Source organism: Streptomyces sp. NPDC102259, assembly GCF_044766465.1.
In the GTDB taxonomy this organism is placed as follows: domain Bacteria; phylum Actinomycetota; class Actinomycetes; order Streptomycetales; family Streptomycetaceae; genus Streptomyces.
This window is the reverse complement of the sequence record NZ_JBIWMA010000002.1, coordinates 40,457-264,251: the sequence shown is the minus strand read 5'-3', so window position 1 is coordinate 264,251 and position 223,795 is coordinate 40,457. Positions and strand designations below refer to the sequence as shown.

The 223,795-nt window shown below is 71.6% G+C and carries 206 protein-coding genes, 9 pseudogenes and 2 riboswitches; of the genes and pseudogenes, 119 read left to right on the top strand and 96 right to left on the bottom strand.

Translation table 11 applies throughout. The annotated features are described in order from the left end of the window. Positions 1-126: 126 nt before the first annotated feature. Together ACIRPU_RS05805 and ACIRPU_RS05800 are read right to left on the bottom strand one after the other, a co-directional pair. Positions 127-1,056 (bottom strand): anti-sigma factor RsbA family regulatory protein, encoded by a 930-nt coding sequence (locus ACIRPU_RS05805; RefSeq protein WP_403862163.1) that lies wholly within the window; start codon positions 1,054-1,056, stop codon positions 127-129. After that, positions 1,053-1,406, bottom strand: a complete 354-nt coding sequence (locus ACIRPU_RS05800; protein WP_403862160.1) for an STAS domain-containing protein — start codon at positions 1,404-1,406, stop codon at positions 1,053-1,055. Before ACIRPU_RS05800 ends, ACIRPU_RS05805 begins: the two co-directional genes overlap by 4 nt. A 188-nt stretch (positions 1,407-1,594) precedes the next feature. Between ACIRPU_RS05800 and ACIRPU_RS05795 the strand changes: the two genes are divergently transcribed. Then, entirely contained in the window at positions 1,595-2,254 is a 660-nt protein-coding gene (locus ACIRPU_RS05795; protein ID WP_403862157.1) for a DUF6629 family protein, read from the top strand. 69 nt (positions 2,255-2,323) lie between these two features. Here ACIRPU_RS05795 and ACIRPU_RS05790 read toward each other — a convergent pair whose 3' ends face one another. Continuing rightward, a complete protein-coding gene (locus ACIRPU_RS05790) occupies positions 2,324-3,010 on the bottom strand; it encodes a polysaccharide lyase family 7 protein (RefSeq protein WP_403862154.1) in 687 nt (228 codons plus the stop codon). Between the two features lie 197 nt (positions 3,011-3,207). Between ACIRPU_RS05790 and ACIRPU_RS05785 the strand changes: the two genes are divergently transcribed. Then, on the top strand, positions 3,208-5,538 hold the full coding sequence (locus tag ACIRPU_RS05785; protein WP_403863534.1) for a glycosyl hydrolase family 95 catalytic domain-containing protein: 2,331 nt from the start codon (positions 3,208-3,210) through the stop codon (positions 5,536-5,538). A 25-nt stretch (positions 5,539-5,563) separates the two neighbouring features. Here ACIRPU_RS05785 and ACIRPU_RS05780 read toward each other — a convergent pair whose 3' ends face one another. Together ACIRPU_RS05780 and ACIRPU_RS05775 are read right to left on the bottom strand one after the other, a co-directional pair. Further along, positions 5,564-7,954, bottom strand: a complete 2,391-nt coding sequence (locus tag ACIRPU_RS05780; RefSeq protein ID WP_403862151.1) for a PQQ-binding-like beta-propeller repeat protein — start codon at positions 7,952-7,954, stop codon at positions 5,564-5,566. 349 nt (positions 7,955-8,303) lie between these two features. Then, complete coding sequence (locus ACIRPU_RS05775; protein ID WP_403862148.1) at positions 8,304-10,028, bottom strand: VanW family protein; 1,725 nt, start codon at positions 10,026-10,028, stop codon at positions 8,304-8,306. Between the two features lie 492 nt (positions 10,029-10,520). Here ACIRPU_RS05775 and ACIRPU_RS05770 point away from each other — a divergent pair, with 492 nt between their 5' ends. Beyond that, a complete protein-coding gene (locus tag ACIRPU_RS05770) occupies positions 10,521-11,729 on the top strand; it encodes an acyltransferase family protein (protein WP_403862145.1) in 1,209 nt (402 codons plus the stop codon). Between the two features lie 237 nt (positions 11,730-11,966). Next, positions 11,967-12,767 carry an SDR family NAD(P)-dependent oxidoreductase gene (locus ACIRPU_RS05765; RefSeq protein WP_403862142.1) on the top strand — a complete coding sequence of 267 codons (801 nt, stop codon included), beginning with the start codon at positions 11,967-11,969 and terminating at the stop codon, positions 12,765-12,767. Between the two features lie 23 nt (positions 12,768-12,790). On the opposite strand, the gene ACIRPU_RS05760 is transcribed toward ACIRPU_RS05765, so the two are convergent. Both ACIRPU_RS05760 and ACIRPU_RS05755 read right to left on the bottom strand, forming a co-directional pair. Continuing rightward, positions 12,791-13,234, bottom strand: coding sequence for a hypothetical protein (locus tag ACIRPU_RS05760; RefSeq protein ID WP_403862139.1), 444 nt, complete (start codon positions 13,232-13,234; stop codon positions 12,791-12,793). A gap of 109 nt (positions 13,235-13,343) precedes the next feature. Then, positions 13,344-14,420 carry a PucR family transcriptional regulator gene (locus ACIRPU_RS05755; RefSeq protein WP_403863531.1) on the bottom strand — a complete coding sequence of 359 codons (1,077 nt, stop codon included), beginning with the start codon at positions 14,418-14,420 and terminating at the stop codon, positions 13,344-13,346. 250 nt (positions 14,421-14,670) lie between these two features. After that, a riboswitch (cobalamin riboswitch) is annotated at positions 14,671-14,883 on the top strand. 29 nt (positions 14,884-14,912) lie between these two features. On the opposite strand from ACIRPU_RS05755, the gene ACIRPU_RS05750 reads away from it, so the two are divergent. From ACIRPU_RS05750 to ACIRPU_RS05735, 4 genes are read left to right on the top strand one after another with little or no spacing between them, the layout of a single operon-like run. Next, entirely contained in the window at positions 14,913-15,662 is a 750-nt protein-coding gene (locus tag ACIRPU_RS05750; RefSeq protein WP_403863528.1) for an energy-coupling factor ABC transporter permease, read from the top strand. Further along, entirely contained in the window at positions 15,659-16,075 is a 417-nt protein-coding gene (locus ACIRPU_RS05745) for an energy-coupling factor ABC transporter substrate-binding protein (protein ID WP_403862137.1), read from the top strand. The genes ACIRPU_RS05750 and ACIRPU_RS05745 overlap by 4 nt, the downstream gene beginning before the upstream one ends. A 6-nt stretch (positions 16,076-16,081) precedes the next feature. Beyond that, on the top strand, positions 16,082-16,843 hold the full coding sequence (cbiQ, locus tag ACIRPU_RS05740) for a cobalt ECF transporter T component CbiQ (RefSeq protein WP_403862135.1): 762 nt from the start codon (positions 16,082-16,084) through the stop codon (positions 16,841-16,843). Next, entirely contained in the window at positions 16,840-17,700 is an 861-nt protein-coding gene (locus ACIRPU_RS05735; protein ID WP_403862132.1) for an energy-coupling factor ABC transporter ATP-binding protein, read from the top strand. The genes cbiQ and ACIRPU_RS05735 overlap by 4 nt, the downstream gene beginning before the upstream one ends. Before the next feature lie 139 nt (positions 17,701-17,839). Here the strand turns inward: ACIRPU_RS05735 and ACIRPU_RS05730 are convergent, their stop codons facing one another. Next, the gene (locus tag ACIRPU_RS05730; protein WP_403862129.1) at positions 17,840-18,790 is read right to left on the bottom strand and encodes a pirin family protein; all 951 of its coding nucleotides are present in this window, start codon (positions 18,788-18,790) and stop codon (positions 17,840-17,842) included. Positions 18,791-18,810: 20 nt separating this feature from the next. On the opposite strand from ACIRPU_RS05730, the gene ACIRPU_RS05725 reads away from it, so the two are divergent. From ACIRPU_RS05725 to ACIRPU_RS05715, 3 genes are all read left to right on the top strand, one after another. After that, positions 18,811-19,275: a carboxymuconolactone decarboxylase family protein gene (locus ACIRPU_RS05725; protein ID WP_384110498.1), complete on the top strand. Its 465-nt coding sequence runs from the start codon at positions 18,811-18,813 to the stop codon at positions 19,273-19,275. A gap of 80 nt (positions 19,276-19,355) precedes the next feature. Further along, positions 19,356-20,528: a bifunctional class I SAM-dependent methyltransferase/NUDIX hydrolase gene (locus ACIRPU_RS05720; RefSeq protein WP_403862126.1), complete on the top strand. Its 1,173-nt coding sequence runs from the start codon at positions 19,356-19,358 to the stop codon at positions 20,526-20,528. A gap of 153 nt (positions 20,529-20,681) precedes the next feature. Then, positions 20,682-21,911: a phosphodiester glycosidase family protein gene (locus tag ACIRPU_RS05715; RefSeq protein ID WP_403862123.1), complete on the top strand. Its 1,230-nt coding sequence runs from the start codon at positions 20,682-20,684 to the stop codon at positions 21,909-21,911. A gap of 32 nt (positions 21,912-21,943) precedes the next feature. Here the strand turns inward: ACIRPU_RS05715 and ACIRPU_RS05710 are convergent, their stop codons facing one another. The 6 genes from ACIRPU_RS05710 to ACIRPU_RS05685 form a co-directional block, all read right to left on the bottom strand. After that, positions 21,944-22,138: a hypothetical protein gene (locus tag ACIRPU_RS05710; protein WP_355709235.1), complete on the bottom strand. Its 195-nt coding sequence runs from the start codon at positions 22,136-22,138 to the stop codon at positions 21,944-21,946. 116 nt (positions 22,139-22,254) lie between these two features. Then, the gene (locus ACIRPU_RS05705; protein ID WP_403862120.1) at positions 22,255-23,115 is read right to left on the bottom strand and encodes a phosphatidylinositol-specific phospholipase C/glycerophosphodiester phosphodiesterase family protein; all 861 of its coding nucleotides are present in this window, start codon (positions 23,113-23,115) and stop codon (positions 22,255-22,257) included. A gap of 171 nt (positions 23,116-23,286) precedes the next feature. After that, positions 23,287-24,369 (bottom strand): acyl-CoA dehydrogenase family protein, encoded by a 1,083-nt coding sequence (locus ACIRPU_RS05700; RefSeq protein WP_403862117.1) that lies wholly within the window; start codon positions 24,367-24,369, stop codon positions 23,287-23,289. Continuing rightward, positions 24,366-25,550 carry an acyl-CoA dehydrogenase family protein gene (locus ACIRPU_RS05695; RefSeq protein ID WP_403862115.1) on the bottom strand — a complete coding sequence of 395 codons (1,185 nt, stop codon included), beginning with the start codon at positions 25,548-25,550 and terminating at the stop codon, positions 24,366-24,368. The genes ACIRPU_RS05700 and ACIRPU_RS05695 overlap by 4 nt, the downstream gene beginning before the upstream one ends. Next, positions 25,547-26,518 carry an NADPH:quinone oxidoreductase family protein gene (locus ACIRPU_RS05690; protein WP_355709227.1) on the bottom strand — a complete coding sequence of 324 codons (972 nt, stop codon included), beginning with the start codon at positions 26,516-26,518 and terminating at the stop codon, positions 25,547-25,549. Before ACIRPU_RS05690 ends, ACIRPU_RS05695 begins: the two co-directional genes overlap by 4 nt. 112 nt (positions 26,519-26,630) lie before the next feature. Beyond that, complete coding sequence (locus ACIRPU_RS05685) at positions 26,631-27,203, bottom strand: helix-turn-helix domain-containing protein (RefSeq protein WP_403862112.1); 573 nt, start codon at positions 27,201-27,203, stop codon at positions 26,631-26,633. Between the two features lie 79 nt (positions 27,204-27,282). On the opposite strand from ACIRPU_RS05685, the gene ACIRPU_RS05680 reads away from it, so the two are divergent. From ACIRPU_RS05680 to ACIRPU_RS05660, 5 genes are all read left to right on the top strand, one after another. Next, on the top strand, positions 27,283-28,278 hold the full coding sequence (locus ACIRPU_RS05680; RefSeq protein WP_403862109.1) for an NAD(P)/FAD-dependent oxidoreductase: 996 nt from the start codon (positions 27,283-27,285) through the stop codon (positions 28,276-28,278). Between the two features lie 140 nt (positions 28,279-28,418). Further along, a complete protein-coding gene (locus tag ACIRPU_RS05675; protein ID WP_403862106.1) occupies positions 28,419-29,957 on the top strand; it encodes an ATP-dependent DNA ligase in 1,539 nt (512 codons plus the stop codon). Continuing rightward, positions 29,954-30,436 carry an NUDIX domain-containing protein gene (locus ACIRPU_RS05670; RefSeq protein WP_403862103.1) on the top strand — a complete coding sequence of 161 codons (483 nt, stop codon included), beginning with the start codon at positions 29,954-29,956 and terminating at the stop codon, positions 30,434-30,436. The genes ACIRPU_RS05675 and ACIRPU_RS05670 overlap by 4 nt, the downstream gene beginning before the upstream one ends. A gap of 76 nt (positions 30,437-30,512) precedes the next feature. Next, on the top strand, positions 30,513-31,898 hold the full coding sequence (locus tag ACIRPU_RS05665) for an NADP-dependent succinic semialdehyde dehydrogenase (RefSeq protein WP_403862100.1): 1,386 nt from the start codon (positions 30,513-30,515) through the stop codon (positions 31,896-31,898). Positions 31,899-31,923: 25 nt separating this feature from the next. Beyond that, entirely contained in the window at positions 31,924-32,160 is a 237-nt protein-coding gene (locus ACIRPU_RS05660) for a DUF6213 family protein (RefSeq protein ID WP_028807142.1), read from the top strand. A 128-nt stretch (positions 32,161-32,288) separates the two neighbouring features. Here ACIRPU_RS05660 and ACIRPU_RS05655 read toward each other — a convergent pair whose 3' ends face one another. Beyond that, a complete protein-coding gene (locus ACIRPU_RS05655) occupies positions 32,289-32,978 on the bottom strand; it encodes a hypothetical protein (RefSeq protein ID WP_403862097.1) in 690 nt (229 codons plus the stop codon). A 127-nt stretch (positions 32,979-33,105) separates the two neighbouring features. Then, on the bottom strand, positions 33,106-34,332 hold the full coding sequence (locus ACIRPU_RS05650) for an acyl-CoA dehydrogenase family protein (protein ID WP_403862094.1): 1,227 nt from the start codon (positions 34,330-34,332) through the stop codon (positions 33,106-33,108). A 174-nt stretch (positions 34,333-34,506) separates the two neighbouring features. Here ACIRPU_RS05650 and ACIRPU_RS05645 point away from each other — a divergent pair, with 174 nt between their 5' ends. After that, complete coding sequence (locus tag ACIRPU_RS05645; RefSeq protein ID WP_020131608.1) at positions 34,507-35,148, top strand: TetR family transcriptional regulator; 642 nt, start codon at positions 34,507-34,509, stop codon at positions 35,146-35,148. Between the two features lie 146 nt (positions 35,149-35,294). Here ACIRPU_RS05645 and def read toward each other — a convergent pair whose 3' ends face one another. Beyond that, entirely contained in the window at positions 35,295-35,849 is a 555-nt protein-coding gene (def, locus tag ACIRPU_RS05640) for a peptide deformylase (protein WP_403862091.1), read from the bottom strand. 158 nt (positions 35,850-36,007) lie between these two features. On the opposite strand from def, the gene ACIRPU_RS05635 reads away from it, so the two are divergent. From ACIRPU_RS05635 to ACIRPU_RS05615, 5 genes are all read left to right on the top strand, one after another. Next, positions 36,008-37,246 (top strand): MurT ligase domain-containing protein, encoded by a 1,239-nt coding sequence (locus tag ACIRPU_RS05635; RefSeq protein ID WP_351754785.1) that lies wholly within the window; start codon positions 36,008-36,010, stop codon positions 37,244-37,246. A gap of 17 nt (positions 37,247-37,263) precedes the next feature. Beyond that, positions 37,264-37,992 carry a glutamine amidotransferase gene (locus ACIRPU_RS05630; RefSeq protein ID WP_355709206.1) on the top strand — a complete coding sequence of 243 codons (729 nt, stop codon included), beginning with the start codon at positions 37,264-37,266 and terminating at the stop codon, positions 37,990-37,992. Positions 37,993-38,233: 241 nt separating this feature from the next. Next, positions 38,234-39,259, top strand: a complete 1,026-nt coding sequence (locus tag ACIRPU_RS05625; RefSeq protein ID WP_020131612.1) for a 6-phosphofructokinase — start codon at positions 38,234-38,236, stop codon at positions 39,257-39,259. A gap of 117 nt (positions 39,260-39,376) precedes the next feature. Beyond that, a complete protein-coding gene (locus ACIRPU_RS05620) occupies positions 39,377-40,327 on the top strand; it encodes a cytochrome c oxidase assembly protein (protein WP_384110543.1) in 951 nt (316 codons plus the stop codon). 60 nt (positions 40,328-40,387) lie between these two features. After that, positions 40,388-40,570, top strand: coding sequence for a hypothetical protein (locus ACIRPU_RS05615; RefSeq protein ID WP_355704562.1), 183 nt, complete (start codon positions 40,388-40,390; stop codon positions 40,568-40,570). Here the strand turns inward: ACIRPU_RS05615 and ACIRPU_RS05610 are convergent. From ACIRPU_RS05610 to ACIRPU_RS05595, 4 genes are read right to left on the bottom strand one after another with little or no spacing between them, the layout of a single operon-like run. After that, positions 40,539-41,762, bottom strand: a complete 1,224-nt coding sequence (locus ACIRPU_RS05610; protein ID WP_355704563.1) for a histidine kinase — start codon at positions 41,760-41,762, stop codon at positions 40,539-40,541. The genes ACIRPU_RS05615 and ACIRPU_RS05610 overlap by 32 nt on opposite strands. A 31-nt stretch (positions 41,763-41,793) precedes the next feature. After that, complete coding sequence (locus ACIRPU_RS05605) at positions 41,794-43,524, bottom strand: cation acetate symporter (RefSeq protein ID WP_403862084.1); 1,731 nt, start codon at positions 43,522-43,524, stop codon at positions 41,794-41,796. Then, positions 43,521-43,889, bottom strand: a complete 369-nt coding sequence (locus tag ACIRPU_RS05600; protein WP_403863525.1) for a hypothetical protein — start codon at positions 43,887-43,889, stop codon at positions 43,521-43,523. The genes ACIRPU_RS05605 and ACIRPU_RS05600 overlap by 4 nt, the downstream gene beginning before the upstream one ends. Continuing rightward, entirely contained in the window at positions 43,886-44,650 is a 765-nt protein-coding gene (locus ACIRPU_RS05595) for a LytTR family transcriptional regulator DNA-binding domain-containing protein (RefSeq protein WP_355704566.1), read from the bottom strand. The genes ACIRPU_RS05600 and ACIRPU_RS05595 overlap by 4 nt, the downstream gene beginning before the upstream one ends. 78 nt (positions 44,651-44,728) lie before the next feature. Between ACIRPU_RS05595 and ACIRPU_RS05590 the strand changes: the two genes are divergently transcribed. From ACIRPU_RS05590 to ACIRPU_RS05565, 6 genes are all read left to right on the top strand, one after another. After that, entirely contained in the window at positions 44,729-45,214 is a 486-nt protein-coding gene (locus ACIRPU_RS05590) for an Lrp/AsnC family transcriptional regulator (RefSeq protein ID WP_355704567.1), read from the top strand. 163 nt (positions 45,215-45,377) lie between these two features. After that, positions 45,378-46,190 (top strand): dimethylargininase, encoded by an 813-nt coding sequence (gene ddaH / locus ACIRPU_RS05585; RefSeq protein WP_403862080.1) that lies wholly within the window; start codon positions 45,378-45,380, stop codon positions 46,188-46,190. Beyond that, positions 46,187-47,416, top strand: a complete 1,230-nt coding sequence (gene rocD, locus ACIRPU_RS05580; RefSeq protein ID WP_403862077.1) for an ornithine--oxo-acid transaminase — start codon at positions 46,187-46,189, stop codon at positions 47,414-47,416. The genes ddaH and rocD overlap by 4 nt, the downstream gene beginning before the upstream one ends. Positions 47,417-47,559: 143 nt before the next feature. Continuing rightward, complete coding sequence (locus ACIRPU_RS05575) at positions 47,560-50,034, top strand: SpoIIE family protein phosphatase (protein WP_403862074.1); 2,475 nt, start codon at positions 47,560-47,562, stop codon at positions 50,032-50,034. An 82-nt stretch (positions 50,035-50,116) separates the two neighbouring features. Beyond that, positions 50,117-51,370 carry a PP2C family protein-serine/threonine phosphatase gene (locus tag ACIRPU_RS05570; protein ID WP_403862071.1) on the top strand — a complete coding sequence of 418 codons (1,254 nt, stop codon included), beginning with the start codon at positions 50,117-50,119 and terminating at the stop codon, positions 51,368-51,370. A gap of 341 nt (positions 51,371-51,711) precedes the next feature. After that, on the top strand, positions 51,712-52,449 hold the full coding sequence (locus tag ACIRPU_RS05565) for a lysophospholipid acyltransferase family protein (RefSeq protein WP_385555204.1): 738 nt from the start codon (positions 51,712-51,714) through the stop codon (positions 52,447-52,449). 87 nt (positions 52,450-52,536) lie between these two features. Here the strand turns inward: ACIRPU_RS05565 and ACIRPU_RS05560 are convergent, their stop codons facing one another. The 7 genes from ACIRPU_RS05560 to ACIRPU_RS05530 form a co-directional block, all read right to left on the bottom strand. Continuing rightward, a complete protein-coding gene (locus ACIRPU_RS05560) occupies positions 52,537-54,069 on the bottom strand; it encodes an alpha/beta hydrolase (protein ID WP_403863522.1) in 1,533 nt (510 codons plus the stop codon). Between the two features lie 186 nt (positions 54,070-54,255). After that, positions 54,256-55,014 (bottom strand): urease accessory protein UreD, encoded by a 759-nt coding sequence (locus tag ACIRPU_RS05555; protein ID WP_403862068.1) that lies wholly within the window; start codon positions 55,012-55,014, stop codon positions 54,256-54,258. A 1-nt stretch (position 55,015) separates the two neighbouring features. Beyond that, positions 55,016-55,693, bottom strand: a complete 678-nt coding sequence (ureG, locus tag ACIRPU_RS05550; RefSeq protein WP_384110567.1) for an urease accessory protein UreG — start codon at positions 55,691-55,693, stop codon at positions 55,016-55,018. 148 nt (positions 55,694-55,841) lie between these two features. Beyond that, the gene (locus tag ACIRPU_RS05545; protein WP_403862065.1) at positions 55,842-56,516 is read right to left on the bottom strand and encodes an urease accessory protein UreF; all 675 of its coding nucleotides are present in this window, start codon (positions 56,514-56,516) and stop codon (positions 55,842-55,844) included. A gap of 34 nt (positions 56,517-56,550) precedes the next feature. Then, positions 56,551-58,272: an urease subunit alpha gene (locus ACIRPU_RS05540; protein WP_355704577.1), complete on the bottom strand. Its 1,722-nt coding sequence runs from the start codon at positions 58,270-58,272 to the stop codon at positions 56,551-56,553. Then, positions 58,265-58,576 carry an urease subunit beta gene (locus ACIRPU_RS05535; RefSeq protein ID WP_384110576.1) on the bottom strand — a complete coding sequence of 104 codons (312 nt, stop codon included), beginning with the start codon at positions 58,574-58,576 and terminating at the stop codon, positions 58,265-58,267. Before ACIRPU_RS05535 ends, ACIRPU_RS05540 begins: the two co-directional genes overlap by 8 nt. A 10-nt stretch (positions 58,577-58,586) precedes the next feature. Continuing rightward, complete coding sequence (locus ACIRPU_RS05530; protein ID WP_028808600.1) at positions 58,587-58,889, bottom strand: urease subunit gamma; 303 nt, start codon at positions 58,887-58,889, stop codon at positions 58,587-58,589. A 170-nt stretch (positions 58,890-59,059) separates the two neighbouring features. Here ACIRPU_RS05530 and ACIRPU_RS05525 point away from each other — a divergent pair. Beyond that, positions 59,060-59,454: pseudogene (locus ACIRPU_RS05525) on the top strand (ABC transporter permease); the annotation flags it as partial. Between the two features lie 76 nt (positions 59,455-59,530). Here the strand turns inward: ACIRPU_RS05525 and ACIRPU_RS05520 are convergent. Beyond that, on the bottom strand, positions 59,531-59,809 hold the full coding sequence (locus tag ACIRPU_RS05520) for a type II toxin-antitoxin system Phd/YefM family antitoxin (protein ID WP_355704579.1): 279 nt from the start codon (positions 59,807-59,809) through the stop codon (positions 59,531-59,533). Positions 59,810-59,883: 74 nt separating this feature from the next. Between ACIRPU_RS05520 and ACIRPU_RS05515 the strand changes: the two genes are divergently transcribed. The 3 genes from ACIRPU_RS05515 to ACIRPU_RS05505 all read left to right on the top strand — a co-directional run bounded on the left by ACIRPU_RS05515 (position 59,884) and on the right by ACIRPU_RS05505 (position 61,861). Continuing rightward, the gene (locus ACIRPU_RS05515) at positions 59,884-60,519 is read left to right on the top strand and encodes an ATP-dependent Clp protease proteolytic subunit (protein ID WP_403862060.1); all 636 of its coding nucleotides are present in this window, start codon (positions 59,884-59,886) and stop codon (positions 60,517-60,519) included. 6 nt (positions 60,520-60,525) lie between these two features. Further along, positions 60,526-60,831 carry a hypothetical protein gene (locus ACIRPU_RS05510; RefSeq protein WP_355704581.1) on the top strand — a complete coding sequence of 102 codons (306 nt, stop codon included), beginning with the start codon at positions 60,526-60,528 and terminating at the stop codon, positions 60,829-60,831. 341 nt (positions 60,832-61,172) lie between these two features. Further along, positions 61,173-61,384: riboswitch (cyclic di-AMP (ydaO/yuaA leader) on the top strand. 3 nt (positions 61,385-61,387) lie between these two features. Next, positions 61,388-61,861 (top strand): C40 family peptidase, encoded by a 474-nt coding sequence (locus ACIRPU_RS05505; protein WP_171395903.1) that lies wholly within the window; start codon positions 61,388-61,390, stop codon positions 61,859-61,861. Positions 61,862-61,920: 59 nt separating this feature from the next. Here ACIRPU_RS05505 and ACIRPU_RS05500 read toward each other — a convergent pair whose 3' ends face one another. After that, complete coding sequence (locus ACIRPU_RS05500) at positions 61,921-62,403, bottom strand: ATP-binding protein (protein ID WP_403862055.1); 483 nt, start codon at positions 62,401-62,403, stop codon at positions 61,921-61,923. Between the two features lie 213 nt (positions 62,404-62,616). Between ACIRPU_RS05500 and ACIRPU_RS05495 the strand changes: the two genes are divergently transcribed. Beyond that, positions 62,617-63,477: a helix-turn-helix transcriptional regulator gene (locus ACIRPU_RS05495; protein ID WP_355704583.1), complete on the top strand. Its 861-nt coding sequence runs from the start codon at positions 62,617-62,619 to the stop codon at positions 63,475-63,477. Between the two features lie 9 nt (positions 63,478-63,486). Beyond that, positions 63,487-63,729: a DUF397 domain-containing protein gene (locus ACIRPU_RS05490; protein ID WP_384110590.1), complete on the top strand. Its 243-nt coding sequence runs from the start codon at positions 63,487-63,489 to the stop codon at positions 63,727-63,729. A 46-nt stretch (positions 63,730-63,775) separates the two neighbouring features. Here ACIRPU_RS05490 and ACIRPU_RS05485 read toward each other — a convergent pair whose 3' ends face one another. Continuing rightward, complete coding sequence (locus tag ACIRPU_RS05485; protein WP_403862051.1) at positions 63,776-64,903, bottom strand: 8-amino-7-oxononanoate synthase; 1,128 nt, start codon at positions 64,901-64,903, stop codon at positions 63,776-63,778. 147 nt (positions 64,904-65,050) lie between these two features. Here ACIRPU_RS05485 and bioB point away from each other — a divergent pair, with 147 nt between their 5' ends. From bioB to bioD, 3 genes are read left to right on the top strand one after another with little or no spacing between them, the layout of a single operon-like run. Next, positions 65,051-66,301 carry a biotin synthase BioB gene (gene bioB, locus ACIRPU_RS05480; RefSeq protein ID WP_403862048.1) on the top strand — a complete coding sequence of 417 codons (1,251 nt, stop codon included), beginning with the start codon at positions 65,051-65,053 and terminating at the stop codon, positions 66,299-66,301. Continuing rightward, positions 66,294-67,583: an adenosylmethionine--8-amino-7-oxononanoate transaminase gene (locus tag ACIRPU_RS05475; protein ID WP_403862045.1), complete on the top strand. Its 1,290-nt coding sequence runs from the start codon at positions 66,294-66,296 to the stop codon at positions 67,581-67,583. The genes bioB and ACIRPU_RS05475 overlap by 8 nt, the downstream gene beginning before the upstream one ends. A gap of 2 nt (positions 67,584-67,585) precedes the next feature. Continuing rightward, positions 67,586-68,308 carry a dethiobiotin synthase gene (gene bioD, locus ACIRPU_RS05470; protein ID WP_403863519.1) on the top strand — a complete coding sequence of 241 codons (723 nt, stop codon included), beginning with the start codon at positions 67,586-67,588 and terminating at the stop codon, positions 68,306-68,308. On the opposite strand, the gene ACIRPU_RS05465 is transcribed toward bioD, so the two are convergent. Continuing rightward, the gene (locus ACIRPU_RS05465) at positions 68,305-70,497 is read right to left on the bottom strand and encodes a LuxR C-terminal-related transcriptional regulator (RefSeq protein WP_403862042.1); all 2,193 of its coding nucleotides are present in this window, start codon (positions 70,495-70,497) and stop codon (positions 68,305-68,307) included. The two genes, bioD and ACIRPU_RS05465, sit on opposite strands and share 4 nt — an antisense overlap. A gap of 216 nt (positions 70,498-70,713) precedes the next feature. On the opposite strand from ACIRPU_RS05465, the gene ACIRPU_RS05460 reads away from it, so the two are divergent. Together ACIRPU_RS05460 and ACIRPU_RS05455 are read left to right on the top strand one after the other, a co-directional pair. After that, positions 70,714-71,400 (top strand): esterase/lipase family protein, encoded by a 687-nt coding sequence (locus ACIRPU_RS05460; RefSeq protein ID WP_403862039.1) that lies wholly within the window; start codon positions 70,714-70,716, stop codon positions 71,398-71,400. Between the two features lie 148 nt (positions 71,401-71,548). Further along, positions 71,549-72,223: a class I SAM-dependent methyltransferase gene (locus ACIRPU_RS05455; RefSeq protein ID WP_403862036.1), complete on the top strand. Its 675-nt coding sequence runs from the start codon at positions 71,549-71,551 to the stop codon at positions 72,221-72,223. Here ACIRPU_RS05455 and ACIRPU_RS05450 read toward each other — a convergent pair. Both ACIRPU_RS05450 and ACIRPU_RS05445 read right to left on the bottom strand, forming a co-directional pair. Next, positions 72,218-72,592 carry a fic family toxin-antitoxin system, toxin component gene (locus ACIRPU_RS05450; protein ID WP_267023653.1) on the bottom strand — a complete coding sequence of 125 codons (375 nt, stop codon included), beginning with the start codon at positions 72,590-72,592 and terminating at the stop codon, positions 72,218-72,220. The genes ACIRPU_RS05455 and ACIRPU_RS05450 overlap by 6 nt on opposite strands. Before the next feature lie 4 nt (positions 72,593-72,596). After that, a complete protein-coding gene (locus tag ACIRPU_RS05445; protein WP_355704592.1) occupies positions 72,597-72,839 on the bottom strand; it encodes a toxin-antitoxin system HicB family antitoxin in 243 nt (80 codons plus the stop codon). A gap of 148 nt (positions 72,840-72,987) precedes the next feature. On the opposite strand from ACIRPU_RS05445, the gene ACIRPU_RS05440 reads away from it, so the two are divergent. The 15 genes and pseudogenes from ACIRPU_RS05440 (at position 72,988) to ACIRPU_RS05370 (ending at position 94,036) form a co-directional block, all read left to right on the top strand. Then, the gene (locus ACIRPU_RS05440) at positions 72,988-73,872 is read left to right on the top strand and encodes an ABC transporter ATP-binding protein (RefSeq protein ID WP_403862031.1); all 885 of its coding nucleotides are present in this window, start codon (positions 72,988-72,990) and stop codon (positions 73,870-73,872) included. A 4-nt stretch (positions 73,873-73,876) separates the two neighbouring features. Beyond that, a complete protein-coding gene (locus ACIRPU_RS05435) occupies positions 73,877-76,444 on the top strand; it encodes an ABC transporter permease (protein ID WP_403862028.1) in 2,568 nt (855 codons plus the stop codon). Between the two features lie 92 nt (positions 76,445-76,536). After that, on the top strand, positions 76,537-77,409 hold the full coding sequence (locus ACIRPU_RS05430) for a TIGR03621 family F420-dependent LLM class oxidoreductase (RefSeq protein WP_403862025.1): 873 nt from the start codon (positions 76,537-76,539) through the stop codon (positions 77,407-77,409). A gap of 217 nt (positions 77,410-77,626) precedes the next feature. Next, complete coding sequence (locus ACIRPU_RS05425) at positions 77,627-78,052, top strand: GNAT family N-acetyltransferase (protein ID WP_403862023.1); 426 nt, start codon at positions 77,627-77,629, stop codon at positions 78,050-78,052. A gap of 187 nt (positions 78,053-78,239) precedes the next feature. Beyond that, complete coding sequence (locus ACIRPU_RS05420) at positions 78,240-79,580, top strand: hemolysin family protein (protein WP_403862020.1); 1,341 nt, start codon at positions 78,240-78,242, stop codon at positions 79,578-79,580. Beyond that, positions 79,577-80,608, top strand: a complete 1,032-nt coding sequence (locus ACIRPU_RS05415) for a hemolysin family protein (protein WP_403862017.1) — start codon at positions 79,577-79,579, stop codon at positions 80,606-80,608. Before ACIRPU_RS05420 ends, ACIRPU_RS05415 begins: the two co-directional genes overlap by 4 nt. A 78-nt stretch (positions 80,609-80,686) precedes the next feature. Continuing rightward, complete coding sequence (locus ACIRPU_RS05410; RefSeq protein WP_403862014.1) at positions 80,687-81,526, top strand: SGNH/GDSL hydrolase family protein; 840 nt, start codon at positions 80,687-80,689, stop codon at positions 81,524-81,526. Between the two features lie 1,088 nt (positions 81,527-82,614). Beyond that, positions 82,615-86,637 (top strand): amino acid adenylation domain-containing protein, encoded by a 4,023-nt coding sequence (locus ACIRPU_RS05405; RefSeq protein ID WP_403862011.1) that lies wholly within the window; start codon positions 82,615-82,617, stop codon positions 86,635-86,637. A 62-nt stretch (positions 86,638-86,699) separates the two neighbouring features. Then, positions 86,700-87,308: a serine O-acetyltransferase EpsC gene (gene epsC / locus ACIRPU_RS05400; protein WP_355704601.1), complete on the top strand. Its 609-nt coding sequence runs from the start codon at positions 86,700-86,702 to the stop codon at positions 87,306-87,308. Between the two features lie 91 nt (positions 87,309-87,399). Next, positions 87,400-88,353 (top strand): annotated as a pseudogene (locus tag ACIRPU_RS05395) (acetyl-CoA carboxylase biotin carboxylase subunit family protein); the annotation flags it as partial. Further along, complete coding sequence (locus tag ACIRPU_RS05390; RefSeq protein WP_403863516.1) at positions 88,342-89,640, top strand: pyridoxal-phosphate dependent enzyme; 1,299 nt, start codon at positions 88,342-88,344, stop codon at positions 89,638-89,640. The pseudogene ACIRPU_RS05395 and the gene ACIRPU_RS05390, both read left to right, overlap by 12 nt. After that, complete coding sequence (locus ACIRPU_RS05385; RefSeq protein ID WP_403862007.1) at positions 89,637-90,911, top strand: ATP-grasp domain-containing protein; 1,275 nt, start codon at positions 89,637-89,639, stop codon at positions 90,909-90,911. Before ACIRPU_RS05390 ends, ACIRPU_RS05385 begins: the two co-directional genes overlap by 4 nt. A gap of 81 nt (positions 90,912-90,992) precedes the next feature. Then, the gene (locus ACIRPU_RS05380) at positions 90,993-92,249 is read left to right on the top strand and encodes an ATP-grasp domain-containing protein (RefSeq protein ID WP_403862004.1); all 1,257 of its coding nucleotides are present in this window, start codon (positions 90,993-90,995) and stop codon (positions 92,247-92,249) included. 50 nt (positions 92,250-92,299) lie between these two features. Then, positions 92,300-93,520 carry an MFS transporter gene (locus tag ACIRPU_RS05375; protein ID WP_355704604.1) on the top strand — a complete coding sequence of 407 codons (1,221 nt, stop codon included), beginning with the start codon at positions 92,300-92,302 and terminating at the stop codon, positions 93,518-93,520. Positions 93,521-93,583: 63 nt separating this feature from the next. After that, the gene (locus ACIRPU_RS05370) at positions 93,584-94,036 is read left to right on the top strand and encodes a cupin domain-containing protein (protein ID WP_355704605.1); all 453 of its coding nucleotides are present in this window, start codon (positions 93,584-93,586) and stop codon (positions 94,034-94,036) included. Positions 94,037-94,107: 71 nt separating this feature from the next. Here the strand turns inward: ACIRPU_RS05370 and ACIRPU_RS05365 are convergent, their stop codons facing one another. From ACIRPU_RS05365 to ACIRPU_RS05345, 5 genes are all read right to left on the bottom strand, one after another. Then, the gene (locus ACIRPU_RS05365; protein ID WP_403862000.1) at positions 94,108-94,656 is read right to left on the bottom strand and encodes a nucleoside deaminase; all 549 of its coding nucleotides are present in this window, start codon (positions 94,654-94,656) and stop codon (positions 94,108-94,110) included. A gap of 215 nt (positions 94,657-94,871) precedes the next feature. Beyond that, a complete protein-coding gene (locus ACIRPU_RS05360; protein ID WP_355704607.1) occupies positions 94,872-95,708 on the bottom strand; it encodes an LLM class flavin-dependent oxidoreductase in 837 nt (278 codons plus the stop codon). 84 nt (positions 95,709-95,792) lie between these two features. Beyond that, on the bottom strand, positions 95,793-97,034 hold the full coding sequence (locus tag ACIRPU_RS05355; RefSeq protein WP_403861997.1) for an MFS transporter: 1,242 nt from the start codon (positions 97,032-97,034) through the stop codon (positions 95,793-95,795). Positions 97,035-97,304: 270 nt separating this feature from the next. Beyond that, positions 97,305-98,330, bottom strand: coding sequence for a transporter substrate-binding domain-containing protein (locus ACIRPU_RS05350; RefSeq protein ID WP_403863513.1), 1,026 nt, complete (start codon positions 98,328-98,330; stop codon positions 97,305-97,307). A 295-nt stretch (positions 98,331-98,625) separates the two neighbouring features. Further along, on the bottom strand, positions 98,626-98,940 hold the full coding sequence (locus ACIRPU_RS05345) for a TauD/TfdA dioxygenase family protein (protein WP_403861994.1): 315 nt from the start codon (positions 98,938-98,940) through the stop codon (positions 98,626-98,628). A gap of 619 nt (positions 98,941-99,559) precedes the next feature. On the opposite strand from ACIRPU_RS05345, the gene purB reads away from it, so the two are divergent. Both purB and mug read left to right on the top strand, forming a co-directional pair. Continuing rightward, positions 99,560-101,002 carry an adenylosuccinate lyase gene (gene purB, locus ACIRPU_RS05340; protein ID WP_355704612.1) on the top strand — a complete coding sequence of 481 codons (1,443 nt, stop codon included), beginning with the start codon at positions 99,560-99,562 and terminating at the stop codon, positions 101,000-101,002. Then, positions 100,999-101,544 carry a G/U mismatch-specific DNA glycosylase gene (gene mug, locus ACIRPU_RS05335; protein ID WP_385555482.1) on the top strand — a complete coding sequence of 182 codons (546 nt, stop codon included), beginning with the start codon at positions 100,999-101,001 and terminating at the stop codon, positions 101,542-101,544. The genes purB and mug overlap by 4 nt, the downstream gene beginning before the upstream one ends. Before the next feature lie 18 nt (positions 101,545-101,562). Here the strand turns inward: mug and ACIRPU_RS05330 are convergent, their stop codons facing one another. Further along, the gene (locus tag ACIRPU_RS05330; RefSeq protein WP_403861991.1) at positions 101,563-101,934 is read right to left on the bottom strand and encodes a hypothetical protein; all 372 of its coding nucleotides are present in this window, start codon (positions 101,932-101,934) and stop codon (positions 101,563-101,565) included. A gap of 187 nt (positions 101,935-102,121) precedes the next feature. Between ACIRPU_RS05330 and ACIRPU_RS05325 the strand changes: the two genes are divergently transcribed. Further along, positions 102,122-103,279 (top strand): ROK family transcriptional regulator, encoded by a 1,158-nt coding sequence (locus tag ACIRPU_RS05325; protein ID WP_385555284.1) that lies wholly within the window; start codon positions 102,122-102,124, stop codon positions 103,277-103,279. Between the two features lie 127 nt (positions 103,280-103,406). On the opposite strand, the gene ACIRPU_RS05320 is transcribed toward ACIRPU_RS05325, so the two are convergent. After that, positions 103,407-104,168 carry a GntR family transcriptional regulator gene (locus ACIRPU_RS05320; protein WP_403861988.1) on the bottom strand — a complete coding sequence of 254 codons (762 nt, stop codon included), beginning with the start codon at positions 104,166-104,168 and terminating at the stop codon, positions 103,407-103,409. Between the two features lie 338 nt (positions 104,169-104,506). Between ACIRPU_RS05320 and ACIRPU_RS05315 the strand changes: the two genes are divergently transcribed. After that, positions 104,507-105,337, top strand: coding sequence for an alpha/beta fold hydrolase (locus tag ACIRPU_RS05315; protein WP_403861985.1), 831 nt, complete (start codon positions 104,507-104,509; stop codon positions 105,335-105,337). 45 nt (positions 105,338-105,382) lie between these two features. Here ACIRPU_RS05315 and ACIRPU_RS05310 read toward each other — a convergent pair. After that, positions 105,383-106,219: pseudogene (locus ACIRPU_RS05310) on the bottom strand (EamA family transporter); the annotation flags it as partial. Positions 106,220-106,266: 47 nt separating this feature from the next. On the opposite strand from ACIRPU_RS05310, the gene ACIRPU_RS05305 reads away from it, so the two are divergent. From ACIRPU_RS05305 to ACIRPU_RS05295, 3 genes are all read left to right on the top strand, one after another. Further along, on the top strand, positions 106,267-107,703 hold the full coding sequence (locus tag ACIRPU_RS05305; protein WP_403861982.1) for a PLP-dependent aminotransferase family protein: 1,437 nt from the start codon (positions 106,267-106,269) through the stop codon (positions 107,701-107,703). A gap of 151 nt (positions 107,704-107,854) precedes the next feature. Further along, positions 107,855-109,441 (top strand): alkaline phosphatase D family protein, encoded by a 1,587-nt coding sequence (locus tag ACIRPU_RS05300; protein ID WP_403861979.1) that lies wholly within the window; start codon positions 107,855-107,857, stop codon positions 109,439-109,441. Positions 109,442-109,625: 184 nt separating this feature from the next. Then, positions 109,626-111,050 carry a GNAT family N-acetyltransferase gene (locus ACIRPU_RS05295; protein ID WP_403861976.1) on the top strand — a complete coding sequence of 475 codons (1,425 nt, stop codon included), beginning with the start codon at positions 109,626-109,628 and terminating at the stop codon, positions 111,048-111,050. A gap of 113 nt (positions 111,051-111,163) precedes the next feature. Here the strand turns inward: ACIRPU_RS05295 and ACIRPU_RS05290 are convergent, their stop codons facing one another. Next, complete coding sequence (locus ACIRPU_RS05290) at positions 111,164-112,384, bottom strand: trans-sulfuration enzyme family protein (RefSeq protein ID WP_403861973.1); 1,221 nt, start codon at positions 112,382-112,384, stop codon at positions 111,164-111,166. A 60-nt stretch (positions 112,385-112,444) separates the two neighbouring features. Between ACIRPU_RS05290 and ACIRPU_RS05285 the strand changes: the two genes are divergently transcribed. After that, positions 112,445-112,936 (top strand): Lrp/AsnC family transcriptional regulator, encoded by a 492-nt coding sequence (locus ACIRPU_RS05285; protein ID WP_403861970.1) that lies wholly within the window; start codon positions 112,445-112,447, stop codon positions 112,934-112,936. A gap of 33 nt (positions 112,937-112,969) precedes the next feature. Continuing rightward, positions 112,970-114,661: a DUF885 domain-containing protein gene (locus ACIRPU_RS05280; protein WP_403861967.1), complete on the top strand. Its 1,692-nt coding sequence runs from the start codon at positions 112,970-112,972 to the stop codon at positions 114,659-114,661. A 57-nt stretch (positions 114,662-114,718) separates the two neighbouring features. Here the strand turns inward: ACIRPU_RS05280 and ACIRPU_RS05275 are convergent, their stop codons facing one another. Beyond that, positions 114,719-115,234 carry a rhodanese-like domain-containing protein gene (locus ACIRPU_RS05275; protein WP_403861964.1) on the bottom strand — a complete coding sequence of 172 codons (516 nt, stop codon included), beginning with the start codon at positions 115,232-115,234 and terminating at the stop codon, positions 114,719-114,721. A 151-nt stretch (positions 115,235-115,385) separates the two neighbouring features. Here ACIRPU_RS05275 and ACIRPU_RS05270 point away from each other — a divergent pair, with 151 nt between their 5' ends. Next, a complete protein-coding gene (locus ACIRPU_RS05270) occupies positions 115,386-115,832 on the top strand; it encodes an Lrp/AsnC family transcriptional regulator (protein WP_256906336.1) in 447 nt (148 codons plus the stop codon). Here the strand turns inward: ACIRPU_RS05270 and ACIRPU_RS05265 are convergent. The 3 genes from ACIRPU_RS05265 to ACIRPU_RS05255 form a co-directional block, all read right to left on the bottom strand. Next, positions 115,793-118,819, bottom strand: a complete 3,027-nt coding sequence (locus tag ACIRPU_RS05265; protein WP_403861961.1) for an AAA family ATPase — start codon at positions 118,817-118,819, stop codon at positions 115,793-115,795. The genes ACIRPU_RS05270 and ACIRPU_RS05265 overlap by 40 nt on opposite strands. Further along, positions 118,816-119,979, bottom strand: a complete 1,164-nt coding sequence (locus tag ACIRPU_RS05260) for an exonuclease SbcCD subunit D (RefSeq protein WP_403861958.1) — start codon at positions 119,977-119,979, stop codon at positions 118,816-118,818. The genes ACIRPU_RS05265 and ACIRPU_RS05260 overlap by 4 nt, the downstream gene beginning before the upstream one ends. A 149-nt stretch (positions 119,980-120,128) precedes the next feature. Continuing rightward, positions 120,129-120,755: a YigZ family protein gene (locus ACIRPU_RS05255; protein WP_403861955.1), complete on the bottom strand. Its 627-nt coding sequence runs from the start codon at positions 120,753-120,755 to the stop codon at positions 120,129-120,131. Positions 120,756-120,874: 119 nt separating this feature from the next. Here ACIRPU_RS05255 and ACIRPU_RS05250 point away from each other — a divergent pair, with 119 nt between their 5' ends. Beyond that, positions 120,875-122,842, top strand: a complete 1,968-nt coding sequence (locus tag ACIRPU_RS05250; protein ID WP_403861952.1) for an amino acid transporter — start codon at positions 120,875-120,877, stop codon at positions 122,840-122,842. On the opposite strand, the gene ACIRPU_RS05245 is transcribed toward ACIRPU_RS05250, so the two are convergent. Then, positions 122,839-123,387, bottom strand: a complete 549-nt coding sequence (locus ACIRPU_RS05245) for a SixA phosphatase family protein (RefSeq protein ID WP_403861949.1) — start codon at positions 123,385-123,387, stop codon at positions 122,839-122,841. The two genes, ACIRPU_RS05250 and ACIRPU_RS05245, sit on opposite strands and share 4 nt — an antisense overlap. Then, a complete protein-coding gene (locus ACIRPU_RS05240) occupies positions 123,384-124,142 on the bottom strand; it encodes a hypothetical protein (RefSeq protein WP_403861946.1) in 759 nt (252 codons plus the stop codon). Before ACIRPU_RS05240 ends, ACIRPU_RS05245 begins: the two co-directional genes overlap by 4 nt. A 112-nt stretch (positions 124,143-124,254) precedes the next feature. Here ACIRPU_RS05240 and ACIRPU_RS05235 point away from each other — a divergent pair, with 112 nt between their 5' ends. Together ACIRPU_RS05235 and ACIRPU_RS05230 are read left to right on the top strand one after the other, a co-directional pair. Then, the gene (locus ACIRPU_RS05235) at positions 124,255-124,662 is read left to right on the top strand and encodes a CoA-binding protein (protein WP_171395940.1); all 408 of its coding nucleotides are present in this window, start codon (positions 124,255-124,257) and stop codon (positions 124,660-124,662) included. Positions 124,663-124,712: 50 nt separating this feature from the next. Continuing rightward, on the top strand, positions 124,713-125,921 hold the full coding sequence (locus tag ACIRPU_RS05230; RefSeq protein ID WP_403861943.1) for a 4-hydroxybenzoate 3-monooxygenase: 1,209 nt from the start codon (positions 124,713-124,715) through the stop codon (positions 125,919-125,921). A gap of 10 nt (positions 125,922-125,931) precedes the next feature. Here the strand turns inward: ACIRPU_RS05230 and ACIRPU_RS05225 are convergent, their stop codons facing one another. After that, complete coding sequence (locus ACIRPU_RS05225) at positions 125,932-126,291, bottom strand: ArsR/SmtB family transcription factor (RefSeq protein ID WP_403861940.1); 360 nt, start codon at positions 126,289-126,291, stop codon at positions 125,932-125,934. 61 nt (positions 126,292-126,352) lie between these two features. Between ACIRPU_RS05225 and ACIRPU_RS05220 the strand changes: the two genes are divergently transcribed. Beyond that, entirely contained in the window at positions 126,353-127,501 is a 1,149-nt protein-coding gene (locus tag ACIRPU_RS05220) for a cation diffusion facilitator family transporter (RefSeq protein WP_403861937.1), read from the top strand. Positions 127,502-127,503: 2 nt separating this feature from the next. On the opposite strand, the gene ACIRPU_RS05215 is transcribed toward ACIRPU_RS05220, so the two are convergent. Together ACIRPU_RS05215 and ACIRPU_RS05210 are read right to left on the bottom strand one after the other, a co-directional pair. Next, positions 127,504-128,061 (bottom strand): YbaK/EbsC family protein, encoded by a 558-nt coding sequence (locus ACIRPU_RS05215; protein WP_403861934.1) that lies wholly within the window; start codon positions 128,059-128,061, stop codon positions 127,504-127,506. Between the two features lie 62 nt (positions 128,062-128,123). Next, on the bottom strand, positions 128,124-128,696 hold the full coding sequence (locus ACIRPU_RS05210) for an XRE family transcriptional regulator (RefSeq protein WP_355704634.1): 573 nt from the start codon (positions 128,694-128,696) through the stop codon (positions 128,124-128,126). 105 nt (positions 128,697-128,801) lie between these two features. On the opposite strand from ACIRPU_RS05210, the gene ACIRPU_RS05205 reads away from it, so the two are divergent. Beyond that, positions 128,802-129,659, top strand: a complete 858-nt coding sequence (locus tag ACIRPU_RS05205; protein ID WP_403861929.1) for a DMT family transporter — start codon at positions 128,802-128,804, stop codon at positions 129,657-129,659. A 1-nt stretch (position 129,660) separates the two neighbouring features. On the opposite strand, the gene ACIRPU_RS05200 is transcribed toward ACIRPU_RS05205, so the two are convergent. Further along, a complete protein-coding gene (locus tag ACIRPU_RS05200) occupies positions 129,661-130,452 on the bottom strand; it encodes an acyltransferase (RefSeq protein WP_403861926.1) in 792 nt (263 codons plus the stop codon). Between the two features lie 77 nt (positions 130,453-130,529). Between ACIRPU_RS05200 and ACIRPU_RS05195 the strand changes: the two genes are divergently transcribed. Beyond that, complete coding sequence (locus ACIRPU_RS05195) at positions 130,530-131,057, top strand: gamma carbonic anhydrase family protein (protein ID WP_307162071.1); 528 nt, start codon at positions 130,530-130,532, stop codon at positions 131,055-131,057. Between the two features lie 10 nt (positions 131,058-131,067). On the opposite strand, the gene ACIRPU_RS05190 is transcribed toward ACIRPU_RS05195, so the two are convergent. After that, entirely contained in the window at positions 131,068-131,718 is a 651-nt protein-coding gene (locus tag ACIRPU_RS05190) for a DedA family protein (RefSeq protein WP_403861922.1), read from the bottom strand. A gap of 201 nt (positions 131,719-131,919) precedes the next feature. On the opposite strand from ACIRPU_RS05190, the gene ACIRPU_RS05185 reads away from it, so the two are divergent. After that, positions 131,920-132,333, top strand: coding sequence for a hypothetical protein (locus ACIRPU_RS05185; protein WP_403861919.1), 414 nt, complete (start codon positions 131,920-131,922; stop codon positions 132,331-132,333). 99 nt (positions 132,334-132,432) lie between these two features. On the opposite strand, the gene ACIRPU_RS05180 is transcribed toward ACIRPU_RS05185, so the two are convergent. Then, a complete protein-coding gene (locus ACIRPU_RS05180) occupies positions 132,433-134,364 on the bottom strand; it encodes an RICIN domain-containing protein (protein ID WP_403861916.1) in 1,932 nt (643 codons plus the stop codon). Between the two features lie 398 nt (positions 134,365-134,762). Here ACIRPU_RS05180 and galU point away from each other — a divergent pair, with 398 nt between their 5' ends. Next, a complete protein-coding gene (gene galU / locus ACIRPU_RS05175; RefSeq protein ID WP_403861914.1) occupies positions 134,763-135,701 on the top strand; it encodes a UTP--glucose-1-phosphate uridylyltransferase GalU in 939 nt (312 codons plus the stop codon). 147 nt (positions 135,702-135,848) lie between these two features. Here galU and ACIRPU_RS05170 read toward each other — a convergent pair whose 3' ends face one another. Next, positions 135,849-136,286, bottom strand: coding sequence for a DUF4442 domain-containing protein (locus tag ACIRPU_RS05170; protein WP_020131696.1), 438 nt, complete (start codon positions 136,284-136,286; stop codon positions 135,849-135,851). 248 nt (positions 136,287-136,534) lie between these two features. Between ACIRPU_RS05170 and ACIRPU_RS05165 the strand changes: the two genes are divergently transcribed. Continuing rightward, positions 136,535-137,590: a hypothetical protein gene (locus ACIRPU_RS05165; protein ID WP_403861912.1), complete on the top strand. Its 1,056-nt coding sequence runs from the start codon at positions 136,535-136,537 to the stop codon at positions 137,588-137,590. An 85-nt stretch (positions 137,591-137,675) separates the two neighbouring features. Here ACIRPU_RS05165 and ACIRPU_RS05160 read toward each other — a convergent pair whose 3' ends face one another. The 3 genes from ACIRPU_RS05160 to ACIRPU_RS05150 all read right to left on the bottom strand — a co-directional run bounded on the left by ACIRPU_RS05160 (position 137,676) and on the right by ACIRPU_RS05150 (position 140,923). Further along, entirely contained in the window at positions 137,676-138,467 is a 792-nt protein-coding gene (locus tag ACIRPU_RS05160; protein WP_403863509.1) for a spermidine synthase, read from the bottom strand. A 178-nt stretch (positions 138,468-138,645) separates the two neighbouring features. Further along, on the bottom strand, positions 138,646-139,815 hold the full coding sequence (tuf, locus tag ACIRPU_RS05155; protein WP_403861909.1) for an elongation factor Tu: 1,170 nt from the start codon (positions 139,813-139,815) through the stop codon (positions 138,646-138,648). A 379-nt stretch (positions 139,816-140,194) separates the two neighbouring features. Next, positions 140,195-140,923, bottom strand: coding sequence for a DNA alkylation repair protein (locus tag ACIRPU_RS05150; protein ID WP_403861907.1), 729 nt, complete (start codon positions 140,921-140,923; stop codon positions 140,195-140,197). Between the two features lie 49 nt (positions 140,924-140,972). On the opposite strand from ACIRPU_RS05150, the gene ACIRPU_RS05145 reads away from it, so the two are divergent. Next, the gene (locus ACIRPU_RS05145) at positions 140,973-141,782 is read left to right on the top strand and encodes a TVP38/TMEM64 family protein (protein WP_403861904.1); all 810 of its coding nucleotides are present in this window, start codon (positions 140,973-140,975) and stop codon (positions 141,780-141,782) included. A gap of 133 nt (positions 141,783-141,915) precedes the next feature. Here the strand turns inward: ACIRPU_RS05145 and ACIRPU_RS05140 are convergent, their stop codons facing one another. Continuing rightward, the gene (locus ACIRPU_RS05140) at positions 141,916-143,085 is read right to left on the bottom strand and encodes a thiolase family protein (protein WP_403861901.1); all 1,170 of its coding nucleotides are present in this window, start codon (positions 143,083-143,085) and stop codon (positions 141,916-141,918) included. 136 nt (positions 143,086-143,221) lie between these two features. On the opposite strand from ACIRPU_RS05140, the gene ACIRPU_RS05135 reads away from it, so the two are divergent. After that, positions 143,222-143,692 carry a winged helix-turn-helix transcriptional regulator gene (locus ACIRPU_RS05135; protein WP_403861898.1) on the top strand — a complete coding sequence of 157 codons (471 nt, stop codon included), beginning with the start codon at positions 143,222-143,224 and terminating at the stop codon, positions 143,690-143,692. A gap of 380 nt (positions 143,693-144,072) precedes the next feature. On the opposite strand, the gene ACIRPU_RS05130 is transcribed toward ACIRPU_RS05135, so the two are convergent. From ACIRPU_RS05130 to ACIRPU_RS05115, 4 genes are all read right to left on the bottom strand, one after another. After that, positions 144,073-144,594: a hypothetical protein gene (locus ACIRPU_RS05130; protein WP_403861895.1), complete on the bottom strand. Its 522-nt coding sequence runs from the start codon at positions 144,592-144,594 to the stop codon at positions 144,073-144,075. 316 nt (positions 144,595-144,910) lie between these two features. Further along, a complete protein-coding gene (locus ACIRPU_RS05125) occupies positions 144,911-145,627 on the bottom strand; it encodes a cupin domain-containing protein (protein WP_403861892.1) in 717 nt (238 codons plus the stop codon). Continuing rightward, the gene (locus ACIRPU_RS05120) at positions 145,621-146,550 is read right to left on the bottom strand and encodes a PmoA family protein (protein ID WP_403861890.1); all 930 of its coding nucleotides are present in this window, start codon (positions 146,548-146,550) and stop codon (positions 145,621-145,623) included. Before ACIRPU_RS05120 ends, ACIRPU_RS05125 begins: the two co-directional genes overlap by 7 nt. Then, positions 146,547-147,800: a Gfo/Idh/MocA family protein gene (locus ACIRPU_RS05115; protein ID WP_403861887.1), complete on the bottom strand. Its 1,254-nt coding sequence runs from the start codon at positions 147,798-147,800 to the stop codon at positions 146,547-146,549. The genes ACIRPU_RS05120 and ACIRPU_RS05115 overlap by 4 nt, the downstream gene beginning before the upstream one ends. 578 nt (positions 147,801-148,378) lie before the next feature. Between ACIRPU_RS05115 and ACIRPU_RS05110 the strand changes: the two genes are divergently transcribed. The 5 genes from ACIRPU_RS05110 to ACIRPU_RS05090 all read left to right on the top strand — a co-directional run bounded on the left by ACIRPU_RS05110 (position 148,379) and on the right by ACIRPU_RS05090 (position 153,728). Further along, a complete protein-coding gene (locus ACIRPU_RS05110; RefSeq protein ID WP_355704653.1) occupies positions 148,379-149,254 on the top strand; it encodes an undecaprenyl-diphosphate phosphatase in 876 nt (291 codons plus the stop codon). A gap of 178 nt (positions 149,255-149,432) precedes the next feature. Further along, the gene (locus tag ACIRPU_RS05105; RefSeq protein WP_355704654.1) at positions 149,433-149,612 is read left to right on the top strand and encodes a hypothetical protein; all 180 of its coding nucleotides are present in this window, start codon (positions 149,433-149,435) and stop codon (positions 149,610-149,612) included. Positions 149,613-149,860: 248 nt separating this feature from the next. Continuing rightward, positions 149,861-150,733: a YhjD/YihY/BrkB family envelope integrity protein gene (locus ACIRPU_RS05100; protein WP_403861883.1), complete on the top strand. Its 873-nt coding sequence runs from the start codon at positions 149,861-149,863 to the stop codon at positions 150,731-150,733. A gap of 171 nt (positions 150,734-150,904) precedes the next feature. Continuing rightward, entirely contained in the window at positions 150,905-151,438 is a 534-nt protein-coding gene (locus ACIRPU_RS05095; protein ID WP_403861880.1) for a GNAT family N-acetyltransferase, read from the top strand. A 229-nt stretch (positions 151,439-151,667) separates the two neighbouring features. Continuing rightward, complete coding sequence (locus ACIRPU_RS05090; RefSeq protein WP_403861877.1) at positions 151,668-153,728, top strand: restriction endonuclease; 2,061 nt, start codon at positions 151,668-151,670, stop codon at positions 153,726-153,728. 113 nt (positions 153,729-153,841) lie between these two features. Here the strand turns inward: ACIRPU_RS05090 and ACIRPU_RS05085 are convergent, their stop codons facing one another. Then, positions 153,842-154,501 (bottom strand): hypothetical protein, encoded by a 660-nt coding sequence (locus tag ACIRPU_RS05085; RefSeq protein ID WP_403861874.1) that lies wholly within the window; start codon positions 154,499-154,501, stop codon positions 153,842-153,844. 175 nt (positions 154,502-154,676) lie between these two features. Between ACIRPU_RS05085 and ACIRPU_RS05080 the strand changes: the two genes are divergently transcribed. From ACIRPU_RS05080 to lnt, 4 genes are all read left to right on the top strand, one after another. After that, the gene (locus ACIRPU_RS05080; protein ID WP_403861871.1) at positions 154,677-155,621 is read left to right on the top strand and encodes a hypothetical protein; all 945 of its coding nucleotides are present in this window, start codon (positions 154,677-154,679) and stop codon (positions 155,619-155,621) included. Between the two features lie 150 nt (positions 155,622-155,771). Further along, positions 155,772-156,365 (top strand): DUF4291 domain-containing protein, encoded by a 594-nt coding sequence (locus ACIRPU_RS05075; protein ID WP_403861868.1) that lies wholly within the window; start codon positions 155,772-155,774, stop codon positions 156,363-156,365. A 197-nt stretch (positions 156,366-156,562) separates the two neighbouring features. Continuing rightward, entirely contained in the window at positions 156,563-157,030 is a 468-nt protein-coding gene (locus ACIRPU_RS05070; protein ID WP_403861865.1) for a nuclear transport factor 2 family protein, read from the top strand. 110 nt (positions 157,031-157,140) lie between these two features. After that, complete coding sequence (gene lnt / locus ACIRPU_RS05065) at positions 157,141-158,712, top strand: apolipoprotein N-acyltransferase (protein WP_403861862.1); 1,572 nt, start codon at positions 157,141-157,143, stop codon at positions 158,710-158,712. On the opposite strand, the gene ACIRPU_RS05060 is transcribed toward lnt, so the two are convergent. Beyond that, positions 158,630-159,541 (bottom strand): Gfo/Idh/MocA family protein, encoded by a 912-nt coding sequence (locus ACIRPU_RS05060; RefSeq protein WP_403861859.1) that lies wholly within the window; start codon positions 159,539-159,541, stop codon positions 158,630-158,632. The genes lnt and ACIRPU_RS05060 overlap by 83 nt on opposite strands. A gap of 265 nt (positions 159,542-159,806) precedes the next feature. On the opposite strand from ACIRPU_RS05060, the pseudogene ACIRPU_RS05055 reads away from it, so the two are divergent. The 3 genes and pseudogenes from ACIRPU_RS05055 to ACIRPU_RS05045 all read left to right on the top strand — a co-directional run. Continuing rightward, a pseudogene (locus ACIRPU_RS05055) lies at positions 159,807-159,953 on the top strand (DUF664 domain-containing protein); the annotation flags it as partial. 1 nt (position 159,954) lies between these two features. After that, a pseudogene (locus tag ACIRPU_RS05050) lies at positions 159,955-160,008 on the top strand (Mini-circle protein); the annotation flags it as partial. A gap of 111 nt (positions 160,009-160,119) precedes the next feature. Further along, entirely contained in the window at positions 160,120-160,611 is a 492-nt protein-coding gene (locus ACIRPU_RS05045; protein ID WP_403861857.1) for a hypothetical protein, read from the top strand. A 131-nt stretch (positions 160,612-160,742) separates the two neighbouring features. On the opposite strand, the gene ACIRPU_RS05040 is transcribed toward ACIRPU_RS05045, so the two are convergent. The 7 genes from ACIRPU_RS05040 to ACIRPU_RS05010 all read right to left on the bottom strand — a co-directional run bounded on the left by ACIRPU_RS05040 (position 160,743) and on the right by ACIRPU_RS05010 (position 166,867). After that, complete coding sequence (locus ACIRPU_RS05040) at positions 160,743-161,249, bottom strand: hypothetical protein (protein ID WP_403861854.1); 507 nt, start codon at positions 161,247-161,249, stop codon at positions 160,743-160,745. 178 nt (positions 161,250-161,427) lie between these two features. Continuing rightward, on the bottom strand, positions 161,428-162,120 hold the full coding sequence (locus ACIRPU_RS05035; protein ID WP_403861852.1) for a uracil-DNA glycosylase: 693 nt from the start codon (positions 162,118-162,120) through the stop codon (positions 161,428-161,430). 92 nt (positions 162,121-162,212) lie between these two features. Further along, positions 162,213-163,796: an ABC transporter substrate-binding protein gene (locus tag ACIRPU_RS05030; RefSeq protein ID WP_403861850.1), complete on the bottom strand. Its 1,584-nt coding sequence runs from the start codon at positions 163,794-163,796 to the stop codon at positions 162,213-162,215. Between the two features lie 205 nt (positions 163,797-164,001). After that, positions 164,002-164,763, bottom strand: coding sequence for an SDR family oxidoreductase (locus ACIRPU_RS05025; RefSeq protein ID WP_355704672.1), 762 nt, complete (start codon positions 164,761-164,763; stop codon positions 164,002-164,004). 41 nt (positions 164,764-164,804) lie between these two features. Further along, on the bottom strand, positions 164,805-165,566 hold the full coding sequence (gene fabG, locus ACIRPU_RS05020; RefSeq protein WP_351754529.1) for a 3-oxoacyl-ACP reductase FabG: 762 nt from the start codon (positions 165,564-165,566) through the stop codon (positions 164,805-164,807). A gap of 132 nt (positions 165,567-165,698) precedes the next feature. Continuing rightward, entirely contained in the window at positions 165,699-166,115 is a 417-nt protein-coding gene (locus tag ACIRPU_RS05015; protein ID WP_403861847.1) for a DUF3037 domain-containing protein, read from the bottom strand. Continuing rightward, positions 166,112-166,867 (bottom strand): HipA family kinase, encoded by a 756-nt coding sequence (locus ACIRPU_RS05010; protein WP_403861844.1) that lies wholly within the window; start codon positions 166,865-166,867, stop codon positions 166,112-166,114. The genes ACIRPU_RS05015 and ACIRPU_RS05010 overlap by 4 nt, the downstream gene beginning before the upstream one ends. A 191-nt stretch (positions 166,868-167,058) precedes the next feature. Between ACIRPU_RS05010 and ACIRPU_RS05005 the strand changes: the two genes are divergently transcribed. After that, complete coding sequence (locus ACIRPU_RS05005; RefSeq protein WP_403861841.1) at positions 167,059-167,553, top strand: Rieske (2Fe-2S) protein; 495 nt, start codon at positions 167,059-167,061, stop codon at positions 167,551-167,553. On the opposite strand, the gene ACIRPU_RS05000 is transcribed toward ACIRPU_RS05005, so the two are convergent. Further along, complete coding sequence (locus tag ACIRPU_RS05000; protein ID WP_403861838.1) at positions 167,540-168,187, bottom strand: cysteine hydrolase; 648 nt, start codon at positions 168,185-168,187, stop codon at positions 167,540-167,542. The two genes, ACIRPU_RS05005 and ACIRPU_RS05000, sit on opposite strands and share 14 nt — an antisense overlap. Before the next feature lie 132 nt (positions 168,188-168,319). On the opposite strand from ACIRPU_RS05000, the gene ACIRPU_RS04995 reads away from it, so the two are divergent. Then, entirely contained in the window at positions 168,320-168,787 is a 468-nt protein-coding gene (locus ACIRPU_RS04995; protein WP_403861835.1) for a pyridoxamine 5'-phosphate oxidase family protein, read from the top strand. A gap of 6 nt (positions 168,788-168,793) precedes the next feature. Here ACIRPU_RS04995 and ACIRPU_RS04990 read toward each other — a convergent pair whose 3' ends face one another. After that, positions 168,794-169,708, bottom strand: a complete 915-nt coding sequence (locus tag ACIRPU_RS04990; protein ID WP_384118182.1) for a LysR family transcriptional regulator — start codon at positions 169,706-169,708, stop codon at positions 168,794-168,796. 74 nt (positions 169,709-169,782) lie between these two features. On the opposite strand from ACIRPU_RS04990, the gene ACIRPU_RS04985 reads away from it, so the two are divergent. Continuing rightward, the gene (locus ACIRPU_RS04985) at positions 169,783-170,715 is read left to right on the top strand and encodes a DMT family transporter (RefSeq protein WP_403861832.1); all 933 of its coding nucleotides are present in this window, start codon (positions 169,783-169,785) and stop codon (positions 170,713-170,715) included. Positions 170,716-170,944: 229 nt separating this feature from the next. On the opposite strand, the gene ACIRPU_RS04980 is transcribed toward ACIRPU_RS04985, so the two are convergent. Next, positions 170,945-172,276, bottom strand: coding sequence for an aminotransferase class I/II-fold pyridoxal phosphate-dependent enzyme (locus ACIRPU_RS04980; RefSeq protein WP_403861829.1), 1,332 nt, complete (start codon positions 172,274-172,276; stop codon positions 170,945-170,947). A 35-nt stretch (positions 172,277-172,311) separates the two neighbouring features. Between ACIRPU_RS04980 and ACIRPU_RS04975 the strand changes: the two genes are divergently transcribed. Then, positions 172,312-172,995: a pyridoxamine 5'-phosphate oxidase family protein gene (locus ACIRPU_RS04975; RefSeq protein WP_403861826.1), complete on the top strand. Its 684-nt coding sequence runs from the start codon at positions 172,312-172,314 to the stop codon at positions 172,993-172,995. Beyond that, positions 172,995-173,639, top strand: a complete 645-nt coding sequence (locus ACIRPU_RS04970; protein ID WP_403861823.1) for an FMN-binding negative transcriptional regulator — start codon at positions 172,995-172,997, stop codon at positions 173,637-173,639. Before ACIRPU_RS04975 ends, ACIRPU_RS04970 begins: the two co-directional genes overlap by 1 nt. Before the next feature lie 115 nt (positions 173,640-173,754). On the opposite strand, the gene ACIRPU_RS04965 is transcribed toward ACIRPU_RS04970, so the two are convergent. Continuing rightward, positions 173,755-174,759 (bottom strand): EamA family transporter, encoded by a 1,005-nt coding sequence (locus ACIRPU_RS04965; RefSeq protein WP_403861820.1) that lies wholly within the window; start codon positions 174,757-174,759, stop codon positions 173,755-173,757. Positions 174,760-174,875: 116 nt separating this feature from the next. Beyond that, on the bottom strand, positions 174,876-175,439 hold the full coding sequence (locus tag ACIRPU_RS04960) for a Clp protease N-terminal domain-containing protein (RefSeq protein ID WP_403861816.1): 564 nt from the start codon (positions 175,437-175,439) through the stop codon (positions 174,876-174,878). A gap of 364 nt (positions 175,440-175,803) precedes the next feature. On the opposite strand from ACIRPU_RS04960, the gene ACIRPU_RS04955 reads away from it, so the two are divergent. Then, the gene (locus ACIRPU_RS04955) at positions 175,804-176,232 is read left to right on the top strand and encodes an SRPBCC family protein (protein ID WP_385555411.1); all 429 of its coding nucleotides are present in this window, start codon (positions 175,804-175,806) and stop codon (positions 176,230-176,232) included. An 89-nt stretch (positions 176,233-176,321) separates the two neighbouring features. Here the strand turns inward: ACIRPU_RS04955 and ACIRPU_RS04950 are convergent, their stop codons facing one another. After that, a complete protein-coding gene (locus ACIRPU_RS04950) occupies positions 176,322-176,963 on the bottom strand; it encodes a PadR family transcriptional regulator (protein WP_385555413.1) in 642 nt (213 codons plus the stop codon). A gap of 293 nt (positions 176,964-177,256) precedes the next feature. Beyond that, positions 177,257-177,793 (bottom strand): hypothetical protein, encoded by a 537-nt coding sequence (locus ACIRPU_RS04945; RefSeq protein WP_403861811.1) that lies wholly within the window; start codon positions 177,791-177,793, stop codon positions 177,257-177,259. A 535-nt stretch (positions 177,794-178,328) separates the two neighbouring features. Here ACIRPU_RS04945 and ACIRPU_RS04940 point away from each other — a divergent pair. From ACIRPU_RS04940 to ACIRPU_RS04930, 3 genes are read left to right on the top strand one after another with little or no spacing between them, the layout of a single operon-like run. Next, positions 178,329-179,177 (top strand): alpha/beta fold hydrolase, encoded by an 849-nt coding sequence (locus ACIRPU_RS04940; protein ID WP_403861808.1) that lies wholly within the window; start codon positions 178,329-178,331, stop codon positions 179,175-179,177. Next, positions 179,170-180,027, top strand: a complete 858-nt coding sequence (locus ACIRPU_RS04935) for an SDR family NAD(P)-dependent oxidoreductase (RefSeq protein WP_403861805.1) — start codon at positions 179,170-179,172, stop codon at positions 180,025-180,027. The genes ACIRPU_RS04940 and ACIRPU_RS04935 overlap by 8 nt, the downstream gene beginning before the upstream one ends. 49 nt (positions 180,028-180,076) lie before the next feature. Continuing rightward, entirely contained in the window at positions 180,077-181,639 is a 1,563-nt protein-coding gene (locus ACIRPU_RS04930; protein ID WP_403861802.1) for a long-chain fatty acid--CoA ligase, read from the top strand. Between the two features lie 446 nt (positions 181,640-182,085). Here the strand turns inward: ACIRPU_RS04930 and ACIRPU_RS04925 are convergent, their stop codons facing one another. The 4 genes from ACIRPU_RS04925 to ACIRPU_RS04910 form a co-directional block, all read right to left on the bottom strand. Continuing rightward, on the bottom strand, positions 182,086-182,676 hold the full coding sequence (locus ACIRPU_RS04925; RefSeq protein WP_403861799.1) for a TetR/AcrR family transcriptional regulator: 591 nt from the start codon (positions 182,674-182,676) through the stop codon (positions 182,086-182,088). Between the two features lie 546 nt (positions 182,677-183,222). Continuing rightward, the gene (locus tag ACIRPU_RS04920; protein ID WP_403861796.1) at positions 183,223-184,140 is read right to left on the bottom strand and encodes an alpha/beta hydrolase; all 918 of its coding nucleotides are present in this window, start codon (positions 184,138-184,140) and stop codon (positions 183,223-183,225) included. Between the two features lie 63 nt (positions 184,141-184,203). After that, the gene (locus tag ACIRPU_RS04915) at positions 184,204-185,265 is read right to left on the bottom strand and encodes an alkene reductase (RefSeq protein ID WP_403861793.1); all 1,062 of its coding nucleotides are present in this window, start codon (positions 185,263-185,265) and stop codon (positions 184,204-184,206) included. Positions 185,266-185,524: 259 nt separating this feature from the next. Further along, positions 185,525-186,316 carry an SDR family NAD(P)-dependent oxidoreductase gene (locus tag ACIRPU_RS04910; RefSeq protein ID WP_403861790.1) on the bottom strand — a complete coding sequence of 264 codons (792 nt, stop codon included), beginning with the start codon at positions 186,314-186,316 and terminating at the stop codon, positions 185,525-185,527. 525 nt (positions 186,317-186,841) lie between these two features. Here ACIRPU_RS04910 and ACIRPU_RS04905 point away from each other — a divergent pair. Both ACIRPU_RS04905 and ACIRPU_RS04900 read left to right on the top strand, forming a co-directional pair. Further along, on the top strand, positions 186,842-187,408 hold the full coding sequence (locus tag ACIRPU_RS04905; RefSeq protein WP_403861787.1) for a TetR/AcrR family transcriptional regulator: 567 nt from the start codon (positions 186,842-186,844) through the stop codon (positions 187,406-187,408). A gap of 154 nt (positions 187,409-187,562) precedes the next feature. Next, positions 187,563-187,752 (top strand): annotated as a pseudogene (locus tag ACIRPU_RS04900) (helix-turn-helix domain-containing protein); the annotation flags it as partial. 352 nt (positions 187,753-188,104) lie between these two features. On the opposite strand, the gene ACIRPU_RS04895 reads toward ACIRPU_RS04900, so the two are convergent. After that, a complete protein-coding gene (locus tag ACIRPU_RS04895) occupies positions 188,105-189,244 on the bottom strand; it encodes an ABC transporter substrate-binding protein (RefSeq protein ID WP_403861784.1) in 1,140 nt (379 codons plus the stop codon). Positions 189,245-189,335: 91 nt separating this feature from the next. Here ACIRPU_RS04895 and ACIRPU_RS04890 point away from each other — a divergent pair, with 91 nt between their 5' ends. After that, positions 189,336-189,794: a MarR family winged helix-turn-helix transcriptional regulator gene (locus tag ACIRPU_RS04890; RefSeq protein WP_403861781.1), complete on the top strand. Its 459-nt coding sequence runs from the start codon at positions 189,336-189,338 to the stop codon at positions 189,792-189,794. Between the two features lie 202 nt (positions 189,795-189,996). After that, positions 189,997-190,152: a hypothetical protein gene (locus ACIRPU_RS04885; protein WP_403861778.1), complete on the top strand. Its 156-nt coding sequence runs from the start codon at positions 189,997-189,999 to the stop codon at positions 190,150-190,152. A 79-nt stretch (positions 190,153-190,231) separates the two neighbouring features. Here the strand turns inward: ACIRPU_RS04885 and ACIRPU_RS04880 are convergent, their stop codons facing one another. Then, positions 190,232-190,750, bottom strand: a complete 519-nt coding sequence (locus tag ACIRPU_RS04880; RefSeq protein WP_403861775.1) for a winged helix-turn-helix transcriptional regulator — start codon at positions 190,748-190,750, stop codon at positions 190,232-190,234. Between the two features lie 170 nt (positions 190,751-190,920). On the opposite strand from ACIRPU_RS04880, the gene ACIRPU_RS04875 reads away from it, so the two are divergent. Then, positions 190,921-191,553: an isochorismatase family cysteine hydrolase gene (locus ACIRPU_RS04875; protein WP_403861772.1), complete on the top strand. Its 633-nt coding sequence runs from the start codon at positions 190,921-190,923 to the stop codon at positions 191,551-191,553. A gap of 129 nt (positions 191,554-191,682) precedes the next feature. After that, a complete protein-coding gene (locus tag ACIRPU_RS04870) occupies positions 191,683-191,907 on the top strand; it encodes a hypothetical protein (RefSeq protein ID WP_403861769.1) in 225 nt (74 codons plus the stop codon). Positions 191,908-192,359: 452 nt separating this feature from the next. Here the strand turns inward: ACIRPU_RS04870 and ACIRPU_RS04865 are convergent, their stop codons facing one another. The 3 genes from ACIRPU_RS04865 to ACIRPU_RS04855 all read right to left on the bottom strand — a co-directional run bounded on the left by ACIRPU_RS04865 (position 192,360) and on the right by ACIRPU_RS04855 (position 194,563). Continuing rightward, positions 192,360-193,421: an LLM class flavin-dependent oxidoreductase gene (locus ACIRPU_RS04865; RefSeq protein WP_403861766.1), complete on the bottom strand. Its 1,062-nt coding sequence runs from the start codon at positions 193,419-193,421 to the stop codon at positions 192,360-192,362. Next, the gene (locus tag ACIRPU_RS04860) at positions 193,421-193,954 is read right to left on the bottom strand and encodes an SRPBCC family protein (RefSeq protein ID WP_403861763.1); all 534 of its coding nucleotides are present in this window, start codon (positions 193,952-193,954) and stop codon (positions 193,421-193,423) included. Before ACIRPU_RS04860 ends, ACIRPU_RS04865 begins: the two co-directional genes overlap by 1 nt. A gap of 111 nt (positions 193,955-194,065) precedes the next feature. After that, positions 194,066-194,563, bottom strand: coding sequence for a winged helix-turn-helix transcriptional regulator (locus ACIRPU_RS04855; RefSeq protein ID WP_403861760.1), 498 nt, complete (start codon positions 194,561-194,563; stop codon positions 194,066-194,068). 106 nt (positions 194,564-194,669) lie between these two features. On the opposite strand from ACIRPU_RS04855, the gene ACIRPU_RS04850 reads away from it, so the two are divergent. Further along, positions 194,670-195,566 (top strand): short-chain dehydrogenase/reductase, encoded by an 897-nt coding sequence (locus ACIRPU_RS04850; RefSeq protein WP_403861757.1) that lies wholly within the window; start codon positions 194,670-194,672, stop codon positions 195,564-195,566. Between the two features lie 32 nt (positions 195,567-195,598). Here the strand turns inward: ACIRPU_RS04850 and ACIRPU_RS04845 are convergent, their stop codons facing one another. Next, entirely contained in the window at positions 195,599-196,282 is a 684-nt protein-coding gene (locus ACIRPU_RS04845; RefSeq protein WP_403863506.1) for a TetR/AcrR family transcriptional regulator, read from the bottom strand. A gap of 268 nt (positions 196,283-196,550) precedes the next feature. Here ACIRPU_RS04845 and ACIRPU_RS04840 point away from each other — a divergent pair, with 268 nt between their 5' ends. From ACIRPU_RS04840 to ACIRPU_RS04830, 3 genes are read left to right on the top strand one after another with little or no spacing between them, the layout of a single operon-like run. Continuing rightward, positions 196,551-197,519 carry an enoyl-CoA hydratase/isomerase family protein gene (locus ACIRPU_RS04840; RefSeq protein WP_355704701.1) on the top strand — a complete coding sequence of 323 codons (969 nt, stop codon included), beginning with the start codon at positions 196,551-196,553 and terminating at the stop codon, positions 197,517-197,519. Positions 197,520-197,526: 7 nt separating this feature from the next. After that, entirely contained in the window at positions 197,527-198,450 is a 924-nt protein-coding gene (locus tag ACIRPU_RS04835) for an alpha/beta hydrolase (protein ID WP_403861754.1), read from the top strand. Positions 198,451-198,498: 48 nt separating this feature from the next. Continuing rightward, positions 198,499-199,974, top strand: a complete 1,476-nt coding sequence (locus ACIRPU_RS04830) for a class I adenylate-forming enzyme family protein (RefSeq protein WP_403861751.1) — start codon at positions 198,499-198,501, stop codon at positions 199,972-199,974. A gap of 701 nt (positions 199,975-200,675) precedes the next feature. Here the strand turns inward: ACIRPU_RS04830 and ACIRPU_RS04825 are convergent. Then, positions 200,676-201,161: a hypothetical protein gene (locus ACIRPU_RS04825; RefSeq protein ID WP_403863503.1), complete on the bottom strand. Its 486-nt coding sequence runs from the start codon at positions 201,159-201,161 to the stop codon at positions 200,676-200,678. A 272-nt stretch (positions 201,162-201,433) separates the two neighbouring features. Then, positions 201,434-201,847 (bottom strand): AAA family ATPase, encoded by a 414-nt coding sequence (locus ACIRPU_RS04820; protein ID WP_403863501.1) that lies wholly within the window; start codon positions 201,845-201,847, stop codon positions 201,434-201,436. A gap of 834 nt (positions 201,848-202,681) precedes the next feature. Between ACIRPU_RS04820 and ACIRPU_RS04815 the strand changes: the two genes are divergently transcribed. Next, entirely contained in the window at positions 202,682-203,380 is a 699-nt protein-coding gene (locus ACIRPU_RS04815) for an SDR family oxidoreductase (protein ID WP_403861748.1), read from the top strand. A gap of 135 nt (positions 203,381-203,515) precedes the next feature. Next, positions 203,516-204,964 (top strand): DHA2 family efflux MFS transporter permease subunit, encoded by a 1,449-nt coding sequence (locus tag ACIRPU_RS04810; RefSeq protein ID WP_403861745.1) that lies wholly within the window; start codon positions 203,516-203,518, stop codon positions 204,962-204,964. Between the two features lie 176 nt (positions 204,965-205,140). On the opposite strand, the gene ACIRPU_RS04805 is transcribed toward ACIRPU_RS04810, so the two are convergent. After that, positions 205,141-206,013 (bottom strand): alpha/beta fold hydrolase, encoded by an 873-nt coding sequence (locus ACIRPU_RS04805; protein ID WP_403861742.1) that lies wholly within the window; start codon positions 206,011-206,013, stop codon positions 205,141-205,143. Between the two features lie 64 nt (positions 206,014-206,077). Between ACIRPU_RS04805 and ACIRPU_RS04800 the strand changes: the two genes are divergently transcribed. The 5 genes and pseudogenes from ACIRPU_RS04800 to ACIRPU_RS04780 all read left to right on the top strand — a co-directional run bounded on the left by ACIRPU_RS04800 (position 206,078) and on the right by ACIRPU_RS04780 (position 212,205). Beyond that, positions 206,078-206,683: a CGNR zinc finger domain-containing protein gene (locus ACIRPU_RS04800; protein WP_403861739.1), complete on the top strand. Its 606-nt coding sequence runs from the start codon at positions 206,078-206,080 to the stop codon at positions 206,681-206,683. Positions 206,684-207,163: 480 nt separating this feature from the next. After that, positions 207,164-207,736, top strand: a pseudogene (locus ACIRPU_RS04795) (TetR/AcrR family transcriptional regulator); the annotation flags it as partial. Positions 207,737-208,305: 569 nt separating this feature from the next. Continuing rightward, a complete protein-coding gene (locus ACIRPU_RS04790; protein ID WP_403861736.1) occupies positions 208,306-209,175 on the top strand; it encodes an alpha/beta fold hydrolase in 870 nt (289 codons plus the stop codon). Between the two features lie 230 nt (positions 209,176-209,405). After that, the gene (locus ACIRPU_RS04785; protein ID WP_403861733.1) at positions 209,406-210,875 is read left to right on the top strand and encodes an amidase; all 1,470 of its coding nucleotides are present in this window, start codon (positions 209,406-209,408) and stop codon (positions 210,873-210,875) included. Positions 210,876-210,957: 82 nt separating this feature from the next. Continuing rightward, positions 210,958-212,205: an NADH:flavin oxidoreductase/NADH oxidase family protein gene (locus ACIRPU_RS04780; protein ID WP_403861730.1), complete on the top strand. Its 1,248-nt coding sequence runs from the start codon at positions 210,958-210,960 to the stop codon at positions 212,203-212,205. 328 nt (positions 212,206-212,533) lie between these two features. On the opposite strand, the gene ACIRPU_RS04775 is transcribed toward ACIRPU_RS04780, so the two are convergent. Continuing rightward, positions 212,534-213,007 (bottom strand): helix-turn-helix domain-containing protein, encoded by a 474-nt coding sequence (locus ACIRPU_RS04775; RefSeq protein ID WP_355704754.1) that lies wholly within the window; start codon positions 213,005-213,007, stop codon positions 212,534-212,536. 190 nt (positions 213,008-213,197) lie between these two features. Here ACIRPU_RS04775 and ACIRPU_RS04770 point away from each other — a divergent pair, with 190 nt between their 5' ends. The 3 genes from ACIRPU_RS04770 to ACIRPU_RS04760 all read left to right on the top strand — a co-directional run bounded on the left by ACIRPU_RS04770 (position 213,198) and on the right by ACIRPU_RS04760 (position 216,589). Further along, positions 213,198-214,211, top strand: coding sequence for an NADP-dependent oxidoreductase (locus tag ACIRPU_RS04770; RefSeq protein WP_403861727.1), 1,014 nt, complete (start codon positions 213,198-213,200; stop codon positions 214,209-214,211). Between the two features lie 118 nt (positions 214,212-214,329). Further along, a complete protein-coding gene (locus ACIRPU_RS04765; RefSeq protein ID WP_403861724.1) occupies positions 214,330-214,533 on the top strand; it encodes a hypothetical protein in 204 nt (67 codons plus the stop codon). Between the two features lie 166 nt (positions 214,534-214,699). Next, on the top strand, positions 214,700-216,589 hold the full coding sequence (locus tag ACIRPU_RS04760) for an AMP-binding protein (protein WP_403861721.1): 1,890 nt from the start codon (positions 214,700-214,702) through the stop codon (positions 216,587-216,589). 586 nt (positions 216,590-217,175) lie between these two features. Here ACIRPU_RS04760 and ACIRPU_RS04755 read toward each other — a convergent pair. Together ACIRPU_RS04755 and ACIRPU_RS04750 are read right to left on the bottom strand one after the other, a co-directional pair. After that, positions 217,176-217,433, bottom strand: a pseudogene (locus ACIRPU_RS04755) (hypothetical protein); the annotation flags it as partial. 205 nt (positions 217,434-217,638) lie between these two features. Further along, the gene (locus tag ACIRPU_RS04750; RefSeq protein WP_403861718.1) at positions 217,639-220,410 is read right to left on the bottom strand and encodes an AAA family ATPase; all 2,772 of its coding nucleotides are present in this window, start codon (positions 220,408-220,410) and stop codon (positions 217,639-217,641) included. A 309-nt stretch (positions 220,411-220,719) separates the two neighbouring features. Here ACIRPU_RS04750 and ACIRPU_RS04745 point away from each other — a divergent pair, with 309 nt between their 5' ends. From ACIRPU_RS04745 to ACIRPU_RS04735, 3 genes and pseudogenes are all read left to right on the top strand, one after another. Beyond that, the gene (locus ACIRPU_RS04745) at positions 220,720-221,511 is read left to right on the top strand and encodes an MBL fold metallo-hydrolase (protein ID WP_403861715.1); all 792 of its coding nucleotides are present in this window, start codon (positions 220,720-220,722) and stop codon (positions 221,509-221,511) included. Between the two features lie 366 nt (positions 221,512-221,877). Further along, positions 221,878-222,708, top strand: a complete 831-nt coding sequence (locus tag ACIRPU_RS04740; protein WP_403861712.1) for an enoyl-CoA hydratase/isomerase family protein — start codon at positions 221,878-221,880, stop codon at positions 222,706-222,708. A gap of 469 nt (positions 222,709-223,177) precedes the next feature. Beyond that, positions 223,178-223,795 (top strand): annotated as a pseudogene (locus ACIRPU_RS04735) (TetR/AcrR family transcriptional regulator); the annotation flags it as partial.

Below are 223,795 nucleotides of genomic sequence, written 5' to 3'. Positions count from 1 at the left end.
GGCGCCGGGCGGGCCCGCGCGGGGCCCGTGGAACCGTCGAACCCCGCACACCGTCGGGTGTGCGGGGTTCGACGGTTCGGACCGGACGGCTCTCGGGCGGTTCTCGGACGAACTTCGGACCGGCTCTCAGCGGGTGAGGTAGAAGCGGACCGTCGTGCCCTCGTCGGAGGTGTGCAGACGGACCAGGTCGGCCACGTAGTGGACCAGCATCAGCCCGCGGCCGCCGATCTGACCGCGCACGGCAGGTCTTCGGCCGGCCAGTGGATCGGACAGCCGGCCCGCGTCCCGGACCTCGCACACGACCTGTCCCGCCTCGGCCCAGACGGCGAGCGTGCCCCGTCCGGCGCCGTGCACCACGCTGTTGGTCGTCAGCTCCGCCACCGCCAGCTCGGTGTCGCCCAGCCGCTGCCCGGCGAGGCCCAGCCGTTCGGCCTCGCCGACCGCGAAGGCGCGGGCCGCGTACAGCTCGTCGGCGCCGAACGCGAACACGGCCGCGTCCGGCGCGGGCACCAGCACCTCGTTGTAGCGGGCGACGACGGAACGCCAGTCGTAGGCGTCGCTGACCCCCTCCTTGTCGCCGGTCACGATCGTCGGGTGGGTGATCCGCGCGTCGGCCAGGACCTCCGCGTCCAGGCGTGCCTCGTCGTACGGGCAGAGGATGGTCACCGGACGGCCCTCGAAGGCCGCGTTGATCAACGCCTCGTGCTGTGCGCACGCCGGGTACTCGACCGCGCTGCGGCCCCCCCAGATCGGCTCGCCGATGATCCGCACCCGCCCCCGCTCATGGGCGTCGGCGAACGCGCGTAGCACTCCGGGAATGATCCGGCCCGGGTTGCGGCCCTCCACCGTCATGTCCATCAGGCGAACGGCCTGGGCGTCCGGGCCCAGTCCGGCTCGGATCAGCTCCAGGTTGGGTCCCGGCACCGCCACCGCCACCGGCTCGCCGAGGTCCAGGCCCTCCTGCACGAAGGACACCGTCCGGTCCACGTACTCCTGCTCGGTGCGGTAGAACAGCGCGGGGTGCTCGAACGCCTCGTGGGTCGCCACCATGCTCATCGCGGCGCCACCTCGATGCTGCGAAGGCCCGGCCAGAACAGGCCCAGCACGCGCGGCACCTGCGGGGGCGGATGCTCGACCACCACCCGGCCGCCGGGCAGGCCCAGCGCCGTGACGGCGAGCGCCGCGACTCCTGCCACGTCGACGAACGCCACTTCCGACAGCTCCACATAGGACACGTCGGCGTGCTGCCGCGCCAGGCCCGCCAAGGCCGCTTCCCAGGGCGAGCGAGTGACCTCGCTGATCTCGCCCCGGGCCCGGATGCCGGGCCGACCGGACAAGAGGCCCACCTCCAGCACGGCGCCGTGCGCCGACCCGAGTCCGTCGTCTCCGTGCGAGGCGTCCACCACCCACGGCCTCCTTCGCTGTCTGCCGCTCACCGCCACCAGCCTAACGTGGCCCCTCACGCCTCAGGTGCGCTACTCCGGCAGAGGCGGCCGTCGGCCCGGCTGCGGCCGGATCCGTGGAGCGGGACGTAACCTGGCCCGCACCGCACGACGAGCCGGCTGCGGACGACGGTCGAACCCATGGTGACGTGATGTGTTGGAGTGCGACGGCCGACCTGGTGGCGGGCGCCGGGGTGGCGGCCGTCGGGGTGGCCTGTGTGACGGGTGTGCGCGACCGCCGGGATCTTCCCCTCGCCGCACTGCCGCTGCTGCTCGGGGTTCATCAGATCGTCGAGGCGGTGGTCTGGGACTCGGGCGGGGGCAGCGGACCCGCCACCGTCGTCTGGGCCGTGATCGCGCTCCCGCTGCTGGCGGTGTGGGTGCCGGCGGCGGTGCGGTGCGCCGCCCCGCCGGACGCCCGGCGCAGGCTGGCGTTCCTCCTCGCGCTCGGCGTCGCGACCGCCGCCGGGCTGGCGGCCGGTATCGCCACCGGGCCGGTGACGGCCGCGATCCGCGGCCACACGGTCGGGTACTCGGTCCACCTCTCTCACCCGACCGTGCTCGTCGCGGGTTATCTCCTGGCCACCGTCGGTTCCCTGCTGCTGTCCGGCGACCGGGGGCTGCTGGCCCTGGGGGCGGTGGTCGGCGCGGGCGCGGCAGTCTGCTTCGCGCTGTGGCGGCTGGAGTTCGTCTCGACCTGGTGCGCGTTCGCGGCGGTGTGGTCGGTGCTGCTGCTCGGCTGGCTGCGCCGGCGACCGGACGCCGCACAGCCGTCACCGGGCCGGACGCGGAACTCCGGCGCCACCCGCTGAGCGTGCGCACGGCCGCCGGATCTCGCCACTACTTCACCTGCCTCACCTGCGTCATCTCCTTCACCTGCCTCACCGCGTCCAGTAGGCGATGTTGCGGAAGCGGGCCTCGGCGCGGCCGGAGCCGTGGTGGTAGACGCCGTTCTTGAAGTAGCGGGTGGCGGGGCCCCGGTCGGCGACCGTCAGGACGAGGGAGTCGTCGAAGTAGACCTTGACCGTGCCGGTCCCGGCGGTCGCCTGGTGGGCGATCTTCACGTTGAACCAGGTGTCGTACGCGTCGGTCCTGAGCACCGTGCCGTCGTAGCGCCGCACGGTGCCGCCGCCGGTGTCGTAGACGTTGAGCATGATGTCGGTCGCCGGGGTGCCGGAGGGGTGGACGCCCCGCAGGATCTGGACGAAGGACGCGCCGTCGGTGCCGGACGGCAGGTAGACGTCGGCGTCCCACATGCGGTTGCCGGTCGTGTAGTCGACCTTCCAGCGCATCTCGGTGCGCGGGTCGGTGGAGCTGCCCTCCTCGAACGGCTCGTCGGTGGCGTACACCCACATGCGGTGGACGCCGTCGCCGGCGGTGTGCCGGTCGCCGAGGTCGAGGTTCCAGGGCTTCTGCCAGCTGTACGTGAACGAGGTCCGCGTCCAGCCGTCGGTCGGATCGGCGGCCGGGGCCGCCGTCGCGGCGCCGGCGGACGCGGGCGGCAGGGTGAGCGCGGCGCCGCCGGCCAGCAGGCCGGCCCCCGCCCGTAGGACGGTTCTCCGGTGCATCACGTGTTCCCTTCCAGTGGCTTCCAGTGGGGGATGGACGAACTCAGAGAGTCAGGAACATGCCAGCAGGCAAGCTCAATACATCGGAGGAGTCAAGGGCTCTGCGACATGTCCGGGCCATTGACAGCCACACGAGGCCTCCCTAGGTTCCCGATACACCCGATGTATCGATGACCCGTCAGGTCTGGAGGACGATGATGACCTCGCAGTCGGGGGAGCGCTCCCCCCTGCCCCGCAGAGCCGTGATCGGCACCGCGCTGGGTGGTGCGGCAGCCGCGGCCCTGCCCGGTAGGGCCCACGCGGAAGAGTCCTTACCGGCGGTGGAGTCCGCCGCCGGTCCGGTGCCGGCCGCCCGGGCACGCCCGTGGAGACTCCGCTCCGCCATGGACACCGACCGCGCCTGGGCCGGGTTCCTGCGCGAGCAGGATCTGCGGTGGACCAGGCTGCCCACCCGCTGGTACGAAGGTCCGTTCCTCGGCGACGGACTGCTCGGCAGCATGGTCTACCAGGAGCCGGGCGCCAACCGGATCCGCTTCACGGTCCAGCACGGCCGCGTCCAGGACCACCGGCCCGAGTTCGGCAGCGGCTGGGGCACCTGCCGCCTGCCCGTCGGACACCTCACGCTGGATCCGGTCGGCGCCATCACCGCCGTCGACTGGCGGCTGAGCCTGTGGAACGCCGAACTCACCGGCACCGTCACCACCACCGCCGGCACCCTCACCCTCTCCGCCCTCATCCACGAAGAGGTGCTGGCCGCCCGGGTGACGGCCACCGGCGGCGAACAGGTCACCTGGACCTTCCACCCCGAGGAGGCCCTCAGCCCCCGCCGCGTCCAGGAGGCACCGCCGGCCGGCTACACCGCCAACCCGCCCTGGACCACCCGGACCACCGCCGACGGCACCGAGCAGGTGCTCCAGCCCCTCACCGGCGGCCAGACGGCCACCTCGTACCGCCGCACCGGTAACGACCTGCTGCTCAGCGTCGGCCACAGCTCACCCTCCACCACCGCCGCCGAGACCGCCTCGCTGCGCAACCTCCGGCGCGCGGCCTCGTACCGCACGCTGAGACGACGGCACACGGACTGGTGGCACGCCTTCTACCCGAAGAGCTTCGTCTCCTTCCCCGACCAGCGGCTGCTGAGCTTCCACTGGATCCAGCTCTACAAGGTCGCCTCCGCCAGCCGCGCCGGCGGTCCCGTCATGGCCACCTCGGGGCCCTGGCTGGAGCCCACCCCCTGGCCGGCGGTGTGGTGGAACCTCAACGTCCAGCTGGAGTACTGGCTCATCCATGGCTTCAACCACCCGGAACTCGACTCGCTCGCCACGACGCTGCGGCAGAACCAGGAACAGCTCGCCGCCAACGTGCCGGCCGCCTACCGCGTGGACAGCTCCGGCGTCGGCCGCAGCTCCGACATGTTCGCCGACCGGGCGGTCGGCCGGCCCGGAAGCGGCGCCGAGACCGGCGACCTCACCTGGGCGCTGCACAACGTGTGGCTGTCCTACCGGCACTCCATGGACGAGTCCCTGCTGCGCGACACGGTCTTCCCGGTGCTGCGCCGGGCGATCAACTACTACCTGCACTTCCTCACCCCGGGCAGCGACGGCAAGCTGCACCTGCCGAGCACCCTCTCCCCCGAGTACCCGGTCGTGCCCCCGCAGGACACCAACTACGACCTCGCACTGATCCGCTGGGGCTGCCGGACCCTCCTCGACTCCGCCGAACTGCTCGGCATCGACGACGAGTCGGCCCCGCGCTGGCGGGAGGTACTGGCCAGGCTCACGCCGTACCCGGTCGACGCCAACGGCTTCATGATCGGCGCCGACACCCCGTACGCGCAGTCCCACCGGCACTACTCGCACCTGCTGATGGTGTATCCGCTGTGCCTCGTCAACTGGGACCAGCCGGAGAGCCGGGAGCTGATCGCGAAGTCGCTCGTCCACTGGCACGCGCTGACCGGCGCCCACCGGGGCTACAGCTACACCGGGGCCGCCTCGATGTACGCGACGACCGGCGACGGCGACACCGCGATCACCTATCTGCGGAAGTTCTTCGACCCCACCACCCGCTACCCGTGCCAGGCCAACACGCACTACACCGAGGCCGGTCCGGTCATCGAGACGCCGCTGTCCGCCTCGCAGTCCCTGCACGACCTGTTCTGCCAGAGCTGGGGCGGTGTGATCCGGGTCTTCCCGGCCGTCCCGTCCGCCTGGGCGGACGTCACGCTGCACGACTTCCGCACCCAGGGCGCCTTCCTGGTCAGCGCCGTCCGCGAGGCGGGGACGACCCGGTTCATCCGGATCAAAAGCCTGGCGGGCGAGCCGCTCAAGCTCCGGCACGGCCTCGGCGGAGCCCTCACCGTGCTGCTGGACGACGGCACCCGGGCCCGCACCCACGACCTGGGCGACGGCGTGCTCTCCATCGACCTGCCCCGGGGCCGCGAGGTGCTGGTCCATTCCGGCTCCCGGCCCGACCTCGTCATCGCGCCCGTCGCCGTGAGCGAACCGGGTGCGGCCTGGGGACTGCCGTAGCGCCCGTCCGCCGGCCCGCCCGTCCTCAGGTGACGGGCAGTCCGTAGGCCCGGTCGAAGTGCTGGGCCACGAGGTGTCCGGCTCCGTCGCAGGAGAGCTGCCAGTCGTTGACGCCGGTCTCGCGGCCGTCGGTGAAGTTCCACAGCAGGCGGCCCGAGGCGGTGTCTATCGCGTAGAAGCCGTTCTTGTTCTCGAAGGCCGGAACGTGGACGGCGTGCGCCCCCACCGCGATCGGGTGGTCGACGTTGATCCGGGGGGTCTCGCAGAACCAGCGCCGGGAGCCGTTCGCCGCGTCGAAGGCGTGGACGCCGTAGGGGTCGGTTCCGGTGGCGTAGACCGTGTCGCCGGCTGCCCCGAGGGAGGCGAACATGCCGCGTTCCGCCTTCGCCTTCCAGCGGAGCTTTCCGGTGTCGAGGTCGAGGCCGATGAGCTCGGAGCCGATGGCGAAGACGGTCCGGCCGAGTACCGCGAGACCCGGCCGGAGGTCGTAGCCGACCGGGTGCCGCCAGCGCAGGCTGCCGCCGTCGCGGGTGTAGCGGACCGAGACGTTGCGCAGTCCGTCGGCGTAGACGAAGTAGTCGGAGGTGACGACGGGCTGGAGGGGGATGCCGACGTCCTCGGGGTCGATCGGTATGACGAGGGCCCGGCGGGCCTCGAGGTCGACGCCGAAGACCGTGCTGGTGGAGGTCGCCACGCCCTGTTCCGCGGACCGGCGTTGCAGCTTGGCGCCGAGGACCGAGACGGCGTAGCCGTCGTAGCCGCCGAGCAGTTGGTCGAACCGGAAGTCCTCGCCGAAGTCGAGGGTGAACCGCTCGGCGCCGTCGGCCGGGTCGACGCCGATCAGCGTCGCCCCGGTGCCGAGCGCGACCGCGGCGCCGTGGACCAGCAGGACGGGGCTGGGCGAGAGGCTGATGCCCTCGTACACCCACTTGGGTCGGGCGCCGTGCTCGAGGTCGAGGCAGATCATGTTGCCGGGGCGGGCCTTCAGCAGGGCCGTGCCGTCGTGGAAGACGGCCGGGGTCTGGAGCAGCGGGCCGCCGCGGTAGACCCAGGCCGGTTCGGGGGCCGGGCCGAGCCGGGGCGCCCGCTGCCCGCCGGTCCTGCCTCGGGTGACGAGGGCCGTGGCCCCGACGAGGGCCGCGCCCGCGGTCATGCCGAGGAGGGCGCGCCGGCCGACGCCGAAGCGTTCGGGGGCGCGGCGGTGCGCGGGGGCGACGGAACGTTCCGGCACCGGTTGCGCCGGGGTGTCCGGGGCCTGCCGTCCCGGCGGCCCGGCGGTGGGCCGCACGCCACCGGCATCCCCGGCTCCACTGTCTCCACCCGCGGCGCGGTCGCCCACGCCGCCGGCTCCGCGTGCGCTGTCCGGGTCTGCCGCGCCGGCTCCGGCGTCGGCGGTGTCGTACGCCGGTCTCTCCGCCGGGGACCGGCCCGGCTCGCATCCGCCGTACACGGGCGTCTCGGGGGCGGGCGCGGGGGCGCCGACCGGGGCGACCGGGGGTCGGGCGGGGGCCAGGGTCCGCGCGAGGCGGTCGAGGTCCTTCGCCGCCGTCCGGCGCTCGGTGACCATGGCGGCCACGCGCGCGGGCAGCCAGCCCTCCGTCAGCCCCTGTTCGGCGCCGCCGGGCGCGCAGGCCGCGGAGAGCCGGTCGGGGCTGATCCGAAGGCCCGGGTCCTTGGCGTGACAGAGGCTGATGATCTTGTCCAGCGGTTCGGGCACCAGGGACAGGTCGGCCGAACCGTGGACCACCTGGTAGAGAAGGGCGGCCGCCGCGGCTCCACCGAACGGCGGGTGTCCGGACGCGGCGAACGCGAGCACCGAGCCGAGGCAGAAGACGTCTCCCTCCGGTCCCACCGGATCGCCGGTCGCCTGCTCGGGACACATGTAGTCGAGGGAGCCGAACAGGGCCCCGGAGCCGGTGAGTTCGTAACCGTCCCGGGCCCTGACGATGCCGAAGTCGATGACGCGCGGACCGTCCGCGGCGAGCAGCACGTTGGACGGCTTGAGGTCGCGGTGCACCAGCCCCTCGGCGTGCACCGCGATCAGCGCCTCGGCGACGCCCGCGCCCAGCGCGAGCACCGTCTCCACCGGCAGCGGCCCGTGTGCGGCGACCGCCTCGGCGAGGGTGGGGCCGGGTACGTAGGCGGTGGCGAGCCATGGCGTCTCGTCGTCCGGCGCGGCGTCCACCACGGATGCCGTGTACACGCCGCCGACCGCCGCCGCGGCCGCCACCTCGCGCCGGAAGCGGATGCGGAAGTTCTTGTCCTCGGCCATCTCGGGACGGATGACCTTGACCGCGACGGGCCGGCCGGCCGACGACGTGGCCAGATAGACCCGGCCCATGCCGCCCGCGCCGAGCCGGGCCACCGGACGGTACGGCCCTAGCTGCTCGGGATCCTCTGGGCGCAGTGGTTTCATGCCCTCGGCCGCCTGTTCTCGGTGGTACGGGCGGGAGTCCCGCCCACGCCGCGGGGGAAGGCCCTGTGGGGGGTCTGGCAGCAGACTAGAGGCTGCGGTGGCGGACGCGAGCACTTCGCGGCAACCGCGGCGCATCCCCCGGAGGGAACAGTTCCGCCCTACTCCTGCCCCGCGACGGCGAGATGACGGCGATGTGACATGGCGTCAGGGGTCGGGTGACACGTGCCCGCCCTGCGGGAACGATGCGCGATGAGCAACAGCGGAGCGACAGGTGTAGGAGGAAACCACCGACGCGGGCACAGACCTCCGATGTGCCGAAGGTCACCCGTGTTCCCGGCGACCGCCGGACCTACCGCGGGTCTTCGGCGGCGGCCGCGCAGGTGATCTCGTCCCGTAGGGTGTAGTGGGTGCGGAACGGCTCCCGCCGCACTTCCCTGCCGTCGTCGGAGAAGACCCGGTCGACGGTGACGTCGAAGCCCTCGAGCGGGGTCTGGGGCACGCACTTCTCGTCCGTGCTCACCTTCCGCTCCGGCTGTCGCACGTGGGTGCGGGGCCCGGTGACCGACTTGATCTCGTCGTACTTCCTGGTGCCGAGGAAGGTGACGGTCACCGAGGTGTCGGTGGCCTCGGCCTGGATGTAGAGGGCGTGACCGGAGTCGTTGGCGAACTTCAGGTCGAGGCTGCCCCAGGCGACCGTCGCCTCCCGGCCCTCCGGGTAGCGCTCGATGTAGAAGGAGTGGGCGCCGTACTCCACGGGCTTGACGCCGGCGAAGAACATCGCGTTGAACATGGTCGTGGCCACGGTGGAGACACCGCCGCCGGGCGCCTTGGTGAACTCGCCGTCGAGGATCATGATGCCCTCGCCGAAGCCGTTGGCCTCGGTGCGCTGACCCACGGTCCGGTTGAAACTCCAGGTCCGGCCGGGCAGCACGACGGAACCGTTGATGAGCCGTGCGGCCCGTCCGATGTTCTTCGTGCGGTACGCGGCCGGTTCGAAGTGGACGGTGAAGGAGGACAGCTTCTCCGTCAGCCCCAGCCGCGCCGCGCTGTCACGGGTGACCTGCGGCTGGGTCCGCCGCGCGGCCACCTCCCCGGTACGGGCCGCTCCGCCGGACCGGGTGAGCAACGGCAGCACGGCCTTGCCGAGCGCCTTGTCGGTGATCTGGACGCCGGTCCGGGCGTCGTGGGCCACCACGACCCGGTCGCCGTCCAGCCGCAGGGCGGCGTTCGCGGCGGTGGTGGTGACGCCGGCCAGGGGGCGGGCCACCGAGGGGGCCGCGCGCAGGCCCTTGTCGTCCAGTCTCGGTACCAGCCGGCCGGCGTCGTCCGGCCGCATCGTCAGATGCTCGCCCAGCACCTTCTGCCCGATGGTGAGCCGCTTGCCGCCGGTGGTGAGGGTGACGGGCGCCGACATGGCCGGCCGCGCGAACTCGCGCACCGCCCGCCCCACCTCCTGCGCCGTGACCTTCGGCCGGGTCTCGCGGGCGGGCAGGACCGTGACCGCGTCCGCCGCCCCGCGCAGGAAGGAGGTCTTCAGGGCGCCGACGGCGGCGTTCACGTCCAGTGCGTAGCCGGTCTGCGGGGCGACCTGCTGGACCCGGCCGTCGGCGAAGCCGACGGCGCCCTCGCGGACCTTCTGGTCGAGGGTCTTCGCCAGGGTCCCCAGAGCGGTGCGGGCCTTGTTCTCGTCGAGGTGCACGACCGGCTCCTGGGCACTCCCCGAGCCGAAGAGCCCGCCGACCATGGCGACCGGGTCGGAGCCGACGCGGGCCGCCCGGTCGACCGTGCGCTCGGCGTCGAAGGTGAGTCCCGCCTGGCGCGGGTCGACGGTCCCGCTGCGGGCCCCGACCCGTACGGTCAGCTCCCGCGAGCCGGCCGCCGTCAGGTGCTCGTCCAGCTTGCGGACGGCCTCCGCACGGCTGAGGCCGCCGATGTCCACGCCCCGCACCGTCGTGCCCGCCTCGATCTGCCCGCCCGTGATCAGCAGCCCGGCCAGGTACAGCGCGCCGACGCCGACGGTCAGCGCACCGCCCGCCAGGGCGAGGGACGGCACGGAGGCTGTTCGAGGACGCATGGGACTCCTGGACGGACGATCGGTCGGTGATCCGCCCCGCTGCGCGACACCGCACACACCACGGCGCCGAAACACAGGGGGAAGCGTCCCAAGCTACCCATAGCGCGCGTTGAGCTCATATGTCCCAGAACACCTATGTTCCGGATCACTTCCGTCGCGGGGACACCTGCGCCGTGTGGACGTCCGGCCCAGGGATGCCGGTACGGAGGCCCGCGCGGAGGCGGTGAGGAGGCCCGGACGCAGGCGGTGAGGAGCAGTGCCCGCGGCGGGACTCTCGAGGCCGCCACGAGCACCTTCCAAGGGCTCCTGAATAACCTGCGTGTGGGCTCGCCGGAGTACAGCGACGTGGCTACTGGGCGCACGTTCTGGATCGACGTCCACGCCGGGATCAGCACCGACATGACCGACTGCGTCGCCAGCCCCATCCGCGAGTTCACCGCGCGCTGACCACCCCCAGCCCGACCGCGTCCCCGTTCGAAAGGCAGTGCGCACATGTCAGACCGAACCGCCGCATCGACCCCGAGCGGTCCACCGCAGCGCCGGGCCCCGCTCCCCTCGCTCACCGGCCTCAGATTCGTGGCGGCCCTGCTCGTCTTCCTCTACCACACCTCGTACCTCGCCGGACCCCTGCGGCCGACCCTGCCGATCAGCTTCTTCGCCGATCCCGACATCGCGCAGCCGGTGGCCGACTTCTTCCTGCCCGCCGGACGCATCGGGGTGTCCTTCTTCTTCGTGCTCAGCGGCTTCGTCCTGACGTGGTCGGCGACGCCCGGGGACCGGCCCACGGCGTTCTGGCGGCGCCGTGCCCTCAAGATCTACCCCAACCACCTCGTGACCTTCGCCCTGGCCATCTGGCTGTGGGCGTCGGCCACCCCGCTGCACGCGTGGCTGGCGAACCTCTCCCTGGTGCACGCGTTCAGCAACCGGCCCGACACCGCGATGAGCGTCAACTTCCCTTCCTGGTCGCTGTGTTCAGAGGTGCTCTTCTACGCGCTGTTCCCTCTGTTCATCGTCGTGGTACGCCGGATCGAGGAGCGCAGGCTGTGGCTGTGGGCCGCCGGCATGGTCGTCGGCGTGGCGGCCATGGCGGTCGTGACGAAGCAGTTCATGGCCGGTGGCGCCAAGAGCCCCTTCGGGGATCTGACGGCCAACCAGGAGTGGTTCGGCTACGCGTTCCCGCCGCCGCGCCTGTTCGAGTTCGTGCTCGGCATGCTCCTGGCCCGTATCGTCGCCGCCGGTCTGTGGCCGCGCATCGGCCTGCTGCCCTCGGCCGCCGCCTTCGCCGTGGGCTACTGGGCCGCGCTCACCGCCCCCGACCCGTACAACTTCAGCCTCACCACGGTCGTCCCGATCGGCATGATCCTCTGCGCCGCGGCCACCTCGGATCTGCGGGGCGACGGCGGCTGGCTCACCAGCAGGCCCATGGTGCTGCTGGGCAACATCTCCTTCGCCTTCTATCTCCTCCAGGGTCTGGTGGTCTTCTACGGCCGGCCCGAGGTACTGGGCAGCCGTACCTACGACACCGTCCCGGCGCTGGGCATGCTGATCCTGCTCCTCGCCGTGAACGTGCTGGCCGCCTGGCTGCTGTACACCCTCGTGGAGAACCCGGTGATGAAGCGCTGGAGCCGCGGCAGGAAGCAGCGGTCCCCGCAGACCGCGCCGCGCGACACGCAGCCCGTGTCGGCCGGCGAAACGGTGTGAACCGCACTGCCCGGTCAGCGCCCGTCCCCCGGGCGGTGACCGGGCAGTGGTGTGTCCCGGGCGGCGAGGCCCCGGGACAGCACATGAATCGTCCGGTGTCACGACCTCTCTCGTTCAAGTGGCGGTCAAGAAGTTCTGTGGTGGCGTCCTGAAGAGTCGCGTGGAGAGCCGAAACGACGCTCTTCGTCCGGGAAGACGCGTCCGGCGGCCACGCATCCTCGAACTAGGAGCCGCTTCATGCTGACCCTCGACCTCTCCACCCGTACCGCGCTCGTCACCGGGTCCACCGCCGGTATAGGCAAGGCCACCGCGCAGCAGTTGGCCACCGCCGGCGCCCAGGTCTACGTGAACGGCCGCACCGAGGAACGCGTGCAGACCGCCATCGCGGAGATCCGCAAGTCCGTGCCCGACGCCGACCTGCGGGCCGCGCCCGGTGACGTGGCCACGGCGGAGGGCGTGCGGGAGATCATCGAGACGCTGCCGGACACCGACATCCTCGTCAACAACGCCGGCACCGCCGAACTCAGCCCCTTCGCCGAGCTGTCCGACGAGAGCTGGCAGCGGCTGTGGGACCTCAATGTGATGAGCGGTGTGCGGCTGTCGCGCCACTACGTCACGGGGATGGCCGACCGCGGCTGGGGCCGCATCGTCTTCGTGTCGAGCGAGTCCGCGCTCAACGTCCCGCCGGGGATGGTGCACTACGGCGCCACCAAGATCGCCCAGCTCGGCATGGCCCGCGGTCTCGCCGAGTCCTACCCGGCCTCCGGCGTCACGGTGAACTCGGTGCTGCCCGGCCCCACCCACTCCGAGCTGACGGAACGGTACTTCGCCATGCTCCAGGAGCAGCGGCCGGACGCGACGCTGGAGGAGCTCGAGGGCGAGCACCTCCAGAGCAACCACCCCAACCTGCTGCTCGGCCGCTTCGCCGAATCGCAGGAGGTGGCGAACCTCATCGCCTACCTGGCCTCGCCGCTCTCCACCGCCACCAACGGCGCCGCACTGCGCGTGGACGGCGGCGACATCCGCAACGTCACCTGAGCCGCGCCCGGTCCCGGGGGCGGTCAGGCGCCGAGGGGTCCACCGTCCGGGTCGGTCGTCGGCGTGGCCACCTCTGCCGCGATCCGGCGGTAGGCGGCGCGGGCCTGGACGATCCGGGCGAGCACGGTGCCGACGAGCGTCGCGGCGCACAGGCAGGTGAGCCAGAAGGTGTCACGGTGGCCGGCCCAGGTGAGCGTGCCCGCGGGCGGGACGGCGAATCCGTTGAGGGTCAGCCAGCACAGAACGGCCGTACCCGGGGCCGCGGTGAAGCGGGCGCACAGTCCCAACAGGGCCGCCAGGAGAGACAGGGCGGCCAGCGCGAACCCGGGGCGGTCCGAGCCCACCAGCATGTTGTGCACGGCCACCAGGACGAGCGCGCCGCCGAAGGCCGTGGCCCACACCACCGGGGTGGAGACGGGCTGGGGCACGGGCCGGGCGCCGGCCCGGAGGGACACCCACTCGATCATGCCGCACGCTTCCTTCCGGTCCTGCATGCCCCCGAAACGCCCGGCCGCCACGGCAGCGTGGACCTGGGCACGTATTCTCCCACCCGGCCGTCGAGCGCAGCGTGTACCCCTATGAGGAGACCTCGGCCGGGTTCAGGGGTCTGGTCGGCCAGTCGAGCAGTCGGGCGCCGATGACCGCGGTCTGCAAGGTGTAGCGGTGGGCGGGGTCGGTGGGATCGGTGCCGGTCAGCGTGTGGATGCGGGCCAGGCGGTAGGTGAGCGCCCGCACGCTGAGCGAGAGCCGCCGGGCCGTCGCGGCGGCCACACAGCCGGTGTCGAAGTACGCGGTGAGGGTGTCGAGCAGGGGCTGTGCCCCGCCGCGCGCCCGTTCCAGCGGTCCCAGAGCGCTCTGCACCAGGTCCACCAGTGCCTGCCGGTCCCGGGCCAGGACGGGGAAGACCAGCAGGTCCAAGGCGCGCAGCAGCGGCTCGTCGAGGCCCATGCGCTGGGCCACGTCCAGGGTGTTGAGGGCCTCTTCGTAGCTGTGCCCGATACCGACCGGGCCCGGCCTGGGCCGGCCGATGGCGACCTGGGCCCGGCCCGCGGCGGCGCGGGCCTGCTGGGCGAAGTGGATGAGGACCTCGTCCTGGTCGGCGGGGGCGATGCACACCATCCGGCCGTCCTTGGTGGTGAACAGGATGCGGCGGTTCTCGAAGCGGCCGTACAGCTCGTCCGCCACCTGCCGGGGAACGGGGTCGGTCTCGTCGTACCTCTCCGGGCCCTCGGCCACCGCGACCGCGTGGGCGCGGGACAGCCGTAGGCCGAACCGTTCGGAACGGGCGGCGAGTTGGCCGGCGGGCCCGCGCCCGTGGAGCAGGTCGTCGATGAACTCGCGGCGGGCCGCCTCCTCTTCGCGGATCACCAGCCGCTGTGCGCGCTCGTAGCCGTCGGCGAAGGCGTCCACGGCCTGTTCGACGACGGCGAGGACGCTGTCGGGATCGGCGTCCCGTGGACGGCTCTCCCGGCCGGCCGCGAGATGCGCGCGGACCAGACCGCGCCAGCCGCGTCCGGCCTCGGCCGCCCGTGCGCCGAGCGCCCGGCGGGACTCGATCTCGTCGCGGGTCAGCCTGCGGCCCGTGGTCGCGGCGTCCGCCAGGATCCGGTCGAATCCGTCGAGGAACGGCTCGGGCGCGTGCGGGCCGGTCATGGTCTCCCCGTTCGGATGAAGCATGGTCGGACACATGTTCCCACCGAACGGTACGGCGGCGGAGTGCCCTTGGGTGCGTCCGGCGGGCTGCGGGGCCGCCCAGGGCCTGTCGTTCGGATCAGGTCGGCCTGACCGACGGTGCCCTGTCGGCGGGCCCTACGCCGACCGTACGGTCACGGCATTTCGTCGGGCCCTCGGACGGCGGCGTGCGCCGGGGGCGACGTCGTCCGCCGTCCTCGCGCCTCGCATCTCCGCTTGTCAGAGCCTCTGTGCGGGCACTACTGTCACCACGCCTCGGTGAACGGGAAATCCGGTGTGATGCCGGTGCGGCCCTCGCCACTGTGATCGGGAAGTCCGGCTCCGGCCCTCGCGGGCAGCCACTGGGTCCTTGGGACCCGGGAAGGCGGAGCACGGGCGGTGGTACCCGTGAGCCAGGAGACCGGCCAAGGCACGTCAACCATCCACGAGGTGCTGGAGAGGGTCTGCTCAGCCATGCACATAGCCGAGGGTTTTCTGCCTCCGGCGCATGCGATCGCCTGGGGCGTCGCATCCGCGCCATTCGTCGTCCACGGAGTACGGTCACTCACCCGTGAGGTCAAGGAGAATCCCGAGAGCACCCTGCTCCTCGGCGCCTCCGGAGCCTTCACGTTCGTCCTGTCCGCGCTGAAACTGCCGTCGGTGACCGGGAGTTGCTCGCACCCCACCGGCACGGGGCTCGGCGCCATCCTGTTCCGGCCGCCGATCATGGCGGTGCTGGGCACCATCACCCTGCTCTTCCAGGCCCTGTTGCTCGCCCACGGCGGCCTGACCACGCTCGGCGCCAACGTCTTCTCCATGGCCGTCGTCGGGCCCTGGGCCGGTTACGCGGTCTACCGGCTGCTGCGGCGGTTCGACGTGCCGCTGATGGTCACGGTGTTCTTCGGCGCGTTCGTGGCCGACCTGTCCACCTACTGCGTCACCAGCGTGCAGCTGGCGCTCGCCTTCCCGGACCCCAGCAGCGGATTCCCGGGCGCGCTCGGCAAGTTCGGCTCCATCTTCGCCGTCACCCAGATCCCGCTCGCGGTCAGCGAGGGGCTCCTCACGGTGTTCGTGATGCGGCTGCTGACCCAGTCCAGCAAGGGTGAACTGACCAGGCTGGGCGTGCTCGTGCCGACCGGCCGGACCAAAGCCGATGCCGACGCCGGGACCGAAGGCGACGCCGATACCGACGCCGGGACCGGTGCCGGGGCGGTGGCCCGGTGAGCCGTAACGCGAAGATCAACGCCCTGCTGCTGTTCGTGGTGGCCGCGCTGGCCGTCCTGCCGCTGGCCCTCGGGCTCGGCGACCACAAGGAGGAGCCGTTCACGGGCGCCGACACGGAGGCGGAGACGACGATCACCGAGATCCGGCCGGACTACGAACCCTGGTTCTCACCCCTGTACGAACCGCCGTCCGGCGAGATCGAGTCAGCCCTCTTCGCCCTCCAGGCGGCCCTCGGCGCGGGGGTCCTCGCCTACTACTTCGGTCTGCACCGGGGGCGGCGGCAGGGCGAACTCCGGGCCCTGGCCCAGCGGGACGCCACGGGGGAAGCCAAGGGGGACGCCGACGCCAAGGTGTCCGAGAGCGCTCAGAGGTCCGAGAGCGCCTCCGACGCGTCCGCTCCCGAACGGACCTGAGCCCGCGTGCTGCCGATCGACGCGGCGGCGCACAGCAGCCGCTGGCGCCACCGCCACCCCGTGGACAAGGCCGTGCTCGGACTGGGCCTCACCGTGCTCGCCATCTCCCTGCCGCCCTGGCCCGGTGCGGCCCTGGTCCTGGTGACGGCGCTCGTCATCCTGCTCGGGCCCGCGGGTGTGCCGCGCCGGCGGCTGTGGCGCGCCTACCGGGTACCGCTGGGCTTCTGCGTCACGGGCGCACTCACCCTGCTCGTCCAGGTCGGCGCCCCGGACCGGTTCGTCGCTCTCGCCGACGACGGCCCGGTGCGCGCCGGGGAGCTGCTGCTGCGCACCTCGGCGGCCTCCCTCGGCGTCCTCCTCCTCGCGTTCACCACCCCGATGTCCGACCTGCTGCCCCGCCTGGTCAGGGCCGGGGTGCCCGCGCCCGTCGTGGACGTCGCGCTGGTGACGTATCGCATGAGCTTCCTGCTGCTCGACTCCGTGCGCCGGATCCGGGAAGCCCAGGCGGCCCGGCTCGGGCACACCTCCCGGGCCGCGGAGTGGCGTTCGCTGGCCGGGCTCGGCGCCACCGCGTTCGTCCGCACCTTCGACCGGGCGGCGCGGCTCCAGGACGGACTCGCCGGGCGCGGCTACGACGGCACCCTGCGCGTCCAGGTGCCCGAGGCCCGGGTCTCCGTCCGCTTCACGGCCGCCAGCGCGGTCCTCTTCGCGGCCCTGGCCGCCCTCACCTTCGTCCTGCAATCCGTACTGGAAAGGCCGCTGCCTTGAGCGAGCCCGCACTGGTGGCCCTGCGGGGTGCCTCCTTCGCCTACGAGGACGGCCCGGCCGTGCTCAGCGGCCTGGACTTCGAGGTCCACGCGGGGCGCGCGCTCGCCCTGCTGGGCCGCAACGGCAGCGGCAAGACCACGCTGATGCGGCTGCTGAGCGGTGGACTGCGGCCGGGCGACGGCGAGTTGAGGGTCGAGGGCCGCCCGGTGACGTACGACCGCAAGGGGCTGACCCGGCTGCGTACGACCGTGCAGTTGGTCGTCCAGGACCCGGACGACCAGCTGTTCGCCGCGTCCGTCGCCCAGGACGTGTCGTTCGGACCGCTGAACCTCGGCCTGTCCGACACCGAGGTGCGGGCCCGGATCGAGGAGGCGCTCGCCGCCCTGGACATCACCGCCCTCGCCGACCGGCCCACCCATCTGCTCTCCTACGGGCAGCGCAAGCGCACCGCGATCGCCGGCGCCGTCGCGATGCGGCCCCGGGTGCTGATCCTCGACGAGCCGACCGCCGGGCTCGACCCCGACGGCCAGGAACGGCTGCTCGCGGTCCTCGGCCGGCTGCGCGAGTCCGGCACGACCGTGGTCATGGCCACCCACGACGTCGACCTGGCCCTGCGCTGGGCCGACGACGCGACCCTGCTCACCCCGTCCGGCGCGCGCACCGGGCCCGCCGCCGCGACGCTCGCGCGCACGGACCTCCTCCGGCAGGCGGGCCTGCGACTGCCCTGGGGCATCGCCGCCGCCCGACTGCTGCGCGCCCAGGGGCTGTTGACCGACACCGCCGCGGGCCCGCGCACCTCGGAGGAACTGGCCGCGCTGACCGCGACGCCCACGCCCGCGCTCCCCGCCGAAGGCTGACGCCCCTGACCGTGTCCGGGGGTGGTCCCGACGCCGGGGCGGCGGTGGCCCGCGGAAGGGCGCGCGGGGATCCGCCCCCGAGCCGCGCCTCTTCGCCGGACGTGCGGCAGCCGGGTCACCTCACCGCCCTGCGGCCAGGTCACCTCACCCTGCGGCGCGCCTTCAACGGCACCGACGGCAGCTCCGGCGCCGGCAGCGGAGCGCCGCCGTACCCTTCCACCTCCCCGAACCGGCCCCCGGCCGGTCCGTCCGTCCAGTCCTGCCGGGCCCGGACGATGTCCTCGTGCGAACGGCCGATGAAGTTCCACCACATGACGATCTCCTCCTCGAACGGCGGACCGCCGAGGAGGATCGTGCGGGCCGGGGCGGTCGAGTCGTTGGTCAGGGTGAGGTGGGTGCGGCCGGGGTCCAGGCAGCCGAGTTCCGCGGGCCGCAGCGCGGTGTCGGCGAAGCGGACCTCGCCGGTGTCGACGAGCAGGCCGTGTTCGAAGGCGGGGTCGACGGCGAGGGTGAGTTCCGCGCCCGGCTCGAGGACCAGTTCGGCGCCGAGGAGCGGGGTGAACGTGCGGACCGGGGAGGTGGAGCCGGCCAGGGAGCCCAGGAAGACCCTGATCTCGGCGCCGGGCACGCCGACCGGGGCGGGGGCGTGGTGCTGGAAGTCCCGCGGGGCGTCGCGGTGTTCGTCCGGGAGGGCGACCCAGAGCTGGACGCCGTGCAGGACCGTGGTGCGCGGGGTGGAGACCTCCGAGTGGGCGATGCCGTGTCCGCCGGTCATCAGGTTGAGCTCGCCGGGACGCACGAAGGCGTGGCTGCCCAGGCTGTCGCGGTGCTCTATCTCGCCGGTGAACAGCCAGCTCACCGTCTGAAGACCGATGTGCGGATGCGGGGCCACGTCCATGCCGCCGGTGTCGGCGACGTCGTCGGGGCCGTAGCTGTCGGCGAAGCACCAGGCGCCGATGAGGCTGCGCGTACGCTGCGGCAGCGTCCGTCGTACGGTCATCGCCCGGGGGCCGCCCAGCGGGACGTCTCGCGGGGTGAGTACCTCGACCTTGCTCACCGTGGGCACCTCTCGTTCCTGCGGTCCGACCATGAATGGTTTGATATTCAACTATGACTCGACGGATCTTCATAGACAAGCAGAGCCCCCAGGCCTACCACGCACTGGTCCAGACGTCCGAGGCCGTGCGGGCGACCGCCGCCGACGCCGGCCTGGAGCGCACCGTCGTGGAACTGATCGATCTGCGCGTCTCGCAGCTCAACGGCTGCGCGTTCTGCCTCGACCTGCACACCAGGGCCGCCCTGCGCGCGGGCGAGGACACCCGGCGGCTGGGCGTCCTCGCGGCCTGGCGGGACACCGATCTCTTCAGCCCCCTGGAGCGTGCCGCCCTGGCGCTGGCCGAGGCGACCACCGTGCCGTCCGACGCCGCCGCGCAGGAGACCGCGTACGCCGACGCCCTGGAGGTTCTCACCGAGGACCAGATCTCGGCGGTGATCTGGGTGGCGGTCACCATCAACGCCTTCAACCGGGTGTCCATCCTGAGCAAGCACCCGGTCCCGCGACGCTCCGTGCGCTGAGGCCGGTTGCCAGGTGCCGGGGCCGGTAAGAATCGACTGGCCCGACGCACACCGACCGCTTCGCCCGTGGAGGACCGCCCATGCCCCGTCCCGTCGCCCCCGACGGCCCGGAGTCCGTCAACGCCGACGCCTGGCAGGCCTACGCCACCCACCACCTGGGGCGCGGCACGGTCCTGGCGGAGGCGGAGCGGATCGACTGGGGGTTCCCGGACGCGGGTCCGGACGAGGCGTTCCTCGGGGAGCTGGCGGGCCGGCGCGTCCTGGACCTCGGCTGCGGCCCGGCCCGGCACGCCGCCCGGCTCGTCCGCGCCTACGGGGCCAACGTCGACGCGGTCGATCTCGCGCCGGGCCAGATCGCGCGGGCCCGTGACCGGTACGGCTCGCTGCCCGGGCTGCGTCTGCTGCACGCCGACGCCGTCGAGCACCTGCGCACCGCGCGGCCGTACGAGGTGATCTACTCCGTCAACGCCGTCCCGTTCATCGACCCGCGGCGGCTGTTCCCCGCCCTGGCGACCGCGCTCGCTCCCGGTGGGACGCTGTGCTTCTCGGTGCTGCACACCAACTCCAGTGGCGAGGGCCCCACTGCGGAGCTGGTGGCGCGGCCGGAGACCCTGCGGTTCGCGGGCGGCGGCGAGACGACGGTCCGGATGTGGGTGCCCACCACCGAGCGGTGGGAGGACCTGCTCACCGCACACGGGCTGCTTGTGGAGGACGTGGTGCCGGTGACGTCGCCGGATCCCGCCAACCGGGCCGCCTACCGGGTCTTCCGGGCCCGGCGCCCCCTGCGCGTCACCGCCCGCCCCCGCACCGGTCTCCCGCCCGTCGCGCATGCGGCGGTCGGCGTCGGCGCCATCCTGCACGGGCCGCGGGGACTGCTCCTGGGCCGTCACCGGCGGGGCACCTGGGAGCTGCCCGGGGGCACGGTCGAACCCGGGGAGTCGCTCCAGGAGACGGTCGTGCGGGAGCTGCGCGAGGAGACCGGGCTGCGGGCGGACCCGTCGAAGGTACGCCTGCTGGGCACCCTGCTCGACCGGGTCGAGGGTGTCGTGCGGATGACCGTCGGCGCCGTCGTCACCGACTGGGAGGGCGAGCCGGCCGACCAGCCCGGGGAGAGCGTCGGCGACTGGCGCTGGTACTCCCTGGACCACCTGCCGCCGTCCCTGTTCGTGTGCAGCGCCCAGTCCCTCACCGCCTGGCGTCCGGACCTGCCGATCGACCACGCCCCGGCCCACTTCACCCCGTTCGCCGCGTAGCACAAGAGGCGGGACGGCGCGGCCGAACGGCGGTGAATGCCACCCGGAATCGTGCCTTTCATCACCCGTTCTCATGGATTTCCCGCCCACCCCCCTGGCGGGAGTTCCCGCAGGTCATGAGAAAGTTGCGGCCCGAACTACCCAGGGGGGTCTGTGACACGACATCAGAAGCGGTCCGGGGGGCGCAGAAAGCCGGTGACGCTGCTCGTCGCGCTCGGCACCGTGACCGGGGCAGCGCTCGCGGGGGCGGCCCCGGCCGAAGCCGCGACCTGGACCACCGTGGCGGCGGGCGTGGCGTACCGGCAGTACGACCTGGCGGGGGCCGCCGGGACGACGCATGTGCATGTGCTCAGCGTCGATCTCACCAACACCCATGTGCGCCTCGGGCTGTTGTACCCGGGGGCGGTCGCGTCCCGCGCGGCCGTCTCCTCGCTGGCGAACAGCCAGAAGGCCGTCGCCGGCATCAACGGCGATTTCTTCAACATCAGCGAGACGCAGCACCCGGGCGTCGCGGCGACCGGGGCGAGCGTGGGGCCGGCGGTCGTGAACGGGAAAGCGCTCAAGGGCGCGGTCCCGAACGCGCAGCGGTTCGGGCCCGCGCTGCCGCCGGGCACGAACACCAAGGCCGTGGTCGGTGTCGGCACCGACGGCAAGGCCCGGGTGGACAGCCTGTCCCTCAACGGAACGGTCGGCGTCCTCGGACGGCGGCTGCCGCTGGGCGGCGTCAACCAGTACGCGCTGCCGGAGAACTCCATCGGCGCGTACACCTCGGACTGGGGCAGCGTCTCGCGCAAGCGGGCCACCTGCGGCACGGACATTGAACGGGCCGCGGCGTGCAGCACCAGCACCTACGAGGTGACCGTCAGGAAGGGCCGGGTGGTGTCGACGTCGACCGCGCCCGGCAGCGGCGCCATCACGACCGGCACCACGGTCCTCGTCGGGCGGGAGGCGGGCGCGGCGCGCCTGAAGACGCTCGTCAGGGGCCAGGCGGTGGCGGTCCGCTACGGGCTGACGGCCGCGTCGAGGTCGGCGTACAGCTTCGCCGTGGGCGGCTACCCGGTCCTGTCGGGCTCCCAGCCGCTGTCCGGTCTGGACAAGTCGGTCTCGGCGGTGCGTACGGCCGTGGGCATCGGCAACGGCGGGAAGCGGGTGTACCTGTTCGCGCTGGACGGTGCCACCGCGTACCGCAAGGGCCTGACGATCGCCGAGGTCGCCTCCGCCCTGAAGAGCCTCGGCGCGACGGAGGGCTTCAGCCTGGACGGCGGCGGCTCGTCGACCCTGGTGGCCCGCCCCGCGGGCGCGGCCAAGGTGACGGTCCGCAACCACCCGTCCGACGGGTACGAGCGCCCCGTGGCGAACGGCATCGGGGTCTTCACCAAGTAGTCGCCCAGGTCATGGGTGACCCCGCAGCGGCCTCACGGTCGAAGGCCGCCGACGATGTCGGCCGTCGCCGTGAGGCCGCTGTGGATGGTGGGGGCCAGGTCGGTGCCGGCCAGAAGGAACCCGAGCAACAGGCAGACCAGCGCGTGGGAGATCTTCAGCCCGCCGTTGCGCGTGAAGATCACCGCCAGGACCAGCAGCAACAGCACCGCGGAAATCGAAATGGCCACCGTCAACCTCCTCCGATACGTCCGTTTTCACGGCATTCGGCCGCAAGTGTGGCGTAACGGAGGGTTCATCCGTGCGGCTGACCTGTCCGCCGAACGAGTGGTGTCAGACGGGTGCGCTACGCCGTCCGGTGGGCGTCGAGGAATGCCTCCAGGCCCGCCAGGTCGTCCGTGTTGAGGTAGTCGACGTCGGCGGCGAGGAGTTCGGCCCACAGCGCGTCCCGGGCGGGGCCCGCGAGATCGGGCGTGGCCCAGAACCGCACCTGCTGGCCGCGCGCGTGGGCCGCGCCGACGATGCTCCGCAGCTTCTGCCGTTCCGCCTCGGGGAAGGCGCCGACGCCGAGCCAGGTGAAGTTGAGCGTCCAGTTGTCGCTGATCAGCGAGGCGAACGAGGACGCGGAGGTGCCGAGGTCGGTCAGTCGGCCGTCGTAGAAGGCCCGGCGGACGCTCTGGGCCTCCATGGGCGTACGGGCCGCGCGGTCGCCGGAGATGACGGCGGTCACCGGTCCGGAGTGGACACGGCCGTGCGCGTAGGTGGTGAACAGACCCTTGTGGCGCTTGAGTTGACGGTCGAGTTCGAGATACGTCGAGGAACCCTCGGTCTTGATGTCGATGAGCAGCTGCAGGGGCTGCCGGTACCCCCGGTACACGGAACCGTGGTTGGCCTTCACCCGGGCGGCGAGCGGGGCGAGGTAGAGCGACTCCAGGGTGCGGGTGGGGTCGAGCTGGTCCGCCGAGTGGGCGATGAGGAGTTCGCCGTCGACGAGGAAGATGTCGGCCTCGACGCTGCCGAAGCGATGGTCGAGGGCGTCGAGGAGGGGGCGGGGATGCTCGTAGTCGTTGTGGGCGTGGGCGCGCCGCAGCGGGCGGGGGCCGTGCTTTCGGCCATCGGCGAAAGCGCTGCCGGCGGGTGGGGCGAGCACCGCGGCGACGGTGGCGCCGAGGCCGGTGAGAACTCTGCGGCGGGTGACGAGGGACATGTCGTTCCTCCCTGTGGGGCGGGTCGGGACCACAGGGAGTATGAGGCTGCCCGCGCGGCAACGAACCTGTACATGCCAGGAGTTGGCCGGACCGCCGTCGCTTGTTCACTCCTTCCGGCCAACGGCACGAAAAAGCCCGCCCCAGGTGGGGCGGGCTTCATCGGCTGACGGTCAGGGGGCGCGCAGATCGACGAGCTCGGCCACGGCGGCCCGGTGGGCGCCCGCGCTGCCGTAGGCGATCGAGTCGGCCTTGGCCCGCTTGAGGTACAGGTGGATCGGGTGCTCCCACGTCATGCCGATGCCCGCGTGCAGCTGGAGCGCCTCCTCGGCGGCGTGCACGGCGACCCCGGCCGCGTAGGCCTGGGCGACGGCCACCGCGATGTCGACGTCCGCACCGCCCGCCAGCGCGTCGGCCGCGCCCCGGGCGACGGCCCGGAGGTTGACGACCTCCAGCCAGAGCTGGGCCAGCCGGTGCTTGAGCGCCTGGAAGCCGCCGACGGGCCGGTTGAACTGCTTGCGCTCCTTGAGGTAGCGCACGGTCTCGGTCAACGCCCAGTCGGTGAGCCCGAGTTGCTCCGAGGCGAGCAGTCCGGCCCCGGCCCGCAGAGCACGGCGCACGGCGGGTTCGGCGTCGCCGAGACGGCGTCCGGGAGCGTCGGCGAAGGCGAGCGCGGCGAGCGGACGGGTGAGGTCGAGGGACACCTGCGGGGTGACGGTCACGGCGGCCGCGTCCACCGCGTACAGGCCGCCGTCGTCCGCGGGCACCAGCAGCACGTCGGCGACGGCCGCGTCCGCGATCCCGGACAACTCGCCCCGGAGGAGGCCTCCTTCGACGTGTACGGCCCGGACGGTGGCCCCCGGCGCGGCGTGCAGCCCGACCGCCAGCGCGCCGATCGTCCGCCCGGACGCCAGCCGGCCGAGCAGTTCCTCGTCCCCGACGGCCAGCAGCGCCTCGGTGGCGACGACGGCGCTGGTCAGGTACGGCACCGGGGCGACGGCACGCCCCAGCTCCTCCAGCACCACGGCGACTTCGCGATGGGTGGCGCCCTGGCCGCCCAGCGCCTCGGGCACCAGCAGGCCGGCGAGGCCCATGCCGTCGGAGAGCGCCTTCCAGGCCGCGAGGTCGTGCGGCGCGTCCGACTCCGTACGCGCGATGACCCCGGGCGCGTCGCAGTGGTCGGCGAGCAGGTCGCGGACGGCGGCGCGCAGCGCCTCCTCCTCCTCGGAGTAGAGAAGATCGGGCTGTGCGCTCATCGGGCCAGGTCCTTCCAGGCGACGTCCTTGTCGGTGCGCGGCTCGGACGGAAGGCCCAGGACGCGCTCGGCGACGATGTTCAGCAGGACCTCGCTGGTCCCGCCCTCGATGCTGTTGCCCTTGGAGCGGAGGTAGCGGTATCCGGCGTCCCGGCCGGTGAAGTCCACCAGCTCCGGGCGGCGCATCGTCCAGTCGTCGTACAACAGGCCCTCCGCGCCGAGGAGTTCGACCTCCAGGCCGCTGATCTCCTGATTGAGCCGGGCGAACGCGAGCTTCATGCCGGAGCCCTCGTAACCGGGCTGGCCGGCGACGAGCTGCTGGCGCAGGCGTTCGCCGGCGAGGCGCGCGGCCTCGGCCTCGACCCAGAGCTTCAGCAGTCGCTGGTGCAGGTCGTGGGTGCGCAGCTCGGGCCGCTCGCGCCAGGTCTTCGAGACCGGGCCGATCATGCCGCCCTCGCGGGGCAGCCGCATCCCGCCGATGGCGACGCGTTCGTTGTTCAGCGTGGTCTGCGCCACCCGCCAGCCGTCACCGACGTCACCGAGGCGGCGGGAGTCGGGGATGCGGACGTCGGTGAGGAACACCTCGTTGAACTCGGCCTCGCCGGTGATCTGGCGCAGCGGCCGGACCTCGACGCCCGGGTCCGTCATGTCGCAGAGGAAGTAGGTGATGCCCGCGTGCTTGGGCACGTCCGGGTCGGTGCGGGCGATGAGGATGGCCCAGCGGGCGACATGGGCGCTGGACGTCCACACCTTCTGGCCGTTCACGACCCAGCCGCCCCCGTCCTCGCGGACGGCTCGGGTGCCGAGCGCGGCCAGGTCGGAGCCGGCGCCGGGCTCGCTGAACAGCTGGCACCAGACCTCCTCGCCCACCCACAGGGGCCGCAGGAACCGCCGCTTCTGCTCCTCGGTGCCGTACTTCAGGATCGTCGGCGCGGCCATGCCGAGGCCGATGCCGAGGCGCCGCGGGTCGTTGTCGGGGGCGCCGACGGCCGCCAGTTCGGCGTCCACGACGGCCTGCAGGGAGCGGGGCGCGCCCAGTCCGCCGAGGCCCTCGGGGTAGTGGACCCAGGCGAGTCCCGCGTCGAAGCGGGCCTTGAGGAAGTCCGTCGGATCGGTGTCGGCGGGCGGGTGCGCGGCCAGCAACTCCGCTGTGCGGCGCTTCAGTTCGGCTGCGTCGGTCATGCGGCGGCTCCGTTCTGCGGTACGACGGCGACCCGGCCGGTGGTGACGCCGTCGCCGACCCGCTGCACGGCGGCCGCGGCCCCGTCGAGCGGGACGCGCTCACTCACCAGCGGCCGGATCGCGCCCCGGGCGGCCAGGTCGGTGAGCTGCTCGTGGCAGTGCTGGACCAGCTTCGGGTTCTTGGTGTTGTACAGGCCCCAGTGCAGGCCGAGGATCGAGTAGTTCTTGACGAGGGCGTGGTTCAGCCCGGGGCTCGGGATGGTCCCGCTCGCGAAGCCGACGACCACGATCCGGCCCTCGAAGGCGACGACCTTCGTGGACTGGGTGTAGGCCTCGCCGCCCACGGGGTCGTAGATCACGTCGGCGCCCCGGCCGCCGGTGGCCGCCTTCACGGCCCCGACGACGTCCTCGGCCCGCCGGTCGATCACCACGTCGCAGCCCAGCTCCCGGGCCACGGCGGCCTTCTCGGCGCCGCCCACGACGCCGATGACGGTCGCGCCCGCCGCCTTCCCGAGCTGCACGGCGGCGCTGCCGACCCCTCCGGCGGCCGCGTGGACGAGCAGCGTCTCGCCGGCCTCCAGGCGCGCCCTGCGGTGCAGACCGAACCAGCCCGTCTGGTAGCCGATGTGCAGCGCGGCGGCCTCGGCGTCGTCCAGCGACTCCGGCGCGGACAGCAGAGCGGCCTCGTCGGCGACGGCGTACTCGGCGAAACCGCCGTACGGCAGGGCCGGGTTGGCGATCACACGACGGCCGTCCTCGGTCTCGCCGCAGATCTCCACCCCAGGCGTGAACGGCAGCGGGGGCCGTACCTGGTAGTGCCCCCGGACCATCAGCACGTCCGGGAAGTTGATGTTCGCGGCACGCACCCTGAGCAGGACCTGGCCGTCGCCGGGCGTGGGCCGCTCCACGTCCTCGAGCCGCATCACCTCGCTCGGCTCGCCGTTCTCGTGCACCTGCCATGCCTGCATGCGGAGCCTCCACGGGACTGCGTCGTCCGACCGGCTTTCCGGCCGGGTCGATTCGCATACTAAGCGGTCGCTTGCCTGGAGGGAACAGGCGATGGCCGGAGAGTCGCCTCCGTCACCCCTTCCGAGGTCTCGCTCGAACATGCATTCGCTCACCCTGCGGTCCGAACAGGCTCAGGAACTCGGCGGGCCCCTCCCCCGTCGACCCGAACCAGTGCGGCACGCGCGTGTCGAACTCCGCGGCCTCGCCCGCCGTCATCACCACGTCGTGCTCCCCCAGCACCACCCGCAGCCGCCCGGACATCACATACAGCCATTCGTAGCCCTCGTGGACGCGCAGCTCGGGCTTCTCCTCGCTCCGGGGCACCAGCACCTTGAAGGCCTGCAGGCCGCCGGGCTGCCGGGACAGCGGCCAGAAGGTGCGTCCGTGCCGCACGATCGGCTCGGCCCGCACCCGTGGATCCCCCACCGGCGGCGCCCCGACCAGCTGGTCCAGCGGCACCTGGTGGGCCTGGGCGATCGGCAGCAGCAGCTCGAGGCTGGGCTTGCGCAGCCCGGACTCCAGCCGCGAGAGGGTGCTGACCGAGATGCCGGTCGACTCGGACAGCGCCGCGAGCGTCACCTCCCGCTCCTTGCGGAGCCGCCGCAGCCTCGGTCCGACCTCCGCGAGTACCTCATCGGTCGTCATGCCTCCATATTGCCGAAGCGGCAAATACTTTTGTCAATCCCGCGCGCTCCCGGCGACCGTGGTCGCGGAGGTGGTCACCGTGACCGAGCAGCCCGAGAAGCACGAGAAGTACGAGCAGACCGAGAAGCACGAAGAGAAGTACGAAGTGATCGTCGTCGGCGGGGGCGCCGCCGGCCTGTCCGCCGCGCTGGTCCTGGGCCGGGCCCGGCGCCGCACCCTGGTCGTCGACGCCGGAGAGCCGCGCAACGCGCCCGCCGCCCACATGCAGGGCTACCTGTCGCGGGACGGCATGTCGCCCGCCGAGTTCCTCGCCGTCGGCCGCGAGGAGATCGCCCGGTACGGCGTGGAACTGGTCCACGACCGGGCGGTGGACGTCACCAGGGACGGGGACTTCGCCGTACGGCTCGCCGGGGGCGCCCCCTCCGGAGGAGGCCGGACCGTACGGGCCCGGCAGCTCGTCGTCGCGACCGGCCTGAAGGACGAGCTGCCGCCGGTCCCGGGCGTCGCCGAGCGCTTCGGCCGGGACGTGATCCACTGCCCGTACTGCCACGGCTGGGAGGTGCGCGACCAGGCCTTCGGCGTGCTCGCCACCACCTCGATGAGCGTCCACCAGGCGCTGATCGTGTCCCAGTGGTCCAAGGACGTGACCCTCTTCCTGCACACGGTCGCCGAGGCCGAGCTGACCGACGAGGACCTGCGCAGGCTGGCCGCGGCCGGGGTGGGCGTCGTCCCCGGCGAGGTGGCCGGGCTGGTCGTCGCGGACGACCGGCTCACCGGGGTCCGGCTGACGGACGGGAGGGTGCACGACCGCGAGGTGGTGTTCGTCGCGCCCCGCGCGGCGCCCCGGACGGATCTGCTCGCCCGGCTGGGCGCCGAGATGAGCGAGACCCCCTTCGGGACGTACCCCGTGGTCGACGGACGGGGCCTGACGAGCGTGCCCGGCCTGTGGGCGGCCGGCAACGCGTCGGGCTTCGCCGAGCAGGTCGTGAACGCGGCCAGCCGCGGCTACCGGGCCGGGGCGGCGATCAACGGGGAGCTGCTCATGGCGGACCTCGACGCGGAAGCCGCCCGCTGAGCGGTCCAGCCACATCAGACTGCGGTTCGGCAGCGCCCCCAAGGGGCGCGGGGACTGTGCGACCAGCCACAACGCACCCGGCGACAAAAGGCGACCGTCCTCGGCGTGTAAAACCGCGGAGCGCGCCGCACCATGGCTGCATGCTGCTGACCCGGCTCGCCGACGTGTCCCGGGAGGTCGCCGCCACCTCGGCGCGCTCCCGCAAGATCGCCCTGCTCGCCGAACTCTTCCGGGACGCGGAGGCGGACGACGTGCCGGTCGTCATCCCCTATCTGGCCGGCCGGCTCCCCCAGGGACGGCTGGGCGTCGGCTGGAAGGTGCTGGGCCGGACGGTCCCCCCGGCCGACGGGCCGACCCTCACGGTGCGGGAGGTGGACGCCCTGCTCACCGAGCTCGGCCAGGTGTCGGGCCCCGGCTCACAGGCCGAACGGACGCGCCTGGTCGATGAGTTGATGGGGGCGGCCACCGCGGACGAACAGCGCTTCCTGCTCGGCCTCATCACCGGCGAGGTCCGGCAGGGCGCGCTGGACGCCGTCGCCGTGGAGGGCCTGGCCCGGGCGACCGGGGCCCCCGCCACGGACGTACGCCGGGCGGTGATGCTGGCCGGGTCGCTGCGGACGGTGGCGCAGGCACTGCTCGCGGACGGACCGGCGGCGCTGGAGGCGTTCCGGCTCACCGTCGGCCGGCCGGTCCTGCCGATGCTCGCGCACACCGCGTCCTCGGTGACCGAGGCGGTCGGCAAGCTCGGCGTCTGCGCGGTGGAGGAGAAGCTGGACGGGATCCGCGTCCAGGTGCACCGCGACGGCGACGACGTCCGCCTCTACACCCGCACCCTCGACGACATCACCGACCGGCTTCCCGAAGTGACGGACGCGGCACGGCGGTTGACGGGTTCGCGGTTCATCCTGGACGGCGAGGTCATCGCCTTCGACGAGACGGGCCGCCCCCGCTCCTTCCAGGAGACGGCCGGCCGGGTCGGCTCCCGGGTGGATGTGACGGCGGCCGCCGAGGCGGTCCCCGTGGCCCCGGTCTTCTTCGACGCGCTGTCCGTGGACGGCCGGGACCTGCTCGACCTGCCGTTCGCCGAACGGCACGCGGAGCTGGCCCGGCTGGTGCCCGAACCGATGCGGGTGCGCCGCACGGTCGTGTCCGGCCCCGAGGACGTCGAAACCGCGGAGGAGTTCTCGCGGGAGACCCTGCTGCGCGGTCACGAGGGAGTCGTGGTGAAGGCCCTCGACGCGCCCTACAGCGCGGGCCGGCGGGGCGCGTCCTGGCTGAAGGTCAAGCCCGTGCACACCCTCGACCTGGTGGTGCTGGCCGCCGAGTGGGGCCACGGACGGCGCACCGGCAAGCTCTCCAACCTGCACCTCGGCGCCCGCACCGCGGACGGCGGCTTCGCCATGCTCGGCAAGACCTTCAAGGGCCTGACCGACGCCCTGCTCACCTGGCAGACGGAGCGCCTGAGGGAACTGGCCGTCGACGAGAGCGGATACGTGGTGACGGTACGCCCCGAACTCGTCGTGGAGATCGCCTACGACGGTCTGCAGCGCTCCACCCGCTACCCGGCCGGCGTCACGCTCCGCTTCGCGCGCGTCCTGCGCTACCGCGAGGACAAGCGCCCGGAGGAGGCCGACACGGTGGAGACCCTGCTCGCCGCCCACCCGGAGGTGCGCCCGTGACGCCCAGTACACCCGCGACACCGAAGCGCAGCGCGGGACTGCTGTTGTTCCGGCACACCGACGACGGTCCGCAGGTGTTGCTGGGCCATATGGGCGGTCCATACTTCGCGAAGAAGGACGCCGGGGCGTGGACCGTCCCCAAGGGCGAGTACGAGCCCGACGAACCGGCCTGGGAGGCGGCCCGCCGCGAGTTCCGGGAGGAGCTGGGCCTGCCGCCGCCCGACGGCGAGGCGACCGGCCTCGGCGAGGTCCGGCAGAAGAACGGCAAGATCGTCACCGCGTGGGCGATCGAGGCGGACCTCGACCCGGCGGCGATCACACCCGGCACGTTCACCCTGGAGTGGCCGCCGAGGTCCGGCCGGACCCAGGAGTTCCCGGAGCTTGACCGGGTGGCCTGGTTCGGGCTCGACCGGGCCCGCGAGGTGATCGTCACGGCACAGGCCGCGTTTCTCGACCGGCTGGCGGAGCACTCGGCCTGAGCGGATGCGCACGCGTTGCGGCCCGGGGTCCGGCGCGGGAAGGTCGAAGCACAGTCAGCTCTTCAGGAGGTCGGTCATGCCCATCGCGACGGTGAACCCGGCGAACGGCGAGACGCTTCGGACGTACGAGGCCATGGGCGAGGAGGAGCTGGAGCGCCGGCTCCAGCTCGCGGAGGCCACCTTCCGTACGTACCGGACGACGACGTATCCCGAACGCGCCCGCCTGCTCAACCGGGCCGCCGACCTCCTCGAGGAGGACCAGGGGGACATCGGCCGGGTGATGACCACCGAGATGGGCAAGCCGGTGAAACAGGCGCGCGCGGAGGCCGCGAAGTGCGCCAGGGCGATGCGCTGGTACGCCGAGCACGCGGCGGAACTGCTCGCCGACGAGGAGCCGTCCGCCGACGACGTCAAGGACTCCGGCGGCGCGCGCGCCCTGGTCCGCTACCGGCCGCTGGGCCCGGTGCTCGCGGTGATGCCGTGGAACTTCCCGCTGTGGCAGGTGGTCCGGTTCGCCGCGCCGGCGCTGATGGCGGGCAACGTGGGCCTGCTCAAGCACGCCTCGAACGTCCCGCAGACCGCCCTGTACCTGGAGGACCTGTTCCACCGGGCCGGCTTCACCGAGGGCTGCTTCCAGACGCTGCTCGTCGGCTCGGGCGCGGTCGACGAGATCCTGCGCGACGAGCGGGTGAAGGCGGCGACCCTGACCGGGAGCGAGCCGGCCGGCCGGGCGGTCGCCGCCACCGCCGGGGAGATGATCAAGAAGACGGTGCTGGAGCTGGGCGGCAGCGACCCGTTCGTGGTCATGCCGTCGGCGGACGTCGAGAGGGCCGCGCAGGTGGCGGTGACCGCCCGCGTGCAGAACAACGGGCAGTCGTGCATCGCCGCCAAGCGGTTCATCGTTCACACGGACGTGTACGACGCGTTCACCGAGCGGTTCGTCGTGGGCATGGCGGCGCTGAAGGTCGGCGACCCGCTGCGGGAGGAGACCGAGGTCGGACCGCTGGCCAGCGAGCAGGGGCGGTCGGACCTGGAGGAACTGGTGGACGACGCGCGGCGCTACGGCGCCGCCGTGCTGTGCGGGGGTGAACGGCCCGACGGCCCGGGCTGGTACTACCCGCCGACCGTGCTCGCCGACGTCACCCGCGAGATGCGCATCCACCGGGAGGAGGCGTTCGGGCCGGTCGCGACGCTGTACCGGGCGGCCGACCTGGACGAGGCGGTGCTCATCGCCAACGACTCGCCGTTCGGCCTGAGTTCCAACGTGTGGACGCGGGATGAGGCCGAGGTCGACCGTTTCGTACGGGATCTGGAGGCCGGCGGGGTGTACGTCAACGGGATGACCGCGTCCCATCCGGGGTTCCCGTTCGGCGGGGTGAAGCGGTCCGGGTACGGCCGTGAGCTGTCCGGGCACGGAATCCGGGAGTTCTGCAACATCACCACGGTTTGGCACGGTGTGTGAGCGCCGCGCGGCTACGATCCCGGATGTGAACCGCGAAGTGACTCTGCCTCTGATCGTCGATGACCGCGGGACCTTGCAGGTGGCCGCGGCCGACGTGAGCAAGCTGCTCCGCACCTTGGGCGGTCGCTGGCTGCATCTCGTCGAGGCCGGGGCGGACGGGCTGGACGAGGACACCGTCGCCGCGCTGACCATCGAGCTCGCGAAGCTGGCCGACCGGATCGATGTGGCGTGCATCGCGCACAGCAGCGGGGGCGCGCCCTAAGACCTGTCCTCGGACGGAGCGTGTACGGCCGAAAACCCTTCCCGCTCCGCCGAGTTCGGACTCCCCCGTGATGACGGGATGGCCATCAGCGACGATCATCTCCCAGGCCCTGAGGGGCGCCCCGCGCGCTACTTCACGGTGCCCGCGAAGATGGTCGTCTCGGAGTCGAAGTCGGGAGCCACCTCGACCTGGAGGTACCCGGCGCTCTTGGGGAGTTCGCATCCCCAGGAGAACGACAGGGAGCGACCGGCCAGGATGCTGGTGTCGGGGGTGCCGTCGAGACCGTCGTCGAAGATGGCCTCGCCCTCCTTGCCCTGGTCGCCGTAGGCGCAGTTCACGGTCATGCTGGTGGCGTCGAAGGTGTTCTTCGAGCTGTTGACGACCTTGATCGTGAACTTGACGTAGGGCGTGTTCTCGGGGGACGCGTAGTCGTGCGAGACGCCCCGGGCGAACTTCGACAGGCTGATCTCGACGTCGTTCTCGTAGACGACCGTGTCCGAGAGCGTGTAGGCGCCGCCCTCCGTCTCCTCGGCCGCCGGTTCGTCGTCCGCGTCCGTCTCGGCGGCCGCGTCGGCGCCGTCGGCGAACTCCGTCTCGGTGACCGTGACGGTGGGCGCGGCCTCCGCACCCTCGTCATCGTCCCCGGTGACGGTCACCGTGACGGCGGACGCCAGGACCGCTGCGACCACGGCCGCGGCCACGGCGACGAGGACCGTGGTGGACCTCTTGGGCGGAAGGGGCGGCAGGGACGGCAGGGGCGGCGGCGGGATCGGCGGGCCGTAGCCGGGCATCGGTGGTGGCGTGAAATCGTTGCTCATGGTCCCCCCAGGACTGTTCCGTTGAAGAGTAAATCATCTCTTGTCGGAGGTCAGATGGGGAGTCCCGGGACGGAAGCGGCCCCCGGGGTCCTCCCCCCGGGGGCCGGATCACGCCGTCGTCCGGGCGCTAGCGGATCGGCATCCCCGACAGCGTGCGGGCGATCACCAGGCGCTGGATCTCGCTCGTGCCTTCGAAGATCGTGTAGATGGCCGCGTCGCGGTGCATGCGCTCCACCGGGTAGTCCCTGGTGTAGCCGTTGCCGCCGAGAATCTGGATCGCCTGCGCGGTGACCTGCTTCGCGGTCTCGCTGGCGTACAGCTTCGACATCGAGCCCTCGGCGGCGGTGAACGGCTTCCCGTTGATCGCCATCCAGGACGCGCGCCAGACCAGCAGCCGCGCGGCGTCGATCTGCGTGCGCATGTCCGCGAGCTGGAAGGCGACGCCCTGGTTGTCGATGATCGGACGGCCGAACTGCTCACGCGTCTTGGCGTAGTCGAGGGCCACCTCGTACGCGGCGCGGGCCGTGCCGACGGCCATCGCGCCGACCGCCGGCCGCGACGCCTCGAAGGTCGCCATCGCCGCGTTCTTCACGCGCTCGCCGCCCGTCCTCGCCCGCTCGCGGGCCCGCGCCAGGCGCTCGTCCAGCTTCTCCTTGCCGCCGAGGAGGCAGGAGCCGGGGATCCGCACGTTGTCGAGGACGACCTCGGCGGTGTGCGAGGCGCGGATGCCGTGCTTCTTGAACTTCTGACCCTGGGCGAGGCCCGGGGTGCCCGGCGGGACGATGAAGGAGGCGTGCCCCTTGGAGCCGAGTTCGGCGTCCACGGCCGCGACGACGACATGCACGTTGGCGATGCCGCCGTTGGTCGCCCAGGTCTTGGTGCCGTTGAGCACCCACTCGTCCTTGGCCTCGTCGTACACGGCACGCGTGCGCAGGGAGGCGACGTCGGAGCCGGCGTCGGGCTCGGAGGAGCAGAAGGCGGCCACCTTCACGTCGCTCGCGTCCCCGTACATCTGGGGGATCCAGGTGCCGATCTGCTCCTCGGTCCCGTTGGCGAGAACGCCCACGGCGGCGAGGCCGGTGCCCACGATCGACAGGGCGATGCCCGCGTCGCCCCAGAACAGTTCCTCCATGGCCATCGGGATGCCGAGGCCGGTGGGGTCGAAGTACTGCTGCGCGTAGAAGTCGAGGGAGTAGATGCCGACCTTCGCGGCCTCCTGGATGACCGGCCAGGGAGTCTCCTCACGCTCGTCCCATTCGGCGGCCGCGGGACGGATGACGTCGGCCGCGAAGCCGTGCAGCCAGTCCCGGACCTCCTTCTGTTCGTCGTTGAGCTCCATGGTGAACTCGGCCATGTCCCCTCCAGCGGCGGTGCGTGTTACTAGCGGTAACGTGAGTCTGTTACCGGTCGGTAGGAAAAGTCAACTCCTGCTGGCGGCCCGGGAGCCTCCCGGCCCGTTCGATGTCAGGCTGCTGCCAGGTGTTAGTTTGCGCAGGCGTCACCGAATCAGCACGGGTGGGGAGAGCTCATGGACACCACGCAGCGGACCGAGCAACAGCGGTCCGCCGACCGCCGAAGGCGCGAGCTGCTGGAGGCCGCCGACCGGGTGGTGCTGCGCGACGGCCCGCAGGCCTCGATGAACGCGATCGCGGCGGAGGCGGGCATCACCAAACCGATCCTCTACCGGCACTTCGGCGACAAGGGTGGACTTTACGCCGCGCTGGCCAAACGGCACACGGACGCGCTGCTGGACTCGCTGCGGGCCGCGCTGGACGCTCCCGCCGAGCGGCGCGAACGGGTCGAGGCCACGCTGGACACCTACCTCGCCGCGATCGAGGCACGGCCGCAGGTCTACCGGTTCCTGATGCATCCGTCGGACGGGTCGCCGGGCGAGCAGGGGTTCGACGTGGGCAAGCACTCGGCGCCACTGCTCCGGCGGATGGGCGAGGAGCTGGCCCAGGTCATCGAGGACCGGGTGGACCTCGGACCCGGGAGCCAGCAGCTGGCCCGGGTGTGGGGGCACGGCATCGTCGGGATGATGCACGCGGCCGGGGACTGGTGGCTGGGTGAGCGGCCCTGCACCCGTGCGGAGCTGGTGCGCAGCCTGGCCGATCTGTTGTGGGGTCGCCTCGCGGCGGCCGGCGACAAGCTCGGCGGGCCCGGGTTCTGAGGGTCCCCCGCCGGGCGCGGCAGGCGATCGCGCCCGCACGCCTCTGCCGCCCGCCCGCACGCCTCTGCCGCCCGCCCGCACGCCTCTGCCGCCCGCCCGCACGCCTCTGCCGCCCGCCCGCACGCCTCTGCCGCCCGCCCGCGCCCTTAGGCGGGGCCGGTCCCCCGGCTCCAGGAGGCCCGTGCGGCCTGGCGCGTCAGCCGGCTCTTGCGCCACCCCGTCACACGGTCCGCGTACACCATGCCCTCCAGGTGGTCCGCCTCGTGCTGCAAGCATCTGGCAAAGAATCCCGTGCCGTGCACGGTGATCGGCTCGCCCGCGGTCGTGAACCCCTCGACCACGGCGTGGTCGTGGCGCTCCGTGCCCGCCTCCAGCCCCGGCAGGGACAGACAGCCCTCCGGGCCGCGCAGGACGATGCCGTCCGCCCGGACCAGCCGGGGGTTCACCACATGGCCCAGGTGACGGACGTCCTCGTCGTCGGGACAGTCGTAGACGAAGACCCTAAGCGGCTCGCCCACCTGGTTGGCGGCGAGGCCCACTCCCTGGGCCGCGTACATCGTGGCGAACATGTCCTCGACCAGGCGGGCGAGTTCGGGGCCGAAGTCGGTCACGTCCTCGCAACGGGTGTGCAGGACGGGGTCGCCGAGCAGGGAGAGGGGCCGGACGCGCCCGTGGGCGCCCGGGATGGAGCCGTGTCGCATGGCGGCAAGGGTACGGTCCTTTCTGACACGCGCATGCCGCACACGGGCGTGAGGTGGTGCCGGGATTCGGGAGTGCGAATGGATCTCGATAGGCTGACCACCCACCACGTTGCCGTACGGCAGAGGCGCGGCGCGTACGCAAGGAGGATCGAGAACTGATGGCAGGCAACTCGGACCCGCTCACGCCGCGGGCCAAGATCGCCGTGACCGCCGGCAAAGCGGTCGCGGCGGCGTCGCGCGCCGCGGGGCGCGGCAGCGGTTCGGTGATCGGCGGCCGGGTGGCGCTCAAACTCGACCCCGACCTCCTCGCCCGGCTCGCCCAGAACCTGGACGTCATCCTCGTCTCGGCGACCAACGGCAAGACGACCACCACCCGGCTGATCGCCGAAGCGCTGCGCGCCGCCGGGCCCGTCGTGTCCAACGCGCTCGGCGCCAACATGCCGGCCGGCATCACCTCGGCCCTCGCGGGCGGCTCCGAGGCCCGCTACGGCGTCATCGAGGTCGACGAGAAGTACCTCGCGGGCGTCGCCCGGGACACCGCCCCCAAGTGCATCGCGCTGCTCAACCTCTCCCGCGACCAGCTCGACCGCGCCGCCGAGACCCGCATGCTCGCGGAGAACTGGCGTGAGGGACTCGCAGGTTCGAAGGCCGTCGTCATCGCGAACGCCGACGACCCGCTCGTGGTGTGGGCCGCCTCCTCCTCGCCCAACGTGATCTGGGTCGCCGCCGGCCAGATGTGGAAGGACGACGCCTGGTCGTGCCCGTCCTGCGGCGGCGTCATGCAGCGGCCCGGCGACGACTGGTTCTGCGGCGAGTGCGGGTTCCGGCGTCCGACGCCGAGCTGGGCGCTGTCCGGGGACCACGTTCTCGACCCGCACGGGTCCGCCTGGCCGATCCACCTCCAGCTGCCGGGCCGCGCCAACAAGGCCAACGCCGCCTCCTCGGCCGCCGTGGCCGCCGTCTTCGGGGTGCCGCCGCAGGTGGCGCTGGAGCGGATGTACGCGGTGCAGGCCGTCGCCGGGCGCTACGACGTCGTCCAGTTCCAGGGGCGTGACCTGCGGCTGCTGCTCGCCAAGAACCCGGCGGGCTGGCTCGAGACGTTCAGCCTGATCGATCCGCCGCCCACCCCGGTGATCCTCTCGGTGAACGCGCGCGGCGCCGACGGCACGGACACCTCCTGGCTGTGGGACGTCGACTACACGCGTCTGACCGGCCACCCGATCTTCGTCGTCGGTGACCGGAAGCTGGACCTCGCGGTGCGTCTGGAGGTCGCCAACCAGCACTTCCAGGTGTGCGAGAACCTCGACCAGGCCGTGCAGCAGGCGCCGCCGGGCCGGATCGAGGTCATCGCGAACTACACCGCGTTCCAGGACCTGCGCCGCCGCGTCGGCAACTGACCACTAAGGACGTTTCCATGAGCGACAACCAACTGCGGCTGGTGTGGATCTACCCGGACCTGCTGAGCACCTACGGCGACCAGGGCAACGCCCTCGTCGTCGAGCGCCGGGCCCGGCAGCGCGGTCTCGACGTGGCGCGCCTCGACGTGCGCAGCGACCAGCCGATCCCGACCTCCGGCGACATCTACCTCATCGGGGGCGGCGAGGACCGGCCGCAGCGGCTCGCGGCGGAGCGGCTGCGCCGCGACGGGCACCTGTACCAGGCGGTGCAGAACGGCGCGATCGTCTTCGCGGTCTGCGCCGGCTACCAGATCCTGGGCCACGAGTTCGTGAACGACCTCGGCCAGCGCGAGCCCGGTCTCGGTCTGCTGGACGTGACGACGACGCGCGGTGAGGGTGAGCGGTGCGTCGGCGATGTCCTCGGGGACATCGACCCGCGGCTCGGGCTGCCCCCGCTGACCGGCTTCGAGAACCACCAGGGCGTCACCCACCTCGGCCCGACCGCCCGCCCGCTCGCCCGCGTCTCGCTCGGCAAGGGCAACGGCACCGGCGACGGCACCGAGGGCGCGTACAACGACACCGTGTTCGGCACCTACATGCACGGCCCGGTGCTCGCCCGCAACCCGCTGATCGCGGACCTGCTGCTGAAGCTGGCGCTCGACGTGAACGCGCTGCCGCCGATCGACGACCACTGGTACGAGGCGCTCCGCAACGAGCGCATCACGGCCGCGCAGCAGCCCGCGTAGGCAGAGCCGCGCGGCAGCCTGCGTGAACACTGCCGCTCGGCAGCCTGTGTGACCGTGTGTTCACCTGATGGTCAGGGTGCCGTCAGCAGCCCGTCTGACGGTGCATCCGCACAGGTGAGCAGGCACGTCCAGCAGGCGGACGCGTGCTTCGGCCCCGCCCCCTCCTGCCGCTAGGGTGGCGGGGATTCGAGCCGGACAGCGTGGTCCGGACCGGCCCACGTGGAGAAGGTTGTTTCGGGCTATGCGCATTGGTGTCCTCACCTCCGGCGGCGACTGCCCCGGCCTGAACGCCGTCATCCGGTCCGTCGTGCACCGTGCCGTCGCCGACCACGGCGACGAGGTCATCGGCTTCCGGGACGGCTGGAAGGGCCTCCTGGAGTGCGACTACCTCAAGCTCGACCTCGACGCGGTGGGCGGCATCCTCGCCCGCGGCGGCACGATCCTCGGCTCCTCCCGGGTCCAGCCCTCGCATCTGCGGGACGGCGTGGAGCGGGCCCGGGGCCATGTCGCGGAGCTCGGCCTCGACGCGATCATCCCGATCGGGGGTGAGGGCACGCTCAAGGCGGCGAAGCTGATGTACGACAGCGGGCTGCCCATCGTGGGCGTGCCGAAGACCATCGACAACGACATCGCCGTCACCGACGTCACCTTCGGTTTCGACACGGCGGTCGGTGTCGCGACCGAGGCGCTGGACCGGCTGAAGACCACCGCCGAGTCCCACCAGCGAGTGCTCGTCGTCGAGGTCATGGGACGCCACACCGGCTGGATAGCGCTTCAGTCCGGCATGGCGGCCGGCGCCCACGCCATCGTCGTACCGGAACGGCCCTTCGACATCGACGAGCTGGCCCGCCGGGTCGGCGAACGGTTCGAGGCGGGCAAGCGGTTCGCGATCGTCGTCGCGGCGGAGGGCGCGAAGCCGAAGGCCGGCAGCATGGCCTTCGACGAGGGCGCGAAGGACATCTACGGGCACGAGCGGTTCGCCGGGATCGCCCGGCAGCTCTCCATCGAGCTGGAGTCGCGGCTCGGCAAGGAGGCGCGGCCGGTCATCCTGGGGCATGTGCAGCGGGGCGGCACGCCGACCGCGTACGACCGGGTGCTCGCGACGCGGTTCGGCTGGCACGCGGTGGAGGCGGTGCACCGGGGCGAGTTCGGGAAGATGACGGCCCTGCGCGGGACGGACATCGTGATGGTGCCGCTGGCGGACGCGGTCGCGACCCTCAAGACCGTTCCCGAGGACCGGTACGCGGAGGCGGAGACCGTGCTCTAGCCGTCCGGCGGGTGCGCGTCCCGCGAGAAGCCCCCGGTGACCGAGGTCGCCGGGGGCTTCTCTACTCTTGTGGGCGGCAGGAAACGTACAACCCCCCACGAATCAGGAGCCGGCGGCATGGGACACAGCGGGCACGGCATGACCATGGATCTGCCGCCGTTCACGCTGGGGCGGGGCCTTCAGTGGTCGGCGGACCCGTTCTTCCTCGTCGGCTGTCTGCTGGGGCTGGGGCTGTACGGGTGGGGCGTCCTGCGGCTGCGCCGGCGCGGGGACGCGTGGCCGGTGGGGCGGACCGTGTCGTTCGTCGTCGGTGTGCTGACCATCGGGCTCGTCATGTGCACCAGGCTGAACGACTACGGCATGGTCATGTTCAGCGTGCACATGGTGCAGCACATGGTGATCAGCATGCTGTCGCCGATCCTGATCCTGCTGGGCGCGCCGATGACGCTGGCGCTGCGCGCGCTGCCGGCCGCCGGCCGGGGTCGCAAGGGGCCGCGTGAGCTGCTGCTGATGCTGCTGCACAGCCGCTACATGCGGATCATCACCCATCCCGCGTTCACCATCCCGCTGTTCATCGCGAGCCTGTACGCGCTGTACTTCACGCCGATCTTCGACTTCCTGATGGGCTCCAGGGCGGGGCACCTCGGGATGATGGTGCACTTCCTGGCCGTCGGCGTGGTGTTCTTCTGGCCGATCATCGGCGTGGACCCGGGTCCGAGCCGGCCCGGCTATCTGATGCGGATGCTGGAACTGTTCGCGGGCATGCCGTTCCACGCGTTCTTCGGCATCGCGCTGATGATGGCGTCGCAGCCGATGGTCGCGACGTTCGAGAACCCGCCCGCCTCGCTCGGCATCGACGCGCTCTCCGACCAGAACGCGGCCGGCGGCATCGCCTGGGCGTTCAGCGAGATCCCGTCCGTGCTGGTGCTGATCGCGCTGCTCTTCCAGTGGTACGGCTCCGAGCAGCGGCAGGCCAAGCGCAAGGACCGGGCCGCGGACCGCGACGGCGACCAGGAGCTGGAGGCGTACAACGCCTATCTTGCGTCGCTCGACGCACACGGGCGCTGAACCCGGGGCACCATGGAGGGGACGCGCCCTGCGGAGGGCGGCCCCGAGGAAGGTGTCGCGATGGCAGGTACCACGGACAGTTCGACGAAGACCATGGGGGTGTTCACCGTCGGCGGGCTCGTCGCGGTGACCGCCTACACGGTGGCGCTCGGCAGCAACGGCTGGCTGTGGTTCGGCTGGGTGGTGCTGGGACTGATCACGCTCGCGATGATCATGACGCAGACCGGCCCTGGCCGCCGGTGAGGCGAGCCGCCGAGTGCACGCCCGGCTGGTACTTCGGCAGCCGGGCGGTGATCTTCATCCCCGCCCCGAGGGCCGTCTCGATGACCAGGCCGTAGTCGTCGCCGTACACCTGGCGGAGCCGGTCGTCCACGTTGGACAAACCGATGCCCCCCGACGGGCTCACCTCGCCGGCCAGGATGCGACGCAGCGCGACCGGGTCCATGCCCGCGCCGTCGTCCTCGATGACGACCAGGGCCTCGGCGCCGGCGTCCTGCGCGGTGATCTGGATATGACATTTGTCGGCCTTGCCCTCCAGGCCGTGCTTGACGGCGTTCTCGACGAGCGGCTGGAGGCAGAGGAAGGGCAGGGCCACCGGGAGCACCTCGGGGGCTATCTGGAGGGTGACGGCCAGGCGGTCGCCGAAGCGGGCCCTGACCAGCGCCAGGTACTGGTCGATGGCGTGCAGTTCGTCGGCGAGGGTGGTGAAGTCGCCGTGCCGGCGGAACGAGTAGCGGGTGAAGTCGGCGAACTCCAGGAGCAGCTCGCGGGCGCGTTCGGGGTCGGTGCGGACGAACGACGCGATCACCGCGAGCGAGTTGAAGACGAAGTGCGGGGAGATCTGGGCGCGCAGGGCCTTGATCTCCGCCTCGATCAGTTTCGTACGGGACTGGTCGAGGTCCGCCAGCTCCAGCTGGACGCTCACCCAGCGGGCCACCTCGCCGGCCGCCCGGACCAGGACGGCGGACTCGCGGGGCGCGCAGGCCACGAGGACGCCGTGCACCCGGTCGTCGACGGTGAGCGGGGCGAGAACGGCCCAGCGGACGGGACAGTCGGCGTGCTCGCAGGTGAGCCGGAAGGCCTCGCCCCGGCCGCTCTCCAGGGGGCCGGCCAGCCGTTCCATGATCTCGGCGCGGTGGTGTGCTCCCACGCCGTCCCAGACCAGTACCTCGCTCTCGTCGGTCAGGCACAGCGCGTCCGTGCCGAGCAGGGTGCGCAGTCTGCGGGCCGATCTGCGGGCGGTCTCCTCCGTGAGGCCCGCCCTGAGCGGGGGCGCGGCGAGCGAGGCGGTGTGCAGGGTCTCGAAGGTGGCGTGCTCGACCGGGGTGCCCAGGCCGCCGAGGTTCTCGGGGCGGGCGGTGCGGCGGCCCAGCCAGAAGCCCACGGCGAGGAAGGGGAGGATCGCGATGCAGACGCCCGCCAGGAAGCCGCTCATGCCGTCGCCGCCGCGGCTGTCGGGTGCGCCGTCACGCCTTCGCCTCCGCCGCCCGCAGCTCTTCCGTGCGCAGCTCCTCGGGCAGGTGGAACCGGGCCAGGATCGCCGCCGTGCCGGCCGGGACCCGCCCCGGGGTGGCCAGGGACACCAGGATCATGGTGAGGAAGCCGAGCGGTACGGACCACAGCGCGGGCCAGGCGAGCAGCGCGTGCAGACCGCCCGTGCCGGGGAAGCCCGCCATGGTCGCGGCGACGGCGACGAACGCCGAACCGCCGCCCACCAGCATCCCGGCGGCCGCGCCGGGCGGGGTCAGGCGTCGCCACCAGATGCCGAGGACGAGCAGCGGGCAGAAGGAGGACGCCGACACCGCGAAGGCCAGGCCGACCGCGTCGGCCACCGGCAGCCCGCCCACCAGCAGGCTCGCGGCGAGGGGTACGGCCATGGCGAGCCCGGTGCCCAGCCGAAAGTGGCGGACTCCGCGGGTCGGCAGGACGTCCTGGGTGAGCACGCCCGCGACGGCCATCGTCAGCCCGGACGCCGTGGACAGGAACGCGGCGAAGGCTCCCCCGGCGACCAGCGCGCCGAGCAGGTCGCCGCCGAGGCCGCCGATCACCCGGTCGGGCAGCAGCAGGACGGCCGCGTCGGCGTCGTTACTGAGGGCCAGTTCGGGGGCGTAGAGGCGGCCCAGGGCGCCGTAGACCGGCGGCAGCAGGTAGAAGGCGCCGATCAGGGCGAGGACGGCGACCGTGGTGCGGCGGGCGGCGACTCCGTTCGGGCTGGTGTAGAAGCGGACGACGACGTGCGGCAGGCCCATGGTGCCGAGGAAGGTCGCGAGGATCAGGCCGTAGGTGGCGTACAGGGGGCGTTCCTCGCGGCCGGCGGCGAGGGAGGTGGACATGCCGCCGTTGCTGCCGCGCTCGGCGACGGGGACGGCGGTGCCCTCGGCGAAGGTGAGGCGGGTGCCGCGCGCGATGTGGTGGGTGCCGACGGGGAGCCGGAGCACGGCGTCCCGGTGCGGGCGGCCGTCGACGCGGCCGTCCACCGTCACGGTCAGGGGACGGTCCAGTCTGAGGTCGAGGGTGTCGTCGACGCGGACGACCCGCTGGTCGCGGAAGGTGGCCGGTTCTCCGAAGGCGTCGCGGGGTGCGCCGTCGCCCTGCCAGGCGAGGACCAGGAAGAGGGCGGGGACGAGGAGGGCGGTGAGTTTGAGCCAGTACTGGAAGGCCTGCACGAAGGTGATGCTGCGCATGCCGCCCGCGGCGACGGTCGCGGTGACGACGACGGCGACGATCAGCCCGCCGAGCGAGTCGGGGGCGCCGGTCAGGACGGTCAACGTCAGTCCCGCGCCCTGGAGTTGGGGCAGCAGGTAGAGCCAGCCGACGCCGACGACGAAGGCCCCCGCGAGCCGCCGGGACGACTGGGAGGCGAGGCGGGCCTCGGCGAAGTCGGGCAGCGTGTAGGCGCCGGAGCGGCGCAGCGGGGCGGCGACGAAGAGCAGCAGCACGAGGTAGCCGGCGGTGTAGCCGACCGGGTACCAGAGCATGTCGGGCCCCTGGACCAGGACCAGGCCGGCGATGCCGAGGAAGGAGGCGGCGGAGAGGTACTCGCCGCTGATGGCGGCCGCGTTGAGGCGCGGTCCGACGGTGCGGGAGGCGACGTAGAAGTCGGAGGTGGTGCGGGAGATGCGCAGGCCGAAGGCGCCGACGAGGACGGTCGCGACGACGACGAGCGCGACGGCGGGGACGGCGAAGGCCGAGTTCATCGGTCCTCGACCAGGCGTATGAGATCCCGTTCGTTGCGTTCGGCGCGGCGCACGTACCAGCGGGCCAGCAGGACGAGCGGGGCGTAGAGACAGAAGCCGAGGACCGCCCATTCGAGGCGGTGGGCGTCGGGCATCGCCGCGAAGAGCAGCGGCAGCGGTCCCACGAGCAGCGCGAGGACGGCGAACACCGCGATGGCGGCGCGCAGTTGGGAGCGCATCAGGGAGCGGACGTAGGTGTGGCCGAGGGTGGTCTGTTCGTCGATCTCGGTGCGCGGCCGGTAGTACCCGGAGGCGCGCCGGGTACGGCGGGCGGGGCCGGTGACGACCACACGCCGTTCGGCGGGGTCCTGGTGGGGCACGGTCAGGGCCTCCTCATCAGCAGGTCCCGCAGTTCGCGGGCGTGGCGGCGGCTGACCTGGAGCTCCTCGCCGCCGACCAGGACGCTCACCGTGCCGGTGTCCAGGCGGAGTTCGCCTATGTGGCGCAGGGCGACGAGATGGCGGCGGTGGATGCGGACGAAGCCGCGGGCCCGCCAGCGCTCCTCCAGGGTGGACAGCGGGATCCGCACCAGGTGGCTGCCGCGCTCGGTGTGCAGCCGGGCGTAGTCGCCCTGGGCCTCGACGTGGGTGATGTCGTCGACGGCGACGAAGCGGGTCACACCGCCGAGTTCGACGGGTATGTGGTCCGGGTCGGGCTCGTGCACGGGGATGCGCGGTGCGGCGCCGCGCCGTTCGGCGGCTCCGAGTTCGACGGCGCGCCGGACCGCCTCGGCGAGGCGTTCCTTGCGGACGGGCTTGAGGACGTAGTCGACGGCCTTGAGGTCGAAGGCCTGGACGGCGAAGTCCTCGTGAGCGGTGACGAACACGACCAGGGGCGGCCGCGCGAAGCCGGTGAGGAGCCGGGCGAGGTCGAGGCCGTCGAGGCCGGGCATCTGGATGTCCAGGAAGACCACGTCGATGGCCTCGGGGCCGTCGGGACCGGACTCCAGGGCGCGGTTGATGCGGCGCAGCGCCTCGGTCGCGTCACCCGCGCCTTCCACGGCGGCGATCCGGGGGTCCGCGGTGAGCAGGTACAGCAGCTCCTCCAGCGAGGGGCGTTCGTCGTCGACGGCGAGGGCGCGCAGCATGAAGGTGGAGTGTAGGGGCGATCCGCGCGAGGGGACATGTACCGGGGTGTGGACGTACGCGCTGGATACAGTGCCCGCATGAACAGCGCGCCCGCCTCTTTCGACGAACTCGACCGGAAGATCGTCACCGCTCTGATGGCGAACGCCAGGACGAGCTTCGCCGAGATCGGGACGGCCGTCGGTCTGTCCTCGACGGCGGTCAAGCGCCGGGTGGACCGGTTGCGGGACACCGGGGTGATCACCGGGTTCACGGCCACCGTGCAGCCGTCGGCGCTGGGCTGGCGCACGGAGGCGTACGTGGAGGTGTACTGCGAGGGCGCCGCGCCCCCCAGACGGCTCGCGGAGGTGGCGCGCAACCATCCGGAGATCACCGCGGCGATGACGGTGACGGGCGGTGCGGACGCGCTGCTGCATGTGCGGGCGCGGGACGTGGAGCACTTCGAGAACGTGCTGGAGCGCATCCGGTCCGAGCCCTTCATCCGGAAGACGATCAGCGTGATGGTGCTGTCCCATCTGCTGCCGGACAGCCCGGAGGCGGGCGCGAGCCAGCCCGCTCCCGAATAAACCTGGCACGGCGCAGTGAACCTGCGTTGACCAGGCGAATCACGCAGCATTCCTGCGTCGACACGCAACGCTTGTTCCTTGTCGGGCGTCCCGGTCAGTTCCTACCTTGGTGTCAACCCCCAGTCGCCACCGTAGGAGAATGGAAAGGTGGAGGTACCTCTCCGTGACCGAGACCCGTGTGCGGCGCCCCCGGCGCTTCCTCGTCTGTGAGCCCAGACATTTCGCCGTGCAGTACGCGATCAACCCCTGGATGCGTCCCGACAGCCCCGTCGACGTCGACCTCGCCCAGGAGCAGTGGCAGGCGCTGATCCGCGCCTACCGGGCCCACGGCCACACCGTGGACACCGTGGAGCCGGCCCCCGGCCTCCCGGACATGGTCTTCGCCGCGAACTCGGCGGTCGTGGTGGCGGGCCGGGTCTTCGGCTCCCTGTTCCACGCGCCCGAGCGGCGGCCCGAGTCCGTCCACTACGACACCTGGTTCAAGGCGGCGGGCTACGACGTCCACCGGCCGGATTCCGTCTGCGAGGGCGAGGGCGACCTGGTGTGGACGGGCCGGTACGTGCTGGCCGGCACCGGCTTCCGGACGACCCGTGAGGCACACCGGGAGGTGCAGGAGTTCTTCGGTCACCCGGTGATCAGCCTGACCCTGGTGGACCCGCACTTCTACCACCTGGACACGGCGTTGTTCGTCCTGGACGACGACAACATCTCGTACTACCCGCAGGCGTTCTCCTCCGGCAGCCGTGAGGTGCTCGCCCGGCTGTATCCGGACGCGGTCCTGGCCACCCGCGACGACGCCATGGTGTTCGGCCTGAACTCGGTCTCCGACGGACGCCATGTCTTCATCGCGCCCCGGGCCGAGGCACTCGCCTCCCGTCTCACCGAGCGCGGCTATGTCCCCGTCCCCGTCGACCTCTCGGAGTTCCAGAAGGCCGGCGGCGGCATCAAGTGCTGCACCCAGGAGATCCGTTCATGACCGCACCCGTCGTCCCGACGCGCACCTCCGCCGATCTGATCCGCGCCGAGGAGCCCGTCCTCGCGCACAACTACCATCCGCTGCCCGTGGTTGTCGCGAGCGCCGAGGGCGCCTGGGTGCAGGACGTCGAGGGCCGCCGCTACCTCGACATGCTGGCCGGCTACTCGGCCCTCAACTTCGGCCACCGGCATCCGCTGCTGATCGAGGCGGCCCACCGCCAGCTGGACCGTCTCACCCTCACCTCCCGCGCCTTCCACAACGACCGCCTCGCCGAGTTCGCCGAGCGGCTCGCGGAGCTGACCGGCCTGGACATGGTCCTGCCGATGAACACGGGTGCGGAGGCGGTCGAGAGCGGCATCAAGGTGGCCCGCAAGTGGGCGTACGAGGTGAAGGGCGTACCCGCCGACCGGGCGACGATCGTGGTGGCCGCCGAGAACTTCCACGGCCGTACGACGACGATCGTGAGCTTCTCGACGGACGAGACGGCACGGGCGGGCTTCGGGCCGTTCACGCCGGGCTTCCGGATCGTGCCGTACAACGACCTGGCCGCGCTGGAGGCGGCCGTCGACGAGACGACGGCGGCGGTGCTGATCGAGCCGATCCAGGGCGAGGCGGGCGTCGTCATCCCCGACGACGGCTATCTGACCGGGGTGCGGGAGCTGACCCGCCGCACGAACTGCCTGTTCATCGCGGACGAGATCCAGTCCGGGCTCGGCCGTACCGGCCGGACGCTCGCCGTGGAGCACGAGGGGGTCGTTCCCGACGTGCTGCTGCTCGGCAAGGCGCTGGGCGGCGGGATCGTGCCGGTGTCGGCGGTGGTGGCCCGGCGGGAGGTGCTGTCGGTGCTGCGGCCGGGCGAGCACGGGTCGACGTTCGGCGGCAATCCGCTGGCCGCGGCGGTCGGCACGGCGGTGGTGGAACTGCTGGAGACGGGTGAGTTCCAGCGCCGGGCGACCGAGCTGGGGGCCGTCCTGCGGGACGGGCTGACCGGGCTGGTCGGCAAGGGCGTCGTCGGTTTCCGGGCGCGCGGGCTGTGGGCGGGCGTCGACGTCGACCCGGCACTGGGCACCGGCCGCGAGGTGAGCGAGCGTCTGATGCGGCAGGGCGTCCTGGTCAAGGACACCCACGGCTCGACCATCCGGCTGGCGCCGCCGCTGACGATCACCGGCGAGGAACTGGCCTCGGCGCTGGCCGCCTTGGAGAGCGTGCTGACGCGGGACGCCTGAGGGACGCGCCCCGCGAGGGGCGCGGATCCCCGGCCGCGCCGGTGCGCGGCACGCCTCCCGGGTGGCTCGGCCGCTGTCGTACAGGCAGGGTGAAGATTGAGTCAGGAGGTGGTAGACCACTCTCAGCGACAGAGAGGTCGGCCGTGGGCGCACACGACGAGGACGACGTTGCCCGCCGGTGGTTCGACGTGGCGGACACCGCCCCCCTGCTGCTCGACACGCGGGGGGTGGTGACGAGCTGGACCCGGGACGCCGAGCGGTTGCTCGGGTGTCCGGCCGCCGAGGCGGTGGGCAGGGACCTGGCCGGGGTGCTCGCCCTCGGGGACAGCGGACGGCTCGCGTACGTCATGGACCGCTGCCGTCGGGACGGCGGCTGGGCGGGACTGCTGACCGCCCGCCGCCGGGACGGGCGGCCGGTGCCCGTCATGGCGCGGTTCACCTCGGCCGACGAGCCCGGCGGCAGCGCGCGCTGGCTGGTCCTGCTGAACGAGATGGCCGACGCCCCCGGCTGGGACATGAGCCGCGCGGTGCTGGAGCGGATGATCGGCGGCTCGCCGATCGGCATCGCGATGGTCGACACCGACCTGCGTTTCGTGTGGTCGAACGCGGCCCTGACCCGGTTCGGCGGCGGTCCGCCCCAGAGCCGGCTGGGGCTGCGGCTGGCCGAGGTCCAGCCGGGTCTGAACTCCGAGGCGATCGAGGCACAGATGCGGCGGGTGCTGGCGACCGGCGAACCCGTCGTCGGTTACGAGCTCGTGGGGCGGGTCAGGGCGGCACCGCACCGCGAGACGGCGCACATGCTGTCGTTCACCCGCCTGGACGACGAGCACGGCGCCCCGATGGGCGTCTACTACACGGTCGTGGACATGACCGAGCGGCACCGCGCCCGGCAGCGGCTCGCCCTGCTCGACCGGGCCGGGCGGCGCATCGGCCGCAGCCTGGACATCGCCCGGACCGCTCAGGAGCTGGCGGACGTGGCGGTGCCGGGGTTCGCCGACCTCGTCACCGTGGATCTGCTGGAGCCGGTGCTGCGGGGCGCGGAGCCCACGCCCGACCAGGCGAGGGACGGCGCGGACGACTCCGTCACGCTGCGCAGGGCGGGACGGCGGGCGACCGGAGATCCCTGGGACGCGACCGGCACCCGCGAGGTCGTGCACCGGGCCGGCTCACCCGCGGTGCGCTGTCTGGCCGGCGGCCGACCCTGGCGGGTCGAACGCCTCGATCCGCTCGACCCGCTCGATCCGCTCACCGAGGAGTGGGTCGCGGGTCTGCCCGCCGGGTCCGAGGCCCCCAGCGCCCTGATCGTGCCGGTCCGGGCGCGCGGCGTCACTCTCGGCGTGACCACGTTCCTGCGGCAGCACCGGCACGAGCCCTTCAGCGAGGACGACCTGGTCCTCGCCGAGGACCTCGTCTCCCGGGCGGCCGTCTGCGTGGACAACGCCCGCCGCTACACCCGCGAGCGCGACGCGGCCCTGGTGCTCCAGCGCAATCTGCTCCCCCGCCGGCTGCCCGAGCAGGACGCGGTCGAGGTGGCCGCCTGCTACCGGCCGGCCGACGAGCTGACCGGCCTCGGCGGCGACTGGTACGACCTGATCCCGCTCTCGGGCGCGCGGGTGGCGCTGGTCGTCGGCGAGGTGCCCGGGCACGGCATCGACGCCGCCGCGGCCATGGGCCGCGTACGGACCGCCGTGCGCACCCTGGCCGCCCTCGACCTGCCGCCCGAGGAGATCCTCGGGCACCTCGACGACCTGGTCAGCCGCATGGACGACGAGGAGGGCGTGGCGGCGGAGACGGAGCCGCAGGGGCCGCCGGATCCACGCAGGGGCGGCGCCCAGACGGTGGGCGCCGCGTGCGTGTACGTCGTCTACGACCCCGTCGACGGGCGCTGCGTGATGGCCGCGGCCGGGCACCCCGCCCCGGCCGTGGTCCTGCCCGACGGCAGCGTCACGTTCCTCGAACTGCCCCAGGGCCCTCCGCTCGGCGCGGGCGGGCCGCCCTTCGAGTCGGCCGAGGTGACCCTGCCGGAGGGCAGCACGCTCGCGTTGCACACGGACGGTCTGCTGGCCCGGGGCGAGCGGTGGGCGCTGGACACCGACCGGGAACGGCTGCGGCAGGCCCTGGAGCAGTCGGCGGACACGCTCGAGCTGCGCTGCGGGACGGTCATCGACGCGCTGGTCCCGGCCCGCCCTTACGACGACGTGGCCCTGCTGATGGCCCGGACCCGCCGGCTGGCCGCCGACCGGGTCGCCGACTGGGAGCTGCCCGCCGACCCGGCGGCGGTGGCCCAGGCCCGCAAGACCGCGAGCCGCCGGCTGGCGGAGTGGGGTCTGACGGAGCTGTCGTTCACCACCGAGCTGGTCGTGAGCGAGCTGGTCACCAACGCCATCCGGTACGCCACCGGACCGATCCGGCTGCGGCTGATCCGCGAGCGCACCCTGGTCTGCGAGGTCTTCGACGGCGGCGCCACCGCCCCGCATCTGCGCCATCCGCGCACCACCGACGAGGGCGGTCGCGGGCTGCTGCTGGTCTCGCAGGTCACCCAGCGGTGGGGCACCCGTTTTCTCTCCGAGGGCAAGATCATCTGGGCCGAGCAGTCACTCACCGATCCCGGCGTGTGACCGGCTCCGCGGCGCGACTCATCCACCTCATTCATCACATCACATGAGAAAATGATGCAAGACCGGCGGATGGGGCGCGGCCATGAACGACACGGTGATCGACTACGCGGCGGTGTTCCAGGCGCTGCCGGGCATGGTGGCACTCCTGACGCCCGAGCTGGTGTACGCGGACGCCAACAGGGAGTTCCTGCGGATGACCGGCCGCACACGCGAGCAGTTGGTCGGCCGGCACCTCTTCGAGGTCTTCCCCGACAATCCGAACGACGGCGCCGCGAGCGGCATGCGCAACCTGGCGGCCTCGCTGCACCGGGTGCTGACCACCGGCGAGCGGGAGGCCATGGCGCTCCAGCGCTACGACGTCGAGTCGGGCGAGCGGCCGGGCGAGTGGGACGAGCGCTACTGGAGCCCCGTCAACGCGCCCGTGCACGGACGGGACGGCTCGGTGGTGCTGCTGGTGCACCGGGTCGAGGAGGTCACCGAGCTGATCCGGGCCCGCGGCGGCCGCGGGGCGGGCGGGAACGGAGCGCGGGCGGGCAGCAGGGGCCGCGTCCTGGAGGCCGAGCTGTACACCCGCGCCCGTGAGCTCCAGGAGCTCAACGAGCGACTGCGGCTGGCGCACGCCCGTGAGCGCGAGGTGGCCCTCGCCCTTCAGGAGGCGATGCTGCCGGCCGGCCGGCAGGTCGGACACCACCGGGCCGCCGTGCGCTACCGGCCGGCGGTCGGCGCGCTCAACGTGTGCGGGGACTGGTACGACCTGGTGGACCTCGTCGGCGGCAACCGCATCGGCGTATCGGTCGGCGACGTCGTCGGGCACGGTCTGGCGGCCGCCGGGGTGATGGGCCAACTGCGCAGCGCGCTCAGCGCCACCTCCCGGGTCGCCGCGGGCCCGGCCGAGGCGCTGAACGTCCTCGGGCGGTACGCGCACGTCGTGGACGGCGCCGAGTCGGCCACCGCGGTCACCACGTTCATCGACTTCGACCACCGCACCATCACCTACAGCAGCGCCGGGCACCCGCCGCCCGTGCTCGTCCACATCGACGGCCGGGTGGAGTTCCTCGACCGGGCCACCGACCCCCCGCTCGACGCCCGGCCCACGCCGGTCCGCCGGCCCCAGGCACGCACCGCCTACGAAATCGGCGCCACCCTCGCCCTGTACACCGACGGACTCGTGGAACGGCGGCACGAGGACATCGACACGGGTCTCGCCCGCCTCGCCGACTCCCTCGCGCGCCACCGGGAGGCGGACCCGGAGTCCCTCGCCGACGCCGTCCTGCTGGAGCTGCTGCCGCCCGGCGGCGCGACCGACGACACGGCGCTGGTGATCGTGCGGCTGTGAGTGCCGCCGCCGGCCGACGCCGGGCAGCGGGACGCCGTGGAAATCCGGCGGCGGGGGGCGCGTGCCCGCGTCCGGAAGGGTCAAGGACGCGGGGCAGGTGACAAGTTGATGAAGATCCATCGAAAGCGGTGCGACATCTGCGACGTCTCACCCTCGGTGGATGTGGGAACGACACGGTTGCGGCAAGATCCGTGGAGATTCGACGAAAAAGCGCCGCGGGCGCCTCCCGACGGCGGCACGATCGCTGCCCGCGGCTCCCTGCGGCTTGCTGCGCACCGTCCAGGAGCAGCACCCTGGTCAGGCGGCCATCCCGCCGATCCGCCGGAGTGAGGAGCGACCCCTTGTTCTACTACGTGCTCAAGTACGTCTTGCTGGGCCCCCTGCTGAGACTGGTCTTCCGACCTCGGATCGAAGGCCTCGAGCACGTACCGGAGTCGGGTCCGGCGATCGTCGCCGGGAACCATCTGTCGTTCTCGGACCACTTCCTGATGCCCGCGATCCTCAAGCGCCGCATCACCTTCCTCGCGAAGGCCGAGTACTTCACGGGTCCCGGCATCAAGGGCCGGCTGACCGCCGCCTTCTTCCGCAGCGCGGGCCAGATCCCGGTCGACCGCTCCGGCAAGGAGGCCGGCCAGGCCGCGATCCGCGAGGGCCTCGGCGTGCTGAGCAAGGACGAACTGCTCGGTATCTACCCGGAGGGCACCCGCTCCCACGACGGCCGCCTGTACAAGGGCAAGGTCGGGGTGGCCGTGATGGCGCTCAGGGCTCAGGTCCCCGTCATCCCCTGCGCGATGATCGGCACCTTCGAGGCACAGCCGCCCGGCAAGGTGATCCCGACCCTGCACCCCGTGGCGATCCGCTTCGGCAAGCCCCTCGACTTCTCCCGCTACCTCGGCATGGAGAACGAGAAGGCGGTGCTGCGCGCGATCACCGACGAGATCATGTACGCGATCCTGACGCTGTCCGAGCAGGAGTACGTGGACCAGTACGCCGCCGTCGCCAAGGCGGAGGCGCAGGCGGCCGCCAAGGCGGCCAAGGCGGAGCGGGAGCGCAAGTTCCCACGCCTGCCGTCGCGTTGACGTTCCGTCGCCGGCTGACGCTTCGTCAAGACGCCTGAAAGGGCGGCCGGATCGCTCCGGCCGCCCTTCGCTGTCGCTCAGGCGGTGCTACGGCTTGGGCGTGGCGTGCGGCGCGCAGGTCACGTCCGCGGTGTCCAGCTTGCCGGTGAGGAGGTAGGCGTCCACCCGCGCGTTGATGCAGGTGTTCACCAGGCTGGTCACTCCGTGGGAGCCGGCGTCCTTCTCGGTGATCAGACGGGATCCCTTGAAGCGCTTGTGCAGTTCGACGGCACCGTCGTACGGGGTGGCCGCGTCATCCGTGGACTGCACGATGAGCACCTGCGGCAGGCCCTTGTGGGCCTTGACGTCCACCGGCGTCTGCTGCTTGACCGGCCAGTAGGCGCACGGCAGGTTCATCCACGCGTTGGCCCACGTCATGAACGGGTAGTCCTTGTTGAGCCGCGTGTTGTCGCTGTTCCACTTCCGCCAGCTGGTGGGCCACTTGGCGTCGGTGCACTCGACGGCGGTGTAGACGGCGTTGCCGTTCTCCGAGGAGATGTTGCCGGCCGTGTCGGTCAGGTCCGGCGCGGCCGCGTCGACGAGCGCCTGGGTGTCTCCCGCGAAGTACTTGCTGAAGACCGTGGCGACCGGGATCCACGAGGAGTCGTAGTACGGGGCGCTCTGGAAGAAGGAGATCAGCTCGGCCGGGCCGACGATCCCGCCGATGGGGTTCTTCTTCGCGGTGGCCCGCAGTTCGAGCCACTTGGCCTGGACGGCGGCGCGGGTGGTGCCGAGGTGGAAGGTCGCGTCGTTGGCGGCGACCCAGTCCTGCCAGTCCTTCCAGCGGCCCTCGAAGGCGACGTCCTGGTCGAGGTTGGCCTCGTACCAGATCTTCTCGCGGGAGGGGTTGACCACGCTGTCGACGATCATGCGGCGCAGGTGGCCGGGGAACATGGTGCCGTAGACGGCGCCGATGTAGGTGCCGTAGGAGACGCCCAGGAAGTTGAGCTTCTTCTCGCCCAGGGCCGCCCGGATGACGTCCAGGTCGCGGACGGTGTTCGGGGTGGTCATCTGCGCCAGCACGGCCTTGCCGCTGCGCTCGGCGCACCCGTCCGCGTACTCACGGGCGAGCTTGATCTGCGCGAGCTTGTCGGCCTCGCCGTCCGGGACCGGGTCGGCCTTCGGCGCCTTGACGAACTCCTGCGGGTCGATGCAGGAGATGGGCGCGGAGTGGCCGACACCGCGCGGGTCGAAGCCCACGAAGTCGTAGGCCCTCGCCACGTTGGTCCAGACGGGTGCCTTGGTGGTGACACGGCGCGGGAAGCGCAGGCCCGAGCCGCCGGGGCCACCGGGGTTGTAGACGAGCGCGCCCTGGCGCTCCGCGGCCGTGCCCGTGTTGCCGATGCGGTCGACGGCGAGCTTGATCTGCTTGCCGTTGGGCTTCGCGTAGTCGAGCGGCACGGTGACCCAGCCGCACTGGATCGGCTTCTCCAGGCCCCAGTCGGCGGGGCAGTCCTGCCAGTCGACGCCGGCCTTCCCGGCGCGCTCCGCGGCGATCGCGGCGCCACGCGCCTCCCGGTCCTGGCTTGGACGGCCGCTGGTCGCGCTGGCCGTGGGCGCCGCGAAAGCGCCGGCGAGCATCGTCGCGGCGACGAGTACGCCGGCCGAGCCGAGCGCCGTGGTGCGCTTGTTCGGTCGTATGTCCTTCAAGTGGGAACTCCCCTACCTGGTGATGGCGGCAGGGGGATCCTCGCGGCTATGAGGTACCTGAGAAAAGGTGTCGTTGACCTTCTTTGCCAATCCGATAACCGGAAAGTGATGTACCGCTCACCGGATGTCGACATCGGCGAGCGCCTCGTCCAACGCCCGCCGCAGCCGCAGCGCGTCGGGCGCGACGGCGGTGACGAGAGCGGCGGGCCCGGCCAGCGGCATGACCCTGGCGTGCTCGCCGACGCTCCGGGCCACCGCCGGCGTCTCGAGGAACTCCGGCCGTACGACGACGAGTTGACCCACGGCACGATACCCCGCGAGGACGGCGGGCCCATCCCAGCCACCGGGCGCGCCGGGCCCGCAGGCCAGTTCCTGATCGACGACGACTCGCCCGGCGACCCGCACGGTGAGTCGGCTGGTCAGCCTCCCCGGCTCCTCCCCCACCCGGCCGAGCACCTGCTCCTCGCGCAGCACCAGCCGGGCGTCGGCCCCGAGCTCGACCCGCGTGGCGACGAACAGTTCGCTCCCCTTGGCCGAGATCAACTGCTCGGGCAGCCAGCGCAGTTCGCCGCCGTCGGCGACCGTGAGGCGTACGTCGTAGTGGGCTTCGTCCTTCGCCTGCCCGGGCAGGGCGATGGTCGCGGCGGCCGAACCGACGTGCAGCCGGGCGCCGCTCCCGACGTCGGCCTCGACGGCGAAGCGGTCACCGCCGAGAGGCCCGCTCATCGCGCCGACGAGCATGACGCGTGCCTCGCCGTCGGCGCCCCGGGTGCGCCGCAGGGCGAGCGGTCCGTCGCTCTCCAGGACGGGCAGGGAGGTCCCGCCGCGTCCGTCGGCCCTCGCCCCGATCCGCGCGGTGGCGCGCACTCCGCTCATGTCACGCCGTCCAGGCCGTGAACTGGGCCCGCACCCACGCGGCGACGTCCGTGACACCGCCCTCGCTCCGCAACGACTGGAAGACGACCGGAAGTTCGGCCCGCTGGGCCTTGGCGTCGGCGGCCATCCGGGCGAGGTCGGAGCCGACGTACGGTGCGAGGTCGGTCTTGTTGACGACGAGCAGATCGGCGGTGGTGACACCGGGCCCGCCCTTGCGCGGGATGTCGTCCCCGCCGGCGACGTCGATGACGAAGATCTGCGCGTCCACGAGGCCCTTGGAGAAGGTCGCGGTGAGGTTGTCCCCGCCGGACTCGACGAGGATCAGGTCCAGCGGCCCGACCTCGTCCTCCAGATCCTCCACGGCCTCGAGGTTGGCGGAGATGTCGTCCCGGATCGCGGTGTGCGGACAGGCGCCCGTCTCGACGGCGGTGATCCGCTCGGGCGGCAGCACGGCCTCCCGCAGCAGGAACTCGGCGTCCTCCCGGGTGTAGATGTCGTTGGTGACGACAGCGAGGGACAGTTCGTCACGCAGGGCCCGGCAGAGAGCCGCGACGGTCGCGGTCTTGCCGGAACCGACGGGACCGCCGAGCCCGATACGCAGGGCGCGGCGCGAACCGTCCGTCCGACGCGCGTCGGCGCCGACGGCGGCGGGTCCAAGGTGGGAGTGGTCAAGATGCACAACGGCTCCTGTTCAGCCGGTCCGGGTCAACTCAGCCCGTCCGGCGCTTGAGGACGAGGCCCGTCCAGGGCCGAAAGAGGGGGTCTGGGGGTCTGGGGGCAGCGCCCCCAGGGTCGGGAACGGGAAAGGGCGGCGGGGGCGAGACCCCTCACGAGGCGAACAACCGCACCGGCCAGCCGGCATGCACCTCCGCCCCGATCTCCAGCAGCGGCGCCGAAGCCGCCGGCAACACGTCGACGCCCTTCGTCGGCACCGCGGCCCCGCAGGACACCGCCCGGTCGACCACCCGGTCCAGCTCCGGCGCCAGCCGCGCCAGCACCGCCGTGGCCTCGAACGGGTCGAGGCTCAGCAGCCGCACCACGGCCGTCGCCGGTCCGCTCACGCTCTCGTAGACCGAGCAGTACGCCGCGTCCTCCGCCCCGAGCCCGGCCGCCCGCGCCGTCAGCCCCAACACCACCGGCTGATGGGCCCCCTTGGGGAACTCCCCGGCCAGGGCGTCGAGTTCGGCGCTGGGCCAGGCCGCCCGGGCGGCCCGCATCAGTTGCCGGCCCAGTTTCCTGGCGGTCAGCCGCAGCGCGGGGGACGGGGTGCGGGCGTCCGCCGCCGCGTCCAGCTCCGCCGGGTCGGCCCCGGCCGCGGCGGCGGCCGCCAGCGCCGCCGTCACCAGTCCCGTGGTGTGCAGCCTTCCGCGGAGGAAGGCCTCCAGGCTCGTCGCGCCCGTGATCCGTCCCGCCTTGACGGCCTCCTCCGCCCCGCCGGAGTGCGCGTGTCCTCCGGCGGGGAAGCGGCCGTCGGCCAGGACGAGCAGTGCTGCCCTTGTCACATCGACGTCCTCAGAACAGAGATCGGCATCGGCGTCAGAACAGGAAGTAGCGCTGCGCCATGGGCAGTTCGGCGGCCGGCGTCGCCTCGACCAGCTCCCCGTCGATGTGCACGGCGAAACTGTCGGGGTCGACCTGGACGCGCGGCCGGGCGTCGTTCTCCCGCATGTCCGCCTTGGTCACACCCCGCGTGGAGTCGATGGCGAGGAACTTCTTGCCCAGCTGCAGACGCTCCGGCAGCCCGTCCTCGATCGCGAGCGGCGCCACGAAGTTGAACGAGTTGGACGCGGGTGCCCGGCCGATCGCGCCGTACATCGGACGCGGCAGGATCGGCTGCGGCGTCGGGATCGAGGCGTTGGCGTCGCCCATCTGCGCGTACGCGATCTGCCCGCCCTTGATGACGAGGTGCGGCTTGACGCCGAAGAACGCCGGCTCCCACAGCACCAGGTCGGCGAGCTTGCCGCCCTCGACCGAGCCGATCTCGCGGGCCAGGCCCTGAGCCAGCGCGGGGTTGATCGTGTACTTGGCGATGTAGCGGCGCACCCGGTGGTTGTCCGCCCGGCCGTCGCCCGGCAGGGAGCCCCGACGCCGCTTCATGACGTGCGCCGTCTGCCAGGTCCGCAGGATGACCTCGCCGACCCGGCCCATGGCCTGTGCGTCGGAGGAGATGATCGAGATCGCCCCGAGGTCGTGCAGGACGTCCTCGGCCCCGATCGTCGACGGCCGGATGCGCGACTCGGCGAACGCCAGGTCCTCGGGTACCGCCGGGTTGAGGTGATGGCACACCATCAGCATGTCGAGGTGTTCCTCGGCGGTGTTCACCGTGTACGGCCGTGTCGGGTTGGTCGAGCTCGGCAGCACGTGCGGCTCGGAGACCACGGTCATGATGTCCGGCGCGTGCCCGCCGCCCGCACCCTCGGTGTGGTAGGCGTGGATGCCGCGTCCGGCGATCGCGGCGAGCGTGTCGCCGACGAACCCGGCCTCGTTGAGGGTGTCCGTGTGGATCGCGACCTGGATGCCCGTCCGGTCGGCGACGGTCAGCGAGGCGTCGATGACGGCCGGCGTCGAGCCCCAGTCCTCGTGCAGCTTCAGGCCGAGCGCCCCGCCCCGGATCTGCGACAGCATCGCGTCCTGCGAGACGGTGTTGCCCTTGCCGAGGAAGCCGATGTTCAGCGGGTACTGCTCCATCGCCTCCAGCATCCGCGCGAGGTGCCAGGGGCCGGGCGTGACGGTGGTCGCCTTCGACCCTTCGGCCGGCCCGGTGCCGCCGCCGACCAGTGTCGTGACGCCGGCGGAAAGCGCCTCGTCGGCGATCTGCGGGCAGATGAAGTGGACGTGCGCGTCGACCGCGCCGGCCGTGAGGATCCGTCCGTTGCCGGCGATGATCTCGGTCTCCGGGCCGATGACCAGGTCCGGGTGGACGCCGTCCATCGTGTCGGGGTTGCCGGCCTTGCCGATGCCGGTGATCCGCCCGTCGCGGATGCCGACGTCGGCCTTCACCACCCCCCAGTGGTCGACGACGACCGCGCCCGTGATGACGGTGTCGGGCGTGCCGTCCGCGCGCGTGGCGCGGGACTGCCCCATGGACTCACGGATGACCTTGCCGCCGCCGAAGACCGCCTCGTCACCGGCGAGTCCGGGGCCGCCGCAGCGGTCCTCCTCGATCTCGATCAACAGATCGGTGTCGGCGAGTCGGATACGGTCGCCGGTCGTCGGGCCGAACAGGTCGGCGTACGCGGCACGCGAGATCTCAGGCATCGAGGGCACCTCCGGTCTCCCCGCGCAGACCGGGCACGACCCGGGCGCCGGCGAGGGGGACGAGTTCGACGTCGACGGGGATCCCGGGCTCGAAGCGCACCGCGGTGCCGGCGGCGACGTTCAGCCGTCGGCCGTGCGCGGCGGCGCGGTCGAACTCCAGGCCGGGGTTGGCCTCGGCGAAGTGGTAGTGGGAGCCGACCTGCACGGGCCGGTCGGCGGCGTTGAGGACGGTGAGCCGGGTGACCTCGCGGCCCTCGTTGTAGACGACCGGGTCCGCGGCGAACAGGATCTCTCCGGGAATCATCGAGGCCCCCTCAGACGATCGGGTCGTGGACGGTGACGAGCTTGGTGCCGTCCGGGAAGGTGGCCTCGACCTGGACGTCGTGGATCATCTCCGGGATGCCCTCCATGACGTCGTCGCGGGTGAGCAGCTTGCGGCCGGAGGACATGAGCTCGGCCACCGTACGGCCGTCACGCGCGCCTTCGAGGATGTGCGACGTGATGAGAGCCACGGCCTCCGGGTGATTGAGCCTGAGCCCGCGGGCCCGGCGCTTCTCGGCGACGTCGGCCGCCACGTGGATCAGCAGCCTCTCCTGCTCGTGCGGGGTCAGTTGCACGTCCCACCTCACATCCTCGCTCCGGACCGTGCGGGGCCCGGTTGCCGCGGCCACGGGGAAAAGACCCTGGTGGCATGGATCGGCAGGCTAGTTGGACCGCATTTCGAGCAAGTTAACCGAGCTGTGATCGATTCAGGCCCGCAGCACCTCGACCGGGGCGGGGCCGAACAGCGACTGCCGGACGAGGGAAGCGACCGACCCGGCACGAGGGCGCCTTCCGGATCGACCGCTACGCCGTCGAGGACCGGACCGTATACGGCGCGGTGGTCGTCACGGCCGAGGGGCCCAGCCGCTGACCGCCTCGGCCGCGAGCCCACTGGTCGCCCAGCCGCTCCAGCAGGCGGTCGCCCAGCCGGCGGCCGCCTCGGCCGCCCGGGTGACGACGGTGGACGTGGTGGCGGCTCCGGCCGCCGACCCGCGCGGTGCGGCCCTCGGCACGAGCGTGCTGCCGCCGGCCCTCGCCGGGATCACGGCGGGCGCGGTGGCGTCGCTGCCGGGCCCGCGCGGGGTCCGTGGGGTGATCGCGCCGGTCGGCGCCGCCGCCCTGGTCGGGCACGGGGCCGCGCACCCCCGGCGCCGGGGCCGTGCACGGCCTTTCGGGGGCCTACGGCTCTCGGGCCCCGCCCACGCTCCGTGCCGCCCTACGACGGATTCGATCCCCGGTACTCCGCCGTGACCCCGAACCGGTGCTGTTCGCGAGGGGCGGACGCGACCTCGCGCACCGTGGTGACCGAGCTGATCACCGGCTCCTCCGCGGCCTTGTCGAGTGCGTCGAGTCGCTCCAGGTCAGCGGCGGAGACGAGGGCGACCAGAGGCTTGCCGTGGCGTGTCACGACGACCCGCTCACCGCCGTACACCACGCGGTTGATCAGGTCGGCGAGTTCAGCCCTGGCTTGCGTCACCGGAATCTCGTAGGCCATGACCCCATTCTAACGTCACGTACGTCCTGTACATTTTTTACAGATACCGTCAGACGTTGAAGGAGGGGGCTCCGATGTACCGACCGTCCGCCCGTCATGTCCTGCCCGAGTTCACCGAGCGCACGAGCTTCGGGCACCGGACCATGGATCCGTACGCGAAGCTGCTGGAGGAGCGGATCCTCTTCCTGGGGACGCCGATCGACGACATCTCGGCGAACGACGTGACGGCCCAGTTCATGTACCTCGAGCACAAGGACCCGGACCGGGACATCGCGCTGTACATCAACTCCCCCGGCGGCTCCTTCAGCGCGATGACGGCCCTCTACGACACGATCCGGTACGTCACGTGCGACGTGGAGACCATCTGCCTGGGTCAGGCGGGCTCGACCGCGGCGGTGCTCCTGGCGGCGGGCACGCCCGGCAAGCGGTACGCGCTGCCGGGCGCGCGGATGACGATCCGCCAGCCGTCCCTGCCCGAGCCCTTCCAGGGACAGGCGAGCGATCTGGCCATCCAGGCCGAGGAACTGGCCCGCACCCGCGCGAGCCTGGAGGAGATGCTCGTACGGCACACCGGGCGGACCCCGGAGCAGGTGACGGCGGACATCGAGCGGGACACCTTCCTCACCGCCCAGGAGGCCCTGGAGTACGGCCTGGTGGACGGGATCGTCACGGGCCGCAAGGCCTCGGCCGACGCCCCCGGCGGGAGGTGACCGCCGATGGTGCCCGAGCTGCCGCCGCTGCCCGCGCTGACCCGCGCGGAGGCCGAGCTGATCGACGGATACCTCGACGTGGTCGACATGCTCGGCCGGATCAATCCCGCCCACCACGGCGACACCTACCGCGGACTGCGCGCCGCCCAGGCGCTGGTGACCAAGGCGACCGCGCTGCGCGACGCGCTGACGCTGATGCACCAGCGGGGCGAGAGCGAGCTGCACGCGCCGACGCTCGCGCGGGCGCTGCGCGTCCTGGACGGGGAGCGCCGCACCGCGCGGGTCACGCTGCCCCCGCTCGCCGACGGTTGAGCCGACCGGCCGACCCCGGTCCGGACCCGGCACGCCCAGGACGTGACGACCGGACCGGAGTCGAAACGACCCAGAAGGCGTACCCCCGTTCGGCAGAACGTCTACTGTTCCCCCAGACGCCCAGAGGTTGCGCAAAAGGGCGCACTTGGGGCGGAACGGGAGGCGTCACCGCTGGTGGGAGCCCCTGAGGCGGCCCGGCACCTGATCGTCCATCAGAGTGTTCACCCGAACGGGTGAGTGGTGAGTAACCCCACAAATCCCCGGTTCCGTTGGGATTTTCGGACATCGGTGAGCCAAGATCCCTGACTGACGACAAGCCCCCGCCACAAGCGGCGGGGCGGTCCGGGCGGACGCCGAGTCCTGCCGCCTCCCGGATGACCGGTCGACAGGAGTGCATCGGCAGGAGTGGAGGACCCAAGCATGACGGGTCGCCGGAACGGTCACGCCATGACCGGACCGAGCAGCCCTTGGGGTGAAGCCGCAGCAGCGGCCGGGCAACTTCGCCAGCCCGAATCCGACAGGTCATCCTTCACAGGCGGCTGACGAAGGGTTGCGCATGACTGCGCTCAATCGTGTCCCGTCGCTCATGGCCCGGGCCGGTACGGCCTCGGCTTTCGCCATCGCCGCCGTGGGCGGCTCGGTCGTGGTCCCGGGGCTCGCCCCCGACGCCGCGGCCGCCACACCGGCGACGAAGGCGCTCCAGATCGCGGCCTCCAAGAAAGGTGCTCCGTACAAGTACGGGGCCACCGGACCGAAGAGGTTCGACTGCTCCGGGCTCACGCTGTACTCGTTCAAGAAGGCGGGCAAGAGCCTGCCTCGGACGGCGGCCCAGCAGTACAACAAGACGAAGCACATCTCGTCGTCGAGCCGCAAGGCGGGCGACCTCGTGTTCTTCCACTCGGGCTCGAACGTGTACCACGTCGGGATCTACGCGGGTAAGGGCAAGATCTGGCACTCGCCGAAGACCGGCGACGTGGTGAAGCTCCAGAAGATCTGGACCAAGAGCGTCTGGTACGGGCGGGTCCGCTAGGGCCCTCTCAGGGTCACGGGCTGGTTTTCCCGGGGCGGTGGGGGCGTCCTGACGCGCCTTCACCGCCCCGGGAGCTCACCCTCCGCCGGAGCCGTCAGAGCCCCGGCCACCGGCTCCGCCGCCGGGACGGCCCACGGGAGCTCGACGGTGACCGTCTTGCCGCCCTCCCGGGTGGGCCGCACTCTCAGCTTGCCGCCGCACTCAGCGGTCAGCCAGCGAATGATCACCATGCCTCGGCCGTTGTCCTGCTGGACGGCGGCCGGCAGTCGTTTGGGGAAGCGCGGGTGGCTGTCGGTGACCCCCACGCGCAGGTGTTCGTCCCGTTCGAGGACCAGGCCCACCGTGAAGGTGGGCGACTGCCCGAAGGTGTGCTGTACGGCGTTGGTGGCGAGTTCCGAGACGATCAGCCGGATGGCGTCGGCCGTCTCCGCGTCCGCGGGCAGGCCCCATTCCACGAGGACTCCGGTCACGAAGACGCGGGCCGTGGAGACCGAGGCGGGATCGCTCGGCAGAGTGACGGATGCTTCCAGGTGATCTGCCATGGCGACGTCGTCCCTTTCCCACGGGACCGGGAGCCCGACACGGTGCGGATGGTTCGAGTACGGTCCCGGACTGGTGCTTCTTCGCCAGACTGCCATTACCGCGCCGGTCACGGGTGGGATCCACCAAGATATGCATATATCTGTCGCCCAATGCGGTGAACTCTGCGACGGCAGAGCGTATTTGGTCGGCCCGATAGGAGTAAGGAGGGACCCATGCAGCACGGTCCCGCGGTGCGCCGCCGAAAGCTGGGCGCCGAACTGCGCAATCTGCGCGCCCAGGCCGGGCTCACCAGTGGTGAGGCGGCCCGGCTCGTGGGCTGGCACCAGTCCAAGGTGAGCCGTATAGAGACCGGTATCAGTGGATCGAAACCGGCCGATGTGCGGTTACTCCTCGACGCCTATGGTGTCGAGGATCAGCAACTGCGGGAGCTGATGCTGGCGCTGGCCGGCGCCGACGGCAGTGGCGGCCGGGACCACTGGTGGCACGCCTACCGCGGGGTGCTGCCGCCCACCTACCGGGACTTCATCAGTCTGGAGTCGCAGGCGAGCGCGATGCGCACCCTGGAGACGACGGTGGTGCCGGGGCTGCTGCAGACGCCCGAGTACGCACGCGCGGTGACCAGGGCGGCCGTGGAGGGGGGCGACGAGGATCAGCTCGACACCCTGGTGGAGGTTCGGCTGGCCCGCCAGGACGTGCTGCGGGCGCAGCCGCCGCTGGAACTGTGCGCGGTACTGGACGAGGCGGTGCTGCGGCGGGAGGTGGGCGGGCCCGAGGTGATGGCGCGACAGCTGGGTCGGCTCGTGGAAGCCGCCCGATTGCCCCAAGTGCGGCTCCAGGTACTGCCGTTCGCCGCCGGAGCGCATATCGGGGTAACCGGCCCTTTCGTTATCTTCTCATTTTCGCGCACTTCTGATCTGGACGTGGTTGTTCTCGACCACTTGACGAGTAGCCTCTATCTCGAACGGAAAGAAGACCTCCAGGCCTACACCGAGGCCTTCAACGCCCTTCGGGCGCACGCCCTTTCGCCCGGGGACTCATCGGATTACATCGCCGCGATAGCCGACGGCGCGTAAGGAGGCACCATGTCCGCACCACCGCGGAACGTACCTTCCAGTACCGATCCCGACCGTCTCCCTGATGTGCGGTGGCTGCGCAGCAGCTACAGCACGGGAGCGAACAACTGCGTGGAGACCGCCCGGCCGGCCTCCGGCCCCTGGGCCGGTCTGCTCGCCGTACGCGACTCCAAGGACCCGGCCGGACCCGCCCTGCTCTTCTCCCCCGAGAGCTGGACGGGCTTCACGGCCGCGTTCTCACCGGCACGCTGACCGCACCGCAGTAGTCAGAGGCGGTCCACGGCCGTGTCACGCCGACTCATGGTCGTGTTTCGCCGATCACCCGTACAGCGCGTTCCAGCTCGGCCCCGGAGAGGTCCGCACGCGCGGTCAGCCTGAGGCGCGAGATGCCGTCGGGCACGGAGGGAGGACGGAAGCAGCCCACGGCCAGGCCTGCCGACCGGCAGTCCGCCGCCCAGCGCACGGCCCCCTCCGGGGACGGCGCACGCACGGAGACGACCGCGGCGTCCGGACGCACCGCTGCCAGACCCGCGGCCGTCAGGCGCGCGTGCAGCTCGCCCGCCACCGCACGCGCGCGCGACGCGCGCTGCGGCTCCCGGCGCAGCAGCCTGAGGGCCGCCAGCGCCGCGCCCGCCGCCGCCGGCGCCAGGCCGGTGTCGAAGATGAACGTCCGGGCCGCGTTCACCAGATGCTCGATCACCCGCGCGGGCCCCAGTACGGCGCCGCCCTGGCTGCCCAGCGACTTGGACAGCGTGACCGTGACGACGACGTCGTCGGCGCCCGCCAGCCCCGCCGCGTAGGGAGCGCCCTGCCCGCCGTCCCCGAGCACACCGAGCCCGTGGGCGTCGTCGACGACCAGTCCGGCGCCGTGCTCCCGGCAGGCGGCCGCCAGGGCGGCCAGCGGGGCGGCGTCGCCGTCGACCGAGAAGACCGTGTCGGAGACGACCACGGCCGGGCCGTCGTGCGTGCCGAGCGCCTTGCGCACCGCGTCCGGGTCGGCGTGCCCGACGACCTGGGTCGTGCCGCGGGCCAGCCGGCAGCCGTCGATGAGCGAGGCGTGGTTGCCCGCGTCGGAGACGATGAGCGAGCCGTGGGGGGCCAGCGCGGTGACCGCGGCCAGGTTGGCCGCGTACCCGGAGGAGAAGACGAGGGCCGCCTCGAAGCCGCAGTGCTCCGCGAGCTCCCGCTCCAGCTCGGCGTGCAGCTCGGTGGTGCCCGTGACGAGCCGGGAGCCGGTCGCCCCGCCGCCCCAGGTCCTGGCGGCCGCCGCGGCGCCCTCCGTGACCTCGGGATGGCGGGCGAGGCCCAGGTAGTCGTTGCTCGCCAGGTCGAGGAGCGGCGAGTCGGCCGGGCGGGGCCGCAGCGTCCGTACGAGTCCGGCCCGGCGGCGCAGCTCCGCCTGTTCGTCGATCCAGCCGAACGCCATGGGTCCTCCGGGCTTTTGTAGGTAGCGGACAGACACTAGCGGGCCGGCCGCCCACCCACGGTGTGGCAATACCCACACGTCGAACCCGGTGTGTTGTGTGATCCCTACCTTGGCCCGGAGCGGGTGCGTAGGACAGGATCGGCTCTCATGGACCTGCTGAACACGCTGGTGGACAAGGGGCTTCGGCGCGAGCTGCCGACCCGCGAGGAAGCTCTGGCCGTGCTGGCCACTTCCGACGACGACGTGCTGGACGTGGTGGCCGCGGCCGGCCGGGTGCGCCGGCAGTGGTTCGGGCGACGGGTGAAACTCAACTACCTCGTCAATCTCAAGTCGGGGCTGTGCCCCGAGGACTGCTCCTACTGCTCCCAGCGACTCGGCTCGACGGCCGGGATCCTGAAGTACACCTGGCTCAAGCCGGAGGAGGCCTCGCAGGCGGCGGCGGCCGGGCTGGCGGGCGGGGCCAAACGGGTCTGTCTGGTGGCGTCCGGGCGCGGTCCGACGGACCGTGACGTGGACCGGGTCGCCGGCACCATCAAGGCGATCAAGGACCAGAACGAGGGCGTCGAGGTCTGCGCCTGTCTGGGCCTGCTCTCCGACGGCCAGGCCGAACGGCTGCGCGAGGCGGGCGCGGACGCCTACAACCACAACCTGAACACCTCCGAGGGCACGTACGGGGAGATCACGACCACGCACACGTACGCCGACCGGGTGGACACGGTGCAGAAGGCGCACGCGGCGGGCCTGTCGGCGTGCTCGGGCCTGATCGCCGGCATGGGCGAGTCCGACGAGGACCTCGTGGACGTCGTCTTCTCGCTGCGGGAGCTGGACCCGGACTCCGTGCCGGTCAACTTCCTCATCCCGGTCGAGGGCACCCCGCTCGCCAAGGAGTGGAACCTCACCCCGCAGCGCTGCCTGCGCATCCTGGCGATGGTGCGGTTCGTCTGCCCGGACGTCGAGGTGCGCATCGCGGGCGGTCGTGAGGTCCATCTGCGCACGATGCAGCCGCTCGCCCTGCACCTGGCCAACTCGATCTTCCTGGGCGACTACCTCACGACCGAGGGCCAGGCCGGCAAGGCCGACCTGGAGATGATCGCGGACGCCGGTTTCGAGGTCGAGGGCGCGGAGCAGGTCACCCTGCCGGAGCACCGGGCGACGGCGGGCGGCGGCTGCGGCTCGCACGAGGGGGGCGGCTGCGGCTCGCACGAGGGGGGCGGCTGCGGCTCGCACGAGGACTCCGGATGCGGCTCGCACGCGGGCGGCGGGGTGTGCGGCTCCGCCCCGGCGTCGACGACACCGGCGTCGGCCCCGACTCCGGCCGCGGCGGTCGGCGAGGCCCGTACGGACCTGGTCGCCGTACGCCGCCGTGGCGCCGGTACCGATCTCGCGCCCAATGCCTGAGCTGCCCCCGCTCGGGGTGCCCGAGCTGCTGGAACTCGACCGGCGGCACGTGTGGCATCCGTACGGTCCGATGCCCGGCCGGGTCGAACCGCTCGTCGTGGAGTCGGCGAGCGGGGTACGGCTACGGCCGGCGGACGGCTCGGGTGAGCTGGTCGACGGCATGGCGTCCTGGTGGGCGGCGATCCACGGCTACAACCACCCGGTGCTCAACGAGGCCGTGCGCGAGCAGCTGGGCCGGATGAGTCATGTGATGTTCGGCGGGCTCACCCACGAGCCCGCCGTACGCCTGGCGAAGCTCCTTGTCGACATGTCGCCCGACGGTCTGGAGCATGTCTTCCTCGCCGACTCCGGCTCGGTGTCGGTCGAGGTGGCGGTGAAGATGTGCCTCCAGTACTGGCGCTCGCTGGGCCGCCCGGCCAAGCGACGCCTGCTGACCTGGCGCGGCGGCTACCACGGCGACACCTGGCAGCCGATGTCCGTGTGCGACCCCGAGGGCGGGATGCACGACCTGTGGACCGGGGTGCTGCCCCGACAGGTCTTCGTGGACGCGCCTCCGGTGGAGTTCGAGGAGGCGTACGCCGACCTGCTGCGCGAGACGATCGAGCGGCACGCCGACGAACTGGCCGCGGTCATCGTGGAGCCGGTGGTGCAGGGCGCGGGCGGGATGCGGTTCCACTCCCCCGGGTATCTGCGGGTGCTGCGCGAGGCGTGCGACGCCCACGACGTGCTGCTCGTGTTCGACGAGATCGCGACCGGGTTCGGCCGTACGGGCGCGCTGTTCGCGGCGGGGCACGCCGCGGTGACGCCGGATGTCATGTGCGTCGGCAAGGCGTTGACCGGCGGCTATCTGACGATGGCCGCGACGCTGTGCACCTCCCGGGTGGCCGACGGGATCTCGCGGGGCGAGGTACCGGTCCTGGCCCATGGGCCGACGTTCATGGGCAACCCGCTCGCCGCGGCCGTCGCCTGCGCCTCGATCGAGCTGCTGCTCGGTCAGGACTGGCTCGCGGAGGTCAAGCGGATCGAGGCGGGGCTGCGGGAGGGTCTCGCGGAAGCTGCCGAGATCCCGGGTGTGCGGGACGTCCGGGTCCTCGGCGCGATCGGCGTCGTCCAGCTCGACCGCCCCGTGGACATGACGGCCGCCACCCGGGCCGCCGTGCGCGAGGGCGTCTGGCTGCGGCCGTTCCGCGATCTGGTCTACACGATGCCGCCGTACGTCACCGGTGACGTGGACGTGGCACGGATCGCGCGCGCGGTGTGCGCCGCGGCGCGGGAGGGATGAACATGCCGATCCTGGTGATCACGGGGACGGGCACGGAAGTCGGCAAGACCGTCACGACGGCCGCGGTCGCCGCGTCGGCGCTCGCGGCGGGGCGGTCGGTGGCCGTCCTCAAGGCCGCGCAGACCGGCGTACGCGCGGACGAGAGCGGGGACGCCGCCGAGGTGGCCCGGCTCGCGGGCGCGGTGACGACGGCCGAACTGGCCCGCTATCCCGAGCCGTTGGCTCCGGCGACGGCGGCGCGCAGGGCGGGCCTGGCGGCGGTGCGGCCGCAGGACGTGGCGGAGGCGGCGCAGAAGCTGGCCGCCGCACACGACCTGGTGCTCGTCGAGGGGGCGGGCGGGCTGCTCGTACGGTTCGACGAGGCGGGCGGGACGCTGGCCGACGCGGCGCAGCTGCTGCGGGCGCCGGTGCTGGTGGTGGCCACGGCGGGCCTCGGCACGCTGAACACGACGGAACTGACGGCCCGTGAACTGCGCGCCCGGGGAGTCGAGTTGCTGGGTGTCGTGATCGGCAGCTGGCCCGACTCCCCCGATCTGGCGTCCCGTTGCAATGTCGCGGATCTGCCGGAGGTGGCCGGGGCCCCGCTGCTGGGGGCGCTGCCGTCGGGGGCGGGCGCTCTCGCACCCGCCGACTTCCGTACCGTGGCGCCCGGTTGGCTGGCGCCACGGCTGGACGGGACGTGGGAGGCGGCGGCCTTCCGGGAGCGGACCGGTTCGGGGTTCTAGCCGTCGTCCGCGTCCGCGAGCAGCCGTACGAGTTCGATGCGGGAGCGGATGCCGAGGCGGGTGAAGACGCCGCGCAGGTGGTGGTCGATGGTGCGGGGGCTGAGGGCGAGGCGGGCGGCGATCTCCCGGTTCGTGGCGCCGTCGGCGGCCATCCGGGCGACCAGGAGTTGCTGGGCGGTCAGATGGGCCGTCGGGCGCCGGTCGCCGCGGGTGGGGGCCGCGGGGGCGCCGAGCGCGCGCAGTTCGGCGCGGGCGCTCTCGGCGCAGTGCGGGGCGCCGAAGGATTCGAACGCCTCCAGGGCGCTGTGCAGCCGGTCGCGGGCCTCCGTGCGGCGGCGCAGCCTGCGCAGCGCGCTCCCGAACAGCAGTTCGGTGCGGGCCCGTTCGAAGGCGCGCGTTCCTTCGGCGTGCAGCCGGAGGGCCGTGCGGTAGTGCTCGACGGCGTCGGCGCCCGGCGTGAGCAACGCCCGGCAGCGGGCGCTGAGGGCCAGGTCGTCGGCGCTGTCGACGGCGCGGGCCCAGCGGTCGTAGTCGGCGTGCGCGGCGCGCGCCACGCGGGTGTCGCCGGTGCGGACGGCCGCCTCGACATAGTGCGGGGTGGCCAGGTGGCGGATGGCCCGGTGGCCGTGCCCCGGGCCCGAGGCGGCGAGCGCGCGCAGCCGGGCCGCGGCCGCGGCGAAGCGGCCGGAGCCGAGGTCGAGGAAGGCGAGCGCCCACTGCGCCAGTGCGGCGGGCAGGCCCAGGGCGTGGGCGAGGGCGTAGGACCGGGCGGCCGCGGCCCGCTCCCGGCACAGCTCCTCGTCGCCGGTGAGCGCGGCGAACATCGCCAGGGCGGCCTGGAGATGGCAGGCGCCGTTGTCCTGTCCGGTGGCGTACGCCTGGCGCAGCGCGTCCAGCGCGGCGGCCTCGGCGGCGCGCGGGCGGCCGGTCCAGAAGTCGGCGTAGGCACGGAACTCCATCGCCTGCGACACGGCGGCGGTGACGCCCCGGGCGCGGGCCGCGGCGGCGGCCCGGACCGTGGCGGTGGCGGCGCGGGTGTGGTCGCCGAGCATCAGGGCGGCGATGCCCGCGTGCAGGAGGAGGGTGGGGTCGCCGCCCGGACCGCACCGTCCGGCGGTGGCCTCCAACAGGTCGCGCGCGTCCTCGTACCGCCCGTCGACGGCCGCGGCGATGCCGCCGAGCACTCCCGGCGGGTCGACGCCCGACTGCGCTGCGACGAGCGTCGCTTCACGACATCGGCGCAGGTCACCGGTGTAGACGGCGGCTTCGGCGGCTCGGGCCAGGAAGTGGGCGACGGGGGCCGCGGTGGCCGCTCCCGCTCCCTCGCCGGACGCACGGGAGGCGACGGAGGGGGCGAGGGAGGAGGCGGCGGCGCCGCTCCGCCCCGGGGGCCGGTCGCCGGGCACGGGCCGCGCCCCGGCCGCCCGTGCCGCCCCGGCCAGCAGCGCGTCGAACGCCTCCCCCGCGTGCCCGGTCCGCAGGGCGAGGATGCCGGTGAGGGCGTCGGCGTCGGTGCGGGCGGCCAGGGTGCGGGACCGGTCGCCGTCGCCACGGTGCCAGGCGTCGGCCGCCGCGTGGGCGAGCAGCCGGGACCGTTCGCCCGGGTCCGTGCAGAGCACGGCGGCGCGTTCGGCGAGGGCGCCCGAGAGCGCCGGGTCGCCGGCGGCGCGCGCCCGGTCGGCCGCCGCCGTCAGTTCCGCGGCCAGCCGGGCACTGGGCCCGAGCGCGCCCGCGCCCCGGTGCCAGGACCGCCGGGGCGTCTCCGCCGGGCCGTGCAGGACGCGGGCGAGCAGCCGGTGGGCGTCGCGCCGGTCGGCCGGGGCGGCCGTCTCGTACGCGGCGATCCGGGTCCAGGCGTCGCGGAAGCCGACCCCGCCGGCCGTGGCGTAGGCGATCCCGGCAGCCTCGGCCGCGTCGAGGGGCCGGGTGTCGAGGCGGGCGGCGGCGACGGCGCGCAGGAAGGCGTGGGTGGCCACCGGGTACTGGTCGGCGGCCGCCAGCAGGAGCACCAGCCGGGTGCCGTCGGGCAGCGCGCGGACCTCCCGGCGGTGGGCGCGCAGCGTCTCGGGGGCGAGGTCGGCGGGTTCGGCCGGCAACGGGTCGAGGCCCGCCGCCTGCCGTTCGGTCAGCCGCGCGGCGAGTTCGTCGGCGGCGCGCGGATCGCCGTATACGAGGCGCAGCACGCGCACGCGGACGCCTTCGGACAGCGCCGGGGCCGGGCGCGGTCCCGCGCCCGGGGGCGTCGGTGGCGAAGTGCGGTCCAGCGACGGGGGGTTCACTCGTGTCACCACACAAGTGACGTTACTGGCGGGTTACTTGAACCGTAAAGACTGGCGATTTCACCGATGCGGCGCGCGTAGACCCGCCCGACACTCCTGACAACCCCACACGTTTCAGGAGGCATCATGCAGCGCCACAAGCGTCGCATCGCCGCGGCACTCTCGGCCGTGGTCTCTTCGCTCCTTCTGTCACTCTCGTTCTCCGCCCCCACAGCCCACGCCGCGACCCACAACCCCATCGTCTTCGTGCACGGCCTCAGCAGTTCCTCCACCAGCTGGGACGACTGGGTCGCGGACTTCAAGGCCGACGGCTACACGGCCGCCGAACTGGACGCCTGGACCTACAGCTGGTCCCAGTCGAACGTCACGACCGCCTCCCAACTGGCCACCGAGATCAAGAACGTGCTGGCGAGAACCGGCGCGTCCAAGGTCGACGTCGTCGTCCACTCCATGGGCGCGCTCAGCTCCCGCTACTACCTCAAGAACCTCGGCGGCACCGCGTACGTGGACGACTTCGTCTCCGTCGCGGGCACCAACCACGGGACGTCGGTGGCCTCGTGGTGCAGCTGGCTCTACACCTCCTGCGCCGAGATGGTCACCGGCAGCTCGTTCCTCACCTCGCTCAACTCCGGTGACGAGACGCCGGGCAGCGTGAACTACGCGACCTACTGGTCGAACTGCGACTCGGCCATCGACCCGGACTCCTCTGCGCTGCTGAGCGGGGCCACCAACGTCGGCGTCGGGTGCATCTCGCACACCGACATCAACAACGACGCCGGCGTGTACGCGCAGGTGCGCGACTTCATCCAGTGAGCCGTCCCATCCAGTGAGTCCCATCCGGTGAGCCGTTCCGGGCGGTGAGCCGTTCCGGGCGGTGAGCGGTGCGACAGCGACAGCACGGGTGCGGCGGGCCTGCACGGGGGACAATCCCGGTAGGCCCGCTCCTGCTCGGGAGGTCGCCATGCCCCTACGGTCCACCGGCTCCGGCAAGGCGCCAGGTGATCCCGTCCACCACCCGCTGTTCGCCCGCTGCTACGCCCGGCTCGGCACGGCTGCCGAGACCCGCGGTCTGGCCCCCCTACGTGATCAGCTGCTCACGGGACTCTCCGGCCGGATCATCGAGATCGGCGCGGGCAACGGACTGAACTTCGCGCACTACCCGGCCGCCGTCTCGGAGGTCGTCGCGATCGAGCCGGAGCGCCACCTGCGCACCCTGGCGCTGGAGGCGGCGCTGCGCGCGCGGGTGCCGGTGGATGTCGTGCCGGCCGTGGCGGAGGCGCTGCCCGTGAAGAGCGAGGCGTTCGACGGGGCGGTGGTCTCGCTGGTGCTGTGCAGTGTGCGGGACGTGCCCCGCGCGCTCGGGGAGCTGCGGCGGGTGCTGCGGCCCGGCGGCGAACTGAGGTTCTTCGAGCACGGTCCGGGCGGCGGTCCGGTGATGCGGTTCGCCCAGCGCGCGCTGGACCGGACGGTGTGGCCGACCCTGGTCGGCGGCTGTCACCTCACCCGGGACACGCTCGGCGCGCTGCGCGAGGCAGGGTTCGAGCCGGGCCCGTACCGCCGGCTGTGTGTGCCGGAGAAGGGCCCGAGACTCCCCTCCTCGTACTGCGTTCTCGGGAGGGCCCGTCGGCCCTCATAGGCTCCACTGGCGCAGTTCCCGCGCGATGTCGGACACCGACGCCTCCCCGGTCTTGACCAGGCGGGCCAGGTCACGGACCTGTTCGGGCGAGGTGGCGACCTTCAGGCCGCTGGCGACGAGATAGGCGTACGCGACGGCGCAGGCGAACAGGGCGTTGGAGCGCTCCAGCGCGGGGACGTGGATGAGGAGCTGGAGCAGCGCGGCGGCGCGGGCCGGCGCGTCGTCGTAGACGGGGACGTCGAATATCTCGGCCTGGTGGCGTGCCACGGCCGCCACCAGTGCCCCCCAGTCGGTGACCTGGGGGTCCCCCGGGGTCTTCTGTTCGGCGAGCATGAGAAGCCAGGCGAGGTCGATGCGGAGGTCGCTCAAGGGATCAGCGGCGACCTTCGCGCGTGCCGCCCTCGCGTTCCGCGCCGAACTCCTCCGCGAAGACGGCCTCGTACTGCTTCATGAAGTCGCTGGCGGCCTCGACGAACGTGTGGCCGACTTCGCCGGCGTCCTGTCTGACCAGCTCTTCTATATAGCGGTTGACGCTCATGCCGCGGGCCGTGGCGCGCTCACGGGCGGCGCGGGCCGTGCCCTCGTCGACGCGTACGTTCAGCTGGGTCTTCGCCATACTTCGACGCTAGCGCCGCGATGCTAGCAACGGCAAGGGCGGACGGGAGTCGAAAAGGGATACCGGGTGTGCGCCGGGTCACACTACGCTCGGCCGGGCACAGACATCATCATGCGGTCGGCACGTCCTTACGAGCGAGGAGGCAGCCTTGTCCACACCTGCTGCGGAGCACGCCCCCGGCCTGGCCCCGGCCGGCGGGATCGCGGCCCGCGCCCGCGGTCTGACCAAGGCGTACGGATCGGGCGAGACCACGGTGCTCGCCCTGGACTCGGTGGACGTGGACGTCGCGCGCGGCCGCTTCACCGCCGTCATGGGGCCGTCCGGCTCCGGGAAGTCGACCCTGATGCACTGCCTGGCGGGCCTCGACGACGTGTCGGCCGGTCAGGTGTGGATCGGCGAGACCGAGATCACGGGGCTGAAGGACCGGGAGCTGACCCGGCTGCGGCGGGACCGGATCGGGTTCATGTTCCAGTCGTTCAACCTGATCCCGACGCTGAACGCGGCCGAGAACATCACCCTGCCCATGGACATCGCGGGGCAGAAGCCCGACCAGAAGTGGCTGGACCAGGTGATCGACACGCTCGGCCTGCGGGACCGGCTCAAACACCGGCCGTCGCAGCTGTCCGGCGGCCAGCAGCAGCGCGTGGCCTGCGCCCGGGCGCTCGCCTCCCGCCCCGAGCTGATCTTCGCCGACGAACCGACCGGCAACCTGGACTCGCGCGCCGGGCTGGAGGTCCTCGCGTTCCTGCGGGAGGCCGTCGACCACCTGGGGCAGACCGTCGTCATGGTCACCCATGACCCGGGCGCCGCCGCCCACTCCGACGTGGTGCTCTTCCTCGCGGACGGGCGGATCGTGGACGAGATGGAGCGGCCGACGGCGGATGCGGTGCTGGAACGCATGAAGCGTTTCGACGTGCTCCGTGCCTCGTCCGACGGCGAGAGCGGCGGCACCGCCGGTATCCCGGCCACCGACGCCGACGCTACCGCCGACGCCGGCGCCACCGCCCACGGCACCGAAGCCAAGGAGAAGTGATCCGGTGCTGAAAGCCACCCTCAGGAGCTTCCTCGCGCACAAGGGGCGGCTGCTGCTGTCCGCACTCGCCGTCGTCCTTTCGGTGGCCTTCGTCGCGGGCAGCCTGATCTTCTCCGACACGGTGACGCGCACCTTCGACCGGCTCTTCGCCTCCACGTCGGCGGATGTGACGGTCGGGCCCAGCGACGACCTGAAGGCGTCCGTGCCGACCGGCGCGGTGCAGACCGTGCCCGCCTCGCTCGCCGGGGAGGTGGCCCGCGTCGACGGGGTCGCGTCGACCCACGCGGACGTGAGCGTGGAGAACATCACGGTCGTGGACGGCCAGAACAAGTCCGTGGGACCGACCACGGGCGCGCCCACCATCGCCACCGACTGGTACGTCACCGACCGCAGCCCGGTGAAGCTGACCTCCGGTCACGCCCCGCGGGGCGCGGGCGAGGCCATGCTCGACGCCGACACCGCCGACAAGAAGCACGTGGAGATCGGCGACACCCTCACCGTGATGGCCCAGCCGGGCTCGTTCAAGGTGAAGATCGTCGGCATCGCCACCTTCACCACCACCAACCCGGGCGCGGCCCTCGTCTTCCTCGACCCCGCGACCGCCGCCACCCAGCTCCTGGGATCGCCGGACAAGGCGACGAGCATCTCCGTCGACGCGGCGCAGGGGGTGAGCGACACGACGCTCGAACGGCGCGTCACCGCCGCGATCGGCGCCGGGCCGTACGAGGTGAAGACCGCCGACGAGCAGGCGGAGTCGTCGGCGGAGGCGCTGGGCGGGTTCCTCGACGTGATCAAGTACGTGATGCTCGGCTTCGCCGGGATCGCCGTCCTCGTCGGTGTGTTCCTGATCGTCAACACGTTCTCGATGCTGATCGCCCAGCGCACCCGTGAACTGGGTCTGCTGCGCGCCCTGGGGGCCGACCGCCGCCAGGTGCGCCGCTCGGTGCTCACCGAGGCGGTGCTGCTCGGTGTCGTGGGCTCCACGCTCGGCCTCGCCGCCGGCATCGGTCTGGCGGCCGGGCTGATCAAGCTCATGAGCGCGTTCGGCATGAACCTCAAGACCACGGAGATGGTCGTCGGCTGGGCGACCCCGGTGTCGGCGTACGTCGTCGGCGTCGGCGTCACCTTCGTGGCGGCCTACCTCCCGGCCCGGCGGGCCGCGACCGTGTCGCCGATGGCGGCCCTCGCGGACGCGGACATCGCCGGAGTGGGCCGGCCGCTGAAGGTGCGCGCGGTGGTGGGCGCGATCGTCGGCGCGCTGGGCGTGGCGGCGCTGGCCGGCTGTGTGAGCGCCTCGAAGACGGCGTCCGCGGCGTCCCTGCTGGGACTGGGCGTGGTCCTCACGCTCATCGCCACCGTCATCGCGGGGCCGCTCCTCGTCCGCCCGGTGATCCGCGTGCTCGGCGGCGCCTTCCCGGCGCTGTTCGGCTCGGTCGGCCGGATGAGCCAGCGCAACGCCCTGCGCAACCCGCGCCGTACGGGTGCGACGGCGGCCGCGCTGATGGTGGGCCTCGCCCTGGTGGGCGGGATGTCGGTGGCGAGCGCCTCGATGTCCAAGTCCTTCGACGAGCAGATCGACAAGACGCTGGGCGCCGACTTCGTCGTCCAGAACGCCAACTTCACGCCGTTCTCCGAAGAGGTCACGGACGCGGTGCGGGACACCGACGGCGTCGGCCTCGTCGTACGGCAGCGGTTCGCGCCGCTCGCCGTACGGCTGCCCGACGGCAAGCGCGTCGAGACGACCGCCACCGGCTACGACGACCAGGTCGACGACGTCGCGCACGTCACCTACGCCGAGGGCGACACGGCGGCCGCGCTGGCCGACGGGTCCATCGGCATGGACGTCGACTTCGCCAAGGAGCACGGGGTACGGCTGGGCAGCGTGCTGCCGGTGGAGTTCCCCGGCGACCGGACCACCTCGCTGAAGGTCGGCGCGCTCTCCGACCAGGACGCCGGCGACGGCTTCGGCATGCAGGGCGGGCTGTTCCTCGGGATCGCCACCGTCGAGAAGTACGTGCCCGGCGGCCAGGACTCGGCGCTGTACGTGAACGCGGCCTCCGGCACGAGCGGCGAGCAGCTGCGCCCGCGCCTGGAGAAGACCCTCGACGCGTATCCGCAGGTACAGGCGCGCGACCAGGCCGACTACAAGAAGCTGGTGCACGACCAGATCGCCGTGCTGCTGTACCTGGTGTACGCGCTGCTCGGGCTCGCGATCGTCATCGCGGTGCTCGGTGTGGTCAACACCCTGGCCCTGTCGGTGGTGGAGCGGACCCGGGAGATCGGGCTGCTGCGGGCCATCGGGCTGGGCCGTCGGCAGTTGCGCCGCATGATCCGGCTGGAGTCGGTCGTGATCGCGGTGTTCGGCGCGGTGCTGGGGCTGGCGCTCGGGCTGGTGTGGGGCGTGTGCATACAGCAGGTGCTGGAGTTGCAGGGCATGAAGGCCCTCGCCGTGCCGTGGGGCACGATCGTCGCGGTGGTGGTGGGCTCCGCGGTCGTCGGTGTCGTGGCGGCGCTGCTGCCCGCGTTGCGCGCCTCGCGGATGAACGTATTGGCCGCGATCGCGCACGAGTGACGCGAACGCGGCACGGACTCCAGTGACTTACAACTCAAGAGTGCTGAAATCGCGCTGCACACGCTCAAGTCGCCTTCCACTGAGGAGAGCTCATGCCGCGTCCGTTCCGTTTCGGCGTCAACATGATGACCGCCGCGCCCGCCGAGGAGTGGCGCGCGAAGTGCCGCCGGGCCGAGGAGCTCGGCTACGACGTGATCCTGGTCCCCGACCACCTCTGCATGGTCGCGCCGTTCCCGGCGCTGATCGCGGCCGCCGCGGCGACGGAGCGGCCGCGGGTGGGCACGTTCGTGCTCAACGCGGGGTTGTGGAACCCGACCATGCTGGCCCGCGAGGTGGCGACCACGTACGCCCTGACCGGCGGCCGTCTCGAACTGGGGCTCGGCACCGGCTATGTGCAGGAAGAGCACGAGGCGGCCGGGCTGCCGTACCGGTCGCCGGGCGAGCGCGTGGACCATCTGGAGCACATGGTGAAGGAGCTGAACCGGCTCCTCGACACGCTCGACCCCCGGCCGCCGGTACCGATGCTGATCGGTGGCAACGGCGACCGGATGCTGGCCCTGATCGCCGAGCACGCGCAGATCGCGGCCTTCACCGGGGGACGTTCGGTGCCGGGGAGCAAGGCGGGACAGATGGTGCCGATCTCCCCCGAGGAGCTCGACGAGCGGGTGGCCATGTACCGGCGGCTGGCGTCGGGCCGCGAGGAGCCGGCCGAGCTCAACCTGCTCATCCCGATGGTGACCGTCACCGACGACCGCGAGGCCGGGCTCCGGCCGCTCGTCGACCACTTGCCGGACCTGACCATGGAGCAGGCGCTGGAGCTGCCCATGACCCTGGTCGGCACCCTGGACCAGATCACGGCGCAGGTGCGGGCGCAGCGCGAGCGGTACGGGTTCTCGTATCTGACCGTCATGGAACCGGAGATGGAGGCGTTCGCGCCGGTGATCGCCGAGCTGCGGGGCGAGTAGCGGTCCGAGACCGCCCGCTCGCCGTCGGCCACCGCCCGCCCACGGGCAGCCCGCTCGCCACCCGCCGCTGCCGCCCGCGGGCAGCCCCGCAGACCGTACGCTCGCTGTCCGCTTCGCCGCCCACAGACCGGCCGTCTGCCGTCCGCGGACCGGCGGCGGCGGTCCGCATGCTGGAAATTCGCGGTCCGTCCGGTTTCCCGCGTGGTGGGATCGGGTCATGACTGATCTGCGGATACGGGCCGCCGGCCCCGAGGACCTGGACACCGTGCTGGTCTTCTGGAAGACCTCCGCCGAGGGCACGAGCATCAGCGACGACCGGAGCGGCGTGGAGCGGCTGGTCGCGCGCGATCCGGGGGCACTCATCCTGGCCGAGCGCGGCGGCGAGCTGGCCGGGACGGTGATCGCCGGGTTCGACGGATGGCGGTGCCATCTGTACCGGCTGGCGGTGCACCCGGAGCGCCGCCGCCAGGGCATCGGATCGGCGCTGCTGGCCGCCGCGGAGGAGCGGTTCGTACGGTTGGGCGGGCGCCGCGGGGACGCGATGGTGCTCACCCGCAACGAAACGGCGCATCATGCCTGGCGCGCGGCGGGGTACGCGCCCGAGGAGAAGTGGCGGCGCTGGGTGAAGCCGCTCAGCGACTGACCGGAGCCCCCGAAAGGGCTCTTTTGCCGATCCTTTACTATTGGGGGGCTGTGCGGATGACCCGCACGGTCCCCTGATGACTTCATGAAAGGTGTGAGCGTCCGCCCATGGGCGAGCCTCCCAGTACCCCCACGCGACATCGCGCGTCCCTCCCCGCCCTGGCCGATCATGGGACGGAGGTGACCCGATGACCGAAGTCCTCCTGCTCCTGGTGGCGATCCTGCTGTCGATCGCGTGCGGCGCCTTCGTCGCCGCCGAGTTCTCGCTGACCACGGTCGAGCGCAGCGAACTGGAACGGGCGGTGGAGCGCGGCGAGCGCGGCGCGCCCGGAGCGCTCAAGGCCGTACGGAACCTCACCTTCCAGCTCTCCGGCGCCCAGCTCGGCATCACCGTCACCAACCTGGTGGTCGGCATGCTCTCCGAGCCGTCGATCGCCAAGCTGATCGCCGGGCCGCTGGAGTCGCTCGGCCTGTCGAGCTCCGCGTCGAGTTCCGTCGCGCTGGTGCTCGGTACGGCCCTGTCGACCGTGTTCCTGATGGTCGTCGGCGAACTCGTGCCCAAGAACTGGGCGATCTCCTCCCCGCTGGCGGTCGCCAAGCGCGTGGGCAACGCGCAGCGCTGGTTCAGCGCCGCGTTCCGGCCCTTCATCACCCATCTCAACAACACCGCGAACCGCATCGTGCGCCGCTTCGGCGTGGAGCCCACCGAGGAGCTCGCCGCAGCGCGCGGCCCCCAGGAGCTGGCCGCCCTGGCCCGGCACTCAGCGAAGGCGGGTGCCCTGGAGGCGGACACCGCGGAGCTGTTCGTGCGCACACTGAACCTGGCCGATCTGACCGCGGAGAACGTGATGACCCCGCGCGTCCAGGTCATCGCCCTCGACACGGCGGCGACCTGCGAGGACGTGGCGAACGCGACCCGGGCGACGGGCCTGTCCCGGTTCCCGGTGTACCGCGGCAACCTCGACTCGGTGGTCGGCACCGCGCACATCAAGGACGTGCTGGCGATCCCGGCGGAGCGCCGCACGCGTGTGCCGGTCTCGGAGATCATGCGTGAGCCGCTCCTCGTGCCCGAGTCGCTGACCGTGGACCGGCTGCTGGACCGGCTGTCCGGCAAGCGGACGATGGCCGTGGTCATCGACGAGTACGGCGGCACGGCAGGCGTCGCGACCCTGGAGGACATCGTCGAGGAGGTCGTCGGCGAGGTCCGCGACGAGCACGACCCGCACGAGACGTCCGACCTGGCCGCCGCGGGCAAGGACGACGAGGGCCGCGCGCTCTACTCGGCCGACGGCGCCGTCCGCACCGACCAGCTCGCGCGCGTGGGCCTGCACGCCCCCGAGGGGCCGTACGAGACGCTCGCCGGCCTGCTCGCCGCCGAGCTGGGACGGATACCGGCCGTCGGCGACACCGTGGAGGTCGCGGGCTGGCGCATGGACGTGGTGGACGCCTCGGGCCGGCGGGCCGCTCGCGTGCTGCTGCACGCGCCGCTCGCCCCGTCCGAGGGCATTGAACAGGAGGCCGGGAAGTGACCGCCGTCCAGTTGCTGATCGCACTGGCGACCCTCGTCGTCAACGCGTTCTTCGTCGGCGCCGAGTTCGCGCTGATCTCCGTACGCCGTTCCCAGATCGAGCAGTACCTCGAGGGCGGCGCGCAGGGCGCCCAGGGCGACCGGCGCGCCAAGAGCGTGCTGTGGGGCCTCCAGCACGTGTCCGCGCTGATGGCGGCCGCGCAGCTCGGCATCACGCTGTGCACGCTGGTCCTCGGCGTGGTCGCCGAACCGGCCATCGCGCACCTGCTGGAACCGGTGTTCCACGCGGTGGGCGTGCCCGAGGGCGCGGGACACGCGGTGTCCTTCGTGATCGCGCTGGCGGTGGCGACCTATCTGCACATGCTGCTCGGCGAGATGGTGCCGAAGAACATCGCGCTCGCGGAGCCGGTGCGCAGCGCCCTGCTGCTGGGGCCGCCGCTGGTCACGCTGGCCCGGGCGCTGCGCCCGGTGATCTTCGCGATCAACGCCTTCGCGAACGCCCTGCTGAAGCTCATGCGGATCGAGACCAAGGACGAGGTCGCCGCGGCCTTCTCCGACGCCCAGCTCGCCCAGATCGTCAAGGACGCGAGCGAGGCGGGTCTCATCGACGACCGCGCCCTGGAGCGGCTGCACGACGCCCTGGAGCTGGGCCGGCGCCCGGTGCGGGATGTCGTCCTGCCGCTGGAAAGGGTCGTCTACGCGCGCGTGGGCGTCACTCCGGAGGAGCTGGAGCGGCTGGCGGCGGAGTCCGGGTTCTCCCGGTTCCCCGTGGTGGACGAGGGACGCCGGATCGTCGGCTACCTGCATGTGAAGGACGCCCTGGACGCCTCGCCGCGGGACACTGCGTTCCGACTCGGCGACATGCGGCCCATCGCGCGCGTGCGGGAGGCGACGCCCCTGGACGACGTCCTCACCGCGATGCGGGGCAGCCGTACGCATCTGGCGGCCGTGCTCGGTTCCGACGGACGCCTGTCCGGTCTGGTGACCATGGAGGACGTGTTGCGGGAGCTGTTCGGGCAGCGGGCGTGAGGGCGCGGCGGGACGGAGGCGACCGACCGCAGGCGACCGACCGGCGGGTATGAGACTCGGGCTACCATCGATGTCGCCATGCAGACGAATCCCACACACACCAGCCTGGTCGCGATCGGCGACTCCTTCACCGAGGGCATGTCGGACCTGCTGCCCGACGGCTCCTACCGGGGCTGGGCGGACCTCCTCGCCGCGCGGATGGCCGCCCGCGCCCCCGGCTTCCGGTACGCCAACCTGGCGGTGCGCGGCAAGCTGATCGGGCAGATCGTCGAGGAGCAGGTGCCGGTGGCCGCCGCGATGGGCGCCGACGTGATCACCCTGGTCGGCGGCCTCAACGACACCCTGCGCCCCAAGTGCGACATGGTCCATGTGAAGGACCTGCTGACGGAGGCCGTGGAGCGGCTCACCCCTGCCTGCAAGGAGCTGGTGCTGATGCGCAGCCCGGGTCGGCAGGGGCCGGTCCTGGAGCGGTTCAGGCCGCGCATGGAAGAGCTGTTCGTGCACGTCGAGGAGCTGGCGCGGCGGCACGGCGCGCTCGTCGTCGACCTGTACGGCGCTGCGTCCCTGAGCGACCCGCGCCTGTGGGACGTCGACCGGCTGCATCTGTCGGCGGAGGGCCACCGCCGGGTCGCGGAGGCGGTCTGGCAGAGCCTCGGGCACGACCCCGAGGACACCGAGTGGCACACGCCCATGCCGGCGACTCTGCCTCCGGGCTGGGCCGCCCGGCGCGTCGCGGACGCGCGGTTCGCCCGGCAGCACCTGCTCCCCTGGATAGGCCGCCGCCTGACCGGCCGCTCCTCCGGGGACGGCCGATCAGGCGCCCACTTCAGCGCCGAGCTGGGCAAAGCCTTCTGGGTCACCCCTGTGGACCACACGAACCCCGGCCCTGTGACGGACTGGCGACAGGTGGGGCACTGACCCGGAGCCTCGCCCGGATGCGATGCACCGATGGAACGCGGAGCCTCACCCGCACGACTTCCGCCGCCCCCCGTTCACATCGCAGCACGCCCAAGGCCGGCACAGCCGCCACGTCCGGGGCGGCAGCCGACGCGGGTGGCTCGGCAGCGAGGTCCCACGAAGCGACGATCCGTGAATCCGCTCGGCGCAATGCGGAGCCCGGCTCGCGGGGGCTGCCCCGAGAGGCCCGCTGGACGTCGGCATCGACCTGGCCGGTTCGCGGAGTTCGGACGCCGCGTCGCCGGGAGGGCTTGGAGCGCTGAAGCGGTACCAACTGCTCCGGTGGCGCCCTGCGTTGCAAGTCCGTGAACGCTTCTTTAAGGCCCCGACCTCATGGGCCGACCGCGACGCGGAACCGGCTGCACAAGGCATTCGCTCCAGCAGACGGCCAGAAAGTGTTCCTGCGAGGGATGGTCGGCCGACTCGCATCGGCTGTCGTGAACCAAGCCCCTGCCACACCAGCCGAATGAGAGCCCTCCGCGTCGCGTCGACGGCGAATAACCGGAGCAACCTCCCTCTCTTTGCAGCCCGCAACGCTTCGGCCATCCAGGCCTGGCCGAGAGTGCAGCGGTGGTAATCGACCCAAAAGGGATGAGCAAGTTCGTTTCTCGATCTCGCGTCGGCCATGTGCGTCGTGTACCTTCCGATTGCTTGCGGAGATGACTGACTTGTTTTGGCCTGCGCAGCGCCCTCCGGGGGGAAGGCGCACGATCGTGGCGGGCATAAGGATTCGTTGGGGGAGGCGTAAAAGGCATGTCTGCACGACCACGATCCCTTGAGCTGACGCAGCGCCCCTATGGGCGATGTATGGAGAGGCGCTGAGCGCCGTCCTGGCACCGTTTGGTCCCGGCAGGGTTTTCCTGCGACCGATCGTGTGAACGTCACGTGATTTCGACTGTTTCCATCCAAGGCGAAGCCCATCGGCGATCGCGGTTCTCGCATGCCTGATTTCGCGAGCGTGTTACGCGCGTCGACTCAAAATTGACGAATTCTAGGTTCGAAGGATGATGGCGAAACTAACGGGGTCCGAGGAATTTTCCCTGTCAGACATGCTGGGCGCGGCCACCGCCGCCCAGCCCGACCGGACAGCCGTCTCCTGTGGCACGGAGCGGCTGACCTTTCGGCAACTCAGTGAGCGCAGCGGAAACATGGCCGGCCACCTGCGGCGGCTCGGTGCGGTGAACGAGCCCGTCGGCATCTTCATGGAGCCGTCCGTCGACCTGATGACGAGTGTCTGGGCCGTCCTGCACGCAGGCGCCGCCTATCTGCCGCTGTCGCCGGAGTACCCGGATGAACGCGTCCGCTACATGATCGCGGACTCGGGGACCAAGGTCATCCTGGTCGACGAGGCCTTGGCGTCCCGACTCGCCGCGATCACGCCACCGGGAACGAAGATCGTCACCGTCGCGCAGACCCAGGCCACTCGGGAAGCCGAGCCGGACACCGGTTCCGCCGCTCCGTCCACGCCCGGGCCCGCACCCGCACAGGGCCGCAGCCTCGCGTACGTGATCTACACCTCGGGGAGCACGGGCAAGCCGAAGGGCATCGGCATCGAACACCACAGCATCGTCGGCCAGATGCGCTGGCTGGCCGACGAGCAGGGTCTGGACGAACGCAGGACGGTGCTGCAGAAGACGCCCCTGAGTTTCGACGCTGCCCAGTGGGAGATCCTGGCACCGGCCTGCGGCAGCAGCGTGGTGATGAGCGGACCCGGCCTCTACGCGGACCCCGGTGGGCTCATCGACCTGATCGTGGCGCACGGGGTGACCACCTTTCAGGGGGTACCGACGCTGCTGCAGGCGCTCGTCGACACCGGGCGGCTGTCCGACTGCACCTCGCTCACCCATGTCTTCAGCGGCGGTGAGTCGCTCACCCGGAACCTGGCGGTCGAACTGCTCGACGCGTTGCCGGACTTGGCTCTCGTCAACCTGTACGGCCCGAGCGAGTGCACGATCAACGCGTCGGCCCACACCGTGGACCGCGACACCGTTCGGCACGGTCCCGACCACATCTCCATCGGCCGACCGGTCCGGGGCGTGAGCTTCCACATCCTCGACGCCGCCCGCCGGCCTGTGGCACCCGGTGAGTCGGGTGAACTCCACATCGCCGGACGCCAACTCGCCCGCGGGTACCTGAACAACCCCGAGTTGACCGCGGAACGCTTCATCGCCAACCCGTTCTCCACCGATCCCGAATCCGCCCGCCTGTACCGCACCGGCGACCTGGCCATGTGGAACGACGACGGCACGGTGCGGTTCCTCGGCCGTACCGACAGCCAGGTGAAGCTGCGCGGCTTCCGGGTCGAGCTGGACGAGATCAAGGTGTCCATCGAAAAGCACGACTGGGTCAAACGCGCCGCCGTCCTCGTGCGCGACAACTCCAGGATCGGCGCCAATCTCATCGCCTTCATAGAGCTCGACCCCCAGCGGGCCGCGTTGATGGACCAGGGCAACCACGGCACCCATCATCAGTCGAAGCGGAGCAGGCTTCAGCTCAAGGCTCAGCTGGCGAATCCGGGTGTTCGTCAGGAGAGCGGAGCGGCGGTCGTCGACTTGCCCGGACGCTCGGCGACGGCCCGGCAGCGGCGCACGGTGTTCGCCCGCAAGACGTACCGCTTCTACGAAGGCGGAGAGGTCGGACGGGCCGACGTCATGCGCCTGCTGGCCCGCCCGACGGGACAACCGGCCCCGCCCCGGGACCCGGACACCCTGACGCTGTCCGAACTCGGCGCTCTGCTGCGCTATTTCGGACAGTTCCCCAGCGGCGACCGGCTGCTCCCCAAGTACGGGTACGCCTCACCCGGCTCGTTGTACGCCACCCAGCTGTACCTGGAGCTGTCCGGTGTCGCGGGCCTCGAACCGGGCTACTACTACCACCACCCGATCGACCACCGGCTCGTGCTGATCAGCCCCGCTCCAGTCGGCACACCCAGGTTGCGCGTCCACTTCATCGGGCGTCGGTCGGCCATCGAGCCCGTCTACCGCAACAACATCCAGGAAGTTCTCCACTTCGAAGCCGGCCACATGGTCGGCCTGTTCGACCAGGTCCTCCCCGAGCACGGGCTGCGCATCAACGTCCGCCCGGGAGCGCCCGAGGTCAAGGATCTCCTGCGCTGCCCGGAGGAGGACCACTACCTGGGCACGTACGAGGCGGAGACGGCCGCCGCCCCGGCCGTCGACAGCCCGGTCGACGTGTACGTGCAGGCCCATCCCGACCGGATCGCCGATCTGGACCGCGGCCAGTACCGGTACGACGGCGCCGAACTGGTGCGCGTGTCCGACCACCTGATCCGCAAGCAGGACGTCATCGCCATCAACCAGGAGGTCTACGACCGTGCGAGTTTCGGGATCAGCCTGATCGGCCACGCGTCCGAACCCTGGCAGCGTTACGTCGACCTCGGCCGGGAACTGCAGCGCCTCCAGATGAACGACCTCGACCTGGGGCTGATGTCCTCCGGCTACAGCTCGGAGACCGGCAACCCCCTGCCGTCCGCCCGGCGCATCGCGAACCTCGTCGGCCTCGGCCCGGACGCCGCGTCCTACTTCGCCGTCGGCGGCCGTATCAGTGCCGAGCAGCGGCTCAGCGAGGGCATGAAGGAGGACTCCGTCCACATGCGAGGGCCGGCCGAGATCGTCAAGGACGACCTGGCCGAGTCCCTGCCTCCGTACATGGTGCCCAACCGGGTCACCGTGCTGGACTCCTTCCCGCTCACGCCGAACGGCAAGATCGACCACCAGGCCCTGCGCGAGTTGGACAAGGCCGCCGTGGAGGACGACGAGGCGCCGGTCGTCCCCCCGCGTACGCCCACCGAGGAGGCCGTCGCCGCGCTGTGGCGCAAGGTGCTCCGACAGGACCGGGTCTCGATCCGGGACGACTTCTTCGCCGCCGGGGGCCACTCGCTGACCGCGGTCAACCTGGTCGGCCGGATCAACCGGGAGCTCGGCAGTTCCCTGCCGCTCCAGGTGCTGTTCGACGCGCCGACCATCGCCGAACTGGCCCGACGCGTCGACCGTGAGCCCGCGACCGCGCTGCCCAGACTCGTGCGGCTGCGAGCCGGGGACGGCGGCCGGCCGATCTTCTGCTGGCCCGGGCTGGGCGGCTATCCGATGAGCCTGCGGCTGCTGGCCGGCAGGCTGGAGCTGGACCGGCCGTTCCTCGGTGTCCAGGCCTACGGTGTCAACGCGGGCGAGATCGCCTACCCGACGTTCGACGAGATGGTCGTCAAGGACATCGAACTCATCCGGGAGGTCCAGCCGGTCGGCCCGTACACCCTGTGGGGCTACTCCTTCGGGGCCCGGGTCGCGTTCGAGACGGCCCGTCGGCTGGAACGCGTCGGCGAGCGGGTCGACGAGGTGATCCTGATCGCACCGGGCAAGCCACCCGTGGAATCCCGCGCCGAGACGCCCGCCGAGGCGGCGGTCAGCTTCACCGACAGCACCTTCGTCGCGATTCTCTATTCGGTGTTCGCCGGAAACCTCGAGCGGTCGGCGGTCGACGCCTGCCTGGCCGCAACCCACGACCAGGACTCCTTCATCGCATTCGTCTGCGGCAGGTTCGAGCACCTGGAGCGGGAACTGGTGCGCAGGATCGTCGACGTGGTGCGGCAGACCTTTCTCTTCGAGTACGCCCCGCACGAACTGGCCGAGCGCGGCATCGCGGCACCGATCACGGTATTCCGGGCCGACGGCGACCAGGACTCGTTCATCGACTCCGGTCACACCCTGTCGAGTACGCCCCCCAGGGTCAGCCGACTCAGGGCCGACCACTACGAACTGCTGCGCACGAACGGAATAGCCGAACTCGTCACCGCCATTCAGGCCGCACGACTCCCCAGAAAGGCCATCGGAGTGCCTCACGTCAGCATCAAGCATTTCCCGAACAACCTCGAAGCCGACCAGATCTCCGCCCTCGTCGACGCGATCACCAATGCGGTCCGGACCGCGTTCTCGGTCGACGAAGGCGCCGTGTCGATCGCCCTCGAATCGGTGGCCCAGGACGTCTGGACCGAGCGGGTGTACATACCGGAGATCGTCGAAGGCACCGGCCACCTGGTCAAATCCCCGAACTACTGAGGCCGGCCATCGAATTCGACGGCGCCACCGGAAAACCAGGACATGCCATTACGGAGGATCGTATGCGTAGGGTGATCAGCAGGGCGAGGGAGGACCTCTCCGTGATCGTCGCGCGGGACCCGTCGATCCGCACACGCGCGGAGGCACTGCTGCATCCCGCGCTGCCCGCGCTGTGGACCCACCGACTCGCCCATGTCCTGTACATCCGGGGGCACCGTCAGCTCGCCCGGCTCCTGGCCTACCTGGCCCGCGCGGTGACCGGCGGCATCGAGATCCATCCGGGCGCGACGCTGGGTCGGCGCGTGTTCATCGATCACGGGGCGGCGGTGGTCATCGGGGAGACGGCCGAGGTCGGCGACGATGTCACGATCTTCCACCAGGTCACGCTGGGCGCGGTCGGCTGGTGGCGGGACGGGCGCCGCGAACCCGGCGCCCGCCGGCATCCGGTCGTCGGCGACCGGGTGGTGCTCGGCACCAACGCGATCGTGCTCGGTCCGGTCACCGTCGGCGACGACGCGTTGGTCGGCGCCGGTTCGCTCGTACTGCGCGATGTGCCACCAGCCGCCCGGGTGATGGCCCCCGAGGCCGAGGTCGTACAGCGGCTGTCGGCCGCGGATCGCGAGGAGGCCGGCCGGCTGCTGCGCGCGCTGGCCACCTCCGGCTGCTGGTGACGGCCCGCCCGGTTCCGTTCCCCGTTCAGCGTTTGCCGTTGTCGTTTGTCGTTCCACCCGACCACGTGTCGGCATGCCATCGGAGGCATAGATGATTCACGTCGGTGTCGTGGAGAGCAACCTCTCCGGATCCGGTTTCGAAGGCCTGCAGATCATCAAGGAACTCGATTGCCGCGTCACCTTCTTCACCCGCGACCTGGACCGGTACCTGGAAGTGCCGGGCGGACCGGCCTACTTCGACGACTACGTCGACGAGATCGTGCACTGCGAGACCAACACCTTTGACGGCCTGCTGCCGCATGTGCACGCGGCCGGGGCCGAGCACCCCTTCGACGCGTTCCTGACCCTGGCGGAGTACGACGTGGTCGTGGCCGCTGAGGTGGCGGTCCACCTCGGACTCCCCACGGTCAGCGTCGACGGCGTCGCGACGGCACGCAACAAGGCGCTGATGCGCCGACGCTGCGCCGAACTCGGCGTCGCGATACCGGCGTTCCGCACCGTGCGGAACCCCGCCGAGGCCGAGGCGGCCGCGGCGGAGATCGGCCTGCCCTGCGTGGTGAAACCGGCCGACGAGACCAGCAGTGCCGACGTCCGGCTGGTGGAGACCGCCGCCCAGGCGGCTGAGCATGTCGCACTGATCCGGTCCCGGGTGGAGAACACCCGCGGCCAGGCCCGCTATCACGAGCTGATGGTCGAGGAGTATCTGAGCGGCCCCGAGGTCAGTGTGGAGGTGCTGGCCGACGGCGACCGGTACGAGGTGTTCGGGGTGACCGACAAGTCGGTCACCGGCCAGGGCTACTTCGTCGAGCTGGCCCACACCTTCCCCTCCGGCCTGCCCGAGTCGGTGGTGCGCGCCTGCGGCGACCTGGCCGTGGAAGCGCTCCGCGCGGTCGGGTTCGACCTGGGCATGGCCCATGTCGAGATCAAGGTCACCGAGTCCGGGCCCAAGCTCATCGAGATCAACCCGAGGCCCGCCGGCGGCAAGATCACCTACCTCGTGGACCGCGCTCTCGGCATCCGGTCCCTGGAGCTGGTGGCCCGGCAGTACCTCGGGCAGCCGCTGCCGGCCCGGGTGCTGCCCGAGCGGCCGGTCGGCGGCGCCGCCATCCGCTACCTGACCGCGCGGCCCGGCCGAGTCGTGTCCGTCGGCGGGCAGCAGCGGGCTGCCGCCCTGCCCGGCGTGGAGGAGGTCGTCGTCAAGCCCAAACCGGGTTCCGTGGTGCGGGAGTTGCGCCGCAACGGCGACCGCGCCGGACATGTGCTCGTGGTCGCCGAGACCGCCGAGCTCGCGGCGCGCACCGCAGAGGCGGCCGCGCAGGAGATCAGCATCCGGACCGAGCCGGTCGCCCGGCGCCCGGTCGCCGACTCCCTGGTCGACCTGATCGGCGGGACGCCGCTGCTCCGGCTGCCGGTTCACCGCATCGTGGACGGCGTCCCGGCCGATGCCGAGGTGCTGGCGAAGCTGGAGCTGTTCAACCCCTGGTCCAGCAGCAAGGACCGGGCCGCGCTGTCGATGCTGCGCGGCGCCGAGGAACGGGGGCTGCTCACCCCGGGCGACGGCACCGTGATCGAGGCGACCTCGGGCAACACCGGCATCTCGCTGGCCGCGCTGGCGGCGGCCCGCGGCTACCGCTGCGTCATCGTGCTGCCGGACAACGCCACTCAGGAGCGGGTGGCCATGCTCCGCTCGCTCGGCGCCCAGGTGGTACGGACCCCGCACACGGGCGGCTATCAGTCGGCGGTCGACAAGGCCGAGGAACTCCACCTGGAGACCCCCGGGTCGTGGTTCTGCCGCCAGCACGACAACCCGGACAACACACGCGCGCACTACGAGACGACCGGCCCCGAGATCTGGAGCGACGCCGACGGGCGGATCGACGTGTTCGTCTGCGGAGTGGGCACCGGCGGCACGCTCAGCGGCGCCGGGCAGTACCTGCGCGAGAGCCATCCCGCGGTCCGGATCGTGGCGGTGGAACCGGCGGGCTCGCCGCTGCTGTCCGGCGGCGAGCCCGGCACGCACACCATCCCGGGCTTCAACGGCGGTTTCATCGCACCCACCACGGAACGGAACCTCATCGACGAAGTGATCGCGGTCTCCGACGCGGACGCCCTGGACACCACCCGGCGGCTCGCACTGCGCGCCGGGCTGATGGTCGGTGTGTCGGCCGGCGCCGTCGTCCACGCGTCCGGTGTCCTGGCCGCCCGTCCGGAGTACCGGGGCCGGCGCATCGTGACCCTGCTGCCCGACACCGGTGAGCGGTACCTGAGCCTGCTCGATCGCGAGGCCGAGCCGGTACCGGCCGCGGCCGCGCACGGTGGCGGTGCCCGGTGACGGCGCCCGGCCCCGCCGATGACCGGCCCCGCCTGCTGATGGTGATGCCGTACCGCCAGTTCGTGCGGAAAGCCCAGGCCGAGGGGTTCTGGGTCGGCGCGGTCTGGGACCCCCGGCTGGAGTCGCCGGAGTACCTCGACGACGTGCGTGCCCAGGCGGACCTGTTCGTGTCGGCCGACTTCCGGGACGCGGAGCTGCTGCGCCACACCCTCCACCAAGTGGCGCGGGAGCACCGCGCGACGCTGATCTACCACATCGGCAGGGAGGAAACGATGGTCACCGCCTACGAGGTGGCCGAGGACCTGCACACCGAACTCAACCCGGCCGCGGCGATCCGCCTGCTCGCCGACAAGCGAGCGATGCGGGACCTGCTCGCCCGGCGCGGGCTGTCCCCGGTGTCCTACGAGGCCGCGCCGACACGGCGGGAGGTGCCGGACGCGGTCGAGCGGATCGGCTACCCGGCCGTGGTCAAACCGGCCGCGCTGGCCGGCAGCCGAGGTGTGTTCCTGTGGCAGGAGGCGCAGGACCGCGCGGCCTGGACCGCACTCGTCGACCGGTACGGCTACGACGGCCCGTTCCTGGTCGAGGAGTACCTGCGGGGTCCCGAATACAGCGTGGAGACGCTGAGCAGGGACGGCCGGCACCAGGTCATCGGCATCACCGAGAAGCTGCTGGGACCCCCGCCGCTGTTCGTGGAGGTGGGGCACGTCCATCCGGCGCCGCTGCCCCAGGACCGCCGGCGGGCCGTCGAGGAACTCACCACGGAGTTCCTCACGACGTGCGGTTACCGGTTCGGCCCGGCGCACACCGAGGTGATCTGGACACGGAACGGCCCGCGCATCGTCGAGTCGCAGGCCCGCCTCGGCGGTGACCGGATACCGCGACTCGTCGAGCTGGCCACCGGACTCGACATCGAACGCGCGATCTTCGCCGCCCTGGCGGACGGACCGGCCGAGCCCGCCGAGCCGACGGCGACCGCGATCGTTCGGTTCTTCACCTTTCCGCCCGGCCGCGTCGACGAAATTTATGGCCTGGAGGCGGCCGCTGGGCTCGGACACGTCGACGAGCTGAGCCTCCGGCTGCGCCCGGGCGACACCGTACCGGCGGTCGTCGACTCCAAGAGCCGGCACGGGCACGTCATCGTCTTCGGCGCCTCTCCCGAGGAGGCCCGCGCCCGCTGCGCGGAGGTGCTCGCCGCCATCGAGGTCGTCATCGACGACACGCCCGTACGAGCGGACGGTCGCGCCGGAGTGCTCGGGACGCCCGTATGAGCACCGTCGGTCACGAGTCCCCCCACCCCGATGAAAGGCAGTGACGATGCAGCGGTCCACACCCACGACCAGGAGGTCGCCATGAGCACCCCCGCCACCGACGCGCAGGTGGTGTTCGTCGGCTACAACGCGGCCTACCTGCGTGCGATCGACGGGAGCGTCCCCAGCGGGTCGGTCGTGGTGATCGAGGAACCCGACATCATCCGCAAGCGCGGGCTGCAGGACGCGGCGGCACGCTTCGACTGCCTGGACCGGATCGTCCCGGCGGGCTACCAGCAGTCGGCCGAGGCGCTCGACCTGGCGGCCGAGCTGACGGCCGCGCGGCCGGTGGCCGCCGTCGTCCCGGGGCTGGAGTACGCGGTGCCGGCAACAGCCGCACTGGCCGAGAAGCTCGGGCTGCCAGGAGCGACCGAAACGGCCGCGCAGGCGCTGCGGGACAAGGTCCGGCTGCGCGAGGTCTCCGGTGCGGGCGGTGTCCGAAATCCGCGCTGGCGCGAGGTGCACGGCCCCGCGGACATCCTCGAGTTCGCCGGCGACGGTCCGGTCGTCGTCAAGCCGGCGAACCGGCAGGCGAGTGTCGGCGTTCAGCTGCTGGACTCGGTCGACACCGCCACCGCGGCACAGGCATGGCAGCGGACCTCGTCCGCCGCCGAGTACGAGCAGGTGCCCGACCGGCAGCTGGCGTGGCGCTTCCTCGCCGAGGAACGCCTGCGGGGTCCCGAGTACAGCGTGGAGGCGCTGGTACGGCAGGGCGAGATCATCTTTGAGAACGTCACGGCCAAGACCGTCGTCCCGGGGCCGTACCCCGTCGAACTCGGCCATCTGCTGCCCGCTCCGCTCGACCAGGACACGCAGGCCGCGTTCGAGACGGCCATGCGGGCGCTGGTCGCCGCGATCGGCTTCCGGACCGGCATCCTGCACGCGGAGTGGATCCTGACCGAGGCGGGCCCGACGCTGGTCGAATGCGCCGGCCGCTGCCCCGGTGACTACCTGATCGACCTCGTCGACCTGGCGTACGACACACGGATCAGGCTGACCCTGATCGACCTGCTCGCCGGCCGTACGGTCACGCTCCCCCGGTCCGCGCGGCAGACCTCGGCGATCCGGTTCCTGGCCGCCGGGCCGGGCACCGTGACGGAGGTCGTCGGCGTGGACACGGCACAGGGATTGCCCGGCGTCCAGGTCGCGGAGGTGGATGTCGAGGCCGGCCAGGAGGTCCGGCCGTGGGCGTCCTCCTGGGACCGCGCCGGGCACGTCATCGCGACCGGGCCGGACGCGGACACCACCCGTCGACGAGTCCTGGACGCGGACGCGGCCATCCGCATCGCTACCGATTGAGGAAACACATGTCTGTTCTGTGGCAACGCGTCCGCGGATGGCGCGGGTCCATGCCCGGAGGGTCGGTCGGCACCAGGCTGGCCGTGATGGCGATGATCGACGCGGTGGGCACCGGCGCCTTCCTGGCCGTCTCCGTGCCGTTCGTCACCAGATCGGTGCGCCTGTCCGAGGGCAACCTCGGTTTCGGCCTGGCCCTGTCGGCCGCCATCGCCCTGGCCACGGCCATCCCGATCGGCGTCCTGGCCGACCGGATCGGCCCGAAGAAGGTGCTGGTCGGGGTGAGCCTGTGGCGCTGCGCCTGCTTCGTGGTCTACCCGCTCGTCCAGAACCTGTGGCAGTTCCTGACCGTGGTGTGCCTGCTCGGCCTCGTCGACAAGGCGGCGGCACCGATGGAACAGGCCCTCGTCGGTCAGGCCACGGCGACCGACGACCGGGTCAGGGTGGTGGCGATCCTCCGGTCGCTGCGCAACGTCGGCTTCACCCTCGGCGCCCTCCTGGGCGGCATCGGGCTGCTGATCGACACCCGGGCGGGGTACACCGCGATCCTGCTGGTCAACGCCGCCTCCTTCGCCGTGCTCGCCGGCCTGGCCGCCCGGCTGCCAGTGCTCAACGCGTCGGCGAAGAGCCTGCGTCGGCGCTTCTCGGTCAGTGTGCTGCGGGACGGATCGTTCCTGTCGTTCACCGGCATCAACGCCGTGCTCACCATGCACATGACCCTGCTGAGCATCGGTATCCCGCTGTGGATCGTCGGGCACACCGACGTCTCCTCGGCGCTGATCTCCCCCCTGGTGGCGGTCAACACCGTGCTCGCGGTCGCCCTCCAGGTGCGGGCCAGCCGGGGGACCGACACCATCCCCGGCGCCGCACGGGCCCTGGTGTGGGCCGGCGTCTCCCTCGCGGTCTGCTGCCTGCTGCTCGTCGCGGCGCCGAAGCTGCCGGTCGTCCTGGCCGTCGGCGTGCTGCTGCTGGCCATGGTCGCGCTGACCGGCGGCGAGTTGTTCCAGTCCGCCGGCGGCTGGGGCGGCTCCTATCTGCTCGCGGCGCCCGGCCAGGAAGGCGTCTACCTCTCGGTCTTCTGGCTCGGCGTGGCCGTCCAGCAGATCGCGGCACCGGTCCTGGTCAGCCTGGTCGTCACGGCCGGCTCCACCGGATGGGTCGTCCTGGCCGCGCTGTTCGCCGTCTGCGGGCTTGCCGCGCCGGCCATCGGCCGATGGGCACAGGCACAGGCGGCCGGCCGGCGACCGGACCCGAGCCTGGCCGAGGCCACGTAACCCACCCCTGCACGCCGCTCCCCTAGTCGAGTCGGCACAGTTGATCACCACTCAAGGAGAGACATGTCCGTTCCGCTGTATGTTCCTTCCGGCGAAGGCGAGTTCGTCAACATCCGGGACACCAAGAGGACGTACCTCAAGCTCACCACGGCGGACTCCGACGGCGAGTTCGGCTTCTTCGAGCACCACATGGCTCCGGAGGCGAGCGGCGCCAGCCCGCACATCCACAAGAACTCCACCGAGATGTTCTACGTGGTGAAGGGCGAGATCGAGTTCACCATCGGCGACCGCAAGGAGGTGGGTGAACCCGGCGCGTTCGCCTACATACCCAAGGGCGAGCCGCACGGCTTCACGAACAGGGGCAACGAGGACGCCACGCTGCTGATCATGTTCTACCCGATCTACAACCGCGAGGACTACTTCCGCGGCCTGGGGCGCTTGACGGCCAACGGGCGCAACCCCAGCCTGGAGGAACTGCAGGAGCACATGGCGAAGTACGACCAGTTCATGGTCTGACCCGCGAACCCACGGCGACGAACAGGGCCTGGCAGCGATTGCGCCGCCAGGCCCCGGCGTTCGTGCCGCCCTCAGTCGCTCGCGCCGCTCCGGGTGCGGAACCGCCACTGCAACTCGCGTACCTGTTCGGCGAGGTCCGGGACCGGACCCGCCACCTCGAGACCGGGGACGACGTCCTGGATGGACAGCGGGCTCAAGGGCGAGGTGACGGGCACGCCCCACTCCGCCTTCCAGTCCCGAGCCTGCTGGGACGAGCTCGCGTACACGATGCGGCCCAGTCCTGCCCATCCGTGTGCGGCCGCGCACATCGGGCAGTGCTCACCCGAGGTGTACACGGTCGCCGTGGCCCGCTCCTCGGCGCTCAGGTGGGTCGCGGCCCAGCGGGCGAGTTCGAATTCGGGGTGCCGGGTCGGGTCGCCCGTGGTGGACTCGCGGTTACGGTCCTCGGCGAGGATCTTGCCGTCCCCGTCGACGAGCACGGATCCGAACGGCCAGTCGCCCGCCTCCACCGCCTCGGCCGCCAGCTCGATGCAGCGGCGCAGATAGGGCAGTTCGGCTTCGGTGACGGTGGTGGAGCGGTCGGAACCGCTCGCGGGAAGGTCGTGGTCGTTGAGGGCCACTGATGCTCCGTCTCGTTGGGGGTGTCGGCTAGGGTCTGTCGTTTGGATCAGGTCGGCCTGACCCACGGCGCCTTGTCGGCGGGCCCGAGCGGGGTGTGGTGCGTGCAGCCGCAAGGCGGAGGAGGGAGTCGAGGCGGAGCCTCGGCGACCGACGACAACGCCGCGGATGTGCGTGCCGCACCCCGCGACGCGCGGCATGATCCAAACGACAGGCCCTAAGGCCGGTGCGCGGCCACGGTCGCCAGTGCCTGCCAGGCCGCCTCGGGCCGCAGAGTTTCGTTCGGATCGCCGTGGTACGGATCGAGCAGCACGGTTTCGGCACCGGCCAGGCGCAATTCCTCGATGTCCTCGAGAATCTGCTCGAGGGTGCCCTCGCCGGCCCGGCGATCCGGGTCGTCGATCGGCTTTTCCGTGAGCCGGAGAAAGATGCGCGGCGCCAACTCCGGCACCGGTCGATCGAGCTCGGCGGAAATTTCCTTCAGCCGGTCCAAAGCGTCCCTGAACCAGGGCATCGTGAACCGCAGTGGATGCCATGGAGAACCGAGTCGAACGGCACGCCGTATCGCGGCGTCGCTGTTGCCGCCGACCCAGATGGGAATCTGTCCGCAGCGATAGTCGTCGTCGTTTTCCCATGCGGCTCGTAGGGTCCGCAGGAGTTCGTCGGTCAGAGCACCACGCCGTTCGAACGGGACGCCCAGCGCCTCGAACTCCTCCCGTGCCCAACCGACCCCGACGCCGAGGATCAGTCGGCCGCCGCTGAGTTGGTGCAGGTTGGCGGCCATGCGGGCGACCAGCAGAGGGGGCCGGTAGGGCGCGATGAGCACCGTCGTGCCCAGCTCTATCCTCGTCGTGATTCCGGCCAGCCAGGAGAGAGTGGTGAAAGGTTCGTAGAATGGGGCGGGATATTGCCTGGCGACATCCGATGTGATCGCCACATGGTCGGAGAGCATCAACAGGTCGAATCCGAGACCCTCCGAGGTTTTGGCCCAGCGGGCCAGGTTGTCCGGGTTCGCACCCGGACCGAAGTTGGGGACATTCACACCGATCCGCATGACCCAACCCTAGCAACTGGGCGTCAAAGAAGTGCAGTTGTCGGCCATGCTTTCGGTGAAGTGAATGCATTGGGGGGCGGTAGGTCAGTCGTCACGGGATGTACGGCAATTCTTCAAATCCGGCAGGTGCGCTCCGCGGAGGTCCAGGAGGAAGAACGCGGCCAGTACGGCCGCCGTCGCCGGGAAGAGGGCGGACGGGCCGCCGAGGGAGAGCAGGGGGCCGCCCGCGAGCGACCCGATCCCGGTACCGCCGTCGAAGGCGACGTTCCACGCGACCCCGGCCACGCCGAGGCCGCCGGGCCGGTCGCCGGCCGCCTGCATGGCGAGCACCAGGGTGGCGCTCTGGATCGCGCCGAAACCCGCCCCGAACAGGGCGGTACCGACCAGCAACAGAGCCGGCTCGTGGGATGCCGCACCCGAGGCGGTGCCGATCGTCGTGGCCAGAACGGCGGGTAAGAGCACCTGGCGGCCTCCGTACCTGTCGATGAGCCACCCGGCTCCGAGCCGGGAGAGCACGGTGGAGGCCTGCGCGGCGAGCAGCGCCCCGGGCGCGGCGGAGGCGGTCAGCGGCAGGAAGGTGAAGACGACGCCGTAGGCGGTGGTGGAAGCGGCCTCCACCACGAGGGGGCCGGTCATGGGGCGCAGCGACCGCCATGTTCCGTGCGGGGCCCATGCCCGGCCGGAACGAGGTCCGGCCGGGCGGGCGGGCGTCGGGTCGCGAGAAAGACCGAACGAGCCGACCAGGACCAGTGCGGCCGTGCCCGCCGCCAGGGCGAAGGCGAGCGCGTAGGCCTCCTGCCGAGCCAGGGCGACGCCCAGCGGAGCCCCCAGGACGCCGGCGACACCGACCACCGCGCCGTACCAGCCGAGGGCTCGCCCCCGGTTGCCGGACGGGAACAGCTCGGCGGTGAAGGTGACACCGGCGACCACGAACACGCCGAAGCCCAGCCCGCGTACCGCCGCGAGACCGGTCAGGGCGGGCAGCGTGGAGGCGGCCGGCAGGACCAGGCACGGCAGCCCGAGCAGCGCACCGCTCATGGCGAGTGCGTGCCGTCGTCCGAGGCGGGCGAAGAGCCACGGCGTGAAGGGCTGGACGACCAAGGTGGCCGCCATCAGGGTGGCGGTGAGCATTCCGGCACCCGACGGTCCGGCGCCGGACCGGACGGCGTACGCGGGCATCGCGGAGAACGTCAGATTGAAGCCGGCGAAGCCACCGAAGGCGGCGATCAGGGTGCCGGCGATCGCTGTCCGCCGCCGCCCGGCGGAGGGCGCCGGGCCGGGGGCGGACGAGGCGGATGAGGCGGATGGGTCTGCCGGCGTGATCATCGCAACCCTGCCGGGCCCAGGAGCCTGGTGCGCATCGAGCCCTGGCGCACCCGGTGCGGGTGACGGAACGGCGTTACTTCGAAAAGAGGATCAGTCAGGGCAAGCACTGTGCCCGAGCCCTTCTCTGCCTGGCGGGACGACGAGCCGACGCGCTCTTCGCGACGGCGCCCCCTGCGACCCGCGACCGACGAGGACACGGCCGGGTGCGGCCGAGTCCGCTCCGGGGCCCCCGCGGGCGACGACGGCGAGGGCCCCGGAGCGGGCGGCGGATCAGGAGTTGTCGAGCGGCAGTCCGGGCGGGTTGACCTCGGACTTGGCGACGGCCTCGTTGGAGAGGTTCCAGGCGGCCAGCCACTTGGCGTACTGGCCGTTCTCGATCAGGTAGTTGATGGCGTCGGCGATCGGCTTGGCGAGACCGCTGCCCTTCTTGGAGGTGGCCGCGATCAGGCCCTGGAGCGTCTCGCCGGCGCCGGAGAAGGTGCCCGCGTTGGCCGTGGGCTTGTTCGTCTTCGCGGTCTGGGTGATGTGGTAGGAGATGCTCGGGTTGGGGCCGAAGTGGGCATCGATCTTGCCGCTGTCGAGCGCCAGGTAGACGCCGTTGTTGTCCGGGTAGTGCTTGATGGTGAGCTTCTTGCCCTCGCTCTGCAGCTTTCTCTGCCACTCGATGAGGATGCGCTCCTGGTTGGTGCCCGAGCCGACCGAGACCGTCTTGCCGGCGAGGTTCTCGTAGTCGCCGTCGAACTTCCAGTTGCCGGACTTCAGCACCTCGAAGGCGAGGTTGTCCTGCCGGTAGGAGGCGAATTCGTACTTCTCCTTGCGCTCCTCGGTGTCGGTGACGTTCGAGAAGGCGACGTCCACCTTGCCGCCGTCGATGCCGATGAAGAGGTTCTCCCAGGTGAAGTTCTTGCTCTCCGGCTCGAGGCCGAGGACCGCGGCGACGAGGCGGCCGATGTCGGTCTCGGAGCCGGTGAGGGTCTTCTGGTCGTCGCCCACGTAGTCGAGCGGGGCGGAACCGGACGGCAGAGCGCCGTGGCCGACCACCAGCTTGCCGCTCTTTCTTATGGCATCGGGCAGCTCGGCGCTGATCGACTTGACCTCGGACACCTTGAGGGTGGTCTCGTTGGCGGCGCCGTTCGAGAACTGACCGATGGTCACGCTTCCGGAGGCGGCGTCGGCCGTCTTGGTGGCGGCGTCACTGTCACCACCGCAGGCGGCAAGCCCGGTGGCGAGGGTGGCGACGGCGGTCGCCACGGTGATGCCGCGTACCAGGCTACGTCGGGTGAAGTGGATGGACATGGCCGTTCCTTGTCGCTCGGGAGAAGGTGGTGGAGTGGGGGGAGATCGTGGCTGCGCCGTGGGGTCGCGGTGGGCTGCGGTGGGTCGGACGACCTTGCTCAGGAGGTCCTCGGTCCGCTCGGGCTCAGGCTTGTCGAGGCCATGGAGGGCGCGCGAGATCGACGATCTCGCCGCCTCGGTGAAGACGACCGGGTCGGCCGTCGCGCGGGCGAAGACGATCTCGTGGGGGGCGGCGCCCGGGCCGGTACGGACGGGCGCCAAGTCGTCGGTGGTGGCGAGGACCTGGCGCCCCTGGTCAGACTGCGGGTCGCCGCACCGGCTCCACTCCGATGACCTTGCGATGGGCGCGGGCGCCGCCGCCGTGGTCGTCCACGGCGTAGTGCCAGGTCGCCCGGTTGTCCCAGAGCACGAAGTCGCCCGGGTTCCAGCCGAACCGGATCGTGTGGTCGGGCGACGACGTGTGCCGCGGCAGACGGTCGAGGAGCACCTCCCCCTCCGACGGCGTGAGGCCGGTCAGGCCGATCGCCGACGTGCTGCGGAACAGCCCCTTCCGCCCAGCCGGACAGGCGAAGGCGACGTCAGACGCGACGACACATCGACGCGTCGACACGCGCCAGATCCACGTACAACCTGCGGTACAGCAGCACTGGAATGCTCACGCCGCCATGTCTACCAGCCCGGACCGGGACGGATCATTGCAGGTGCATGAAGCTTCCGGGCAGGTCGCCGGGCGTCGGCGGCGCTGCGCGGGCCGGGGCCGGCCGTACCGCGTCAGGAGCCGACGGTTCCACTTGCCTCGGTGGCGCCTGGGGAACCCGGGCGGGTGTCGCAAGGTACGGGGCGCGCTGCCGCCGAAGCGGCCCTGTCTGCTGCCGTACGGGGGCCCGGCACCGCCGGACGGTTCGCTTACGGGGGCCGAGCACAGCCGGTTCGCGGACGCCGCGCCGCCGACCGGCCGCGCGGCCGGAGGCCCCTGGGAAGTGCCGGCGCGCGGCCACAAGGCGTTCCGCGGCGTCAGCGCCTACTCCGACGCGCTCTCGGGGCCGTCCCGGCCGTCGCGCTGACCGGCCCGGCATAGTGGCCCTCGTCCAGGCCCTGGACGTCACCCCTGCGGCCGACGGCGTCCGGGCGGGCCGCGCCGCACCCGGCGGGGTGACGCCGGTCTCGTACGTTCCGCCGAACGCAATCGTGTCGCTGGCCTGCACGAATCGCCAGTAGAATCCGTCCACGTGACTTCCGCTCCCGCCAAGCCCCGCATCCCCAACGTCCTCGCCGGACGCTACGCCTCCGCCGAGCTCGCCACGCTCTGGTCGCCCGAGCACAAGGTGAAGCTGGAGCGTCAGCTCTGGCTCGCCGTGCTGCGGGCGCAGAAGGACCTCGGCATCGAGGTGCCGGACGCGGCGATCACCGACTACGAGCGTGTCCTCGACACCGTCGATCTGGCCTCCATCGCCGAGCGCGAGAAGGTCACCCGGCACGACGTGAAGGCCCGGATCGAGGAGTTCAACGACCTCGCCGGCCATGAGCAGGTCCACAAGGGCATGACGTCCCGGGATCTGACGGAGAACGTCGAGCAGCTCCAGATCCGGCTCTCGCTGGAGCTCGTCCGCGACCGCACGGTGGCCGTGCTGGCGCGCCTGGGCAAGCTGGCCGGCGAGTACGGCGAGCTGGTCATGGCCGGGCGCTCCCACAACGTGGCCGCGCAGGCCACGACCCTCGGCAAGCGGTTCGCGACCGCCGCCGACGAGCTGCTCGTCGCGTACGGCCGGGTCGAGGAACTGCTCGGGCGTTACCCGCTGCGCGGCATCAAGGGCCCGGTGGGCACCGCCCAGGACATGCTCGACCTGCTCGGGGGCGACGCCGCGAAGCTCAGCGAGCTGGAGGACCGGATCGCCGGTCACCTGGGCTTCTCGCAGGCGTTCACGTCCGTCGGCCAGGTCTACCCGCGGTCGCTGGACTACGAGGTCGTCACCGCGCTGGTGCAGCTCGCCGCGGCCCCCTCCTCGCTGGCGAAGACGATCCGGCTGATGGCCGGGCACGAGCTGGTGACCGAGGGGTTCAAGCCGGGGCAGGTCGGCTCCTCGGCCATGCCGCACAAGATGAACACCCGCTCCTGCGAGCGCGTCAACGGCCTGATGGTCATCCTGCGCGGTTACGCGTCGATGACCGGCGAGCTGGCGGGCGACCAGTGGAACGAGGGCGACGTGTCCTGCTCGGTGGTGCGCCGGGTCGCGCTGCCGGACGCGTTCTTCGCGCTCGACGGTCTGCTGGAGACGTTCCTGACGGTGCTCGACGAGTTCGGCGCCTTCCCTGCCGTCGTCGCCCGGGAGCTGGACCGCTACCTGCCGTTCCTCGCCACCACCAAGGTGCTGATGGGCGCGGTGCGCGCGGGCGTCGGCCGTGAGGTCGCGCACGAGGCGATCAAGGAGAACGCCGTCGCCTCGGCGCTGGCGATGCGCGAGCAGGGCGCCGAGCGCAACGAGCTGCTGGACAAGCTGGCCGCCGACGAGCGGCTTCCGCTCGACCGGGCGCAGCTGGACGCGCTGATGGCCGACAAGCTGTCCTTCACGGGCGCGGCGGCGGCCCAGGTGACCATGGTCGTCGGCCGGGTCGAGGAGATCGTGAAGCAGCGTCCGGAGGCGGCCGGCTACACCCCCGGGGCGATCCTCTGACGCGCTTCACCCAAGCGGAGCTGGAGGCCGCCCGCGACCGTCTGGTACCGGACGTCGTCGCGGGCGGCCTGCGCGTGCTGTTCTGCGGCATCAACCCGGGCCTGATGACGGCGGCGACCGGCCACCACTTCGCCCGGCCGGGCAACCGCTTCTGGCCGGTGCTGCACCTGTCCGGCTTCACCCCGAGGCTGCTGAAACCCGCCGAGCAGCAGGAGCTGCTGTCCTACGGGCTCGGCATCACCAACGTGGTGGCGCGGGCGACCGCGCGGGCCGACGAGCTCACGGCGCGGGAGTACAAGGACGGCGGGCGGCTGCTGGCGGAGAAGGTGACCCGGCTGAAGCCCCGCTGGCTGGCGGTGGTGGGCGTGACCGCGTACCGGGCGGCCTTCGACGACCGCAAGGCCGCGGTGGGCCCGCAGGAGCGGGTCATCGGGGACGCCCGCGTGTGGGTGCTGCCGAATCCCAGCGGGCTGAACGCGCACTGGACGGCGGCGACGATGGCGGAGGAGTTCGCCCGGCTGCGGGTGGCGGCGCAGGACTGAGGGCCTCGTGCCGGGGCCTCAGGGCGGGTCGGTGCCGGTGACGACCAGGAGGAGCCGGATCTCGTCGCCCGGGTCGAGATCGGCGACCCCCAGGGCCACCCAGCGGCCGTGCTCCTCCGCCCGCCAGAGGTACACGTCCCCCACCCGGAGGCTCAGCTCGGCCCAGGGCTCGGCTATCTCCTCGGTCCCGGTCCGCAGCCGGACCGTCTGGAGCCCGACGTGGTACGGGTCTCCCCATCTCACCGTCAGCTTCGCGGCCAGGTGCTCCTTCTCCTCGTGGAACCGCTCCGCCTCCGCTCGACGCACCGCGGCGTCCGCGACCGCGAGGCCGTGACTGGTCACCAAGGCCGCCGTGCGCTCACCGGGCCCGAGGTACCTGTCGATGTCCATGACGTCCAGTAAACCCGCCCCCACTGACAATTGGCGGGCCGTCAGTCCGCTGCCGCCCAGGTATCTCCCTTCGTCGCGCCGGGGTGAGGGCGCTCCCGGTAGGTATCGGTACGGAATCCTTACTCGCCGGGGTCCTTCCCGCCGAGTACGATCCGCCCAACACGCGCACGAGCTGGAAGGACGGACGTTGGGGCAGCTGACCGGCGGGGATCCCTCGCTGCTGCGAAGGATCAATTCCGCGGTGGTGCTGCACGCGCTGCGTGCCGCGGACTGCGCGACGCTCACGGAGATCACCCGCGTGACGGGCCTGTCCCGGCCGACCGTCGAGGGGGTCGTCGAGGACCTCATCGGGGCGGGGCTCGTCGTCGAGAAGGCGGCCGACGAGAGTGTCGCCCGGCGGCAGGGCCGGCCCGCGCGGCGGTTCCGGTTCCGGGCGGAGGCCGGGCACCTGCTGGGGCTGGAGATCGGCTCGCACCGGGTGGCCGCGCTGCTGGCCGACCTGGACGGCCGGGTGCTGGGCGCGCAGGCCAAGGACGTCGACGAGGCGGCGCCGGCGGACGAACGGCTGGAGCGGCTGCGGACGGCCGTCGCCGAACTGCTGCGCCGGGCGGGTGTCCCACGCAGCTCGCTGCGGGCGGTGGGCGTCGGCACGCCCGGGATCGTGGAGGCGGACGGGACCGTACGGCTGGGCACCGCGCTGCCCGAGTGGACGGGGCTGCGGCTGGGTGAGCGGCTGAGCCGTTCCTTCAAGTGTCCGGTGCTGGTGGAGAACGACGCCAACGCGGCGGCCGTGGCCGAGCACTGGAAGGGGTCGGCCACCGAGTCCGACGACGTCGTCTTCGTGCTGGCCGGGCTGAGCCCGGGCGCCGGCTCGCTGATCGGCGGCCGGTTGCACCGGGGGTACGGCGGGGCGGCCGGGGAGATCGGCGCGCTGCACCTGCTGGGCCGGGAGGTGACGCCGGAGACGCTGCTGTCCATGACGGACGAGCCGTTGCATCCGCTGGACGAGCAGGCGGTCGCCGAGGTGTTCGCGCAGGCCCGCGAGGGCGACAAGCAGGCACGGGCGGCGGTGGACCGCTTCATCCAGCGGCTCGTCCACGACGTGGCCGCGCTGGTTCTGGCGGTCGATCCGGAGCTGGTCGTGGTGGGCGGCTGGGCGGCCGGTCTCGACGGGGTGCTGGAGCCGCTGCGGAACGAGCTGGCGCGCTACTGTCTGCGCCCGCCGAAGGTGGTCCTGTCGCTGCTCGGGGAGGCGGCGGTGGCGACGGGGGCGCTGCGGCTCGCCCTCGACCACGTCGAGGAGCAGTTGTTCGCGGTCGAGGGGACGGTGACGGCGCGGCGGTGACCGGTCGTCACCGGTGAAACGCGCCGCGCCCCGGCGGAGTTCCGGGGCGCGGCGGAGGTGTCCGCCCGGTGCCTGGTGCAGGCCGTTCAGGGAGCCTGCCGTATCCGGTCCGCGGCGGACGGGGTGTTCAGGAGGCCTGGCGCTCGGGTCCGTGGTGTATCTCCACGCCGCCGGACGCGCCGAACGTCAGCCGGCAGGTGTCCGCGCGGTAGGTCGCGACGGAGAGCGCCGCGGTGCGTCCCCCGGCGAAGAACCGGGTAGTGACGACGAGGACCGGGGCGCCGGGGAGCCGGTCGAGTTCCCGGGCGTCGTCCGCGCGGGCCGAGCCCAGCTCCACCGCGCGGTCCTGGCCCTCCAGTTCCAGGCGATGGAGCTCGCGCAGCACCGCACGCGCGCGTGCGGCCTCGGCGGGGGCGTCGATCGCGGTGAGGTCGGGCACCGACGTCACGGGGACGTAGAGCAGTTCGGCGGCGACGGGCTGGCCGTGCGAGACCCGCGAGCGGCGCACGATGTGCACGGCCTGGTCACGCGCGGTCTCCAGGGCGGTGGCGACGACCGCGGGCGGAGCCGCGAGCGTGCAGTCGACGGCCTGCCAGGCGTCGTCGCCCGTGCCCGGCCAGACCTGCTGGTCGCTGCCGACGGCGACGCCCATCCGCGGCGGAGCGACGGTGGTGCCGACGCCACGGCGGCGCTGGAGCCGGCCCTCCAGTTCGAGCTGTTCCAGTGCCTGGCGGAGCGTGGCGCGGGCGACGCCGAAGCGGGCGGCCAGGTCACGCTCGTTGGGCAGGATCTCGCCGACGGTGAATTCCGAGTCGAGTGCCTCGCTGAGCACGGTCTTGAGATGCCAGTACTTCGGTTCCGGTACCGATTCCAGCTGCGTGGTCCCCACCCTGTCCTCCGCAATCGCCGTGGTCCGGCGGCGTTTTCGCGCCTTTGTTTATTAAAGGTTGTTGTACTTCTCTGCGACCATAGGGCGGCCCCCACCCTTGGTCAAGACCAATCCTCGATCCCTCTCGAGGCCGACAGGCGTCCGACAGAAAAGCGTTCACGGGGCGTTCGTGCGAGCACGTTTGCGTGACACTCCGGCAAGGTCCGCGTAGCGGAAGCCGCCCTGCGGCGGAGGGGCGTGCGGTGGACCCCAGGGGCTACCCGTCGGTAGCTATTGCTGACAAGCTGTCTACGGCGTCCGTCGGCCGGTCCCCGGCCCGTCCAGTCGAGGAGCTCCCCATGTCCGCCACCGTCTCCTTCGCGGTCCCCTCCCCCAGTGGCCCGCGGCCCGTCACCGTCTCCTACACGCGCGTGGGCCGCGGCGAGCCGCTGCTCCTGCTGCACGGCATCGGACACCACCGGCAGGCCTGGGACCCGGTGGTGCACATCCTGGCCGCCGAGCGCGAGGTCATCGCCGTGGACCTGCCCGGCTTCGGCGTGTCACCGCCCCTGCCGGACGGACTGGCCTACGACCTGCCCACGACGGCCGCCGTGTTCGCCGCCTTCTGCGAGGCGCTGGAGCTCGACCGCCCCCACGTCGCGGGCAACTCCCTCGGCGGGCTGCTCGCCCTGGAACTGGGCCGCGAGAAGCTCGCACGGTCCGTCACCGCGCTGTCCCCCGCCGGGTTCTGGTCGCAGGCGGAGCGGCGCTACGCCTTCGGCATCCTGCTCACCATGCGGCAGATCTCGCGCCGGATGCCGCTGCCCCTCGTCGAGCGGATGGCGCGCACCGCGGCCGGCCGTACGGCCCTCACCAGCACCATCTACGCCCGCCCGGGCCGACGTTCACCCGAGGCCGTGGTCGCCGAGACGCTGGCCCTGGCCCGGGCCACCGGGTTCGACCAGACCCTGCGGGCCGGCGCCACGGTCCGGTTCACCGACGACCTCCCCGGGGTACCGGTCACGCTCGGCTGGGGCACCCGCGACTGGCTGTTGGTGCGCCGCCAGGGCGTCCGGGCCAAGCGGATCATCCCCGCCGCGCGTCTGGTGCGGCTGCCCGGTTGCGGTCACGTCCCGATGAGCGACGACCCGGCCCTCGTCGCGCGCCTGATTCTCGACGGCAGCCGCTGAGGCGCCGGGGGCACGCCTCAACAGCCCGGCGCCCAGGGCGACTCCGGTCCCGACGAGGGCGCTCCCCACGGCCTGGGCGGGGCCGTAGGAGCCCGTTCCGACGAGCGGGGCGGTGCAGGCGGCCGCCACCGGGATGAGCCCGGAGAAGAGCGTGGCGCGCTCCGCGCCGATCCGCTGCATGCCCATGTACCAGCACACGAAGCCCACGACGGTGACGACGGCCGCCTGCCACAGCAGCGCGGCCGCCTCCGCGCCGTCCGGCCGTCGCAGCCACGCGCCGCCGTCGAGCAGCAGACCGGTCGCGGCGGCCTCGGCCGCGGCGAGCCCGCACACCGTGGCGGACAGCAGCCGTGGCCCCAGAACCCGCAGGACGGGCACGGCCAGGACCGCGAAACCGACCTCCCCGGCCAGCGCGCAGACCGAGTAGGCGATGCCCGCGCCGTCCGTGCGGCCCCACCCCTGCACCGTGAACGCGCCGACGGCGACCAGCGACGCCCCGCCCAGTACCGCACGGCGCGGTCGCCGCCCCGCCAGCAGCGGGACGACGACCGCCACGACGACGGGCGCGCAGCCCACGAGGACGCCGGGGACGGCGGGTTCCGCCGAGCGCTCGGCGGCCAGCACGGCCACGTTGAAGCCGACCATCCCGACGGCCGCGAGCAGCGCCAGGCGCAGCCACAGACGCGGGGTGAGCGCACGCAGCCGGGCCCCGGCCCCCGCCCTCGCCGACGGCACGAGCAGCAGACAGGCGAGGCCGTAGCGCAGGACCTGGCCGCCCGCGTACGGATAGGCGCCGAGGACGCTGTTGGCGGTGAACGACGCTCCGACGAGGAGACAGGCGAGCGCGGCGAGCAGGGACCCGCGCAGGGTGATCGCGTTCATGAAGCCGACGCTAGGAACGACGGCGGCCCCGGTTAAGGTCCACTTCCATGACGTCATCGGGGACCAATCCCGGCCCGCGGCCCGGGTCGGCGGCCTGGGAGCTGCTGTTGCCGGCCGTCTCCGCCCCGCCGCGCACCCGTGGCCGTGCGCTCCAGGCCGCCCTGCGGGACGCGGTCCGCTCGGAGCGGCTCGCCCAGGGCACCCGGCTGCCGTCGAGCCGGGATCTCGCCGCCGATCTCGGCGTCTCGCGCGGGCTGGTGACGGAGGCCTACGAGCAGTTGACGGCCGAGGGCTACCTGCGCAGCGGCCGCGGCGCGGGAACGTGGGTGAGCGGCGCCGTCCGGGCGGCCCGGCCACGCGCGCGTGACCTCGCCCCGCGTCCCCCGGGCGTACGGGCCGACTTCGTGCCGGGCACCCCGGACCTGTCGCTGTTCCCGCGCGCCGCCTGGGCCGCCGCGCAGCGGGGTGTCCTCGCCGAGCTGCCCCACCACGAGCTGGGCTATCCCGACCCGCGCGGGCTGCCCCGGCTGCGCACCGCCCTCGCCGCGCTCCTCGCCCGCCGCCGGGGCGTGGTCGCCGACCCGGAACGCCTCGTCATCGTCTCCGGGGTGGCCCAGGCGACGGCGCTGCTCGGCCTCGCGCTGCACGCACGCGGGACGGACGCCGTCGGCGTGGAGGACCCCGGGAGCCCCCAGCACGGCGCCCTGTACGCGGCGGCGGGCGTCACCGCCGTACCGCTGGCGCTCGACGACGAGGGGCTGGCCGTGGACCCGCTCAGGGCGTCCGGGGTACGCGCGGTGGTGACGACGCCCGCGCACCAGTTCCCCACCGGGATCGCGTACTCCGCGCGCAGGCGCGCCGAACTGCTCGACTGGGCGAGGTCCGTGGACGGCTTCGTGGTCGAGGACGACTACGACGGCGACTTCCGCTACGACCGCGCCCCCGTGGGCGCGCTCCAGGGCCTGGACCCCGAGCGGGTGGCCTACACCGGGTCGGTCAGCAAGTCGCTGGCACCGGGACTGCGGCTCGGCTGGCTGCTCGTTCCCGGGGCGCTGGCCGAGGAGGTCGTCGAGCGCAAGCGGACGATGGACCTCGGCCATCCCACGCTCGACCAGGCGCTGTTCGCCCGGTTCCTGGAGCGCGGCGACTACGACCGTCAGCTGCGCCGCTGCCAGCGGGCCTACCGGGAGCGCCGGGACGCCCTGGTGGGCGCGCTCCAGGAGCACTTCCCCGGGGCGCGGGTGTCCGGGATCGCGGCGGGGCTGCACGTCATCGCCGAGTTCCCCGGACGGTACGGGCCGCGGGAGCGGTTCCTCGCGCGGACGGCCGCCGCGGGTGTCGAGGTGCGTGCGCTGGCGGACTACGCCCACGCGCGTGCCGTGCGGGGCGCGCACCTGCGTCTCGTCCTCGGCTACGCGCAGATGTCGCCCGCGCGTATACGGGACGGCGTACGCCTGATGGCGGAGGCCGTCGCGGGCGGGTGAGCGAGCGGTGAGCGAGCGGGGACGGGAGCCGGGCGCGTCGCATCCCGGGTGAGCGCGGCCAGTTGTTCACTTGCGGTTTCCGTGTGCGCTGCGGCGTACCAGTAGTTGTGGCTGTGCACACCGGCCGGTTCCCGCCCCTGGAGGCCCCTCCATGTCACCCAGTCCGTTTCCCGGGCGCCGCGGCGTCCTGCGCGGCTCGCTCGCCGCATCCGCGGCCCTGACCCTGCCCGCCGCCGTCGGCGCGGCGCCCGCCTTCGCGCTGTCCGGGCGGCCCAAGGCGGGTTGGGGTGTCCAGGCCGGGGACGTGACCTCCGACTCCGGGCTGGTGTGGGTGCGCTCCGACCGTCCGGCGCGGATGGTCGTCGAGACCGCGGCCACCGAGTCGTTCCGCGGGGCCCGCCGCCGGCACGGTCCGCTGCTCGGCGCCGGTACGGACTTCACCGGCACGACCCGGCTGCACGGGCTGCCGGCCGGCGAGCAGATCCACTACCGCGTGCTCCTCGCCGACCCGGACGACCCGCGGCGCACCGGGGAGCCGGTGACCGGCACCTTCCGCACCGTGGCCCCCGGGCGCCGGCGCGGGGTGCGCTTCCTGTGGTCCGGGGACCTCGCGGGCCAGGGCTGGGGCATCAACCCCGAGCTGGGCGGCTACCGCATCTACGACGCGATGGCGAAGCTCGATCCCGACTTCTTCCTGTGCAGCGGCGACAACATCTACGCCGACGGCCCGATCGCGGCGACCCAGGCCCTGCCCGACGGCAGCCTCTGGCGGAACGTCACCACCGAGGAGAAGTCCAAGGTCGCCGAGACCCTCGCCGAGTTCCGCGGCAACTTCCGCTACAACCTGCTCGACGAGAACCTGCGCCGCTTCAACGCGCAGGTGCCGTCCATCATCCAGTGGGACGACCACGAGGTCCGCAACAACTGGTACCCGGGCGAGGTCATCGCCGACTCCGACGCGCGCTACTCGGAGAAGAGCGTCGACGTGCTCGCGGGGCGCGCCCGGCGGGCGTTCGGCGAGTACTTCCCGATCTCGACCCTGCGTCCGGGCGCCAAGGAGGGCCGGGTGCACCGGGTCGTGCGCCACGGGCCGCTGCTGGACGTGTTCGTGCTGGACATGCGGACGTACCGCAACGCCAACTCGCCGGACGACCAGACCGTGGACCCGCAGGGCATCCTCGGCGCCGAGCAGCTGGAGTGGCTCAAGCGGGAGCTCTCCCGCTCACGCGCGGTGTGGAAGGTGATCGCCGCCGACATGCCGCTCGGCCTGGTGGTGCCCGACGCGACCGAGGGCAGGGCGAACATCGAGGCCGTGGCGCAGGGCGACCCGGGTGCGCCGCTGGGCCGTGAGCTCCAGATCGCCGAGCTGCTGCGGTACATCAAGCACCGGCGGATCACCGGCACGGTGTGGCTGACGGCCGACGTCCACCACACCTCGGCGCAGCACTACCAGCCGTCGCGGGCCGCGTTCGGCGACTTCGAGCCGTTCTGGGAGTTCGTCTCCGGCCCGCTCAACGCGGGCGCCTTCCCGGCCAGCGCGCTGGACGGCACCTTCGGTCCTGAGCGGGTGTTCGTGAAGGCGCCGACCGCCTCGAACGTGTCGCCCGCCGGCGGCTACCAGTTCTTCGGCGAGGTCGACATCGACGGCGACAGCGCGGAGCTGACGGTGCGTCTGCGCGAGCAGGACGGGACCGTGCTGTTCACACAGGTGCTCCAGCCGGGACGGGTCGGCCAGTAGTCGGGCGTCCCGTACCCTCGGACGCATGCCGCGCACCGGCGTCATCCCCCGGTGCGCGGCACTGTCGTGACACCTGGCACACGGTGTGACCGTAGAAGAATTAACAAAACGGGCATTGGGAACCTTTACCCATCAGTCACAAACCGTTCGTGATCACGCAACACCGTTCCTCCACAGTGGCCGCATGACTCGAGACATGTTCGATGTGACGCGTGCGAAACACGGACGCCCGGTACACCACTGGCGACGGGACGTGGTGGAACTCGCCGCGCTGTTCACAGCGGTCGCGGTGGCCGACGGGGTGGCGAACCTGGTGGGACACGGACCCGACGGTCCGGTGCTGCTGGCCGTCTCCGCGGCCGTGCTCGTCGCCACGGCCGGCTTCCACACCTGGTGGGCACGGCGCCACGGGCACGCGCCGCCCACGGGCGATACCGACGCCCGGCCGCGCTCCGAGGAGCCGCAGGCCGGGCCGTCCGAACTCCCCGGCCAGGTCACCGAGGAGAGCGCCCTGTGGCGGATGCGGACGACGGTGAAGGACGCCCCGGGGTCACTGGCCGCGCTCTGCGCGGCGCTCGCCGGCCACCGGGTGGACATCCTGAGCCTCCAGACGCACCCGCTGGGCGAGGACACCGTGGACGAGTTCCTGCTGCGCGCGCCGGACGTCCTGGCGGCGGCCGAGATCACCCGGGCCGTGGCGGTGGCGGGCGGCAGCGGCACCTGGATCGAGCGGGCCGACGCCCACGATCTGGTGGACGCGCCGACCCGGATTCTCGGCCTGGCCACCCGCACCGCCCTCGACGCGGCTGAACTACCCTTGGCGCTGCGCCAGTTGCTGGGTCGCTGCACGATCCGTTCGCTGCCCGCCACGCCGGGCGGCGGCGGCCGCGGGCCGGAGGGCGTGCCCGTGGAGGGCGTACTGGAGGACACCGTGATGCGCCTGCGGGCGCCGGAAGGCGGAGTGATCACCGTGGAGCGGCCGTATCTGCCGTTCACCCCGACCGAGTTCGCCCGCGCGCGTGCGCTGGTGGAGCTGGACGCCCGGCTCGGCCCGCGGGTGCCGCGCGGCCAGGACGTGCTCACGCTGCCCGAAGGCAACGCGATCACCGTGCGCCGGGCCGACCCCGGTGACCTGGCGGCGGCGAAGGAGATGCACGAGCGGTGCTCCTCGCGCACGCTCGGGATGCGCTACCACGGGCCCGTCGGCGACGCCGACCGCTACCTCAGGCACCTGCTCAGCCCCCGCTTCGGCCGCACCCTCGCCGTGCAGACGCCGTCGGGGCGCGTCGTCGGCCTCGGCCACCTGCTGTGGGACGGCGACGAGACGGAGGTCGCCCTGCTGATCGAGGACCAGTGGCAGCGGCGCGGCATCGGCGCCGAACTGCTCGGCCGGCTGGTGGCGATGGCCGTCGAGGCGGGCTGCGAGAGCGTCTACGCCGTGACGCAGGCCTCCAACACCGGCATGGTCGCCGCCATGCGCGGTCTCGACCTGCCCCTCGACTACCAGATCGAGGAGGGCACGCTGGTCATAACCGCCCGCCTGGACGGCGCCGCGACCCGGGCACGGGCCGGCTCCGGACGGTACGACGAGCGCGTCGCACGCGACTGAGCGACGGGACTGAGCCACGCGACCCCGCGCGGCCCGGCGGTGCGACGACACCGCCGGGCCGTCGGCACACGGTCCGCCGTACACGGTCCCCCGCCCAGGTTCGCCGCGTACGGTCACACCACGGCGGCTCCGCGCGCGGACGGGACGGCCGTGGCGCCCGCGCCGAGCGCCTCTCGCAGGTCACCCCACAGGTCCTCGACGTCCTCCAGGCCGACCGAGAGCCGCAGCAACCGGTCGCTCACGCCCGCGCCCCGGCGCTCCTGCGCGTCCACGATGCGATGACTGATGGACGCCGGGTGCTGGATGAGGGTGTCGACGCTGCCGAGGCTGACGGCCGGGGTGATCAGCCGGACCCCCGCGATCACCTCGTGCGGGTCGCCGTGGACCTCGAAGGCGATCATCGCGCCGCCGATCCGCGGATAGTGGACCCGGGCCACCCGCGGGTCGGCGACCAGCCGCCGGGCCAGCTCGGCGGCGGTCGCGGAGGCGGCCCGCACCCGCACCGGGAGCGTCGACAGGCCCCGCAGCAGCAGATAGCCGGCCAGCGGATGCAGGACGCCGCCGGTGGCGAACCGTACCTGCCGGAGCCGCCCGGCGAACTCCTCGTCGCAGGCGACCACGCCCCCCAGCACGTCCCCGTGGCCGCCCAGGTACTTGGTGGCACTGTGCAGGACGAGCCGCGCGCCCTGCTCGGCGGGGCGCTGGAGCACCGGCGTCGCGAAGGTGTTGTCGGCGAGCAGCGGGACCGAGCCACAGGCGTGGGCGACGGCCCGCAGGTCGACCTCGGCGAGCGTCGGGTTGGCCGGCGACTCGACCATGACCAGACCGGTGTCCGGGCGCAGCGCGTCCGCGATCCCGGCCGGATCGGTCCAGGTGACCTCCGAGCCGAGCAGCCCGGCGGTCAGCAGGTGGTCGCTGCACCCGTAGAGAGGGCGTACGGCGACGACGTGCCGCAGCCCCGTCGAGGCGCGCGCGAGCAGCACCGCGCTCAGCGCCGCCATCCCGCTGGCGAACGCGACCGCGCTCTCGGTGCCCTCGAGGCGGGCGAGGGCCGTCTCGAAGCGGGCGACCGTCGGGTTGCCCAGCCGGCCGTAGACGGGCGGTCCCTCGGGCTCCGCGCCGGTCGCGGCGAACGCGTCGATGCGGGCGGCCTCGGCACGGCTGTCGAACGAGGGGTAGGTGGTGGACAGGTCGATCGGCGGGGCGTGCAGGCCCTGCCGGGCCAGGTCGTCCCGCCCGGCGTGCACGGCCTCGGTGGCCAGTGCGCGGGGCGCTCTCGACGCGGGTCCGCGTACGTCGTCGTACACGTGCGTGCTCGCTGAGGCTGAGTCCATGGACGGCAGGGTGAACATCGAACGGGTCTCTGTGATCGAACACCGTGCTACGTTCGGGCCATGGCTGAATCCGTCGTACTGGATCCGGTCGATCTCCAGCTGCTGCGGCTGCTCCAGAACGACGCCCGGACCACGTACCGCGACCTCGCGGCGCAGATCGGGGTCGCCCCGTCGACCTGTCTGGACCGGGTGACGCGGCTGCGCCGCTCGGGCGTGATCCTCGGTCATCAGCTGCGGCTCGATCCGGCCAAACTGGGGCGTGGCCTGCAGGCACTGCTGTCGGTACAGGTCAGACCGCACCGGCGGGAGCTGGTGGGCCCGTTCGTGGAGCGGATCCGGGGGCTGCCGGAGGCGCTCACCGTCTTCCACCTCACCGGACCCGACGACTACCTCGTCCACGTCGCCGTCGCGGACATGGCCGATCTCCAGCGCCTGGTGCTCGACGAGTTCACCTCGCAGCGGGAGGTGGCCCGGGTCGAGACCCGGCTGATCTTCCAGCAGTGGGAGTGCGGACCGCTGCTGCCGCCGACGACTTCGGGACAATCCGCGTGACGTGCGCCACCGCCTCGTACGAGGATGGAGCCCATGTCACAGACCAGCAGCCCGCTTCCCCGCGAGGTCGCCGACGCGTATGTCGACGACCTCATCGCCCTCGACCCGGTGACCGGTACCTATCTCGGCGTGCCGGAGAGTTCGAGCCGTCTGCCCGACTACTCGCCCGCCGGCCAGGAGGCGCTCGCGCAGCTCGCGCGGGACACCCTGGCCAGGCTCGACGAGGCGGAGCGGAGGCCCGGCGCGGAACGTGACATCGAGCGCCGGTGCGCGCGCCTGCTGCGCGAGCGCCTGACCGCGGAACTCGGTGTCCTCGACACCCACGAGGGACTGCGCCACGTGGGCAACATGGCCACCCCTCCGCACAACGTGCGCGAGGTGTTCACCGTGACGCCCACGCAGACCGACGCGGACTGGGCGGCGATCGCCGAGCGGCTGCGCGGGGTGCCGGCGGCCCTCGCGGGCTACCGGGAGTCCCTGACGCTGGGCCTGGAGCGCAAGCTGTACGCGGCGCCGCGGCCGACCGCCACGTTCGTCGGACAGCTCGCCGAGTGGTCGGACACGGACGGCGAGGGCCGCGGCTGGTTCGAGGACTTCGTGTCCACCGGGCCGGACGCGCTGCGCGCGGAGCTGGACGAGGCCGCCCGGACGGCGACCGCGGCCGTCGGGGAGCTGCGGGACTGGATGCGCGACGTGTACGCGCCGACGATCGAGGGCGCGCCGAACACCGTCGGCCGGGAGCGGTACGCCCGCGCCTCCCGCTACTTCAACGGCACCGACCTCGACCTCGACGAGGCGTACGCCTACGGCTGGGCGGAGTACCACCGGCTGCTCGCCGAGATGAAGAAGGAGGCCGAGAAGATCCTGCCGGGCGCGGAGACGCCCTGGGTGGCTCTGGCCCATCTCGACGAGCACGGCAAGCACATCGAGGGCGTCGACGAGGTCCGCGACTGGCTCCAGGGGCTGATGGACCAGGCGATCGAGACGCTCGACGGCACGCACTTCGAACTCGCCGAGCGGGTACGGCAGGTGGAGTCGCGGATCGCCCCGCCGGGCGGCGCGGCCGCCCCCTACTACACGCCCCCGACGGAGGACTTCTCGCGGCCGGGCCGTACCTGGCTGCCGACGATGGGGCAGACGCGCTTCCCGGTCTACGACCTCGTCTCCACCTGGTACCACGAGGGCGTCCCCGGTCACCACCTCCAGCTGGCGCAGTGGGCGCACATCGCCGGGGACCTCTCCCGCTACCAGGCCTCCGTGGGGCTCGTCAGCGCCAATGTCGAGGGCTGGGCGCTGTACGCGGAACGGCTGATGGACGAGCTCGGCTTCCTCACCGACGCGGAGCAGCGGCTCGGTTACCTGGACGCGCAGATGATGCGGGCGGTGCGGGTCATCGTCGACATCGGCATGCACCTGGAGCTGGAGATCCCGGCGGACTCCCCCTTCCACCCGGGTGAGCGCTGGACGCCGGAGCTGGCCCAGGAGTTCTTCGGCGGGCACAGCAGCCGCACCGCGGACTTCGTGGAGAGCGAGCTGACCCGCTATCTGACCATCCCCGGCCAGGCGATCGGCTACAAGCTCGGCGAGCGTGCCTGGCTGCTGGGCCGGGAGAAGGCCCGCGAGCGCCACGGCGACGCCTTCGATCTCAAGTCCTGGCACATGGCGGCCCTTTCGCAGGGCTCGCTGGGCCTGGACGACCTGGTGGACGAGCTGGCACAGCTCTGAGCCGCGGTTCGGGGCCGGGCACGGCGGATGTCGCCGCGCCCGGTCCCGAACGGGCGGTCAGCAGCCGCAGTTCTCCGCGTCGACGGGCGCGGTGAGCGGATCGGCGGCGCGTCGCTCGCCGCCCTCCCAGGTCTCGTACGCGAAGCCCTCCCGGACCCAGTACTCGAAGCCGCCGAGCATCTCCTTGACCCGGTAGCCGAGTTCGGCGAGCGCGAGGGCCGCGCGGGTGGCGCCGTTGCAGCCGGGCCCCCAGCAGTACGTGACGACCGGCACGTCCCGGTCGAGGACCCGCGCGGCCTGCTCGGCGATGAGCGCGGTGGGCAGGTGGACGGCGCCCGGGATGTGCCCCTGGTCCCAGGACTCGGTGGAGCGGGAGTCCAGGACGACGAAGCCGGGGTCGCCGCCGGCAGCCAGGGCGGCAGCCACGTCGGAGACGTCGGCGTGGAAGGCGAGGCTCGCCCGGAAGTGGGCCGCGGCCTCGGCCGGGGCCGCGGGGGCCACGCGCAGAACAGGGTTGGCCGTGGCCGCGGCGGCCGTGCCGGTCCCGGCGGTGAGCGGGGTCGTGGGGGTCATCGCGGGGGCCCTCCCGTGGGGTTCCGGCTGGTCACTGCCGTCGGTGTGCTTTCGGTGAGCAGAAATCTACGACCGGTGAACCCTCTGCCTGAAGAGACGTTCCCCGGTCTGAACCTTGCCTCGCCGGGGATTCCCCTGCTATCTCTCGCTCATGACCGTGTATTCCCCGGACGCCACCGACTGGCGCATTCTCGAGGTCCTCCAGCGCGAGGGCCGGGCCAGTTTCGCCGACCTGGCGCGTGCCGTGGCGATGTCGCCGAGCGCCGTCACCGAGCGGGTGCGCCGACTGGAGGAGGCGGGCGTGATCCAGGGGTACGCGGCCGTGGTGGACCCCGAGCGGCTGGGGCTGCCGATCCTGGCTTTCGTGCGGCTGCGGTACCCCAACGGCAACTACAAGCCGTTCCACGATCTGGTGGCCGTCACGCCCGAGATCCTCGAGGCGCACCATGTGACGGGCGACGACTGCTTCGTCATCAAGGTCACCGCCCGTTCGATGCGGCACCTCGAAGAGGTGTCGGGCAAGATCGGCGCGCTGGGCTCGGTGACGACCAGCGTCGTCTACTCGTCGCCGCTCCCCAGGCGCCCGCTGGGCCGGTAGCCCCGCTGCCGCACCAGCGACCCCGATCTCCCCTTGACGACCTCCAGCTGGGCGTGGATCCGCCGCCGCAGGTCGGCCACATGGCTGACGATGCCCACGCTGCGGTCGCGTTCGCGCAGTGAGTCGAGGACGTCGAGGACCTCGTCGAGCGTCTGGTCGTCGAGGCTGCCGAATCCCTCGTCGATGAAGAGGGTGTCCAGGCGGACCCCGCCCGCCTCGTCGGTCACCACGTCGGCGAGGCCGAGGGCGAGGGCGAGCGAGGCGAAGAACGTCTCGCCGCCCGACAGCGTGGCCGTGTCCCGCTCACGCCCGGTCCAGGCGTCGACGACGTGCAGTCCGAGCCCGCTGCGGCCGCGCCCGGCCCGGTCGTCGGAGTGGACCAGGGTGTAGCGCCCCGAGGACATGCGCTGCAGTCGGACGGTCGCGGCGGCGGCCACCTGTTCGAGGCGGGCGGCCAGGACGTACGCCTCCAGGCGCATCTTGCGCTCGTTGTCGGCGGAGGTGCCGGCGGTGAGACCGGCCAGGCGGGCCACCCGGTCGTACTCCTCGCGCAGCGGCCCGAGCCGCCGTACGCCGTCGCTCGCGCGCGCGGAGAGCTGGTCGAGTTCGGCGCAGCGGCGGGCGGCGGCGTCCTGGGCGGAGGCGGCCGTGCGCAGCCGCTCGGCCGCGGCGGCCGCCGACTGTTCCGCGGCCGCGAGGTCGGCGGGCCGCTGCCGGGCGGCCGCCACGGTGTCGGCTTCGGCGAGGACGGACCGTACGGCGGCCTCCTCGGACTGCCGGGCGTCCAGCCGCCGTTGCAGCTCACGGTGGGCGGTGTCGTCGAGGAGGGCGTCGGCGGCGGCCCGCGGGGTGTCGAAGCCGGCCCTGAACGCGGCTTCGTCGAGACGCCCGTCGGCTGCCTTGAGACGCTCGGCGCTCCCCTCGGCGACGCGGGCGGCGTCGGCCGCGTCGGTGAGCCGTGCCGCCAGTCCCTCCAGTTCGGCGGCCCGCGCGGCGACGCTCTCCGCGGATCCCCGGGCCTGCGTCAATTCCTCCTCCAGGGCGGCCCGTTCGCGCTCCAGGCGCTCCCGGTGGCCCACCCGGGACGCGGTCCGCACCGCTGCCTCGCGCTGCGCCGCCGTGCGGCGCTCGTGCTCCTGCTCGGCCTGGCGCAGCTCCTCACGGGCGGGGTGCAGCGCGGAGGCCTCCCGGCGCGCCCGCGCATAGCCCTCCTCGCCCTCCTGGGCCTCGGCGGCGAGCCGGTCCGTGGGGGTGTCGCCCGCCTCGGCGGTGGCGGCCGCGAGCGTCTCTCGTACGAGGCCGAGCTCGCGTTCGTCCTGGGCGTGCCGTTCCTCCGCGCGCCGGGAGGCGGTGAGCGCCCGCTCCTCGGCCTCGCGGTCGACGTGCCCCGCGTCCCTGCGGGCGGGCGCGGGGTGCTCGGTGGCGCCGCAGACGGCGCACGGCGTCCCGTCGACGAGGGTGGCGGCCAGTTCGGCGGCGATGCCGTTCAGGCGCTGTTCCCTGAGGTCGAGCCACTGCGCGCGGGCCGTCAGCGCCTGCTCCCCGGAGGCGAGCGCCTTGCGCTGGGCGGCCTCCAGGTCACGGGCCAGCTCGTCACGCAGCCGGGCCGCCTTCAGGCGCCGCTGCATGGGCTCGCGCCGGCCGTCGAGCTGTTCGGCGCGGGCGGCGGCCTCCTGGGCGGCCTCGATGCGGGCCCGGAGTCCCGCGCGGACGGCCTCCCAGTCCGCGAGCCAGGCCTCGGTCTCCGTCAGGACGTCCTCGTCGTCGCGCTCCCGCCGGTCCAGGTCTGCCCGCTCGGCCACGAGACCGGCCAGCCGCCGCTCGCCCCGGCGGGCCGACTCCAGCCCGCCCAGTTCCTCGGCGGTCCGGCGTGCGGCGGCGGCGAGCCCGGCGGCTCCGGCGTCCGCGAACCGTCGCGGAAGCAGGTCACGCGCGCGTGCCGCCCGGGCGGACGCCCGGGTGTGCTCGGCGTCGGCGGCCTCGCGCAGCTCCAGCGCCGGCGCCACCGACTCCGCCTTGCGCGCCCGCTCCATCCGCGCCTGTGCGTCCCGATGCTCCCCGGCCCGCTCCTCCAGTACGGCGGCCCGCTCGCGCGCGTCGGCGAACCGCCGCTGGAGCCGGGCCCGTTCGCGTACCTCCTCCAGAGCGCGCTCGGCGGCGGCCTGTGCGGACTCGGCGGCCAGGCGGCCGCAGTGGGCGGTCGTCAGCAGCTCACGGGAGGTGCTGCGAGCGACGGCGGCCGCGGCCAGCACCGCCTCGGCGAGCCCCGGATCCCCCGGGGCGAACTCGGGCAGCTCCATGGCGTCCCCGGCGACCTGCTGCATCCGGTGCGCGTCGGCGAGCAGGGCGGAGTCGCCCTCCCGCACCCGTGCCTCGGTGGCGCGACGACGCTCGACGAGTCGCTTCTCGACCTCGGCGAACCGCCGGGTGTCGAAGAGGCGGCCCAGGAGCCGGCCGCGCGCCTCGGCGTCGGCCCGCAGGAAACGGGCGAAGTCGCCCTGGGGCAGCAGCACGACCTGGCAGAACTGCTCGCGGCTCATGCCGAGCAGCTGGGTGATCTCCTCGCCGATCTCCTGGTGGGAGCGGCTGAGGTCCTTCCAGGCGCCGGCGACCGCGTCGTGCTCGCGCAGCCGGCTCTGCGCCTTGTCGACGGTGGTCCCGGGACGCTTGCCCTTCTTGGGCCGCTCCCAGGGCGGCTGCCGGGTGACCTCGAGGCGGCGTCCCGCGACGGTGAGTTCGAGGGTGACCTCGGTGCGGGTGCCGGGGGCCGCGTGGTCGCTGCGCAGGGTCAGGCCCTGGCCGCTCTGCCGGGCGCCGGGCACGGAGCCGTACAGCGCGTAGCAGACGGCGTCCAGGACGGAGGTCTTGCCGGCGCCCGTCGGTCCGTGCAGCAGGAAGATTCCGGCGGCGGAGAGTTCGTCGAAGTCGACGCTCTGAGAGTCGCCGAAGGGGCCGAAGGCCGTCAGGTCGAGCCGGTGCAGCCTCACCGCGCCACCTCCCGTACCGCGTCGTCCGCGCGCACCGCGTCGAAGGCGTCCCGCAGCACGCCCTGCTCGCGGGCGTCGGGGCCGGCCCCGCGGACATGGGCCACGAAGTCCTCGGCGATCTCCTGGTCGCTGCGGTCGGCGAGACGCCGGGCGTACGACACGTCGGGGTCGTCGGGTGCGCGCTCCGGGGCGAAGGCGAGGCTGAGCGTGTGCGGGAAGCGCTGGGTGAGCCGGGCCATGGGGTCGGCCGGGCGGGTGGGGTCGGTGAGCGTCGCCTCGACCCACGCCTCCTCGTGGCGGGTGAGGTCGGGGTCGGCGAGCAGCTCCTCGAGGGGGCCGCGGACCCGGGCCAGCGCGCGCGGCACCGGGCAGTCGATCCGCTCGGCCTCGACCTCCCCGTCGGCGCCGAGGTCGACGAGCCACATGGTCTTGCGGTGCTCGCTCTCCGAGAAGGAGTACGGCAGCGGGGAGCCGGAGTAGCGCACGCGCGCGGTGATGGTCTGGCAGCCGTGCAGGTGTCCCAGTGCGGTGTAGTCGACGCCGTCGAAGACCCCGGCGGGTACCGAGGCGACCCCGCCGACGGTGATGTCCCGCTCGCTGTCGCTGGGCTCGCCGCCGGTGACGAAGGCATGGGCGAGGACGACGGAACGCGTCCCGCCCGCGCGTGCCGCGAGGTCGGCGCGGACCCGGTCCATCGCGGCGGCCAGCACGGTCTCGTGGCCGGCCTTCTCCACGCCGAACTCGTCCTTCACCAGGGCGGGTTCGAGATAGGGCAGGCCGTAGAACGCCACGTCCCCATGGGCGTCGGCGAGTACCACGGGCGTCCCGGCGGCGGCCGGGTCGGTGCGCAGATGGATACCGGCCCGCCCGATCAGCCCGGCTCCGACCCCGAGCCGGCGGGCCGAGTCGTGGTTCCCGGAGATCATCACCGTGGGCACTCCGAGGGCGGCGAGCCGGTGCAGCGCGTCGTCGAACAGTTCGACCGCGGCGAGCGGGGGCACCGCGCGGTCGTACACGTCTCCCGACACGACCACCGCGTCGACCTCGCGCTCACGCACGGTCGTGACGAGGTGACCGATGAACTCGGCCTGGGCGCCGAGCATGTTCACCCGGTGGAACGCCCGGCCGAGATGCCAGTCGGAAGTGTGCAGGAGCCTCATGATCCCCGAGACTAACGGCCGGGTCTGACATCACGGGCGGTTACTCCCGTATCGCACCGTCATACCGACCGGCATAAAGGGGCGTTGCGGACATCTCGCCCATGCGTTCGCCGGGCATGTGACGAATCACCGGGTCATCGGCCGACGCGTCAGGCATCCCCGTAGGCCTCCCCGCCCAGCTCGAACCCCGCCGTCCCCGCCGTCGCGTCCGCGAGCCAGGCGCGGAAGGCTTCCACGTCTGCGTCCGGCAGCCCGATCTCGATGGTGACCTCCTCGCCGTAGCGGACGTCCCGTACCGCGCGCCCCGTCGAGTGCAGGTCGTTCTGGACCTTGCCGGCGCGCTGGTGGTCCACGGTCACCGTGGCCAGCCGGAAGCGGCGGCGGGTGAGCGTGCCGAGAGCGTCGAGGGCTTCGCCGACCGCCCCGCCGTAAGCCCGGATGAGGCCGCCCGCGCCCAGCTTGACCCCGCCGTAGTAGCGGGTGACGACGGCGACGACGTACCGCATGTCGCGGCGCAGCAGCATCTGGAGCATCGGGACGCCCGCGGTGCCGCCGGGTTCACCGTCGTCGCTCGCCCTCTGGACGGACGCGTCGGCGCCGATGACGTACGCCCAGCAGTTGTGGGTGGCGTCGGCGTGCTCCTTGCGGACGGACGCGACGAACTCCTGGGCCTCCTGCTCGGTGGCCGCCGGGGCGAGGGCGCACAGGAAGCGGGAGCGGTTGACCTCGGTCTCGTGCACGCCCGCCCGGGCGACCGTGCGGTACGCGTCCTGCATCCGGCCAGCCTATGCGGTGATCGCTGAGTCGCCGTCGGCGGAGGGGCGGGCGACGATGTGCGGGGTGACCGACGGCGGTGACCGTGGAGCATGGCCCGACCGAGCAGGGAGCGCGCAGCATGACCGGCACCCCGGTGAAGGAGAGCAGCGCGGGTCCGCCGTCCTCCCGGTGGCGGGCCTGGCTCCTGGAGGGGCTCAGCGAGCAGACCGCCCGCCATCCGGGCCCGCACGCCGCCCCGCAGCCGGAGCAGCAGGGCCACCGCTGGTGGCGGGTGATGTGCCTGACCGGTGTCGACTACTTCTCCACGCTCGGCTACCAGCCGGGGATCGCCGCCCTGGCGGCCGGTCTGCTGTCCCCGCTCGCGACGCTCGTGCTGATCGCGCTGACGCTGCTCGGCGCCCTGCCGGTGTACCGCCGGGTGGCGCACGAGAGCCCGCACGGCGAGGGCTCGATCGCCATGCTGGAGCGACTGCTGCCGTGGTGGTCGGGGAAGATCCTCGTGCTGGTGCTGCTGGGATTCGCGGCCACCGACTTCATGATCACGATCACCCTGTCGTCCGCGGACGCCGCCGCGCACGTCGTGGAGAACCCGTTCGCCCCGCACTGGATGGCCGACGGCAACGAGTGGATCACGCTGCTGCTGGTCGGCGCGCTGGGCGCGGTGTTCCTCAAGGGTTTCCGGGAGGCGATCGGCATCGCGGTGCCGATGGTGGCGTCCTATCTCGCGCTCAATGCCGTGGTGCTCGGCGCCTCCGCCCGGGAGATCCTCACCCACCCTGTACGGATCGGCGACTGGACCGACGCCATGACCGCCGAGCACTCCTCGCCGTGGGCCATGATCGGCGTGGCCGTGCTGGTCTTCCCGAAGCTGGCGCTGGGCATGTCCGGCTTCGAGACCGGAGTGGCGGTGATGCCGCAGGTCAAGGGGGATCCGACGGACACCTACGAGGAGCCGAGGGGGCGGGTGCGGGACACCCGCAAGCTGCTCACCACGGCCGCGCTGATCATGAGCTGCTTCCTGCTGCTGTCCAGTCTGGCGACGACGATTCTCATCCCGCAGGACGACTTCGACAGCGGCGGCCCGGCGAACGGACGGGCGCTGTCCTACCTCGCGCACGAGCATCTGGGCGAGGCCTTCGGCACGGTCTACGACGTCTCCACGATCGCGATCCTGTGGTTCGCGGGCGCCTCCGCGCTGGCCGGTCTGCTGAACCTCGTCCCGCGCTATCTGCCGCGCTACGGCATGGCGCCCGAATGGACGCGCGCGGTGCGTCCCCTGGTGCTGGTGTTCATGGCGGCCGCCGTCTGCATCACCCTGTGGTTCAACGCGAACGTCGACGCCCAGAGCGGCGCCTACGCGACCGGAGTGTTGGTGCTGATGCTGTCGGCGGCGTTCGCGTCCACCGTGGCCGTGCACCGGCGGGGCGCCGTCCGGGCCACGCTCGGCTTCGGCGCCATCACGGCCGTGTTCGCCTACACGCTCGTCGCGAACGTCATCGAGCGACCGGACGGCATCCGGATCGCGGCGATCTTCATCTTCGCCATCCTGGTCACGTCGTTCGCCTCACGGGTGCGCCGTGCCTTCGAGCTGCGCACCGCCGAGGTCACCTTCGACGAGGGGGCGGCCCGGTTCGTCGAGGAGGCCGCGCGGCACGGGCCCCTCCAGCTCATCGCGAACGAGCCGCGCGAACACAGCACGCGCGCGTACCGCGCCAAGGAGGGAGAGCAGCGCGAGCACACCCCGATCCCCGGCGGCAGCCCGGTGCTCTTCCTGGAGGTGTTCGTGCGGGACTCCTCCGACTTCACCGCGGACGTCGCCGTGCGGGGCGACGAGAAGCACGGGGTCCGCAGGCTGCGCGTCGCCGGTCCCACGGTGCCCAACGCCATCGCCGCGGTCCTGCTGGAGCTGCGCGACCGCACCGGCCGGGTGCCGCACGCGTACTTCAGCTGGACCGAGGGCAACCCGGTGAGCCAGCTGATCCGGTTCCTCGTCTTCGGTGAGGGCGAGGTCGCCCCGGTCACCCGCGAGGTGCTGCGCCGCGCGGAGCCCGATCCCGGACGGCGCCCGCGCGTGCACGTCGGCTAACCGTCCTGCGGCTTGCGGCCTCTCGGCACGGTCAGCGACGTCAGCAGGGCCGCGCCCGGGGTCAGGGACCGCCACCCGGGCCCGTGCCAGGACAGGACGGCGATCGCCGACGTGGGGAACTTCAGCCGTACCTGGTCCAGGGCGTCGTCCGGGCCGTCCCCGGCCAGGGCGAGGACCAGTTCCTCCAGGCCGGGGTTGTGCCCGACCAGCAGCAGCGTCCCGACCTCGGCGGGCGTCTCGTGGACGACCTCCAGGATCCCGGGGACGTCGGCCCCGTAGAGCCGCGGGTCGAAGCGCACCGGGGCCGGGGCGTCCCACTCGGCGGCGGCCAGCTCCCAGGTCCCGCGGGCGCGGGCGGCGGTGGAGCACAGGGCGAGATCCGGGACCCGGCCGGCCGCGGCGAGCGCGCGGCCGGCGGCCGGCGCGTCCCGCAGGCCGCGCGGTGCGAGCGGCCGCTCGTGGTCGGGGACGCCCTCCGGCCAGGCCGACTTGGCGTGCCGCAGGACCGCCAGCCGACGCGCGGGCGTCCCACCGGGCCCGTTCACGCCGAGGCTCCCACTTCGCGCAGGAGGTCGAGACCGAGGAGACGGTCGGCGTAGGCGAAACTCTCGAAGCGGGCGCCGTACGGCAGCTCGGGCCCAGCGTCCTCCACCCACCGCAGTACCCGCAGCACCTCGGGCAGGTCCAGGTCGTCCTCCCAGGCGGTACGCAGCCGTCCGCGCACCTCGTCGGGAACCGGCCGCGAGGGCTGCCGCGCCCAGTCGGCGACGCCTCGCCGCCAGCGTACGAGGGTGTCCCGGGCCTCGCCCAGCAGGTCGGCGTCGAGCCGGACGGGCTCGGTGCGGGGCCGGGAGAGCAGGGCGAACCGCAGGGCGGCGACGTCGGTGTCCGTTCCCTCGAAGCCCCGGCCCGATCCCCGTCCCCGGGGCACCGCGCCCTCCGCCGGCGTGACGGCGACGCACACCCCGTCGGGGGCCGGGTCGCCCTCCTCCACCACGTGCAGGATCTGCGCCTCGCCCACTCCGGCGCCCGCGCCGAGGCCGCGGCCGTCCTCGAAGGGGTGCATGCCGAGGGCGGTCGCGCCCACCCGGAGTTCCGCCTGATCGCGTTCGCCGGACAGCAGCGCCCACACGGGCGTACCGCCGAGTTCCAGCGCGCGCAGGAGCAGATCGGCGAAGAGGAGGACCCGGAGCGAGCCGGCCCCGTACCCCGAGGCATGCGCCTCCACCCGGGTCAGACCACGGCGGACGGGGGCGGCGACGACGGGCTCGCCGGTTCGGACGTCGATGATGCGCAGCACGAGGCGAGCCTAGGCGGACGGGCGCGACTTCGCAGGCAGGGGCCGGAATCAGGGTCCGGTGCGAGCTGTTGTAGCCGGGGAGTGTTCCTTTCCGATCCCAAGGAGGCCGCCGGTGCACGGCGACGAGGCAACGATCCGCAAGATCCTCACCGGACTCGGCGACACCTGGGCCGTCGTGGGCCTGTCGACGAACCGCGGGCGGGCGGCCTACGGAGTCGCCGAGGTGCTCCAGCGCTTCGGCAAGCGGGTCGTGCCCGTCCATCCGAAGGCGGAGACGGTGCACGGGGAGCAGGGGTACGCCTCCCTCGCGGACATCCCCTTCGAGGTGGACGTCGTCGACGTCTTCGTCAACGGCGAACTCGCGGGTGCCGTCGCGGACGAGGCGGTCGCCAAGGGTGCGAAGGCGGTGTGGTTCCAGCTCGGCGTCGTCGACGAGGCGGCCTACGACCGTACGCGGGCCGCGGGCCTGGAGATGGTCATGGACCGTTGCCCGGCGATCGAGATTCCCCGGCTGGGCTGACCGGCCGGTGTGCTCCCGGCCCGGCCGGAGGGCCCGCCCATAATGTGCGGGTGACCACCAACTCCCCTTCCCCCCACCACACTCCGGTCGTCGTCGTGGGCGCGGGCCCCGCAGGTCTCACCGTCGGCAACATCCTGCGGGCCGCGTCCGTCGACTGCGTCGTCCTGGAGACGGAGAGCCGTGAGTTCATCGAACGGCGGCCCCGCGCCGGAGTGATCGAGGAGTGGGCCGTCCACGGGCTGCGGCAACGGGGCCTGGCGCAGAACCTGTTGGCGCGGGCCGAGCAGCACTCCGCGTGCGAGTTCCGCTTCGGCGGCGAGCGCTACCGCTTCTCCTACACCGAGCTGACGGGTCGGCACCACTGGGTGTATCCGCAGCCGTTGCTGGTGACGGACCTCGTCCACGAGTACGTCGACGTGCGCGGCGGTGACGCCCGCTTCTCGGTGCGCGACGTCGAGCTGCACGACCTCGACACGGCCCGGCCTTCGGTGTCGTACACCTGCCCCGGCACCGCGGAGCGGCAGGTGCTGACCTGTGACTTCGTCGTCGGCGCCGACGGGGCGCGCGGGGTCAGCCGGGCCGCGCTGGTGCCGGAACAGGCCCGGATCGCGCGGCACGACTACGGCGTAGGCTGGCTGGCGCTGCTCGCCGAGGCGCCGCCGTCCTCCGACTGCGTCCTGTTCGGCGTCCATCCGAACGGGTTCGCCGGGCACATGGCCCGCAGTCCCGAGGTGACCCGGTACTACGTCCAGTGCCCGCCCGGCGACGACCCGGAGAACTGGTCCCACGACCGGGTCTGGTCCGAGCTGCACCAGCGCCTCGAGGGCGCGGGGGCCCCGCCGCTCACCGAGGGGCGGCTGATCGAGAAGCGCGTGCTGGACCTGCACGACTACGTGGTCGAGCCGATGACGTACGGGCGGCTCTTTCTGGCCGGGGACTCGGCCCACCTCGTCGCGCCCATCGCCGCGAAGGGCATGAACCTCGCCCTGCACGACGCGTTCCTGCTGGGCGACGCACTGGTCGACCGGCTCGACGGCGGTGACGGCCACGGCCTGGACGACTACTCGCAGACGTGTCTGCGCCGGGTGTGGGACTACCAGGAGTTCTCGCAGTGGCTGTCCGAGGTCTACCACGGGACCGCGGCGGGCGACCCGTTCCGCGCGGGCACGACGTTCGCCCGGCTGCGCCGCCTGTTCACCTCGCCGGTCGCCGCCGCCGCCTTCGCGGAGCAGTACCTGGGAACGGCCGAGCACTACTGAGTCAGTCGAGTCAGTCGTGCACCGGCTCGTCCCCGAGCCGGTGGTCCGCCACGTTCAGCGCCTCGTCCACGAGTCGGCGCAGATGGCCGTCGGAGAGCGAGTAGACCACCCGGCGGCCCACCTTGCGGGTGCTCACGAGCCCGGCCAGCCGCAGCCTCGCCAGATGCTGGCTGACCGCCGGCCGGGCCGCTCCGACGCCTTCCGTCAGCGTCGTCACGTCGGCCTCCCCCGCGGTCAGCGCGTGCAGCAGGGCGAGCCGGGTGCGGTCGCCGAGCAGGGCGAGAAGCTCGGCGGCGAGGGCGAACTGCTCCTCGCCGGGGGTGCGCGGATGCGCATGGTGTGCAGGTGACAGGTGCATGCGTGCGCTCATACGCACATAATGGCGGTGTGGGCGGACCCGCGTCCACCTCGGCGCACCGGAAGGAACCGACGTGAGCGAGCGGCACGACCACGAGCACGGACACCGGCACGACCGCGGGCACCAGCACGATCACGGCCACGCCCACGAACACCCGCACCCGCACCCGCACCCGCACCCGCACCGCCGCTCCCCCTCCTCCTCTCCCCACTCACCCTCTTCCCGCTCCGCCTCGCCGGGCCTGCGCCACCGCGTCGCCCACCTCCTCACCCCGCACTCGCACGAGAGCGCCGACAAACTGGACCCGGCGCTGGAGTCCTCGGCCCGGGGCATGCGCGCGCTGTGGGTCTCGTTGGCGGTCCTGGGCGCGACGGCCGTCGCGCAGGCGGTCGTGGTCGCGCTGTCCGGGTCGGTGGCGCTGCTCGGCGACACGGTGCACAACGCGGCGGACGCGCTGACCGCCGTACCGCTGGGGATCGCCTTCGTGCTGGGCCGGCGGGCGGCCACCCGCCGCTTCACCTACGGCTACGGGCGGGCCGAGGACCTGGCGGGCATCGCCATCGTGCTGACGATCGCCGCGTCGGCGGCCTTCGCGGGGTGGACGGCGGTCGAGCGGCTGATGAATCCGCGCCCGGTCGAGCAGATCGGCGCGGTCGCGGTGGCCGCGCTGGCCGGCTTCGCGGGCAACGAGTGGGTCGCGCGGTACCGCATCCGGGTCGGCCGTTCGATCGGCTCGGCCGCACTGGTCGCGGACGGGCTGCACGCCCGCACGGACGGGTTCACCTCGCTGGCGGTGCTGCTGGGCGCGGGCGGCTCGGCACTGGGGTGGCAACTCGCGGACCCGGTCGTGGGGTTGGCGATCACGGCGGCGATCGCGCTGGTGCTGCGGGACGCGGCGCGCGAGGTGTTCCGCCGGGTGATGGACGCCGTCGACCCGGCGCTGGTCGACCGGGCCGAGCACGCGCTGCGGGAGGTCGAAGGGGTGTGTGAGGTCGGCGAGTTGCGGCTGCGCTGGATCGGGCACCGGCTGCGGGCCGAGGTGGCGGTCGTCGTGGACGGCGAGGCGACGGTACGCCAGGCGCACGGGATCGCCGTGGCGGCCGAACACGCCCTGCTGCACGCCGTGCCGCGGCTGACGGCCGCGCTGGTCCACGCGGATCCGGCGCCGGTGCCGGGCGAGGACGACCCACATCTGGCCCTCGCCCATCACACGGCGCTCTGAGGTCAGGCCAGGCCGAGCCCCTCCAGCACCACCGCGCCCGGCAGTTCGGCGAACGCCTTGCCCGGCACCAGCAGCTTCCCGCGCCGGCGCCCGCTGCCCACCAGGACGTACGGCAGGTCGACGACGGCGGAGTCCACCAACACCGGCCAGCCGGCCGGGAGTCCGATCGGCGTGATGCCTCCGTACTCCATGCCGGTCTCCCCCACGGCCGTGTCCATGGCCGCGAACGAGGCCTTGCGGGCGCCGAGTCGACGGCGCACGACGCCGTTGACGTCGACCCGGGTGGTGGACAGCACGACGCACGCGGCGAGGGTCGTCTCGCCGCCCCGCTTGCCGGCGACCACCACGCAGTTCGCGGACTGCTCCAGCAGCTCGCGGCCGTAGTGCTCCACGAAGACGGCCGTGTCGGCCCACTGCGGGTCGGTGTCGACGTGGACGAGCTGGTCGGCGGGCACGCTGCCGGTCCAGTGGCGCACGGCGTCGGCGACCGGGCCGACCAGCACGTCGAGGCAGTCGGGAGCCGGGGTGGCGGTGTCGAAGTGTCCGATGGGTGCGCGCATGACCGCACGCTAACAAGAGCCGCCCGCCCGCGGACGCGGCGCCTCAGTCCACGGGCGGCGCCTCAGTGCACGGGCGGCACCGAGACGGCCATCACCATCTCCATCGGCGCCTCGCCCCGGTTGCCGTAGACATGCGGGACGTTGGCCTCGAACGAGGCGCTCGCGCCGGTCGGGACGCGGTGCTCCTCGCCGTCCACGGTGAGCGTGAGTTCGCCCGCGGTGACGTGGACGAGCTCGACGGTGCCGACGGGGTGGGGTTCGGAAGGGCTGCTCTCCCCCGGCATCAGCCGCCAGTCCCACATCTCCAGCGGCCCGGGCGCCTCCGTGCCGGCGAGCAGCCGGTTGTAGCTGCCGGCGTCGGTGTGCCACAGCCGTACCGCCTGATCGGCCGGGACGATACGGACCTTCGTGCCTCGCTCGTAGTCGAGGAGGGTGGTGACGCTGATGCCGAGCGCGTCGCCGATCTTGACGACCGTGCCGATGCTCGGATTCGTGCGGGCCTGCTCGATCTGGATGAGCATCCCGCGGCTGACACCGGCCCGGGCGGCGAGCACGTCCAGGGTGAAGCCGCGCACCGCGCGCCAGTGCTTGACGTTGCGCGCCAGGGACTGGGTCAGGAGTTCGAGGTCCGACACGTTCCGTCCACTTCGGGAGTCCAATATTCTGGATGCCAGGATTCACTTCCCTGTACTACGGTGGGGTGCACCTGATCGTGCACCGAACTGTACTGCGAGGGACCCGTGACAGCATTCTTCGCCCTGGCCACCAGCCTGCTGTGGGGCCTGGCCGACTTCGGCGGCGGACTGCTGACGCGCCGGGCCCCGGCGCTCACCGTGGTCGTGGTCTCGCAGTCGATCGCGGCCGCCGTCCTCGGGGCGATCGTGGTCGGCACCGGGGGCTGGAGCGAGGCCGGTCCCCGCCTGTGGTTCGCGGTCGCGGCCGGACTGGTCGGCCCGGTCGCCCTGTTCTCCTTCTACAAGGCGCTGGCGCTCGGTCCCATGGGAGTCGTCTCCCCGCTCGCCACCCTCAGCGTGGCCGTGCCGGTCTCCGTCGGACTGGTCCTCGGCGAACGGCCGGGACTCGTCCAGGTCACGGGCATCGCGGTCGCGGTGATCGGGGTCGTCCTGGCGGGCGGCCCGCAGCTGAGGGGCGCCCCGGTGCAGCGGCAGGCCGTCCTGCTCACGCTGGTCGCGGCGCTCGGCTTCGGCACGGTGTTCGTCCTGATCACCGAGGCGTCCACGACCGTCACCGGCCTGTTCCTGGCCCTCTTCGTGCAGCGCGTGACCAATGTGGCCACCGGCGGCGCGGCACTGTACTTCGCCGTCCGGCGCGGGGCGCCCGCGCTTCCCGAGGGCGGCCTGGCCCTGTCCGCGCTGCCGGCGTACGGCTTCGTCGGGCTGGCCGACGTCGCCGCGAACGGCACCTACGCCGTCGCCGCCCAGCACGGCCCGGTCACGGTCGCCGCCGTGCTCGCCTCGCTCTACCCCGTGGTGACCGCGCTCGCCGCGCGCGGCTTCCTGCGGGAGCGGCTGCGCGCCGTGCAGGCGGCGGGCGCGGGACTGGCCCTGGTCGGCACACTGCTGCTGGCGACCGGGTGACCTAGGGTTCCAGCCGTGCCAGGGCGGCCGCCGTCTCCTCGTCCAGTTCCGACAGCGCGACCAGCTGGTCCGAGGTGACCCCGTCCGGGATCGGCACCGGCGCCGGGGTGCGCAACGGCGGCTGCCAGCCCTCCGCCTGCGTCCAGCGCCGTACGACCTTGGCGGGCGCGCCCGCGACGACGGAGTGGTCGGGCACCGCGCCGCGCACCACCGCGCCGGCCGCGACGACGACGTTCCGTCCGATCCGCGCACCCGGCAGGATCACGGCCCCGGTGCCGATCCAGCACCCCGGGCCGATCTCGACGGGCTCCATGCGGGGCCACTGCTTGCCGATGGGCTGGTGCGGATCGTCGTAGGAGTGGTTCGTGGACGTGACGTACACATAGGGACCGAAGTAGCAGTCGCTGCCGATGGTGACCGTGGTGTCGGCGATGACATGGCTGCCCCGGCCGAGCACCACTCCGTCGCCGAGACGCAGGATCGGCTCCGGGCCGAGATCCAGGTCGGGCATCAGACCCGCGGTCAGGGTGACCTGCTCACCGACGATGCAGTGTTCGCCGAGGTGGATCCAGGGCTCCCCGAAGACCGTGCCGAGCGGGAAGGCGAGCCGGGTGCCCCGGCCGATCGAGCCGAAGCGGAAGCGTCCGGGGTGCTCGGCGGTGACGGAGCCCGTGCGCTGCACCCACGCCCAGCCCGCGTGGACGGCGCGCTGCACCAGTCGGCGCCGCTGTGATGAGAACGTGTTCCAGGGCTTCGGCACCCGCTCACCGTACTCAGCGCGCGGTGCGGCCATGGGCCCGCGGCCCTGTGATCTTCGCCCCACCGGGTGGCGTACGGTGCGGGGAGAACGACCTACACGAGGAGACGGTGATGACGCACAAGGCGCTGATCGTGGGCATCGGCGGCAGGGAACCGAAGATCGACGCCGAGGCGTTCGTGGCGCCGACGGCCTCGGTGATCGGGGACGTGACGCTGGAGGCGGGCGCGAGCGTCTGGTACGGGGCCGTCGTGCGGGGCGACGTGGAGCGGATCACCGTCCGGGCGAGCGCCAACATCCAGGACAACGTGACGCTGCACGCCGACCCCGGTTTCCCGGTGACGATCGGCGAGCGGGTGTCCGTCGGCCACAACGCCGTGGTGCACGGGGCGACGGTCGGGGACGACTGCCTCATCGGGATGGGGGCGACCGTGCTCAACGGGGCGGTGATCGGGGCCGGTTCGCTGGTCGCCGCACAGGCGCTCGTGCCCCAGGGGATGGAGGTCCCGCCGGGATCGCTGGTCGCGGGGGTACCGGCCAAGGTCAGGCGGGAGTTGAGCGAGGAGGAGCGGCAGGGTGTGACACTTAACGGCACGCTGTACGCGGACCTCGCCAAGGCCCACGGGAAGGTGCACGAGTAGGGCGGCCCGGCTACTCGGCGGCGGACACCGTCTCCGCTTCGGCCTCTCGCGGAGCGCTCTGCATCTTCTTCGCCTTGCGCTTGATGATCAGCATCGACGTCAGGCCGATCAGCACCGCCACCACCAGGCCCAGGTACGAGAACTTCTTCAGCCAGGACTCCGCCACGACGCCCACGTAGTAGATGACCGCCGTCGTGCCGCCCGCCCAGGCGATGCCGCCGAGGACGTTGGCGATGAGGAACTTCCAGTACGGCATGTGCAGCACGCCCGCGAGCGGGCCGGCGAAGATGCGCAGCAGGGCGACGAAGCGGCCGAAGAAGACGGCCCACATGCCCCACTTCTCGAACGACCGCTCGGCGGTGGCGATATGGCCCTCGCTGAAGTGCCTGGGGAACTTCGCGCCGAGCCAGGCGAGCAACGGGCGGCCGCCCTTGCGGCCGATGGCGTAGCCGATGGAGTCGCCGATCACGGCGCCCGCGGTGGCGCACGCGCCGAGCACGACGGGGTTGACGCCGCCGTGCTGGGAGGACAGCAACGCGGCCGAGACCAGGATGATCTCGCCCGGCAGCGGGATGCCGAGGCTCTCGAGTCCGATGACCAGGGCGACCACGGCGTAGACGGCGGCCGCGGGCACCGTGTCGAGCCATTCCTGCACGTGCACCGCGGGTTCCTCCCGTTTGACGACCCTGGGCAGCCTTGCCTTCCCGGGAAGCCTACCGGGCGGCCGGACCCGGCCCGTCGCGTGGTGTAGCCCGCTACACCACGGATCCGGGGGTGCGGTCCCTCGTGACGACGGCCCCGCCACGTGATCGTGGTGGAGGAAGAACCCACCGTGCCCCACCGTTTGCGAAGGGACCCCGCCATGGCCGTGAACCGCCGACGCGGACGCCGTACTGCCGTCATCGCCACCGCCGCGGCAGCGCTCGCGCTGACCGCCGGCCTGCTCACCGGCTGCGAGTTCGACGACTCCGTCGACTGCCTCTCGAACGCCGACGACATCACGGACAGCATCACGGCGATCAACAAGGCCGGAGCCGACGCCATCGAGGATCCGACGAGGACCGAGGACTCCATCGACACCATCGAGAAGAACCTCGACAAGATCAACGACAGGTCGGACGACAGCTCCTCCGACGACGGCAAGGTCGACAAGGCGGTCGACAAGCTCCAGCAGGCGGTCGAGGACTACAACCAGGACATCCTCGACGGCGAGCGGCCCGACTCCGCCGAGATCGACAAGGCGGCCTCGGAGCTGAGGGACGTCTGCACCTCGTAGCCGGACGGTCGGGTCCGCGCGAGAAAAGCGCGCGAAGGAAGAAGGACGAGGGAGGGAGGGGCCACTCCCCTCGGGCGGCCCCTCCCTCCGGTTCCGGGGTCAGTGGCCGAGCGTCCCGGTCACCTCCGTGACGACGGTGCCCAGCGCCTGGGACACCTCGGCGGGCGCCGGAAGCATGGCGGGGAGCGTGGCGGGAAGGGTGGCGGGGACCGGTGGCCCGGCCGGGTCGACCGGGTCGGCCGGCGCATCGCAGCACTGCACCTGGGCGACCCTCGTCCCGAACTCCGGCGCGGCCGGAGCGGTTTCGGCGGGCGCCGGTGCGGTGTCCGGGGCGAGGGGCCGGTCACCGCGCGGCGCCGGGGCGTCCGGGGGGCCGGGTGTGCCCGTACCGGGCGGCTCCACCGTCCCGCGCGGCTCCGCACCCGGTGCCCCCGGCGCCTCCCCGGCCGTGTCGAACACCCACCGCTGTCCGCCGGAACCGTTCCGCTCGGTGACGACCACGGCCGCACCCGGCTTGCCGACGGCACGCGCGACGACCAGGCCGTCGTCCCGACGCAGCAGGAGCTCCCCGCGGACGGTCAGGTCGAAGAACGTCTCGCCGGCGTGCACCAGGCAGCTGACCAGGGCGGTCGTCCGGCGACCGGGGTCCGCGGCCAGGCAGAGCGTCGGGTCGGCCGCGCTGCGCAGCAGCCCGTCGTCCTGGTACGACCACTGCTGGGACGCGGCCTGCGAGCACCCCGCGAGGACGATGCCCGCACCGGGCCGGGCCAGGCCGCGAGCGGCGTCGACGCAGAACTCCGTGTCCGGGCCGCGCAGCCTGCCGTGGGCGACCTCGGCGGACCGGGACGCGGAGGCGGCCGACGGGGATCCGGAGGGCGAGGGGTCGTCGGAGCCGCCGGGCAGCCCCCGGGCGCCGGTGGCCGGGGTGCCGTTCCCGCCGACGGGTGCGCCCCAGGTGGCCCCGGGCGAGGGGACACCGTTGTCATCGGACCAGCCCTTGGCCGCGAAGACGGTCGCGACCAGCGCGAGTGAGGTCAGTCCCACGCCCACCAGGACGGCTTTGGGCCGCCTGCCCGGCAGGTCGAGCAGACCCGCCGAGGTGGTGCGGTGCCGGCCGCCTCCGACGGGCGGGTGCCCGACGGCGGGCCTCGCGGGCGCCGCGGACCCGGCCGACGGGTCGGCGGTGGCCGTGCGTCCGGGGCGCGAGTCGAGGTAGCGGCGGGCGCCCCAGCCCAGCACGGTCTCGGCGAGCAGCACGTCGAGGCCGTCGTCGAAATGGCTGAGCTGTTCGGCGGCGTGCCGGCAGAAGCGGCAGTGCGCGAGATGCTGCCGGACATCGGGCAGCAGGGTTCCACCGCGGCGCAGCGGAATGTCGAGGAGACGGTTGTAGAAGCGGCATTCGCTCGTCGGCGCGAGTTCTCGGTGGGCGCGTACACAGCCCGCCCGGAATTGTTCCCGCGCCTGTTCCAGGGCGGCCGTCGCACTGAGGGCGTCCACGCCCGACAGACCGGCCGGTACGGATATGGGTTCCGCCTCCACCTCGGTGTGCCACAACAGGCATTGGGAGGCGGCCGGGAGCAACTGGAAAGAACGCTCGGCGAGTTGACGCCTTTCGGCGGTCCCCGCCCGTGCGGCGCGCAGTCCGCGACCGCCGACGGTTTTGCGCAGCTCCGGCAGAACGTCGGCCACACCGTCGGCGCCGGCCCATTTCCGGACCGTCTCCCGTACGGCGACGAGGAGTTGGGGACGCAGGGCGCCGCCGGTGCGCCCGTCCGCGAGCCTGCCGAACACCTCGTGGAACGCGGCGGCGGCCACGAGCCGCGCCGTGTCCTCGGTGCCGGCCAGGCAGACGGTCGCGTAGTCGTGGGCCGCCCGCCAGTGACGGGCGAACAGCAGGGCGACCGCGCGGGCGCGACCTTCGTCGCCGGGGGGCCGCCCGGCGAGCCGGGCGGCGAGTTGGGGATCGGAATCCCCGGGGATCCAGCCGGGGCGAGGCGGGTGCGGCGGGCGTGGGGGGTTGGGGGATTGCACGGAACCATTTCCTTCCAAGCCGACGAACGGCACGGAAAAGCACGGTGTGGGAAAGCCGGTGCCTGATTGGTGCATACCTTTGGTCTGACCAGGCACGTTGGCCTGATCCGGCCCATCCGTAAGGGGAGGCTCACCTTCGCACACGTGCCTCACAGGAAACAAGCAGTTCGAGTGACCCAAGTTCAAAGTGCGGGAAATTCAGATAAGTTACCGGCGGTATCCGCACCCGCATTCGAAATGCACCCGGATCCCCGGACTCAACTTGTGGACCCCCAAAGCCGGATGGCACACGGAATCTCCAACTTCCGGCCCCGGCGTGGTCGGCCGCTCCGGCACAGGGTCGGCCCACAGGAATCTCAGATGTGACTCCCGGGGTACTCCCATCCCCGTCGGACACCATGACCCGCATGAGCGCCCCCCACTCCGCACCCCGTGTTCGTAAAGCAGTCGTCCCGGCCGCCGGCCTCGGCACCCGTTTCCTGCCCGCCACCAAGGCGACGCCGAAGGAGATGCTGCCGGTGGTCGACAAGCCGGCCATCCAGTACGTCGTCGAGGAGGCGGCCGCCGCGGGTCTGGACGACGTACTGATGGTCACGGGCCGGCACAAGCGGGCCATCGAGGACCACTTCGACCACGCCTTCGAGCTGGAGCAGGCGCTCGCCGCCAAGGGCGACACCGTCCGGCTGGACGCGGTGCGCGATCCGGCCCGGCTCGCCGACATCCACCACATCCGGCAGGGGGACCCGCTCGGGCTCGGTCACGCGGTGCTCTGCGCCCGCAACCACGTCGGCGACCAGCCGTTCGCGGTGCTGCTCGGCGACGACCTCATCGACCCGCGGGAGACCCTGCTCAGCAGGATGCTCGAGGTCCGCGACCGGTACGCCGGCAGCGTCGTCGCCCTGATGGAGGTCCCGCCGGAGCAGGTCCACCTCTACGGCTGCGCGGCCGTGGAGCCGTCCGGCGAGGACGGGGTGGTGCGCGTCACCGGTCTGGTGGAGAAGCCCGCGCCCGAGGACGCGCCCAGCCGGTACGCGGTCATCGGACGGTACGTCCTCGACCCGGCCGTCTTCGACGTCCTGGAGCACACCGCACCCGGCCGGGGCGGTGAGATCCAGCTCACCGACGCCCTCCAGGAACTGGCGGCGGGCGGCACCGTGCACGGCGTGATCTTCTCGGGTCGCCGCTACGACACGGGCGACAAGGCGGACTATCTGCGCACGGTCGTCCGCCTGGCCTGCGACCGGCCCGACCTGGGGCCGGAGTTCGTCGCCTGGCTGAAGGAGTTCGTGGCGGGCCTGGCGGACAGCGACGCGGACCGGGGCCGACTGGCGGCCTGACGGCACGTGGCGGGGTCCGCGACGTACTCCGCGACGTACTCCGCGGCATGGTCCGTGCCGTAGCGCGCCACGCAGGGCCCCGGTGTCGCCATGTCCGGGGCCGTCGTCCTCGCGGGACACCGCTCGACCGCTCAGGCGGTCAGCCGCTCAGCTGTTGGGACGCAGGGTCCAGGTCACCGTCATCTCACCGGTGACGGCCCCGTCGGCGCGGCGGATCTCGATCGCGACCGGGAACTCGGGCCGCTCCCCCGCGTCGAGCTGCGCGACGACCTCGGCGGCCGGGCGGCCCAGCGTGGCGGTGGCGGTGACCGCGCCCATGGCCAGCTTGCGGTAGGCGATCTCGGCGCCGACGGCGAGCGGCACGGCGCGGGAGAGCTGGTCCCCGAAGGCGGCGAGGACGATCGCGCCGCTGGCGGACTCGCCGAGCGTGAACATGGCCCCGGCGTGCGGCCCGCCCACGTGGTTGTGGAACTCGCTCTGGTCGGGCAGGGCGACCACGGCCTTCTCCGGACCGGCCTCGAGGAACTCGAGGTTCAGGGTCCGGGCCATGGGCACCGTGGCGGCGAGCATCTCGCCGATGGACATCTGGTCTGCGCTCATGGCCACGATGTTACCTGTGAGTAGCTTCGGCTGGCCAGACCGGCGTGCCGATCGCCCTGCGACCGCGTGGTCCTCCGGCGTCGAGGGGAGCCCCCGACGGGGTCCCGGATGCCGCAATCCGGAAGTTCAGGGGCACAGTTCGCGTGTTTCCGCCCTCCGCGTCCTGATTCGGTACGTCCCTGACAAGGGGCGGTGACCGAACCGTGTCCCGGACGGCACTAGGGTTTCTGGCCATGTGGCCAGGACAGCAGCCGCCCGGGGGAGAGCAGAACCCGCAGGCGCAGAACAATCCGTACCAGCAGCCGGGATACCAGCAGCCGAATCCGTATCAGCAGCCCGGCTACCAGCAACAGCCAGACCAGCAGCCCAACCCCTACGGGCAGCAACCGCAGTGGGGCGCCCCGACGCCCGCGGGCGCGCCCACCCCGCCGCCGGGCGGTGGCGGTGGAGGCGGAGGCGGTGGCAACCGGACGAAGCTGATCGCCATCGTCGCGGCCTCGGCCGTCGTCGTGGCCGCCGGTGTCACCGGGTTCCTCGTGCTGGGCGGCGACGATGACGACCCGGCCGACGTGAGCAAGGGCAGTGCGAGCCCCACGGTCTCCACGTCCGGTTCCGCCTCGGCTTCCGACTCCTCTTCGGCCGGCACGGACGACAACCCGCGCGGCACCGAGACCGCGAAGGCGACGATCGCCGGCTGGAAGGTCGTGGTGAACCCCAAGTGGGGCATCGCCTTCGACGTGCCGGCGGACTGGGAGGTCCAGTCGCCGGGGCTCAGCCAGGGCTTCGAGTGGGAGGACAAGGAGCAGTCGGACGGCTACGACCAGATCCTGCAGGGGGGCACGGCCGAATTCAAGTCGAAGTGGTGCTCCACGGACGCCGACAAGGACGGCAAGACCGACGACACCCCGCTCGCCGTGGTCGGCAGCAAGGGCGCCGAAGGGGCGAAGACGACCGACGAGATCGCGATCAACACGCCCGCCTGGTGGGTCTTCGGCGGTTACACCGAGCCGGACAAGAAGAGCCTGACCTTCGACAAGAAGGCCACCGCCTTCACGACCGCCTCGGGCATCGTGGGCAGTTACGCCTGGGCCCAGTCGACGAACACGCCCCAGAAGGGCAAGTGCGACAGCGACGGCAAGGCGATCACGTTCGGCTTCAAGAACTCCAACGGCGACTACGTGTCGTGGAACCTGTACGGGGCCAAGGGCGTGAAGGACGAACTCCCGAAGGCCACGATCATGCAGATCCTCAGCACCGTACGGCTGAACGGGACACCGACGCAGAACTAGCGGCGCCCCCGCGAGGACGGCCGGCCGGTGACGGTCCGGCGGTTCTCGGCGGGGCCGCTCCCTGCGCCGTGGCGGTGCCCGCCGCTCAGCCGATGCCGAACGCGCCCTCCGGTGGTTCGGGGGACGGTACGGCGTCCTCGTCCCGTACCGGGCGGGCGTCGCCGATGAAGCGGCGCAGTCCCGGTCCGTGCTCGACCCGGGCCGGGAAGGCGTCGGAGGCGGTGCGGCGGGCCAGGGTGGTCACGTCGAGCGGATGGTGCGCGGCGACGAGCACCGCGTTGCCGAACCGACGGCCGCGCAGTACGGCGGGCTCGGCGATGAGGGCGAGTTCCTCGAACACCGCGGCGAAGTTGGCGAGTTGGGAGCGCAGGAAGTCGAACGGCGCCGCGTCGGCGAGGTTCGCCAGATAGACGCCGTCGCCGCGCAGGACCCGTCCGGCCTCCTGGGCGTAGGTCAGGGACGTCAGTGTGGCGGGGACCCGGGAGCCGCCGAAGACATCGGCGACGAGCGCGTCGACGGAGCCGTCCGGGGCCGTTTCCAGCCAGTCCCGCGCGTCGGCGGCGTGCAGCGCGATGCCGGTCCCGGCCGGGACCGGCAGGTGCTCGGCGATCAGCTCCAGCAGACCGCGGTCGAACTCGACGACGTCCTGCCGGGAACCCGGCCGGGTCGCGGCCAGGTACCGGGGCAGGGTCAGCGCGCCGCCGCCGAGATGCAGGACGTCCAGGGGTCGCCCCGCCTCGCCGACGGTGTCCAGGACGTGCCCGAGGCGCCGCGCGTACTCGAACTCCAGGTACGTCGGCTCGTCCAGGTCGACGTACGACTGCGGCGCCCCGTCGACGGTCAGCAGCCAGGCCCGGTCCCGGTCGACGTCGGGCATCAGCTTGGCGGTGCCGTGGTCGACGGCGCGGGAGACGGGTATGGGCTCGTCGTTCACCGTCCCATTGTGCCTGCGGGCCACGCCCCCGAAGGGGCACGGCCCGCAGGCACCCGCGCACGGCCCGCAGGCACCCGCGCGCACAGGCCCCGCGCACGTCGGCCACGGACACCGGCCGTCCTCACAGCACGGCGGTCACGGTCCCCGCCCCCACGGTCCGCCCACCCTCGCGGATGGCGAAGCCCAGACCGGGCTCCAGCGGAACCTCACGCCCCAGCTCGACGGTCATGCCGACCGTGTCCCCGGGCCGCGCGACCGCGACCTCCCCCAGGTCCACGTCCCCGACGACGTCCGCCGTGCGGATGTAGAACTGCGGCCGGTAGCCGGTCGCGACGGGCGTGGTCCGGCCGCCCTCACGCCCGGACAGGACGTACACCCGCGCGGTGAACCGGCGGCTGGGCGCCACGCTCCCCGGCGCCACCACCACATGCCCCCGCCGGACGGCGTCCCGGGGCACCCCGCGCAGCAGCAGGGCCACGTTGTCCCCGGCCTGCGCCTCCTCCATCGGCTTCCCGAAGGTCTCGACGCCCGTCACCACGGTCTCGACACCGGCGCCGAGCACCTGTACCTGGTCCCCCAGGCGGAGCGTCCCCCGCTCCACGGCACCGGTGACGACGGTCCCCCGGCCGGTGATGGTGAGCACGTTCTCCACGGACAGCAGGAACGGCGCGTCCAGATACCGCTCGGGCATGGGCACATAGGTGTCCACCGCGTCGAGCAGCGCGTCGATCGACGCCGTCCAGCGCGGGTCGCCGGCCAGGGCCCGCAGCCCCGACACCCTGACGACGGGCGCGGAGCCGCCGCCGTAGCCGTGCTCGGTGAGCAGGTCGCGGACCTCCAGCTCGACGAGGTCGATCAGCTCCTCGTCCCCGGCGTCGGCCTTGTTGAGCGCGACCACGATGTGGTCGACGCCCACCTGGCGGGCGAGCAGGACGTGTTCGGCGGTCTGCGGCATGATCCCGTCGAGCGCGGAGACGACGAGGATCGCCCCGTCGAGCTGCGCGGCGCCGGTGACCATGTTCTTCACGTAGTCGGCGTGACCCGGCATGTCGACGTGCGCGTAGTGCCGGGTGTCGGTCTCGTACTCGACGTGCGCGATGTTGATGGTGATCCCGCGCGCGGCCTCCTCCGGGGCCCGGTCGATACGGTCGAACGGCACGAAGGTGCCGGTGCCGCGGTCGGCGAGGACCTTGGTGATGGCGGCGGTCAGGGTGGTCTTGCCGTGGTCCACGTGCCCCATGGTGCCGATGTTGAGGTGTGGTTTGGTCCGCGCGTAAGCGGTCTTGGGCATGGCTGTACCTCGAAGCGTGTCCGTAGGAAGTGGGGACCCCGGCGAGCTCGCCGACCCTCCCCCTGCGGGGTCCGCCGGACGATCCGGAGAGGGTCAGCTTCGGGCGCCGTCGGCAGCGGCCACGAGGAGTGGGACGGCAGCCTTCGGCGTATCCGCGACTGCGGACGCTGCGAGGAGGAAGGCGTGCCGGAACATGCTGCCGATCATCGCCGACGGTTCGTTCGGCGTCGAATGGTTTTCCCCGGATGGGAAGGGTTACGGCCTCGATGACCGACATCAGCACGGAACGGACAGGACGGGACGGTTAAGGACGGGACGGTACGCACGGCACCGGCGGCAGTGGAGGGTAGCGGCGGGCAGCGGCGGCACGGATGAACCGTTAGGGCGCGTCCCCGATGTTCTTCAGCGCCTCACGCACCGTCAGCGGCGCGAACCGCCCCCGCTCGCGGGCGACGAAGGCGCGGACGGCCGCCGGGTCGGTCTTGGCGTACTCGCGCAGGGCCCAGCCGATGGCCTTGCGGATGAAGAAGTCCGGGTGGCCCGACTGGCGCAGACAATGGGCGAAGAGGCGCTCGGTGTCGGTGAGTTCCTTGCGGCGGAGCTGGTGCAGCAGGGCGGTACGGGCGACCCACAGGTCCTCGTCGACGATCCAGGCGTCCATGTCGGCGCCGAGTCGGGGGTCGGCCGCGACGAGCGTGCCGACCACGTGCGCGGCGAGCAGGTCGACCGTGTCCCACCAGGGCGTCGTGGTCACCAGTCGACGCGCCACGGGCAGGAACGCCGACGACAGGCGGGGCGCGTTCCGCCGCAGGTAGTCGACGGCGAAGTAGTGGTACTCGCGCTGCGGCAGCGCCCAGCAGCGCAGCGCGATCGCCGTGCAGTCGGCCTCGTCGGGCCGGGGCGTGCCCGCCAGGACGGGGCGGGACAGGGCCCGGCGCGCGGGGGTGGGCAGGCCGAGGAAGGGGGCCACGTCCTTCATGTACGCGCGCATGACCGCCGCCCGGGCCGGATCGGCCCCCGCGCCGTACGCGGCCGTCAGCCGCTCCAGCACGAGGTCGGCGAGAACGCTGTGCGGCGCGCCGAACGCGTCCGCACCTGTGACCGTCATGAGACGAACCATACGGCGATCACACACGTCCGTCGGTTAGTGTCGCTGGATGCTCGATGCCACCACCCGCTCTGGGGGCACCGCCACGGCCACTCCCCGGGCCATCGCCACGGAGCTCGTCGTCCGCGCGCCCGCTCCCGCGCCCCTCATCACGCCCGCCGACTCGGCGGTCACCGCACCCGGCGGCCTCGCCGCGCGCTGCGCGAGAGGGCTGCGCTCGCCCTGGTCCCGCTTCGCGCTGCTGGTCACGCTGCTCGCGGCGGCCGCGTCGAGCGTGCTGCTCTTCGAGCCGCAGAAGCTCCTCTCGGACGGCTGGCCACCCCAGTTGGGCGGTATCTCGGCGGCCGCGGTCTTCGCGGTGGCGTACGGACTGTGCACGGTGGCGTTCGTGCCACGGCCGTTGCTGAACCTGGCGGCGGGCGCGCTGTTCGGCTCGCAGTGGGGCATCGGCGCGGCGCTGGTGGGCACGGTGCTGGGCGCCGGGATCGCCTTCGGGCTCGGCCGGGTCCTCGGGCAGGACGCGCTGCGACCGCTGCTGCGCGGCCGGCTGCTCAAGGCGGCGGACGGCCAGTTGAGCCGGCACGGCATGCGTTCGATGCTGGCGGCCCGGCTGTTCCCGGGGGTGCCGTTCTGGGCCGCGAACTACTGTGCCGCCGTCTCCCGCATGGGCTGGGTGTCCTTCCTGGTGGCGACCGCGGTGGGCTCGATCCCGAACACCGCCGCCTACGTCGTCGCCGGGGCCCGCGCCTCCTCCCCCACCTCGCCGGCCTTCCTGATCGCCATGGCCTGCATCACCCTGCCGGCGCTGGTCGGCGCGGTGGTGGCCTGGCGCAAACGCCACCACCTGCGCCCCGCGTAGCCGCCCGCGGCCGTCGGCTTCAGCCTCTCGCCCGCCCGGCCTGTTGCACAACGGCTTGATGCGGGACGGCCTGTCACATAGCGGCCGGTTCCATGGCGGCCGGCCACATGGCGGCCGGCCACATGACGATCGGTTACACGGATTCCAGCACCATGGCGTTGGCGAGGCCGCCCGCCTCGCACATCGTCTGAAGGGCGTAGCGGGCGCCGCGTTCGCGCATCGCGTGGACGAGCGTCGTCGTCAGCCGGGTGCCGCTCGCGCCGAGCGGGTGTCCGAGCGCGATCGCGCCGCCGTGCACATTGACCTTGGCGAGGTCGGCGCCGGTCTCCTGCCGCCAGGCCAGGACCACGCTGGAGAACGCCTCGTTGACCTCGAAGAGGTCGATGTCGTCGAGCCGAAGTCCCGCCCGGCGCAGCACCTTCTCGGTCGCCGGGATCACGCCGGTCAGCATCAGCAGCGGATCCGAGCCGGTGACGGCGAAGCTGTGCAGTCGGGCGAGCGGGCGCAGACCCAGGCGCGCGGCGGTCTCGCCGGAGGTGATCAGCACGGCCGAGGCGCCGTCGTTGACCGGGCTCGCGTTGCCCGCGGTGACGTTCCACTCGATCTGCGGGAAGCGCTCGGCGAAAGCCGGGTCGTAGTAGGCGGGCTTGAGGCCGGCGAGGATCTCGGTGGTGCTCCCGGGGCGTACGCACTCGTCGCGCGAGACGCCGTCCAGGGGTGCGACCTCGGCGTCGAAGAGCCCCTGTGTCCAGGCCTCGGCGGCCTTGCGGTGCGAGGAGACGGCGAAGTCGTCCATCTGCTCCCGTGTGATCGACCACTTGGCCGCGATGAGCTCGGAGCTGATGCCCTGCGGGACGAGTCCCTCCGGGTAGCGCGCCGCGACTCCGGGGCCGAACGGGTCCTTTCCCGGCGGCACGTTGGACCACATCGGTACCCGGCTCATCGACTCGACACCGCAGGCGACGACGAGGTCGTACGCGCCGGAGATGACGCCCTGGGCCGCGAAGTGCACGGCCTGCTGGGAGGAGCCGCACTGCCGGTCGACGGTGGTCGCGGGGACCGACTCCGGGAAGCCCGCCGAGAGCAGCGCGTAGCGGGTGGTGTTCATGGCCTGCTCGCCGACCTGGTCGACGGTGCCGCCGATGACGTCGTCGATCAGCGCGGGGTCGACGCCGGAGCGCTCGACGAGGGTGCGCAGGGTGTGGGCGAGGAGCTCAACGGGGTGGACGTGGGCGAGGGAGCCGTTCGGCTTGCCCTTGCCGATCGGGGTGCGTACGGCTTCGACGATGACTGCGTCACGCATGTGCGGTGCCTCCATGACGAGCACGAGCAGCGGAAACTACCAGTGAGTAGGAAATCTGGACTCACCATAACGCTGCAAGTTGGAAAATCCAACCGGCCTGGATTTGTTTTTCCAACCCTCCCCTAGACTGGCCGTCATGGCCGCCTCCAAAGACCCGCGCCCCTGCTCGATCGCCGACACGCTCGCCCTGGTCGGCGAGAAGTACTCCCTGCTCGTCCTGCGGGAGGTGTGCCTGGGCAACACGCGCTTCGACCAGCTGGTGCGCAACATCGGCGCCCCGCGCGACATCCTGGCCACCCGGCTGCGCCGCCTCGTCGACGGCGGGATCCTGACCCGGCGCGCCTACAGCGAGCGTCCGCAGCGCTTCGAGTACCGGCCCACCCAGGCGGGGCTCGAGCTGGAGCCGGTCCTGATGACACTCATGGCGTGGGGCGACCGTCATCTCCGTGAGGACGACCGGCGCCCCATGGTGATCGAGCACGTCTGCGGCAACGAGTTGGCCCCCGTGGTCACCTGCGCGGCCTGCGGCGACCAGGTCCGCCACGAGGACATGCGCGCCCACCCGCAGTCACCGGGCTGGACGGTGGCGGGCCCGTCGGCCGCCTGAAGCCGCCCCTCAACGCCCCGACCGCACCACACCGCGCACCACACCGCACCGCACCGCACCGACGGACGGACGGACGGACGACGAAGGGAAGCCGGGTGGGCACGGGGGTCAGGGGGGACCGGAGAGATCGGAGGGACCGGTGCAACCGCCGCCGTGCCGAAGCCGCGGCGCGGGCAGCGCTCTCCGCCTACGAGTCGTCCCGGGTGGCGGACGGCGACGCCTGGACCGACGCCGGCCCCGGACTCGGCCCGGACGTGGCCCGTGTGCTCTTCCTCCCCGGCGACCTGCACCGTGGGCCGCACGCCGGTGACCCAAGGACGACGACGGCTACGTCCCGCCCCGTGTTCCCGAGCCCGGCGAGCGGCTGCGCACCCGCTGACTCAGGCTCCCAGCTTCCGGATCTGCGCGGTGACCAGTTCCGTCGGCACCTCGGCCGCGGAGCCGGTGCCGGCGGCGGTGTAGAACAGGACGACCGTGGCGCCGCTGCGCACGACCACGAACGCGTCCGCGCTGTCCCCCTGGGACTGCAGGGCGAAGGCGACGGCGTCGTCGCCCGCGTCGGGGGCGGTGGCGGCCTTGGCGGTGGCACGGGCGGGCGCGCCTCCCTCGTAGGCGGTGCACGTCTTCAGGGCGGCGCGGAGGCCGTCGAGGATGCCCTCGGCTTCGGACTGGTCGTAGGCCATGAGTCCGACGGTGGTGGCGGAGCCCGCCGTGGGGCCCGCTCCTGCGAAGGCGAGGAGACCGACGAACGCCTTGGGGCCCGGGTCGGGCGAGGCGGTGCGCATGTTCTCCAGCGGCTGGCAGTCCGCCGGCCGGGCGGTGGAATCGCCGTCGGGCTTCACGGGGAAGTCGGTGATCTGGTAGCCGTCCACGTCGCCGCCGACCAACGCGGCGGACTTCAACTGAGCCTCGCCGAGCGGCTGCGCGGGCGCCTCCGACGCAGAAGCAGACGCCGATCCCGATCCAGATCCAGATACCGACCCGGAAGCCGCCCCCTCCGCGGCCGCGGAATCCGAAGCCTTCGCGTCGGAACCGCCGCTGCCGCCGCCACCGCATCCGGCCACCAGAACCGCCGTGAAAACGGCTGCCGCCGTCACTCTGATCCGCACCTGCTGACTCCCCGCTGTCGACATCGGTCGATTGGATCATTCCGGCGGAGAAGCCGCAGGGATATCACGGAAACTACGTCAGCCGTCGCCCTGCGGTGATGACCCGGCGCTACGGCAGCGCGTACGCGTCCAGCCACCCGCACATCCCGAACTTCCCGTGGACAACGGGCTGTTCGGCCCGGACGGCGGCCTCGGCGAGGTAGGACACATCGCCGCCGGAGAGCCGGTCGAGCTGCTCCCCCGTGGCCTGCGCGGCGGCCCGCGCACCGCGCTGCCAGCGCTCACGCCACTCGGCGAGCCGCGGCCGCACCAGCGCGGCGGCGGACCGGTGGAAGGCGGCCAGGGCGGCCGGACCGTCCGCCGCCTCGCGCAGCGCCCGGTAGCCCTCCAGCGCGAGGTCGCGCCGGGCACGGGCGGTGCGGGCCTGCTCCTCGCGCGGGGCGTCGGCCGGGATCACGGTCGCGGCGGCGTACGTCTCGGGGTCGGTGAGGTACTCCGGCGGCAGGGTGAGGACCGCGTCGCCCGCCTCCGGCAGCCCGCTGTTCTGCATCAGGACGGTGATGCGCAGGTCGTCCTCGTTGACCAGCCGGTGGATGGTGCCCGGCGTGAACCAGGCGACCGTGCCGGGCGTGAGGGGCGTGACCTCGTACCCGGACGCCGTCAGGGTCTGCACCGCGCCGCGCCCGGCCGTGACGACGTACCCCTCCGAACACGTCAGGTGCATATGGGGAGTTCCGCCGTGCGGACCGTCGGGGGCGGGCCAGTCGTACACGCGCAGGTGCGAGACGGCGACCCCACCGGGCAGGCCCCCGTACTCGCTCACCACGGGTGTGCCTCGAGGTACTTGGCGATCTCCTCCCGCTCCCAGGCGCCGTCGGCCACCACCACGCGGTAGCGGCGGGTGAGCGTGTCGCCGGGGGCGAGCTCGAGCTCGTCGAAGAAGGACCAGGACGGGGCGATGCCCGCGAAGGGCTCGTTGCGGACGAACCAGTGGGCGGGGTGCGCCCCTCGGGCGCCGGAGTGGTCGTTCTCGGGGGCGTGCGCGAAGACGACGGTGGCGTGACCGTCGGCGCCGTCGTGCTCGCCGGAGAGGGCGAGCCAGGCGCTCTGCGAGGCCATCAACCCGGGGCCCGCACCGTCCGGGCCGATGATCCGGCCGTCCCGGAAGGCGCGCGGGCCCCGCCAGAACAGGCCCGTGTAGCCGGCCAGCTCCCGCCCGGCGGTGGTCGGGCTGCCGAAGCGCAGCGGCTCGTCGCGGCGGTTGGTGACGGCGCTGGTCCAGGTCAGCGCCCAGGAACCGGCGTCCGGGTCGACGTCGTGCACCTCGATCCGGCGGGCCTCCTCCGCCCACAGCTCACCGCTGTGCGGATGCCAGGTCAGCCGCTCGGCGATCACCACCCGGCCGCCTTCGGCCGACACCTCGTCGAAGCCGACGTGCGCCATCGAACCGACCCGCTCGGGGAGTTCGAGATACCCCTCACCGTGCACGTACGAGTTGCCGCCCCACAGGTTGGCGCCCGAGAGGTGCGAGGCGGTCAGCGACAGCCCCTTGTGCCAGCGGTGGTCGTTGGGCCGGTAGTCGGTGACGACGTCACCGGCGAGGGTCCGCAGCGGGTGGATGTACGGCCTCGGGGCCTCCCACGCCGCCTCGGGCCGGTAGACGTAGGCGAGCAGCTCGACGCCGGTGGCCGGGTCGCTCACCGTGACGCGGTCGCCGTGCGCGTGGACGATCCGCAGATCGCCGGTCACGCGGGCACCTCCGCGCTCAGCTCCGCCGTCGTCCCCGGCTTCGACCCCGGCTTCGTCCCCGTCTTCGTCTCCGCCGTCGCCCCCGGCTCCGTCTCCGCTTGGTTGGTGGCCGCGGCCGTGGCCGGCGCCCAGCCGGGGGCGCCGCCGTGCAGGGCCGTGTAATACGGATCGCCCGGCCCGATCTCGCCCCGTCGCACCGTCGTGTCCGTGAACGCCGACTTGTACAGCGCGCTGATCAGCTCCAGGCTGGTGCGCCCGTCCGCGCCGCTGCTGCGCGGCCGCCGGCCCGCGCGCATGCTCGCGACCAGTTCGCGCAGTTGCGCCAGGTGCGAGCTCGGGACGTCGTCGCCGAAGTCCTGCCAGGCCGCCGCCACGTCGCCGGGGACTCCCGGGGCGGGCGTGATGTGCCAGTTGTCGTTGGAGTGGCCGTAGAGGTGGGTGAGTTCGACCGTGGCTCGCTCGCAGTCGATACGGATGCGGCTGACCTCGTCGGGGCTCAGGACACTGTTGACGACCGTCGCCATGGCCCCGCTCTCGAAGCGGACCAGGGCGGTGGACACATCCTCCGTCTCCACGTCGTGCACGAGCCGGCCGGCCATCGCGCGCACCTCGCTCCACGGGCCGAGGAGGTCGAGCATCAGGTCCATCTGGTGGATGCCGTGGCCCATCGCCGGGCCGCCGCCCTCGGTCTGCCAGCGCCCCCGCCAGGGCACGGCGTAGTAGGCGGCGTCGCGGTACCAGGTGGTCTGGCAGTGCGCGACCAGCGGCCGCCCGAGGGCCTGCTCGGCGAGCAGCCGCCGCACGTGCCGGGTCCCGGATCCGAAACGGTGCTGGAAGACGATCGAGGCGTACGGCCCCGCGGCGCCCTCCTCCGTCTCCACGGCGTCGTAGTCGGCGAGGGTCGGCACCGGCGGCTTCTCGCACCACACCCAGGCGCCGGCCCGCAGCGCCGCCACACTCTGCTCGCGGTGCAGGGTCGGCGGGGTGCAGATGGTCACCAGGTCGGGGCGCTGCTCCGCCAGCATGCGCTCCAGGTCGGTGTACGCGTGCGGGACCCCGCTCTCCGCGCAGAAGGCCTCGACGGCGGTGGCATCGATGTCAACGGCCGCCACGACCTCGGCCTCGCCCTCGGCGGCGAGCTGCCGGAGAGCGGTCAGATGGGAGCCGCGCCCGATCGCGCCGATACCGACGATGGCGGCCCGGACACGGCGGCCGGCGAGCGCGCCAGGCAGCGGAGGGGATGGGGGCATGGGCGTGATCAGCACTCCTCCGACGTACGGCCGAACGGCCGGGCGGGCCAGCAACCGAGGGGGAAGCGTGCAGTACCTGCACACAGCAAGCGCTTTCCCATCGGCAGCAACGTATGCGGCGGCCGGGCGGCCGGTCAACCATGAGGACACCTGTCCGGCGTACCGATCACGCACGTGAGCCGCGTGTCGCCGGGTCCGGTGGGTGCGGGGCGGGGCGGGTGGGGAGGCGCGTGCGCGGCTGGCGGGGGCGCGTGCGCGTTGGAAGGGGGCGCGTGCCCGCCGGGAAGAGAGGCGCGCCTGTCGGGCGAGGAGGCACGCGCCCTCGGGAGAGAGAAGCGCGGGCCCGCCGAGCGAGGAGGCACGCGCCCTGCGTGTGAGGGCTTTTTGTCGCCCGCGTACAGGGGGCGGGTGCCGTCGGTGCGAGAGCCCGCGCGGCGCCTGCGAAACCCCTGTGCCGGGCCTGTCATCCGGGAACGCTACGCTTCCCCCCGGCACACACCTGATCACCTGATCATCGCGCGCGACGGGCCGACCGTCGCCGTCGCCCTCTCCGATCGGCGCTTGGACTCCGTAACCTCATGTCTTGGTTTGAATCCCTCATCCTCGGACTCGTCCAGGGGCTGACCGAGTTCCTCCCCGTCTCCTCCAGCGCGCATCTGCGGCTGACCGCGGCGTTCTCCGGCTGGGAGGACCCCGGCGCCGCCTTCACGGCGATCACGCAGATCGGCACGGAAGCAGCGGTGCTGATCTACTTCCGCAAGGACATCGGCCGGATCATCTCGGCGTGGAGCCGATCGCTGTTCGACAAGACGCTGCGCAAGGACCACGACGCCCAGATGGGCTGGCTGGTGATCGTCGGCTCGATCCCGATCGGCCTGCTGGGCGTGACGCTCAAGGACCAGATCGAGGGCCCGTTCCGCGACCTGCGGATCACCGCCACGATGCTCGTCGTCGTCGGCATCGTGATCGGCATCGCCGACCGGCTGGCGGCCCGCGACGAGTCGGGCGGGAAGCACCGCGCGCCCAAGCAGCGCAAGAACCTGGAGAACCTGGGCGTCAAGGACGGCCTGATCTTCGGCCTCTGCCAGGCCTGCGCGCTCATCCCCGGCGTCTCGCGTTCCGGCGCCACCATCAGCGGCGGCCTGTTCATGGGCTACAAGCGCGAGGCCGCGGCCCGCTACTCCTTCCTGCTGGCCATTCCGGCCGTACTGGCCTCCGGGGTCTTCGAGTTGAAGGACGCGGTCGAGGGCGGCCACGTGGCGTGGGGGCCGACGATGTTCGCGACGGTGATCGCCTTCGTGTCCGGATACGTGGTCATCGCCTGGTTCATGAAGTTCATCAGCACCAAGTCCTTCATGCCGTTCGTCTACTACCGCGTCGTGCTCGGCATCGTGATCATCGCCCTGGTCGCGACGGGCTCACTGAGCCCGCACGCGGCGGAGTCGGCGGGCTGACCACCACCGCTCCCCCTCCCGCTCCCCCATGGAGCTGCGCGGCGTCGCGCGGATCGGCCTTCTCGCCCGAACCTGTGGGAGGGACAGCGGAGTTGATCGATCAGCCGTGACCAAGCCCATATCCGTGCGCGTAGCCGTCCGGTAGCGCAGTGTCAGTTCTTGCGCCTAGGCTTGGCCCATGTCCCCCAACTCTGTGCCGTCTGGTTCCGTGCGGTCCGCTGCCGAGTTAAACGAGCGGATCCGGGCCCTTTGGCTGCGCGCGGGCGGTTCGCTCTCCGCCCAGGAGCGGGCGGAGTACGAGCTTCTGGTCGTGGAGTGGGCCATCGCGATCCGCGGCGAGGTCGTCGCAGCGGCCTGAGCCCGGCGCTCCCGCTACCCCTCCCCTGAGCCCTCCGCGCCCCTCCTCTCGTCCTCCTCTCGTTCTCCTCCCACCCGCCCCCCCTCTCCCCCGTGTCACCCCGTGTCGCCCCGCGTCGGGCCCGCTACCGTCCGTTACGCTCGCGTCGCCACAAAAGGTCACGAGCTTCACTGGAGGGCAGGACGGCGAGGATCAAGCGTGAGCGCCTCGTCAGAACGCTGACGTTCTGGCTGCGTCCCGCTTTCGCGTTGCGCGTCATCAACCGGTTCCAGAAGATCGTGGGCTTCGACCGGTCGATGGCCCTGGCATCCAGCGCGCTGACCGCAATGGTCCCGCTCTCCCTCCTCATCGGCGCCGTCGTGAGCAGCTTCGTGCACTACGACGCCGCGGAGCAGATCATCCGGCGCTACCACCTCACCGGAGCGGGCGCCCAGGCTGTCAGCTCTCTCTTCTCCCCCGCGGAGGGCAGCAACGCGAGCGTGGGCGTCTTCGGAGCGGTGTTCCTGATGATCTCGGTCCTCAGTTTCGCCCGGGCCGCGCAGCGGCTCGTCGAGCAGACGTGGGAACTCACCCCGCTCAGCGTGCGCAACACCCGTAACGGCCTGTGGTGGATCCTCGGTCTGGGCGGCTACGCAGTGTGCACCGCCTCGATCACCGCGCTCCTCGGCGAAGGGGAACTGGGGCTGGTCGCCTCGGTGTGCGAGGTACCGGTGACCGCCGCGTTCCTGGTCTGGAGCGGACGGCTCCTGTCGGCGAAGCGGGTCGAGTGGTCGGACCTCATCCCCTTCGGCGTCACCGCGGCCATTCTGACGGCGGCGTATTCGGTGGGCGCGGCCATCTACCTGCCACGTCTGTTCAACTCCTACACCGCACGCTACGGGGTGGTCGGAGCGGTCTTCGCGATGATCTCCGCGCTCTTCGCCGTCATGCTGGTCATGGTCGGATCGTCGGCGCTGGGGCGCGAAGTACGAGACGAACTCGACCGGATCCGTCAGGGCCACCGCCCGTCCGACCATGAGGTCCGCCGACAGTGGGACACCCTGGTCGAGCAGACCCGGTCACACTGGCGCACAGCGCGGGGGCAGATCTCCCGGCATCAGAGCAGGGACTCCGACCACTGAGAGCCCGGCAACGGCCTGGACGAGCCCGGAGGCCCCTGCCGACGCCACGCCACCGGCACTCCCACCGCCCTGCTGTCCGGCCACCCCGCCGCCAGCCGCCCCGCTGTCCGGCCGCCCGGCCGTCCGGCGCCGATTACCGGTGAGGCTCTCACCTTGGGCAGGATGGTCACCATGACCGAGATCCGCACCCCCCGCCTCCTCCTCCGTCGCTGGCACGACGACGACCTCGTACCCATGGCCGACATCAACGCGGATCCGCAAGTCATGCGCTGGGTCGACGACGGCTCGGTGCTCGACCTGGACCGCACGGCGGAGGCCATCGAGCAGTGGGAGGAGGAGTGGGACGAGGAGGGCTTCGGGCTCTTCGCCGTAGAGCTGCTGGCCTCGGGCGAACTGGCCGGCTTCACGGGCCTGTCCATGCCCGAGTTCCTGCCGGAGACGCTGCCCGACGTGGCTCTCAGCTGGCGGTTCGGATCCCAGTTCTGGGGCCAGGGCTACGCGTCCGAAGCCGCCCACGCGACGCTGGAGTTCGCCCTCCAGGATCGTGGCCTCGACCGCGTCATCAGCATCATCCGGATCGGTGACGAAGCCTCCGAGAACATCAGCCGCAAGCTCGGCATGGCACCGGAGCGCGAAACGGTGCACCCGGTCCACGGCTTCCCACTGCACGTTCACGCCATCGACCTCACCGAGTTCGACGGATGACCGGGGCGACCTGGGTGACCGGGAGTGATCAGTGCTGACTCGGGTGACCGGGCCGTGTGAGCGGGGCGCCTCCAGTCACGTTGACCTGCGGGGATGGGTCGAGTGGGTCGGCATTGACGAGTGGATAGGCGAGACGGCGATTGCTGGATAGAGTCGTCTCGTCACAACTGGTTGCGGGGGCAACCAAGGCGGCTTCGGCTGCCGGCGTCCTGGGGAGGGCCTTCAGCAGATGAGTCGTCGCTCTACTGGTTTTGTCGGCGTCTGGGCTGAAATGCAGCGGCAGCAGCAGCGCCAGGTGGAAGCCGAAGCCAGACGGCGGAGACAGCAAGAACAGCAAGCGCGGGCCTACCAGCGGCGAGCTGCCCAGAGCCACCGGGAGTACCGGCAGGCAGAGGCTCTACGGCGCACGGAAGAGCTGGACGCGCAGGTCGCGTCGCTGCAGGGCCTCCTCGCCTCGGGCTGCCGGGCTCCGGCCTTCAGGGCCGCCTCTCTCCTGCGGCCCGAGGAGGTCCAGCCCTTCGCTCCAGGACCATTGGCGCAGCCGGTGCCCATGCCGGACTTCCACCAGTACCCGACGTCGAACGGCTGGACCGCGAGCCGCCGGGCCCAGGCGCAGGCCGAAGCGCAGGCGCGCTTCGAACGGGACTGGCACGCCGCTCAGGCCGCAGAGGCTCAGCGACAACACCAACTGGCGTCGTACCAGCGGGAGTACCAGCAGTGGGTCGACACCCAGCTGGCCGATGTGCGGCGGCACAACGCCGGCGTCGTCGCGCTCACCGAAGGTGTGCGGCGGCGGGATGCCGATTCCGTGGTCGAGTACTTCTCCGCCGCGCTCTACGCCTCGACGGCATGGCCGGAGGACTTCCCCCGTCAGGTGGCGGCGGCCTACGACCCGTCAGCCCGCCAATTGGTGCTGGACTGGGAGTTGCCCGCGTACGGCATCGTGCCGGAGGTCAAGGCGGTTCGGTACATGTCCGGGGTGGACCAGGACAAGGAGACGCCCCGTCCGGTCGGCCAGCGCCGCACTCTGTACCGGGAGATCCTGGCTCAGTGCATGCTTCTCGTTCTGCACGAGCTGTTCGCCGCGGACGAGCTGGGCGCGCTGGAGTCGGTGACCTTGAACGGATTCGTCGACGGGCACGACCCTACGACGGGCCGACCGGGCCATATCTTCCTCGCCACCGTCATGGCCTCGCGCTCCTCGTTCCGTGACCTGCACCTGGCGCAGGTGGACGCGGGGAGTTGCCTCGCTGACGCCCTGCGCGGGCAGCTCTCGCCCCGACCGGACCAACTCGCCCCGGTACGGCCGAGCCGACGGCCGCAGGATGTCGGGAACCGCGTGGTCGCCCACGGCGGCGACGAGGAACCGGACCTGTTCGCCATGGATCCGATCGCCTTCGAGAATCTCGTCGCCGACCTCTTCCGGGCCATGGGGATGCAGGCGGTGACGACCCAACGCTCGGGCGACGGCGGCGTGGACGTCGACGCGCTGGATCCGACGCCGATCCGAGGCGGCAAGATCGTCGTGCAGGTGAAGCGCTACCGCAACACCGTGCCGCCCACCGCGGTGCGTGACCTGTACGGCACCGTGCAGGACGTGGGTGCCAACAAGGGTGTCCTCGTGACGACGTCAGGGTTCGGTCCCGGCTCGCACACGTTCGCCAACGGCAAGCCACTGGAACTCATCTCGGGCCCCGAACTCGTCGACCTGCTCCATCGTCACGGGCTGCGCGGGCGGCTGGGCGAGGGCGGCCGGCCCGTCCCGGCACAGCGGACGTCCTCGGCGTCGGCCCCTCGACTCCCGGACGACTACAACGTTCTGGGCATGTCCTGGTCCGGCAGCGTCGCCCTGGACGTGTGCGCTCTCGTCTGCCGCGGCAACCGCGTCCTCAGCGACGATCACTTCGTCTTCTTCAACAACCCGCAGACGCCGGACGGCTCGGTACGCGCCCTCGCCCCCACCGCACCGGACAAGGCCGCGATCTGTGTCTCCTTCGACGGCCTGCCCGACGAGGCCGACCGATTCGTCCTCGTGGCCGCCATAGACCCGGAGGTCAACCCGGACGCCGACCTCTCCGGCTTCTCCGACGCCTGCATCCGCCTGCTCGACCCCGGGCTTACTGAACTGGGACAACTCGAGGTCTCCGACGGCCGCCCGCACGAAACCGCCCTGGTACTCGGCTCCTTCCGCCGAAGGCCGAACGGCGACTGGGACTTCGTCCTCGGCGGCAAGGGCTACACAGGCGGCCTAGAAGAACTCGTCCAGGACTTCGGCATCGACGTGGAGTAGCTCCACCGTGGCTGCCGCGCGTCGGCTTCGTCGGCCTTCTCCTCGGGGCGCCGGGAGAGCCGGATACGGACCACCCTGAATCACACGACGGCCGGCGGGCCGACACCCTTCGGTCATGCTTCAGCGCCGTCGGCAGGGCTACGGTCCGTCGCGCGTGTCCAAAGGGACACATCACTGCTGGTCGCGACGGCGATGGTCCGCCCGGAGGGCGAGAAGCCGGCTGCTCGGAGTTCGGAGTAGTCGGAGTGGAAGATGTGCCACCACCGCTCTCCGTGCGGACCGGAGTGGGGCAGTCCGCCGTCGCCGGAGAGCAGCACACGCTCATGGGGCCAGGCAGGAATCACGACTTCCAAAGTCCAGCCGTCCGCGGTGGTGGTGTGAAGTCCTCCCCCGAAGAGCCCGGCGATGCGCACCCTGCTTCCCGCGACGGGACCCAGCCCTGGGCACGACAGATCGGCCACCGCGTCAGGAGTGGCGTCCTCGGGATCGGGGTCACGATCCCGAGCGATCTTCTCGCCCGTAACGGCGTCGAAGAGGCCGTGACCGTCGTGCGAGACGACCATCACCAAGTCCTGGCCGGTGTCGGGGTGCGAGGCGAAGCCTATCCCGAGAAGTCCGCCGACCGGTGCGTACGCGATGCGCCGCCAGGGCTCGGGCGCTGGTGTCACAGGGGCCGCGAGGAGCCTCGTCCGCATCGCCTGCTGGTACGCGGAAAGCTCCGGCGCGGAGTCTGGCTGCTCGACCGGAGCTTCCTTCTTCGTCCACCTCGTCATATAGCCATGATCCACACTTCGGTGACTTCGCCCAAGAGGGTTGATGCAGGCCAGGGGGCAGGCGCGTGTCCCTGAGGTCTGTGAACGCCGAGTCGGTGAACGCGTACGAGAGGCTGCGCAACCGTCAGGCCCCCTGATGTGTCTGTCGTGTACGACTGATGAGACAAGGAGAAGCATGGCCGATCGCTGGGATGTTCCCCCTGTGGGCCCGGGCGCCGCGCCCGAGAAGTGGTTGTGGCGCGTCGGCTTCATTGGCGTTCTCATCGGGCTTCCCGGTGTGGCGGTGGGCTACTTCGAAGGTTTTGACGACGGCACGGACGCCGGTGCCTTCGCATGGATCATGACCTTCCTCGGCTGCCTGCTGACGGGCGTCACCGCATGGGTCGGCCTGATTCGCAGGTTGGATCCCGAGTCGAGGAGGGAGAGTCGTCGCCGGATTGCCGTCCGACGTTCCAGGCAGGTGCCCCTGACTGCCGCGGAGCTCACCCACGAGGCTCTTCTCGCGGCGGCCGTGCGCCTCGCGGCCGAGCAAGTTCGACCGCGGCCGTCAACACCCGTGATCGACAGCCGTGGGCGTTTGGTCTGGTGGCGCAACCGCGACCTGCTCGCGGCCTTCGGCCTTCCCTCCATCGCCGCTTGGACCACCTTCACAGCGCTTGCCGGATTCGGAGGGGTGCTGCACCTCTTCGGCGGGTTCGGCCTTGGATGCCTCTTCCTCGCAGGCTCGGTCTGCGGCCTGACGGCCGTCGCGTCCCAGAGCAGGCTCGCCCGCGCTTTCGCCACCGCGGCCGTCAGCGAGCATGTACGCCCGATGCGCTGGCTCCTGCTGCGCGAACCGGACCAGGGTGAGGCCTACTTGGTGCTGTACAAGGCCCATGGCGACCCCGACGAGGCTCCGCCGATGCTTCTGAAACTCGCCAAGAAGCGGCAGGCCCGACGCCTCCCGCCGGCGGGCGTCGCCAACGTCCACGGTTTGCTTCGCCCCGTCACCGTGCTCATTCCGTGGATCGACGGCGCACCCGTGTGGACCCAAAACCCGGTGACCGCACTCGACTTGACGACCGAGCGTGACCGCGGGCGCCTGACATACCTCAAGGGATCCGAGCCCGGCAGCCTGTAGACGCTCTTCGCGAGCGGGTCCGACGGGGACGAGTGGAAGGCGGCCGTGAAACCGGCAGCTCGCATGGTGCTGGGGCCGGCGTGCCCGTCGCAGCGAGCAGCCGTCGAAAATCGGTGGCCGCCTGAGCCGGCCGACCCCACGCTGTACGCCATGGAAGAACCGCACCACCGGATCCGCGCGCTCCACACGGCATCCACGATCACCGTCTACCAGGCCTACGCCCCTGAAATCGGCGTACCCGCCGTCCGCGACGGCCGCTTTCCCCCCACGTGGCTGCGGGATCGCATGACGTGGATCAAACCCAGCTTCCTGTGGATGATGTACCGCTCCCACTGGGGCACGAGTGCCGGTCAGGAGACCGTTCTTGCCGTCGAGATCACTCGCGATGGCTTCGAGTGGGCGCTGCGCCATGCCTGCCTGTCGAGCTACGTTCGCGGCCTGCATCCCGATCGCGACACCTGGCAGCGTGAACTCAAGCGCGCACCGGCTCGTGTCCAGTGGGACCCCGAACGCGACCTGAACTTGCGTCCCCTGCCGCACCGCGCACTGCAACTCGGACTCTCGGGCGAGGCATCGTCGCGCTACGCGGACGAGTGGACCGTGTCCATCAGCGACGTGACTCCGCTCGCCAACGAGATCCACGCACTCGTCAGGGACGGCGAACTGGACGCAGCCACACGCCTGCTCCCCCAGGAGCAGGGATACCCCGCCCGTGAAGAGCTACTCGCCCACCTGCGTCCCTGACCGGCTGTCCGGCACAGCGGCTGGCATCACCCACGGGTCACATGGCGGCAAAGGTCTGTGAACGCGGTTTGGTGATCCACGTCACGGCAGCAGCCTGACCGCCGGTGCGTCCACGTGGCTACCGCATTGCCCGATCGTTCCCGATCGTTCCCCGCACAGACCTTGGCTGAGCAGCCCGCATGGCCAACACTCGGGCCATGACGCAGCGTGTGGAGCTCGCCGCCGTGATGGACCGGTTGGCCGTCGACGGGTTGGTCACCGACTACGCGGTGGCGGTCGACGACGGGGACTGGACGGCGTACCGGGAACTGTTCACGTCGGACGGGCGGGCGGACTACCGCTCGGCCGGTGGTATCGAGGGGGACGCCGGGGTCGTCGCCTCATGGCTCGCGGAGAATCTGCGGGTGTTCGCGATGCGGCAGCACCTCATCGTCAACCGCCGGGTGCGCTTCGGGGTCCTGGAGCAGGACACGGGCGACACCGCCCGGGTCCAGGCCGACTACGTCAACCCGATGCGGCTGGCCGCCGGCCAGGACGACTCGGCGGCCGGTGCGCCGGACTTCGTCTGCGGCGGCAGGTACTCCTTCGGTCTGCTGCGCACGGACGACGGGTGGCGGGTGCGTGAGGTGGTCGTCCGGGAGAAGTGGCGGCGCGTGTCCGGCTGAGCCGGAAGCGGCAGCGCTCGGGGACGGCTGGGCCGAAAAAAGCGCCCCCTGTCGGAGATCGTCCGACGCGCGCACACTGGAGGCACCCCGAGCGGGTAGGGAGGTGTCGTATGAAGACGTTCGAACACTGGCTCACCTCCCCCTGGCGGCGTACGGCCGTCGCGGCTCTCGCGGGCGCGCTGCCCGTGCTCGCGTTCCCCGCGCCGGCTCTGTGGTGGTGGGCCTATCTCGCCCTCGTTCCATGGATCCTGCTCGCCCGCTCCGCGCCGACGGCGAGGCGGGCCGCGTACGACGGGTGGGGCGGCGGGTTCGGTTTCATGCTGGCCATGCACCACTGGCTGCTGCCGAGCCTGCATGTGTTCACCCTGGTCATCGCCGCGCTGCTGGGCGCCCTGTGGGCTCCGTGGGCGTGGCTGGTCCGCCGGTTCCTCAGCGCGGACGTGATCCCCGGCCGCGGGCGGGTGTTCGCCGCGCTGCTGGTCCTGCCCTCGGGCTGGCTGGCGATCGAGCTCGTCCGCTCCTGGCAGGGGCTCGGCGGGCCGTGGGGCATGCTCGGGGCCAGTCAGTGGCAGGTGGAGCCCGCGTTGCGGCTCGCCTCCGTCGGCGGGGTGTGGCTGCTCAGCTTCCTGGTGGTGGCGGTCAACGTGTCGGCCGCCGTCCTGGTCTCCGTTCCGGCGTCCCGGGCCCCGGCCGTCGCCGGCCTCGTCGCCACCGCCGCCACGGCCTCGGCCGCGTGGATGTGGGCGCCACGCCCCGACGGCGACGGGCAGGCCCGGATCGCCGTCGTGCAGCCGGGGGTGATCGACGGCCCCGACAGCCGCTTCGACCGCGAGGAGCAGCTGACCCGCCGGTTGGTCGGGCAGGACGTCGACCTGATCGTCTGGGGTGAGAGCAGTGTCGGCTACGACCTCGACGACCGGCCCGATCTGGCCCGGCGCCTGGCGGAGTTGTCCCGGGTCACCGGCGCCGACATCCTGGTGAACGTCGACGCCCGCCGCTCCGACCGGCCCGGCATCTACAAGAGCTCGATACTCATAGGTTCCGAAGGACCGACCGGCGACCGGTACGACAAGATGCGGCTGGTGCCGTTCGGCGAGTACATACCGGCCCGTTCGCTGCTCGGCTGGGCCACCTCCGTCGGCAAGGCGGCCGGCGAGGACCGGCGGCGCGGCACCGGGCAGGTCGTGATGGACGCCGGGCGCGGGCTGCGCATCGGGCCGATGGTGTGCTTCGAGACGGCCTTCCCCGACATGAGCCGGCACCTCGCCGGGGACGGCGCGGAGGTGCTGGTCGCGCAGTCGTCGACCTCTTCCTTCCAGTGGAGCTGGGCGCCCGCGCAGCACGCCTCGCTGGGGGCGCTGCGGGCCGCGGAGACCGGGCGGCCGTTCGTCCACTCCACCCTCACCGGCGTCTCGGCCGTGTACGACGCGAGTGGCCGGCGGGTCGGCTCGTGGCTGGGCACGGACGCGAGCACGACGGCCGTCTACGACGTTCCGCTCGCGGACGGCGTCACCCCCTACGTCCGTTACGGCGACTGGCCGGTCCATGGGGCTCTGCTGGTGCTGCTGGTCCTCGCGCTCAGCGAGGGGGCGCGGACGGTCAGGCCGCGGCGGACCGCTCCCGCACCGCTCGTACCACCCGCTCGCACAGCTCGTGAGTCGCCAGCGCGTCCCGGGCGCTGAGCACCTTGCCCGCGCGCACGGCGTCCAGGAAGACGAGCACCGCCTGCTCGATGCCCCGCTGCCGGGCCACCGGCACCCAGTCGCCGCGCCGCCGCACGGTCGGCTGCCCCTTGTGATCGATCACCTCGGCGAGGTTGACCACCTGGCGCTTGGTGTCCTGGCCGGACACCTCGAGGATCTCCTCGTTGGAACCGCTGAGCCGGTTCATCACGCCGAGCGCGGTGAAGCCGGGTCCGGCGAGCTGGAGGACGACGTGGTGCAGCAGGCCGTCCTCCACGCGGGCGCGCACGGTCACGTCGTCGACCGGGCCCGGCACCAGGAAACGCAGCGTGTCGACGACGTGGATGAAGTCGTCGAGGATCATCGTGCGCGGTTCCTCGGGCAGCCCGACCCGGTTCTTCTGCATGAGGATCAGCTCGCGCGGGTGGTCGGCGCACTGCGCGTAGCCGGGCGCGAGGCGCCGGTTGAAGCCGACGGCGAGGGACACGTTCCGGGCCTCCGCGAGCGTGACGAGCCGCTCAGAGTCGGCGAGTTCGTACGCGAGGGGCTTGTCCACGTACGTCGGGACGCCCGCCTCCAGCAGCCGGGAGACGATCTCGGGGTGAGCGGCGGTGGGCGCGTGCACGAAGGCGGCGTCGAGGCCGGCGGCGAGGAGCGCGTCGAGGTCGTGATGGCGCTGCTCGCGGGGCAGGCGAAGGGTGTCGGCGACCCGGTCGAGGGTGGCCGGCGTGCGGGTCTGGAGGTGGAGCTCCACCCCGGGCAGCGCGCCGAGGACCGGCAGATACGCCTTCTGCGCGATGTCGCCGAGTCCGATGCAGCCGACCTTCACGGGCGCTCCCTCGCTACCTGTCCTACCGCCTTGCCCACCCTGTACGGCGGCAGCATACGGGGCCTCTCCCCGACCACCCGCAGGCCGCCCCTCCCCGACCGCCCGCAGGCCGCCGCGCGCCGGTCCGCGATGCCCGCGACGCCCGCGGGCGGCCGTGCCCGGAGGAGGGGCGCGGGGCCCGGAGGGAATGCTGAATGGCGTGCCGGGCGGCCCCGTCGAGGAAATCCCGTGGTGGCGGAGGGCGGCTCGGAGCCACCATGCGGACATGACGACGCAGCGACAGCGCACCGGACCCGCCCAGAACGCCGACGAACGCGCCATGCTGGAAGGGTGGCTGGACCACCACCGGCAGACCCTGGCGTGGAAGTGCGAGGGGCTCTCCGACGCCCAGCTGCGCACCGTACGCCCGTCACAACGGCCACGCCGATCTGATCCGTGAGCGCATCGACGGGGTCACCGGCGAGTGACGTCAGCACGGGCGGGTCCGGTCCCTCGTACGGGGTACGGGATCACCCGTGCGGGGCAACCTGCGCTGCTCCGCTGTTGCTCGGGCGGGCGGAACCACCAGAGTTGCGCGGGTGCATCGAACCACGACGACTACCGCAACGCTCCTGGTCACCGTGGCCGTCTCGGCCCTCACGGGATGCGTGACCGTCCAGCGCCCGGCCGTGCCCGGTCCCGTCCTCGCGCCGACCCAGCCGTCCGTACCGCGGCCGGAGGGACGGACCGAGGTGCAGGTCGTGCAGGCGCCGGCCCGTGAGGCGCTGGAGATGGTCGGGCCGTCCCGGAAGCGGGAACCGGATGCACCGGCGGCGCCGGCGCAGCGGCGGCGGACGGCGGCGGTGCCGGGGGCCGGCGGCGCCGGGCAGCCGCCCCCGTCCCGTTCCCGGCCGCACACCCGACCGCCCCACCCGGAGACCCGGCGGCACTCGGTGCCGCGCGTGGAGATCCCGGACGTGGAGGCGGAGGTGCGCAGGAACACCGATGTGTGCGCGCTCGGCAGGACGTACGGCGGATGGCAGGGCGACAGCCCGGAGGCGACGATCTGCGAGCAGGCCTACGGGCGGTGAGAGTCAGGGGCCGTCCTGCGATCAGGCCTACGGGCGGTGAGGGGCACGGGCCGTTCTGCGAGCAGGCTCACGGGCGGTGAGGGGCACGGGCCGTGGGCGTCGGGAGACGGCGGACGACCGCCCCGCCGGTCTCACCACCCGCGCTCCCACTCACTCCGGCCCTCCCCCTCCCCCTCCCCCTCGCCTTCGCCCTCCCCCAGTCTCAGTTCCATCCGGCTGATCGCCGCCCGTACGCCGTCCCCGTAGCTGTCGTCCCTCAGTGCCACGGCAGCCGTACGCGCCCTGCGCACATGGGTGCGGGCGGCCTCGGCGCGGCCGAGTTTGACGTAGTCCGCCGCCAGGTTGAGGTGCAGCGACGGGTAGAGCGCCCGCACCTCGACCGAGCCGCCGTGCTCCTCCGCCGCCGTCAGCGCCCGAAGGTCCCACGCCAACTCGTCCGAAGGGTCGTCGTGGGTGTCGGCCAGGTAGTGGGCGAGGGTGCAGCGGTGCATAGGGGCGCCGTTCGCGCCGATCTCGGTCCACAGGTCGAGGAGTCGCCGCCGGGCCTCCTCGCGGTCTCCCCCGTGGTGCAGCATCACGACCTGCCCGATCCGCGTCAGCAGGGCGTCCGGCACCGTCTGCCCCTGTCGCTCCGCCACCTCGGCCTCCTTGCGTCGTTGCGACGACGCTAGCCGCAGGTTTCCGCAATCCCGGTCAGGCGGCACCGTGCCGGTCCGTGGCGGAACCGGCGCGGCGGCAGACGGCGGGCCGCGGCCGTCCCGGGTCAGGCTGGGTGGATCAGGCTGGGTGGGTCGGGCCGGGTCGGGTCGCCTCGGGTCAGCCCTGGTCGGCCAGGTTCGGGATCGTCCAGTCGATCGGCTCGTGGCCCTGCTGTGCCACGGCCTCGTTGATCTGCGTGAACGGGCGGGAACCGAAGAACTTCTTCGCCGACAGCGGCGAGGGGTGGGCGCCCTTGACCACGATGTGCCGGGTCTCGTCGATGAGCGGGAGCTTCTTCTGCGCGTAGTTGCCCCACAGGACGAAGACGGCCGGGTCGGGCCGGTCGGCCACCGCGCGGATCACCGCGTCCGTGACCTTCTCCCAGCCCTTGCCCTTGTGCGAGTTCGCCTCGCCGGCGCGGACCGTGAGGACCGCGTTGAGCAGCAGGACGCCCTGCTGCGCCCACGGCATCAGATAGCCGTTGTCCGGAATCGGCGTGCCCAGCTCCGCGTGCATCTCCTTGTAGATGTTCCGCAGGGACGGCGGGATCTTCACGCCCGGCCGCACCGAGAAGCACAGGCCGTGTCCCTGGCCCTCGCCGTGGTACGGGTCCTGGCCGAGGACGAGCACCTTCACCCGCTCGTACGGCGTCGCGTCGAGCGCGGCGAAGACCTCCTCGCGCGGGGGGTAGACGGGGCCGGCCGCCCGCTCCTCCTCGACGAACTCCGTCAGCTCCTTGAAGTAGGGCTGCTGGAGCTCGTCGCCCAGAACCCCGCGCCAGGACTCGGGCAGCATGGCGATGTCGGTCACGTCAACGTCCTTGGGTCGTGCGGTCACTTGCAGAGCACAGAACCTACAGGCGACCACTGACAGCGGGCCCCGCGGACCGGTTCACCGACCGCCTACCAGCTGGTCTTCCGCGTCAGTTCCCACATCATCATGATCGTCGACGGGTCCAGGGACCGCTCGCCGCCCGAGACGTCCTCGGAGGAGGCCAGGTACTGCTTGCCCTGCCACAGGGGCAGCAGCCGGGCGTCGTCGACGAGGATCTGCTGGGCCTCCTCGAAGTCCTTCACCACGTTGGCGCGGTCGCTCTCCCCGCGCGAGCGGGGCAGCAGCACCTGGGTGATCTCCTTCGCCGGGTAGGGCGTGCCGAGCGCGTTCTGGTCGCCGACGAACGGGGCGATGAAGTTGTCCGCGTCGGGGAAGTCCGGGGCCCAGCCGCGCCCGAACACCGGGTACTCGCCCTTCTGGTAGCCGACCACGTAGGTGTTCCAGGGGCGGCTCTTCAGCTTGACCGAGAACAGGCCCGAGGCGTCCAGCTGCCGCTTGATCTCCTTGAACTCCAGGGCGGTGTCGGAGCCGTAGCGGTCGGTGGTGTACCAGAGGGTGAGCGGGACGGTCTCGGTGATCCCCGCCTCGGTGAGGATCTTGCGCGCCTTGGCGGTGTCGGGGTCGCCGAAGGAGTCGAAGAAGCCGGTGGTGTGGCCGGTGAGGCCGGACGGGACCATGGAGTACAGCGGCTCGACCGTGTCCTTGTAGACCTCGTGGGCGATCGCGGCCCGGTCCACGACCTGGGCCACGGCCCGGCGCACGGCGACCTTGTCGGACCACGGGTCCTTGGGGTTGAACACCAGGTAGTTGATGTTGCTGCCGGCGCCCTCGATGAGCTGGAGGCCCTCGTTGGCGGCGCTCTTGGTGTCCAGGTCGACGATGTCGTCGGCGGCGAGACCCTGGTAGGTGATGTCGATGTCCTTGGCGCGCAGGGCCTTGACCATCTCGCCGGAGTCCTGGAAGTAGCGGATCGTCACCGCGTCGTTCTTGCGCTCGGCGAAGCCCTTGTAGTTGTCGTTTCGTACCAGTACGGCCTGCTTGCCCTCTTCGTAGGACTGGAGCCGGTACGGTCCGGAGCCGACGATGCCGTCGTCCTTGCGCAGCGCCTTCGCGGAGTAGTCGTCGGGGTCGACGAGGGACATGCCGGGGGTGGCGAGCACGAACGGGAAGGTGGCGTCGGCCTTGTTGAGCCGGAAGAGCACCACCTGGTCGCCCTTCGTCTCGACGCTGTCCAGGCTGCCCAGGAGTCCGTTGGGGCCGGTTTCCGCGTTGATCGTCCTGATCCGGTCGATCGAGTGCTTCACGGCCTTCGCGTCGATCGTGTCGCCGTTGGAGAACTTGAGCCCTTCGCGCAGTTCGCACTTGTACGTGCGGTTCGAACTATCGGTGAATTCGCAGGACTTGGCGGCGTCCGGCTGGGGGCTCGTCGCTCCGTTGGGGTAGCTCAGCAACGTCTGGTAGATGTTGCGGAACAGCTCCCAGGAGCCGTCCCAGGCGGCGGCGGGATCGAGCGTGCTGGGAGCACTGGTGGTGCCCACGACGATCGGTCCGGCATCGTCGGAGCTCTCCTCCCCCAGGAGGCTGCATCCGGCCACCAGGGATATGGACACGATCGCCGCCATCTGCTGCAAGGATCGGTTCCGGTTGAACACGCGCACGCTCCTCGATCTGCCATGCCAAGGGTTGGCAGACCATACCGCAGCCCCACGCGCCGTGAACCCGCGCCCTTGAAGCATTCTTGATCACTTTGGGGTGACTACGTTGTCATCGCCCTCGCGACGCCGGAACGACGACACGGGCGCCGTTTCCGTCAAGAAACGGCGCCCGTGTCGACGTCCAGTTCAAGCCATGCCGGGATCAGCCCACGCCGGCGTTGAGGAAGATTCCGCCGTCGACGACGAGCGTCTGGCCGGTGATCCAGTCCGACTGCTGCGAGGTGAGGAACGCGGCGGTGCCGCCGATGTCGGAGGGCACGCCGAGCCGGGCCAGCGGGTAGGCGGCGGCCGCCTCCTCCTCGCGGCCCTCGTACAGGGCCTCGGCGAACTTCGTCTTCACCACGGCCGGGGCGATCGAGTTGACCCGCACCCGCGGCGCGAACTCGTGCGCCAGCTGCTGGGTCAGGTTGATCATCGCGGCCTTGCTGATGCCGTACGCGCCGATGAACGGCGAGGCGGAGAGTCCCGCCACGGAGGCGATGTTGACGATCGCGCCGCCGTTGTCCTTCTGCCAGGCGTGCCAGGTCCGCTGCGCGAAGCCGAGCGCGGAGACCACGTTGGTCTCGAAGACCTTGCGGGCGACGTCCAGGTCGAGGTCGGCGATCGGCCCGAACACCGGGTTCGTCCCGGCGTTGTTGACCAGGAAGTCGACGCGGCCGAAGGCCTCCATGGTGCGCTCGACGGCCACCGCCTGATGCGCCAGGTCGTGCGCCTTGCCGGCGACGCCGATGACCCGGTCGGCGCCGAGCCGCTCGACGGCCTCCTTGAGCGCGTCCTCGTTGCGGCCGGTGATGCAGACCTGGTCGCCGCGGGCGACGAGTGCTTCGGCGACGCCGTAGCCGATGCCGCGGCTGGCGCCGGTGACGAGTGCGACCTTGCCGGAGAGTGCGGGCAGTTCAGTCATGTTCGTGATCCCCAGTGCTTCCTAGTGCTCCCTGGTGGCCTTTAGTCGAGCGGTCCGCCGGCGACGTACAGCACCTGGCCGGAGACGAAGCCCGCGGCCTCGTTCGTGAAGAAGGCGATCGCGTTGGCGATGTCATCGGGCTCACCGACGCGCGCGACCGGGATCTGGGTGGCGGCCGCGGCCTTGAACTCCTCGAAGCCCATGCCGACCCGGGCGGCGGTCGCGGCGGTCATGTCGGTGGCGATGAAGCCGGGGGCCACGGCGTTGGCGGTGATGCCGAACTTGCCGAGCTCGATGGCAAGGGTCTTGGTGAAGCCCTGGAGACCGGCCTTGGCGGCGGAGTAGTTGGCCTGGCCGCGGTTGCCGAGCGCCGAGGAGGAGGACAGGTTGACGACCCGGCCGAAGCCCGCGTCGACCATGTGCTTCTGGACGGCCTTGGTCATCAGGAACGAGCCGCGCAGGTGCACGCCGAGGACGGTGTCCCAGTCGGCGACGCTCATCTTGAACAGCAGGTTGTCGCGGAGCACGCCCGCGTTGTTGACGAGGATCGTCGGCGCGCCGAGCTCCTCGACGATGCGGGCGATCGCCGCCTCGACCTGGGCCTCGTCGGAGACGTCGGCGCCGACCGCGACGGCCTTGCCGCCCGCCGCGGTGATCTTCTCGACGGTGTCCTTGCAGGCGGCCTCGTCGAGGTCGACGACCGCGACCGCGCGGCCTTCCGCGGCCAGCCGTACGGCGGTGGCGGCTCCGATGCCGCGCGCCGCGCCCGTGACCACGGCGACCCGCTGCTCAGTGGTGGACATTGCTGGTTCTCCTCGCCCTTGAGAAAATCTGGATGCGCCCGAGTGGTGAGCGACCGCTTAGTACCTTCGGCAGACGTGACGCTAGAAGCCCTGGCACCCGGTGTCAACGCCACACGGCGCGGGTGTGATCCATTACCTCACCAGCAGTTCGAGCAGGCGCTCGGTCTCGGCGGCGGGATCGGTGGTGAGTCCCGTGTGGACGGGGCCGGGCTGGACGATCGTCGAGCGGGGCGCGATCAGCCAGCGGAAGCGCCGGCCGGCGTCGTCGTGCGCCGCCTGTCCGGCCGACGCGCCGCCCGCGCACACGCCCTCGACGGCCCGCAGGGCGGCCCGCACCCCGGCCACGTCGGCCTCCGGGTCCAGCGCCAGCAGCTTCGCCTCGTCGAGGTGGGTGCGGGCGCCCACGTAGTCCTGGCCGCGGCAGTACACCAGCACGCCCGCGTTGACGCACTCGCCGCGCTCGATGCGCGGTACGACGCGCAGCAGGGCGTACTCGAAGACGTCCCGGTCGCCGCCCTGGCCCGGTCGGATGATGTGGCGCTCGGTCACTTGGTCCCCTTGATGCGGTCGTGGATGACGGCGGCGCGGGCGAGCAGGGGCGCCGCGTAGGCCCGGCGGAGCGCGTCCGGGGTGTCGAAGCCGGGCTCGTCGGCCAGCCAGACGTCGGGGATCTCGGCGGTGACCTCGGCGAGGAGGTCGGCGGTGATCAGCGGCGCCAGTTCCGCGGCCGCGGCCGCCACGTCGGGCCCGAACGGGGCGAGCGCGTGGTCAGAGGCGTCGTAGGGGCGGGCCGCGGAGGTCTCGGCGGTGGGCCAGTTGTGCTGCCAGATCATGGTGGCGCCGTGATCGACGACCCACAGGTCGCCGCGGTGCACGAGCAGGTTGGGGTTGCGCCAGGACCGGTCGACGTTGTTCACGAGCGCGTCGAACCAGACGATCCGGCCGGCCTCCTCGGAGGTCACCGGGAAGGCGAGCGGGTCGAAGCCGAGGGCGCCGGAGAGGAAGTACATGCCGAGGTTGGTGCCGCCGCTGGACTTCAGCAACTCCTGTACCTGCTGGTCGGGTTCGCCGAGCCCGAGCACGATGTCGAGCTCCACGGTCACCAGGCGGGGCACCCGGAAGCCGAGCCTGCGGGCGAGTTCGCCGCAGACGACCTCGGCGACGAGCGTCTTGCGGCCCTGCCCGGCGCCGGTGAACTTCATGACGTACAGGCCGAAGTCGTCGGCCTCGACGAGTCCCGGCAAGGAACCGCCCTCGCGCAGGGGGGTGACGAAGCGGGTCGCGGTGACTTCCTTGAGCATCGCCCCAGGCTACTGGGCCTGGGGTGATGCGCGGCCGACAGCTCGGCGACAGCTCAGGCTTACGCCGCACTCATCTCGAACGGGTCAAGATCTCGACACTGTCCGGACTTGGCGGGGGTGCTGAACGACGGGCGCCCCCGGCTCGTACCTCACGGCAGATCCACGCACCCCCCTGGAAGGGAACCTCCAGCATGACCAGCGCATCGATCAAGTCCGCTTCGGGGCCTGCCCGCCGTACCGTCGTGGCAGCCGCCGGAGCCGCGGGACTCTCCGTCGCGCTGACCGCGTGCGGAGGCTCCGACGACGACTCGTCGAGCTCGTCCGCCTCGGCCGGCACGTCGGAGGCCGCGAGCACCGGCGGCACGGGCGGCACGGGCGGCGGGGACAACGCCGCGGCCGGCGCCGCGCTCACCACGACCGCCGACATACCCGAGGGCGGCGGCAAGGTGTTCGACTCCGAGAAGGTGGTCGTCACCCAGCCGACGGCGGGCACGTACAAGGCGTTCTCCGCCGTCTGCACCCACCAGGGCTGCGCGGTGAAGAGCATCTCCGACGGCGTGATCAACTGCCCCTGTCACAACAGCAACTTCTCGATCACGGACGGCAGCGTGAAGAGCGGTCCCGCGCAGAAACCGCTGCCCGAGGTGCCGATCACCGTCAGCGGCGACTCGATCACGCTGGCCTGACGGCCGACCGCCGGAGACAGGCCAGCACCTCGTCCGTGGTCGCGACCGTGGCGACCAACGCGAGGGTGTGGCGGATCATCGCGGGGGTGTAGTCGGCGGGCACCCCGGCGATGGCGTCCGACGGCACGACGGCCGTGTAGCCCCGGTTGACGGCGTCGAAGACGGTGTTCGGGATGGCCACGTTGGCCGAGACGCCGCTCACGACCAGGGTGCGGCAGCCCAGGTTGCGCAGCAGGGCGTCGACGTCGGTGCCCTGGACCGGCGACAGCCCGTGCAGCCGCCGCACCACGAGGTCCTGCTCGGCCCACTCGATCGGAGGCGCCGGGCGGGTCGCGTCGGTGCCGGTGAGCTGCTGGACGGGAAGGCGCTCGGCCGCGCGGAACAGCCGGGCGTTGCGGTTGGCGCCCCGGCCGTCGGGGCGGCGCTCGGCGACGGCGTGCACGACCTGGACGCGGCTCGCGTGGGCGGCCGCGACCAGCCGGGCGACGTTGGCGAGGGCCCCCGACTCCCGGGCCGCGCGGGCGAGCTGGGGCAGGGCGGCGCCGGGTCCGACGACGCCCTGCTGGCACTCCACCGTGATCAGGACGGTGCTCGCCGGGTCGAGGAGGGCGCTGAGCTGTTCGTACGACGGCATGACTCCCCCTGGCGTCGGTGTGGAGCGGGCGACAGTAACCGCCATTGCGCGCAGAAGGAAGAAGACCCATGCTTTCCTGACGCCATTTCAGGAGAGCGGCACGTACCCAGAAGAAAAGAATGAGGGGGCCGGATGACCGTCACTCAGCGCCGGGGCCGGAAGATCATGATGTCGCCGGGTGAACTGGACGCGTTCCTCACCCTCCAGCGCACCTGCCGGGTCGCGACCGTGTCCACCGACGGCGCCCCGCACGTCAGCGCCCTGTGGTTCCTCTGGGACGGCACCGCGTTGTGGCTGTACTCGGTCGTGCGCAGCAAGCGCTGGGCGGACCTGAACCGCGATCCGCGGGTCGCCATCGTGATCGACACGGGCGAGGAGTACGACGCGCTGCGGGGCGTCGAGCTGTCCGGCGTCGTGGAGTTCGTGGGCGAGAGTCCGCGTACCGGGGAGCTGTGTGCCGAACTCGACGCCGTGGAGACGCTGTTCGCGCGCAAGAACTTCGGCTTGGACTCGATGCCGCACGACGGCCGGCACGCGTGGGTGCGGCTGACGCCGACGAAGATCGTGTCGTGGGACTTCCGCAAGCTGGGCGGTGTGTAGGGCCGTTCAGCCAACGGACTGCCCCACGACCTGCCCCGCCGCCTTGAGCGCCTCGACCGCCGCCCGGATCGACGGGCGGCGGTCGGCGTCCGCCCGCCAGAGCACGTACACATGCCGGCGCACCCGCTGCCGCAGGGGGACCGTCACGACGCCCTCGGGCACCGGGTGACGTCCGAGCAGCGGCGCGATGCAGACGCCCAGCCCGGCTGCCACCAGCCCGAGTTGGGTGTGCGTCTCGGCCGCCCGGTGGCCGACGATCGGCTCGACGCCCCGTGAGCGCAGCGTGAACATCAGCCACTCGTGACAGAACTCGCCCTCGCCCCAGGTGATCCACTCGTCCTCGGCGAACTCCCCGAGGTCCACCTCGTCCCGGTCCGCCAGGGGGTGCCCGGCCGGCATCGCGACATCGGCGGGATCGTCCAGGATGGGCGCCTTGACCAGGCCGTCCGGCACCGGCATCGGCTTGTTGTACCAGTCCAGGACGACGGCGAGGTCGAGGTCGCCGCGGACCACGCCGGCCACCCCCCGCTCCGGTTCCAGCTCGGACGAGCGCAGCCGCAGCCCCGGGTGCGCCTTGCGCAGCTCGGCGAGCGCGACGGGGAACAGCCCGCGGGCCGCGGTCGGGAACGCGGAGAGCCGCAGCTCCCCCACCACCTGACCGCGCTGAGCCTCCAGATCGGACTGGGCGAGCTCGACCTGTGACAGGATCCTGGACGCGTGGTCGGCGAGCAGCCGCCCCGCGTCCGTGAGCCGCACCCCTCGTCCCTGCTTGGCGAGGAGCCGCTGCCCGACCTCCCGTTCCAGCTTGGCCATCTGCTGCGAGACGGCCGAGGTGGTGATGTGCAGGCCCGTGGCGGCGCCACTGACCGATCCGTGCCGGGCCAGGGCGTCGAGGGTGCGCAGGCGCTCCAGGTTCAACATGTAAGCGATGCTACGAGGTATCGCTCGAATATTCTCGATTGTGTGACGAGACGACGTACAGCATCGTTACGCTCATGACTGCTGTCACCGCCCCCGCCCGGACCTCCCCGCAAGCCCCCGACCTCCCCCGTCGCACCCTCGACTGGCGACTGCGCTTCGGCGTGCTCTCGCTGATCTGGGGCTTCAGCTTCCTGCTCATCAAGGTGGGCACCGGCGGCTACGCACCCTTCCAGGTCACCTTTGGCAGGCTGCTGTTCGGTACGGCGGTCCTGGCGGTCGCGATGGCGGTCAAGCGCGAGCGGCTGCCCCGCGGGGCCCGGACCTGGGCGCATCTGACGGTGGCGGCCTTCCTCCTCAACGCCCTGCCCTTCTCCCTGTTCGCCTACGCCGAGCTGACCATTCCCTCCACCCTGGCCGGGATCTGCAACGCGACCTCGCCCCTGTGGGGCATGGCCCTGTCCCTGGTGGCGCTGTCGGAGGACCGGCCTACCCGGTTGCGCGTGGCGGGCCTCGGCCTCGGCTTCCTCGGCGTCCTGACGGTCCTGGGCGCCTGGCAGGGCTTCCACGGCCTGGACGCCCGGGGCACGACCCTGGCCCTGCTGGCCTCGCTCAGCTACCCGATCGGCTGGATCTACCTCCGCCGCACCCTGGCGAACACCGGCTCCTCGGCCCTGTCGATGACCGGCGGACAGCTCCTGCTGGCGACGCTCCAACTGGCCGTCGTCACCCCGCTGTTCACCACCCTGCCGAGCCGTTTCCCGCTGGTCCCGCTGCTCGCCACGGCCGCCCTGGGCGCGCTCGGCACGGGCCTCGCCCTGCTGATCCAGTACGGCCTGGTCACCGAGATCGGCCCGACGACGGCCCAGATGGTCACCTACTTCATCCCCGTCATCGCGACGGCGGCAGGCGTCGCGATCCTCGGCGAGCCGCTGAGCTGGTCGACCCCGGTGGGCGCGGCGATCGTCCTGGCGGGAGCGGCACTGACCCAGGCACGGGGCAGATCCTGAACCCAGGGCTTGACGCCCGCCCCCTGGAACGCGGCGGCGACACCGACCCACGCCCCTCCCGCGCCGAGCACGACGCCCCACACCGACCCTCCGCTGTGTGGGGCGAATCCAGGGCAGGGGCGGTACCGCGGGGGCGACTCCGCCGTGTGTGGGGGGGGGCGAATCCGCGACGATCCGGCACCCGCCGGGACCTTCCCCGCAGCGCCGTCCCGCCTCGCCCCGCCTCGCCCTAGACGTACCCGCGCGCGCCTCCCACCCGCACCGCGGAGGCGACGGCGTCCGCCAGCGGGGCGACCTCCTCCGAGCCGAGCGTCGACACGGTGATCCGGATCCCGGGCGGCGCCTCGATCCGAAACCGCGCCCCGGGCGCGACGGCCCATCCCGCCTGGAGCAGCCGGGCGACGGCCCCCGTCTCGTCCGGCACGGGAATCCACACGTTCATCCCGCTGCGGCCCCGTGCCTCGACCCCCCGGGCGGCCAGCGCCGTGATCAGCGCGTCCCGCCGGCTCCCGTACGCCTCGGCCACCGCGCGCGCGTCCACCGCCCCGTCGGCCCAGAGCCGCAGCACCGCCCGCTGGGTGATCCGGCTGACCCACCCGGGGCCCAGTCGCTGCCGTCCGCGTACCCGGTCGAGGGTGACCTCGTCCCCGGTGAGCACGGCGAACCGCAGGTCGGGGCCGTACGCCTTGGCCACCGAGCGCACGAACGCCCAGTGCCGGGTGACGCCCGCGAGGGGGTGCAGAGGGAGGTCGACGATCCCATGACCGTGGTCGTCCTCGACGAGCACGGTCCCCGGGTGCGCCCGCAGCACGGCACGCAGGGCACGCGCGCGTGCGGCGCTCACCGCCGCGCCGGTCGGGTTCTGCGCCCGGTCGGTGACGATGAGGGCGCGCGCGCCGGCCTCCAGGGCGCGACGCACCTGCTCGGGCAACGGCCCGTCGTCGTCGACGCCGACCGGCACCGGGCGCAGCCCGAGCGCCGGGACGAGGTCGAGCAGGGAGCCCCAGCCGGGATCCTCGACGGCCACGGTGTCGCCCGGCCGCAGATGCGCGGCGAGGACGCGCTCGATCGCGTCCAGCGAACCGGAGGCGACGGCGACGGGTCCGGCCGGCACACCGTCCGCGTCCAGTTCGGCCCGCGCCAGCCGAGCCAGTTCGGGCTCCAGCGGAGCGTGTCCGTACAGGACCGGCTCCCGGTCGCCCTGCGCGGCGGCCCACGCGAACGCCGACGCCAACGGCGGCAGCAGCGCCGTGTCCGGGTTGCCGGCGGCCGCGTCCCGGACGCCCTCCGGTACCTCGACCCGGAGGAACTCGCGCCCGGTCGTGGCGGGCTTCGACCGCACGCGGCTGCCCCGCCGGCCGTCGGTCTCGATCACCCCGCGCTCCCGCAGGGTGCGATAGGCGGCCGCGACGGTGTTCGGGTTCACCCCCAGCGCGGTCGCCAACTCCCGCATGGGCGGCAGCAGTTGCCCCGGCGCCAGCTCGCCTGCGGCCACCGCTGCCTCGACGCTCGCGGAAATGTCCGCTGCACGCCGGCCTTTGATCGGATATTCTCCTAGCACAAAGCCTATTATGCACTAGCGCAATGGAGAACGCCATGCACGGGACCCCGGAGACGACGACACGAGCCGCCGCCTACACCCCGACCGACCGTACGATCCCCACGCGGTCCGCGCAGAAGGCCTCGTACGACAGGGACCTCGTGCACGCGATACTCGACGAGGGCTACGTCTGCCACCTCGGCTTCGTCCGCGACGGCGCGCCGGTCGTGCTGCCCACCCTGTACGGCAGGGTCGGCGAGACGCTCTACGTGCACGGCTCCACGGGTTCGCGTCCGCTGCGGATGACGGGACAGGCGGACCCGGGGCTGCCCGTGTGCCTGACGGTGACGCATGTCGACGGTCTGGTGCTGGCCCGATCGGCCTTCCACCACTCGATCAACTACCGCTCGGTCGTGGTGCACGGCATCGCGTACGACGTGACGGACCCGCAGGAGAAGCTCACCGCGCTCGACGCCCTCGTCGACCATGTCGTCCCGGGCCGGGCCGCCGACTCGCGTCCCGCCAACAAGAAGGAACTGGCGGCGACCGCGGTGATCCGCCTCGATCTGAACGAGGTCTCGGCCAAGACCCGCACCGGCGGGGTGAACGAGGAACCGGAGGACCTCGCCCTCCCCCACTGGGCCGGTGTGATCCCGCTGCGCAAGGGCTACGACACGCCCCTCCCGGACGCCGACCTCGCCTCCGGCACCGCGCTCCCCGACTACCTCGCGGTGCCGTGATGCTCATCCACCCCTGGGACGCGCCCCACGACGACGGCGAGTGGCGCGACTGGCTGTCCGTCCACGACTTCGGCCAGCTCGCGGTCAACGGACCGCCGGGCGAGCCGCCGTTCGTCCAGCCGCTGCACTTCGCCTACGACCCCGCCACCGGCGAGGCCCTCACCCACCTGGCCCGGCCCAACCCCCTGTGGCCCGCCCTGGAGGCGGATCCGACCGTGATCCTGAGCGTGGTCGACGACTATGTGTTCGTCCCCGGCCCGTGGCAGGCGCCGCCGGGCGCCCCCGCCGAGCACGGCACCCCGACGAGCTTCTACGCGGCGGTCCAACTCCGCTGCACGGCCCACGTCGTGGACGATCCGACCGCCAAGGCCGAGCTGCTCGAACGCCAGCTGGGCCACTTCCAGCCGGAGGGCGGCTCCGCCCGGCCCACGGTCGGCGAGGCGCCGTACGGCCGTCTGCTCTCCGGCATCCGCGGTGTCCGGCTCGAGGTGACCGGCGTACGAGCGAAGTTCAAGTACGCGGCCCACCGGCCGAGCGAGACCCAGGATCGCATCGCCGCCGGCCTGGCCGCACGCGGCGGCCCGCACGACGCGGCGGCCGGCGAGCACCTGTCGCGACGACGGCGGGCCCGACCGCCGAGGTGACGCACGGGACGGCGCGAGGAAGGGCCGGAGCCCCACCTCGCGCCCGCCGACCGGACGGGTGACCACGCGGGCGGGCCCGGCCGGAACGCGTGTGTTCGAAGGGGCGCTCGGGAGCCTAGGCGGCCGTTCCTCGGGCCGACAGTTCCCGTTCGGGGCTGCCGCCGATCACCGGCTCCGAGCCGCCCTTGGCCGGCGCGGACGACTGCGCGATGAAGGCGCCGAGAAGAACCACCGCCCCACCCACGATCTGCGGCGCCGACAGGTGCTCGCCGAGCAGCACCCAGGCCAGGACCGTCGCGATGACCGCCTCCAGACAGGCCACCACGCCCGCGACCTGGGGAGAGAGCCGCCGCACGGAGACCACGCCGGTGATGTACGCGACCACCGTCGCGATGAGCACGATCCAGGCGAGCAGCTGCCAGGCGGGGACCTCGTTGCCGTTCATGCCGGCGGTGTGCGCGAGCACGGACCAGTCCATGCCCCAGGGGCGGGAGACGGCGGTCAGCACGACGGCGCCCACGAGAAGGCCGTACGCGATGACGCCGAGCGGATCGGGGGCGTCGTCCCCGGAGTCGCTGCCCTGGTCGGACAGGACGAAGTAGCCGACCTGGCAGCAGGCGGCCGCGAGCGCGAGCAGCAGTCCGAAGGCGTCGAAACTCAGCCCCGACCAGACTTCGACGACACAGGCGAGGCCGCCCACCGCGAGGACCACGCCGAGCGCGGCGGCACGCGTCACCGGCCGCCGCTGGACGAACCGCACCCAGCCGAGCACCAGCGCGGGCGCGAGGTACTCGACGAGCAGCGCGACACCGACCGGGATGCGGGAGATCGCGGCGAAGTAGAACGCCTGCACCCCCGCCACGCCGAGCAGGCCGAACCCGGCGAGCAGTGCCGGGCGGGTGCGCAGCAGCGCGCGGTGCCGTACGGCGAGCGGCAGCATCACCAGGGCCGCGCCGGTCACCCGCAGCCACACCACGTGCAGCGGATCGAGGCCCGCCTCGATCAGCGGCTTGGCCGCGACCCCGGATCCGCCGAAGGCGATGGCCGACCCGATCGCCAGACCGAGACCGATGCCCCTTCCGCGCTTGCCCTCACTGCTCACAGACGTATGCACCGGCACATGATGACAGGCGACGACAGGAGCGTCATCCTCGTTGACACCTGTCTCATCGACTGGACGGCCCCGGACGGCGGGACGGGGAGGCCCCGGACGGCGGGCGGGCGGCCGGAGCGGGCTCAGCAGGCCCCTTCGCCACCACCTCCGGCGCGGGCCTCGCGCTCCTGCGGACCGTCCTCGATCCGGGCGCGCAACCGGTGGACGTCGACGGCGGCACGGGTCAGCACCTCGACGGCCCGCGCCTGCGGGTCCGTGACGATCGCCGCGAGCAGGTCGACGCCCCGGGCCGGCGCTCCGTCGCGCCGGGCGGCCCGCACGCACGCGTGCTCCAGCGCGGCCGCGGCCAGCGGGGAGAGACCCTCGGCGACCGTCACGACGGGAAGGGTCCCGGAGTCCTCCACTCCGCTCTGCCAGCGCAGGCCGTAGCCGATGCTGCGCTGGACGAGGTAGGCGAGCAGCCGGGCGAGCTGGGGTCCGCCGTCGAAGGCGGCGCGCACCTGAGGGTCCTGCTCCAGGAGCGAGTGCAGCAGGTGGGCGGTGTCGATCTGCCGGTCCCCGTCCCGCACCGCCCTGCGGCGGGCGGCGGCGAGCGCCGCCGCGGGCTCGGCGGCGAGCCTGGGGTCGTCGTCCATGCCGTGCGCCGCCGGGCTCTGGGGCGACTGCCGGGAAGTACGGGATTGCACCACCCCACCCCATCAGTTTCGGCCGGGTGCGGTCATCCCCGGCGGGGAGCATCTTCGCGTCCCACACAGAGCGGACCCAGGCCGTCGCAATCTCCTCCCTACGGATGAGATCAGGCCGATTCCCCCGCCGGGGCGCGCGTCGTCTTGCCACCCGCCCCTCACGCAACCCCCGGGCCCGACCGCACCTCCCCGACGGGCGCGGACAGCGGGTGCGACACGGCGGAGCGGCCGAGCCGGCCCCGAGAGCGTCGACGGCGCGCTGCTCCATACTTTCTGACGGTTCGTCAGTATTGAATGTTCGAGGTCCTGGAGCTACCTTCCGCGACACCGCAGCCCGAGTTGCCCGACACGAAGAGGTGGTCGCATGGCCGAAGTCAGCGCGGAGGCACGCATCCAGGCACCGGCCGACAAGGTGTGGGCCCAGCTCACCGACTGGCCGACGCACGGGGAGTGGAACGCGACCCACACCAACTTCCCCAAGGGCGGCCCCGAGACCCTCGAAGTGGGCGCGACCTTCCAGGAGAACATGAAGCTCATGGGCTTCCCGGCCGAGGTCGAGTGGACCGTGGCGGAACTGGAGCCCGCCCGGGTGCTCGCCATCCGCGGCAAGGGCCCGATGGCGGTGTCCGTCGCCACCCGCTACACGCTGACCCCCGACGGGGACGCGACGACGGTCCGCATCGACGGCGAGTTCACGGGCGCGGCCGTGTCGCTGATGGCGGGCAGACTCAAGGACTCGGGCACGGCCGCGCTCAACGAGTCGCTGCGCAAGCTGGGCGGACTGGTCGCCTGACCGGACCAGGCACACGGCACACGGCACACGGCACACGAAGGCGCCCCGCGGATGACTCCGCGGGGCGCCTCGACGTCGCCGTACGGCGATCAGTCCTCGTCGGCGAGGATCAGGTACAGCTTCTTACGGGCGTCGTTGATGACCGTGAGCGCCTTCTCGCGCTGCTCCTTGCTGCCGGTCTTCCAGACCTGCCCGAAGGCCTCCATCAGACCGAAGCCGGCCTGGCGGATCTCGCTGAGAGCCTCCCAGTCGACCCCGCGCGAGGCCTCCTCCCAGGGGGCCTCCGGGCCCTCCTCGGCGGCCGTGCGGCCTTCGTCGGTGAGCGAGAACAGCTTCTTGCCGCCTTCGCTCTCACTGCTGATCAGGCCCTCGTCCTCCAGCAGCTGGAGGGTGGGGTACACCGAGCCGGGGCTGGGCTTCCACGCCCCGCCGCTGCGCTCGGCGATCTCCTGGATCATCTCGTAGCCGTGCATGGGCCGGTCCTTGAGCAGGGCCAGGATCGAGGCCCGTACGTCACCGCGCCGCGCCCTTCCCCTGGGCCCGCCACGCCCTCGTCCGCCCCAGGGGCCACCGAAGCCCGGCCCGAAGCCGGGACCGCCGGGGCCGAATCCCGGTCCGCCCGGGCCACCCGGACCGAAGGGCCCGAAAGCCGCCCGCCGTCCGTCGAAACCGCCACGGCCGCGCCGGGGGTCGTCCTGTCCATGTCCACGCTCGAATCCGTGGGTACGCATCGCAAACCACTCCTTCATTCCATCGTTGATCTGTCGCGATGCGTCAACGATATATCGGAACAGTTCGGCTGGCAAGGACCCCGACCGGTGAGGAGGATGAGACTTTCTGCGGCAGTTGACACCCATGGCCTGCATTCGCCGTCAGCAACCAGAGGCACCCCTTGAGGTGGGCCTGGGGGGACCTGAGCCGGCCGGTGTGGATTCGCAACCGCCCCCATGTCCCCAGCTGATCCGGACATGTCGGTGCCCAGTTGAATGATGGGCGCCGAGGTCAACCAACGCCGTGGGAGCCATCAGCGGATCAGTAACGGGGGACGCTCTGGCAACGCGGGTTCCTGCTGGTGGTGCTTGCCATCGGTGTCGTGGGCGGCGTGATCGCGGCCCGGAGTCGACGACGAGGACGAGCGCCTGCGAACGATCGCGAGGGGAACCGTGCTCGACGGGATCGGCTCAGCCACCATTCCGAGGACTCGCTCGGCTGACCCCCGGAGTGCTTGAAGTGCACCGGGGCCGCCTCTGGTGGCGGAGCCAGCACCTTCCTGGAACGGTTCGAAGCCGATCCGCTCCCATACCCGGCTCAGCTTGGCGGCGGCTTCGCGATGCCGGCCTTCGGTCAACTCGCGGCCGTCGGCCGATCCGGGCTCGCACGCCACCGCGACACAGTCTTGCGAGAGGCGGCGGGTGGCGGCACCTGCCAGGACCGGGCCCAGGCCCAGGCCGCGCCACGGTGGTTCCAGGATGACCCGGTCCATGACGAGCAGGTCACCGACGGGGTGCGCGAGCGCGGCCTCGAAGGCCGGCTCGCATCGGCCGTCAGCGACGTCCGGCACAACCTCGCCGACACGGGAGACGAGCGGACGCCTTCCACACCTCCGGCGCGCTCTCGAACTCGTACGCCTGGACAGGGTGTTCGTGATGGTGAGCGAGGCTGATCAGCGACAGATCGACGGGCAGCTGGGCAATCTGGGGAGCCATGCGGGTCGCCGTGCCAGCGTAGTTCTGTCCGGCCGACACGTGCCGGGGAACAACGCGCTCTCCCTCCTTCGGCGAGGCCAGGATGCAGCACCCGCGGTTGAAGCACGACGCTGATCTCTTGTGCCCAGGCGTCTCGCCATGCCAGGTGGCCGGCCCGGAACCGTGAGCGCGATCGACTTCGGCCTGCAACTCGCGCTGGTGATCGCTGGGGTCCGTTACGACGACGTCATCAACGATCGCTCCTGAATCAAGCCGGTGGAGCCGGGCTCCGTGGGTGCAGAGCCCTTGTCGTCGCGCCATTCCGGCGTGTATATATTACAACCGTAAGAAGAACGACCGTAATATAACTGCACGGAGCCGCGGTCCTCGCGCCGTATCCGGGGAGGCCAGATGAAGACGACGAAGAGCATGAAGTGGATCGACGTGCCCACGCGCACGATCGATGTCGGCGGGGTGCCGTTCGCCTACCGCGAGCTCGGTCCGACCGGCGGTGTTCCGGTGGTGTTCCTGCACCACCTGATGGCTGTCCTTGACGACTGGGACCCGAGGATCATCGACGGCATCGCTGCTCGCCACCGGGTGATCACGTTCGACAACCGCGGGGTCGGCGGGTCCGGAGGATCCGTGCCGCCCGACGTCGAGGAGATGGGCCGCGACGCCGTCGCCTTCATCCGTTCGATGGGCCTCGAGAAGGTCGACCTCTTCGGGTTCTCGCTCGGCGGCGGAGTCGCACAGATGGTGGCCCTACAGGCACCCGAGCTCGTGCGCCGGATCATCCTCGCCGGGACCGGTCCCCGCGGAGGCGGCGGCATCAAGGAGATCAACAAGGTCGCGGTCGAGGCGTACGTCAAGTCCGCGCTCACCCTGAAGGACGCCAGGACATTCCTGTTCTTCCCGCGCGACGCCGAGGGCAAGCGGGCCGCGAAGGACTACCTCGCCCGGCTCAAGGAACGCACCCGGAATCGCGACGAGAAAATCTCGCTGCAGGCTCGACGCGCGCAGCTGAAGGCCATCCGCGCGGCCGGACTGCACACACCCGACGACCTCTCGGTGATCACCCAGCCGGTCTTCGTCGCCAACGGTGATCACGACCTCATGGTGGCCAGCAACAACTCGGCCGACATGGCCCGCCGGATCCCGAACGCCCGGCTGAAGATCTATCCGAACTCCGGGCACGGCGGCGTCTTCCAGTACCACCGGGAGTTCGTCCCCGAGGTTCTGGAGTTCCTCAATGGCTGAGAGATCCGACCGGTCGATCGCCGGAAAGGTCGCCCTCGTCACTGGCGGCGGCCGGGGCCTGGGCGCGGCGGCCGCGCGGTCCCTGATCGCCGCCGGTGCCCGGGTCTTCGTGGTCGATCTGCACCGTCCGGCCGCGGGCGAGGCGATCGACGATCGGATCACCTACCTGGTCGGTGATGTGACCGACCTCGGCGACATGACCCGAGCGGTCGAGACCGCCGTCAGGGACGCCGGCCGCCTGGACATCGTGATCGCGAACGCGGGTGTGGTTGCGCGGGGCGTGACCCTCCGGGCGTCATCGCCTGCGGTGGTCGACCGACTCTTCGACGTGAACGTCGGGGGTGTGCTCAACACGGTCCGTGCTGCCCTTCCGGGCCTCATCGAGAACCGTGGCCGGCTCGTCCTGGTCTCGTCGGTGTTCGCCTTCGTCAACGGGGCCGGCACGATCCCGTACGCGATGAGCAAGGCAGCGGTCGAGCAGCTCGGCCGTGGACTGAGGGTCGAGCTCGCCGCCCATGGCGTCAGCGTCACGACCGCGTACTTCGCGATGATCAACACGGACATGATCCGGCAGAGCATCGACGAGGATCCAGCAGCCCAGGCGCTGCTCGACACCCAACCGAGGTTCCTGCGCAAGCGCATCAGCCCCGAGCAAGCGGCGCACGCCATCGTCGAGGGCCTGTGCCGCCGCGATGTGCGGGTCTTCCGTCCGCGCAGATGGACAGTGGTCTCGAGGGTCCGCGGCATCGTCGCACCCGCCCTGGACTCCGGCTTGGCGCGGGATCGCACCGTCCAGAGCATCCTCGGACGCCTCGACGGACGTGAGGGCGAGGACTTTCTCACCACGTGATATCAGCAACAACGCGGTGCCCCGACTACGCACGGGCCAGGAGCCATTGATGACGAGTTCGACCCGGAACGTGTCCGGTCTACTGACCCGCACCGCGTCGGAATACCCGGCGCGCACGGCGATCGTCTTCGGTGGCGATCGGATCTCCTACGCGGAACTCGACGCGGCGTCGAACCGGGTGGCGAACCTGCTGACCGAGCGCGGCATCCGCCCTGGCGAGAAGGTTGCCCTGTCCTGCGCGAACATCCCGCAGTTCACGACGATCTACTTCGGGATCCTCAAGGCCGGCGCGGTCGTCGTGCCGTTGAACGTACTCCTCAAGGCGCGGGAGATCGCCTACCACCTCAACGACTCGGACGCGACGGCGTACTTCGCCTTCGAAGGCAGTCCAGAACTCCCGATCGGGCGCGAGGCATGGTCGGCCTTTCAGGCTGCCGACCGGGCCGCGCACTTCTTCCTCATCGGCAGCGGCGCGTCTGTGGACGGCGTCACTCCGGACCGGATCTTTGCCGCAGCCGTCGCCGGGCAGCCAGAGACGTTCGAGACGGTCGAGCGTGCCGACGACGACACCGCGGTCATCCTCTACACATCCGGTACCACCGGGCAGCCCAAGGGTGCGGAACTCAGACACCGGAACGTGTACGACATCGCCCGAGCCGGTGCCCAGCTCTTCGAGTCGGACCCCGCGACACCCGACGTCTACCTGTGCGTTCTTCCGCTCTTCCATGCCTTCGGCCAGATGGTCATCCAGAACGGCGCCCTCGGGTTCGGCGGCACACTCGTCGTGCAGGCAAGGTTCTCCGCCCGTGAGGCGCTGGAGCTCATGCTCGACCATGCCGTGACGTTCTTCGGCGGCGTACCGACCATGTACTGGAGCCTGCTCGAGGCACTCGACGACAGCGTCGACGTCGCCCGGCTGGCCGCCAACTTGCGCATCGCCGTGTCCGGTGGTTCCGCGCTTCCCGCGAAGATCCACCAAGAGTTCAAGAAACGCTTCGGTGTGACGATCCTCGAGGGCTATGGGCTCTCGGAGACGGTGGCCATCGCGTCATTCGCCACGTACGGCGAGGAGCCCCGAGTCGGATCGATCGGCCGGCCCATCGCCGGGGTCCAGATGAAGCTCATCAACGACGACTGGTCGGATGTGGAGGACGGCCCCGGCGCGGTAGGGGAGATCGCGATCAAGGGCTACAACATCATGAAGGGCTACTACAAGCGCCCCGAGGCCACCTCGGAGGCCATCGACCAAGGATGGTTCCGCACCGGAGATCTGGCTCGCAAGGACGCGGACGGCTTCTACTTCGTCGTCGACCGGTCCAAGGACATGATCATTCGCGGCGGGTTCAACGTCTACCCGCGCGAGCTCGAGGAGGTGCTCATGGAGCACCCCGCAGTCTCTCTGGTCGCCGTCATCGGAGTTCCGCACCCAAGTCACGGGGAAGAGATCAAGGCCGTCGTCGTCAAGAACGCCGGCGACAGGACGACCGAGGCCGAGCTGACAGCCTGGGGAAAAGAGCAGTTCGCCGGCTACAAATACCCGCGCATCGTCGAGTTCGTCGACGCCCTGCCCATGACCGCCACCGGGAAGATCCTCAAGCGCGAACTGTCCTAGTGGACTCGCTCCGACTCCAGCATCGCAGAAATCGAACGGAAAGCGATGAAAAAGGGAGCTGTCAACTACGATTTCTTGAGTTGCAGTGGTCGATGAGCCGCCTCGGCCGACCGGGGGCGGCAGACCGCTGACACCGGATCAGGGAACCTTCTGACCGTGCGGGGGCCGCCCGATACGACTGCCGATCATCACCGACGTACGCGTTCGAGCGCGTCGCCGCCGAGGCAGAACCGGGAGCCGCGCCGGAACGTCAGGTGCTCTACACACACCGCAGCGCCTCGGACCGCGACCGGGCCTCCCACAGCCACTTCTCATCTCTTCTGCGGGACGCGGCGACGACGGGGACCACGACATGCTCGCTCACGCCGCCACCTGGGTGAACCCGGTACGGCGGGTGTCCCAAGCCAAGGGACGGGAGCCACAGCGGGGGCTGGGGATGTGGTGCGTCAGACGCGCTGCCCGGCGTCCAGCAGGGCGAGGGCGTTGTCGATCCCCTGATCGAGAAGCTCATCGGCGAGTTGGCTGTCGGTCAAGGCGCGGGCAAGCTGGAGGGTCCCGGCCATCAGGCCGAGGAGGCTGAGCGCCTTCACATGTGCGGAGGACGGGGCCTCGGGCGCCATGCGGGCCGCAATGCCCTCGATGAGGACCAGCACGCCGTCGGTGTACGCCTGCCTGGTTGCGTCGGTGCAGCGCCCGAGTTCGTCGAGCAGAGCGGCGTTGGGGCAGCCCTCGCCGAGGCTGTCGCGGTGCCAGGGCGACAGGTACCCGCGCACAATCTGCTCGATTCCGGCACGGCCAGGCGCGGCCAGCGCGACGACGCTCTCGGCCTGCGCCGTCAACTGGTCGGCGATTGCCGTGGCGACGAGGTCGTCCTTGGATTCGAAGTGTGCGTAGAAGGCCCCGTTGGTCAGCCCCGCGTCCTTCATGAGCGTCGAGACCCCGGAGCCGTCGATACCGTCTTGCTTGAACCGGCGGCCCGCGGTCTCGATGATCCGCCGCCTCGTCTCCAGCTTGTGCTCCTTTGCGTACCGCACCACCGCACATGCTCCTTCGCCGGCCGGAAGGGCCGGTCGCCCTTTCTCCGACTCGCCAGTCTATGGTATTGCGGACGTAATCCAAAGAGTTGGCGGCAGCGCCGGTCGGCAGGAGGACGAGGGGCAAGCGTCGGGCTTTCATCAACGAGGGCAACCACGGACCCGACATCTGGACTCGCCACCCCAGCTGTGACCGACACTGCTCCTCAACCGGGCGGACACGGGCAACGCCACCCTCGCCAACACATCGAAGACGACCTCGCCGACGTCATCACCGCCGGCACCGTGGCCCTCGCCACCCCCGACCTCGTCGAGCGCGTACGCGCCAACGCCCCCTGCGAAGGCCGCGCCGAGTTCACCTGTCACTTCGTTCATGGTGAAGGGCTCGCCGCAGCCTTCGCACACGGTGCCGCTCAGGCCCACCCAGCGACCGCATGTCTTGTAAACGTGGTGGACGGCAATGCCTTCCCCGGGTTCCTTGCGCCAAATCTCGCCCCACGCCCGTACGACGAGCGGCACCGAGGCGAAGGCTTCACCCTTGAGGGTCGGTCAGATGTTCGCCTTCTCGCGGACCCACGCGCCTATCTGTGCGATGGCGGCGTCGGCCTCCGGAACGCGGCCGGCTCCGTAGACGTACGAGTGCTGGCCTCCGGGGACGACCACGGTGGTCGTGTCGATGCCGGCGTCCTTGACGCGGGCGGCGAACTCCTCGTCCTCGCCGGCCAGGACCTCGTACGTGCCCCAGGAGACGAGGGTCGGGGGCAGACCGCTCAGGTCCGCCCGGTTCAGGTTGATCCGGGTGTCCGTGAACTCGATGCCGGTGCCGCCGAACCAGGACTCCCGGAAGAAGGCCAGCAGTTCCTTGCTGAGTATCTTGTCTGTCCCGGCGTTGGTCTCCATGGCCTCGTTGGCGATCTCGAGGTCGCACCAGGGAGAGATCGACACGATGGCGCCGGGCAGGGGCAGCTTCTTGTCGCGGAGGCGAAGGGCCAGGGCGACGGCGATGAACCCGCCGATCGAGTGGCCGATCGTGATGATGTTTCCCGCCGCATACCCTTCGGAGAGCAGCCAGTTGAAGGCCGCCTCCGCGTCGTCCACCTGAGCCGGGTACTTGTGTTCCGGTGCCCGCCGGAAGTCCAGGACCAGGACGGGAGCCCCTGCGGCCTTGGCGATGTGGCCGGCGAGCTTCCGGTCGACGAACGCCGACGACAGGACGGAGCCCCCGGCGTGACCGTGCAGGAGGACGTAGTCGGTGTTGGCGTCGACCGGTTCGCACCAGATACCCAGCACGCCACCCGCGTCCACCTCCCGATAGGTGACGCCTTCCGGTTCCCGCGCCATGAGATGGGAGCTCTCCACCCGGGTGCGAATCGCGTCCAGTTCGGACTCGGGAATCACCATCGCGGCGAAGAAGTCCGCGAACGCGGTTGCTTCCGGGCTCAGTTCAACTGCAGCGTGATCAGACACGTGGCACCTCCGTGGGGCCATCTGGGCATACCGGCCCGCCAGGACCGGTATCTCCGTGATTTGTCAGGCAGCGAGGGTGGGGTAGTCGGTGTAGCCGGCCTCGTCGCCGCCGTAGAAGGTGGCGGGGTCGGGGGTGTTCAGTGGCGCGCCGGTTCGTACGCGCTCGACGAGGTCGGGGTTGGCGAGCGCCATGGTGCCGACGGTGACGATGTCGGCGACGCCGTCTTCGACGTCCTTGGCGCGGGTGGCGATGTCGGTGCCGGCGCGGTTGAGGAGCAGGGTGTTCGGCCACAGCTTGCGGAGGGTGTGCAGGGGTTCGTCGTCGCCGCCGTGGAGGATGTGCAGGTAGGCGAGGTCGAGCGGAGCGAGGGCGCGCACGAGGGCCGGGTACAGCTCGTGGGTGTCGCTCTCCGCGATGTCGTTGAACGGGTTGCCGGGGGAGATCCGGATGCCGGTGCGGCCGGCGCCGATCTCGTCGGCCACGGCGGTGGCGACCTCGACGGCGAAGCGGATGCGGTTGTCGAGGGAGCCGCCGTACTGGTCGCTGCGCTGGTTGGTGTTGGTGGCGAGGAACTGGTGGACGAGGTAGCCGTTGGCGGCGTGGATCTCGACACCGTCGGCGCCGGCCGCGATGGCGGCCGCGGCGGCGCGGCGGTAGTCGTCGACCGTGGCGGCGACCTCTTCGGTGGACAGTTCACGCGGGACCGGCATCTCCTGGAGCCCGGACGCGGTGAACATCTCGCCCGTCGGCCGGACCGGGGAGGGGGCGACCGGCTGCCGGTGGTGGGGGGTGTTGTCGGGGTGGGCGATGCGTCCGGCGTGCATGAGCTGGATGACGATGCGTCCGTCGGCCTTGTGCACGGCGTCGGTGACCTTGCGCCAGCCGGCGATGTGCTCGTCGGTGTAGATGCCGGGCGTCACCGGGTAGCCCTGGCCGTCGGCGGACGGCTGGGTGCCCTCGGTGATGATGAGGGCGTGTGAGGCGCGCTGGGCGTAGTACTCGGCGTTCAGGTCGGTCGGCACACCCTCCGGGGTGGACCGGTTCCGCGTCAGAGGGGCCATCGCCAGGCGGTGCGGCAGGGAGATCTCCCCGGCGGCGATCGGGTTCCACAGGGCGTTCAACATGGATGTCTCCTCAGATGAAAGGGTGAGAACTGCGGGTGTTGGGCTGCCGCGAGTAGCGCCTACGCGGCAACCGGCCGGATGGGCCCGGTGACCTTCCACCGTGGAAGGCAGACCGCGTGGAGGGGCCGTCAGCGCACGGACGGGGTTGCCGCACACATGACCGCGACCATTGCGGTGTTGAGCCCCGGCTGTTCGTACAGGGCGAGGACGCCGAGCGCGTCGTCACAGAGGGACTCACGGACCGGAGTCGGAGCGGCGGTCAGCCGCGGTAGCGATCGGCCGGGACCCGCTGCGAAAGGTTCGGGACGAGCGCCTGCCGGGCCTTCTCGTACGACTCCCAGTCGCTGATCCGGGGCAGTGACGGGATGGTGACGGGCTCACCGGCGTCGAGGCCGGCGAGCGCCGCGTCGACGGCGTCGTCCACACTCATGATCCACTCGTCGGGAAACGCCTCAAGGTCGGCGCCGGAGCCGTCCCAGAACTCCGAACGGACAGCGCCCGGCAGCACGGCCTGCACCGTCACGGGGCTCTCCGCGAGTTCCTGCTGCAGGGCCTGAGTGAACGTCAGCACGTAGCTCTTGGTGCCGCTGTAGACGGCGCTGACGGGCAGGATGTTGAGAGCCAGGGCAGAGGAGACGTTCACCACGGTGCCGTGCCCGCGGGCCGTCAGGCCCGGCAGGACCGCGGTGGTCAGCCTGGTCAGCGAGGTCACATTGAGGTTGATCAGCGCCTCGGAGGCCGCGGCGTCGGAGGTCGCCAGCGGCGTGAACAGCCCCCCGCCGGCGTTGTTGATGAGTACCTCGATGCTCTCGTCGGTCCGCAGGCGTTCCTCGACCACCGAGATCTGTGCCGCATCGGTGAGGTCGGCGGTGACGATGTCCACCGCGCGGCCCGTGCGGCTGCGGATGTCCGACGCCAGCGTTTCCAGCCGCGCGGTGTTCCGCGCCACCAGGATCAGGTCGTAGCCCCGGTCGGCAAGCCGCTGCGCGTAGGCGGCACCCAGGCCGGCGGACGCGCCGGTGACGACGGCCGTCTTGTTCTGCGTGGTCATGGGAGGGATCTCATTTCTGATGGCGGATGAGTAGGGGGCCAACGCCTCGAACCGACTTTAGATTACGATAGGTATCTAAAGTCGTCCAGTCAACGGCCTCCCGATGCAGTCCCCCACGCCCGCGGCCGGAGACTGCTCGACGTACGTGCAGGCGCCAGGGCCGGCCGCCGATCAGGTTCGGATGGACGACCTGTCTGCCGCATGGTCACCCTGGACGCGTTTCACGCACTGTCGCCGACGCGGGCACGGTGAACGCCTCTCCTGCGGAGACCCGCACCCCGCACACACTCCCGGTGCAACGCGAGCCACCTTCAGCCGGCGTCACTCCCCCGGCCGCTCGACGAAGGCATCGCACGTCGGAAGCCGCTTCCGGTCCGGGAGCGGGTCCGCGAGCTCCTCGCCTTGCGGCGGCGAGAAAGAGCCGTACGGAAAGAGTCCACGCACGGAAAGTCGAGGCGACGGCCGACCGACCGGCACTTCACGTATGATAGATGTACTTCAGTATCTAACGTGGGCAGGTGAGCGATGAGTCGCGTTTCGCAAGCACAAGCGCTCGAGAACCGCAGGCGCGCGGTCGCCGCGGCTTCCCAGCTCTTCCGGGAGCGCGGCGTGAACGGCATCAGCGTCGCCGATCTGATGAAGTCCATCGGGCTGACCACGGGCGGCTTCTACAAGCAGTTCGCCTCCAAGGAGGCGCTGATCGCCGAGGCGGCTCAAGCCGCGTTCGGAGACCTCGGCCAACTCCTGGCCTCGTTCGACACGGACCACGGCGATCACGACACCGCGCGCCGCGCCCTCGTCGACTTCTACCTGTCGGCCGAGCACCGTGACCAGCCCGGCACCGGTTGTCCCACTGCGGGACTCGCAGGGGACATGGCCCGCGAGCCCACAGCCGGGGAGGTACGCGAAACGTTCGCGGCCGGAGTCGAGGAATTCGCCGCGTGGATGTCCACCGACGCCACCGACGGCCTTCCCGTCGTGGCCACTCTGGTCGGCGCGATCCTGCTCGCCCGGGCCACGGCGGGCACAGAACTGTCGGAACAGATCCTGGAGTCGACCCACAAAGCCCTGACCGAACCACACGGGCCGTGACCCAAGGCCGGGTAGTCAAAGGACTTGCAGGCTTGCAGATCAATGACGGCTCGTGCAGCAGGCACACGGCAACACCGAAGCGTGCCGGATCGTCGGCGTAGATCGCCGGACGGGCAACAAGTGGCGTAACGGCCGCTTCGGATACCGGAACCGGATGCCGGTACCACCGATCCGTGCGGTGGTACCGGCATCCGGCCCGTCCTGGTATCTGCGTGCGGACGAGCGGATCCACATCGCCGACCGGCTGCGGGAGAAGGCCACCGTCCCGGGCGATCGCCGCGGAACTGGGCCGCAGTCCCTCCACGATCAGCCGGGAGATCCGCCGCAACCGCACCGGCGGCACGTGCCCCCCCCCCACGTCCAGGGCAGAGGCCAGCTGCGGCGCGAGCTCGCTTCTGTGCGCCCACTTAAGTCGCACCGCAGGTGCATCGTGATCCGCCAACTCACAACCGGGTCAGGATCCGGGTCCGGAGAAGCGCCGCCGCCGCGGCTGGGACCGGGCGAAGCCGGCTCTCTCCGCCAACGGGCTGTCCATGTCGGGCGACTGCACCAAGGCCCTCCGGGGCGGCACCGCGGCGCCGCGTCCGCACGCCGAGCACCTCCGACGGCCGGACCCCGCGACCCCGCCGCCTACCGAATCCTGGAGCCCGCGCACCAACCTGGGCCGGTTTGGTGCGCGGGCGTGGGGGCGTGGTTTCAGAATCGGCCGGGGGTGCGGCCGAGGGTGTTCTGGGGATCGGCGGGGTTGGGGCCTTGCACTGCTCCGACGTACAGCTCGACCTGGGACTTGAACCGGTCGACGGCGGCGCGGTCGCTCATGAACTTCGGAAAGTCGAGGGGGTCGGTGGTGCGGTAGTCGGCGAGGGGCTTCAGTCCCGCGGGCGGGGCGACATCGGCGCGTACCGACCAGGTGAAGCTCGCGATGACGTCATGCTGAGCCTGTCGGGAGAGGAGCCAGCTCAGGATCAGTTTGGCGGTGGCCTGGTGCGGGGACCGCCGGAAGATGGCGGCGCGCTGCGCCCAGGACGGGAACCGGTCGTGGGCGGGCAGCACCTGAACGCTGTTCGGGCCCGCGCCCCCGGCCCCGGCCGGGCTGGCAAGGTACGTGCCGCTGACCACGCCGCCGATTGATCCCCCCAGGCCGCGGACGTATGTGGGCCGCTGCGCGGCGAACTTCTCCAGCCAGCCCCAGCCGTACTGGTCGATGAAGAGCTTGTACTGGAAGAGCACCGCGTCGTCGTCGTTGGGCCAGGTGGAGATGATCTTGTCGGTGAAGACGGGGCTGAGCAGGTCGGTGGCACGGAAGTCGTTCCGGTCGGCCGGCGCCTGATGGATGCCGACGATCGGGGCGAACGCCCCGTAGTAGGCGCTCGCCCAGTAGCCGTCGGGGTCCTTGGCGTTGTCGAACACGTTGTCCCAGCCGACAGGGCGGCACCGCAGGAGTTCGCCCATGGCCTTCCAGCGGTCGAAGTCCTGTGTGGTCTGCAGGATGGCGATGTCGGCGACCAGGTTTCCGGTGGCGAGCTGATTGTCGATGCGCGCGTCGTGGTACTTGCTCAGGTCGGTGATCGTGTTGATCTGGATGCCGGGGAACTGCGCGAGGAAGGCCTGCGGGATGAAGTCGAAGAATCCGGGCGCGTCGCCGCCCATGTAGAGGGTCGCCCTTCCGCCCTCGTCCCTGGCCGCGCGGTACAGGGCCTGCAGCTGTTCCTGTTCGCCGGCCATCGTTCGGCCGGCGGGCGCGGCGGAGGCCGCGTTCGATGTCATGGCCTGAAGACCGGCCGCGGCCGTGCCGAGCGCCCCGGCCCGGAGGAGCGTCCTTCTGGTGAATCCCATCGTGGGTACCTCTCACTACGCCATCGACTTCAAATTTGAAGTCGATGGCCAAGGTACTCTCCACTTAAAATTTGAACAAGGAGGAGGCGACGTGGGTCACACGCGATGGTTGACCGGCGATGAGATGCGGGCCTGGATGGCGTTCTTCAGCGCCGCCGCGCTGCTGAACCGGCGCCTTGACCAGCAGCTGAAGGACGACGCCGACCTGACGCACGTGCAGTACGAAATCCTGTCCAGGCTCTCCGGAGCCGCGAGCCACGAGCTGCGCATGACGGAACTCGCCGAGTCGGTGTACGCCTCCCAGAGCGGTGTGACGTACCAGATCAGCCAACTGGAGAAGGCGGGGCTGGTGCGGCGTCGGATCTGTCCGAGCGGCCCCCGTGCCGTGTATGCCGTCCTTACCGACGCCGGCTTGGCCACGCTCGAGCAGGCGGCCCCGAGCCACGTGACCGCGGTCCGCGAGCTGCTCATCGACGTCCTGACCCCCGAGCAGCTCACCGCCTTGGCCGACGGTCTGGGCAGGGCTCGCGACCGCATGCTCGGGCGGTGAGCCGGTACTCGGCACAGCATCTGGATGTGGAGGTCAGGCAGACGCGATACTTTCGTCGCCGTCGCCGAGAAGCCGCGCTTCGGCCGGGCGGCGGCTCCCCGGGTACAGGTACGCCCCCGGACGTCGGCCGGGGGCGTACCCGTGTGAGCGCCGGCACCCATCGGCCTGCAGATCTTCATACGGGGTCTACCTGATCCTGGACATGCAGGAGGAGAAGGCGGCCGTGCTGTGGGCCCCGTCCGCCGAGGGCTACACGTCCCGTCTCACCGAACCGCTCGGCGAGAAGATCGAGATCCCCGCACCGTTCGGCTGCTCGACACCGCTTGGTTTCCAGGCACCCGAGGCCCCCGAGGCGTGACACGCAGGCGTGTGCCGTCGGCAGACGGGATCCCGCATGGCTGACGACTCCGCGGCCGTAGTGACCCCGAGGGGGTAGGTCAGGTCGGGCGGGCCTCGGCGTCCCGTCCGGCGGCTGCGCTCCTGCCCTCGCGTTCCCGTGCGAAGGCCGCGCTGAGTTCACCCGTCACTTCGTTCATGGTGAAGGGCTCGCCGCACCCTTCACACACGGTGCCGCTCAGACCCACCTCGCGACCGCATGTCTTGTGAATGTGGTGGACGGCGACCCCTTCCCCGGGCTCCTTGCACCATGCCTCGCCCCATGCCCGCAGGGCGAACAGCACCGGGGCGAGGGCTTCGCCCTTGTCGGTGAGGTGGTACTCGTAGCGGCGGGGCCTCTCGCTGTACGCACGGCGTTCGAGCATGCCGTCGACCTCCAGCCGCTTGAGGCGGTTGGTCAGCATCTGCGGCGAAGCCAGGGTCTGGACCTGCAATGTGTCGAAGCGGCGGTTGCCCATCGTCAGCTCCCGCATGATCACGAGCGTCCAGCGGTCCCCGATCACCGCGCTCGACCGCGCGACGGGGCACTGCGTGCTCGTGATCTCTGACCAGCCACCCATGCCGACGTCCTCCTCGTGAACTCGTTCCGTCCCCATCATCGCAGAGATCGACGAGTTCCTATGGAAAATAGAGTTGGTAGCTATGTTTTTTTGAGTTACTCTGCGGATGAGCCGAGAGAGCGTCCATGTGACAAGACGTGGACTCCTCGGCGCTTCTGGAGGCACCACTCATGACCGATACGCAGTACGACCCGGCGCACACAGGGCTGCTCCTGATGGACCCCTACAACGACTTCCTCTCCGAAGGGGGGAAGCTGTGGCCTCTGGTCGAAGAGGTCGCCACGGAGGTCGGCCTGCTCGACAACCTGCGCGCGGTGACGGCCGCCGCGCGTGCGGCCGGCATCCAGGTCTTCGTCGTCCCGCACCGTCGCTGGCGCGAGGGCAACTACGCGAACTGGAACTTCCTCACCGCGGACCAGGCCGGCGGCAACCAGAACCGGGTGTTCGAAGACGGAGCCTGGGGCGGCGACTGGCACCCGGACTTCGTCCCCCAGGAGAGCGATGTCGTCGTCCACGAGCACTGGGGACAGAGCGGGTTCGCCAACACCGATCTCGACTTCCAGCTCAAGAAGCACGGCATCACCCACGTGGTGACCGTCGGCATGCTGGCCAACACCTGCATCGAGTCGACCAGCCGCTACGCCATGGAGCTGGGCTACCACGTGACCCTGGTACGCGGAGCGACCGCCGCGTGGACCCGGGAAATGCTGCACGCGGCCCACGAGCTGAACGGTCCGTCGTACGCCCACGCCATCCTGAACGCCGACGAGATCGTCACCGCCTTCAAGGGCGCACACGTCTGACGCTCACCACAGAACCGTTCCAACGGGGGCGACCTTTCCCGATTGCACATGCACGGGTGACTCACGAGCGAGACAGCGGAGACGGCTACCGTCGACGCCCCGATCAAGGCCGTCGACATCGCTGACCGGGTGCTGAACCTGCCCGACGCGCAGTACCGGCGCTGCGCGCCGGGTGAGCACATCGCTGCGGGCCGGACCACCACGGATGACCGGCGCCCGATGTCGATCAACGTGGAGAGCATCGGCGGCACCCTCGTCATCCAGCACTACGTGGCCGAGGTGCACGAGCCGCACCACTGCCACCTGGTGTCACTGTCCGATGCGCAGACAGAACAAGTCTGGACCGCGAGCTGATCTCTCCGTCTCCACGGCCACTGCTGCGCCGGCACGGCTCTCAGCACCCCTGACGCGGCCGACCTCACGTGGTCGCCGACTCGCGGAAATCAGCTGGCTGCAGGAGGACGGATCGGTGATTCCCCCCGTGAGTACTCGGGTCACGAGCGCGGTGGCGAAGCCATACCGAGCCGCATGAACGGCCCGACCGTGGAGACGACCACATCGCCCGACTGTTGTTGGCCGGCCTGTGCGGGGGCAACCAGATCTTCGCCGCCGCGACGGACCGGAAGTCCGCCCTGGCCAGGACGTTCCGTGCGACCATCCTGTTGATGTCGGGCCTGGCGGCCGACACCGTCAGCGCCCACGGTCGACCTGGGCCAAGGCCTGATGGGCTGCGTCGGCGCATGGCGACCCGCTTCGGTCGCCATGGCTTGTCGCTATCGTGCCGCCCCGGCCGCCATCGCCTGTTGTTACGGTGCCGCCTCGTCCTCGATGTCGCGGACCAGGTCGATGGCCCGGCCCAGGGTCGCGAGTCGGGCGTCGAGGGTCTCGCCGGCGGGGTAGAAGCGAACAGTGTCGACACCGGCGTCGCGCCACACGCGAAGCCGCTCGCGCACCATGCCCTCGGTTCCGATCAGCGTGGTCGCCAACACCATCTCGTCGGTGACCAGGCCGGCCGCGCCGTCCCGGTCCCCGGCCTGCCAGCGTGCCCGGACGTCGGCCGCCACCTCGGCCCATCCCTGGCGGCTGTAGGCGTTGTGGTAGAAGTTCGTGGTCGCGGAGCCCATGCCGCCGAGGCTGAAGGCCAGCTCCTTCTTGCGTCCGGCCACCATCGCGCGCAGCGCGTCCTCGTCGTCCGCGAAGGCGACCTCGGCACCCTGGCAGATGTCGAGGTCGGCACGCGTACGACCGCCGGTGGCCAGGCCCCGGTCCAGGTGGTCGAAGTACGCCTCCTTGGCGCCCTCGGGTACGAAGCTGGTGCCCAGCCAGCCGTCGGCGATCTCACCGGTCAGGTGCAGCATCTTCGGCGAGAGGGTCGCCAGGTAGACGGGGATGTCGTGCTCCGCGCGCATCGACAGACGCATGGGCTTGCCCTCCCCGCCCGGCAGGGGGATCTGGAACTCCCGCCCGGGGTAAGCGACTTTCTCCCCCGAGGCGGCCTGCCGCACGATCTCGACGGTCTCGCGCATCCGTGACAGCGGCCGGGCGAAGGGCACGCCGTGCAGCCCTTCGATCACCTGCGGTCCCGAGGGGCCGAGCCCGAGGAGGAAGCGCCCCTGCGATATCTGCGACAGTGTGATCGCGGCGCGGGCTATGGCCATCGGAGTGCGGGTGCCGAGCTGGATGATTCCTGATCCGAGAAGCATGCGCTCGGTCTTCGCGGCGAGATAGCCCAACGGCGAGGGCGCCTCGGAGCCCCACGCCTCCGCGACCCAGCAGATGTCGAGGCCGAGTTTCTCCGCCTCGGTGACGAAGTCAACGATCTCCCGCCAGTCGCCCCCGGAGGCTTCGATCGTGGTGGAGGTGCGCATCACAGACCCGCCTCGTCTGAGCCGTGGGCACTCTCGGCCAGCTTCTTGATCTCTGCGAGGGTGACGGTCATGTTGGTCTCGAACTCCCGCATGCGCACGAAGACGATCTTCTGTTCCTTCTCCGGCATGCGGTCGATGGCGAATGAGAGACCCGACCGGGCCGGCCCCATCTGCATCCATTCCCGCAGCAGAGTGCCACCGTCCTGCGGCTGCAACGTGAACCGCCAGATCGCCGTCGGATGCCGGGGGTCCTCGACCGCCCAGGCGAGCCTCGTCGGCGGTTCGTACTCGACGATGTGGGACGTGGTGGCCCACTCGCCCAGCGCTTCATGCTTGCTCCGGCCGACGAACCGGGCGCCGAGCGCGGGGCCGCTCCTGCCGTCCAGCCATTCCACCGACCGCAGCTCGGGGCTCATGCGCGGCATCAACGCGATGTCGGACACCAACGCCCACACGTGCGTCGGCGCGGCGGCGATCCAGGTGTGGACCTCCACCGTCGGCTTGTCCGCATAGCGTGCGCCCGTCCACTCCATGATCCCGCAGCCTCCTGCCCACCAAGAACACTCACGTGAATACCTGACCAGTAAAGTTGCGTAGATAGACTTACTTGTCAAGGGAGTCGTGGCTACCGCGGGGCTGCCGATTCAGCCCGCGAATCGCTCCCGCACATCCGGTCGTTCGGCCAGATGCGACGGATAGCCGGGACCCATCCGGGGGGTGGTGTTGGCTGCGGTCATGGGCTCGCCGCAGGCGGCGCACACCACCTCGGCATGGGTCTCCTGCCCGCACACCTCGTGCCGCATCGCGACCGGCGGGCCCGCCTCACCGGCCAGCCAGCGGTCTCCCCAGCGGTTCATCGCCAGCAGCACGCCGAAGAAGTCGCGCCCCTTCTCGGTGAGCACGTAGTCGTAGCGGACCGGCTCCGTCTGGTACGGCTGCTTCTCCAGCAGCCCCTCCTCCACCAGTCGGCGCAGCCGGTCCGTCAGCGTGTTGCGGGCGATGCCCAGCGACTCCTGGAACGCGTCGAACCGCCTGATCCCGTAGAACGCCTCGCGCAGCACCAGCGGTGTCCACCAGTCCCCGAGCAGGTCCATGGTGCGCGCGATCGAGCAGGGCCACTGCGCAAAGGATGTCCGTCTCATGGCAGCCAGCATAGGTTCGTCCAGTGGTGAGACCCAGCAGGTGAACCGAGCGGTGGCCGGTGCGCGGTCTCTTGTGCTTCATCAATAACGAAGTTATGTTGCCGCCATGAAACGTGACTTGCTGGGCAGGAAGCTGGTTGTCACCGGAGCGGCACGCGGCATCGGAGAGAAGGTGGCCCGCCTGGCCGCCGCCCGAGGGGCCCGGGTGACCGTGATCGGCCTCGAAGCCGATCGGCTGCGCGCCCTCGCCGACGAGCTGGGCCCCACCGCTGCCTGGCGGGAGGCAGATGTGCGCGACGGGGCCGCTCTACGGTCGGCGATCGACGAGGCCGCGAAGGTCATGGGCGGCATCGACCTCGTGGTCGCCAACGCCGGCGTCGTCGCGTACGGGACGGTGCGACAGACGGACGAGGCGTCGTTCGAGCGGGTCCTGGACATCAACCTGAACGGCGTGTTCCGCACCCTCAAGTACGCGACGCCCCATCTCGAGCGCAGCCGGGGCCACGTGCTGGTCGTGGCGTCCGCGCTGTCGTTCATGCCGCTCGCCGCGATGGCCTCCTACGGCGCGAGCAAGGCCGGGGCCGAGCTGCTCGCCCTGACCTACCGGCAGGAGGTGGCGCACCTCGGAGTCACGGTCGGCCTCGTACACCCCTCCTGGATCGACACGGACCTCGTCCGGGGCGCCGAGGCGGATCTCCCCTCCTTCCAGAGGCTGCGCGGGCGGCTGCCTTATCCGGGCAACGTCACCACGAGCGCCGACCGGGCGGCCGCCGCGATCGTCGAAGGGCTCGTGCGCCGACGCAGCCGCGTGTACGTGCCGCGCGCGGTCGTCGTGGCCAACTGGGCGAAGGGAGCGCTGAATTCGCCCCTGGCCTGGCCCTGGGCAAGGCGATTCGCGGCCCGGGCGGTTCCCTCCCTCGAACGGGAGGTCGCGGCGTTGGGGAGGCACGACCAGCTCACGCCCGGCACCGACACCCCTGCTGCCGAGAGCAGGTCGTCGTAGCCGTGCAGGGATGCACCCGGCCACCCAGCCTCTCAGGCGCCTCGGATGATCGAGTCATACAGGCGCGCGCCGGCCTCGTGGGAGGCCTCGGCACGTTCCCGGCTGTCACCCAGCCCGACGGAGAAGTTCACGCCCATCGGTCGGAGCACCTGCGTCACGGCGTCCTCGAACTCGACGAAATGCTCGGCCAGTTCGAGGGTGATGTACCCATGCACGAAGCTCCACAACTGGGCGGCGATGACTTCGGGTTCCTGCCGCTCGACCCTGCCGGAGCGCACGAGCCGGTCGCACGCGGCAGTGACATGAGCGTGGGCTTCACGAAAGGCCGGGGAATGCCCGCTCAGGCGAAGGTCCGCATCCGAAAGAGGCCGGTACGTCGCCCGAGTGGACAGGCCGAACATCAAGTCATAGAGGTGAGGGTTCTCGTGGGCCAGCCGACGACAGGTCAAGGCCATGGCGAAGAGATCCGCGATCGGGTCCTCCGTCGCCGGTACGTGGGCGAACGCTCTGCCGAGTTCCTTGAACCCGTGGTCGGCGACAGCACTCATGAGCTCGGGAATGCCACCGAAGTGGCTGTAGACCACCATCGTCGACAGTCCGCTGGCAGAAGCCACCGTGCGCGCCTTCAAAGCCGACGGCCCCTGCTCGGCCAGCAGACCGATGGCCGCCCGCACAAGCCGTTCCGGTGCGTCATCAACCCTCGCCCGCCCTGCCATGTCTCGCACGCCTCCATCGTTGACACATCTGAAATAACTTGGTTATGTGAGTCTTCACGGCAATAGTACACATCGCGCGTGACATGCCGTCCCGGATCCACGCGTCCATGCCGGACACGACATCACGCGCTGGCCCAGTCTCCTGCCGCCGGTGCAGACCCAGCCCCCGTCGGGGGCAGGCACGCCCACATCGCTGCCACCCGCATCCGCGGCTGTCCCCCACGCACTCGCACTTTCATCCCATGAACTGAGCACGGGAGAAGAAGCCATGCCATACAAAGACAAAGGACATCTGGAGATCGAGGAGCGCGGAGCCGTCCTCGTCGTCCGGGTGGACGGCGGTCCACACCAGGTGTTCGGCCTCGACATCGCCAACCAGCTGGCCGAACTGGTAACCCGGGCCGACCGCGATCCGCGCATCCGCGCCGTCGTCTTCACCGGAGCGCACCCGGAACGGTTCGTCAGCCATGCCGCAGTCCGGTGGCTGCAGGAAGAGGGCGCCGCGAGCCCTACGGTCGGCCGACGCGGTGCCGCCGCCGTCGTACGCGCGGCCAAGCATGTGGACCGGTCCCGTCTCCTCGGGCCCGTGCTGCGCAGGACCCCGATGCGGGGAGCCCTCCAACTGGAGCGCCTGCACACGACCTTCCTTCGGATGAACGCCAGCGGTGTCCTCTTCGTCGCCGCCCTCAACGGTTCGGCTCTCGGCCTCGGCGCGGAGTTCGCCTGGGCGTGCGATCTGCGGGTCATGGCCGACGGGGACTTCTTCATCGGCCAGCCTGAAATCCTCCTCGGCATCATCCCGGGCGGCGGCGGCACCCAGCGGCTGACCCGCCTGATCGGCACCCACCGGTCCCTGGCCGCGATCCTCGAAGGCAAGCCGTTCACGCCCGCGGAGGCTCTCGCCAACGGGGCAGTCGACCAGGTCGTTCCGCAGCACAAGGTGCTCGCGCAGGCTGTCGAACTCGCTGAGCGCTTCGGCAAGCGGTCGAAGGGTTCGGTGGCGGCCGCCAAGAGGTCGGTGTACTTCGGCGGCTCGATGTCGCTGGAGGACGGCCTGCATGTCGAACGCGCCGAGTTCTTCACGAGAGTCATGTCGGAGGAGGGGCAGGAACTGATGCTCGGTTACATGGAGGCGACGGACGCCACCGGCGAGCTCCCGCTCTACCGGCCGGACACCTACGCGCAGGCGCTCGCCTCGGGCAGCGTGCCCGGGCGCCGCTCGGCGAACGGACGGTGAGCCGACGATGACCACCGCGCACTCCTTCACCCGTCACGACATCACCTTCCCCTCCGGCGACAGCTCCTGCGCCGGGTGGCTCTACCTCCCCACCGGCGTCGTATCGCCGCCCGTCGTCGTCCTGGGGCACGGCCTGGGCGCAACCCGCGAGATGCGCCTGGACGCGTTCGCCGAGCGTTTCGCGCAGGCCGGCATCGCCGCAGTGGCGTTCACCTACCGGCATTTCGGCGACAGCGGCGGCCACCCGCGCCAGCTCCTGTCGATCAAGCGGCAGCTCGCCGACTGGGACGCCGCCCTCGCCTACGTCAAGGCCCGCCCCGACATCGACCGCTCCCGCGTCGCGGCGTGGGGCAGCTCCTTCGGCGGCGGCCACGCCATCACCGTCGCCTCACGCCATCCCGAACTGCGCGCGGCCGTGGCCCAGTGCCCCTTCACCGACGGCCTGGCCTCCGCTCTCGCGCTCGGCCCGCTCGGCTCACTCAGGATGACCCCCGTACTCGCCCAGGATCTGGCAGCCAGAGTACGCGGCAAGGCACCCGCGATGGTTCCCATCGCCGCCGCCCCCGGCTCGCCGGCCCTCATGAACGCGCCGGACGCCCTCCCCGGATACCAGGCACTGCAGCCTCCCGGGAAGACGTTCCGCAACGAGGTGGCGGCACGGGTGATCCCGACCATCGCCGCCTACCGGCCCGGGCGCGCGGCGAGGAAGGTCACCATGCCGATCCTCTTCTGCGTCAGCAACACCGACTCCGTCACGCCCCCCGCCCAGACCCTCAGGTACGCGGGCACCGCGCCCCGGGGAGAGATCAAGAGGTACGACGCCGGCCACTTCGACTTCTACACCGGCGAGACCTTCGAGGAACTGGTACGCGACCAGATCGAGTTCCTCACCCGCCAGCTCCACCCGGCGCCCGTCGCACCGACTCCCTGACCTGCCCGCCGAACGGACTGCATCACACCGAGACAGGTACGCCTCGCCATGAATGTCGCCTCTCTGCCCGACCGCCGCGCCGAGCTCGACCCCCACGGAGCCGCGGTCTCCGACCGACACCAGTCCCTCACCAACACGCAGCTGCTCAGCCGGGTCCGAACGGCAGCGCGTCAGCTCCAGGACCTCGGAATCGGTCCCGGGGACGTCGTCGCCCTCAAGCTGACGAATCGTGTCGAGTTCGTCGTACTGCTGTTCGCCGCCTGGCGGCTCGGCGCCACCATCACACCGGTCAACCCGAGCATGACCGACGTGGAAGTGGTGCGACAGCTCCAGGACTCCGGTGCGTGCCTGCTGGTGGTCGAGGACGGCGCGGCCGTAGCGGCGCACGGTGTTGCCGTACTCGCCGTCGGCGGACTGCGCGAAGGAGCGGTGGAGCCGGATCAAGCACCTCTTCTGGACCCGGCCACGCTGGCCCTGCTCATCTACACCAGCGGTACGACCGGGGTACCCAAGGGCGTGATGCTCGACCACACCAACATCGACGCCATGGTGGAGATGGGGCGCCGGGCGCTGGAGTTGGGGCCGGCGGACCGCTGTCTGCTCATCCTGCCGCTCTTCCACGTCAACGGCATCGTGGTCAGCGTCCTGACGCCGCTGCTCGCCGGAGCCGGTGTCGTCATCGCGGGCCGCCGCTTCGATCCCCACAGCTTCTTCGACCTCGTCGAGCAGGAGCGCCCCACCTTCTTCAGTGCCGTGCCCACGATCTACAGCATGCTCGCGGCGCTCCCGGACGACGTTCAACCCGACACGTCGTCCCTGCGGTTCGCGGTCTGCGGCGCCGCACCCGCCTCCGCCGAGCTGCTGGCCCGCTTCGAGGCACGGTACGGATTTCCACTGGTCGAGGGATACGGCCTGTCCGAGGGAACCTGCGGCTCCACCATCAACCCCGTCGGCGGCCCTCGTCGCGCCGGAACCGTGGGGCTTCCCTTCCCCGGCCAGGAGATCCGGATCATCGACGCCGACGGCGGCGAGGTGGCGCCGGGCACGGACGGTGAAGTCATCGTGAGGGGCCCCAACGTCATGCGTGGCTATCTCGGCCGTCCGGACGAAACCGCCAGAGTCGTAGTCGACGGCTGGTTGCACACAGGCGATGTGGGCCACCTCGACGCCGAGGGCTATCTGACCCTGGTCGGGCGCTCGAAAGACATGATCATCCGCGGTGGGGAGAACATCTACCCCAAGGAAATCGAGGACGTGCTGACAGGCGACCCATCGGTACTCGAGGCCGCGGTGATCGGCGTGCCCGACGAACAGTGGGGAGAGGTGGTCGTCGCCTACGTCCAGCCGTCACCGGGCGCGAGCGTCGATCCGACGGCACTGAAGGCACTTTGTGCACGCAGCCTCACCGGCTACAAGCGCCCGACCGCGTTCTTCGTGGTGGAAGTCCTCCCGAAGAACGCGGTCGGCAAGATCGACAAAGCCTCATTGCGTGCCGATCACGCCGCCCTCCCTGCCCGGTCCTGATCAACCCAGATGACTCTGTGGGCTGCCTCGGCTGACGGCGCGCAGCCCGCCAGTCCGGGGCGAGTCCGGTTCCCGAGGCGACCCACAGCATCGGAAGTCCGCGCACGCCCAACTCGCGCGGACACGATGGGATGCTCGGCCGGGCCTGACCGATCAGCTGTTCCGCCGCCCGGATGACCTTCTCCTCGCGGGGTTGTGGCGCGTGACCCGGCGCGGCACGACATGGCATGGCACCTCTCCGCCACCGGCACGCAGATCTCCCAGATCGCGACCATGCTCGGCTACTCCGAGACCAGCCACCACACGCGAGCCTGCCGACGGTGCACGGCGCATCGCCCGGACAACTGCGCACCTCGGTGGGGCACCCCTCGGCCGGTGCCCGCCGGGCGTGCCGAACACAGGGTGCGGGAGGGCCGACACGACGCATGAGTCAATCGCCGCGACCCTGCTGACCACCGGTCGAAGGAGACGCGTTCAGGCAGCTCCTCCAGCCCTCCGGGACGGTGACGCCAGCCCGGTGGACAGGGAGTCGGGCATCGCGGGAAGGAAGGGTCTTGCGAACCTGTGCGGTCGTGGACTCGGCCGCCTTTCTCCGACATCGCTGCCGGCCTCGGCGGCGATGCAGAAACCGGCTCGCCCAAGCCCGGACCGATGCCCGCCCAGAACCGCTCACCGCGTCAGCCCGATGTTCACCTACCCGCTCAGAGTGCGGGAATTGGTGAGAGCACGGACACCTGCGCGCCCGCTCGGCGGGCCGGCGCGGAGTCCATGGCCCGCATTGTCGGACGGGTCCGGCCGTCGGCGAAGACGAACAGGCGCAGCACCAGGAAACGGCCGATACCGGCGAGCCCGGCGGCGCCGAGGTAGACGGCTTGCTCGTAGAGAGTTGCGGCTGACGGCCGCACCAGATGCAGGACGAACACCGCGGCGGTGGTCACCGCGTAGGCTGCCGTGGCCGACCCCGCCGACTGCCAGTGCTGGCGCCATCCGGCACGCCCTGTCCCGAAGGTGAAGCGTGCGTGGAGCTCCGTGCCGAGGGCAGTGGAGGCGACGGTGATCAGCGCGTTCGCCACAGCCCAGGGCATCAGTCCTGCGAGCACCGCCACGGCGGCGCTGGACGCGACCCCGACACCGCCGCCGAACAGGACGAACCGGGCAAAGGAGGCGAGTGGACCGGAGGCACCCAGACCGTGTCGCGCCGCAGCCGCATCGACCTTCGTCTGCTCCGCCTCCCGCACTTCGTCCACCGATACCGGCGTCAGCTTCGATGCGACCAGCAACTTCACAGGAAGTCCCTTTCGGATGGGGAGGGTGAACCTCCTGAACCGGCGGGGCTCACGCAACTCTGCCGCCCGATCGCTCCCACCTCTTTACATTACGACCATACGACTACAGCGCCGATCCCCGGCAAGAGTTCCGGTCGTTTTTAAATTATGACCGTACTCACATAGGCGGCGGACTAGCAGAACGCGGCTCGTGGACCCCCGCCCCCATCAACTGGTGACGGAAGCAGACGCGACGGTCCGAGCGCTTGGTGAGTGGACCCGAGTGCATCGCCCCGTCCGACGCGACCACGTCGAGGCCGAGGCGCCCCGTTCAAGGCGTTGGCCTGCGGCTCCGGGAGCGTGCCGATCCGCTCCGTCACCGGCCGCAGCAGTTCGTGCAGTGCGGCGAACGTCAGCCCCGACCCAAGGCGAGTGCCCCCGCATCGCAAGACGGTGAAGTCCGCCGCCGCGGACCCGGCCGCGGATTCCAGCAGGGCGGTCTTGCCGACGCCGGGGTCGCCCCACAGCACCATGGTCGCTCCGCGTCCCTGACGAGCGGCGTCAAGGATCCGGTCAAGGGCTGCCTGCTCCTGGCGCCGTCCGTACAGGTCCCTTCGCCTGGAAGCTTCATGGCTGCTGCCGCCGGAGCACTCGTCCTCCTGCGTTCCGAACTTCGCCGTCTCCGTGACCGATCCGATGACAGATCAGATGACGGATCCGCTTGCAGCTCACCGTCCGTAGCGTCGGGCGTGGTCAGCAGCGTCGGGCGTGGTCAGCGCATCGCGCGCACCGCGGGAGACGGCACGGCGACCGCGATCATCGAAACCGGAAGCAAGGACAGGACGTTGGCGGATCTGGTGGTGCGGGGGTCGAAAGCACCGCTCTTCAGCATCACATGCCTCCGCGACCGGTCCAGGGCCTCGTACCACCGCCCTCCAGCCGGCGAAGCATCTCGGTGCGAGCGTGGCCACGACCGCGAGCGCGACCAAGACCGACCTGGAGAAGAACCTCGGCGCGGACGTCGTCATCGACTACAGAAGCAGGCATTCGAGACGGCCCTGCACGGCTACGACGTCGTCATCGACACGGTCGGGGGCGAAACCCTCGACAAGTCCCTGTGGGCGCCGAAGCCGGACGGGACCGTCATCGGCATCACCGGGCCACCCGACCCCGCCTCCGCCTGCCCACCGCCGGACACAAGCGCGCCGTACGCGCCTGGGTGCGCGACCTGGCCGCCGCGGCCGGTGCCCCGGACCCCGACACGCTCGCCCGAAACCCCTCGGTGTCGTACGGATCCCGACCTCGACGGCCGCACAGAAGAAGCGGTTGCGATCACCGACTCGCCCGACTTAACATTATGATCGTAATTCAATGGTTCCGGCCCTCTCGGCCACGCCATTGGCGCTCTGATCTTCACCCTCTTGCTTCACCAGGAACTCTCCATGGACCTCTCCACCAGCACCGCCCTAGTCACCGGAGCCAACCGGGGCTTCGGCCGCGCCCTCGCCGCAGAACTGCTCGCCCGCGGCGCCACCGTCTACGCCGGCGCCCGCAACCCCGACCAGGTCGACCTGCCCGGCGCCAAGCCGATCGCGCTCGACATCACCGACCCCGCCTCCGTCACGGCCGCGGCCAAGGCCACCGGCGACGTGACCGTCCTGGTCAACAACGCGGGGTCCTCCACCGGCGCCGACCTGCTCACCGCCGACCCGGACGACATCCGCCTGGAGATGGACACCCACTTCTTCGGCACTCTTTCCGTGGTCCGCGCCTTCGCGCCCCAGATCGCGGCGGGCGGCGGCGGGGCCATCCTGAACGTCCTGTCCGGACTGTCCTGGGTCAGCTTCCCGGAGATAGGCGCCTACTGCGCCGCCAAGTCCGCCGAGTGGTCGCTCACCAACGCCCTGCGCCTGCAACTCGCCGACCAGCACATCCGCGTGGCCGGACTGCACGTCGGCTACATGGACACCGACATGGTCCGGGACGTCGCCGGCGCCAAGTCCGACCCCGCCGACATCGCCAAGATCGCCGTCGACGGCATCGCCGCCGGCGCCTACGAGATCCTCGCGGACAACGCCGCCCGCCAGGCACAGGCAGCCCTGGCCGGAGGCGTCTCCGCGCTCTACCCGCAACTCCCCTGAGAAGCGACCGCCCAGGAACCCGCACCGCGCCGACTCGACGCCGATGCTCGCTGTCGCACTCCATGCCGTCACCCGCCGGCGTCCACGTCCATTGATCCGTCACCAAGTGTCTTCTTGGGGAATGTAAGGAACGCCATGAAAGAGCAAGGCAAGCAGCGGGTTCGGGGCGGCAGCGCCGTCTGGGCCGTGGCCATCACCAGCATGGCCGGATTCATCACCGCGCTCGACAACCTGATCGTCACCACCGCCCTCCCCTCGATCCGCAAGGACCTCGGCGGCGGCCTCGAAGACCTCGAATGGACAGTGAGCGCCTACACCCTCACCTTCGCGGTGTTGCTCATGTTCGGTGCTTCCCTCGGCGACCGATTCGGCCGCCGGAGGCTGTTCGCCATCGGGCTCGCGATCTTCACCACGGCCTCGGCCGCCGCCGCACTCGCCCCGGGCATGGGGGAACTGATCGCCGCCCGCGCCGCCCAGGGCGTGGGGGCCGCGATCGTGACGCCGCTGACGCTGACCCTGCTGTCGGCCGCCGTCCCCGCCGAGCGGCGCGGCGCGGCCCTGGGTGTCTGGGGCGCGGCCAGCGGCATCGCCGTCGCCACCGGACCGCTCATCGGCGGCACACTCACCGAGCACCTGTCCTGGCAGTGGATCTTCTGGGTGAACGTCCCGATCGGCCTGGCACTGATCCCGCTTGCCCTGCTGCGGCTGGACGAGAGCCACGGCCCGAACCCGACTCTCGACCTCGTCGGCACGGCCCTTGCCAGCGGCGGTCTGTTCGGCATCGTCTACTCCCTGGTGCGCGGAAACACCGACGGCTGGACCAGCACCCCGGTGCTGGGCGGCTTCATCGCGGGTGCGGCTCTGCTCGTCGGCTTCGTCCTGTACGAAGTGCGCACCGAGCACCCGATGCTGCCGATGCGCCTCTTCCGCCACCGCTCCTTCAGCGCCATCAACGCCGCCAGCCTGCTGATGTTCCTGGGCATGTTCGGGTCGATCTTCCTGCTCAGCCAGTACCTGCAGACCGTCGGCGGCTACTCGCCGATGGAAGCCGGCGTACGGATGCTGCCCTGGACCGCCATGCCCATGATCGCCGGACCGCTGGCCGGGGCACTGTCCGACCGCATCGGCGGCGCACCCGTCGTCACCGTGGGCATGGCCCTGAACGCCGTCGGTCTCGGGCTCTGGGCCATCACCGTCGAGCCGCACGTCGCCTACACCCACCTGCTGCCCGCACTGATCGTCTGCGGCATCGGCATGGGCATGTTCTTCGCACCCAGCGCCAACCTCGTCATGGGCACCGTCCGCCCGGAAGAGCAGGGCATCGCCTCCGGCGCCAACAACGCGATCCGCGAGGTCGGCGGCGCCATCGGTGTGGCGTCGCTGGCCGCGGTCTTCTCCGCCCAGGGCGGCTACGGATCCGCCTCACAGTTCGTGGACGGGCTGGTCCCGGCCCTCTGGGTCGGAGCCGGTGCCGTCGCCCTGGCAGCGGCTCTGGCGTTGCTGATGCGCCGGCAGCGCAAGGCCGACAGCTCGGCTGCCGGCCTTGCTGCAGGGAGCGCTCCGGCCGACGCGGTCGCGACCTGAAGCCCGAACCGAGGGGCGGCCCCGCCGGTTACGGCGGGGCCGCCCCTCAACTTCCCTGCCCTACAGGTGCGTTCGTCGTGCGGGGTCATCACACCCTGGTCGAGGCCCCTCGGACAGCGCGCCTTTCGGGTCGGCGCTCGATCGGCTGAGGGGCAGTGTGTCCCTCACCGTGGGGGTCACCGGTTCGTCTTGCCGGCCAGGAAAGGCCACAGATGTGCCAACAGTGCCTTCGGTCGCTCCTCCGGGATGAAGTGGCCGCACTCCGCGATCTCGGCACCGGTGACATCGTCCGCATAGTCCCGCCAGATCTCCAGCGTCGGCAAGCGGGCAGGCAGCCCCTCGGAACCCCACAGGGCCAGCAGTGGCATGGTGAGGCGGCGGCCTTCGGCGGCGTCGATGTCGTCGAGCGCGGTGTCCTCCTCCATGGCGCGGTAGTCGTCCAGGCTCGCACGCAGGGCACCCGGGCGGGAGAACGCACGGACGTAGCCGTCGACCGCATCGACCGTGAGTCCGTGGCGGTTGTAGGTCCACCGTTCGAAGAAGTACTCGAGATACCCGCGGATGTCGCGCCCCACGAGGCGCTCGGGCAGATCGGGCTGCATGTGGAACAGCCAGTGCCAGTACCCGGAGGCGAGCGAGGCGTCCAAACGGCGAAACATCTCCCGTGTGGGAACGATGTCGAGCACGGCCAGCCGCTCCACCTGGTCCGGACGGTCCAGCGCCCAGCGGTGCCCCACGCGAGCGCCGCGGTCGTGGCCCACGACCATGGCCCGCTCGAAGCCGAGCGCCTCGACGAGGCCGGCCATGTCGGCGGCCATCCGCCGCTTGCCGTAACCCGTGGTGGGCTTGTCGCTCAGGCCGTATCCACGCAGGTCCGGCGCCACAACCGTGTGCTCGGCGGCCAGATCCGCCAACACCGGCCGCCAGCAGTCGGAGGTCTGCGGCCAGCCATGGAGCAGGACAAGCAGAGGTCCGGCCCCGGCTCGGACGTAGTGCAGGCGGACCCCGTCCACCTGCGTCACTCCGGTCGTCACCGTCGGCTGTCCCATGGATCCGCCTTCCCGACACGGGCTAACCCTCTTAGACGGTTAAGCTAGCGGGCAGAATAGAGGCGTGCCAACAGACGACGTGTGGATCTGGGACGGCGGACGGGTCGGCCTGGACTTCACCAACACCCTCCGAAGCCGGTGGAGAACCACTCCCGAGGAGACACTCCGGGGACCGGACGACCTGATGGGCTGGCTCCGGGAGGCCCGTCTGCTCGCACCGGGGACCACCGACGCCGCCACTGCGGCCATTCTCCTGTCCGCCCGACGGCTGCGCGAGAGCGTCGACCGGGCCGTACTGGCGGTCGCCGCCGGCCGACTGCCCGCATCCGGCGACGTGACGCTGCTCAACCGATCGGCAGCGGCGGCCCCCAGACCCGCCCTGCAACTCGTCATCACCGAGGACCGCCTGGAGCCCGCCGGCACCGCGCCCCTCGCGGACGACCCCACGCTCGCGCTGGCGCTCATCGCCCAGGACGCCGTCGACCTCCTTCTGTCCGCCGACATTCGGCGCGTACGCGTCTGCGGAGCGGACCGCTGCGCACTGCGCTTCCTGGACCGCTCCCCGGCCCGCAACCGCCGCTGGTGCTCCATGTCCCGCTGCGGAAACCGCACCAAGGTCCGCCTCCACCAGGCGCGTACACGGCAGAGCGGCCGGATCACGGAAAGCTGACGGAGGAGTCATCAGCGCACTCGGGCGACCTCATACGAAAGGCCGGGCCGGGAACGCTCTCGATGTCGTTGGCCTGACCGGGTGGCCTCGCTCGCAGCGGATCCGGGCGTTGACGCGCCCACCGCAGTCGCGGTGTCGCGCCACTACCGCCGGCCCCTCCGGGTCAGCACGGTAACGGTCACGCCACTGCGGCAGCCCCATCACGGCCGGCTCAGTGAACCGGGCTCCTTGTACGTCTCGGTCGCGAGGATCCCTTCCCCCACCAGCATCCAAAGCCGCGCGCCGCGAGGAGGTTGCGAGGACAGTCCAGGACCCGTTCGAAGTCACCGAAGCCGAAGACGATCGGCGGCGCGAACGCGCCGGGGAATGCGGGCGGAGTCCATGTCACATCCCGACACCATTGAATTACGTTCGACATAACATACAGTGAAGGGGCAGGCGGAGGGCGAACGGCCCTTCTGGGGAGCGAAGGAGCATGGGGTGCGATACGGGAGCGAGCACAAACCGGTGACCCGGCAGCGCATCATCGAGACGGCCGGACGCCGGCTCAAGCGGGACGGCATCGACGGCTCGAGCGTCGCGACACTCATGAGGGACGCGGGGCTGACCAACGGCGCCTTCTACACCCACTTCGCTTCAAAGGACGAGCTCGTCGCCGCTGCCGTCGCCGACCAACTGCACGCACAGAACGCGAACATCGTCGCGCACGCGGCACCCGGTCGCGACGGACTCGAACAGATCGTGCGGTGGTACCTGTCCGCTCGGCACCGCAACAGCCCTGACGAGGGCTGCCCGTCCGCTGCCCTGCTCGACGAAATAGGGCGCTGCACCGACCCCACCAAGCAGGCCTACACGGACGGCGTACTCGTGGTCACCGACGGCATCGCCGCCCGCCTGGCGCCCGTCGATCCGCTCTCGGCCCGCACCAGGGCGCTGAGCGCCTACGCCATGATGGCCGGGACGCTGCAGCTCTCCCGAGCCCTCACCGACCAGCGACTTGCCGATGAACTCCTCGAACAGGGCATCCGCAACGCCCTCAATCTGCTGGGCGTAGAGAATGAGCCCGACGAGGAGGAGGACCTCGGACTGCCGCACCCACCCTCGTGGCAGCAGCCGCTCCCCCGCAAGCACGATCATCCGCGCCCCATGGCGCCCGCCGCCACCGACCGGCACATTGCCTGACCCCACGACTCGTCACCTCTCACCACAGGGGTCGAGCGTCTTCACGTGAAGCCGCGAGCGCCGCTCGATCGCAGACCCGCCTCACCGACGGGCGCCGCATCCACAAACGAGACATGGCACACGGGAGAAGAGTTCCCTTGCGGGCCGCCGACCAGCCCCTTAAGATTATGAATGTAATTCAATTGGCGGAAGACTGGTGCCGAGACTGGCGCCCGTCACGCCGGCGTCCATGACGCGAAGTGAGCGACGAACACCGCACCACCATGCCCGGCGCGCACTCGTCACCGGGCTGCCGCCATCTGTCGGCAGCCCTGCCGAAGCAGAGCACTTTTCAGCGTCGGGAAGCCCGGGACGAACAGCACACGCAGTCCACGTGCAGACATCGGAAACAACCATGAGGGCCGAGACCGGCCTGACACCCCTACCAGAAGGACCCGGACATGAGGGCATCGCGGAACTCCTCACCTCCCTCACGAACGTCGTACAAGTTCGCGCCGACGCGCTCCGTGTCCGTGGACGGGGTGGACTTCGTCCATCGGCAGCTCGGCCCCGAGGACGGCGTGCCGCTGATCCTCCTGATTCACATGGCCGGAAACCTGGACAACTGGGATCCGCGCGTCGTCGACGGACTCGCCGCACGACGCCGGGTGATCACCTTCGGAAACCGCGGGGTGGGCGGGTCGGGCGGCTCCACGCCGGACACGATCGAAAAGATGGCCGCCGACGCGGTGCGGTTCATCCGTGCCCTCGGCTTCGACCAGGTCGATCTGCTCGGCCTGTCGATGGGCGGCTTCATCGCACAGGTCATCGCGGCGGAGGAACCGCGCCTTGTCCGCAAGGTCATCCTCGCGGGCACCGGCCCCGCCGGAGGGCCCGGCATCGACAAGGTCCCGGCGCTGGCCATCCAGGCCACGATCAAGGGCGCCCTGACCCGCCAGGACCCGCTGCTCTCCCTCTTCTTCACCGACACCGCCGGCGGCCGGCAGGCCGGGCGCGCCCTCCTGGAACGGCTGAAGGAGCGCACGGACCATCGCGACAAGAACGTCTCGCCGCCGTCGCTCCGCGCCCAGCTGAAGGCCGTCAGGCGATGGGGCCGCCAGACACCGTCAGGCCTGTCGGCAATCCGCCAACCGGTCCTCGTGGCCAACGGTGAGAACGACCGAATGGTGCCCAGCCAGAACACGATCGACCTGGCCGCTCGTCTGCCCAACAGCGAACTTGTCCCTCTCTACCGTGACTCCGGCCACGGGGGGATCTTCCAGCACAACGAGGACTTCGTCGCGAGGGCGCTCGGCTTCCTCGGGTCCTGAGCTTGGTCGGATGCCGTTGGAGCGGGCTTCACATGCGCCGGCCGCGTCTCATGTGCCCCGGGATTCGCTCCTCAACCCGTCATGCACGCTCGGCGCACCTTCCCGTCACGCTTCGGGCGCAATCGAAACAGCAGGCCGAGTGATGTCCCGCCACGGCACTGCACGAGGGGCACCAGCCCCTCTCGGCTTCCGGGCCCGCCACATCAGCACCTACAGAAACGAGGCTCTCCGTGCGTGATCTCCCGTTCCAGTCAGCCGTGGACCAGTTGAGTGCGCTGGCCTCGGGTGAGGTATCGAGTGAGGAACTGCTCGAGGTCTACCTGAGCCGCATCGACGCCCACAACCAGACGCTCAACGCGATCGTCACCCTCGATGTCGAACGGGCGCGGAGCGCGGCCAGGAAGGCCGACGCGAAGCGCGCGAGCGGGGCGGAACTCGGCCCGCTGCACGGTCTGCCGATCACGCTGAAGGACAGCTACGAGACCGCTGGTCTGCGGACCGTCTGCGGCCGGCCCCACCTCCGGGACTACGTGCCCGAACAGGACGCCGAGGCGGTGCGACGGCTGCGTGCCGCGGGTGCGGTGATCATCGGCAAGACCAACATGCCCGCGGGGAACCAGGATGTCCAGGCGGACAATCCGGTATTCGGACCAACGCTCAACCCGTGGAACACCGCACGCACGTCCGGAGGCTCCGCAGGGGGCGGCGCCGTGGCTACCGCCGCAGGGCTGACCGCTTTCGACTTCGGCTCGGAGATCGGCGGGTCCACCCGGATCCCGGCACACTTCAACGGCCTCTACGGACACAAGGCGACCTGGCGGTCCATCCCGCTCATCGGCCACGTGCCGGGCGGACCCGGTGTCGGGCGGTGGGGGGAGATCGACCTCGCCTGTGCGGGCGCCCAGGTGCGCGCGGCGCGCGACCTTGTCCCCGTCCTCCACGCCACGGTGGGACCGCCCGAGCGTGACGGCGGCTTCAGCTACACCCTCGCACCACCCAGGGCGAGTTCACTGGACGGCTTCCGGGTCGCGGTGTGGCCGGAGGACCCCTCGTGCCCCGTCGACCACGACGTCGCCACGGCGATGGACGACGCCCTGAGCGCCCTCAAGGCGGCCGGCGCGAAGGTCGAGTTGCGGCCGCCCGGCCTCCCCGGTGACATGGCGAGCAGTCATGACATCTTCCTGCGCCTGCTCTTCGGCGCGTTCACCTACGACCGATCCGGGCTGACAGCCGCCTCCAACACGGCGCTCCTCGCGCGTCTGGTCCAGCATCCTCGTGGAGAGGCGCTGTACGCCTTGCGAGGGACTTTCCAGTCCCATTACAGCTGGCTCCAGGCGGACGTGGCACGCCATGAGCTGCGCCAGCGGTGGACCGAGTTCTTCCGGGACTTCGATGTCCTCCTCATGCCGGTCACACCGACCACGGCACCCCCGCATCACAACAAACCGATCGACAGGTTCGGACGCCGGATCCAGGTCGACGAGCGGTCTCGCCCCTACTGGGACCAGGTCAAGTGGAGCGCCATCGCCAACGTGGCCGGCTCTCCGGCGACGACCATCCCCGTGCGAACCGGCCGAGACGGCCTGCCCGTCGGGCTCCAGGCGATGGGTCCGAGCGGCGGCGACCTCACCACCATCAAGTTCGCCGAGCTCCTCGGCCGAGAACTCGAGGGCTACCAGCCCCCTCCGGCCTTCCTGTGACGACCCGCCGACCCGCACTGCCGACGAACCGGACCCCTGACCGCCGCCCTGGCTGGCGCCGACCACACCGAAGAAGGCCCCGATGACCACGCTGGATGCCCCCCTCACTCTCCCCAACGGCCAGATACTGCCCAACCGCCTGATGAAGTCGGCGCTCAGCGAATCGCTCGGGGACAAGAACAACGCCCCCGACGAGCGCCTGGGCCGTCTGTACTCCACATGGAGCCGAGGCGGCTACGGCCTGATGATCACCGGCAACATCATGGTCGATCGCGGACAGCTCGGTGAACCGGGCAACATCGTCATCGAGGACGAGCGTGATCTCGACGCGCTCTCTCGCTGGGCCAAGTCGGCCCAGGACTCGGGCGGTGCGATCTGGGCGCAGCTCAACCATCCCGGCCGCCAGGCCAATCCCCTGGCCCTCGGACACACGCCGGTGGCACCCAGCCCGATCCCGACGAAACTGCCCGGAGCCACGACACCGCGCGAACTGCGACCGGCCGAGATCGAGGAGATCATCGAGCGCTTCGCCACGGCCGCGGCCGTGTGTGAAACGGCCGGCTTCAACGGCGTACAGGTGCAAGCAGCCCACGGCTATCTCATCTCGCAGTTCCTGTCACCCCTGTCGAACCGGCGCGACGACGGCTGGGGCGGCGACCTCGAACGGCGGATGCGTTTCGCTCTCGAGGTCGTCCGCCGCATCCGCGGCCGCGTCGGGCCCGGCTTCGCGGTGGGCGTCAAACTCAACTCGGCGGACTTCCAGCGGGGCGGATTCACCGAGGACGAGTCCCAGGCCGTGCTGGCCGCGCTCGCCCACGAAGGCGTCGACCTCATCGAGGTCAGCGGCGGTAGTTACGAGTCCATGGCGATGAGCGGCTCGGCGGCCCCCAGCACCAGGGCACGCGAGGCGTACTTCCTGGAATACGCCCGCACCGTCCGCAAGATGGTGGGCGACATCCCACTCGCCGTCACAGGCGGATTCCGCACCCGCGATGCCATGCAGCGAGCCGTGCAGGCCGGCGAATGCGACGTGGTCGGCATCGGCCGGCCGGCGATCACCACCCCGGACGCGGCCCGGCTCATCCTCGAAGGGGAGGCCGAGACACTCACGGCACACCAGGCGCGCTACGGCATGAGAACCCTGCTGGGCAAGATCACCGACCTCAAGGTCCTGGACGGGGTACTGGACATCAGCTGGCACACCGACCAGCTGCATCGCCTCGGCAACGGCCTGCACCCCGACCTGAACCGCGGCAGCCTTGCCGCCACCCTCGCCATGGTGCGGCGAAACGGCCGCACCTCGTTCCGCGCCAAGCGAGGCGGGTCGTGAATCGCTGCGGCTGCAACGGTCGGAGCCCTCGCTGAGCCCCTCGGGGTTCAGGCAACAGACTGCGCCGGCCGACGGAGCATCTCGCCGTCGGCTCCGACAACGGCGCCCGCCTGTCGCCTGAACCCCGCTGAGACGGACGCGACCTCACCGATCCACGATGACGGTCGTGCTTCCTGGACCGCTCCCTCCGCCCGCAACCGCCGCTGGTGCTGCATGTCCCGCTGCGGCAACCGTACGAAGGTCCGTCTCCGCCAGGCCCGGGCCAGACGCGGCGAGCACACCTCGGCAGACCGAGCCCACCACGAGCCCCCGGCGCAACCGCGCTCAGTCACTCGGCGGGCCTCATCCGAAATGCCGGGCCGGGGATGCTCTCGATGTCTTCCGCCTGCACGGCGTGGCCCCGTTCGCAGCGGATCTGGGCGTCGACGTGCGCACCGCATCCACGGTGTCGCGCCAGCACTGCCGGGCCCTCCGGGTCGGCGCGGTAACGGTCGCCCCACTGCAGGAGCCCCATCACAGCCGGGACCAGGTCCATGCCCTTGGGCGTGATCACGTACTTCGGCCGACTCCGCGCGCCAGGCTCCTTGTAGGTCTCGGTGGCCAGGATCCCTTCCTCCACGAGCATCCGGAGCCGCGTCGCGAGGAGGTTGCGAGGGCAGCCGAGGACGCGTTCGAAGTCGCTGAAGCGGGACGAGCCGTACCAGACCTCGCGCAGGATCAGGATCGTCCACTTCTCACCCACGACCTCAAGGGTCCGGGCGATCGAGCAGTTCGACATGTCCCGGTCGAGACGGGGGTCCATTCCGGCGTACTGAAGTGCTTCGGTCCTCGCTTCCATAGGAGTGATCCTAACCCCACCTGAGTTTACTTTTCTATACTCAGTAGGTAGCGTCATGACCAGCACATCAACCCGGCCGCACGCGAGAAACGGGCGTGCAGGGGGGCCTGCGCGAAGAATCACATCGACCACCCCACACAGAAAGGCGGCCGGCATGAAGGCATTCGTCGTCGAGAAGTACGGCAAGGACGGCGCGCGCGCCGCAGAGGTACCCGAGCCCACGGTCGGAGACCGCGACGTCCTGATCAGAGTGAGCGCCGCCAGCATCAACCCGCTGGACAAAATGGTCCGCAACGGGGAGTTCAAGCAGCTCCTGAAGTACAAGCGCCCGTTCGTGCTCGGCCACGACTTGGCGGGCGTCGTGACACAGGTCGGCTCCGCCGTACACGGCTTCAAGGTCGGCGACGAGGTCTACGCCCGCCCGCGCGACCTGCGGATCGGAGGCTTCGCGGAGTACATCGCGATCGACGCGGACGATGTCGCACCCAAGCCGGCCTCCCTCTCCCTGGAGGAGGCGGCCGCGGTGCCGCTGGTGGCCCTGGCCGCCTGGCAGATCCTCGTCGACCGTGCCCACGTGAAGCCGGGTCAGAAAGTGCTCATCCACGCCGGTGCCGGTGGCCTCGGGTCGACGGTCATCCAGCTGGCCAAGCACCTCGGCGCCACCGTGGCGACGACCGCGAACACCAGGTCCGAGAAGCTGGTCAGGAGCCTCGGTGCCGACGTGGTCGTCGACTACACCAAGGAGGACTTCTCGAAGGTGCTGTCCGGCTACGACCTGGTGCTGGACTCCCTGGGCGGGGCGAACCTCGAGAAGTCGCTGACCGTGCTGAAGCCCGGCGGCCTGGCCATCAGTGTCGTCGGCCCGCCGGACGCCGCCTTCGCCAAGCAGCTCGGCGCCCCCTCCTTCCTGGGCCTGGTCATGAACACGCTCAGCCGCAAGGTCCGCAAGCAGGCGAAGGCGCTGGGCGTGCGTTACCAGTTCCTCTTCATGCAGGCCAACGGCTCCCAGCTGCGCAAACTCGGCGCCCTCTACGACAGCGGGAAGCTCCACCCGGTCATCGACAGCACCTTCCCCTTCGACCGGACACTCGAGGCGATGGCGCACGTCGAGCAGGGCCGCACCAAGGCCGGCAAGGTCGTGGTGTCGATGGTGCCCGGCAACGACTGAGACGCGACCGGACACGCTTGCACCGACGGCGTACCGGCTGTCGTGGACAGCATCCGCCCGCATGGCTCCCGAGGGTCCGCTCGCGAGGGGCGCTCCGGATTCCTCCCGGCCCCGTCGGGTGTCTGCCGCGGCAGTCTGCTGGGCCCTCGCCGACGACGGCGCCCAGCTCGGCCGCCGACTCGCGGACTTCAAGGTCACCTCCGATGTCCACCCGCTGCCCGACGGCCGGCACTCGTTCGTCCTGGGCGCCGGTCGGGTACCCGAGGTGGATCAGGCAATCCAGCAGGTGGGCCAGTGGCTCCACAAGCACCTCGGCGCGTGAGCAGAAGCTGCACCTGACGGCCGGGCCGCCGCACCACCGACATTGCCGGTGACAGGTCGCCGATCTCCGGCGTCCTGCTCCGCATACCGGCCGGCATGCGGTACTTGTGTCCGACACTGTTCCGCACGCCCCACCACCGTCCCTCGATGCCACAAAGGAGTGCGCGATGGGAACGTACGAGGATGTCTTCCGCGCCAGTACCGAGGACCGGGAGAGCTTCTGGCTGAAGGTGGCCGAGGGCATCGACTGGGATGTCGCTCCGCACCGCGCCCTGAACTCCTCGGGCGCCCCGTTCTACCGCTGGTTTCCCGACGGGCGACTCAACGTCTGTTTCAACGCGCTCGACCGGCACGTCGAAGCCGGCCGGGGCGAACAACCCGCGCTCGTCTACGACTCACCCGTGACCGCCACCCGCCGCACCTACACCTACGCGCAGCTGAGGGACGAGGTGGCGGCCTTCGCCGGAGCGCTGGCAGGACTCGGCGTGGGGCGCGGCGACCGAGTGGTGATCTACATGCCGATGGTCCCCGAAGCCGCCGTCGCGATGCTGGCCTGCGCACGGATCGGCGCGGTCCACTCGGTCGTCTTCGGCGGCTTCGCCCCGCACGAACTCGCCCTGCGCATCGACGACGCCGCCCCCAAAGTGGTGGTCTCCGCCTCCTGCGGCATCGAGGGCACGCGGGTCATCGCATACAAGCCCCTGCTCGACCAGGCGATCGAACTCGCGGTCCACAAACCCCAGAAGAGTGTGATCCTGCAACGCCCTCAGGAGCGGGCCGAGTTGGGTCCCGACGATCTCGACTGGGCCGCCCTCACCGCCGCCGCCGCGCCGGCCGACTGCGTGCCCGTCCCCGCCACCGATCCCCTCTACATCCTCTACACGTCCGGAACGACCGGAAAACCCAAGGGAGTCGTACGCGACTGCGGCGGCTACGCGGTCGCCCTGCACTGGTCGATGGGGGCCGTCTACGACATCGGGCCGGGCGAGACCATGTTCACCGGCTCCGACGTGGGCTGGGTCGTCGGACACTCGTACATCGTCTACGGCCCGCTCCTGGCCGGCGCCACCACCGTGCTGTACGAGGGCAAGCCGGTCGGCACCCCGGACGCGGCCCAGTTCTGGCGCGTCGCCGCCGAACACCGCGTCAAGACGATGTTCACGGCGCCCACCGCCTTCCGCGCCATCCGCAAGGAGGACCCGAAGGGCACGCTCACCGCGGGCTACGACCTCTCCTGCCTGCGCTATCTCTTCCTCGCCGGCGAGCGCCTCGACCCCGAGACCTATCACTGGGCCGGCGACCTGCTGGGTGTGCCGGTGATCGACCACTGGTGGCAGACCGAGACCGGCTGGCCCATCGTCGCCAACCCGGTCGGCATCGAGGCCGCGCCCGTCAAGCCCGGCTCCCCCACCCGCCCGCTGCCCGGATGGGACGTCCGCGTCCTCGACCCCACCGGGCAGCCCGTGCCACCCGGCGTCGACGGCGCGATCGTCGTCAAGCTCCCCCTGCCACCCGGCGCGCTGCCCACCCTGTGGAACGACGACGCCCGCTACCTCGCCTCCTACCTGTCCGCCTTCGACGGCTACTACCTCACCGGCGACAGCGGACACATCGACCACGACGGCTACGTCTTCGTCATGGGCCGCACCGACGACGTCATCAACGTCGCCGGACACCGCCTGTCCACCGGCGGCATGGAAGAGGCCCTGGCCGCCCACCCCGACGTCGCCGAATGCGCCGTCATCGGGGTCGCCGACGAACTCAAGGGACAGATCCCGCGCGGCCTCGTCGTCCTCAAGGCGGGCACCACCCGCGAACCGGCCGAGGTCGAGGCCGAACTCGTCCAACTCGTGCGGGAGCGGATCGGCGCCGTCGCCTCCCTCAAGGACGTCACGGTCGTCGCCGCCCTGCCCAAGACCCGCTCGGGCAAGATCCTGCGCAGGACGATGCGCGGCATCGCCGACGGCCGTGACGAACCCATTCCCTCCACGGTGGACGACCCCAGCGTCATCGAGGTGCTGCGCCCCGTTCTCCGCCGCGCCGGTCACACACCGTGAACGCCCGACACTCTCGACCCGGCCGACGCCGGGCGCGTTCACCGGACCGGCGTCGGCACGGCTCGTCGACCAGGCCGGGGGTACATTTCCAGTGTGGGAACCGACACCCGCGCCTTCCTCAGCGACCTCGCTCGAGGGCTCGCCCCGCGAGCGGATCACGTGGTCGACGTGGTGCTGCAACGCTTGCGCGGCGAACTTCCTGAGGTTTGGGGGTACGAGGACATCGCCGCTCTGGCGCCTTTGGCGTTGTCCGAACACGTCACCGCCGTTCTGGATTTCCTCGAGCGTGACCTTGACATGACCGACGTCGGGACGCCACCCGCCGCCATCGAGTTCGCCTGCCGCCTCGCCGAGCACGGGGTGCCGATAAGTCAGCTTCTTCGCATCTATCGGCTCGTCCACGCGGGTGTGCTTCATGAGCTCTACTCGGAGACAGCCCGTGTCACCACGTCCCAGGAGCTGATCAACGCGACGACGGTCACCCTGAGCGCGATCGGCTTCGAGTTTGTCGATCGCACGGCGGAACAGGCTGTCGCGGCGTACCAGAGGGAACGCGACCGCCGGCTGCAGCGGCGGCTGATCATGATCAACGAGGCCGGGAGGCGGATGCATTTCCACTGGTCAGGTATGGGGGGCGACGGTTCAGTCGCGGTGACGAGCCGTCGAGTTGTCGTTCCGGTGGAGGTCGGAGACGCGCCTGGGCGAGGGCGGTTTGACGGCCCTCGCTGACAACTGTGCCAATGGCACGCACCATGCCCGTGTCCACGGTGATCCGCCGCAGGCATTTCACCGTGAGGTCGAGCGAGGTGTACGCCATTCCTTGCGGGAGGGTGGACTGGACGGCAGGCTGCTCTCCCGGCGAGGGCGACATGTCGCGAGGCCGTCGAGCCCGGGCCATGACATCTGGCGGTCGTGCGCAAGGAGGTGCCGCCGCCACCAGCCGGGGCATCACCGCATAGTGGGACGCCCCGGGTGTGAACGGCGACGAACTCCGCCCAGCGCAGCGCTGGGCATCAGCGGGGCCCCGGTCCAGCGCCGAAGGCGGCCCGTCAGCCGATCAGGTGCAACCCGTCCCCGAAGTCGATGCGGGCGAGGTCGGCGCGCGAGACGATACCGAGCTTGGGGAACACGTTGGCCAGGTGATGGGCCACGGTGCGGGGACTGATCAGCAGCTGTGCCCCGATCTCCCGGTTGGTGAGCCCCTGCGCGGCGAGCCGTGCGACTCTCAGCTCCTGCGGGGTGAGGACGGCTGCGCTGTCCCGGGCCGGTGCGAGGTCGCGGTGCAGGTGCTGCCCGGCCAGTTCCTGTTCGGCCTGGCTGCGGGCGAGCAGGGGCGCCGCGTGCAGTCGCCGGAAGATCTCCGCGGCTTCGGCGAGCTGGGTCCGGGCGTCGGTACGGCGGCGGGCCCGCCGCAGCCACTCGCCGTACAGCAGGCGGGTGCGGGCGTAGGTGAAGGGCCGCGACCGGGCTCCGGGGACGTCCAGCGCGAGCCGGAACTGCTTCTCCGCATCCGCCCCCGACGCCAGCAGGGCATGGACCAGGTGCGTCGCGGAGATCGCCCACGCCGCGTCGGTCCGTTCGGCCCAGCGTCGCAGCAGCCGCGCCTGTTCCTCGGCCGTCGCCCGCTGTCCTGCCTGGAGGGCGGCCTCGGCGGTGTCCGGCGCGGCGAGCACCGCGATGGTGGGGTGCGCCGCGTGGTGTCCGCCCTCGGTCAGGCGGACCAGGTAGTCCAAGGCCTCCTCGGCCCGGCCGGCGAAGAGCGCCGACATGCCGAGGGTCCACTGCGCGGCGGCGCTGAGCAGGCGCACACTGCGCGGCACGGAAACCTCGAAGGCCCGGGCGGCGTAGTCCGCGACGGCCGACTCCTCGCCTCGGACGGCTGCCAGCCACCCCAGACAGTTGCGGCACTGCGACGCCAGGTGGTCGTCACCGATCTCCCCGGCCACCTGGAGCCCCTCCAGGGCGTTCGCCGCGGTCGACGTCCAGGAACCCTGCGCGATGCCCAGCGCAGCCGTCTCTGCCAGCGTCTGGGTCAGGGCGGTCACCCGGTCCGTGGGCCGCAGCCGGTCGATCTCGAAGCGCAGAGCCTCCTCCTGGGCGGACTCGATTCCCCAGGCGATCGCCACCGGAGCCGGCGGCATCAGGAACCAGGAACTGCCGCTGAGCCGGCTGAGGACCTCGGCGTCGGGGGCCACGGCCTGGTCGCTGTCGTCGGCTCCGTCGCTCAGGTCCTGCGTCCACCACTGGCGCAGCAACGGCAGCAGATCGGCGTTCGGGAAGTTCCCCTGCGGGAGCCGCCGCGCGAGCCGCTCGAGCGCCTCGCGCTGCAGCTCGCCGTGCCCGGCCGCCCACGCCGCCCGCAGCGCCATGCTGCCGAGCTGGAACGCCTGCCCGGCGTCGGCCACCCGCTCCATGTCCCGGAGGAGCCGACGGCAGGCGATTCCCAGATCGCCGTGCGCGTACTCGATCAGCCCGCTCAGCCCTTCGCTGAGCTCCCCGACCGTGGCTTCGGAGGACATCCCTTCCGCCCGCTCCAGCATGCCCCGCGCCGCATCGACCTGTCCGGCCTCCCAGGCCGCCCTCGCCCCGTAGGACAGTCGCCGTGCCGCGTCGTCCGCGGCGGGTGACAGCCTCGCCGCACGCTGCAGGGCACGGGCAGCCGTGGCACAGCCGCCGCGCGCCCAGGCACGGCGGGCCGACTCCTCCAGCAGGCGGGCCACCTCCTCGTCGGTTCCGCCCGTGGCTTCCACAGCTGCGGCGAGATGCCAGGGCCGCAACTCGCCGGCGTGCTCGCCGCTCAGCACGGAGGCGAGAGCGTGATGCACAGCCTGCCGGTCCACGGGCGGCGCCACGTCGTAGACCACCGCCCCCATGAGCGGGTGGCGGAAGCGGATCCGCCCGCCCGAGCCCGTGGTGAGCAGGCCCGAGTGCTGGGCCTCGTCCCACGCGGCCGCGTCGAGGCCGAGCACGCCACCGGCCTGGCGCACGGTGTCCCGGTCACTGCGGTCGTCGGCGGCGGCGAGGAGAAGCGCGGTGCGGGCAGGCGCCGACAACCTCTCGATCCGGGCGTGGAAGGAATGACGCAGGCGGGGCCCGACGGAGATCTGGTCGTCGCCCAGCGGATACGCCGAGAGGTCGCCGGCCGCTTCGGACGTGGGCAGCTCCTGGAGTGCCAGCGGATTTCCGGCCGCCGCGCGGACCGTGCGGCGGATCACCGTCTCGTCCGCGTGCGGGGCGAGGGCACGGGCGAGGAGCCGTGCGTCGTCGTCGTCCAGCCCGCGTACCTCCATCGCCGCCAGTTTCTCCCAGGGGCTCTCGACGGGATCGTCGTGGCCGGTGAGGAGCATGACCACGCCCTCGTCGCGCAGCCGGCGAGCGACGAAGGCCAGGCACTGGGCGGACGGCTCGTCCAGCCACTGGGAGTCGTCGGCGACGATCAGAACCGGCCGCTTGCCGGCCAGCTCGCCGACGAGCGTCAGTACGGCCACGCCGATCAGAAACCGGTCCGCCGCATCGTTGCTGGTACCGAGCGCCCCGTTCAAGGCGTTGGCCTGCGGCTCCGGGAGCGTGCTGATCCGCTCCGTCACCGGCCACAGCAGTTCGTGCAGTGCGGCGAAGGCCAGCTGTGACTCGAGGCGAGTGCCCCCGCACCTCAGGACGGTGAAGTCCGCGGCGGCCGACTCAGCCACGTATTCGAGCAGGGCGGTCTTACCGATGCCGGGGTCACCCCACAACATCACGCTCGCTCCCAATCCCTGACGGGCACCGTCAAGGATCCGGTCAAGGGCTGCCTGCTCCTGGCGCCGTCCGTACAGGTCCATTTGCTTGAAAGCCTAATGGGCTGCGGTCGCCCGGAGCCACTGCCGCAACCCGAGTTCCATGACACCGGGCCGTATTTGACGGACACGGTGACGGACACGGTGACGGATCCGCTTGCCGCGCTTCCTTCGTAGCGTCGGGCGCGATCAGTGAACTCGCGCCTCACCGCAGGAGAAGGACATGGCGACAAGGACATGGCGACGGTGAGCCGGGATCGGGAGCGTCGGCAGGACAGTGGCTCGCCCGGCACAAGAACTCGTACAAGGCCCGACAACGGCCCGGCTGCGCAGGACACCAGAAGGAGTGGACCAATGAGGGGCACCGTCACCATCATCGACAAGGGCGACGTGCGGGTGCACAGTTACATGGCTCCCGACGACAACATCAACGTCACCACCCAGCTGATCGAGACCCCGGGCCGGCTGGTCGCGGTGGACGGCCAGATCGCGATCACGGGTGCTGACGAGGTCGTCGCATACGCAAGGGAACTCGGCAAACCGCTGGACCGGCTCATCATCACCCATGAGCACCCGGACCACTTCCAGGGCGCGGCCCGCTTCAACGCACCCATTCACGCCATGGCCGTCACGCGCGATCAGATGGCGGCGCGAGGCGACCTCAAGGACCCCACCGGCATCCCGGTCCCCGCAGTGGACGTGGCCCCCACCGTTCTGGTCACCCCGGGTACCGAGGTCATCGACGGCGTTCCCTTCGCCTTCGAAGCCCTTTCCGGCGGTGAGACCTCCGACCAACTACTGATCCGGCTGCCCGAGCACGGGGTGCTGGTGGCGCAGGACGTCGTCTACCACAAGACCCATGTGTTCGTCGGAAACCACGACATCGACCGCTGGCAGGTCATCCTCCAGGAACTCGCCGACCCGGCTTACGACACGATCCTGCCCGGACACGGACTGCCCGCGGGACAGGCCGTTTTCGCGGAGATGGCCGAGTACCTGAAGGTCGCCGGTGAGCTCCTCGGCGACGATGGTCAGGCCTACAAGCAGGCCATCATCGAACGCTTCCCCACCTATGCGGCTCCCTTCGTGATCGACATCAGCAACTTCTACCTGTTCGGCACCCCGATCGTCATTCCTTCCGCCTGACCGCGCCGGTCCGCCCCAGGCCCGACGCGGCCGGCTGGTGCTTCACCCGCGGATCGCGTCTCTTGCCTGCCGAGCACTTCCCGGCTTATTGCATTACGCTCATAAGTCAAACGGGTCGAGCAACGGGTACAGACAGCGACTCGGCCAGTGGCGAACGACAAGCGCACGGCCATGACAGGCAAGGCGGCCACCTCGGCGCTCGTCATCAGCCCGAACGGCGCGCACCACATGCCACACAGTGCGGGCCCACCGCGGCCGATGCGGCGCCGACGGACAGGGCGGCGGCACCCGCACCAGACGCAACAGCCCCGTGGTCATCGGACGCGATCACAGCCACGCAAGCCCCCTACGAAACGGAACCACGCCATGAGCCAGCCCAGCACGATCCGCCTGGAGCGGACGACCCCGCGGACCGCCAGGATCACCTTCGCGAATCCTCCCGCGAACCTGGTGGTTCCCGAATCCGCCGTGACGCTGCTCAAGATCGTCAAGGAGCTCGAGAACGACCCGGACATCAAGGTCGTCGTCTTCGACAGCGACCTCCCCGACTTCTTCGTCAACCACTACGACGGCGCCGCTGCCGCCGACCTCCCCCAGCCCGAGCACGAGGACGACAACCCGGTCTGGACCGACATGGTCCTGCGGCTGACCAAGGCTCCGTTCATCAGCATCGCGGCCATCCGGGGTCGCACCCGTGGCGCGGGCAACGAGCTGGCCCTCGCCTGCGACCTGCGCTACGCCAGCCGCGAGAAGGCGTTCTTCGGCCAGCCCGAGGTCGGCATCGGCATCGTCCCCGGCGGAGGCGGCGGTGAGCGGCTCCCGCGCTCCATCGGCCGCGACCGCGCACTGGAGGCGATCCTGACCAGTGCCGACTACGACGCCGACCTGGCCGAGCGCTGGGGGTGGGTGACCCGGACCCTGCCCGACGCGGAACTCGACGCCTTCGTCGACGCGACGGTCGCCCGCCTCGCCTCCTTCGACCGGCAGGCACTGGCGACCGCGAAGGCCCAGGTCAACCGGGCGACACTGCCGCCGGACGCCCACCTGGTCGCCGCCTTCGGCGAGTTCGCGGGCACACTGACGCAGCCGGGATTCGCCGCGCGTGCGGTCGGGCTCGGCGCGCTGGTCGCCGAGAAGGGCCTCGACGTCGAGTACGAGCTGGGCGAGTACATCGGCCGCGTCAACGAGAACCTCTGATCACCTCCTGCCGCGGCACGACCGGCCCCGGCGCCCCACAGGGACCCCGGTCGGCGCCGCGGCACCCTGGTGGGTTCCGGCCCCGCCCCACCAGGCGCCCTGCGGTGGTCGGGTATGCCTCGACGGCAGCCCGGCCACCCACGAAGCGGGCGTCATCGCGAAACCGTGCACGGCGGCTTCGTCGGGCCGTGAGCTCCTCTCCTCGGCTGCACGAACCGCCGCACTTCACCACCAGGCAAGTCCGCCGGCCAGGACATCCCCTTTCCCTCGCGTCCGCCCACCCGAGCCCCGCGCCACCCCACTGATCCTCACCCACGGCGCGAGCGGGGCTCCCCCGGGCGGATTCCCGCACACGCTCGCCACCTGAGCGACCCGCACGCACGGCGACATCCCGCTGCCCGTCGCACGGTTCCAGCAGGGAGCAGGCGCCTCCGACTCGCAGCACCATGACCGAAGGCCCCTCCGCATCATGCCGAGCCACGACACGCCCAAGCCCATCCGCGCGGACGCAGCACGTAACCGCACCCGCCTGCTCGACGCCGCGCGCCATGCGTTCACTTCCGGACAACCACCGGTGTCGATGAAGCAGATCGCGCGGGACACGGGGGTCGGCATCGGCACGCTCTACCGGCACTTCCCCACCCGGGAAGCACTGGTCGAAGCGATCTACCGGCACGAACTGGCGCAGCTGTGTGCCGACGCCGAGGCGCTCCTGCACACGAGGCATCCGGCCCAGGCCCTACGCAGCTGGATGGACCAGTTCGCCGACTACGCGATGACACGACGAGAGACCGCAGACGCCCTACGGGCAGTTCTCGCCTCCGGCGCCGGGACCGTGTCGCCGGCACGTGAACAGCTCTCCGCAACTGTGCGAACCATTCTTGCCGCCGGAATCGCCGCCGGGACGCTGCGCGACGACGTTCACGCCGAGGACGTCGTCATCATCCTCGTCGGCATGCTCACCGCTACCTCGCCGACAGACGGGCGCGACCAACTGGGCCGCATGTTCGACCTGCTCATGGACGCCGTCCCGCGGGGGGGGGGGGGGGGCGGGGGGGGGGGGGGGGGGGGGGGGGGCGGGGGGGGG

What these genes read in the sequence shown, in the direction of transcription:
- ACIRPU_RS05250 (WP_403861952.1), top strand. Translation starts at nt 120,875, where the DNA reads ATGACCGGCACCCCGGTGAAGGAGAGCAGCGCGGGTCCGCCGTCCTCC.
- ACIRPU_RS04985 (WP_403861832.1), top strand. Translation starts at nt 169,783, where the DNA reads ATGACTGCTGTCACCGCCCCCGCCCGGACCTCCCCGCAAGCCCCCGAC.
- ACIRPU_RS04990 (WP_384118182.1), bottom strand. Translation starts at nt 169,708, where the DNA reads ATGTTGAACCTGGAGCGCCTGCGCACCCTCGACGCCCTGGCCCGGCAC.
- ACIRPU_RS04930 (WP_403861802.1), top strand. Translation starts at nt 180,077, where the DNA reads ATGACGAGTTCGACCCGGAACGTGTCCGGTCTACTGACCCGCACCGCG.
- ACIRPU_RS05720 (WP_403862126.1), top strand. Translation starts at nt 19,356, where the DNA reads ATGCCCCGTCCCGTCGCCCCCGACGGCCCGGAGTCCGTCAACGCCGAC.
- ACIRPU_RS05520 (WP_355704579.1), bottom strand. Translation starts at nt 59,809, where the DNA reads ATGGCCTACGAGATTCCGGTGACGCAAGCCAGGGCTGAACTCGCCGAC.
- ACIRPU_RS05300 (WP_403861979.1), top strand. Translation starts at nt 107,855, where the DNA reads ATGTCACCCAGTCCGTTTCCCGGGCGCCGCGGCGTCCTGCGCGGCTCG.
- ACIRPU_RS05425 (WP_403862023.1), top strand. Translation starts at nt 77,627, where the DNA reads ATGACTGATCTGCGGATACGGGCCGCCGGCCCCGAGGACCTGGACACC.
- ACIRPU_RS05765 (WP_403862142.1), top strand. Translation starts at nt 11,967, where the DNA reads ATGCTGACCCTCGACCTCTCCACCCGTACCGCGCTCGTCACCGGGTCC.
- bioD (WP_403863519.1), top strand. Translation starts at nt 67,586, where the DNA reads ATGCCGATCCTGGTGATCACGGGGACGGGCACGGAAGTCGGCAAGACC.
- ACIRPU_RS05615 (WP_355704562.1), top strand. Translation starts at nt 40,388, where the DNA reads ATGGCAGGTACCACGGACAGTTCGACGAAGACCATGGGGGTGTTCACC.
- ACIRPU_RS05780 (WP_403862151.1), bottom strand. Translation starts at nt 7,954, where the DNA reads ATGAAACCACTGCGCCCAGAGGATCCCGAGCAGCTAGGGCCGTACCGT.
- ACIRPU_RS05490 (WP_384110590.1), top strand. Translation starts at nt 63,487, where the DNA reads ATGTCCGCACCACCGCGGAACGTACCTTCCAGTACCGATCCCGACCGT.
- ACIRPU_RS05010 (WP_403861844.1), bottom strand. Translation starts at nt 166,867, where the DNA reads ATGCTCAAGGAAGTCACCGCGACCCGCTTCGTCACCCCCCTGCGCGAG.
- ACIRPU_RS05645 (WP_020131608.1), top strand. Translation starts at nt 34,507, where the DNA reads ATGGACACCACGCAGCGGACCGAGCAACAGCGGTCCGCCGACCGCCGA.
- ACIRPU_RS04955 (WP_385555411.1), top strand. Translation starts at nt 175,804, where the DNA reads ATGGCCGAAGTCAGCGCGGAGGCACGCATCCAGGCACCGGCCGACAAG.
- ACIRPU_RS05460 (WP_403862039.1), top strand. Translation starts at nt 70,714, where the DNA reads ATGCAGCGCCACAAGCGTCGCATCGCCGCGGCACTCTCGGCCGTGGTC.
- ACIRPU_RS04905 (WP_403861787.1), top strand. Translation starts at nt 186,842, where the DNA reads ATGAGTCGCGTTTCGCAAGCACAAGCGCTCGAGAACCGCAGGCGCGCG.
- ACIRPU_RS04845 (WP_403863506.1), bottom strand. Translation starts at nt 196,282, where the DNA reads ATGGCAGGGCGGGCGAGGGTTGATGACGCACCGGAACGGCTTGTGCGG.
- ACIRPU_RS05420 (WP_403862020.1), top strand. Translation starts at nt 78,240, where the DNA reads ATGACCGAAGTCCTCCTGCTCCTGGTGGCGATCCTGCTGTCGATCGCG.
- ACIRPU_RS04875 (WP_403861772.1), top strand. Translation starts at nt 190,921, where the DNA reads ATGACCGATACGCAGTACGACCCGGCGCACACAGGGCTGCTCCTGATG.
- ACIRPU_RS05475 (WP_403862045.1), top strand. Translation starts at nt 66,294, where the DNA reads ATGCCTGAGCTGCCCCCGCTCGGGGTGCCCGAGCTGCTGGAACTCGAC.
- ACIRPU_RS05775 (WP_403862148.1), bottom strand. Translation starts at nt 10,028, where the DNA reads ATGCGTCCTCGAACAGCCTCCGTGCCGTCCCTCGCCCTGGCGGGCGGT.
- ACIRPU_RS05330 (WP_403861991.1), bottom strand. Translation starts at nt 101,934, where the DNA reads ATGGACATCGACAGGTACCTCGGGCCCGGTGAGCGCACGGCGGCCTTG.
- ACIRPU_RS05225 (WP_403861940.1), bottom strand. Translation starts at nt 126,291, where the DNA reads ATGAGCGCACGCATGCACCTGTCACCTGCACACCATGCGCATCCGCGC.
- ACIRPU_RS05170 (WP_020131696.1), bottom strand. Translation starts at nt 136,286, where the DNA reads ATGTCCATCGGCGAGATGCTCGCCGCCACGGTGCCCATGGCCCGGACC.
- ACIRPU_RS05725 (WP_384110498.1), top strand. Translation starts at nt 18,811, where the DNA reads ATGACTCGACGGATCTTCATAGACAAGCAGAGCCCCCAGGCCTACCAC.
- ACIRPU_RS05080 (WP_403861871.1), top strand. Translation starts at nt 154,677, where the DNA reads ATGGCCGATCGCTGGGATGTTCCCCCTGTGGGCCCGGGCGCCGCGCCC.
- ACIRPU_RS05690 (WP_355709227.1), bottom strand. Translation starts at nt 26,518, where the DNA reads ATGCAGGCATGGCAGGTGCACGAGAACGGCGAGCCGAGCGAGGTGATG.
- ACIRPU_RS05290 (WP_403861973.1), bottom strand. Translation starts at nt 112,384, where the DNA reads ATGGACTCAGCCTCAGCGAGCACGCACGTGTACGACGACGTACGCGGA.
- ACIRPU_RS04895 (WP_403861784.1), bottom strand. Translation starts at nt 189,244, where the DNA reads ATGGGATTCACCAGAAGGACGCTCCTCCGGGCCGGGGCGCTCGGCACG.
- ACIRPU_RS05560 (WP_403863522.1), bottom strand. Translation starts at nt 54,069, where the DNA reads ATGCTCGCCGGCGCTTTCGCGGCGCCCACGGCCAGCGCGACCAGCGGC.
- ACIRPU_RS05625 (WP_020131612.1), top strand. Translation starts at nt 38,234, where the DNA reads ATGCGCATTGGTGTCCTCACCTCCGGCGGCGACTGCCCCGGCCTGAAC.
- ACIRPU_RS05140 (WP_403861901.1), bottom strand. Translation starts at nt 143,085, where the DNA reads ATGCGTGACGCAGTCATCGTCGAAGCCGTACGCACCCCGATCGGCAAG.
- ACIRPU_RS04815 (WP_403861748.1), top strand. Translation starts at nt 202,682, where the DNA reads ATGGACCTCTCCACCAGCACCGCCCTAGTCACCGGAGCCAACCGGGGC.
- galU (WP_403861914.1), top strand. Translation starts at nt 134,763, where the DNA reads ATGACCCGCATGAGCGCCCCCCACTCCGCACCCCGTGTTCGTAAAGCA.
- ACIRPU_RS04940 (WP_403861808.1), top strand. Translation starts at nt 178,329, where the DNA reads ATGAAGACGACGAAGAGCATGAAGTGGATCGACGTGCCCACGCGCACG.
- ACIRPU_RS04880 (WP_403861775.1), bottom strand. Translation starts at nt 190,750, where the DNA reads ATGGGTGGCTGGTCAGAGATCACGAGCACGCAGTGCCCCGTCGCGCGG.
- ACIRPU_RS05730 (WP_403862129.1), bottom strand. Translation starts at nt 18,790, where the DNA reads ATGGTCGGACCGCAGGAACGAGAGGTGCCCACGGTGAGCAAGGTCGAG.
- ACIRPU_RS05090 (WP_403861877.1), top strand. Translation starts at nt 151,668, where the DNA reads ATGAGTCGTCGCTCTACTGGTTTTGTCGGCGTCTGGGCTGAAATGCAG.
- ACIRPU_RS05500 (WP_403862055.1), bottom strand. Translation starts at nt 62,403, where the DNA reads ATGGCAGATCACCTGGAAGCATCCGTCACTCTGCCGAGCGATCCCGCC.
- ACIRPU_RS05005 (WP_403861841.1), top strand. Translation starts at nt 167,059, where the DNA reads ATGACCAGCGCATCGATCAAGTCCGCTTCGGGGCCTGCCCGCCGTACC.
- tuf (WP_403861909.1), bottom strand. Translation starts at nt 139,815, where the DNA reads ATGCCCAAGACCGCTTACGCGCGGACCAAACCACACCTCAACATCGGC.
- ACIRPU_RS05685 (WP_403862112.1), bottom strand. Translation starts at nt 27,203, where the DNA reads ATGACGACCGATGAGGTACTCGCGGAGGTCGGACCGAGGCTGCGGCGG.
- ACIRPU_RS05805 (WP_403862163.1), bottom strand. Translation starts at nt 1,056, where the DNA reads ATGAGCATGGTGGCGACCCACGAGGCGTTCGAGCACCCCGCGCTGTTC.
- ACIRPU_RS05540 (WP_355704577.1), bottom strand. Translation starts at nt 58,272, where the DNA reads ATGCCTGAGATCTCGCGTGCCGCGTACGCCGACCTGTTCGGCCCGACG.
- ACIRPU_RS05355 (WP_403861997.1), bottom strand. Translation starts at nt 97,034, where the DNA reads ATGATCACGCCGGCAGACCCATCCGCCTCATCCGCCTCGTCCGCCCCC.
- ACIRPU_RS05555 (WP_403862068.1), bottom strand. Translation starts at nt 55,014, where the DNA reads ATGAGCGGAGTGCGCGCCACCGCGCGGATCGGGGCGAGGGCCGACGGA.
- fabG (WP_351754529.1), bottom strand. Translation starts at nt 165,566, where the DNA reads ATGTCCACCACTGAGCAGCGGGTCGCCGTGGTCACGGGCGCGGCGCGC.
- ACIRPU_RS05785 (WP_403863534.1), top strand. Translation starts at nt 3,208, where the DNA reads ATGACCTCGCAGTCGGGGGAGCGCTCCCCCCTGCCCCGCAGAGCCGTG.
- ACIRPU_RS05455 (WP_403862036.1), top strand. Translation starts at nt 71,549, where the DNA reads ATGCCCCTACGGTCCACCGGCTCCGGCAAGGCGCCAGGTGATCCCGTC.
- ACIRPU_RS05295 (WP_403861976.1), top strand. Translation starts at nt 109,626, where the DNA reads ATGACTCGAGACATGTTCGATGTGACGCGTGCGAAACACGGACGCCCG.
- ACIRPU_RS05650 (WP_403862094.1), bottom strand. Translation starts at nt 34,332, where the DNA reads ATGGCCGAGTTCACCATGGAGCTCAACGACGAACAGAAGGAGGTCCGG.
- ACIRPU_RS05590 (WP_355704567.1), top strand. Translation starts at nt 44,729, where the DNA reads ATGAACAGCGCGCCCGCCTCTTTCGACGAACTCGACCGGAAGATCGTC.
- ACIRPU_RS05105 (WP_355704654.1), top strand. Translation starts at nt 149,433, where the DNA reads ATGTCCCCCAACTCTGTGCCGTCTGGTTCCGTGCGGTCCGCTGCCGAG.
- ACIRPU_RS05315 (WP_403861985.1), top strand. Translation starts at nt 104,507, where the DNA reads ATGTCCGCCACCGTCTCCTTCGCGGTCCCCTCCCCCAGTGGCCCGCGG.
- ACIRPU_RS05280 (WP_403861967.1), top strand. Translation starts at nt 112,970, where the DNA reads ATGTCACAGACCAGCAGCCCGCTTCCCCGCGAGGTCGCCGACGCGTAT.
- ACIRPU_RS05430 (WP_403862025.1), top strand. Translation starts at nt 76,537, where the DNA reads ATGCCGCGTCCGTTCCGTTTCGGCGTCAACATGATGACCGCCGCGCCC.
- ACIRPU_RS05620 (WP_384110543.1), top strand. Translation starts at nt 39,377, where the DNA reads ATGGGACACAGCGGGCACGGCATGACCATGGATCTGCCGCCGTTCACG.
- ACIRPU_RS04910 (WP_403861790.1), bottom strand. Translation starts at nt 186,316, where the DNA reads ATGACCACGCAGAACAAGACGGCCGTCGTCACCGGCGCGTCCGCCGGC.
- ACIRPU_RS05665 (WP_403862100.1), top strand. Translation starts at nt 30,513, where the DNA reads ATGCCCATCGCGACGGTGAACCCGGCGAACGGCGAGACGCTTCGGACG.
- ACIRPU_RS05655 (WP_403862097.1), bottom strand. Translation starts at nt 32,978, where the DNA reads ATGAGCAACGATTTCACGCCACCACCGATGCCCGGCTACGGCCCGCCG.
- ACIRPU_RS04775 (WP_355704754.1), bottom strand. Translation starts at nt 213,007, where the DNA reads ATGGACCCCCGTCTCGACCGGGACATGTCGAACTGCTCGATCGCCCGG.
- ACIRPU_RS05360 (WP_355704607.1), bottom strand. Translation starts at nt 95,708, where the DNA reads ATGCGGATCGGTGTGAATGTCCCCAACTTCGGTCCGGGTGCGAACCCG.
- ACIRPU_RS05350 (WP_403863513.1), bottom strand. Translation starts at nt 98,330, where the DNA reads ATGTCCATCCACTTCACCCGACGTAGCCTGGTACGCGGCATCACCGTG.
- ACIRPU_RS04840 (WP_355704701.1), top strand. Translation starts at nt 196,551, where the DNA reads ATGCCATACAAAGACAAAGGACATCTGGAGATCGAGGAGCGCGGAGCC.
- ACIRPU_RS05215 (WP_403861934.1), bottom strand. Translation starts at nt 128,061, where the DNA reads ATGCGCGCACCCATCGGACACTTCGACACCGCCACCCCGGCTCCCGAC.
- ACIRPU_RS04970 (WP_403861823.1), top strand. Translation starts at nt 172,995, where the DNA reads ATGCTCATCCACCCCTGGGACGCGCCCCACGACGACGGCGAGTGGCGC.
- ACIRPU_RS05270 (WP_256906336.1), top strand. Translation starts at nt 115,386, where the DNA reads ATGACCGTGTATTCCCCGGACGCCACCGACTGGCGCATTCTCGAGGTC.
- bioB (WP_403862048.1), top strand. Translation starts at nt 65,051, where the DNA reads ATGGACCTGCTGAACACGCTGGTGGACAAGGGGCTTCGGCGCGAGCTG.
- ACIRPU_RS05185 (WP_403861919.1), top strand. Translation starts at nt 131,920, where the DNA reads ATGGCCGTGAACCGCCGACGCGGACGCCGTACTGCCGTCATCGCCACC.
- rocD (WP_403862077.1), top strand. Translation starts at nt 46,187, where the DNA reads ATGACCGCACCCGTCGTCCCGACGCGCACCTCCGCCGATCTGATCCGC.
- ACIRPU_RS04770 (WP_403861727.1), top strand. Translation starts at nt 213,198, where the DNA reads ATGAAGGCATTCGTCGTCGAGAAGTACGGCAAGGACGGCGCGCGCGCC.
- ACIRPU_RS05075 (WP_403861868.1), top strand. Translation starts at nt 155,772, where the DNA reads ATGGAAGAACCGCACCACCGGATCCGCGCGCTCCACACGGCATCCACG.
- ACIRPU_RS04855 (WP_403861760.1), bottom strand. Translation starts at nt 194,563, where the DNA reads ATGAGACGGACATCCTTTGCGCAGTGGCCCTGCTCGATCGCGCGCACC.
- ACIRPU_RS04975 (WP_403861826.1), top strand. Translation starts at nt 172,312, where the DNA reads ATGCACGGGACCCCGGAGACGACGACACGAGCCGCCGCCTACACCCCG.
- ACIRPU_RS05635 (WP_351754785.1), top strand. Translation starts at nt 36,008, where the DNA reads ATGGCAGGCAACTCGGACCCGCTCACGCCGCGGGCCAAGATCGCCGTG.
- ACIRPU_RS04995 (WP_403861835.1), top strand. Translation starts at nt 168,320, where the DNA reads ATGACCGTCACTCAGCGCCGGGGCCGGAAGATCATGATGTCGCCGGGT.
- def (WP_403862091.1), bottom strand. Translation starts at nt 35,849, where the DNA reads ATGCGACACGGCTCCATCCCGGGCGCCCACGGGCGCGTCCGGCCCCTC.
- ACIRPU_RS05410 (WP_403862014.1), top strand. Translation starts at nt 80,687, where the DNA reads ATGCAGACGAATCCCACACACACCAGCCTGGTCGCGATCGGCGACTCC.
- ACIRPU_RS05485 (WP_403862051.1), bottom strand. Translation starts at nt 64,903, where the DNA reads ATGGCGTTCGGCTGGATCGACGAACAGGCGGAGCTGCGCCGCCGGGCC.
- ACIRPU_RS05535 (WP_384110576.1), bottom strand. Translation starts at nt 58,576, where the DNA reads ATGATTCCCGGAGAGATCCTGTTCGCCGCGGACCCGGTCGTCTACAAC.
- ACIRPU_RS05445 (WP_355704592.1), bottom strand. Translation starts at nt 72,839, where the DNA reads ATGGCGAAGACCCAGCTGAACGTACGCGTCGACGAGGGCACGGCCCGC.
- ACIRPU_RS05510 (WP_355704581.1), top strand. Translation starts at nt 60,526, where the DNA reads ATGGTGCCCGAGCTGCCGCCGCTGCCCGCGCTGACCCGCGCGGAGGCC.
- ACIRPU_RS05085 (WP_403861874.1), bottom strand. Translation starts at nt 154,501, where the DNA reads ATGACGAGGTGGACGAAGAAGGAAGCTCCGGTCGAGCAGCCAGACTCC.
- ACIRPU_RS05000 (WP_403861838.1), bottom strand. Translation starts at nt 168,187, where the DNA reads ATGCCGTCGTACGAACAGCTCAGCGCCCTCCTCGACCCGGCGAGCACC.
- ACIRPU_RS05405 (WP_403862011.1), top strand. Translation starts at nt 82,615, where the DNA reads ATGCTGGGCGCGGCCACCGCCGCCCAGCCCGACCGGACAGCCGTCTCC.
- ACIRPU_RS04745 (WP_403861715.1), top strand. Translation starts at nt 220,720, where the DNA reads ATGAGGGGCACCGTCACCATCATCGACAAGGGCGACGTGCGGGTGCAC.
- ACIRPU_RS05370 (WP_355704605.1), top strand. Translation starts at nt 93,584, where the DNA reads ATGTCCGTTCCGCTGTATGTTCCTTCCGGCGAAGGCGAGTTCGTCAAC.
- ACIRPU_RS05110 (WP_355704653.1), top strand. Translation starts at nt 148,379, where the DNA reads ATGTCTTGGTTTGAATCCCTCATCCTCGGACTCGTCCAGGGGCTGACC.
- ACIRPU_RS05115 (WP_403861887.1), bottom strand. Translation starts at nt 147,800, where the DNA reads ATGCCCCCATCCCCTCCGCTGCCTGGCGCGCTCGCCGGCCGCCGTGTC.
- ACIRPU_RS04915 (WP_403861793.1), bottom strand. Translation starts at nt 185,265, where the DNA reads ATGTTGAACGCCCTGTGGAACCCGATCGCCGCCGGGGAGATCTCCCTG.
- ACIRPU_RS04740 (WP_403861712.1), top strand. Translation starts at nt 221,878, where the DNA reads ATGAGCCAGCCCAGCACGATCCGCCTGGAGCGGACGACCCCGCGGACC.
- ACIRPU_RS05145 (WP_403861904.1), top strand. Translation starts at nt 140,973, where the DNA reads ATGCTCGATGCCACCACCCGCTCTGGGGGCACCGCCACGGCCACTCCC.
- ACIRPU_RS05070 (WP_403861865.1), top strand. Translation starts at nt 156,563, where the DNA reads ATGACGCAGCGTGTGGAGCTCGCCGCCGTGATGGACCGGTTGGCCGTC.
- ACIRPU_RS05570 (WP_403862071.1), top strand. Translation starts at nt 50,117, where the DNA reads ATGAACGACACGGTGATCGACTACGCGGCGGTGTTCCAGGCGCTGCCG.
- ACIRPU_RS05705 (WP_403862120.1), bottom strand. Translation starts at nt 23,115, where the DNA reads ATGTCCCTCGTCACCCGCCGCAGAGTTCTCACCGGCCTCGGCGCCACC.
- ACIRPU_RS05675 (WP_403862106.1), top strand. Translation starts at nt 28,419, where the DNA reads ATGCTGCTGACCCGGCTCGCCGACGTGTCCCGGGAGGTCGCCGCCACC.
- ACIRPU_RS05605 (WP_403862084.1), bottom strand. Translation starts at nt 43,524, where the DNA reads ATGAACTCGGCCTTCGCCGTCCCCGCCGTCGCGCTCGTCGTCGTCGCG.
- ACIRPU_RS04810 (WP_403861745.1), top strand. Translation starts at nt 203,516, where the DNA reads ATGAAAGAGCAAGGCAAGCAGCGGGTTCGGGGCGGCAGCGCCGTCTGG.
- ACIRPU_RS04760 (WP_403861721.1), top strand. Translation starts at nt 214,700, where the DNA reads ATGGGAACGTACGAGGATGTCTTCCGCGCCAGTACCGAGGACCGGGAG.
- ACIRPU_RS04780 (WP_403861730.1), top strand. Translation starts at nt 210,958, where the DNA reads ATGACCACGCTGGATGCCCCCCTCACTCTCCCCAACGGCCAGATACTG.
- ACIRPU_RS04860 (WP_403861763.1), bottom strand. Translation starts at nt 193,954, where the DNA reads ATGGAGTGGACGGGCGCACGCTATGCGGACAAGCCGACGGTGGAGGTC.
- ACIRPU_RS05750 (WP_403863528.1), top strand. Translation starts at nt 14,913, where the DNA reads ATGCACATAGCCGAGGGTTTTCTGCCTCCGGCGCATGCGATCGCCTGG.
- ACIRPU_RS04865 (WP_403861766.1), bottom strand. Translation starts at nt 193,421, where the DNA reads ATGCGCACCTCCACCACGATCGAAGCCTCCGGGGGCGACTGGCGGGAG.
- ACIRPU_RS05595 (WP_355704566.1), bottom strand. Translation starts at nt 44,650, where the DNA reads ATGCTGCGCGCCCTCGCCGTCGACGACGAACGCCCCTCGCTGGAGGAG.
- ACIRPU_RS05285 (WP_403861970.1), top strand. Translation starts at nt 112,445, where the DNA reads ATGGCTGAATCCGTCGTACTGGATCCGGTCGATCTCCAGCTGCTGCGG.
- ACIRPU_RS05790 (WP_403862154.1), bottom strand. Translation starts at nt 3,010, where the DNA reads ATGCACCGGAGAACCGTCCTACGGGCGGGGGCCGGCCTGCTGGCCGGC.
- ACIRPU_RS04830 (WP_403861751.1), top strand. Translation starts at nt 198,499, where the DNA reads ATGAATGTCGCCTCTCTGCCCGACCGCCGCGCCGAGCTCGACCCCCAC.
- ACIRPU_RS04950 (WP_385555413.1), bottom strand. Translation starts at nt 176,963, where the DNA reads ATGCGTACCCACGGATTCGAGCGTGGACATGGACAGGACGACCCCCGG.
- lnt (WP_403861862.1), top strand. Translation starts at nt 157,141, where the DNA reads ATGAAGACGTTCGAACACTGGCTCACCTCCCCCTGGCGGCGTACGGCC.
- ACIRPU_RS05260 (WP_403861958.1), bottom strand. Translation starts at nt 119,979, where the DNA reads ATGAGGCTCCTGCACACTTCCGACTGGCATCTCGGCCGGGCGTTCCAC.
- ACIRPU_RS04935 (WP_403861805.1), top strand. Translation starts at nt 179,170, where the DNA reads ATGGCTGAGAGATCCGACCGGTCGATCGCCGGAAAGGTCGCCCTCGTC.
- ACIRPU_RS05255 (WP_403861955.1), bottom strand. Translation starts at nt 120,755, where the DNA reads ATGCAGGACGCGTACCGCACGGTCGCCCGGGCGGGCGTGCACGAGACC.
- ACIRPU_RS05025 (WP_355704672.1), bottom strand. Translation starts at nt 164,763, where the DNA reads ATGACTGAACTGCCCGCACTCTCCGGCAAGGTCGCACTCGTCACCGGC.
- ACIRPU_RS05375 (WP_355704604.1), top strand. Translation starts at nt 92,300, where the DNA reads ATGCCCGGAGGGTCGGTCGGCACCAGGCTGGCCGTGATGGCGATGATC.
- ACIRPU_RS05160 (WP_403863509.1), bottom strand. Translation starts at nt 138,467, where the DNA reads ATGCCCGACGTCGACCGGGACCGGGCCTGGCTGCTGACCGTCGACGGG.
- ACIRPU_RS05515 (WP_403862060.1), top strand. Translation starts at nt 59,884, where the DNA reads ATGTACCGACCGTCCGCCCGTCATGTCCTGCCCGAGTTCACCGAGCGC.
- ACIRPU_RS04805 (WP_403861742.1), bottom strand. Translation starts at nt 206,013, where the DNA reads ATGGGACAGCCGACGGTGACGACCGGAGTGACGCAGGTGGACGGGGTC.
- epsC (WP_355704601.1), top strand. Translation starts at nt 86,700, where the DNA reads ATGCGTAGGGTGATCAGCAGGGCGAGGGAGGACCTCTCCGTGATCGTC.
- ACIRPU_RS05700 (WP_403862117.1), bottom strand. Translation starts at nt 24,369, where the DNA reads ATGAGCGCACAGCCCGATCTTCTCTACTCCGAGGAGGAGGAGGCGCTG.
- ACIRPU_RS05760 (WP_403862139.1), bottom strand. Translation starts at nt 13,234, where the DNA reads ATGATCGAGTGGGTGTCCCTCCGGGCCGGCGCCCGGCCCGTGCCCCAG.
- ACIRPU_RS05505 (WP_171395903.1), top strand. Translation starts at nt 61,388, where the DNA reads ATGACTGCGCTCAATCGTGTCCCGTCGCTCATGGCCCGGGCCGGTACG.
- ACIRPU_RS05135 (WP_403861898.1), top strand. Translation starts at nt 143,222, where the DNA reads ATGGCCGCCTCCAAAGACCCGCGCCCCTGCTCGATCGCCGACACGCTC.
- ACIRPU_RS05165 (WP_403861912.1), top strand. Translation starts at nt 136,535, where the DNA reads ATGTGGCCAGGACAGCAGCCGCCCGGGGGAGAGCAGAACCCGCAGGCG.
- ACIRPU_RS04790 (WP_403861736.1), top strand. Translation starts at nt 208,306, where the DNA reads ATGAGGGCATCGCGGAACTCCTCACCTCCCTCACGAACGTCGTACAAG.
- ACIRPU_RS05150 (WP_403861907.1), bottom strand. Translation starts at nt 140,923, where the DNA reads ATGACGGTCACAGGTGCGGACGCGTTCGGCGCGCCGCACAGCGTTCTC.
- ACIRPU_RS05695 (WP_403862115.1), bottom strand. Translation starts at nt 25,550, where the DNA reads ATGACCGACGCAGCCGAACTGAAGCGCCGCACAGCGGAGTTGCTGGCC.
- ACIRPU_RS05195 (WP_307162071.1), top strand. Translation starts at nt 130,530, where the DNA reads ATGACGCACAAGGCGCTGATCGTGGGCATCGGCGGCAGGGAACCGAAG.
- ACIRPU_RS05275 (WP_403861964.1), bottom strand. Translation starts at nt 115,234, where the DNA reads ATGACCCCCACGACCCCGCTCACCGCCGGGACCGGCACGGCCGCCGCG.
- ACIRPU_RS05095 (WP_403861880.1), top strand. Translation starts at nt 150,905, where the DNA reads ATGACCGAGATCCGCACCCCCCGCCTCCTCCTCCGTCGCTGGCACGAC.
- ACIRPU_RS05795 (WP_403862157.1), top strand. Translation starts at nt 1,595, where the DNA reads ATGTGTTGGAGTGCGACGGCCGACCTGGTGGCGGGCGCCGGGGTGGCG.
- ACIRPU_RS04750 (WP_403861718.1), bottom strand. Translation starts at nt 220,410, where the DNA reads ATGGACCTGTACGGACGGCGCCAGGAGCAGGCAGCCCTTGACCGGATC.
- ACIRPU_RS05200 (WP_403861926.1), bottom strand. Translation starts at nt 130,452, where the DNA reads ATGGCCGCACCGCGCGCTGAGTACGGTGAGCGGGTGCCGAAGCCCTGG.
- ACIRPU_RS04835 (WP_403861754.1), top strand. Translation starts at nt 197,527, where the DNA reads ATGACCACCGCGCACTCCTTCACCCGTCACGACATCACCTTCCCCTCC.
- ACIRPU_RS04885 (WP_403861778.1), top strand. Translation starts at nt 189,997, where the DNA reads ATGCAGGAGGAGAAGGCGGCCGTGCTGTGGGCCCCGTCCGCCGAGGGC.
- ACIRPU_RS04850 (WP_403861757.1), top strand. Translation starts at nt 194,670, where the DNA reads ATGAAACGTGACTTGCTGGGCAGGAAGCTGGTTGTCACCGGAGCGGCA.
- ACIRPU_RS05305 (WP_403861982.1), top strand. Translation starts at nt 106,267, where the DNA reads ATGACGTCATCGGGGACCAATCCCGGCCCGCGGCCCGGGTCGGCGGCC.
- ACIRPU_RS05380 (WP_403862004.1), top strand. Translation starts at nt 90,993, where the DNA reads ATGAGCACCCCCGCCACCGACGCGCAGGTGGTGTTCGTCGGCTACAAC.
- ACIRPU_RS05630 (WP_355709206.1), top strand. Translation starts at nt 37,264, where the DNA reads ATGAGCGACAACCAACTGCGGCTGGTGTGGATCTACCCGGACCTGCTG.
- ACIRPU_RS05610 (WP_355704563.1), bottom strand. Translation starts at nt 41,762, where the DNA reads ATGAGCGGCTTCCTGGCGGGCGTCTGCATCGCGATCCTCCCCTTCCTC.
- ACIRPU_RS05770 (WP_403862145.1), top strand. Translation starts at nt 10,521, where the DNA reads ATGTCAGACCGAACCGCCGCATCGACCCCGAGCGGTCCACCGCAGCGC.
- ACIRPU_RS05755 (WP_403863531.1), bottom strand. Translation starts at nt 14,420, where the DNA reads ATGACCGGCCCGCACGCGCCCGAGCCGTTCCTCGACGGATTCGACCGG.
- ACIRPU_RS05495 (WP_355704583.1), top strand. Translation starts at nt 62,617, where the DNA reads ATGCAGCACGGTCCCGCGGTGCGCCGCCGAAAGCTGGGCGCCGAACTG.